We start from the raw sequence: 190,550 nt of genomic DNA on the forward strand, positions 1-190,550 counted from the left end.
AATATTAAGAAATTTATTCTTATTAACGTTCATAAAGAACTATGTTTTCCATGGCAAAGATAATGGTAGAGGAAAAAACTTATCCCGACATCATAAGAGAGATATGACACCGGGATAAGTAGAATATATATTCAAATAGAATCAAAATATACGAAACAAGATGCATATTTTTGCACTCTTTTGCATGATTAATTTTCTTGTTGCATCTATTTTCGTTATTCACCTATCAGGAGAATAGATAGATTCCGAACAAAATAATAGTATATCTAAAGTTTATACAGCTTTATGTAATCTTCCTTTTCAGAGATTATTTCGATTCATCAATCGTACAGATACTTACGCGATTCCAGTCCGGTTCTGAGAACATATCACCAATCCCCTGACCTTCGGCCGTAATTCGTGCAGCATCAATCTTATACTTTTTCACCAGAATAGTCTTAATAGCTTCGGCACGTGCTTTTGCCAGTTTCTCATTGAATGCCAGATTTCCTTCAGGAGAAGCATATCCTTTGATAACGACAGTTGTATTCACATGCTTATTCATATAAGAAGCTACTCGTTCTACATTGGGTAACTGCGATGCATCAACGACTGATTTTCCCTGTCGGAAAGTAATGATAGATTCAGGAATCCGACTGGTCTTTACAACCGTTTCAACAGGAACAACCTTATTACGACATTCATTTAGCTCACTTTGTAACTCGTTGACTTGCTGGTTGGCATTAATTAACTGGTTATCCTTGTTGTTTACCTGTGAACGAAGATCATTAATAGCAGAATTCAGATCGGCTATCTCAGCAGGATCATAAGGTTTGACTTTCGTAAAATGATGTGTCCCGTTACTTGTCATAAAATGGTAAGTGATTCCGGCCGTCAGTTCAAAAGCAGCGTTATTTACGTTAAAGCGGCTCTTTGCTGTATTAAAATCGCCTTCCATATCATATACAATAGCTGGTCTTACTCCTAATGTCCATGCCTTAGCCTCTCCTAAATTGAAGTTTAAATTCATGCCGAAACGAGTAGACCAGGAATTCTGATCTCCAGGACCGTTCATATAATAATGTAGCCAGCCCATACCAGCCAAAGCTTCAATTTCAAATAAACGGGGACTTCCCTGGTATCCCCCAAACAGATTCATCAAATTGACTTTACCTAACAAGCTGACATCAGAAGCATCAAATGCTGTCTTACTTTGAGTGGTGTTCACATATCCCATACCCTGAATACCCAAACCAAAAACAGGGGTAAGTTGCTTAGTTATTCCAAATCCGAAAGCTGGACGAGCATCTTTGAAGAATGAACTGTGAGTCAGAGGTGTCACAGCACCAGCATTAATTCCTATAGACCAGTTATCACCAAATTTAGTTCCCTGAAGAGCAGTCTCGCCTGTCTGAGCATTTGCTGTAAATGCTCCCAGTGCAAAAGCAGATACAATAATAAATTTTTTCATAATTAAAATACGTTAAGTTGGTTATAAAATAAACATATCGTACATTTCATGTTGAAAGTTTATTTATGAAGGTTAATCCTATATACTTACAACATATATATCTAATACATTTTCAAGCAGATACATTGTTTCAGTTTAAGAAATCAAACCTTCTTTTTAATTCAATATTTAAAACAATATTCGATATCGTTTTCATATTAAAAAACACAATATATTTAATTTTGGTTCGGGAGATTAAAACGAAATTAACATCTATTTTATTTTTAAGGAGGTGCAGAAGCACCCTTATATACTGTAGGAATACTTATATCTACTTGTATTTAATCATTGTTTTGATAAATCAACTATCTATCAAACACTGGTTAAAGTTATAGTTCATTAATGAATTATCTGTTAAAATAAAGCACATTATTAACATTTAATATTAACAATTACTTTTATTATGCAAGAATGTACACTTTTGATACACAAACTTGTACACTTTCACATAGCAAAAGTGTACAGTTAACACAATGAAAAGTGTACGCTCTTAAACCCAATGAAACAGCGCCTCTATTCTAACTAATAATCAGCTATTTATACTAACCACAACATTCAAATATCATTTTATATCTTATTTATACAAAAATCCATACTTACTTTTTTAACAACTAAGTTACTTCTCTAATTATTTTGAGCAATAATCTTATAACGATACATTGAAACAAAATTTTAGAAAAAATAAAAAGGCTCCCATCACGGGGAACCTTTTTATTAAAGATATGTTCTATTCAAATCAATAGCAATCTCAGTACAGCGGCAATCCATATCGCCCATCTACCACTTTTTCCAATTCAGTACTTAACTGTTGTACGCGTTTGGGCTGCTCTTTTGCCAGATTATTCTTTTCACCGACATCCTTTTTCAAATCATACAATTGTGGTTCCATACTGTTACCCAATTCGATATTCACAGTCTTATTATAAGCAGGGCCCTTACCGGGACGGACATATTTCCAACGCCCGTCTGTAATAGAAAGGTTGTTTTGTGCATTCTGCAATACCAGATAGTCACGTCCTTTCTTCTCTTTTCCCATCCAGGCAGCTTTCATTGGACGACTGTCCGGTGCTGCACCTTCGGGAAGAGCCTGATTCAACATCTGGGCAAAGGTAGCAAACCAGTCAATCTGGCAAAGTAATGCATCGGATACTCCCGGCTTAATCTGTCCCGGCCATCTCCAAATGCAAGGAACACGTGTTCCGGCTTCATAAATACTGTATTTACCACCCCGATATTCACCTCCGGGTTTATGATCGCCCAACAGTTCTACGGCCTGATCTTTATAACCGTCGTCAACCACAGGCCCATTATCACTGGAAATAATGACCAATGTGTTCTTATCCAATCCCAACTCTTCAAGAGTATTCAGGATCTCACCCACACTCCAGTCAAATTCCAATAGACAATCGCCACGAGGCCCCATGCCACTCTTACCTACGAATTGTGCTCCGGGAACACGAGGAACATGAGCATCTTGTGTGGCAAAATAAAGGAAGAAGGGACCATCTTTGTGCTTTTCAATAAAAGATACAGCTTTTCCGGTCAGTGTTTCGGCTATTTTATCATCTTTCCAAAGTGCCGACTTTCCACCTTTCATAAACCCGATACGGGAGATTCCGTTGACAATACTCATATCATGCCCGTGCGAAGGGTGCATAACCAACAACTCCGGATTATTCTTACCGGTAGGTTCACCCGGGAAGTTCTTTTTGTAACTCACCTGGATAGGATCGGCAGGATCAAGATTGATCACCTGGTCATTTTCTACAAATACACAAGGCACACGATCACCGGTGGCAGCCATAATAAACGAATAATCAAAACCAATATCATTAGTACCCGGTTTCAAGGGTTTGTTCCAATCCTGTTCGCCTCCCTTATCTCCCAGCCCAAGATGCCATTTACCTACCACTCCGGTTGCATAGCCACTTTGCTTAAACATATCCGGCATAGTATAACGTTCCGGCCGGATGATTGAAGCAGCGTCACCATCGGCAATACCTGTTCCGGCTTTACGCCAGGCATATTCGCCCGTAAGCATAGCATAACGGGAAGGGGTACTCGTAGCCGCCGCGCTATGTGCATTGGTGAAACGCACACCTTGGGCAGCAGCACGATCTACATTAGGAGTGTGGATCGTTTTTGCACCATTACAACTGAAATCACCGAAACCAATATCATCGGCATAAATAAAAACTACATTGGGACGCTGAGGTTCGTTATTTTGCGCAACAATCTGTTGAGCCAGACAAGGGGTTAAAACAAGAGGAAGTACAAAATATCTTTTTTCCATAATTAATTAATATTAGATTCCGAAACAAATATCGTCATTTACAAAGAGATTTACATCCTATATCAGTCAATACTTTTTCCGTACAATGAAAAAAAAGACGTTTATGGACATATTGATAGACAAATTTGGAAACAGAGAAAGGTTGTTTTTGATAATCTTGGAAATGGATAAACAAATACTTATCTTTGGACGTTAGATAGTTAATCACTAAAACTATATAAGTTATGAAATTTTTTATCGACACAGCCAATCTGGAGCAGATACGCGAGGCATATGCACTCGGAGTGCTCGACGGAGTTACTACCAATCCTTCGCTCATGGCAAAGGAGGGAATCAAAGGTACCGAAAATCAACGTAAACATTATGTTGAAATATGCAATATTGTAGGCGGTGATGTAAGTGCGGAAGTGATAGCCACCGATTACGAAGGAATGATTCGCGAAGGTGAAGAACTTGCAGCACTCAATCCCCATATTGTAGTAAAAGTGCCTTGTATTGCCGAAGGTATTAAGGCTATTAAATATTTTACAGAAAAGGGTATCCGTACCAACTGTACACTGGTCTTCTCCACCGGGCAGGCACTATTGGCAGCCAAAGCAGGAGCTACCTACGTATCTCCCTTTGTTGGTCGGCTGGATGATATTTGTGAAGATGGCGTAGGCTTAGTTGCCGAAATCGTACGAATGTACAGATTTTATAATTATAAAACTCAGGTACTGGCTGCCTCCATACGCAGTACAAAAAATATTATGGACTGTGTAGAGGCCGGTGCAGATGTAGCCACTTGTCCGCTAAGCGCCATCAAGGGGTTGCTCAACCATCCATTGACAGATTCCGGACTCAAAAAGTTTCTGGAGGACTATAAAAAGGTAAACGGATAAAAATCCGGGCCAAACAATTTCCTGAGTCTGCCGTTATACTTAATAAAAACAAGATATAACTATGGACTTAGGAAATTGGATGAATAAGATTCTCATCGGATGGGGAGTAGACCCAAAGATAGCTAACACTTTCGATGAGGCTATTATCGCTGTTTTAATGATTTGTATTGCTGTGGGGCTTGATTATCTCTGCCAAAGTATTTTTGTTGGCGGGATGAAGAAGTACACCAAGCACTCTCCCCATGTATGGAATACATTATTGATGAAACGACGTGTATTTCATAACCTCATACATACCATTCCAGGCATATTGATATATGCACTGCTTCCGATGGCTTTCGTCAGAGGAAAAGAGTTACTGCTCATTTCGCAAAAGATATGTGCTATTTACATTATCATGTCTTTATTGCTCGCTCTGAACGGAGTTCTGCTAATGATATTGGATGTATATACAGAGAAAGCGACAGCGAAAAATCGTCCGATGAAAGGCTTCATCCAGGTATTACAGGTTCTTCTCTTCTTCGTTGGTGGTATTATCATGATTGCTATCCTCGTTAATAAATCTCCTGCCAGCCTGTTTGCCGGATTAGGTGCTTCGGCAGCCATTCTGATGTTGGTATTTAAAGATACAATTCTTGGTTTTGTAGCAGGTATTCAGCTTTCTGCCAACGATATGGTACGTTTGGGCGACTGGATCACTCTCCCTTCAGGAAATGCCAATGGAGTGGTGCAGGAAATCACATTGAATACCGTAAAAATTCAGAATTTCGATAATACCATCTCTACAGTTCCTCCATACAGTTTGGTGAGTAACCCGTTCCAAAACTGGCGTGGAATGGTAGAATCGGGTGGACGGCGTGTTATGAAGAATATCACACTCGACCTCACCACTTTGAAGTTCTGTACCCCGGAAATGCTGGATAACTTTCGGAAAGAGATTCCTTTATTGGCCGACTACCAACCGGAAGAAGGGGTAATACCTACAAACTCACAAGTTTACCGCGTCTACATAGAACGTTATCTATGCAGCCTGCCTGTAGTCAATCAGGACCTGGACCTGATTATCAGCCAGAAAGAAGCAACCGAATATGGTGTACCCATCCAGGTATACTTCTTTTCCCGCAACAAGATATGGAAAGAATATGAACGAATCCAGTCTGATATCTTCGACCATCTGCTCGCAATGGTTCCGAAGTTTGAACTCAAAGTATATCAATATTCAGATTAAGAGGTCCGCTTATGGCTCTCTTTATACTGAGTAGGTGTCTCTCCTGTGTATTGCTTGAACGCTGTACTAAAATAACGTGAGGTAGAGAATCCTGTACGCTCTGCTATCTCTGTAAAGTTGAGGTCAGTAGTAGTAATAAGCTGTATTGCCCTTTCCAGTCTGAACTTATTGATATAATCATTGGCTCCCATATCCGTCAAGGCTTTCAGCTTATTATACAATGTAGCGCGACTCATATACATCTCTTTACAGAGAAATGCAATATCCAGTACTGAACTATCCAGATTTTCTGCAATAACTTTATTCAGCTTCAGAAGGAAAGTTTCATCTGCCTGGCTGAAAGTACTTTCCTCCGGTGCCGGCAATAACCCTGCATTGAGATAACGTACTTTAGTTTGCTCTCTGTTGCGCAAACGACTGCGAATCAGTTCCAATAACATTTCTTCCTCAAACGGTTTGGTCAGATAACCATCTGCACCAATCTTGTATCCGTGCAACTGACTTTGTTCGTCATCACGTGCAGTGAGCAAAATAACCGGTATATGGCTGATGTCAATATTCTCTTTTATCTGTTTACAGAGTTCATATCCGTTCATACGTGGCATCATCACATCACTGACTACAATGTCGGGCTGGTACCTCCGAACGATTTCCAAAGCCTCTACACCATCTGCAGCAGTATATACTTGCTTGAAGTGTACTTTCATGGTATCTTTCAGGAAATCAATCAAATCCTGATTATCATCTACTACAAGCAATGAATAATCCTTCGTCTGAAAAGTATTTGTTTCTGTATTTTTTTCTTCGTTATCATCCGTTATCAATTCGTTCAGATAGGCTTTGGGCTGACAAATAATCTCCTCTGATACTACCTGAAGCGGAAGTTCAAAGAAAAAAGTGGCACCAGCTGTATCATTGTCTTTGGCACCAATACTACCTCCATGCAGCTCTGCCAATATTTTGGAATAAGACAAACCAATACCCGTACCATTCCTTTCACCACTTCCCTGGTAGAATCGGGTGAAGAGTTTATGTATATCTACCTGTTTCAATCCACAACCCTGATCGGCTACGGAAACGCGAACCGACTGCTCATCCGGCAGCAGCTGCGTTTGAATCAAAATTTCACCACCCTCCGGACTATGTTTTAAGGCATTAATCAATAAATTGGTAAGAATGATCTCACATTTCTCCCTGTCAAAACTAACCACTGTAATCTGTTCATCCAACTGATAGCGTATATGTACGTTCCGTGCTTCTCCTTCACTTATAAAATCGGCAGAAACCTCTAACACCCAGTCATTCAACTGCTGTGGGTAGACCTGCAACTTACTGACTCCAACCTCCATTTTTCGTAAATCCAACACCATATTAAGCAAGTCTCTCATACGCTGTGACTGCCTGTAAATTCCTTTAAGCGGAACATAATTGGAGTCTGTAGGTGCCAAAGATTTCAAAATACGATTGAGTGGTGCATGTATCAATGTCAATGGCGTACGAAGTTCATGACTAATATTAATAAGAAAACGTACTTTTTCTTCATACATTTGCTTTTCATGCTCTTTCATCGCCCACTTTAACTTGTTTTCTTTACGGCGCATAGTGACCAGAAAAACCTGAATAATGACACCGGATACAAGTAATATACAACATAGGATAAACCACCACGTCTGATACCACGGTGGTAATATGGTCAAACTCAAAACTTGTTGTAAAGGAGTCCAGTTTCCGTCTTTTGTACTGCATGAAGCCATAATCCGATAATCTCCGGGAGGTAACGAACGAATGACTAACTCCGAACTATAGGAATCAATGTACTGGTTATTCAATCCGACAATCTGGTAACGATATATTTTCTGACGGAAAATATCTTTCTCACAAGACATTACACGAACCGCAATAGACTTACTGCTCCAGGATACGGAAATACCGGTGGGATTTGCACTTAACGCATCATTTACCGACTCTCCGTTAATCAGTACATCCGTCAACTGCATTTGTGGATACTCTGAACTTTCTACCGGCAAATTCTTGTCTATCCTCAACAGTCCTCTGATGCCACCCATATAAATATCTCCCCGGGTAGAAATCAGTCTGGGTTTAGACAAATATTCGTTTATAAAAACTCCGTCCGATTCGCCAAACAGAATAAACCTCTTTTCATTGACAAGCCATGCAAACAACATATTGTCCGCACCTATCCATATTTTACCTCTCTGATCACACATTATGGAGGTGATCTCACCAAAAAGCGAGGTAGGTAAATGATTGTACTGACGGGTTTCCGGATTATAACTGCTCAGCCCCTGGTTGCTGCCAATCCAGAAGACACCACGTTCGTCCCGTGATACGGCATTGATAAGCGTATCTTTGCCACAGGTATACACCGTATGTAGCTTATTAGTAGAGTGATTTAATACGTAAATTCGTCTCAGATCACAAAAATAACTTACCTCTGCTTCATGGGCTACCGGAAGAATTGTCCCGACCAAATCACTTCCTTCCTCTTCGATAGCTGCTTCAACCTTTCCGGAAGCGATATCATACCGGTAAATATGAGAGCCAAGCAATAGCACAGAACCCGAAGATACCTGACAAACATTTACTGTCTTCCCACTATACCGGAGCAGATTGTTTATTTCTTCGTTGTCAATGACCAACGGTTTGAGAGTTCCCGTCGATTTGTTAAAGACAAACAATCCTTTGGAGAAAAGAGAAAGTAACAATTCATTAGGCGTATAGCCGGTAACAGAGGCAACCTTAGCCTTCCAGGTAGTAGGATAATGCCGGAATTTCTCTGATTCAGGATTTAATCTGTTCAGACCACCTCCATCCGTACCAATCCATATATCATCGGATACAGAATCCTGGTATAGACTAAGAACAGCATTATCACTTAACCCGTCATCATTCCCTGGTACTACATCCGTATAGGTTTTCATCGATATTTCACGAATATTGATCAGACCACCCCGGATACTACCTGCCCACATATTATTATTGACATCATTGTGCAGATATAAAATAGAATTTACAGGCAGGGAATAGCTATTACCGGGAATATGCTCAAGAATAGACATTTCTTTTGATTCGGGATCTAATATATTAATTCCTCCCCCATCGGTCCCTATCCAGAGATGATCATCTCTTTCGGTCATACACAGAACAACATCGTTATTGAGTTGAGAATTCTGAGTTGTATAAGAGGCCAGTAAAGTACCGTCTTTTGAGAAACACCGGATTCCATTATTATAGGGAGCCACCCAAATACGCTGCCGGGAGTCTATCATTATTTCCATAATCTCCTTGCCACAATCAAAAGGAGGAGAAGTTACTTGTCCGGAACGGAGATTAAGCAGTAAAACACCTTGCCAGCGACTGGCACAAAGCAGTGTTTCTGCATCCCACATGCCAATAAACGAAATGGAGAATTGAGTATCGGAAGTAAAATCCTGAAGAAGAGTGAAGGAATCATCTTTATAGCTATAAAAGTAGATTTTATTTCGTGCACCAAACAAGATCCCCTGATTTATTCTACATGAAGCATTAACTATTATATTCTGATTGTTCCGGTTTTTAATAACATCAAAATCATCGCTTTTGCGTCGGTAACGGGCTATCCCTTTATCTGTCATAATCCAAATGTTATGCAGACTGTCCTCCATAATCTGATGAACATGATTATGAGGTAATGAATTGGGATTGTCAGACTGATGTATATAACGTTTTAACTCATGCCCGTCGAAACGGCCCAAACCAGCTTTTGTCCCGATCCATACAAATCCTTTCTTTTCGGCATAAATACACCGCACCGTAGAGGGTAAACCCTCATTTAAGGATATCTGTTTGAAATAATAATGACTGGCTTTCAAACCATTAGAATAAAGAAACAAGCCTATTATCAAACAAAAGAGACGAAAGTTATTAGATATTTTCATAAGTAAGATTCGTATGTGATCAGGGCAAAAATAAACGTTTCTTTCTCTTTTACCAAAAAAAGAGTATTAAAAGAGTGGCCAATTCGGATCATCCGTATGAGCTTCCAGCATGATAGCTTTCAATTCTTCTGCCTTTTCCGGATATTTATTCAGTAGATTATACTTCTCAGAAGGGTCTGCCGCCAGATTATAAAGTTCATAATATGGCTTTTCACCACGGATATTCATGTGCACTAATTTCCACACTCCCTTGCGTACCGCCTGACGCCCATTCAGTTCCTGAAACCCGAAATACAGGTATTCATGTTCTTTCTGTCCTTTTCTATTTTCAAGCAAAGGAAGCATGCTCACACCATCCATCTCTTTGACAGCAGCTTTTGGATTCAAAAGCTCTTCAAAAGTAGGCATAAGATCCCAGAAAGAACACATAAAATTTGTTTCCGTACCCGCCTGGATATGTCCCGGCCAGGAAATGATCATAGGAACACGAATTCCTCCCTCATACAAATCGCGCTTATAACCACGCCAGATACCATTACTATTAAAGAAATCCGGATCGGCTCCCCCTTCTCTATGAGGCCCGTTATCACTGGCGAAGATAATAATCGTATTATCGTATATTCCTTTATCCTTCAGCTTTTGTACCAATTGGCCAACGTATACATCGAGCCGATAGACCATTGCAGCAAATGTAGCACGGGGATTGAGTTGAGTACAATACCCTCCTTTACGAAATGCCGGGCTTCCGGGTTCAAAGCCTTTGTATGGAACCTCCGGAAATTTACCACGAAATTTATTTATAATACTATCTTCGGGTACAATCAGTTCGGCATGTGGAATGATAGTAGGATAAAACAAGAAGAAAGGTTCTTCCTGCTTCCTGTTATCTAAAAAAGAAAGTGCTTTAGAATGAATCAAATCCTGAGAATAGGTTCCTTTGCCATATTCCACTTCCAACACATTATCTTTGAGTTCAATACGTTGATCGTTTTCCCATAAATGATCGGGATAATAACTATGAGCCAGTAACTGACAGTTATAACCATAAAAATGATCGACGCCTTGTTTATTAGGATCACCTGTGGAACCAACGAATCCTAATCCCCACTTACCAAACGTACCGGTTTCATAACCTGCATCTTTGAACAAATGAAAAATAGTACGGGAGTCTGCCGGTAAAGGAAACTGCCCTTCGGGATTTAATTCCTTATTTCCCCGGATAGCTGTATGACCGCTATGAGTACCTGTCAACAGGCATGATCGTGAAGGAGCACTGACCGTTGTACCGGAATAACATTGCGTGAAACGCATTCCATTCTGAGCTAACAGATCGATATTGGGAGTATCAAATTTTTCTTGCCCGTAACAGCTCAGATCACCGTAACCCAGGTCATCAGCCAGAATAAAAACAACATTAGGACGTTGGGGAGTTTTTGATTTCTTTTTCTGTGCAAAGCCCGGTTGAATTCCGGAAAAACCGATAAGTAATACACTTCCGTATAAAATTTTGTTTCTCATTATGTACTAATATTTAAGATTTTCGTCACAAAGATAAGGTTTTCTATGAAAAGGCTTTTCCATTTTTGTCTTTTGATATGTTCGAATTTGTCTAAAGTCGTCCTATCCGGATTTTATTATCCGTTTTTCAAAGAAAGCCTGATACTAAGAAAATAAATCACACGTTATTATTACAATTGAATAATCATCTTTGCTAAATTATTAATCATATTTATATGAAAAAGCTCTATTTATCTATTCTGGCTGCCCTATTCATTGTAGGTGCCCGCGCAGAGAAGCCTGATAACACTCCCTCTCTTTCCATCTGGTTTGATACTCCCAACAACCTTGACGGACGCGCTATCTGGCAAAGAGCCGATGGTAAAGGTGAAAACCCGGATAAAGCCTGGGAAACAAGTTCACTACCTTTGGGAAACGGTAGTCTTGGAGCCAATATTATGGGTTCTATTGCTGCCGAACGTATTACATTAAACGAAAAGACCCTATGGAAGGGCGGACCAAATACTTCCGGCGGAGCAGACTATTATTGGAATGTAAATAAACAGTCGGCACCAATATTAAAAGAGATACGCCAGGCATTCACAGATGGTGACCAAAAACAGGCAGAGACATTGACCCGCAAAAATTTTAATGGTCTGGCAGCTTATGAAGAAAAGGACGAGACTCCTTTCCGCTTCGGTTCGTTCACTACCATGGGAGAGGTATATGTGGAAACCGGATTAAGTGAAATCGGCATGAGTGATTACAAACGTATTTTGTCATTGGATTCAGCCATGGCAACAGTCTGTTTCCTTAAAGACGGAATTAAATATCAAAGGAACTATTTCATCTCTTATCCGGACAGTGTGATGGTGATGAGATTTACTGCGGATAAACCGGGAATGCAAAATCTCACATTCAGCTACAGTCCCAATACTGAGGCACAAGGAAAGATAGAAGCAGATGGAACAAACGGTCTTTGCTACGCCGGAAAGCTAAATAACAATCAAATGAAGTTTGCACTTCGGTTCCGCGCCATAAACAAAGGAGGAACAGTAAGAGTTGAAAACGGAAAACTCGTGATAAAAGATGCAAACGAAGTTGTCTTTCTACTCACAGCCGATACGGATTATAAAATGAACTTTAACCCGGACTTCAACACTCCGGAAACGTATGTGGGAAATAACCCGGCAGAAACTACCCGAAACATGATGAAGCAAGCGGAAGCAAAGACTTACGAAGCACTTTACCTTCGCCATCAAAATGACTATACCGCACTCTTCAACCGTGTGAAATTGAGTCTGAACCCTCAAATGCCCATTGCAGACCTACCTACTGATCAACGGCTGAAGCATTATCGCCAGGGAACCCCGGACTACTATTTAGAACAACTTTATTATCAATACGGACGTTATCTGCTGATAGCCAGTTCACGTCCCGGAAATATGCCGGCAAACCTGCAAGGTATATGGCACAATAACCTGGATGGCCCATGGAGGGTAGATTATCATAACAACATTAACATCCAGATGAACTACTGGCCTGCCTGTTCTACCAATCTGGACGAATGTATGTTACCTCTAATCGACTTTATACGTGGATTAGTGAAACCCGGAGAAAAAACAGCAAAGGCGTATTTTAATGCACGTGGATGGACGGCTTCTATTTCTGCAAACATCTTTGGATTCACCGCTCCCCTATCCAGTGAACAGATGGAGTGGAACTTCAACCCAATGGCCGGCCCCTGGCTGGCTACACACATCTGGGAATATTATGATTATACGCGCGACAAAAAATTTCTTTCAGAAATAGGATATCCACTGATAAAAAGTAGTGCACAGTTCACTGCTGACTACTTGTGGCATAAACCGGATGGAACATATACAGCAGCCCCTTCTACTTCTCCGGAACATGGTCCGGTGGATCAAGGAGCTACCTTCGTACATGCAGTCGTACGGGAAATCCTTTCAGATGCTATTTCAGCAAGTAAGATATTAGGAGTAGACGCAAAAGAGCGCAAACAATGGGAAAATATATTAAAGAACCTGGTTCCTTATCAGATTGGCCGATACGGACAACTGATGGAATGGTCAGCAGATATTGATGATCCCGACGACAAACACCGCCACGTTAACCACTTATTCGGGTTACACCCGGGACATACTCTATCTCCCATTACGACTCCGGAATTGGCTCAGGCTGCCAAAGTAGTATTGCAACACCGTGGTGATGGTGCTACCGGTTGGAGTATGGGGTGGAAGTTAAATCAATGGGCAAGGTTACAAGATGGAAATCACGCCTATATGTTATTCGGAAATTTATTAAAGAACGGAACTTTAGATAATCTGTGGGATACTCATGCTCCCTTCCAGATTGATGGAAACTTCGGAGGGACAGCAGGCATTACAGAGATGTTGGTACAAAGCCATATGGGATTTATTCAATTGTTGCCGGCACTTCCTGATGCCTGGAAAGAAGGTTCAATCAATGGCATTTGTGCCAAAGGTAATTTTGAGGTCTCTATCGCCTGGGAAAATAACCAACTAAAAGAAGCAACTGTCACATCAAAAGCCGGAACACCTTGTACTATTAAATATGGTGACCAAACTCTCTCATTCAAAACTCAGAAAGGACAGAGTTACAAGATTGTAGGAGAAGGGGGGAAAATTAGGAGGGAGTGATGAGTGAAGTGATGAGTGATTAGTGATGAGTGATTAGTGATGAGTGATTAGTGGCTACGCTATTATGCCGCATGGCACTAATCACTCATCACTAATCACTCATCACTATTTATCACGCTATCGTCACCGCCGGATCAAGATAAACATCCTGAATGGCATTCAATAATTCGACACCTTTATTCATAGGCTTTTGGAAAGCTTTACGTCCACTAATCAGCCCCATACCTCCGGCGCGTTTATTAACAACAGCTGTAACTACGGCATCTCTTAAATCGGAAGAACCATGAGATTCTCCACCGGAATTTATTAATCCAACGCGTCCCATATAGCCATTGGCTACCTGATAGCGGCAAAGATCAATAGGATGTTCCGAAGCTAACTGTGTATACATACGCTCGTCTGTTTTACCAAAACCGATAGCAGTAAAGCCACCATTGTTTACAGGAAGTTTCTGTTTTACAATATCAGCTTTGATAGTCACACCAAGGCGGTCAGCCTGTCCGGTAAGGTCAGCAGCAGCATGATAATCCACACCATCTTTCTTGAAATCGCTATTACGCAAATAACACCACAAGATAGTTGCCATACCTAATTCATGGGCGTAATCAAACGCTTCGGCTATCTCCACCAATTGACGCCGGCTCTGTTCTGAACCGAAATAAATAGTAGCACCTACGGCTACAGCTCCCATTTCCCAGGCTTCCTTCACAGTGCCAAACAGTACCTGATCATACGTAGTAGGATAGCTTAATAATTCGTTATGATTCAGCTTCACCACAAAAGGAATCTTATGTGCATACTTACGTGCCACAGCACCCAATATACCAAAGGTAGAAGCTACGGCGTTACATCCTCCTTCAATAGCCAGTTTCACAATGTTCTCCGGATCGAAATAAATCGGATTCGGAGCAAAGGAAGCACCCGCAGTATGTTCAATATCCTGATCAACAGGAAGAATAGAAACATAACCGGTATTGGCCAGGCGACCATGTCCGAGAATCGTTTGCAAACTACGTAAAGTCTGTATATTACGGTCTGAATCTATCCAAATACGATCAATCGTTTCGGAAGAAGGAATGTGAATCATCGATTTATCTATAGTCTTGCAAGTATGGTCAAGGTAATATGCGGCCTTGTCACCCAATAAATCTGTTATTTTACTCATAATGTTGTTTTTTAAAATTAATAAAACCAGTAGTTAAAAGTTAGCACCCCAACTACTTTTTCTTGCCCTGATTAGCCACTGCTTCCATCAGTTTTTTTATCTCTTCAGGATCACCCAGAAAATAATCATTCACCAGATTGAGATCATCGTCGAACTCGAAAACATAAGGTACTGCTGTCGGAAGATTTAAATTCACAATATCTTCATCAGAGATATGTTTCAGATGTTTGATAATCCCTCGTAAACTGTTTCCATGGGCTACAACAAGTAACTGATCAGCGGTTTTCAGATTTGGAAAAATGATACACTTCCAGTAAGGCATAATACGCTCAATGGTTTCTTTAAGAGACTCCGTACGGGGTAATTCGGTATCAGGAACTTCTTTATAGCGATTTTCGAAACGAGGATTACGCGAATCATCTTCTGCCAATGCATGAGGAGCTACATCATAACTACGACGCCAAACCAACACTTGTTCATCGCCATATTTAGCAGCCGTTTCAGCTTTATTCAATCCTTGCAATGCACCGTAATGTTTCTCATTCAAACGCCAGGTTTTCTCTACCGGAATCCAATCCTGATCTAACTTATCCAATGCACAATTTAATGTCTTCACTGCCCGCTTAAGATAAGAGGTGTAGGCTTTATCAAAATTAAAACCATTTTCTTTCAGTAACTCACCTGCTCTGTTGGCTTCGGCAATGCCTTTTTCCGTAAGGTCTACATCTGTCCATCCGGTGAAACGATTCTCTTTATTCCACGCACTTTCTCCGTGGCGAAGCAAAACTATTTTTTTCATCTATCATTACTCCTTTCTGTTTTAGTATACAACACTTTTAGCAAGAGCAAAGTTCACTATAACAGATAAAGTTGTCAATACCCAAAAATACCGATTTATTATTTCCTTTCTCAATTCAAATGCGTACTTTTACAGCGTTAAAAAACACCGAATAAAAAGATACCACTTTGAAGACGAACAAACAGTCAGACAGCGAATTTTTCTTTAAGCTGATGAACAAAGCAAATATGGGATGGTGGGAAGCCGATTTAAAAACTGAAAGTTATATCTGCTCCGAATTCATTTCCAACATATTAGGACTCGATAGTGACGGAATCATCAGTTTTGAAGACTTCAATAAACGTATTTTGAAAGAAGACCAAAATCATACCAGTCCACTTTCTTCCATTGAAATACAGCAAACGATTGAAGAAGTATACCTTCTTGACACTCCCAAAGGCAGTGTGTGGATACGTAGTAAAAAATGTTTCGAGGAGACTGATGAAGAAGGAAATACAAAAATATATGGTATCGCCGAGGCACAAGACGGGCCTAATATGACTACTGCCTATCAGGCGCTGAAGAACAGTGAACGCATTCTGCATAATATTTACAAAAACCTTCCGGTAGGTATCGAACTATATAACAAAGAAGGCTACCTGATAGACCTCAATAAAAAAGAGTTGGATTTATTTCATATTCCCGGAAAACAAGAAGTTTTAGGAATCAATATTTTCGATAACCCCATATTTCCGGAAGAGATAAAAGAAAAGGTAAGAAATCACGAGGACGCAGATGTCACATTCCGTTATGAGTTCTCCAAATTGAATGGATATTATAAATCCCAGCAGAGCCAAGGCACGATAGATTTAATGACAAAGGTTACTACTCTGTATGATAATAACAGGAATCCCATAAACTACCTGTTAATCAACGTAGATAAAACCGAAGATACACTGGCATATAATAAAATCCAGGAGTTTAAAAGTTTCTTTGATCTTGTTGGCGATTATGCTAAAGTGGGGTATGCACATTTTGACGGATTAAGCCGGGATGGATACGCACTGAAAAGCTGGTTTAGGAATGTAGGAGAAAAAGAGGGTACCCCACTAACAGAAATTATCGGCATTCATTCTCATTTTCATCCTGAAGACCGTGCCGTAATGATCAACTTCCTTGATGAAGTAGTGAAAGGTACTGCTTCGAAATTATGCCGGGACGTTCGTATTCGCCGGGAAGACGGCCATTACACATGGACACGCGTGAATGTGCTTGTCAGGAACTATCGTCCACAGGATAATATCATAGAGATGCTATGTATTAACTTTGATATTACCGAACTCAAAGAAACTGAAATGAAACTTACTAAGGCCAAAGAAAAAGCAGAAGAGTCTGACCATCTGAAATCAGCCTTTTTAGCCAATATGAGCCACGAAATACGTACGCCTCTAAATGCAATTATAGGTTTCTCAAGCTTGTTACAAGCAACTACCGACTCAGAAGAAAAGAAGCAATATGTAGATATCATAGAAGAAAACAACCGGTTACTGTTACAGTTAATTTCAGACATTCTCGACCTGTCCAAAATAGAATCCGGTACTGTTGAAATGTGTCTGGGAAAAATGGAAGTACGGCAACTCTGTGTCGACCTGATAAGTACATTGCGAATCAGGGCTGAAAAAAATGTAGAGTTACGTATTGCTCCAAACTTACCCAAACTACATATTATAAGCGACAGAAACAGAATACATCAGGTATTAATGAATTTCGTGACCAATGCTATGAAATTCACCTCGGAGGGAAGCATTACTTTGGGATATGAAATTTGTGAGAAAGAAGTAAAATTCTATGTAAAAGATACAGGCATCGGCATTGAACCGGAAAAACAAAAAGAAGTATTCGAACGCTTCGTCAAGCTCAATTCTTTTATTCCGGGTACCGGCTTAGGACTTTCCATCTGTCAAAGCATTGTCACACAATTAGGCGGTAAAATTGGTCTTGAATCAGAACCGGGTAAAGGTTCTTGTTTTTGGTTCACTCACCCGCTAAACTAAATAACGCTTTGACATATTTTAGTGGATAGAAGTCGCAAATATTCATTACACCTGAAAGAAGTAAACATTGCTCTTCTATCCACTAAAATTCCATTCATAACTTGAAGAATCCAAAAGAGAACCCTATTCTTATCTATTTCTTTTCAAGAAAATACGATCTGAAATTACATCCGGTAACTCAGACTCATAATGTGTCACCATGATCATCGTTTTGTCCCGTCGACGGCAAAAAGCTTCAATCACCTTCTTCACTCGCCGGCGATTAAATGTATCGAGTCCATGAAGTGGCTCATCCAGAATCAGTAACTCAGGATCCTTAACAAATGCACGTGCCAATAATGCCAGGCGTTGTTCACCACTCGATAACTGCAGGAAAGGTTTATCTTTTAACCGGACAATGCCGAAAATATCCATCCACCATTCACATATCGCTATCTGCTCCTGTTGCGGACGTTTATAAAGTCCGATACTATCATGCAATCCGCTTGCCACAATCTCAATAGTAGGCAGATTTTTCAAATAAGCCCGGTGCATTTCAGGACTCACATAACCAATGTGCTTTTTTATCTCCCAAATACTTTCTCCCGTACCGCGTTTACGCCCAAACAAGCTGATATCACAAGCATACGACTGTGGATTGTCGGCACAAACAAGACTGAGCAAAGTAGACTTTCCTGCACCATTCTCTCCACTGAGCGCCCATTTTTCACCCCGACGTACAACCCAGTCAAGCTCTTTAAGAATAATACGGTCTCCATAACGAATACTGACTTTATTTAATCTTACGACCTCTTCCGAATCATAATTCGTACTTTCGTAAGGCAAATCAATAATACGTTGCTGTAGTTCTGTGAACGATTCTTCGATCGCATGTTCGCGATATCTCTCCAAATAGTCTTCACGAGGTATTTTATCATACACAGTCAAATGATCTACAGGAATAACGTGAGTTATAAACGAAGGTACATCGTCCAACATTGATAGTATGAGAACGATCTGTACAGACGACAACTTCGTAAGACGTTCGAGCAGACTGAAAAGCAGTTCACGCGTAGGTGCATCCAATCCTATAAAAGGATTATCCATAACAAGTACCCGTGGAGAAGTAAGCAACGCTTTTGTCAGCTGAAACTTTCTTAATTCCCCACTCGAAAGCAGAATTATCTTCTTATCCAGCATTGGTTCAATGCGAAACAGTTCAAACAATTCCTGTTTCAGAGCCTCATCTTTTATCTCTCCCAACATTTCACGAACCTCGGGTGCATCCTCCTGATCGTGCGCATTCCAACGCTGCTGATAGTAATAATTGGCATCCGCTGCCCCATAAGTATCACGAAAAGCAATATATTTTACATTGTCATATACCGTATTGGTAACAGACGGAGAGAAGTCGTACACTAAACTTCCTTCCTTTAGCGGATACTTTCCCAAAAGCGTATCCACCAACAAGCTCTTTCCACCTCCATTAGGTCCCACCACAGCAATATGTTCTCCTGCTGACAGTGCCACCGTTACCGGTTGTGCCAAACGAATAAGCGGGTTGCGTGTTACGCCCCCCGCTATACTAATAGTATTCTGTATCATCTGTCTTATTTATACATTATCAATGCCGACTGTGCAGGAACAGTAACTTCTGGTCCGTACAACATTCCCATACCACGGCTATCAATTGCTCCATCACGGCAAACTACTGTATATTTACCTTCCGGTACCGTCAACTTCGCCGGAGTATTACGTGAATTATAGGCCACAACAATCTCTTCCCATTTATCTCCGTTAGCATGATCTTTCAAACGGAATGCCACCAGGTTACTACCTTCTACAGGAATAAATTCCAGATGCTTACGTACCAGATCAGCATCTCCCATACGAAAAGCAGGATGTGATTTGCGTAAGTCTATCAACCGTTTGTAGTACGTAAACACATCGTTATTTGTTGTTTTGCGTTTCCAATCGATAGCATTAATAGAATCCGGACTCTCATAACTATTGTGTACTCCCTTTTTATCACGCATGACCTCTTCGCCTGCCTGAATAAAAGGCACACCTTGTGAAGTAAATACTACTGTCTGAGCCAGTTTGTCCAAACGTGCCAATAAATCCGGAGTAATTTCCGGGACGCTTGATTTCAAACGATCTACCAGACACATATCATCGTGACAAGATACATAGCTAATCATTTGGGTAGGCTGTAATGCCCACGGTGCCTTACTATAATTCACCGAATCATAATTAATTTGCGGATGTTGGATAGCTCCCACGATACCAAATTTCAGACTTTCTTCTCCTCCGGGTAGCCCAGCGAGGAATGCACCTTTATGATTATCATTGAAAGGGCCTCTCAACCCATCGCGTAATTCATCTGAGAATGCAGCAATGCCTGGCATCTCATGCACATTTGCCTTCATAGCCAACGAATCGGCCGGATATTCAGGAGCCTCAGCCGCCCATCCTTCTCCATATATATAAATAGAAGGATCTACTTTATCCACCGCTTTACGAATCTCGTTCATTGTCTCTATATCGTGAATTCCCATCAGGTCAAAACGAAAGCCATCGATATGATATTCATTAATCCAGTACAATACCGATTCAATCATATATTTACGCATCATGGCACGGTCACTTGCAGTCTCATTCCCGCAACCGGAACCATTGGCCAATGTTCCGTCTTCCTTATGACGATAAAAATAGCCGGGGGCAGTACGTTCAAAGTTACTGTCGGCCGTGTTGAATGTATGATTGTAGACCACATCAAGTACTACACGGATACCTGCTTTGTGCAGAGCCTGCACCATCTGTTTGAATTCCTTAATACGTACAGCTGGATTGTATGGATCAGTAGAGTATGAACCATCCGGTACATTATAATTCTGAGGATCATATCCCCAGTTATATTTATTCTCGTTCAGCTTTGTTTCATCCACGGAAGCATAATCATAAGATGGCAATAGATGTACATGGGTCACTCCCAACTCTATCAAATGATCTATTCCCGTCAACAATTTATCAGGATTCATTGTACCATGCTCTGTCAATGCAAGGAATTTTCCTTTATTCTTAATCCCCGAAGCAGAATCTACCGAAAAGTCCCGGTGATGCATCTCATAAAGAATAATATCCGCCGGCGACTTCAATCCCGGACGGGTATCTGTATCCCATCCTTTAGGGTCGGTATCCCTCATATTGATAATTGCAGCACGTTTACCATTCACACCTACCGCTTTGGCATTAATTCCGGGGGTATCGCCCAACCACTTATCATTCACTTTCACATTGAAAGTATAAAATTTCCCCAGTAAGTCCTTATCCACTGTAACCGTCCAGGTACCTTCTTCACCCGATACTAATGGCACTGTTTCATAAGCATGCCCACCTTCTCCGGCCTCAAACAACATCAACCGTACTTCATCTGCGGTTGGAGCCCAAAGAGAAAACTTTGTAGCAGCAGGTGTATATTCCATCTCCGTCAGATTTCCCGAACGTACGGGGTACAGTTCATAAGAAGTATATTCCTTTTTTGCAGGAGTACAACTCATTGCCACAACTGTTGTCACTCCAATTATTGCCAGATAATTAAACTTCATAGTATCCTTAATATATTTAAAATTCAAATTTCCTGTTTTTAAAACATTCACCTCACCTTATCCGGATTCTTAGCTATAAAATCTTTCCATCCGTGGTAACCTTTCTCTATCGTAGGGCGTCCCATCTGAAGGAAATGACAATAAGCTGCTGCCAATCCGTCTGTAGCATCCATAAAGACAGGCATTTCCTCCTTTGCCAAATGGAGCATTCGTTGCAACATATCCGCCACCTGCTCTTTAGACGCTTGACCATTACCTGTAATTGCCATTTTTATTTTCAGCGGAGCATACTCCGTAATCGGAATATCTCTGCTCAATGCTGCTGCCATTGCCACTCCCTGCGCACGTCCAAGCTTCAGCATCGACTGTACATTTTTCCCAAAGAAGGGTGCCTCAATGGCCAGTTCATCCGGCAAATAACTCTCAATAATACTTAATACACGTTCGTGTATATGTCTAAGTTTCAAATAGTGATCACCAAATTTTCGCAAGTCGATAACTCCCATAGCAACCATTTCAGGCTTTGTGCCCGTTACTCGCAAAATCCCATATCCCATAATGGTAGTACCAGGATCAATGCCCAGAATTATCTTTTCTTTGACCGGCTGTATCACTGTATTACCTCCATCAGTGTAGGAAATCCAATAGCTTTATCTTTAAATGTTTTTGATAATTCTTCATTCAGTTTCACCCCTTGCTCCAAATGCCAGCGATGCAACACTCCACTACTCTCCACTTCCCACTGTAAAGAATAAGATGTACCCTCATCCCGATGGCTTAGTATCCGACAAAGACGTGGTGACTTCAACGCTCCATGTTTCTCTATTTCAGGGATATAACATTCTTTGATCCATATCAAAAAATTATCGTGAATCTCATCATCCACTTGAAAGGTTGTATTATAGATAAGCATATTTTCTTTTTTGATTATTATTTACCGCAAACATAGCAATTATTTCAGAATAATGCATTATATTTGCGCCACGAAAACGGAACAAAGCCTGCAATCGTTGACGTAACTTAATTGGGGGGTTAGCTCATCTGGCTAATTTTTAGACCCATATAAAACTCTATAAATCAAAAACATACGATTAAATCTTATTTTTTCATAGCAATTTTATATCAATTCTTGTATAAGGCTGTCCGGGTCGTCAGTTTCTTCGGGAATTAAATCAGGAGTCCCCTCTTCCTCCGGTTCCGGTATCATTTCTTCCGGTATTTGTAATTCCGGATTTAACACCCAATCTGGAATTTCCAATTTGTTCTTCTCGATAAAATCGTTCATTTCCGATTCAGTATCGAATTCTGCGTACTCGGAATTCGCGGAAGGATATACCTTACCGCTATTCTCTTTAATGATCGCTTGTACTGTCCCATCGTTATAGATAAGAACATAGGGTTTTGTTAATACTATCATAGTTTTATTCTTTTTAATTAGTTTGTACCGTAAATCCTTTCTGTTGTAACGATGTGATCGCAGCTTGTGACGCTTCGGTAGGTGCATCACATGCACCGGTTAGAGCTATCGTTCTCGTTCCCGTTCTCTCCCCTGCAATAGCCGCTAATTTTATAAGTATACTGTCAACTGTTGTAGAGTCAATAGGGGATGTTATTTCAGGAGCTAACTTGAAATTATAAAATTTATCCGACAGGGGAAAATCACCATTAAATGTAACATTAAAATGCCCATATAACTCTAAAAATACCATTGTTTTATTGGGTATATTACTAATATCTCCCGTTATTTGATTGTTAGCATCTGTCGATTTTATATTAAATGCTATAATTCCTATTGGTAAATCAGCTAAACGTCCTTTTAAACTACACTCTCCTGCAAGAACAGCAGATGTTAGTTGCTTAGGAAGGTCTAATATGTCACCCGATATAGTCGATTTTCCAGAAATATTAATAACATTTAAAAGAGGTGGTAGATCGGTTACATTTCCAGATATAATAAAACTTGGACCAGATAATAATAAAGTCGTTAACATACGAGGTGCATCTATTATATTTCCCGTAAACGCACTCGTTAAATTGTACATTTGAACTACTTCCAAACTACGAGGTAAATCGGAAACATTGCCAGTAATATTAGAACCTGAACCAGTATTAAGATACAGAAAGGTTAATTTTCTTGGTAAATCGGAAACATTACCACCAATATTTATTAGTGGACTTGTCATCTGTAAATATGTTAAAAGTCTCGGAAGGTCTTTAAAATCACCGGATATATTTGGTCTTGAATTAGTACCATCACCGATACTAATATTAGTCATATTTCTATTAAAATCCTTTACTTCACCGTAGATACCGGGATTACTATTTGCGATTAAGTATGTCAATGAATTTCCAAAATCCTTTATACTTTGATATACATTATAATTAGAAAGGTTAGAACCGACAACTATACTATATACTCCTTTTGCCTCTACAATGGCATAAGATTCTATTGCCCAAAAATATAAATAAGTACTCACTCCCTTTTTTATACCTATTGATGTTTCTCCTTTATCTGTAGGGCCAGAAGAAACATGCCCTCCTGTTATTGTTACTTCTGTATCAAATAAAGACGTTAAATAGATAGTTATATATCCCCCGTCAGCAATTTTTTTCAGCTGAATCATCGTAGTAGGAATATTTGCATATAATGTATCCGATAGGCTATCATTGTCTATCATCTTACCGTTTACAGAATACCTATTGCATTTTAGTACAGCTTCCTTAAAATACGAATTTACCCACCCAACGAGCACACCAGACATTTGATTTAAGTATCTTACTAATTTATACTGTTTTTCACTTACGTCATAGATTAAATATTTAAGTTTATCGTCTGTCATTGGATCAATGATCTCCTGTCCAGTATCGGTAGCCGAATCTCCAACTCTCGTATTTCCGTACGACAATAGTAGTCTTCTTGGTAAAGAGATAGTTACCGATGTATCTGTTTCACTGAAATTAACGGAAACAAATGAACTGCCGGTATATATATGCATCATACCATTCTGAGTTGCTAAAATAGCAGCCTGATCCGCGCCTAATACCTTATTTACGTCGGAAGTAATTAAATCATGGGCGATATTGGATTTTGGAATATAGTTTCTGAAAGATCGAGAAACGCCATTTACAAAATAGTTGTTACATCTTAAAATTGCTTCTTTAAAATACTGATTAATCCACCCTACCAACACTGAATTAGTCATTTGATTCACAGAACCAACTAATTTATATTGGTTTTCGGTTAAATCATAGACCAAATATCTTAATTTGCCTGCTGTCATTGGATCAGTTATTACCTGACCGTTAGTCGTTGCTGTGTCTGCGATTCTTTTATTTCCGTAGGATAAATAGAGTCCTGACGGTAAAGATATAGTGACGGATATATCAGTATCGCTAAAATCCACGTTAACGCTTTTGTTAGTGGATATTACCTCCATCATACCGTTTTGAGTAGCTAACTGAATAGCCTGATCCGCTCCTAATACCTTATTTGCGTCAGTAGTCGCTAAATTGTGGACTATATCAGTTTTAGGAATGTAGCTACTGAAAGATTGAGAGACGCCATCAACTGTGTAATTATCACACTTTAATATTGCTGTCTTAGTAAATTGACTAATCCAACCCACTAACACCGAATTATTCATTTGATTTACGGAGTCTACCAATTTATAGAGATTCTCGCCCAAATCATAGACTAAAAATTTCCACCTAAGATCAGTCATTGGATCAGTTATTACCTGACCGTTAGTCGTTGCTGTGTCTGCGATTCTTTTATTTCCGTAGGATAAATAGAGTCCTGACGGTAAAGATATGGTAACGGATTGATCTGAACTGCTAAAATTCACGTTAACAATCTTATCCCGACTTAAGGTTTGCATCATACCGTTCTGAGTAGATAGAATCCTACCCATATTCGCGGACAAAGGTTTATCCACAGAAGTAGATATTAATCCGTCTATGATGTCAGACGCAAGAAGATAATTAGTCGGATTCATAGATTTACCGTTAACTGTGTAATCGCTGCACTTAAGGAATGCGGTCTTAACTTCGTTACTGATCCATCCAAGTAATACGGTTCCGTTCATCTGATTCTGCGCCGTGACAACCTCCACTTTCCCTTTGCTAATATTGAATACGAGGTACAGATTTTTAGTAGCTGCGGGAACTTCTATCATACTTATACCCATATCGCAGATAACAGAGGTATTACCGTATGATATGACTGTTTGCTCAGGGAATGCAATAGAGGTGTTTCCATTGTCTTTGAAAACTATATCCACCTTAGTACCTGCAAACGTCCAGATAAAGCCGTTCTGAGTAAACGCATTACCCATGTCCCTTTGTAGATTTTCTACCTCTTCATTTATATTGGATAGCTCTTTTTCTGTAACAACCGCTACCCAATTATCTGTTACATTCCAGTCCTCGCCATCGATAGTGGCCCCGATATATTTATATGAGCGCCAACCTTCTTCTGATAAGAATGTACACGTCATTCCCTCTTTTCTTATGTCTTGCGGTATTTTAGCTACCGCCGTATTCAAAGTATATACATTAGTACCGTTCTCGCCCTCCGTCGGGTGCAGATATGACACGATATAGTCCGTTAAAGAGTTCACATCATTTTGATAGATAATTTGCGCAGACTCCTGTCCGGTCATTCCTTCAGTAATTTTTTTTAGTGCATCCATATTATTTTTATTTTTTATAATTCCATAAGCCAGTATTGTACCAGAATCCCAATTCGTTCCACGTCCCGTCCTCCAATATCCACGGTCTTCCGTCAATATTTGCTATATATACGGTCGCGGTTTGCATGGTAACCTCATTTTGGAAAGTAATATATTCCCCACCTAATTTTATACCGGTAGCCGTTATTAGAAAATCGCCAGCGTTTCCCTCTATCTGATCCAGTGTTACAAACTGTGGAACGCCACTTATCAGTTTCCAGGGGTTCGAACTTTCCAATATAAAAGATAAATTATCAACGGGCTTTTCTATAATCATTCGCGTAGGTACGATACGTATATAATTTCCCGTTTTAAAAGAAGTCTCAAAAAGAGGATAGCAAGACAAAGCGCTAAAGGTTACTAAGGCCCCGAATCCGTCGGAGGTTTGGCAGGCGTATGTAACACCCGCACCAGCCTCTTTACCAAATACGAAATAACGTCCGCTCGTACCGCGGAATTGAACGATATACCTCCTTTTCGTAGACAAATGGAGATCGGATAATAAATCGGCGGATATATCCGGGATAAATGTCTCGACAGTATGAGTATAGATACTATTTTTTAAAGTTGAATTATATTTTGTATTTTCAGAAGACGCCACCTTTACAAAATCCCCCGCCCTTAGAATATCGGATACAAGGCAATTGGAGTAAAGTCCGTCCCCTTCAAATCTGAAACCTCTAAAGTCTTCGAAGTCCAGTACACGAACATCGGTAATTCCGTCCGGGCTGTAGCTGCACGGCGGTTTCATATTATGTATTCTACATTTCATATCATAAAGACAAAAAAGGGCGATATCATCTACCGCCCTTTTTTAATTGTCACAAGTTACTTACTCCGTAATAGTCTCCTTATAAATCGGGGTAATGACGCTTCGATCTTTTACAAAGGGAGCGATCTCGGTAGATGCGCCCTGTAATATCGTAGTCCATCCGGTAGCGTCCGCTTCGGCTGCGCCGCTTGCGTAATCAAATCCACCTGCCGGGGCGCTTAGACCACCAGTACGCCCGAGTACTTTAATGGACCCGTTAACGGTAACGACAACAGCGATAAACCGTCCTAAACTCAACGCGTCTCCCTCATTAATAATATCTACATCATCCTGTTCGATTACGGTATTAAGTGTGTGTTGACGGTATTTCCCTCCATTCCCACCGACTAACAAGGCGTCAGCGTAAGAGGTTGTATTGTCCGCCCCCTTTATAGGAAAGAAACTTTCACCTTCCGGCAAAAAAATCCCTTCTATATCTCCGTCGGTACCGAATTTATAGGCGATCGCACCGTCTACCGCCGCATCCCCGTTTGCCGGGGGATAGTAATTGGCTAAGAAAGTTTCCCGTACGCCGGATAATACGTACTCGCATTTCTTTCCGCCCAACCCTTTTGTCAATTTACAGTTTCCCATCTTTATACTTTTTATTTCTATTTTTTACGGATTTCCAAATGCCCCAGGCGTACCAAGCGCCCCGTTCATTCCAACGCCCGGTTTCAAGTACCCAGGGCCTTAAGGGAAAACGGTGTCTATATCCTCCGTACGTTGGTTAAGGGTTACTACCGCGCCCCGATCACTGTCCGGGAGATTTACACGTACTTGCCCTACGCGTGGATTAATTCCACTTGAATTGTCGGTAGCAGTCACAGTTACGGTAGTTACGTTAACGCCGTTGGCTTCTGATGTTTCACCAGCTTTTACGGTAAAGCCATCTACTGCAGTATTAACTTCGGGAGTCACACCTTTTTTAGTTACTACCGTGAATGTCTTTGCTTCTCCCGCCGCTGAGAACACAAGCGAGTTAGGAGTTATCGCCAAGTCGTTATTACCGGGCCCCGCCTCCTGTGCGGTCTTAACCTTGTCAGACCAGATAACAGCCTCGTCCTCAAACGGTATCACAAAGCCTAAACGCATACGCCCCTTAATCCACACCTTACTATCGTTAGGTTTCGGGAATTGACCCATTTCGATCTCGTCCAGATCGCTAAGAAGGTCCGTTAACAGGAAGGCGTTAGTACCATCGATACAGATAAGGGTATTCTTCCCGATACCTTTGACCGGTACAAACTCTACTCCCAAATAGTATATACGCGGATTGCGTTTGTCGGTATCGTCCACCGTCCAGGCTTCCGCCAACACTTGATTATTTTTGTCAGCGAGCGCAGCACGTAAGATACGTCGGGTGCTATACGATCCGAAAATATAGAGGGTACCAGCGTCTTCACTTTGTAACACGTCTTCCGATACGGCGTTATACACGTCTTCAAAAGTTTGCAACACATTCGCTTTTGTGATAACAGCGCCGACCAGTTTAGCCGCCTGAGTAGAATCCAAAAGCGTTTTCTCCATACCGTTAAACTGGTTCGGGTCTACACTTTCATCCCCTCCGATTATCATTTCCTCGATTTCGTTGCTAAGACCGATCGCGATAAGTTGTAAAGTAGCCTCTTCCAGTTCAGGAGGTAGACTTTCGTTTTTCGCACCCGGAGACAGCATGTAAAGAGTACGTTTGTTCTCCAGTTCGTCAATACACTGTTCGAGATTGATTTTATAGGTCTTTACTTTAGCCTTCTTGTCAGACAGTTTAATAATTTGATTAGGGGTCCACGCACAATCTTTTCCGTCGATCTGCAAAATTTTATTATCGAGATCGATCATACTCAGAAGCTCGTCCCCTTTAATGCCGGTCAGCACGCGAATATATCCGCCCTGTACCAGGCGGCCACCGAACATTGCACGGGTAAACCATTCGGGATTCTCCTGTGCGTTGTAACTAAGGCCGTTAATATTATACATGTTTGCCATTTAAATACACGTTTTTTCGGTTATTATTTCTTTTTCCTTCTCTCATTCCGGCTACGGATAACGGCGGCCATCTTCTCGGTGTACGTCATCTCTTCGGGCTTTTTACCACCACCATCTACGGGGGCCTCCGCAGGCGTTGTACTCGGCTGTTTTTCCAATTCTGCGATTTGCGCCTTAAGGCGTGCGATTTGCGCTTCTTTCCCCCCGGCTTTTGATAGGTATTGTTTTGCTCGAGCTTTAGCCATCTTCGTTTTTTTAGCCAGTTCGGCCGCAGCGGCTTCGGGTTCTACTCCGTCGGCTTCCGGTTGTGTAACTACCATCATACCGCTATCATCGATGACGAGAAAATTACCGTCCGATAATGCATGTTCCCCCGCTGGCATTTGCTCACCATCGAGTGTCGCGAAACCATCAGCGTCTACCCACACTTCGCCCCCGTCCGCCAGGTCGAAAATAAGGTAAGGATCGCCCGCGTCTACCTCATCTTTGGCGGCTTCGTCTACTAAATCTTCGGCGGCAGCTTCGGTTTCACCTTCCATTAGTACGCCAAACATAGCCGCGAGCGCGGCAGCTAACTTACCCTTCGGCTTTTTCTTTGCCGCGGCCTGCTCTTTTGCAAGCTGGGCGGCCGTTTTTGTTACTGTTTTCATTTTTACACTATTAAAATTAAATATTCCCTCTAATGAGAAGCCTTTAACGTTACCAGATAAGACCTCTGTACGCCAATATGCAGAGTCTTCGATCTTATAAGAAGCTACGAGCGTACCCGGCGGGAGTTCACCCAATCCCAATGCCGCCGCTTTGTCTTTTTTTGAGTCGGAAACAAGCCATATCTCCGTTAGATAATTGCCCTTTAGCGGTTTTTCATGCTGGTGAGTAGTAGTACTTAAAGCTAAACCGGTTTTCATCATTTTTTGGGCTATCTTTTCGATATCCTGCGCAGTGAATTTTATATAATACTCCCCTAACGCATCATCGTATCGGTATATTAACTGATCGGGTATGAGGACAACGCCCGTTAAAATCTGCTTTTGCCGGTCTAAAGCGAGTTTTACGGGGCGTTGCTTGTGAAGAGCTACAAAATTGCACTCATTGGCGGGTATGTCGACAAACGATATGGCGAATATCCCTGTGTTGTCCGTACCCATTATTTTACACTCGTATACTGGTATCTTAGGTTTCATGCAATAAAGACAATTTGCGATAAATTCGTCTTAAAACCCTGCTAAATCACGAACGGTTACTACCTCGTCCGTCGCGTCAATTATATCAGTTACAGACACAACCGGTTTTATCTCCATATTTTCGATCGCGTCTATTATCCGGTATTCTTGCGACAGGGGCGCATCAGAAACCACCGACGGAACTGTATTACCCGGTAACACTCCTATGAGATCGGAGAACAACAAGGGGCGAGGATTGTCATTTATGAAATTTACCAATGACTTATTGGCGCGATAACTTTTATCGTTTATCATAAACTCGCCCCCCTGGGCCTCATAGGTAGGAACACCGCTTATCAATATAGGAACACCGCCGTTTGCATGGCTGGGCCCGTTGATCTCACCCCCTTTTTCCAGCTTAGATAGTTGTTCCGACATAATACCTACCTGTGCAGCCCCCATAGTACCGACAAGACTGGCGAGGGCTATATTCCATATCCCCCACGGTTTATTACCCAATGCGCCTATAACGGCCGAAGCGGTATCCGCGATCCCCCGCGCTATGTTGGAAATAAGATCGTTACGTCGCATTTTCTTCTCCTTCTCGGCAATTTCCGCTTCTCGTTTTTCTTTCTCCTTTGCTAACTTTTCTTCTTCCCTCGCCGCCTTTTCCCGTGCAAGTACCTCGTCGTTAAGTTGTTCACTCAATGCCGCGGCCGTACTCCCGGTGGCGTTTCTTAGGCGTTCTTCTAATTCTTCCACTTTTTGCGCGGCTTTTTCCCGTTGTTCTTGCGCTTGCTCGTATTTTTCATTTATGATATCCAGTTGTTCATTAAGTCCGTCTAACTGTAGTTGCAAATTAGCGTTTAGAGTGTCAGTAACTGCGCTAACTGCCTGAGAAACCTCCTCTGCATACTTCCCTATCTTTTCTAACAGTTCTTTGTAATAATCGGCTTGTACTTCCGTAGCCTGCTTAGTGTTGTCCGATTGGGATTTGAGCGCAGTCTTGATACGGTCAGATATGTTTTCCATTGCACGGGCATAACTCTGAACCTCCCTCTCATATTCGACAGACCCTTTTTGTAGGCCGGTCAATGCGATTTTATGTGCTTCAGTTAAAGACGCCTGGTAAGCGGTGAGATGTTTTATGTACTCATCTAACGACGAATTTATCTCTCTTAGATTGTTCTTAGTGGCGTCCACGTCGATAAGTCCTGTATCGTCCTTATCTCGTACAATCTTTTGTTTTTTCTCTATCTGTGCGTACATATCGTCTATAGCAGACAATTCGAGATCGGCACGTACCGCGAGTTCATCGGAAGTCAGCTTTAACAGTTCATTCGCGCGTGCGTCCTGCGCATTGAGAATAAGCTCATTTATTGCTTTCTGTTGTTCTTCCGTTAAATCCTTTTCCTTTTCCAAACGCTTTTTCAGGTCCTCAACTTCACGATCGTATTGCAAGTTAATTTCGGTTCGACGACGTTCTGTTTCATCCTGTATCAAAGCTATCCGGCTGTCCTCTACCTGCCTTTCTAATTCTAACGTCTTTGCCGTTTGTTCGTCTTGCAAATCCTGTAATTCCTTATTCTTCTGCTTTTCCAAACTAACGATCTGGTCGTTAATCGCTTCGCGAGCTTTTTTAGTAAGGTCTGTCTCTGTGCTGAGACGTTTACGCAAGTCTTCTATTTGACGGTCGTATGTAACCTCTATTTTCTTAACGCTATTTTGCATTAAATCCAGCCGAGCGTCTTCGGCCGCTCTTAGTTCGTCGAGTTCTGTTTTTACCGCTTCTTTGGCCTTATCCGCCCTTTCTTTTCTGTTCTTTACTTCTAATACAGTAGCCTGATCGTTTAAGGCTCGTTCCCTTTCATACGCCTCGTTCATTAATTTTTCAGCTTCCGATATTTGCTCTTTAGTGGCGTTACCATTTTTTATTATGTCATCATACAACCTTTCTGCCTGCTCTCTTCTTTCTCGGGCCGATCTTCGTCTTATTAATATAATCTCTTCCTCGCTTTTTCCCTCTGCTTCCGCTATGGCCGCGGCCAATTCCATATCACGGTCTAATTGATTAAGTAGTCTAACAGTAGTTGACAATTCGCCATTTAGTTTATTCTGTTCTTTTCTCGCCTTAGTGTTTCCAGAAACGAAAGCGTATAATCCCGTGGTAACCGCGGCCAATCCTAATGCAAGTATTACGTACGGATTAGCGGAAGCAACCAAATTAAAGGCTTTCTGCGCTACCGTCGCAGCGATTGTACCTTTTGTACTTGCAACCTCGGCGGCCGTTTTTGCCTTTAACTGAACGGCCCGTATAGAATCCGTAACAGCCGCAAGTTTATTTTGCACGATACTCTCCCGTATAAGATTCGTGTTAACCTGTTCGGCGATGGAAAGAAGAGCGAGTATCTTATTAAGCCTTTCAGCCTGTTCCGCGCTTTCTTCATTTTCTTTGCCGAATAGCCCCATTAACGTATTAGATAATAAAAGGGTTTGAGCCAACCCCATAGTGGACTTTGTAATGCCATCTACGCCATCAGACAGTTTTCCCAACCCGTTTAACGCCTTTTCATAGTTTCCTACACTGTCGCGAAAGTTTCCCGTACTTTCTCTCAGGGATTTATATTCTGCGTCTAACTCCTGTATACGCTGTAGTAATTCCCCACCTACGGTCACATCGTCCCTTTGCGCTTTACTCAGGCTCTCATATTCGCTACGCAGATCGGTTAGCTGCATCCCCATCCGCTTTATACTATCTTCCGCCAGTTGGTCGGCCTGTATTTTCCGTGATTGTTCCCGAGTAGCTTCTCTCAACTCCTGGTTAGCCCTTATCTGCGCATCGGTCGCCCCATCTCGTACGGCCTGTATTTTACGCTCGGTATCTGCTAACTTCTTGGCCGCCTTCTCCTCTTCCGTCAGGGCTTTCGCACGCCCTTTACTGACTGCCAGGGCGGTCCCCGCACTTCCCGACACGCCCTTTACAGTCGTATCCAGATTCTTTAACAGGTCATTTAACGTGGTTACATCCTTAATATTTTTTTCTACCCCATTAATGATTAGAGTATATTCTTTCTTTCCAGCCATATCTAAATTTTTTTTATCAATTTGACCTTTGTTTTATTACGTCCCGTCGGATCATATCCAGATAGCTCCGCTACATAATATATGTCGTGATTAAATAGTGCCTTTTTATAATTTTTCAGCATTTCGTAGTGAACAGGACTTAAGTAACATTCTATCTCAGTATAGTGAGAATCCGCGTTTACAAGGGTGGCAAAATATAAATCCAGAATAGTAAATTTCTTGTTCTCATAACTTAATATTAACCCTTTAGTATTAGTTACTTTAGCAAGAAATACGCTTTTTCCGTTTATATCTGCACTAAATACACCACCATAAAACCAGAATCTTTGTGCCAAATCGGTATATTTTTCTTCCATTGCGTCTTTATACGCCCTGTCTTCCGTCCAAACCTCGTGTTTAGATATCACGGGTAAATCGAGAAAGGCCTTATCTTTTTTAATTCTCTTAAACCAGTTATATGAAAACGGGCTCTTTTGTTCTGTAGGGTTTCCCTCGATCGCGCCAGTAGTAATAGAGCCGGAAACGCCCGTATTTCCATTAACGTAATACCCCTCTTCGTCTTCGTTTACTGTAAACGATAGGATAAATTGAGATGGTAGATTCAATGCCGAATTACTTCTCTTTGCCACCGCCCCTATTCCATCCAAATCTACATACTGGTTCCAAATCTTAGGGACACCCTTCTCCAAAAAGAAAGTATTATCTCCGGCGTCCACTATGCGGAGATTAAATGTCGTACACAGATTATCTATGAAGTCCGATACCTTCTCATTTTGCGGCATGAACTTAAACAAGTCAATGCGATCACTTTCAAAAGTCGGGGCGTCCTCCCAATTTAATATCGGTAACGTCCCGTTTTCCAGATTAGAGGCCGGTATCCACCCTCTATCGGAACGATACGGGATCAGCTCTATCCTATAATTGTATCGGTGAGATGATACCGCAGGAACTGACTCACTTCCGATTATCGTATCATGGCATTCAACTACAGATATAAGAGACAGCCTTTCTCCCTTATCCAGCCAGGCGATAACCTCCACAGTTCCCGACGCGTCAGTATCAGATAAAGATGGGGAAAAATTTCCTGGCCCATTGACAACCTCTATCTTAAACTTATCCGAGCTTTCTGTTATTCCGTTTTCCACCAGGTAATACCCCTCGTTAGGGAAAAGGGAGAACGCCCGTTTATCAGCTTCCAGTATTCCATCCTCTGACCAACTTAAAAAAGGACTTTTCAAAAGTACCGCGCTTTGTATACCACTATAAGTAGGATTACGATATACGCTATCTTGTTCCCCGCTTCCGGTAGTCACGCCGAAAACTAACTGTTGGTCCTGCATCTCATCAACAATTAGAGACGTTCCGTTAACAGGGTAGTACCTTTTCGGTGAATTAGGTTCTTGTGGAAGATTGTTCCGATATAAGGTGCTATCTAAGGCCAAGTCAGACAAATCGTTAAGGCTATTAATCCCCCGCATCAATCGCACTTCAAAGACACGCCTTTGAAGTGACCCGGTAGTTACATGGCATACGCCCGTATCTGTGTCTACTTGTCCCCGCATTTGCCCTCCCGTATGAAGTTGTAAGTCATACGACAATCGCACTTTATAGTACCCGGACACGGGGACAGTTATCGCCCCATCGTCAACGACACCAACGTTATCTATTACCTGAGTTATCTCGTTATTCGTTCCCCCCGTTATCATCGCAGAGACCGACTCTTTGTTATCAGTGTACAATAGATTCTTTTCAAAATTGCGATACTCTCCGCCTGTCGTATCGACACTAAACCATTTTCCGGCTACAATAATTGAGCTGTTACGGTAATTCCACGGTAATTCATAAGTCGGATCATTCTTATAGCTTACATATATATTGTTTAAATACTTGTCCGTTTGATAATCCCCGGTCAATAACATCCCCTTTATTTCAAAGACCTTTTTTAAAAGGAGTGAAATATTTAACGAGGGAGGCACATCATCCCAGGACAATGATACCCGACTGTCCCATTCGTCGCGCTCTCCGTATCCGTCACGATCGACTTTCGGAAGTAAACCGTATAATACATAAGGGAATATAGCGGGCTGTGCCCCTTCTAACGCTTTAGTATTCGCTGCAGTTACCGACTCGCTGAAAAGCCCGAAATCTATATAATAGCCCGTCATATCCTCCCATTTTTCAGAGGGGAACATATCTTTTGAAGTTTTAGAATTAGGTGTATATAAGTTTCCTTTGTACCCGGTAGACCCTATTTCTGAAAGTCTGAAATACCCTTTGAAAATACGTGCCCCATTAACCGATAACTCAGCGTTATACCGCCTATTAAATTTATTAACGACCTCCTCTACTCCAATGAAACCGAGTATCGAATTATTATTGAAAGTGGGGGGTAAAGTAATACTATAACTGTATTGGGCGTCTTTCAAAGTGAGCTGCTGCGGATTTATAAACTGACGATTTATACGGATATTAAAAGTACCCGGCAAATCACAGAGTTTTCCATTTATATATAATTCTATTACTATCATTCGGTCAAATGGTATTTAATAGTTGGTCTTTGCATATTAAAATTATCGGCGGTTTTCGATAGTGTGAATTCTTCCACAATGATATAGTTACCGTCATTGTCAACGACGACCGTAGACGCGGCCATCTCTTTAAGCCACTCCGCCACCTCATCACTAACCGGTACCCCCTCTACTGTAAAGGTATTCGCTAAGTTAGCGCTATATACAGTTTCTAAGCTGTCTCCTTTTTTCATGTATGGTGTTAAAGTCTTATCGTAGGTCTCTACCTCATTTCGAGCCTCATCCTGAACGGGCGCATCAAAATTCACGTTATCCCATCCCCCTAAACGATTGATGAAAGAAAATTGGGCGAGCCTGTGTAAGCACTCCGGTATAATCTCGTATTCCAAAAAATCGGAAATTAAAAAGTCTCCTTTTGCAAGTGCTACCTTTACAATCCCCGCATTAGGATACAGGTCCAAAGCAGCGTCTATGTCTAACCGACATGTCCGAACCAACGTATTATCTATACTTTCCTGACCGTATACGGTACCGAGGTATAAATGGCCGGTACTGTATACCTGATATGCAATGCGGAACCGTATACCAATGAATTTAGAGTAGCACACAAAGTTTAAAAACTCCCTTTGCCCTCTAACATATTTCGTCAATGGCTTATTAGTTAACAGCTTAACGACGTCCCCGTTGTACACATATGGAGTAAGGTCTAATTCCTCAAAGACTGGACCGTAACCGTTAAGCACATACAAGACACTCGAGCAGTAGAAATAAAAAGAATTGTTTCCCTTTACTTTTGCCAGGAAACGGTATTTGTGATGGGTTCGCGTACCAAACCAACCGGGGGACTCCGGAAAGGTAGAACGTTCGGCGTATTGAGAAAAGAGGGAATTTAGTTCAAACCATAAAGGGGTACCCGAATAGGTTTTACTCAAACTTGTTATGTACTCCCCCATCGACGTTGCATTGGTCGGAGGCGTTTCCACCCCGAATAAATCGGGGGGACTGTCGTATATATCTAACTCGATCTCAGCTGTAGCATTATCTCCACTGATACTATCATTACTGTATGAATCCGGGATTATACGGTCGATAGTATAGCCCGTACTGTTTCCGGATATTGTCATATTATACTCTTTTCCGGCGTCCTTACTCCGTATGGTTATGCGGCTCCCATTAGTAACACTGTCAACAGAAGACACGAAAGGAATAACTATTTCAAAATTCGTTCTAAGCCAATCATCGGACATCATAGCCTGCCTTAGATTCTCTGCCGTATCAGAAGTATCGTCCGAAACAAAAAAGACGTATCCACCCGCTTCTTCCGCGGTAGTAGTACCTTTAAAAACACGTGTATTACCGTAAGAGTCAGATATTTGTAATACGGATACCGAAGGCAGGTCCATCGAAGGAATGACCTTTACCCCTATCTCTATCCACAAATAACGTTTTGTGACTGGCTTACTTTCAAATATCACAAAATTAGGCGAGCCGGTAAGTGATATTTTTTTTGGTTCGGTTATTACCGCTATATCTTTAGAAACGTATCCCATATATTTAATTATCATTAAAGAAGTTATCTAAATCATCCACTATTGAGTTAAACAGTTTGTCTGCCCAGTCTCCCATAAACAAACCGTCTAACTCCTTGTCGATCGTAGCGAAGATAGGGCGCCCCTTATGTCCGTCCCGCCATATTGCGTACGATATCCGGTACAAGGTATCAACGTCGGTCGGTATGCCGTTTTTAGCCGCCCAGTCTTTAAGAACGCTTATAGGAGGCTTCTTTTTGTACTTCGGGGGCCGCGTCCATTCCAGATATATAACGTAGTGATTAAACAGCGCCTTTATTACAGGATCGTTACCGGCTACCGCATTTACCGTTGTTTCCAGATCGCCTTTCAACGCGCTATCACGTAATGTATTTCTACCTACTTTATCGTTAGTACTTATCGTATCATCTTCTAAGATAGCCGCTGCCAGGGCTAACAAATCGTCGGCTATCTTATTAATCGCCAGCTGTACCCCCTCCCTGCTCATACCTTTATTTTAAAATTGGGAAGCCCCGTCTTATCGTTAAATATGGCGCACCCGTCTGGGTTATCCACTTCAAAACAGGGTAACGCCTCTCTCTCTGGAAAAACTTTGTCCGGGTCGAAATCATCAGCACATCTGTCAACCGGATTCGCCTGCACGATCGTGTAAGTGAAGCGAAAACCGGCAGCGTTATTATCATAGTAATCCCGCAGAGATAAAAAGCTAAAATCGTCTATACTGTACCCGGTTTGTCCTCGGGTCTGCTTGATCTTTTCCGCGATTGACAGCCCCACGTTGAACGCCCCTGTTTGTACGTCTACTACCTCCTTATCCGTATTCGGAATACCGAGTATATCCACATTGACGGTATAACGGAGGGTCTGATTTACCGACTGACCGTATACGGGATCGTCAAGCCACATTAACGGGTGTGCCTCGTTTGCCGCGCCTTTCTCGTAGTTCTTTCCATACATAAACCCTTTAATCTGTTTATGCTGCCGGGCTAACTCATAAAAGAAATTAACTATCTGCATTCTTAGAATTTTTTGAAATGAACCTGTCTAATTTTCTTTGCGCTTCTTCCGCTCTTTCCTTATCCCCTTTGTATAAAAGGAAGTTGAACGCCGTCGTAAGTGGTAGCGAAGTGATATCGTCAAAGCGTAATATTTGATCGCAGGCCAGATCAGCGATAATTTTATACCACCCCCACGAACGCGCGAAAGAAGTATATTCCGCGGCAACCGGTCTACTAACTCTACCAGGTTTGTATAGGACTGAGTACGTCGATGTAACACGTTGCTGTAGTGTAAAAAAAAAGCCAGCACGCCTAAAACCTTACTTACAGGGAGCGCGGCAAACATAGCCGCCCGCTTTTCGTTATTCTCGTAGTTATACTCTTCTCCTACAGGGCGGCATACTATAGCCAGTATGTTAGAGATCACGTTCTCCCCTTTCTTTTGTACCTCTTCCGCATCTATCCACGCACCTAAACTTAATTTATCCTCTACAGGCACGACATAAGTAACTCCGTCTATTTCTAATGTAGGATCGGGCGCTGCAGGATTATCCGTAAAAAGAAAACCCATACAGTCCACTATCGTATTAAATATTTCCGCGGGCCAGCTTAATAATAATTCAGCGTCAACCATACAGATACGTGCAACCCATGCAACACGTTCCCGCGTCGTTTCTGGGATATCTGTACTGAATGTCTCGTACAATCCCAACGTGATATCATCCCAATTTTCAGGGACAGATACCGTAACCCCATTATATTTTATCGTAACCATACACTAAAGACAAAAAGCCCCCGAATTGTCTTTAGGAAAAAAGACTATCGATGGAAAAAGAAACATTAAAATGTACGGTAATAAATCTCAGCGCGGCAGACGAGAGCCCAGCGTATCCTACACTATCGCTTAACAAGTCTAACCGGTGGGTAGCATTCGGAAGTAAAAACCTATTCCCGCAAGAAGTAATAAATTACAATAGTAAAAGCCCTGTAAACGCTTCGATAATAGAAAGTACGGTAACATACATTTGCGGCAAGGGGGTAAGGGATACGGAAGCTAATGCGGACAAATACGTAGGCGTTCCTAACCCGGGTGAAACCTGGGACGACGTGATAGAAAAAGTAGCAAAGGATTATAAGACATTCGGAGGTTTTTACCTGCAAATAATAGTAAACAAAAAAAGTACAACCGTATCACTGTTCCATCAGGATTTTAGCCAGGTACGTATTGGAGAGATAACCGAAACAGGAAAACCCGTAACATTCCGAATATCGAAAGACTGGACGAAGACAAGCGGAAAAAACAAGCCGTTAGAACTTCCGGTATGGCCCGGAAGCATAGATAAAGCCAAAAGAGGGATCGCCTATATCTTCTACCACTGGGATTACACCCCGGGGCTTAACTTCTACTGCATACCCGGATATTACCCGGCTATAGAATACATTAAGGCTGACGGTACGCTGGGCCAATTCTATAATAACAGCATAGATAACGGGTTTACGCCATCCGTAGTCATCAGCATGCCGAGTAATCCGTCAGAGGAGAAAAAAGCAGAGTTTCAAAAGCAGATGGAAGAAGCGTTCGCAGGTGCAAAAGGCGCCTCCTCCATCGTCATTATGTGGGGCGAAAACGATGAGATCAAACCCGTAATAACCCCATTTAATGCAAGCGCGAACGCGGATATATACAATAACGTGGAGGGTATCGTATTTCAAAAGATCATAAGCGCACATCGGTTAAGTAGCCCTACATTAGCAGGCGTATCCGGTTCCGGGAATCTCAGCGGAAACGCCGCCGAAATCATTGACGCGTATGTACTCTATAACTACACCGTAATTGAAAAGATGCGGCGTAAAATATTGGATAAGCTAAACATTTTCACGTCAATAAACGGTACTGCTCCGTTGTTTATTGACGATCTGGATGTACTTCCGAAAATACAGGAGACAGAATCTACCCTCGAAAAAGCTGAAATCGTGGAAGAAGAAAAAGTAGCCACCCTTTCTAAAAAAGATAATGCCTTAATAAGGCTATTGAAACGCTTGTTGTTCCGAAACGCCGCTTAATAAAAAAGATATGGAAATAGTACTAATAAATGAGGAACTGTTCAGAGAGAACGGTCCGATAAAAGAGGATACGATTATAACAAAATTCGTACCATATATCAACATCGCACAAAAGATGTACATAGAGCGTATTTTAGGGAAGCCTCTCACCGATGAACTGAAAGACCAAATAAAAGCCGCGAGTCAAAAAGACGCAACAGGTGAAGAGATCACCCCGGAAAACCAGGCATTAATACTTAAGATCGCTCCCGCATTGTCGTTCTATGCCGTATATCAGGGCATTCCGTTTCATTGGGCCAGTATCGTAAACAAGGGTATTACTTTGCGTAATTCAGAAAACAGCGACGCGGTAACGATAAATGATATTGCACAGCTTCGAAGATGGATCAAAGACGACGCGGAAGAATTAGGGCGGGATTTGATAGGATACCTCTGTAGCTGTAAGGAGTCTTACCCGCTATGGAAACCTGGAAAGGGTTGCGACTGTGGCCCATTATGGAACGGCGGAGAAGGGTCAGTAGTCAGTCCTTTCGACGCTGGTATATTCATCCCTAAACGTCGTAGATAATATGGATTGGTCGGCTATTGCAACGATAATAGGGGCGTTAGGCGGATTGGAATTTGTAAAATGGTTGGTAAACGGCAGGGCCTACGCACGGAAGGAAAACGCAAGCGCGAGAGACGCCGAACTGGCAGTACACGAAAAACAGATAGACCGCTACGAACAAAGGTTAGCACAACGCGACGCTAAAGTAGACGCGATATATAAGGAGTTACGCGAAGTACAAGCAAGAGAGTTGGAGCATATAAAAGAGATTAATCGGCTAAAATTTGAAGTAGATTTACGTGAGTTACAAAAGTGTGAGGTACGAGGATGCGACAAAAGAGAGCCACCCAGTTCATACTAAAAAAAAGCCTCCCGTATAATACGGGAGGCCGCCGAACAAAAAATCTAAAGGTTGTAATCAAAGCGACATTTGCCCGACTTATACCGCTATTTCTTCATACTCCAAACGACGCGCAAAACGTTTTAACCCTTTTTCTATTTTATCCGCTGTTTCTTTCCGCGGACTTTTATACCCGTTTGCATACTGCCAAAGTTGTTTTTGATTTACCCCCGTTAAACTTTCCATAGCGGGAAGCGTTATAAACTGGCTGTAATACTTAACCAAGCCTGTCACATCAAAAATTAATTCTATTTCAGGGTTATTCTTTAACATGTCAGGGGCGTTCTCATTATATTCTAAATATAAAGCTATCGCCTTTTTTACGTCATCCTTTACCTCGTCTAACGTACCCCCGACTCCGTAAATACCTTCCACATCTTTGGCCCACGCCCCGTAATGGTCTTTGCCGCCCGAAACAATAACTTTTAAAGTATCCATTTTAGTAAAATATTAGTTAGTAAAAATAAACAAGCGATACCGACGCGAAGAAAAAAAAAACGAAATGAAAGGTAGGGGCTTAAAGCCCCATTTCCTTTGCAATTTTCAACCTAAGCGGCTCCGGTATCTCCTTTGAGCCGTGATTAGGAACGGGGTAACGTATTCCGTCTTTCTCGTAAATAACGTGGCTACCCGTTTGCCTGACTGATAACCAGCCTTTCTGCTTTATCAGTCTGTGAAACTCGTTGTACTTCATGTCAAATATCGCTTTGTTTACCCTACAAAAATAGTATATAAATATATACCATCCAAACAAAACGGTATATATTCATATACTATTTATACTTTTTAACTATCTACCTTTAAAACGGACCCCGGCCCACAATACGCCACCGCCCAGGGTGGCTATACCTAAATACTGTAAGATACGTTCGTACCACCTTAACGGCATACGCACAGGCCTATCTACAGGTACTTCCACTTCTACAGGATAGGGAGCAGGTACTTTTACTTCTACCTCGTGATCTATGTACTGGATACGTACGGGTATACCGTTCTCTTTATTTTCTATTGTATGCTCGAGTATCCCACTATTGCCATGCCATACGGCCGTAGACCTCGCGTACTTTGTTTCTACTGTACTTGTAGTATCCTGCGTATTCTCTCGCACATACTCTTTTTCTGTTTTAACGATAACAACAGTATCCCGTACCGTCTCTTTTATGGTTACTTTCGTCTCTACAGGAATATATTCTCGGGAACACCCGCACAGAGATAATAGAATAAGGAATGTCAAAATAACTCTTTTCATAGTCTTTCCCCTTTATATGTTTTATTGTACAAAACTTGGCGACGGTTAGGACGCACGACGGTATATGAGAGGTGCACGAACGACGGATATACTATCGCCTGGTCGAAGTCCAACCCGGACGCCAACAAAGTACGTATCACCTCAATGGGAACGATATATCGTGTCACCCCGTTTACCTTTCGATAAAACTTATTGTCTGCGGCCTCGCCCCTACAATGCTGTGAGGTATCTACCCCTCCCACTGCGCGGTTAAGTTTCTTACTCCTGTATCCGCTCGTTATTAGGTCAGACCATCCGGTATGATCGCACAACGGTTGTAACAAGTTTAACACTAATGCCCGTACAGCAGGCTTTACATTTTCCGGTATCTCATTATTTATGCCGCGTGCCGAAGCTGTGGCACTCGCTGAAAACTCAGCATACTTAAAGTTCTTACTTATCATAGTTTTTATTATTTACGCCTTGTCGTTCCGACTGTCACGTCAAAGCCGGTTGAAATGTTGCTGAGCCGGTTTAGGAACACATACCGTTCAGCGTCTTTCGCATGATTGAATTTATCTATTGGTTTTCCGGTATAGTTTCCGTCCGGATCTTTCGTGTAACAATATTTCCGGTTCTCGTCTATGCTATTAACGGACCTTTTCGTATAATGCTTTTTATAACGGTTCATCACTTTAATACCCAGTTCTATATCCTTATTATCGGACGGTACCGCGTTAATACCCGCATTTTTCAGCTCCTTAATACTCTTTGGTTCGGCCTTATCGCAAATCGTTTCAACGCGGGAAAACCCCGCAGAAGTAATCACTCGCGCTATATCAGGGTTATCCAGATTAGTAGCGTACGCCAATTCGTCTACCCATACCTCACCGCCTTCGCCCAGAACTACCAACATTATTGCCGTAGGCGCGGACCATCCGAAGTCTACTCCGATCCAATATTTTTTCCACGTTTCACGAGGAGGCAGCCCTTCTACGATATCCCAGTTTCTTATGATCGCCCCCTCGTATATACCCGTCTCACCGAGTACCATAACACGGTAATAGTTCTCGTCTATACTTCCCTGGTATTCGATCTCAGAAACCTGTGCCTCCGTCAGCATGTCATTGTCTTTGTAAGTACTGTGTATAAGTACCGTATCTGGGCGATTCAAAACCTTTGTATCTACCCAAAAGTCATGCAGGGGGTTATAGTCGAGGAAAACCCATTCGCGGGTACGGGATGTTAATTCGCGGTACACGTCATACTGGATGTGTATACACTCGTTTATGAACAGTATATCGCGTGCCGGGCCCGTTACCTTATTCGGCATATCCACGCTAAAAAATTCGATAACGCTTTTATTTACGCAGTATATAAAGTCCGTCGCGTTCCATTTATTATCATCCCACAGCCCGTCATCTTCTAAAAAAGTCCTAAAGTCACGTATACACCCTCTTTTTAGATGCGGCATGGTCTCCGACACAATGGATATTACACGTCTTCTTGGCGACTTCACCGCGATAAGGTATAGCAACTGTAGTATAGACCACGTTTTAGACGAACGCGTCCCGCCTTTGTTCACGATATTACGTATCCCGGGGCGTTTGAATTCACGAAGATTCCGACTGAACACGTTCGTAGTTTCCATTACATTAGCACACCTATGAAGACGCCTACGCACATACCTATAATGAAGACAAGCCCCACTGCGGCATACAGTTTGCCATATACTTCTTCGTCCATCATAACAATTCATTTAGTTCGTCGATATCCTCTTCCGTCTCTTTGTCCCTCACGTTCACGCGAATAGAGGGCATTCCGTTAGAAGTAATATCCTGTCGATCGACAAGGCCGTTAATACGCGCCACCAGATTGGCGGAAAATACCCCTACAGCCGCACCCTCGATCTGCTGCGTGCGTATAGCCTGCTCGATCATCTCTATCGCTTCGAGCAAATCCACTTCGTCGGAAGTGGCTCTCCCCTGCTCTATCTTTTCCTTTAGATTATTCTTTGCAGACCGAAAGTAACTACCGGATACACCGAGATAATAGGTCAGCCCTTCCACCGTATAGGGCCTGCCTAACGGTATATCCGCTTCGTTATAATCTCCTTTGTATTTCACCAGTTCCACTTTCTCCCACGGATGGCGATCGCACCAGTCAAAATACATGTAAGCCTCCTCGAGCAACACGGCCGCGTCGCTGAATATCTTATCGCGGCCGTGCTTGGTGCGTAACTTCCAGAAATTATTACCCGTTAATCGCGAAGACATAATTACAACAGCTCATCGTCTGGGTTAGTCACTTCGCCGCCTTCCTTTATCGTCGCTTTACCACCGGGCTGCACGGCGATAACTCCCTCATCAGTGGTATATGTTCCCGCCTTTACCGCCGTTCCGTCCGCATGCGTTACTGTTCCCTTTTTAGGATTCTCAGGGCTGGGGATAAAATTGAATTGTTCCCCTTCGGGGGTAGACATAAGTAACGCCACCGGAGGTTCCGGATCGGCTTTTGCTGACGACTCATTATTATCGTCGTTTTGCCCGTTTTCCGGCTCTTCACGCGATTCTGTACCCTCGTCCTTACTCTTATCTGTTTCGGGGGTTGGATCGTCCTTTTTTGCTTTTTTCTTCAAAAATGCTTCGTATCCGTCAAGCCACTTACGCAACTCCCGTACGCGGTTACGCAAACAGCTACTGCAAGACTGCGGTATATCCTTTTTGTTGAGAGCGGTGTTATAAGCGGAATACACGGCGGAAACGCTATAACGGTGTTTGTCCGCTTCGGAAATTACGTTACGGACCTGTTTTACTAAGGCGGGGGTAACATTACTGTAGTTTGTCCCGCAGGCTTTTACTTCATTCATAGATTCTAAATTTTAACTTTATATACAAAAAACATATCAATCCCATCAACATGCCTACACCTATAAGGCCGAAACGAATTACGGTACATATATCCGGGTTATCGGACCCCGGGAAATACGGCGTAATAAGAAGCGCCAATGCAACACCTAACAAAACGTTAAGCCAGAACGTCAGGCACGGCCGGCAACTAAAAGGCTTAAACTTTAACGGAAGTGGAAAAACCTCCGTAAACAACCAACCTAACACAAAGGCCAGCAACGAGTTAACCACGATCAGCGCGGCAACTCCGATCAAAAAAATAATCGTATTCATACTATAAAGACAAAATAGATCAAATTCATATCATAGATAGCAAAAAGTCCTTTCGTTCCTCGAAACGTTTTACAACCTCTTTTTTCACATTTCCGATAGACTGCCACACCGTAACAAAGGGAATCCCGAGCATTTCGGACAGCCTTTTGTACGATATGTCGGGCGACAGTCCTACGTACATCTCGAAAAGTGAAACACTCATTTCGTCAAAATTCCCGCGTACGTACTCCATCACTTCTACGTTTATCCGCTCTACCGCTTCTTCATATTCCCGGCTATCAAATTCCGCTGCGGGTGTGTCCGTCTCATTCGTAACGGGAACAAAGCGGGCGCGAGCGTTTCTTTTCTCACGGTTAATAAGTGCGGCACGATACGAGAATAGGAAATACTTCGTATAATTAACCACCTTCGCGCCTTTCAACGCGATCGCATCGTATATACTTAACATCGTATCGCTGAACAAATCATCATCCACTTCATACCCTCCGCCGTACACGTATCTTTTCAACATGGATACGTTATCCACGTACCATGACATAAACTCAGCAGCGCGTTTCTCGTCGCTTTTCGCGGGGGTCTCGCCTCCGTGTAACTTGATATACTTCTTTCCTGTGTTCATTGGTATTTCTTTTTTAAGTCCTTAATCTCATTCATTAAAAAGGTCTGGTTTGTATCCTTTGATGCCAGGCGACGACGTACACGCGTATCCCGCGTCCCCTTTACTATCAGACGATGCACGTAGATTTTTTTCAACTGTCCGCGCCGCAACAGCCGCGCAACGGTCTGTTGATAATGTTCTAAATTCCAGGTCATAGAAAACCACACCATGCGCCGGCCCCCGAATTGCAAGTTAAGTCCGTGCCCGGCCCCGGCAGGGTGTATAAGCAAAAGACGTATACGCCCGGCATTCCAGTCACGAAAATCCTCTACCGTTCCCTTTCCTTTACGCAACTCACGTGCGAACGGGAATGCCGCGCATATACGCTCTACTTCATGTCGAAACTGGTACACGACTATAAAACTTTCATCCGGGTATTTTTCAAGCAAACCGCGTAACGCGTCTATCTTAACCGTATTCACCTCATGCCATACACGAGGTAACTTCTTTTCGTTATCGTCGTATTTCTGTTCCTCATATATCGCCCCGCTACTTATCTGTAGTAACTTATTCGTTAGATCAGCAGCGGTTTTTACCGTCACATCGTTACCGTCGATAAAGTCCAATACGTACGCCTCTTCCAACGTGTCGTATACCTCGCGGTCAAAGGGAGACATTTCTAATTCGATATCATCCGTATGTAGCTCAGGGAGTACGAGATAATCGCGTGTCTGCATTGTTAGTACGATATCCTGTAACTTATGTGCTATGACTTTAGGCGCACCGGGACGAGGGATATACTCATAAACCACCATACCGTTACCGCGTGTAGTGAAGTACTTGTCTACGAATTTGCCGAACGTATCCCCCAGGCGTTCGCCGTCGTCGATCAGCAGCATCGGCGCCCACAGGTCAACGTAACCGTTAGGACTGGGCGTACCAGTCATCCCCACGCGATAGTCTACTTTGCTGTTATCCAGGGCACGCCGTAATTTTTTAAACCGTTCACTGTCTCTACTTTTAAATAAACTAAGTTCGTCAATTATCACACAGTCAAAAGGAATTTTCCCTAACCAGGGGCCGTAGGGTTTTCCAGTCTTCGCACTTATCCGCTTGTAGATGTACTTGTCTATCAGCCACGCGAGATTGTCTACGCCGATTATATATATTTCCGCTTCTGCGGATAATGCTTTTTCCCGTTGTTTCCTGTCGCCCTGTATGACACTGTATTTCATTCCCTCCAAATGTCCCCACGTTTCGATCTCGTCCGGCCAGGTTATACGGACCACCTTGTCGGGTGCGACTACCAGCGCTTTAACAATAGCAGCCTCTTCATAGATCATGTCGTACAGATAAGAAAGGGCAATCACCGTCTTACTGAGACTCATACCGAGAAACAACGCCGCACGTGGATTGAAGATCAGGTGCTCGTAGGCTTCCACCTGGTGAGGATCGGTTCTGTAGTACTCTCCCTTACGCTTATTGTATAATATTTCTGGTATCATAGTGTTAACATGAATTCGTCTATACTTTCCTTACGGTCCAGGACTTCTACGCGAAAGCCCATCCCCTTTAATTTCCCGTGTATTCTTACCTGTAGAGCCGTAGGTTTCTTACCTTTGTCTTTCGTTTCTACGAAAATTATACGCGCCCCGGGTAACAGGACTATGCGGTCGGGAAAACCCGCAAAGAATAGAGGAGGGAACTTTACGCAAAGTCCGCCCATCCTTTCTACCCTGTTCACTAAATATCGTTCTATCTTTTTTTCCATTGTGTAACCGTTAAACAATTGATTTATAACGACTTTAAAAGCATCGGTAACACAAGGTAACGCGGTAACACAAAATTCTATTATAGGTCAAGACCCTATATAAATTGATAAAATTGTTAATTTCATCTATTTTAATACCGTTTTAAAGGTTTTCTCCTGTTTTTAGTGTTACCGCGTTACTATGCAAATTAAACAATTAATATTCAACATTTTACAGGTAACACATGCCACCGATTTTAGCGTTACTTTTACGTTACTATGCGTTACTCTTTCCTCCATACTCTAACCTTTACTCCGTTCCTACTAATAACTTTACTGCCCCACCCCGCAACGCGCATAATTTTAGATATGCGGCTTTGATCTACCTTAGATATAGGCTTGTCTCCTTGTATCGCTAACTCCCAAATTTCTTTTGTAGTAACCTCGGTTTTATCCTCTATGAAGCGTAATACGTCTTCTTCCCATGCATCCGATTCCAGATGATTGCTTTGCATTTCTTTTGCCACCTTTTCTAATTCCCTGTCTAAGTAAAGCGTTTCCCCCTGTGATACCCGTTCTTTGGCTTCTGCCCATATCTGGGCAACAGTCTCGGGCGTAAGATAACTCCATACTTCCGCAGCTGCCTCCTTTCCTTTTGTACACTGTACCGGCCAATAGCGACGATTTCCTGTTTCATCATGTAGGAAGTCGCTTTTGTTATGTGTACCTATAAATATGCTTTGCCGGGGGTGCACTACATCCAGCTCTTTATATGCCCTGCGGTATATATCTTCCGTTCGGCTTATGAACCCTTTCGAGAACTCCGCTTCCGTTTTGTTGAACCCTCTCATTTCCGCGATTTCAAGAATCCAACGCCCCCGCATTATCTCTAAGTTGTCCCGTTTGTCATCCGTTATACGTACGTTGTCGGTAAACCATTTTCCGCCCATCTTAGAAAGGAATGTGCTTTTCCCCGCGCCCTGCTCTCCGATTAACACCAATACATAATCAAACTTCGCTCCTGGCTGATATATCCGTTTTACTGCGGCACAAAAGGGCTTACGTGTTACGGCACGTACATACGGCGTATCTTCTGCACCGAACAGACGAATTAAAAGCTCGTCCAGTCTTTCTACTCCGTCCCATTCTGGCAAATCGTCCAAATACTCTTTTATAGGGTGGTAACTGTGTTCCTGTGACGTAATGTATATTGCGGGCTTAACCGTATCCTTTCCTTTTACGCCGTAGCATTTTTCCATATATCGGCGTATCTGATTTAAGTCGTTATCGTCAAGTTGCCTGGGGTATCTTATTACATCCCTGTCCCACATAAATGGTTTTACGACTTCATCTTTCATCGAATGACTGTTGAGCCTTAATCTCCCTTTTAGATTTTCATCGTTACCGAGTATTATGCAGGCGTTATCTATCGTGCTTTCAACTACATCCGTCTTTCCTATCATGGTAAGACGTTCTACCCAATCGTCCGCCGTGGCCGTTTTACGCGCTTCCCCCTCTATCTCGTCATAGTCATCTGCTGTCGCCATCTCGCGGCGTTGGCGTACGATCTCTTTTTTGACGGGGCCCAGTTTCCCTGCGAATTCAGTCATAGCCTTGTAACTGGGTAACTTCGTAACCTCTGTGCCGCTCTTCGCCTTTTCGTCCAGATCGGCAAACTTATGCAGCCGTACAAGGTCGAACGCGTTACAGAGTATCCCACTCGTGGCGTCGGTGGCGTGATGAGAGAATGCGAACTTATTGTCGTAAACTACTAACCCGCCAGATGTAGATGCCCCGATAAGACTATACCGATTGTTTCCCATTTCCGTACATGGTTCGTACACGTCGTCGAGAAATTCGGCTATCGCCTCTTCGATCGTGTACGCCCGGCAGAAGGCGCCAACTATGCCGCCCTTATCTTCCGGGTCCTCCATCATCTTACCGGACGTCTCATGGTGTACTCTCTCTTTTACCCGGGAAGAAACCGGCCATGTTGTCGGGTCTTTCCAGTTAGGTAGCTCGGCCAGTACTTCGTCCGGGTCCATTATCTTATCGTCGTTGTACTGGAATATGAATTCGCCGTCTTTCGATGTTGACGGGTAATACATAAGGCGCGTAGGTTGGTATGTTGTGTCGTCGAAATAGTCAATACCGAGCCATGACGCGATAATACGCGAAATAGCTTCGTACTCTTCCGGGGATACTTTGCGGCTGAGCGGGATTACAATCCTAAAGCGAGGATCTTCCGGCCGGTGTTTGTGCGTTGTGTACATACAACCCGCATACCCTAACATCCCGAAGTCGATCCACATGTCTATAGGACCAAAATCGACATCCAGGCTAACCGTTTGAAGGTATTCCACGTACCCTTTTTTACGCCTCCCTTCCCGGAGGTATCCACCCACAAAGCCGCCTACGTCCTTAATTTCACATTGGCGATCTTTCGTGTAGCTGAAATATTGTTTAAGGGTTTCGGGCGTCCGTTCAGTCTGTGACAGGGTGTTAACTATATCCTGCCAAGTCACGCGTTTGTTCTGCCACTTCGCTGCACGCCTGGTACTGGCGGTGGCTATATCTAACGTTATATTATATTTTAGACTTATCATATCGACGTATAATAAGGAGACATAAAATGCACACAATTAAAGTAAAAACTAAGGGAACCCACAGCGGAGCGGATATCCACCACCACGAACAGGTGATAACGCCCGTAAGTTTCAGTATCGGGAGAACCCCGAAAAGAAATACAGTTATGATAGTGCTGTAAAATTTCAATTTGTAACTCTTATTCTTCATAAAATTGTTTCATTTAAGTAATAGTCGGTCCATTGTTCTGCCATTGCTTCTGCGATGCCTGGCCAAAAATGAGCGCGTTCTTTAGGGTTACGGGTTGCTACATCCGTGAAATACCTCTTTTTTTTACGCGAAGTATTATCTATCGAAAGTGGTTTAGGCTTAGGCAAAATGTTTGTAGGTTGTAATAGTGGTAGGTTTTTCAACCATAACCACGTAGTTTTTATATGCGGGTCACCAAAGTAATATGGTTGTATTTGCTGACTATATTTAGCTATTACGGGACTGGCGCAACTTTTGGGGTTTTCGAGTGCTATATAGGGTATGGGAGCCTCCCAAAGTGTCGCAAAAAAATTGAGTGCCCGTAGCCTGTCGAAAGTCCTACCCGGTTTATTCCATACTGCAGTACCCGCATAAGAGATAAAATTACATGGAGGGTGCCCTATCATTAAGTCCCATCCTTCTGATAACACAGGTATTACATCTCCCTGTATATGCTTACCTTCTTTTTTAGTTAATTCGGATTCAGTAGGTAGTATATCGCAACTCCACGCGTCCCACCCTAACCTGCTAAAAGCATCTCTAACCGTACCACTATACTCACACGCTATTAAAACCTTCATCATAGCTAACCTCTATTTTTAATCAATCTTTTTTATAATACTTACTTATATATCCATCTCCCTTAAGTGGTAAGCCTTTAGCCCAGTTGGGACCAACGGCCATAATATCATACATAACTGTAAGCGCGTCTTCCGCCTCATTGTCGGGAACTTCGCTCACGATCTCGTCGTGTATGTGCATAAGAATAGGTAAACCCGCATCGTAATATATCCGATACATCGTATCACAAAGACAATCCCGGGCGATGGCCTGGGTTATATTTTCCACTAAAGAGCCGCCGTACGTATCTGTTTTCACCCATACTTTCTTAGTCTGGTCCACGCCCCAGTACGACAGCCGCCCTTTCTCGGCGGAAGCGCCATAATAAGATAGCCGGCGTCCGCTGGGTAACTCTATAAACATGTATCCGCGATCGTATGAAAACTTAAGGCTACAATATTTTTTCTTTAGTACATAACTCGTCTTATTCTTTATCACATGTTTAGCCGCGTTCTCTACCTCACGCCACAGCCTTACTATCCCCGGATTGGCTGAGCGCCAAGCCTTAACAATCGCAGGCAATTCGGATTCATCCAATCCCTCGCGTAAAGCTCCCATCGCAATGAGTGCGCCCACACCTCCCTGATATCCTAATGCGAGAGTTGCTACTTTCCCTTTAGCTCTCAAATCGCTACCGTGAGATATCATATCCAGTGGTACGTTAAACATGTTCGCCGCGGTAGCCTCGTAAATCTTACCGTGTGTGCGAAAAACATCTAATACCCACTCTTCACCGGCTTCCCACGCCAGTACGCGCGCTTCGATCGCGGAAAAATCTGATACTACAAGGCTGTGGCCTTCTGACGCCACCAGAGCCGTACGGGTTAATCGGCTAATAACGTCCGGCACGTCTTCATAGAGAAGATCGGCAAAGCCGTATCTCACCGCTTCACGTGCTACGTCTAAATCTTTTTTGAGAGTCTTTTTTAAATTCTGAGGTTGTACTCCACGTCCGGAGAAACGTCCTGTACGATTGGCTCCATAAAACTGTATCTGCCCGCGGATACGCCCGTCTCTCTGCCTGTAGGCTAACATGGTATCGTATTTGCTTATTGATGTCTTTGACGCGAATTGTCGTAACCGTAACACCTTCTTCACTTGATCCGGGAGAAATTCGTCGTCGAGCGCGTCAGATAGATACTCTTTACCTAAGCTGTGTACCTCGTGCCCCAGTTCTTTGAATAGCCATTTCTTTAGCTGAGTAAGGCTGTTCGGGTTATCCACACCTGTTATACTTACTATCTCGTCGTGTACCTTCTTTGTAAAATATTCGTTAGCCTCAATAGCGGCATTTATAAATTCGCTGTCTACGGTTATGCCAGTCTCATTTATTATCTGGTCCAAAACCCAGTACTGGCGTTCTCGTTCAGGAAGACCGGGAAACCGGGATATGTATTTATAAATTTCTTTTTCCGTGCGTACGTCCTGTGCATTGTATTCTTTAAACTCGGCCCATTTTTCGGGATCGTGTTCAGGCAGGTTCTGAGTACGGCCGCCGTTCTTTTTAGTCGGTTTACACGGTTTACAGAAGTATGTTATTAAGGCTTTACCGCGAGCGTCTTTCTGCTGGCTAAGTCCTAATACCTTACTCACCTCTCCCAAGCTAAGAGGGAGGCCCAGATACGCCGCTGCGATCATGGTACAATACCATTGCTTTAGAATTAGACTAATGCCGTAGTAAGTTTTGATACAGACATATTCAAAATTCGCGTTGTGGGCGATCTTTAGTACATTAGAATCGATAAATGCTAACCAGACATCGGCGGGTATACTCTCTCCCGGATAAGTGTCATTCGTCATGTCCAGCGCGGTTGTCGGACCGTCGTCCCAACTATAGGCGAAAAGTATAATACTAAACGTAGGGTCCTCGGCGTAACGATATACCCCTACGTCCCCTACGTCTAACTTACAACGTGTCTCTATGTCTATATGTAAATGCCTCATAATGTTATGTAATTAATTTCAGATACTCGTTTTACGCTCTTTATTAATCTTCTGTGCTCTCCGTTCATAATCCCACCCATTGAGTCGGTATACTTCCTTTAACGCGTCCTCTTTCGTTTGTCGGTCGTCTACCTTTGTCGAACTTCCGTCCCCGTCATCACGGTAGATATTATAATGCCCGAAACGTGGAGCACAATAGTATTTAGGTTTACTCATTTCTAATTTTCATTTCTTTCTTTATTGGTTATTTTGATATTTATATTTATATTCGCATCAGCACAGTGACTGAATGGAAAGGTTTTTATTTGAGGGTTCGAATCCCTTCTGTGTTAGGCGATATTGCCGAATTAACTTAATATTTAAAGTTATGGTAGACCTTGTAATGATATTGAATGTCGTTGCGTGTGTCTTCACCATAATATCAAATTATGAGAATGTCGAGAAGACATTAAAGAAGGCATACGCTGCATTGAAGGGGGAGGAAACTCCTCCTTCTCTTATTTTATTAAGTCTATTTTACCCATATCTTTTGTTATGAATTAAGTTTTTCAATAAATCCGTTCAATAGCTCGCAGTGACCGCCAACCCACCGAACAACCACCTTTTTTTAGCTCTTTTTCTCTTTTCTCTGTAAACTCTGTAATTGGAGTTTGGCCTTTTCCGGGTCAAACGCATAGTTTTCGCATTCACGGCAATTCGTCATAACGAGAAGTAGCGGGAATAATAACCCGTGCTTACAGCCCCTTCCGTATTCGTCCAATGCAGATTGACAAGTATCGCATCTGTAGATGTCTTGTACACAAGTTACGCCCATATATTTGTCTCCTTTCCTATCTTAATATACATCCATAATAGCAGTTTCAGAAACAGAGCCGATCTTATAATCAGCCATTGTCCCCTTCATTCCTTCGTCGAGCTTTTTCACCGCGTCACGAAGATCGGACGCCTGTACCAATACCTGCGTGGACGTTCTTTTTTCCGCGCCGCTTTTCTCGTCCAAAGTGATAAAGATAAGTTTACACTTAAACCAACGATCGGCCGCCTCTTCTTCACAAAAAAATAGTTCGCTATAATTAGCCCGTTTTATATCGGAAATAGTAAATTCACCGGAGATAAACGGGAGCATTTCTTCTACTATATTGTTTTCAGCTTCCGTAAAAGTAAGGGCCTTAACGATATAAGGTTCGGTCACCTTTTTCGTCGTTCCGTTGTCCTGTACCTTCTCATATTTTATTTTACATTCAAACAGTGTACTCATATTTATAGGGTATTAAAGAGGGCGACAAACCGCCGCCCGTTATTTTACAACATGTCGTCGTCTTCGTCGTAATCGTCCGGATCGGCTTCGAAACCTCCCAGGCGCTCGCCTTCTTCCATCTTCATAAGACTGTTGAGGTAAAAGCCAAAGCCCTTAGACTTATTATTGAAAGGATAACATACGATGACCCCACGACAATAACATCCGCTGTATACTTCGTCCAGGTCTATTATCTCCTGTTTGTCGGTATCAAATACTTTCGGTTGACTCTTTGAGGCCGCCTTTAAAAAGTAACAGTCTTCGTACTCCACTGCTTCTGGATGGTCTTCCAACCATTCATCGCCATCTCGTAAAGGGTTCCATAGCTTTGGGCTGCTCAACGGTAAACCTTTGAATAGGCTTTCCTTATTAGCTACATAAGCGGCTTTAATGGCGGCCTTTATCTTATCCACGTCCGTACTATCCTTTTTTATTAAAAAGGTAACGTCGTACTTCTTGTCACCGTCTTCTTCAAAACTTGACGGTTCTTTTACATGTACATAACTTACGCGATGTGTACCTAATACCACTTTAAGCGGATTCTTTTTTTCTTTATCCTTTGCCATATCGTTTAATATTTAATCTTTGTACGGTAATCTTATTTCTACCGGATGCGTAGGCGGCCGTACAGTAACCTTTACATCCGTTATCACTACGCTACGCTTACGTACCCATTTTACGGTACCGGCGTACTGCCCGAACGTACCAGGCTCTAAATACCTTACCTGGTAGCTTTTTTCACTCTCACCAATTATTTCTACCTTAATGGAATGAGACGTATATCCGCCCTGATAATTGCTTAGTCTGTAATGGTACGTTGCTGTTTTCATAATAAATCGTTTAATTCTTTTTCCTCGTCTGTCTCAAAGTTGCGGTTAAAACGAATATCCGATATTAAACGTATTTTGTACGGTCTATCGGAGTCTCCTGTAGGTAAGTAGTTACCGCTCTCGTCAAGTTCATAGCAAGCGGCGATACGCCCGCCAGGATACACCTCAATACATTCGTACTTTTGTCCGTCCAGTTCGAAAGTCTGTAGCGGCTCTAAATCATTAAGTTTCATTTTTTCCCATCTTTTTCCTTTTGTGCACGTTTCCGCGCGGTTATTAACCGGCCTAATTGTATCCCCACATGTACCAGGTCTTGCGAGGTTTGCAGGGCCATATCCAACATATATCCGAATTCCTCCCCGGATATATCCGACTGAACGTATGCCCGTCCCCCGTCCGGAGCTTTAGGCTGGCGGTCCACTACCCCAAGAAAGTATTTAACCCCCTCGGCTTTCAGGGCTTCGCCCGCATCATCTAATATTTTATTAATCCGTTCTTGCTTCGTCATAATAATTCGTCATATTCATCGTCGTACTCGTCAGCAGCCGAAGCGCCTACCGCCGGGCGATCATCGTCTACGGGTGCTATTTGTACCTTTCCCGGGATAGTCATTACTTCATCTGCAAAAATCTCTTTGAACCGTTTAGGGCCCATCAGTTTCTCGATCGCGGTAAGGGATTTTAAGGAGCTGTCGAAAATTTGATCTTCGTAGCCCTCCCCTATCAGAATATCTACTACATCGTCTTCGTTTTTAAAGGCTCTCCTCCCGCGCCCGGCTACCAGTTTAAACCCTTTCAATGAATTACCGCTTTCCAGGCGTTTAACCGTATCCTCTTCTACTTTCTTAACCCATGATGCGATAAGGGGACCGTAGGTTAGTACAGTTACGATATCCGCGTCTGTCATGGCCCGCTTGTCTTTTATTTTCTTCACATCAGAGAAACGATCGTAGCATGCCTTACACAAGGTAATCGCCTTACAAAACTGGCAATGCTGGCCCGGAACAAACTCCCCCATACCCGCTATGGCTAACCGGCCTTTCGGCTTTGCCTCTGTTTCGGCCCATCTCAGCAGGTCCTCTACCGATATGTACCAGGGCTTTGGGTTATACTCCGATTTGGAACTCGCCCGGGGCTGATATATTAATAGATTCGCGCCCTTTAAAGAATACCCTTTAGCGTGGTAATCATAAACTCCTAATGCGTAACACATCATCTGTTTGTTTGCCGTAGGAGATACACTAACGCCAGCACCGTACTTAAAATCAACCACCCATATATCATTACCTTTTATAAAGGAGGCATCGCACGTTCCGAATTGCAACGGTATATACTTAGACATGTCGTATTCATGTTCGATATAGACGTGTACTCCGCGTGCCAATCCGGCCACGAAAGACGCATACCCTTCGCAATATTCCTGCATTTCAGAACTATAGAGAGGATTATCCTTTATCGCTTTCAAAGTATCATCGTCCACCCGTCCCCCTGTCTTTTCCAGGAGAAGAACCGCCGCTAATTCGTGAGCAAGTGTACCCTCAGCAGCATATAAGTTTTCTTCTTCGGGTATCTGTTCCTCGAATCGAGCAGATGGCGTACAGGCTAACCACCTGTACGCAGCTGACGGACTTAATATAGCATGCCTATCCGCCATTAGTCTAACTCTTCTTCGGGGAATATATCGGTAAGTGCCTCTCCTTTTCCATACCTCGTAAGGGCCTCGTAAAAGTCGTCGTAGCTTTCCGGAGAAAGAGGATTTGTTTTAGAAACACTCGCAGCGTCGAATTGCCCTAATATCCATTTAACATCGGCCCCCTTACGGTTTTTCGTTAGCTTCGTCACTTCCGCTTTAATCTTTTCCAGTTTGGCGTCGTCGTCAAGTTCGGAAAATTCAGGTTCAGCAGATTTTGCCGATGCAGCGGGTTTCTCCGTTTTTGCAGACATAGCCGGTTTCTCTGTTTTTGCGGGTGCAGCTGTTTTTTCGGGTACAGCCGGCTTTTCAGGTTTTACCGATTCTGTGGGTTTTACTGGTACAGTAGGCTTCAGCTCTTTTTCAGGCATTGACTCTACAGGAATTACGGATTTCATTAAACCGAATAAAAGGGCTTTGATTGATTCACCCGCTTCAAATGTTACTGTTACATTAAACATGATTTTAAAAATTTAAATGGTTAATTACTTGCGCTTTTGCGCGTTATTAATGATTCTCATTACGTTCATCAGATTAGCTACTACGAACAGGTAGTATACAATGAAGCCTATTTTCGGCAGTGCGGACGCATCCACAAAAAGCGGCAGTATACTGACTGACAAATACGCTCCTATCCATTTGTTCTTTCTCATAATATATCCTCCCAGTTCTCGGTTTCTTTCGGTGCATACTTCTGTCTCATAGCTTCGCAGGGATCGAGCGTCAGGCTTTCCAGATTCTCCCGGTAGTACTCTTTTATCCACCGGTACAGATCATCCGCGGTTTTCAAAGGGCTGTAAGTATTACAAGGCATGATACGCATTATATCTACGACCAAGCGAAGACACCGCTCACGTAAGGCCTTTTCAGCGTCCAACCGGTAATATTTCCTTCTCATATCAACCTCGCTAATTCCCGTTCAGCCTTTTTCGTCGCGGCTATATCCATACGACTGTAATAGATGGGCGAGTTTTTTGCGGGCCCGCGACGTATGGGAACGATGTTACCTTTTTTGATATGGTATCTCAACCATTGCTCACTACCTGCGATCTTTACCGCTTCCTCGTACTTTACCTCGTCCATCGCAGGATATAACTGACGTGTGATCGCCAATGCCGACAGCTCGGCGGCTTCTGTTATCTGCTGTTTAAGGGTAAATAAATCCATCATATTTTATGCTATACGAGTTACTGTTATTACATCGGTTTTCGCAGATACAGAGAACTTTTTTCCAGTATCGCCGGCAACCGTATACGCAGTGTTACGTACGCTACTGGCCTTCCTTTCCTTTTTTGGAATTGTAAATACTTCGTTAATCTCTAAAGAATCTATACTTCCCCTTACATTAATCCGTTCTTTTTCCATATTTATTTATATATTTGTATCGATATATATTTATATATGCAAATATACACCCAATATTTGGTATAATACACAATATTGTGGTTAATTAATATTAATAAGACCTATTATTATGGATAAAGCAGATGTAAAAAGGATAAGGCAAATATTAGGCCTTACCCAAAAGGAATTAGCCGATAAAATCGGTGTATCAGTGAACACCATACAGAATTATGAAAAAGGAGGAGTTATCCCTGTTTCCAGACAACAAATGCTCATTGCTTTAGAAGAGATGGCAATATCAAAAATTAAAGTTGAAAAGATTGAAATGGATGAGAAGGGTACCGTAATCGCTACCGACAAAAAGGGAGAAAAACACACAGGAAAAGTAATACCTTCCACTTTTAATGAAAAAGAAGAATTAAATATAAATGATTTTTTGTCTGCCTTACATAGAAAAGACGCTCAAATGGATAAATTAATAGCCTTGTTAGAAAGCCAACAGCGTACTATAGAAAATCTAACAAATCAAAAAGATACTGCGGTCACTGCATAAATTGTGCATGTAAAAGTAATAAAATTATTAGAATGACGCCGAAATAAAAAAAATTTATCTCATAAAAAGTCAAATTAAAACGATGAAAAATACATTATTTTATTTAGTTGCGGCCTTTTTATGTACCGCCTGTTCAACCAATGAAGATAAGATAAAAAACACCGTAGAAAACTATCTCAAAGAAAATTTAGACGACTTCGGTAGATACGAATCCGTGTCATGGGAGGAACCCCAGGAAATCGACAGTATAGTAAAATACGACTGGCGATATAATGCACAAATAAATAATCTCAATATGTGTTCTAAAAGAATTACGGATTTAGAGTCGAACCTAAAGGTCTATCAAGATAAAAGAGACACCCTCTCAAATAACTATAAAGAACTTATCTCACAAAAAGAAGACGGTATCAACAGGTATGGAGAAGCTCAAAAATCACTTTCCGATTTTTGTAAAAACTATCCGTATGTTAAGGGTTGGTCTATCAAACACTCCTATCGAGCGCCTAACAAATCTGGAGTTTTAGAATTGCAAAAGGAAACATTCTATATAACAGACGATTTTTCTAAGATAGTGAACAAATAATATGGCGAACGGGAGTTATATGAACGAAACAGAGATAATCGATAAAATGTTAGCGTTTGACGCAGAGAAAAACCCAACCGGCAAAGGCTTCATATCCCCGTCCATGCTGTTTGATTCGATCGGTGTACCCGAAAATATAAGATCGGGCTTATTACGTGGCGTATTAGAATTAAATTTATTCGAATATAACTCCCCAAAGACAGGCATACGAGCCACCCATGTTGGAAGAAGAATATACGAGACCGGCGGGTATAAGAAAACTAAGAGAAATGAAAAAATGGCTGATTGGTTCGATAAAATTATTAAGATTATTAGTATAAAATAGCTTCATAATCATTCGCATTACAATCTCCCGTCCGTATATATTCGATTAGCCTGTCCGCCATCCCTATTGTAGAATCATCCAACGGTCTTTTATAATCGGGTAATTTTTCCGATTTTAAGAACTGACACGATGGCCTGTGATGTTGATTAGATAAGAGCAAAGTTATTATCTTTTCTCTCAACTCTTGTTCCGGTTTACTATCTATTTTCTTCTGCGTTTCCATATCTTTTTTACTTAAAGACAAAAAACATTCGGAACGTCTTAACCGATATACAACAATTCCAATTCGGACCAGTCGAACAGGTCCAGTACCTTTTTATTTGCGTCCCAGATGACCGTCCAATCCTTATCTATGTAGATATCGGTAATTCGCATCTCCTTATCTACATGGTTAAGGGCTTCGTGTACAGTGGCCTTGTCAATTCCTACGGCCGCCGATCTGGCGATAGTGGCCCAACTATGGCGGGCAGCGTAAAAGGTAAGCCCTTCGACCCCTATTTCCTTTCCGATCTCTTTTAATCCTTCATTTATGATTTTATTAAACGTCTTACAGCTGGAATAGTGAGACGCGAAGTTAAAGTATTTGTCTGTCCCTCGATATTTATTAATTAATTCCGTAGCGCAGTATTCTACTCTTACCCGCATTTCCGCTTTATCATCGCGACGGGTAGCAGTCTTTTTGCGATTATAGATAAGTACACCGTCTTTCGGTGGAAGCGCGTAGTACATATCCGCACTATTTATTCCTATGAACATGAACGATAACAGAAAACAGTCTTTCGCGAGATTATATGCGGACCATTTTCCGGGCAATTCCGGCCTGTATGGCAAGTCTATTATACTTTGTATCATTTCAACAGAAATGGCCCTTTTGCGAGTCCTCGGCTGCGCTTTGATTTTGAAATGCACGAACGGAGAATACGGTATGTTGATTATCCCCCTGTCTTCATCGTTAAACTCTTCTTTAGCCTGGTTATATAACGCGCGAATACAGGAAAGGTATAAAGATACAGCTCGCGCGCCCTTCTTCTCCTCCTCTTTACCTGTAACCTTTTTACGGTTATTTCCTCGCCGGGACGGTTCGGATTCTATAAATTTTTCAAATCCACGTAAAAAAGAGGCGTTGATCTCCGATATATCTAATTCATCACGCGCAATAAACCGGCGCAATAAATTTAAGGCGGACTCATAAATCATGGCTGTACCCTTTGACAGCCCCTGAATTTTAGTTTCAGCGTATTTTATAAAATCTAACCGAAAAGTACTTCCACCCTGTAAGACGAATTTCAATCTTTCGATCAAAACAGCGATCGGCATTGAAAGAATTTCACTACCCATATTGTTACAGGCGTCTCTACACTTTTTTATCAGTTCGTTACTGATATCGATTATCCGCTGATTCTTTATTTTCAGGCCACGAGTAAGGTCATCAGAAGTCGCAAAAAGATTCGTAGATATACGCCGAACCTCTTTGTTATGTGTAACGCGGATACGTACATTATACGTTCCATCCTTACGTTTATTTTGTATCTCAGATTTAAAAGTCGGCATTCTATGTCAATTATACGTCAATTTTGCAGGGCAAATATAGTTAAAAGTAACCGAAAGTAACCCGAAAATTTTGATATAAAAAAATGGCCGATCTTATAAAGACCGGCCAAAATGCCTAAAATCAGCTACTTTTTAGGCAAAATACTTGCATATTCGGAATAATATCCTCATTTTTGCAACGCTTTTCGAAAAAGGGGGGTTAGCTCATCTGGCTAGAGCGCAACACTGGCAGTGTTGAGGTGATCGGTTCGAGTCCGATACTCTCCACCTCTTCTAAAGGTTATACAGCATAGTTTTTGTATCTTTCTATATTAATCACAAATATAAGTTATCATTATTACTAAGTCCTAAAGAACAATTTGGTATTAGAAGCACTATCAGATACTTTCATCAAGAGTTTTAAAGAAAGAAATATCATCATAAAAAATATTTCATTCATCTATAGATTGATTATAACTCTAAATTTTATAGTTTTGGAGCCTACAATTCAAACCACTTTTTTCATTTATAACAGAGAATAAGTAACTACCTCCACCCAAAAATTTCTATATAACAAGGCCCGTAAACTACTGAAAAAAAAGAGGGTGTCTAAAAATGAAGTGCACCTCTTAAAGATACTAATTTGAAAGCTAATCACAACTCTGCTCTTCAGATTGCATCTCATTCTACAGTTGCCAAAGATCTTAAATCAAAAATAAATCATAACTATACCTATAGTTCATTTAATACCATCAAGCATAAATTAACATTACAGAATATCAACGCACTACATTATCCATCATAACACTCATTTGTTAAAACAGTAATTACACAATCACAGAACAAATAAGCCATTGGAACGTTCCAATTTAAATTAGTAGATTAGGATTACAATACTTAATTATATAAAGTCATGAAAATAATAATAGCAATTATCATAGCAATAACTATATTCGCACTGATAAAATCAGCAATAAAAGCCAATAAGGTAAAGAAAGAAATAGATATTGTTTCTCCACCAGACAATGATGCGGAAAACAATAAAGAACAAATGAACAAAAAAGGATAAAAAATCAATTGAAAATCACCACTGATCGTTCTGATAAAGGTTTTCACTCGGTCTGAAAAAGAAACTCCTTCTATTCAAACCGACGAAAACATACGCATAAACAAAATACCTGTTCATCATCACAAGATACTCATATAACAGTATTTACAGTATAAATCTAATTATTTTTCTGCCCACTCAAGGATCACAGGACTCTTCACATTTACCCCAAACAAATGTGCCTTTGCCAGTATATTACGTGCCAACTGCGCTTTATACTCTTCAGGAGCATACCGGAAATAAGCTTCTGCCGCTCTTACATGGGCAGCATCATGAATAGGAAATTCCCGTAATTCAGGTATTCCAAACTCTGAAGTATCCAACTCTTTTCGTTCACTCGTTGTCAGCTTATCAGATGACATTTTATGCATTTCACTCATAATGATTCATTTTTATTGTTACATATTACACAGCGTAACAGAAAACAGATCTATAAAGATTGGCGAATAAAGCAATATTAAGAAACAAGTGAGTTGTCGAAGAAGAAAAGAAGCATTCTCTCAGAAGAAGAACAAAGAATTAAATAAATCAAAAGGCTAACAAAAAAAAAGGCTATCTATCCCAGACAGCCAATCTTTGTTAACCTTAAATCTAATACTATGAAAAACACAGTACAAAGATACGGACTTTCAGGACACTTGCAAATATTCTGCATATATTTGTAAGAATTATAACATCGTTTAATAGATATCAGAAATTTATTAACACTTCAATAAGATATTCATAAAAACAATAGCCTGTTTGGAAGCTGAATAAGATAAAAACCACTATCTTTGCAACGTTTTATACTGTAAAATAACAATAAACCAAAGATATGATAGCTAAGATTAACCAACTTCTCGAAGAAGTTGAAGCACTGAAAGCCACCAATGCAGAAGAACTTGAAGCACTCCGTATCAAGTATCTCAGTAAGAAAGGAGCCATCAATGACCTAATGGCTGACTTTCGTAATGTAGCGGCTGAGCAGAAGAAAGAAGTCGGCATGAGACTGAATGAACTAAAAACAAAAGCATTAGATAAAATCAATGCACTGAAAGAACAGTTTGAAAGTCAGGATAATGGCGCATGCGAACTGGACTTGACCCGTTCAGCTTATCCCGTAGAGTTGGGAACACGTCACCCACTCTCTATCGTAAAGAACGAAATTATTGATATTTTCGCCCGTTTGGGATTTAGCATTGCCGAAGGTCCGGAAATAGAGGACGACTGGCATGTATTTTCAGCACTGAACTTTGCTGAAGATCATCCGGCACGTGACATGCAAGATACTTTCTTCATCGAATCACACCCGGATATTTTGCTACGCACACATACTTCTTCTGTACAAACACGGGTTATGGAAGTGTCGCAACCTCCTATCCGTATCATTTGCCCGGGACGTGTATACCGTAACGAAGCTATCAGCTACCGTGCGCATTGTTTCTTTCATCAGGTAGAGGCACTGTATGTGGATAAAAATGTATCGTTCACAGACTTAAAACAAGTATTATTGCTCTTCGCCAAAGAAATGTTTGGTGCAGATACAAAAATCCGTCTGCGTCCGTCATACTTCCCGTTCACTGAGCCAAGTGCAGAAATGGATATCAGTTGCAATATCTGTGGCGGTAAAGGATGTCCGTTCTGTAAACACACCGGCTGGGTAGAAATTCTGGGTTGTGGTATGGTAGATCCGAATGTGCTCGAATCTAATGGAATAGATAGTAAAGTATATAGCGGATATGCTCTTGGTATGGGTGTCGAACGTATCACAAACTTAAAATACCAGGTAAAAGACTTACGTATGTTCTCAGAAAATGATACACGATTCCTGAAAGAATTCGAAGCAGCCTATTAAATTTACAATTGGACAATTTACAATTTACGATTAAAAAGACTTTGATTTATCAGTAAATCAGGTAGACATCGAAATTTGTAAATTGTCCAATTTGTTATAAAAGACACAGTCTTAGAAGCAGCAACTTCAATCGTAAATTGTAAATCGTCAAATCGTAAATATAAAGATTGTAATGAAAGACAGGCTCGTTACTCCCGGATATTGCCTTATACTAATGGCAAACTTCCTTTTGTATTTTGCCTTCTATCTGATACTTCCCATCCTTCCTTTTTATCTGACTGAGATTTTCCATACCGGAAATGCGGCAATAGGAGTTATTCTGTCGTGTTACACCATTGCATCACTCTGTATCCGTCCGTTCTCCGGTTATTTACTGGATACATTATCCCGAAAACCTCTTTACCTGATTGCTTATTTCATTTTTATTTCCATATTTGCCGGATACATGCTGGCAGGGGTATTGACCTTATTCGTCATGCTACGCATAGCGCATGGATTAGCATTCGGTATGGTCACAGTGGCCGGAAACACGATCGTAATTGACATTACTCCCTCATCACGCCGGGGTGAAGCGGTAGGATACTATGGATTAATGAATAATACGGCAATGAGTTTCGGTCCCATGACAGGACTGTTCATGCACGATGCCTATTCATTTGAAACAATCTTTCTCTGTTCCTTTATTGCAGGAATATTAGGATTTATCGCTGCCTGCCTTGTGAAAACTCCTCCTAAACAATCCGTAAAACGAGAACCATTATCATTAGACCGCTTTGTATTAATAAAAGGAATACCTGCCGGTATAGCCCTATTACTGCTCTCTATTCCTTACGGAATGACAAGTACCTACATAGCAATGTATGCCAAAGAGATAGGTATTACACTGAGTTCAGGGTTATTTTTCACCTTTATGGCAGTAGGTATGGCCGTTTCACGTATGTTCTCAGGCCGACAAGTAGACAAAGGACGCATCACACAGGTTATCACCTTAGGACTATATCTGGTATCAATCTGCTTCTTCTTTCTTGCAGGTTGTGACAAGCTGATGAAAATAAGCCCCGAACTCACCGAAGTGCTCTTCTTTATAATCGCATTGTTATTAGGAGTAGGCTTTGGCACAATGTTTCCGGCATTCAATACTCTATTTGTCAACCTGGCACCCAACAGCCAACGCGGTACAGCTACCTCTACCTACCTCACCTCCTGGGATGTAGGTATCGGTATCGGACTTACAGCCGGAGGTTATATTGCCCAGCTGACTTCTTTTGATATGGCATATCTCTTTGGTGCCTGCCTGACAGTAGTTTCTATTTTTTATTTCAAACTGAAAGTGGCTCCTCACTATCATAAAAACAAATTACGATGAGAAAAAAAGAACGTTATGAGAAAGTAATCGCCTGGTTTCAGGAAAATGTACCCGTGGCAGAAACGGAACTGCATTACAACAATCCGTTCGAACTGCTGATCTCCGTCATCTTGTCTGCGCAATGCACAGACAAGCGCGTGAATATGATTACTCCACCACTCTTTCACGACTTCCCTACCCCGGAAGCATTGGCTGCCAGCACGCCAGAAGTTATATTTGAATATATCCGCAGTGTTTCTTATCCCAATAATAAAGCCAAACACCTGGTAGGTATGGCAAAAATGCTGGTGAAAGACTTTAATAGTGAAGTCCCCGGCACACTGGAAGAACTGGTGAAACTACCCGGCGTAGGACGAAAAACCGCCAATGTCATCCAGTCTGTTGTATTCAACAAGGCAGCAATGGCAGTAGATACCCATGTTTTCCGTGTAAGCCACCGCATCGGATTAGTAGGTGCGAACCATACTACTCCTTTTAGTGTTGAAAAGGAGTTAATGAAAAATATCCCTGAGAAACTGGTACCAATTGCCCATCATTGGTTAATCCTTCACGGGAGATACGTCTGCCAGGCACGTACCCCCAAATGTGACACCTGTGGTTTGCAAATGATGTGTAAATATTTTCAAGAAGCCAAAATTAAGTAGCAAGTAGTCAGAATTAAAGCCAAATGCCTACTAAATTCTAACTACCGACTGGTATATTCTAAAAAATTAATAGTAACTTTGCGGGCACTGAAAAAAGAAAAACTAACACTTTTAAATAATAGAGTATTATGACAATAGACAAATTCAACTTTGCTGGTAAAAAGGCATTCGTTCGCGTTGACTTCAACGTACCCTTGGACGAAAACTTCAACATTACAGACGACACACGTATTCGTGCAGCTCTTCCTACTCTGAAGAAGATTTTAGCAGATGGTGGCAGTGTAATCATCGGTTCTCACTTGGGACGTCCGAAAGGCGTTGCTGATAAGTTCTCTCTGAAACACATTGTTAAGCATGTATCAGACTTGTTAGGTGTAGAAGTTCAATTTGCAAACGACTGCATGGGCGAAGAAGCTGCTGTCAAAGCTGCTGCTCTGCAACCGGGCGAAGTGTTATTGCTCGAAAACCTCCGATTCTATGCTGAAGAAGAAGGCAAACCAAGAGGACTTGCTGACGATGCAACAGATGAAGAAAAAGCTGCAGCCAAGAAAGCTGTAAAAGAAAGCCAGAAAGAATTTACAAAGAAATTGGCTTCTTATGCTGACTGTTATGTAAACGATGCATTCGGTACTGCTCACCGTGCACACGCTTCTACAGCTCTGATTGCTAAATACTTCGACAAGGATAACAAAATGTTTGGTTACCTGATGGAGAAAGAAGTAAAGGCAGTAGATAAAATATTAAATGACATCCAACGTCCGTTCACTGCTATCATGGGTGGCTCTAAAGTTTCTTCAAAGATCGAAATCATTGAGAACCTGCTGAACAAGGTTGATAACCTGATTATCACCGGCGGTATGACTTATACATTCACCAAAGCTCAGGGTGGCCAAATCGGTCTGTCTATCGTAGAAGATGACAAACTTGATCTTGCTTTGGATCTGATGAAGAAAGCAAAAGAAAAAGGAGTTAATCTGGTATTGGCTGTAGATGCTAAGATCGCTGACTCTTTCTCTAATGATGCTAACACTAAATTCTGTGCCGTAAACGAAATTCCTGACGGATGGGAAGGTCTTGACATCGGTCCGAAGTCAGAAGAAATCTTCGCTGAAGTTATCAAGAATTCTAAAACAATTCTTTGGAATGGCCCAACAGGTGTATTTGAATTCGAAAACTTCACTCACGGTTCTCGCACAGTAGGCGAAGCTATCGTTGAAGCTACCAAGAAAGGTGCTTTCTCACTCGTAGGTGGCGGCGACTCTGTAGCTTGTGTTAACAAGTTCGGATTGGCCGATGGTGTTTCTTATGTTTCTACAGGTGGTGGTGCACTGCTTGAAGCAATCGAAGGAAAAGTACTTCCGGGTATTGCTGCTATCGAAGAATAATAAAAAACATCTTCATTATAATATAAAAGGCAGCTCTTTTTTCATACAAAAAAGAGTTGCCTTTTTCCTTTCCGATAATGAAAAAGCTGCTGTTACTCAGTATATCTGCCCTCTTTATCCTTGCATGTCATAGCGGACCCAAAGAGGCAACTACCACACAAGTCAAGCTTCAATCCGTCACTTTAGGATTGATGCCTACCATGGATGGTTTTCCGTTTATCGTTGCCCATCGACAGGGCATTTATGATTCACTGGGACTGGAAGTAAATTTAGTGCGTTTTAATTCAGCTAATGACCGGGATGCTGCTCTTCAGGCAGGTCGCATTGACGGAATGATAACCGACTACCCCAGTGCTGTATTGCTGCAATTACATCATCCGGGATTAGCCGTTATAATGGAAAACAACGGATATTTCTGTTTTATATCAAGCAAGAAAAGCGGAATTAACCAACCGGAACAATTAAAAAAGAAAAGTATAGCCATCTCCCGCGGGACTGTGATAGAATATGCTACCGACCTGTTTTGTACAAAATCCGGCATCAAAGCAGAAGAAATAAACAAGCCTGAAATAGCACAAATCCCATTGCGCCTCAATATGCTGGAATATGGACAAATAGAAGCTTCCTTCCTGCCCGACCCTTTTGCAACCATAGCTATGAACGATGGAAACAGATCCTTGATCAGTACCCGCGAACTGAATATCCATCTTACCGGAACGGCTTTTACAGAAGCTGCACTAAAAGAGAAGAAAGCGGAGATAACATCACTCATCCAGGGATATAACCTTGGGGTAAAGTACATACAAACACATTCATCCCAAGAAGTGTCAACTCTATTAGCCGAAGAATTCAGAATATCAGAAAACCTGGCCAGGCTTATCTTGTTACCATCTTATACCCCTGCCAGCCGGCCCAACATTCAGGAGATCAACAATACTCTTAAATGGTTGAAAGAAAAAAACAGGATACCAGCTCATTATCAGGGAGAAAATCTGATAGACACCACCTTCACCGTTCCATATAAAATACCCTCTTACCCCCCAAACACCAGCCAATAAATATTATAAATGCCAAATTTCGTTTATAATAAATAAGAAAATAACTTCTTTTTGGCATTATTTTTGTTCTACTAACTATGATAACAGTACAAATACCTTGAAATTATGAACGAAAGAGCTATCAACGAGCAACATATATACATTTGTAATTTAATCGAACAAAAACGATTAAAAGAAGCTTTAATGCAACTGGAGTCTTTCCTGTGGCAATGTTCGGATTGGGAGCTCCGCCACCAGCTGGAGCAGCTACAAACCTCCTATAATTTCATGCTACAGTATATGAAACAGGGCATAGCCGATCCGGAACGAGAAAAATTATATACAAAACTTCGTGCTAATGCATTAGAAATAGCCGATAAGGGACGTCTATTGATGCTTGATGATGTATCAACGCATTTCTATCACATAGTACGCAGCAAGCGTACACAAGAGTTAGCGCCTTATACTACAAGCGTTCTGATGCATGTATTGGAATCTTTTAACGACGATTTGGCAGTCAGCGGATTGTTGTCAGACAATAATTTGGATGAAGTTCTGAAAAGACACGAGGAAACACAGAAATTCCTATTTCTGCAAACCTGGTCAAATAGTAGCTGGACTGTAGAAAATGAAGCCGAAGCACAAGCTATGCTGAAGTCGGAACTACTTCCGGTCAATGACCTGTGTCTGTTTACCAGTGCTGTAATGTTGAGTCTGATGGAGTGCTTTGATCTGCGAAAGTTGATGTGGTTGTTAGATGCATACCAATGCAATAATATACACGTCAGCCAACGGGCATTGATCGGAATCATTTTTGCTTTACACATCTATAATGCCCGGCTCGATCTATACCCCGAATTCAGCAAGCGTCTGGACCTGGTCAATGAAGAATTCCCATTAGACGAAGACCTCGCACGTATATACCGTCAACTCCTCTTGTGTCAGGAAACGGAAAAAATAGATAAGAAGATGCGTGAAGAGATCATTCCGGAAATGCTGAAAAATGTCTCTTCCATGCGTAATATGAAATTTGGATTCGAAGAATCTGATGAAGAAAAAGACGATCGAAATCCGGATTGGGGCAATGTGTTCGAAAACTCACCATTAGGCGATAAGTTGCGCGAAATGAACGAACTGCAAATAGAGGGGGCCGATGTATATATGAGTACATTTTCACAATTGAAAAATTTCCCTTTCTTCAAGGAGTTACACAACTGGCTTTATCCTTTCGACAGACAACAGTCAAATGTTATCAAAATGATGAGAAAGGAAACCAGTAAAGAAAACAGGATGATAGACATACTCCTGCAATCGGGATTCTTCTGCAGCAGTGATAAGTATTCGCTCTTCTTCACTATGGAGCAATTTCCACAGTCACAGCGCAATCTGATCTTCAGCCAACTCACCGAACAACAGGCGGAAGAGTTCGCCGAACAGTCTAAAGCTGAAACCCTAAAGAGGTTTTCCGAACGTCCGGGTACGATCAGTAGCCAATATCTGCATGACTTGTATCGCTTCTTCAAATTAAACATACGCAGAAGTGAGTTTAGAGATATATTCAAAGAAAAGATAGAGTTACACAAAATATCAGCATTGAAAAATATCCTGTACCAGGAGGGCACACTAACCTCCATAGCAGATTTTCACTTTAAAAAAGAACATTGGGCAGAGACTGTTGAACTATATAAGGAAATAGAGCAGATGAACGGCCCTCTGAGCACACAGTCGGAGTTTTATCAGAAGTTAGGTTATGCTCTGCAAAAGCAGAAAAAATTGGAGGAAGCCATTGCTGCCTACCTGAAGGCAGATACCATAAAACCGGATAATATATGGATAAACCGTCATCTGGCCAGTTGTTACCGCCTGCTGCGCAACTTCAAAAAAGCACTGGAATATTACCGGAAAGCCGAAGAAGCTTTGCCGGAGAATCATAGTATCGTGTTTTATATAGGTAGCTGCCTGGCCGAATTGCAACAATTTGAAGAAGCACTGAATTACTTCTTCAAACTTGACTTCATGGAAAACGATTGCATCAAGGCATGGAGAGGTATCGGCTGGTGTTCATTCATCAGTGGTAAACTGGAGCAAGCGATCAATTATTATAATAAGGTGATAGAAAAAGCCCCACTTGCAGTAGATTATCTGAATGCCGGACACGTAGCATGGGTGTCCGGAAATATAGAGAAGGCCGCAGAGTTTTATGCCCGTTCCAAAGAGATGAGCGGAGATCAGGAAATATTTCTGGATATGTTCAACAAAGATAAAGTCTACCTCATCAAGCAAGGAATAAAAAAAGAGGATATCCCGTTAATGCTGGATTTACTATAATTCATCGAGGGGGGCAATAGTAAAATCAACTATTATTAAAACGCAGATTAACACTGAATTACGTAAAGAATAAATTATATTTGTGATAATTAGCGTTAATCTGCGTTTCTAAAGTTGCATATTGATAATTTCCTTCCGGCTTTTGACATACCTATAATGACTCAAACGTTAACTTATGACCTTTATTCACAAAAAAGGATATAATATAGCAAATAAACAGCCTTACATAGTGTGATATCCCAAAAGAATGTCGTTCTTTGCAGTACGAAACAATAAGAGGTTTATAATAATTTGCTTTCATATATGTATCTCCTCAGTTATCCACATTGAGTATTTCCATTCTGATTACTTTTTCTCAAAACTTTTTTATTGCATTATTAATTTTTTTATATTTACGTTTATGAACATGTATGTTGGAAACCTTAGCTACAATGTTAAGGAATCAGATTTGAGACAAGTAATGGAAGAGTATGGAACAGTAGAATCTGTAAAACTCATCACCGACCGCGACACAAGAAGATCAAAAGGTTTTGCCTTTATCGAAATGCCGGAAGCATCGGAAGCAAAAAATGCAATCACAGAATTGAACGGAGCAGAATATGCAGGCCGTCCGATGGTAGTGAAAGAAGCATTGCCCAGAAATTAAGATTAAACTCTGAGATAAGAAAGAAAAGGATATCGCTTGGCGATATCCTTTTTTGTTTATTGGAATTATTCCTTAAAGCAGGCACACACTATTACAGCTGTTTGAGCTCCTGATATAACCGCTGTATAGGCAATCCCATTACATTAAAATAACTTCCTGAGATAGATTCCACACCGATAAAACCAATCCACTCCTGCACACCATAAGCCCCGGCTTTATCCATCGGGGTATATTTATCAACGTAATAAATGATTTCCTCTTCGGTCAATGTGGCAAATGTTACATCCGTAACAGCAGTAAAACTTTTCTGCCAATCACTGGTAGTAAGGCAAACCCCAGTAATAACCTGATGAGAAGTTCCGGAGAGCTTGCGCAGCATATCTATAGCCCCTTCCCTACCCTTAGGTTTCCCAAGCACCTCCCCATTCAACCACACAATGGTATCTGCTGTAATAAGTAACTCATCCGGCTGAATAAGAGATTTATAAGCATCGGCTTTCTCACGGGAGATATAAGCAGGAATTTCTGTCCCCTGCAAAGTATCGGGATAAGATTCGTCTACATCCGGAAGAGTTTTTACCACATAATCCACTCCCAGGCCAGACATCAGCTCTTTTCTACGAGGAGAATTAGAGGCTAACACAATATTGTATTTCTTTAAATTATCAAACATGATGAAGAAGTTTTTAAGTTGGTAAGTTTTTAAGTTGATGAGTTGGTAAGAAGAAGTTTTTAAGTTGGTGAGTTTTTAAGTTAATGAGTTGGTAAGAAGAAGTTTTTTAAGTTAGTGAGTTTTTAAGTTGGTAGTTAGAATCTATGCAGAGTATTGATGTTGTGCCAAACATATTCTAACTACCAACTCCAAACTCACAAACTTAAAAACTTAAAAACTTACTCACCACCCAAAAGCATCATCTGACATCCATTTTCCGTGTACCTTCAGTACCTGTTCTATCACATCACGACCACAACCGTAACCACCTGCAGCGTGAGAGATGTATTTTGCCACCTTCTTTACTTCAGGAGCAGCATCTTTCGGGCAACATGGAAGACCACATTCCTGCATCACTTCAATATCGGGCACATCATCTCCCATGTACATTATTTCCTCATCCGTAAAACCATATTTATCACGAAACTCACGATAATCATGTATCTTCACAGCCGAACCCATATACAGATCAGTCACTCCCAAAGCTGAGAAACGAATACGCACAGCCTCCGTACGCCCGCCAGTAATAATGGCAATGCGCAACCCTTTTTTTACAGCCAACTGGATAGCATAGCCATCTTTAATGTTCACAGTACGCATCGGCTCACCCGACGGATGTAATGGAATCATATCTGCACTCAACACCCCATCTACATCAAAGGCAATGGCTTTTATCTTTTTGAGGTCGTAATTGATTGTACTCATAATGATATTTACGATTAAACGGTTTACGATTTACGATTGAAAATACTGCGGCTGATAAGCTCATAAAGTTGCTGCATTCCGGGATCATCAGAGAGCATGGCGAGATGATTGTTGATTACATTTTCATCATAGCGTATAGCAGGCCCGGTTTGGGCAGCTTTAGGGCTCAACTCATGTACTTTACGGGCTGTCTCGTCAATCAAAGGAAGCATTACATCGAACGGGAGATTATACTTCTCCAGCAATTCAGCTGCCAGCGCATACATATGGTTCGTAAAGTTACAAGTGAACACAGCAGCAAGATGCAAACTCTTGCGTTGTTCGGAAGTAGCTTCGTAAACACGCTCGGACAAAGTGACAGCGATAGCTTTGAGCAGTTCCGTATCCTCCGGTGTGGACGCTTCAATAAAGAAAGGAATCTCACGAAAGTCTACTTCACGTTGTTTACTGAATGTCTGCATAGGATAAAAAACACCGTAATGCTCTGCATGCCCCTCCCAGATACTCATTGGGATACTACCAGCCGTATGTACCATCAAAGCTTCTTTTCGTTTCCCGGACACAATTGCAGGAAGCAATTCCGCAACAGCCGAATCTTTCAGCGAAACGATATACAGCCGGGCAAATGAATTTATATCTTCCGGATGAATAGTAAATTCCGCTTCCACTTCTTCTGCCAACCGGCGGGCCGAATCTTCCGTACGACTATACACCTGCACGATACGAAATCCTTTACGATACAATGCCTTAGCCAGGTTTGTCGCCAGATTTCCGGCACCAATAAATACAATTGGCGTATCTTCTATACTTCTTTTCATCGCGTTGATATCAAATACAATATTCCTCCGATTATCAGCAATGCCAAAGGCAGCAGATAGGCGGACATACTTCCTAACAAAGCTACAATCAGACCGATATTCATCACAAGCCAAAGCCCTATCAGCACCAGACCAACAGATTTATCATGTTTGAGAAATAAGAAAATAACAGCTGTATACAGCAGGAAATTATCTTTATTCATCACCCACGGCAATCCAATGGCAGAAAAGTGTATCAGCTTGTCAATCAGGTAAAGCACGCCTATCACAATCAGAGTGACAGCAGTTGCCTTGTATGTATCTCTATTGTTGTTGGCTTTAGCAGCACTCACTGTTATTTTCCTCCGAATTTATTAATATGAATTTTCTCCCACTGCAGGTGGCTTTCGTCAAAAGGTTTACGTTCCATGCCTTTGTGTCCGATGGCGATAACAGACAGAACCTGAAGTTGCAAAGGTATATCAAGTACGCTACGCACATATTCGTCCGACGGCATGCCGGTAGCAGCATAGCGTTCACGGATTTGTACCCAGCAACTACCTAATCCCAGATCTTCAGCCTGCAATTGAAGCATAATAGAAGCAATAGAAGCATCTTCAATCCATACATCACTTGCCAATGGATCAGCAGTAACAACGATGGCAAGTGCAGCATCGGCAATAAAAGCAGAAGCCTGTTCCTTACAGTGCGAAAGCTTCTCCAATGTCTCTTTATCATCTACGGCAATAAACTGCCAACCATTACTACGTTTAGAGGTAGGCGCCATCAGTGCGGCTTTTAACAAGGTCACTACCTGCTCTTGTGAGAGTTCTTCGTCGGTAAACTTCCGCATACTGCGGCGGTTCTTTATTAATTCACTGAAATTTTCCATGCTATTTTTACTTTCTTTATACTTGGAAAGACAAGTGCAAAGATAATGCAAACTGAGAACAGAATAAAGTGAACTTGTTCATTTTTTATGCCAAGGTGCAGCTTATCTTCGCTTTTCGACAAAGATAAGGATAAAAACCGAAAAACTAAATAGTTCAGCAGGCTTGCTATAAACTGGAAAGTCATATAACAAGACTGTACACTTTGGTATGACAAGAATGTACAGCTTTGTAGTGCAAGGTTGTACACTTTTGCATGGTAAGGACGTACAATCTAATAAACACTGATTATCAACCACTTACAAGCATCTTTATGAGATATTTTCCCGGCATCACTATCTTTGCCCACGAGGTCTGTGCCAACACCTTTCACACCGGAGTACCGATCTCCTCCGTAGTTCGACATTCGTAGAATGGCCTTTATGTCTCCGGTATCCGTTACCTTAATTCGATCCAATGTCAATAGCAATCCGTCATAATTGTGCGTCTTTTTGTTGAGCGCATATTCCGGAGGTGGAGGCAAAACAGAATCTTCCCCCCTCTTCTTCTTTTCTTCTACTTTACTTTCTTTTACTTTACTTTGTCTGAAAATGTCTGCATTTTCCAGACTCAACTCCATCTGAACAGGAAAAATGTTCGCATTTTCTGAGTTCATACTCTCTTTCTGTTTACATTTTATCTCTTCCCCCTTACATTTCACCTCTTCTAACAAATAGGGTAATTTTGATAAATCCCTCTTTCCCAAGCTATTATTAAAATTGAAATAAAATCCGTATCTTTGCACTGATAAACAAATTATCATTATGAAAAATCGAATAACCCGAGACGATTACATCAAAGCGAATCGTAAAGCCAGCCGTGAGGCTGAAATTGAGAAGTACGGTCATCCTATTTGCTACAAACGGGTGCACCAGTCAAAAAAAGTATATAACCGCAAAAAGATGAAGGCAGGCGATAAGGCTCTGCCTTTTTTTATACAATTTGCGTAAGCTTTCCGGTGAGTGAGTCAATGATAAAACCATGCACACGAACATCAGAAGGAATCAGCGGATGACGAATAATAGAATCAACAGTTTCGCATACAGATTTCTCCGTATCATCAAAGCCACCCAACCAGGAATGAAAGTCAACACCACAAAAGTGAATCATATCGATCAGATCTTCACGAATCCCCCGGGCTTTCATTCGCTCAAGGATCTCCTCGCTATCCATGTGATGAGCTCCGCAATCAGAATGAGCAATAACCATAATCTCCTCTACACCAAGTTCATAGATAGCGACCAACAAACTACGGATAACACTACCGAAAGGATGGGAAATAACGGCCCCGGCATTCTTTATTATTTTTGCATCACCATTTCTCAGACCAAGAGCGGCAGGAAGTAATTCTGTCAAACGGGTATCCATACAAGAAAGAATAGCAAGCTTCTTATCAGGGTATTTATTAGTTATATATTTTTCGTAACCCTTATTCTCTACAAACTGCTTGTTAAAAGCAATAATTTCTTCTACCATAATTTCAATCAATTTCTAAATGTTATGACAAATGTAGTAAACATCTGCATTATGTTACAACAAAACAATCGTCTTTCTTGTTGAAAAGATAAATAAAAAGATGTAAATTTGCCACAAGATGCCCTTAAAGCTTACTACATATTATCGCGGGAGTGAAATTCCCGAGCTACCGGGAAAAAATACATTTCACTCCAAGGAGTTGTTTCTGATATATGAAGCAACACCAGGATATGCGCCGGTGTTTATCGTTGCAACTGACAACGGAAAACCGATAGCCAGACTGCTTGCGGGGATACGTACAAACAAAAGACTTTTTCCTCCTTCTATCGTTCGTCGTTGTGAGGTGTATGGCACGGGAGAATATCTGTTAGAAGATACCACCGACAAAGAAGCCATATTCGGAGAAATGCTGGAACATCTTACTACGGAAGTACTACGGGATTCTTTTATGATAGAATTTCGTAATCTGGATAATGCACTATTCGGATACAAACATTTCAGGGCAAACGGATACTTCCCCATCAACTGGCTTCGGGTACGTAATTCATTGCATAGCCAGAAGACAGCAGAGGAGCGGTTCAGTCCTTCACGAATCCGGCAAATAAAGAAAGGATTCAGAAACGGCGCCAAAGTGGAAGAAGCGCACTCGGTAGAAGAAATACAGGAGTTCTCACACATGCTGTATAAAATATACTCATCACATATACGTAAACATTTTCCTCACATCGAATTCTTTCGTCACATGGAGGAAAGATTGATGCATAGCGATCAGGGAAAAATTTTCATTGTTCGATATAAAGAGAAAATCATTGGCGGGGCTGCATGCATCTATTCGGGAGACAGTGCTTACTTGTGGTTCTCGGGAGGTATGCGAAAAACATATGCATTGCAATATCCTGGTATTTTGGCAGTATGGATGGCACTAAAAGATGCATACGAACGCGGATACCGGCATTTGGAATTCATGGATGTAGGGCTTCCTTTCAAAAAACACGGATATCGTGAATTCGTTCTTCGTTTCGGCGGAAAACAAAGCAGCACACGCCGTTGGTTCCGTTTCAGATGGACATGGCTGAATAATTTATTTACCAAGATATACGTTTAGAGCGATTTTTCCGTTATTATCTCATTAGGCAACGATAGCGGATATGAATAAGCGTCTCTCAAATCTATTTCTATTTTTACTATTCACTTTCCCCGTCCTGGCTCAACAGGTCAAGATAGGAGGTGTCATTACTGATGAAAACGGAGAACCCGTAGAACTGGCTACCGTACGTATAGAGGGAACAGCTATTGGTACTGTCAGTAATCTAAAAGGAAAATATTCACTTAAATTTACGTCAAGAGATACAGTAACGGTGATATATTCAATGATAGGATATAACACCCGGAAACGCGTATTGGTAAATCCACAGGGAAATATCAGTATCAATATGACCCTGCCTGCTTTAGGATATGAACTGGGAGAGGTAACCATTACAGAAAGCCGCCGGCAAACCAACACAGTACAACAGATAGACATGAAAGCCAATAAACTGATGCCGGATGCGTCAGGAGGAAATATCGAGTCGATCATTGCAACACAAGCCGGAGTAAGCTCAAACAATGAGCTGAGTTCTCAGTATAATGTACGTGGAGGAAGTTTTGACGAAAATATGGTTTATGTGAACGGAATAGAAGTTTACCGTCCGTTGCTGGTGCGTTCCGGCCAACAGGAAGGATTAAGCTTCATCAATCCGGATATGGTGGAGAGCGTAGGTTTCTCATCGGGTGGATACGAAGCACGATACGGAGACAAAATGTCATCTGTACTGGATATCACCTATAAAAAACCAGAGCATTTTGAAGCAACAGGAGCATTCAGCTTATTAGGAGTTTCTACTTATGCAGGTTTTGGCAATAAGAAGTTTTCATGGACCAACAGTATCCGTTATAAAAGTAACCGCTACTTACTGGGAACACTGGATACAAAAGGAGAATATGACCCACAGTTTATAGATTATCAAACATTTATAAGCTGGAGACCAAGTAAAAGATGGGAAGTAGGATTCATCGGGAATATATCTGAAAACAAGTATATCTTTCAACCCGAGGACCGTACCACACGATTCGGGACATTAGAATCTGCACGCGAATTCAAAGTATACTTTGACGGACAGGAACGAGATCTTTTCCGTACTTTCTTTGGTGCAGCCAATGCTACTTATAACTTTGACGAAAGTAACAGCCTGACCTTTCAGGCTTCTGCTTTCCAAACCAAAGAACAGGAAACTTATGACATCAGCGGACAGTACTGGCTCAATGAGCTTGACTCTTCCGGAGAAGATTCTGATACTGAAACAGGCGAAACAATAGGGGTAGGTACGTATATGGAACATGCCCGCAACTATCTTAATGCCAAAGTACAAAGTTACTCCTTTACAGGACGCCATCGTATCAAACGCCACGCCGTCCAATGGGGATTGGAGTTAAAGACCGAACGTATCAAAGATAAACTACGTGAGTGGGAAATGCGTGACTCTGCCGGATATTCATTGCCACAGGTGCCGGACGGCCCAGAGTTGATTTACAGCCTCTCCTCCAAAAATGATATCAATAGTAGCCGTCTCTCTCTTTATGCACAAGATAGCTATAAGTTTCAGACCGGAGCAGGGCTATTCACTCTTACAGCAGGAATCCGTGGCAGCTACTGGAGCTGGAACAAAGAATTTATCGTAAGCCCAAGAGCCTCACTTGCACTCATCCCCAAACTTAACGAAAAGTTTACAATCCGGGTAGCAGCAGGTGTATATTATCAGGCTCCTTTCTATAAAGAATTCCGCGATACGACTATGGTGAACGGAATGGCAACCGTAACACTCAACAAGAATATCAAATCACAACGTTCCATACATTTTGTTGCCGGAAGCGATTACAGTTTCCGGGCTGTAGGACGCCCATTCAAATTCACGGCAGAGGTGTACTACAAAGCGTTAAGCAATCTTATTCCTTATAACGTTGATAACGTCCGCGTCAGTTACTACGGACGCAATATGGCAAGCGGTTACGCAACAGGACTCGATATGAAACTGTTTGGAGAGTTCGTACCCGGAACTGATTCGTGGCTCACATTTTCGGTAATGAAAACCGAAGAAAAGATAAACGGCAAGTGGCTCCCCCGCCCTACCGACCAGCGATATAATCTTTCGCTCTACTTCACTGATTACTTTCCGGGAAGTACGAAATGGAAGATGAATCTCAAAGGTACTCTTGCCGGTGGACTTCCTTTCGGACCTCCCCACAGCGGACGTGAAGAAGCCGTATTCCGTACGCCTTCCTATCGCCGTGTAGACATTGGTATGTCTCGTGTTTTGATAGACAATACAGACAAGCACAAAACCGGATTCGGACGCAATATTCGTAGCATGTGGTTAGGGCTGGATGTTTTCAATTTGCTCAATATCAGCAACGTTAACTCCTATTATTGGGTAACTGATGTGCACAATAACCAGTTTGCAGTACCCAATTACCTTACATCTCGTCAAATCAACGTCAGACTGCTGATTGACTTTTGAAATTAAATGCTGAAATATTTCTTTATTAACGAAGAATTGATTTTCTTTGTGCTGGTTTAAAAGGAACCAAAAAACTAATTTAAAGCCAATATAAAGAACACAGTTATGAAGATTTCACACATTGAACACTTGGGCATTGCTGTAAAAAGCATTGAAGAAGCCCTACCGTACTACGAGAATGTATTAGGTCTGAAATGTTACAATATCGAAACAGTAGAAGACCAGAAAGTGAGAACAGCTTTCCTTAAAGTAGGCGAAACAAAAATCGAACTGTTAGAACCAACCTGTCCCGAAAGTACCATTGCTAAGTTTATTGAAAATAAAGGTGCAGGCGTTCATCATGTGGCATTTGCTGTTGAAGACGGCGTAGCCAATGCATTGGCAGAAGCTGAAAGTAAAGAAATTCGTCTCATCGATAAAGCTCCCCGTAAAGGTGCCGAAGGACTTAACATCGCTTTCCTTCACCCGAAATCAACGCTGGGCGTATTGACTGAACTTTGTGAACACTAAAATCATTGACGATTAGACAATTTACGATTGAAGTTTCTTTTACTAAATTACTAACAGTTATTTCAATTGTAAATCGTAAATTGTCTAATCGTAAATTCTATAAATCCTTTAAAACAAGAAAGACTCATGAGTAACCAGCTTGAAAAAGTAAAAGAGCTTATTGAACTTCGTGCTCAGGCTCGTTTAGGTGGTGGCGAAAAGGCTATTGAAAAACAACACGCAAAAGGCAAATACACTGCCCGCGAGCGTATTGCACAGCTGCTGGATGAAGGCAGTTTCGAAGAATTGGATATGTTCGTACAACACAGATGTACTAACTTTGGCCAGGAAAAAAAGCACTTCTTAGGTGACGGTGTTGTAACTGGGTATGGAACAATCGAAGGAAGATTAGTATATGTTTTCGCACAGGATTTCACTGTATTCGGTGGTTCACTGTCGGAAACCATGGCACAGAAAATATGTAAAGTGATGGATATGGCCATGAAAATGGGTGCTCCTGTTATCGGTATCAACGACTCGGGTGGCGCACGTATTCAGGAAGGTATCAATGCACTTTCCGGTTATGCTGAGATATTCCAGCGTAACATCATGGCATCAGGAGTGATCCCACAGATCTCTGGTATCTTTGGTCCTTGCGCAGGTGGTGCTGTTTACTCTCCTGCCCTGACCGACTTTACACTGATGACTGAAGGAACTTCTTATATGTTCCTCACTGGTCCGAAAGTGGTAAAGACTGTGACAGGCGAAGACGTATCGCAGGAAGACCTCGGTGGCGCAAGTGTTCATGCAACCAAATCAGGTGTAACTCACTTTACTGCCGAAACCGGTGAAGAAGGTCTGTCAATAATCCGCCACCTTCTTAGTTTTATCCCGCAGAACAATCTTGAAGAAGCTCCGCTAATGGAGTGTACAGATCCTATCGACCGTATGGATGATCTTCTGAATGAGATTATTCCGGACAGCCCGAATAAGCCATACGATATGTATGAGGTGATTGGTGCTATCATCGATAATGGCGAATTCCTCGAAGTACAAAAAGATTATGCCAAAAATATTATCATCGGATTTGCCCGTATGAACGGACAATCTGTAGGTGTGGTTGCCAACCAGCCCAAATATCTGGCAGGTGTACTTGACAGCAATGCATCTCGTAAGGGTGCCCGCTTCGTTCGTTTCTGCGATGCATTCAATATTCCTTTGGTAACCCTGGTAGACGTTCCGGGATTCCTTCCGGGAACAGGACAAGAATACAATGGTGTTATTCTGCATGGTGCGAAGTTGCTTTACGCTTACGGTGAAGCTACTGTGCCTAAAGTAACTGTAACACTGCGTAAATCATATGGTGGTTCACACATCGTAATGAGTTGCAAACAACTCCGTGGTGACATGAACTATGCATGGCCAACAGCTGAAATTGCTGTAATGGGTGGTGCAGGTGCTGTGGAAGTATTGTATGCAAAAGAAGCCAAAGAACAGGAAAACCCGGCTCAATTCCTGGCAGATAAAGAAGCAGAATACACTAAGCTATTTGCTAATCCGTATAATGCGGCTAAATATGGTTACATTGACGATGTTATCGAACCGAGAAACACTCGTTTCCGCATCATCCGTGCATTGCAACAGTTGCAGACTAAGAAACTAACAAACCCTGCCAAAAAGCACGGTAATATTCCATTGTAACAAATAAAACCTGATTGTTATGAATAAAAAAAGAATTGGAATATTTATCGCGTTAGTAGCAGTAGTTTGCTTAGGACTGAATGCACAAAGAGCTACAAGTCTTAAAATCAATGAAGTTCTGGTAACCAACGAACAGAATTATCAAGATGACTATGGCTTGCATAATGCATGGATAGAAATATTCAACACCTCTTTTGCTACGGTCAATATCGAAGGCTGCTATCTGACGAACGATAAAGATAATCCGACAAAATATCCTATTCCTAAAGGAGATATACTGACGCAGATTAAACCTCGCCAACATACTCTGTTTTGGGCAGACGGAATGCCAAATCGTGGAACATTCCATGTGAACTTTACGCTTGACCCCAATAAGGAAAATTACATTGCTTTGTATGATTCGAACGGCAAAACATTGATTGACGAAGTCACTATTCCTGCCGGAATACTTGCCGACCAGTCATATGCCCGCCAAGAGGACGGAAGTGCAAATTGGGTGATTAAAGGAGGAGGAGAACACAGTTATGTAACTCCGAGTACTAATAATATGACTCAAGACAAGAATGAAAAAATAGAAAACTTCAAAAAACACGATGAGGATGGTTTTGGTATGGCTATCATTGCAATGTCGGTTGTGTTTATTGGTTTGATATTATTGTATGTTTCATTCAAAATAGTAGGTAATATTGCAGTTAAATTAGGTAAGAAAAATGCAATGAAAGCAATTGGTATCACTGATAAGGCAGAAGCCAAAGAAAAGAACTTAGGTAGTCATTCCGGAGAAGAAGCTGCCGCCATCGCTATGGCTCTGCACGAATTCATGAATGATGCACACGATGTTGAAGACATGATTCTGACTATCAATAAAGTAAAACGTACCTATTCACCTTGGAGTTCTAAGATCTACACTTTACGTCAGACTCCTAAAAGATAATTATTAACCCTAATAAATTGAAGCAATGAAACAATATAAATATAAAATCAACGGAAACCTCTACAACGTTACAGTAAACGATCCGGAGGAAAATATCGTGAACGTTGAGGTAAACGGAACTCCTTACAAAGTGGAGTTGGACAAACCGGTAAAACCTGCTGTCGCTCCGAAACCTGTAACCCGTCCCGCTGCTGCTCCAAAAACAGATAGTGGTGCACCTGTAGTGCAACGTCCTGCAAACACTGGTTCCGGAAAGAAAGACGGTGTGAAATCTCCGCTACCAGGTGTTATCCTTGATATTAAAATAAAAGAAGGCGACACTGTGAAAAAAGGCCAGACCGTAATCATCCTTGAAGCTATGAAGATGGAAAACAATATCAACGCTCACAAGGATGGAAAGGTTGTAGAAATCAAAGTTAAACAAGGAGATTCCGTACTGGAAGGTACAGACCTCGTAATCATTGAATAATTATGGGAGATTTCTTATCATTTTTGGGGAATAACCTTATTGACTTTTGGGGATTTACGGGTTTTGCAAATGCAACGCCGGAACATCTTGTCATGCTGTTGGTTGGACTCTTTTTTATCTATCTCGCAATAGCAAAAGAGTTTGAACCGATGCTTCTTATCCCTATTGGCTTTGGTATCCTCATCGGTAATATTCCCTTCAACATGGAAGCCGGACTAAAAATAGGCATCTATGAAGAAGGTTCCGTACTGAATATACTCTATCAGGGAGTAACCTCTGGTTGGTATCCGCCACTCATTTTCCTGGGTATCGGAGCCATGACGGACTTCTCGGCACTGATCTCCAATCCGAAACTGATGCTGATCGGAGCTGCTGCACAATTTGGTATTTTCGGTGCTTACATCATTGCACTTCTTATGGGATTTGAGCCGAATCAGGCCGGTGCTATCGGTATTATCGGTGGTGCGGATGGTCCTACGGCTATCTTCCTTTCATCTAAATTAGCTCCGAACCTGATGGGTGCCATTGCCGTGTCGGCTTATTCATACATGGCATTGGTTCCGGTGATACAACCGCCTATCATGCGTCTGTTGACTACTAAGAAAGAACGTGTGATCCGTATGAAACCGCCAAGAACCGTATCTCATACAGAAAAGGTTATCTTCCCGATTGTAGGTCTGTTGCTTACAACATTCCTTGTTCCTTCAGGTCTACCTTTGTTAGGTATGTTGTTCTTCGGTAATTTATTGAAAGAAAGTGGTGTAACCCGTCGTTTGGCAAATACGGCCAGTGGTCCGTTGATTGATACAATCACTATCTTATTAGGATTGACGGTAGGTGCTTCTACACAGGCTTCCGAATTCTTAACCTGGAGTTCTGTACAGATCTTTATTCTGGGTGCTATCTCATTTATTATTGCTACAACAGCTGGTGTTCTATTTGTGAAATTCTTCAACCTCTTCTTGAAGAAAGATAATAAGATCAATCCGCTGATTGGTAATGCAGGTGTATCCGCAGTTCCTGACTCTGCACGTATTTCACAGGTTGTAGGTCTGGAATATGATCCGACCAACTACCTGTTGATGCATGCTATGGGCCCGAACGTGGCAGGTGTTATCGGTTCAGCAGTTGCTGCCGGTATCTTGTTAGGATTCCTTATGTAAGCCATCATTTAATTATCAAAATAGTAAAGGCGTTCTCTATATGCAGGGAACGCCTTTATTGTATGCAGGCAACACCTTCCCCCCTCACTGGCACAACAATGAAAACGTTTGCATAAATATATAAGAGACAGCAGGAAAAGAAAATAACTCATTTCAGGAATTTGTCCTATATTAGCATCGGTAAAATCCATAACACACTAATATCATGAAGAAATTGTTATTTATCTTAGGTTCTTTTCTACTGTCTCTTAATACTTATGCAGCTATGAATGTGAACAAAATCGATCCACCTTTCTGGTATGCCGGCATGAAGAATCCGGAACTCCAGCTTATGGTTTACGGTGAAGGTATTGGTGATGCCTCCGTATCCGTCAACTACCCCGGAGTATCACTCAGCAGCACCGTAAAGCTGGAAAGTAATAACTATCTGCTCGTCTACCTGCACCTGGATAAAGAGGTGAAACCCGGTAAACTGCCCCTTACTTTTACTATCGGAAAAAAGAAACTGGTAAAAGAATACGAACTGAAGGCACGCAGTAAAAAGGGATGCGAACACAAAGGTTTCGATGCATCCGACGCTCTCTACCTGCTGATGCCGGACCGTTTTGCAAATGGAAATCCGGACAATGATAACATTCCGGGTATGTCACCCTATAAAGTAGATCGTAATGATCCTAACGCCCGTCATGGTGGTGATCTGACGGGTATCGAGCAACACTTGGATTATTTTGAAGATTTAGGTGTAACCGCTCTTTGGTTTACTCCGGTACTGGAAAACAATATGGAAGGTGGTTCCTATCATGGCTATGCTACTACTGATTATTACAAAGTTGACCCACGTTTCGGGACAAATGAGGAGTATCGCCAACTCATTGCCAAATCTCACGAACGAGGCATAAAGATTGTGATGGATATGATTTTCAACCATTGCGGTGTAGAACATCCTTGGATAAAAGACATGCCTTCAAAGGATTTCTTCAATAATCCCGATCATGAGAAAAACTTCGTGCAGACCTCTTTCAAACTGACTCCGCACGTTGACCCATACGCCTCTAAATATGACTTCGATCAGATGAACGATGGTTGGTTTGTGACAGTAATGCCCGACCTGAACCAGAAAAACCCACATGTTTATAAGTATCTGGTACAAAACAGTTTCTGGTGGATTGAATATGCCAATATTGATGGTATCCGTATGGATACATATCCGTATGCAGATTACGATGCCATGAGTAACTGGATGAAGGAACTGAACGAGGAATACCCCAACTACAACACAGTAGGCGAAACATGGGTGACAGAACCGGCTTATACAGCCTGGTGGCAGAAAGACTCAAAGCTGTCAGCTCCTCAAAACAGTAATCTGAAAACAGTTATGGATTTCAGTTTCTTTGATAAGATCAATACAGCAAAGAATGAACAAACAGAGACTTGGTTTAAAGGGCTGGACCGTGTATATAACAGTTTTGTATACGACTTCCTCTACCCTAACCCGACTTCCGTACTGGCATTCATCGAAAACCATGATACAGATCGTTTTTTAGGTGAAGGTAGTAATCTGGCCATGCTGAAACAAGCCTCTACCCTATTATTGACTACGCGCCGTATCCCACAACTGTATTATGGAACAGAAATCATGATGAACGGAGTAAAGAGTAAAAGCGATGGTTATGTACGTAAAGACTTTCCCGGCGGATGGGCAGGTGATAAAGAGAATGCACTGACAGCCGAAGGACGTACTAAATTGCAGAACGAATGTTACAACTTCTATAAAACATTACTGAACTGGCGTAAAGGCAACGATGTGATTGGTAAAGGCAGTATGACACAATTCATGGTACAAAACGGTGTATACGCTTATGCCCGCCAATATGAAGGTAAAACCGTATTTGTAATGCTAAACGGTACAGATAAAGAAACAACTCTGCCACTGACTTTCTACAAAGAAATTCTAAAAGATAAGGTACAGGGAAAAGACATCCTGACCGGAAAGATAATCAATCTAAACGGTGAACTGAAAATGGCGCCGAGAGAGTCTCTGGTAATAGAGCTATAAAGCAACTAACCGGCAAAGCCTGAAACTTTCACGGAAACTATTCAAGAAAGAGAAGGAATATAATCCGGGAAAAGTTTGATATATCTCTTTTTTATCGTATCTTTACAAACATAATGACAAAGTAGTTTCAGTTAAACTGCAATAGACCGGAGAGGTGATGGCTTCTCCGGTCTTTTTTTGCATATCCGCTCAGCAATCTCCTACAAAGGGTACATATCACCCATATACTATCGGGAAACATGAACATTCCACAAAACGATAAAGGTGGCCGTAGTCAAAACAGGAGATGATATGGTATAAAAATGACAGGGACTGCTCCCTTACGCTAAGAGAGCAGCCCCTGTTTTCTCAATTCTCCGTTAGAATCGGCTAACAGTAGTAACATTGCAGAAGGTATTGGATAATAACATCCGCCGATTCTTTTCTTTTTTCTTCCGGAAAGAGGTATACTCACCATGCAAAGAGTGATTTCCCGGAAGATCTCCCTGTATATTCGTGTGTGATGCGCTCTACAATGAGCCAGAAACAACACAGCTATCATCCGGCTAACAGACAACAAACTGTCTGCATCGGATAGCATGTTCCGATTAAAATAGAATAAGTTTGTCACTCAACTACTTATTATACCCACAAATATAAACAAAATCTGAATCAAAGATACATTATAACAAGAAAAAACACAAAAAAAGCTGTACCATTTGCAGGCACAGCTTTCTACATATCAAAGTGGAAAATTATTTAGCCAATTTATTGTCTGAGCCAAGTACATTAAGGATTTTGTGCTTGTACAGTTTTTCCATATTATCACGAGCCGGGCCCAAGTATTTACGTGGGTCGAACTCAGCCGGTTTTTCAGCAAATACCTGACGGACAGCAGCAGTCATAGCCAGACGACTATCAGAGTCGATATTAATTTTGCAAACTGCTGACTTAGCAGCTTTACGCAATTCTTCTTCAGGAATACCGATAGCAGCTTTCAGTGCACCACCATATTTGTTGATAGTTTCAACTTCTTCTTCAGGAACTGAAGATGAACCGTGAAGCACGATTGGGAAGCCCGGAAGTTTCTCCATTACAGCATCCAATACTTCAAATGCCAAAGGAGGAGGAACCATACGGCCAGTCTTCGGATCAATGTGGCACTGTTCCGGAGTAAACTTATAAGCACCGTGAGAAGTACCAATAGAAATAGCCAATGAATCACAACCTGTACGGGTAGCGAAATCAATTACTTCTTCAGGGTCAGTATAAGTGTGGTGGTCTGAAGAAACTTCATCTTCAACACCTGCCAATACACCAAGCTCACCTTCTACAGTTACATCAAACTGATGAGCATAGTCTACTACCTTCTTAGTCAGAGCAACGTTTTCTTCGTAAGGAAGATGAGAACCGTCGATCATTACTGAAGAGAAACCTGAATCGATACAGCTCTTGCAAGTTTCAAAAGTATCTCCGTGGTCAAGATGCAAAACGATTTCAGGATGAGCGCAACCCAATTCCTTTGCATATTCTACAGCACCCTGAGCCATATAACGCAATAAAGTAGCGTTAGCATACTGACGAGCACCTTTAGATACCTGAAGAATAACCGGAGATTTTGTTTCTACAGCAGCCTTGATAATGGCCTGCATCTGTTCCATATTGTTGAAGTTAAAAGCAGGAATAGCATATCCGCCTTTAATAGCCTTAGCAAACATCTCTCTTGTGTTTACCAGTCCTAAATCTTTGTAATTTACCATTTTGTTTAAAAGTTTATTGTTAGTGAATAAAAATTCTATGCAAAAGTACACATTATAGTTTTAATACAAAACCAAAGCGTAAGAAATATCCTCGATAATGAGTACAAATCAATCCTATTTCAGAGTCTTAAATATCATTTAATAGTCGATTGTAATCTCTACGTAGCAAAGGGAGAGCTTATTTCTTCAAATAAATAATAGTCGGCAAATGATCACTATAACCATTCAGCCAAAGTTTTCCGCCATGTGTACGCAAAGGCGAACCTTTGTACTTTCCATCCTGCTGAAAAAGATATTCACGGATAAAGACCTCATTGTGATCGTATTTCAATCCTTTTTTGGCATTGAGCAACGTAGGCGAAATAACAATCTGATCAAACAAGTTCCACTTGCCACGATAAAGCAACGTGCCTACTCCTTTATCTTCCAGTGTTTCCCACCAGGGATTGAACATATCATGTTTCTTCACCTCTTTCTTATATTTCTTTGCACCCAGGGTAGCCATACTCTGATCCATCGGATCATCATTCATATCTCCCATAACAATCAGTTTCAATTTCTTATTATCTTGTTGCAAAGAATCGATCAATGCACGTACCTGTCGGGCAGCATGTACACGCACAGGTTCGGCAGCTCCACGCGAAGGCCAGTGGTTTACAATAAAACAAACGTTATCTCCCGCCATCTTACCATTTACAATCAGAAAACCCCGTGTTTTGTGTATCGTATCTCCTTCAAAAGGGGTAGAGAGTACCAATTTACTTGATGAAACCGTAAATTGTTTCGGATCATAAAGCAGTGCACAATCAATCCCCCGCTTATCCGGTCCTTCATAATGTACAATCTCATAGCCGGAAGAAGCCAATGCAGGTTGCTTCACCAGGTCATCAAGCACCCTCCTGTTTTCTGCTTCAGCCACACCGATAGCAGCAGGACCGCCAGGCACTTTATCCCGGGATATCTCACTCAACACTTTCGCCAGATTCGTTAACTTTGCCATATACTTTTCCGTATCCCACTGTTTGGGTCCGTCCGGCAGATACTCAAAGTCGTTCTTACCGGCATCATGAATAGTATCAAACAAGTTTTCAAGATTATAAAACGCAACACTATAGAGGCCTTTGTCGGATTCTTGTGCCTGTCCACCAATAGTAATCAGCAACAAGAAGTTTAATACAACAATCAATTTTTTCATATTACAAATAATTTAATAAGTAGTATTTCAAATTTAGTTCATACTATGACAGCGTTTTATTGAAACGCACATGATCGCAGATTTTCGCAGATTAAATGGCTGCGCTATACTTGAACGATGATATGCTTTGCGTGAATCTGTGAGTTTCTGCGTTTCAATAATAATATCGTATAATTTAGAACGATTACTTAATCGTACTAAATAATAATATGCCAATTACTATGCAACATCATAGCGAAGCCAATTGGCACAATGGCACATTATCCTCTACAAAAGTCTTAAAAAAAAGCGAGAATCATTGTTTTTTTCCCAATCTTTTTTCTATTTCACAGAAAAGCATTATCTTTGCGCACTGAAAATGACCATTACACTATTCTTACCAAATAGTAAACGATATAATAATTAAAAAAACAAATACTGAAATGAAAAAAGGTATTCATCCAGAATCATACCGTCCGGTAGTATTCAAAGATATGTCAAATGGTGATATGTTTTTGTCTCAATCAACAGTAAACACTAAAGAAACCATCGAGTTCGAAGGTGAAACTTATCCGTTGCTGAAAATTGAAATCTCAAGTACTTCTCACCCGTTCTACACTGGTAAATCTACATTGGTAGATACAGCAGGTCGCGTTGATAAGTTCATGAGCCGTTACGGTGACCGTAAGAAAAAATAATCCGTTAGTCGGTTGACCATAAAAAAGAGGAAGTTTCAAATGAAACTTCCTCTTTTTTTATAGATATTCATTGATCAACCGGGTAAAAAATATATCTTTGTATACAAAAACATATCCTAAACAACAACAAGCAATATATTCTCCTATGAAGACCTATATACAAAGTACAGGCTTAATACTCTTTTTATTCTCATGCCTTACGCTCAAGGCCGGTAACTCTCTTTTATTTCATCCCGATTCTGTACCAGCTTCCATACAAGCACTCGAAGAATATTATCAAAAGCCCCAGGAATATATCAAACACTGGAATATACTAAAGGCAAGGGCAGATTCAATAAATAGTGTAAGGGATGAGTTCTTTTTGTACAAAGACAGAAATTATTTTCACTATATAGGTGGAGAGATAGACAGTCTACGTAAATACACAGCCATAGTAAAAGATCTATGTCTGAAATACAAAGACATACATGGATTTTATTACAACTGGCTCCTACTTAGCGAAGGCTATAATAATGTAGGAAATGGAAAGGCTGGTACTTTTGAAAACGAACAAATGTACAACTATGCCAGAGAAAACAAGAGTGAAACAGGTATGGCATACAATCAGTTTGCCATTGCTTCCGGTTATCTTGCAGCCAGAGACAATCAAAAAGCAGAACCATACCTCATCCAGGCCATGCAGAAATTCTATCAGATGAAACGATGGGATATCTATGCCGTATTGGCCTCTAATGAGATAATTCTTCTGTCGGCAGCAAATCGCGAAACAGAATCTCAAAAAGTATTCCAACAATTAGACTCACTTGCCAATTTAGCTTTGGCAGGCAAATTACATGGATTCCCACCCAGAAATATTGCCATGACCAAATATCTGGTATTCGGTAAATGCGTCAGTAGCGGCGACATAAAAACATTCAAAAAATATCTGTCCGAGCTGGAAGAAGTATATAGAAAATATCCTTCTATCCCCCGGTTCTATCTATTTGACAGCAAACAGACCTACGCATATCTGATGAAAGATTATATTATGCAGGCTGCTTATATAGATTCGTGTGCCAACTACTACAAATTGCGAAACAGTAAAGAGAATATGAGGCGTATGTATCTGAACGGGGCAAATGCACTTGCCATGGCAAACAAATACGATGAAGCCTACCACAAACTGATTTCAGTGATTGAGTTGGGAGATACCCTTTCATGGGAAAAGACCCAGAAACAGCTGAATTATCTATCGACCAAATATGATGTCAATAAGCTAAAACTGGAGAAGCAGGAACTCAGTCTGAAAGCACGTAATATGCAATTATTACTAACCATTGGTATTGGTATAATCTTACTCTTTATTCTGTTTTTCCGCATGACTGTTTATAGACGACAATTAAAATTGAATGCCAAGATACACCAACAGGATTTACAATTGATTGCAGCAAACGAAAAAATACAAAAGGCAAATGAGATGAAAAATGTATTCATACAAAATATGAATCATGAAATCCGCACTCCATTAAACACGATAGTAGGTTTCGCTGATTGTCTGGCAACTCCTAACACCTTTTCTTCTGATGAAATAAAAGAAATCAGTAACACAATAAAAACCAACAGCGACCATCTTTTAAGACTTATCAGCGATATGTTATCCATCGCAAGTCTTGACAGCGACAGTGAAGAACCAATGAAGAGTTCTTTCTCTGTCAATGAATGTTGCAACCATGTCATCGATGAAGTTAAAGAGTTTGCAAATACCAATGTTCATCTGCATGCCACTCTCAAAGAAGAAGACTTTACAATGATCTCCGACAAGAAAATGATTCATCAGATACTGTTCAACTTATTGCACAATGCTGTAAAGTTCACCTCTGAAGGCGAAATTGAACTAAGTTATGAGATCACTCCTGATAAAAAAGAAATCCATTTCCTGGTACGTGATACCGGAATAGGTATTCCTAAAGAAGAACAAAAGAAAGTCTTTGAACGATTCTACAAAGTAAATTCATTTACACAAGGTTCCGGATTAGGATTATCTCTTTGTCAGATTCTGGTTCAAAGGCTTCAGGGTAGCCTCTATCTTGACAATGAGTATAAAAAAGGAAGTCTGTTTGTATTTATACATCCGCTTTTATAAGAGGTAAACATTTTTGTAACCCAATGATAAAACTTTCTGGTATAACGCATTGCTATACCAAAACTCCTTCGTACTTTTGCAGCCGTTTTTATTATATATCTTTATATGATAACATTTGATTCCCACAAATGGGTATCACGCAGCAAAAGCGTCCTCCATTTTATTACTGATCGATGTAAAGCCTTTTGGGGCTGGTACACAAACCTTTACCACGAAGCTCGTTGGTATAAAAAAGCAATCCTCTCTTGTACAACTTTTCTTGTTCTGTTCCTGCTTTATTTGGGTATGGTAGACATCAATTTTTTATGGATGTTTGGTAAATCTCCCAGCCTGTCAAGCATACACAATCCGAGTCAGCCGATAGCTTCAGAAATCTATAGTGCGGACAGTGTGCTTATCGGTAAGTTCTTTCGTGAGAACCGTAGTCCGGTGAAGTACGAAGAGATATCTCCAAAACTTATCAAGACGCTGATATGTACAGAAGACGAACGGTTTTATAATCACTTCGGAATAGATATCCAGGGAGTTTTCTCGGCCATTAAAGATATGGCACGAGGGCAGGCACGAGGCGCAAGTACCATTACCCAACAACTGGTAAAGAATATGTTTAAGGTGCGCTCTCAATATTCTACAGGGCTATTAGGAAAAATCCCGGGAGTGAAATTGCTGATAATGAAATCTAAAGAGTGGATTACTGCTGTCAAGATAGAATGCTTTTATACAAAAGAAGAGATCCTGACCATGTATCTCAATACGGTAGACTTCGGCAGTAATGCTTATGGCATCAAAACAGCCAGCAGTACATATTTCCATACCAACCCTCAAGATATAACTTATGAACAGGCAGCTACACTTGTGGGGTTACTGAAAGCAACGACCACTTACAACCCACGTCTCAATCCCAAAAACAGTCTGAAACGTCGTAATGTAGTACTGGAAAATCTATTGACTCACCAGATTATAAGCCAACAAGAGTTTGATTCACTCAAACAGATTCCTATCAAGCTGAATTATAACGTTGAAAGTAATTATGACGGACAAGCTCTGTACTTTCGCGAAGCCATTGCCGAAGAATTGGAAGAATGGTGCAAAGAGAATAAGATAGATCTCTATGCCGACGGATTGAAAATATACACAACCGTAAATGCCCGAATGCAAAAATATGCCGAAGCAGCTGTGAACAGACAAATGCGAGTGATACAACGCAATTTTGACAACCATTGGGGTAACCAGAATCCATGGCGCGACCGCAACCATCAGGAAATTCCACATTTTATAGAGGACCTTGCCACCCACACCATTGCCTACAAACAACTGGCAGAAAAGTATCCCGATCAGCCGGACTCTATTCACTACTATCTGAACCTGCCACATCGCCTAAAGGTGTTTGATTATGAAACCGGAACACGAGATACGACTATCAGTACTATGGATTCCATACGCTATATGGAACGTTTTATGCACTGTAGCTTTGTAGCCATAGAACCACAAACCGGATATGTAAAAGCATGGGTGGGTGATATAAACTTCAACTCCTGGAAATATGATAAAGTTCTATCCAAACGCCAACCGGGATCTACCTTTAAACTTTTCGTTTATGCCGCCGGATTAAACAAAGGCCTTTCTCCTTGCGACGAGCGAATTGATGAAAATGTAGTATGGGATGTTATCGAAAAAGGTAAACCTACCCAGTGGATTCCCCACAATGCGAACGGAATGGCTACCGGAGATACCATGTCAATAAAATGTGCGTTTGCCCGTTCTGTAAACACGATTGCGGTACAGGTGGCCAAAGAAACAGGTATTCATGAAGTGGCTCGGACAGCCAGACTCATGGGCATAAACACACCGCTTGAAGAGACACCGGCACTCAGCCTGGGAGCCTCTGACGTATCATTGCTTGAGCTTGTTAATGCCTATACAACAGCTATTAATGAAGGAAGAGCACATGACCCGATACTCATCACCCGTATTGAAAATGCAGATGGCAAGGAACTTTTCAAGTACCAGTCTCAGCAGGAAATACAGGCTATTCCCTACGAAACCGCTTTCTTGCTTACAGACATGCTCAAAGGAGGACTGACTGAGCCGGGTGGTACATCCAAAGCATTATGGGCGTATGATCTTTTCCGCTATGACACAGAATTCGGAGGTAAAACAGGAACCTCCTCCAATCATTCTGATGCCTGGTTTGTTGGTGTTACTCCCAACCTGGTGGGAGGCTCGTGGGTAGGAAGCGAACATCGTAGTATCCACTTTCGTACCGGAGAGTTGGGACAAGGAAGTCGTACTGCGCTACCCGTTTTTGCTTACTTCATGGAGGGTGTATTAAAAGATAAACATCTCACAAAGTATAGAGGAAAATTCCCTAAACCTAAAGAGGTAATCCATAAATCATACGGTTGTCAAGGGATTTATCATCCCAAAGATACAGATTCGATAACGGTATACCTGCCCGATAGTCTGGCAGGAAGTGAAGAGGATATGCTTACAAGTTTTTAAGAAAACACAGATTAACGCTAATTATCGCAGATTTAATCTTTGCGTAAGTTAGCGTTAATCTGTGTTTCTAAAACTGCCTTTTAACAGCTTTATCAGGCTTTTGATACATTCCTGTAAGTAATTCGTGCTCGTTTACTTCATTATCTTACAAGAACCAACTTTACCATCTTTTGTCTGAATACGGGCTACATAATATCCTGAGGGTAACACAGAGAGTCCCATAGAAGTAACATTTTCCTGCTTCTGTACCATCATGCCATTAACAGAATAGATTTCTACAAAATCAGCCTCTCCATTGATTACCAATTCGTCCAGACTATTATTATAATAACCTAGAATCTGATCCGAATTGGCTACATTCTCCTCAATACCGGTAAGTATCGGTTTGAAACTGGTATAAAGACGGAATTCATGAGCCGGAACTGAAATGCTCTGTGCTACAGTTGACGACGCGATATTCAGTGTAGAATTCTCATCCATAAAGTCGTACCATACACCTGTTTTAGGAAATACAACCGAATAGTCACCAGCAACAGCCGTAAAGTTACCAGCAATAACAATGGCTTTATCCTCTGTAGTAATTGTTATGAAACGTCCCTTATTCCAATTCGTATTACCACTTACTTTCCAGCTGAAAGTAACATCAGGAGTAAAGAGTTCCGGATACGAAGTTCGCAGATCCATTAACTTGCTATACGTATCATACAATCCTTTACGCATTGTATTCTCAAAATAGTCCCAGCGAATCGGTTTAGGATCAGTACGATATGCACCACCATCATCAACCACTGTTCCATCCGAATTACTGTTTATAGAATAGTCATATCCTAATTCTCCAAATTGCCATATCATCTTAGGTCCTGGTACTGTAAAGAAGAAGGCAGCATTGGTAGCAAGTTGTTTCACACGATTTTCCAGATTATTATCATTCACCGGATTGGCACTGGTACCTCCTCCCTTGATACTTTCAGTACCCCATTTCCAGGCTTTAAAAGAAGTACGTTCCTCATCGTGACTTTCCATATAGCCCATCAGGCTATTCACAGGCATATTGGATGTTCCTCCATACAACCCGGAAAAATTAGATTTATCGGGCCATCCCATAGCCGACTCACAATAAGCGTAGTTCATATTTCTCCAAAGCATAATGCCAGCCTCTCCCAACTCTTTTTCTTCTGTAGTTCCATCCGTCAGATGCTCTATAATGACATAAGCATCCGAATTGCGTTTCCAGATTTCTGAAGAAATCCGTTTCAGGTTCGCAATACGTTCCGTATCGTACTTATTGGCCCACGTATCCTGAGGAGTATTGGAAAATCCTTTGGTAAAGTCATAGCGAAAACCATCTACCTTATATTCTTTCATCCAGAAACCGGCCACACTATCCACCAACGCACGGGTATAGGTGCTTTGATGATTAAAATCATACCCCCACTGCAAATCCTTATTGGGAATATTGGATTCCTTATTATACCAGGGATTATCCGCCGAAGGAGTTCCATCAGCATCACGATAGAGTAAATAAAATGGAGATTGTCCGAAACTATGGTTCAAAACAAGGTCTATAATCACTGCCATCCCCTGTTGGTGACATTCGTCAACAAAAGCACGCAACTCGTTCTTTGCTCCATAATACTTATCTACCGCAAAATAGAATGAAGGATTGTATCCCCAACTACTATTACCTTCAAACTCATTCACAGGCATTAATTCAATGGCATTAATCCCCAACTGTTTTAAATAGGACAATTTATCTTTTGCTGCACTGAAAGAGTGCTCTGTAGTAAAATCACGGATATGCATCTCGTATACCATCAACTGGTTTCTATCAGGTTTCCTAAATTCAGTCACCTGCCATTGATAAGGGGTCTGCCCGGTCTGAAGCACAGAAACGATACCTTCTGCTTTGCCTGTGGGATACGGTTTCAAGTCGGGATACACAGCCGGAGAGATATATGGATCATTCCAGGGATCAAGTACTTTATCTGCGTACGGATCGGCTATATAAATCGTACCATCCACTACATACTGAAAAGCATATTCCTTTCCTTTTTCCAGATCGCTCAATGTAATCCAGAAAAACTCTCCATCCTGTTTCAGTTGATATTCCGGCAACAGTTTCCAATCATTAAAATCACCTACCACATATACGGTTCTCTTTCCTGGTGCCTGCAATACCAAAGTGGCCTGCGTATCATTTAGATAATTTATACCTGGACGTGCTCCCTGGGGGAGAATCCCCTGCTCTGTTTCTCCCAAAACAGTTACCATTTGAGTGGCAATAGCTGTTTTACCTCCCGTCGTAGCTTCCACACGTAGTTCAAAAGTTCCGGTCTGCGAAAAAGTGTGTAATGATATTATTTCCTGAACATTGGTTCTGGAAACAATCTGCTCATTTGCTACAAACAATTTCATATCTGCCAATACAGAAGCTTTTGCTCTTATAGGAAGCAGATCACCCAAATTCAAAGTGGTAGCAACATCCGGTTGTTCAAAACGAACAGTAACTCCTTCTCTGTGCACATCAATAAAAATATCCCCTCCATCAGCAGTTTTTCCTGTTTTAGAGCCATCTTCACTTCGAAAAACAAACGCCATCTTAAAAATTGTCTCTCCAGCATGTACTCCATAATATTCGCGAATACTGGGAGTTAGCTTGAATTCCCATTTATTATTTCCCAATGAACGCATTTTATACTTTTCAGAATTATCTCCCCATTTGGAAGGAGCATATTTCCAATCGGATTCATTCTTACTATTGTTCGTAATAACACCTGTATGCGCATATACATTTCCAGTATATCCTATCAATCCACCCGATCCCAACGAAGCGTCAAAAACAACAGTTACTTCTTTTCCTTCCAGTGGAAAATCCGGAGTAGTTGTCACAAGTTGGGCGCTGGCAGTAAAAATTCCCCCGAAAACGATCAATAACAAAAAGTAAATCTTCTGCATAAACATAAATGTTTTAACTATAAAGGTCATCCGGTGTGGATGACCTTTATAGTTATTTTAATATTCCATTAATTAACGCTACCTGTACCAGTCTTAAAATCAAGTCTTACAGTCTGACCAGCAGCAACTTCTGTCAATTTCATTGCATCTTCCCCACCCCTTCCACGGTAAAATATCTCACCATCTTTCAAGGTAAATTCAGACTGCCACCACTGACAATCAAGAAGTTTTACGCACATACGCAACACGCCATTATTAGGACAAGCCGGAGAAGTAAAAATATTTTCTTGAAGAGTAAACGCATTAGTTTCCTTTATATCCCATGCACCTACACAATCACCAATCAGAAAAGGTTTCACTTTTTCCAGAACAATCTTCTTCAAAACCGATTGTTTATCTTCAGAAAGGGTACAAACAATAGCGACCTGATAGAAACCTGCTTCTGCAATATTCATATTAGATCCACCAGTAGCATGTTCACCATAGTCACAAGGTTCATCGTTTGTTGCACCAAATTCTCCGCCATCCCAGTCTCTGTTTGAGTTAAATTTCAAGCCTGCACCTGCTTCAAAATAGAAGATTCCGAAAAATACTCCATCAAGATCCTGAAGCGAAGTCAGTTCGGGAGCAACGCTCCAATTCCAATCCGCAGAGAACGGACTACCGTTAATATACATATGTTCCGGTAAAGTAGCTGTTGAAGTATCTTCTTTGGTCAACTTAGCGGTTCCTGTTACATCCTGTGTATTCAAATTAATAACCAATGTTACATCATATTCGCCATTCTTGGCTATTTTAAAGTTTTTACCGCCGCCAACACATTGAACCGCTTCTGTTCCCAATTCAATATCGCCATCATTTTCTCCTACACTACCAAAATTGGTATGAACCCTGGCTTTTACATCGCCATAAGGAAGAGAAGCTCCCCAATCGCCCGAGAAGCGATATTTCAACTGCTTATTACTAAGCGTACCGGACCATTTTGAAGTAACAACCAATCCGGCAGGATCAAAAGACATTTCCATTACTGTTTCACCATTCCATGCATTAGGAGTAGCATCGCCAATAATACCTATTTTTGCAGGAATAACAGTCAACTGGCGCTCTGTATTATTCATAACAACATAATACAAACCATCTTCGGCAACAGTAAATCCTGCACCACCTTCTTTCAAGTTAACCGTCTCAAACGGATCGGTAGAAGTAACATCTCCTTTTCCATACGCAATCCCCGAATCGGTAATAGTAAATTCACCACTTGCTTTTAGCCAGGTAAGGATACCTATCATATCAGCTTTTTCATCGAATCCGTCTCCTTTATCCAAAGGAATCTCTTTTAAAAGAGAAGCTTCTCCAACTTGCGGATAAACAGTAGCAGTACCTGTAATATTGATGGTTTGAGGTGGTTCCGGTTCATAAGGAATAATTCTCCAGTTCTCATTATCCTTGCAACTGGTATTAACCATCATAAGCAACAGTCCGGCTACCATATATTGAATTATCTTTTTCATAACATTTTTTATTATAATAGTTAGTTATTCTTATACTTATTTGCCGTATCCTGGATTCTGACTTAGATTCTTATTAACAGAAAGAGTTTTCTCATGAATCGGGAATACCGTTTTATATGCCTGTGACTTCGGCCTGTCAGTAATCGCTTTTGTAAACTCGCCAAATCGAATCAAATCCTGACGTCGAACACCTTCCCAAGCTAATTCGAGTAAACGTTCTTTCAGAATATTTTCCAGACTAATAACAACCTGAGGAGCACCCACACGATCACGTACCTGATTTAATTCGGACTGTCCGCCTTTTCCATCCCGGAATAGAGCTTCAGCTTTCATTAACAATACATCCGAATAGCGGAACAACACATAGTCATTATGCTGTAATTTGCCATCATTCGTAGCAGCCGGATCAGCTTCATATTTAAACATACGCGCACCCGCAACTTTCATATCCGCATCACTCTTATCAAATTTCAATTTCACCGACAATGGCTTATATTCAAGCACTTTACCATCCGCTTCCACATATTGTCCGTTTACCATCACCTTGCCGGTATAGTAAGTACGATCCAAACGTGGATCCGGAGTATCTGTTCCATAGCCAAAGGCTTTCATTGCTTCCAAAGTTGCTGATGAACCGTTCCATCCGCCATTACCGAAACCCAAAGCAGCTCCTACAGCATAATGACGAGAACGAGTAAGGTACATCATATTTGCTTTATATAGAGTCGGATCCATCGGAATTACAAAAATATTCTCTATAGAACCTTCGTTTTTTGCTGCAAAATTTGCAGAAAAACCATTCAGACCTTGAGTCAGAGCATATCCCGATGCAGTAATTCTATTACAATACTTCACAGTAGCTTCCCAGCAATTGACTTCTTCACCATCTACGGTAAATTTTATATTCTTTCCATCCGGCTTCACAGCATCCGTCCAGTCATCATCGGTGTATATCTCTGCATTTAAAGCCAGTTTAGCTAAAATATAATTCGCTACAGACTGAGTCATTCGTCCATAATATTCGCCTTCTGCTGCACTTTTTGCATCAGAGAGATCAGGAAGTGACTCTTCCAATTCCTTTCTGACAAAAGCAAATACTTCAGAACGTTTGGATTGTCTTACATCTTTGATTTCAATAGTAGAAGATTCTACGATAGGCACACGTGCAAACATATCCAGCAAATAATAGTAGTACATAGCGCGTAACGCACGAACTTCCGATTTATAAGTTCCAAACAACTCATTGTCCGGATATTCTTTCTGCAACATAACTAACTTATCGATTGACTGATTACAAGATACGATCACTTTATACAAATAATCCCATGTCCCAATCACCAAATCATTACTGGTACCCCAGTTATGCTGAAACAAATCACGCCATAACCCACCATCATCCCAGTCACCATCACGAGTAGGCAGAACAGCCTCATCGGCTGTAAATGTATTCAGGTCATACAACCCACGGTCAGTACCGGCGAGACCACCGCCACCATAGTCGGCACCAATCATGGTATACAAATTCGCTACAGTATTCAGATAAATCAAATCGGGATTTTTGTACACTTCCGATTCCGGCATCTGGTCTTTTGGATCCTCCTCCAAGAATGAAGAGCAACCGACAAGGCTCAAAGAAGCCGCTAAAATAAAACTATATAATATTCTTTTTTTCATGATATATTTCTTTTTAGAAGTTAACACTAAGTCCTAATGAATAAGTACGGGTTAAAGGATAGAAGCGTTTATCATCCAATCCAAGATCGCTACCTACCGTAGAGCTGTTAATCATAGGAGAAAGTCCTGAATAATTCGTAATAGTAGCCAAATTATTTACAGAGAAAGTAAGACGTAAAGCGTTGACGTTCTTTAAATTCTTTGTATTCAGATTCCATCCAAGTGTAACATAGTCAAAATGAACATAATCACCTCTTTCCAACCAATAATCAGTAACCGTCTGATCATGAATATTCTTTTCGGGAGCACCGGTCATTACATTATAAGTAGGGAATTGGCTCATATTCATGTAAGTCAAAGAAGTACCATTATAAATCTTATGTCCAAAAGCACCAGTGAACTGAGTCTGGATATCAAACTGTTTGTAGCGGAAGCTAATGTTACCACCTAAATAAAACTTAGGCATTGCCTGACCAGCGATATAACGGTCTTTTCCGTCTTCAAGTTCAATTTTCTTATTTCCATCTAAGTTTACAACGTGATATGTATATACGCCATTGCCTTCTTTATCAACCAAACCATCACTCTTAGGCAAATAGAAAACACCAACAGGTTGACCTACCATCTGATAAACAACTTTGTTATTACCACCAATAAAGCCTGCACCATTCATACTTGCGAGCGACATATATTTTTCAGCACTCAAAGGCTGCCCATTATAAGTTCCATCCAAAGAAAGTAATTCATTCCTCTGCCATGAGAAGTTTGCAGAAACAGTTAATTCCATATCTTTCTTTTTCAAAGGTATTGCCGTAACCGAAAATTCAACACCTTCATTCATCATAGAACCCAAGTTGGCAAGCATAGAACCGTATGCAAACGGAGGTACAGGAACAGAATAATTATAAAGCAAATCTGTAGTTTTTGAGTAATAATAATCAAATGTAGCAGACAATCTGTTATCAAAGAAAGAAGCGTCAATACCTGCATCAAACATCTTCTTCACCTCCCAACGTAAATCAGGATTGTCATTACGATTAATACCATAAGTAACCACCGGTTTCCCATTAACGGTAGTAGTACCCGTAGGACTCATGAGCATTAAAGAATTGTAGGCAGAAATAGCATCCTGATTACCGGTCAATCCGTAACCAACTCTCACCTTCAAATTAGATACAGCACTTACATCTTTCAGGAAATCTTCTTCTTTCAGTACCCAAGCCAAAGAAGCAGAAGGGAAGAAGCCCCATTTATTATTTGCTCCAAGTTTTGAAGAACCGTCACCACGCATATTAATTGTAGCAATATACTTGTCAGCATAAGAGTAGTTGAAACGTCCCATGAACGACACCAGTTTATTACCGTTGGCATAAGATGTTGCATCTCCGTGTTTGATATCAGCTCCTGCCATCAGATTATTGAAACCAAAGAAATTAGTAGCAAAATAACGTGCATTCGAACCAAATCCGCTATATTGATAATCCTGTATTTCAGCCAAGCCCAATACATCCATATAGTGCTTTCCAAAAGATTTTTTATAATTAGCAGTGAAGTTACCTAAAAGAATATTGGATTTATTGTCATTTTTAGAAGCCAATCCTTTTGTACCAATTCCTTCTTTAATATTATTGGGAACATACTTGGAATTCTCTTTTACATTATAAGTATACGAACCAAATACACTCAATTTCAAACCGTCAACAACAGTCCACGTCAAACGTGCATTTGCATTAACATACGAATTAGATTCCTGATCGTCAATTGTCAAACGTCCCAGTGGGTTCTGGGTTTCATTTGCATTCGGATCTTCCGGCCATGTACCATCGGCATTCGCCACACTGGGAAGTGTAGGATTAAAAGAAGCGGCAGAATAGAATGTCTTTTGATAATCATTAAGATAGCGCATATCCTTTCTTGCCGCAAACATTCCAAAATCAATCTTCAGTTTATTATTGAACATCATTTGAGAAGCATCCAACTTCGCAGTATAATTACGCATATAATTGTTTTTGATGATACCTTTCTGGTCGATAACACCAATAGAGGCTCTGTAGTTTGAGCTTTCGGTACCTCCACCAAATGAAACGCGATGATTCTGAGTATAACCCATACGCTGCATTTCTTCAATGAAGTTAGTATTAGCTCCCCCATCTAAAGCATTCGCATAACCTCTGTCTGTAACCACTTTACGAAATTCATTTCCGTCAAGCATTTTCAGATTCTTGTAAACAGTCTCAACACCGAAACTACCATCATAGCTTAATGTTTTTGTACCATTTTTACCTTTAATTGTTGTAACTACAATAACACCGCTTGCACCACGGGATCCATACTGAGCAGTTTCCGAAGCATCTTTCAAAACAGTAAAACTTTCAATATCAGCGGGAGAAATAGCATTTAGCATGTTTAAATCACCAAACACACCATCAATAATTACTAACGGATCATTACCGCCGGAAAGAGAAGTTGTACCTCTGACACGAATAGAGGCTCCCGCTGTAGGGTCGCCACCGGTCTTCTGGATATTTACACCAGCAATCTTTCCTTTAATGGCTTGTAGTGGACTTACCACCACACCCGCATTCATTTCATCACGCCCCACCTTCTGTACTGCCCCTGAAATAGTTCTCTGACTACCGGTTGCATAACCGATAACTACAACATCGTCAAGTAACTGAGAATCTTCACGCAACACTACATTTACGCTAGAAGCTGCTTTTACCTCGGCTGGAAGATATCCCACAAAAGAAACGACGAGTGTTGCACCTTGAGGTGACTGTAGTTGAAAATTACCATCCAAATCAGTAATTGAACCATTAGTAGTACCTTTGACTACGACATTTGCACCAATGACAGGTTCACCTGTAACATCTTTCACATTTCCTTTTACAGAAATTTGTTGTGCATAAGCGCCTAATGACAAGAATAGCCCCAACAATAAGGGCAGAATCATTTGATAGATTCTAAGATTAACTTGCTTCATGCATTTAATAAGTTAAAGTTAACAATATAAATTAATATGATTTCTCTCTATCGAAACAGGAACGTAACTCAAATTCCTATCTTACGACGAAACAAAAATAGACTTATTGTCAATCAAACGAATGAAAAAAGATGAAAAACACTGTGTGCAACTACGCAATCGTTTGCATTACAAAAACAGAAAGAGATATATAGTTAAGGTATACGCACAAAGGTACTTTTTTAATAAGATATCTTTGTACTTTGTTTATTTATAAGTATTCAATTTAAGGTAAACAAAGATATACTATTATGATACACAGGTGCTCTTTACCCACATAAGGCACAAGGAGTATTTATCCCTTCATCATAGTCAGCAACATTTTAAACTTTTCTACAGCAGTTAAAGCATGTGGAGCATTAGCCGGAAACACAATGCTTTCTCCTGTTTTTAAGGTAAATGTTTTTCCATCTAACACAATATCTACCACACCTTCCAGCACCTGGACAATAGCATCGAACGGGGCACGGTGTTCACTGAGTCCTTCTCCTTTATCAAAAGAAAACAATGTTACATTTCCAGCCGGACTTTTTATTAGCTGCTTACTAATAACTCCTCCTTCAGAATATTCTACCAATGAAGCCAGATTGAGCACAACTCCTTTTTTAAATGACTGTTCCATATTCAATTTTATTTTTATTAATGTCAAATATAAAACGATTATGAAAACAGGATTGTTCTTAAAAAACATTAGTAAATCTACATTATTAAAACACGTATTTTATAAGGTCAAACTATGCATTTTAACACACTGTTAATATGCATTTTAAGTAACAGTTAAATACGTATTTATACAATTAAGAAAGTCGGGGGCACCTAAAACAACAAAAGCACATACCCTATTTCAGATAAAGTTTATATCTTCAATCCGGCAGAGTATGCAAACGTTTGCACTTAATTCTGATACAGAAACGGAAGATTCTTTAAAATTCTTCCTTCCAATTCTCTTATTTTTGCATATAAAGACAAAGATAAGTACCTTTGGCTGAAACTAATAGAAATCTATGAGCAAACCGCAAATTACCATCAAAGACATAGCCCGTGAATTGGGGGTATCCCCTTCCACTGTCTCAAGGGCACTGAAGGATAATCCGGACATCAGCCAGGAAACCCGAAACGCTGTACATACATACGCACGCGAACATAATTATAAACCAAATGCACTGGCCCTAAACCTCCGAACGAGCCGTTCCAATACTATTGGTGTGATTATCCCGCAACTGGTACATCATTTCTTTTCATGTGTATTGAGTGGCATTGAGGAAACGGCATCTCAGGCCGGATACAACATTCTTGTAGCACAAAGCAACGAGAAATATGAGCAAGAGGTTAAGATTGTTCACTCTTTTCAGGCAGCCCGGGTTTGTGGTGTTATTGCGTCACTCGCCAAAGATACTTCTCAATATGATCATTATCAGGAATTACTCGACAATAATATTCCAATCGTCTTTTATGACCGTATCTGTACGGGTATTAATACCGAACGGGTGGTAGTGGATGATTACGCAGGTTCATTTTCTGCTGTGGAGTATATGATACAAACAGGCTGCAAACGCATCTTTTTTTATAGTGCTGCACCCCACCTCGAAATTTCAAAAAACCGGAGAAACGGTTATCTGGATGCCATGAAAAAGTATAAAATACCTGTGGACGAGAGCATGATAAAACTTTGTGATACCCGCGAACAAGCCATTGCCATTACCCCCGATATACTGGAAAGAGAAGACCGCCCGGATGGATTTTTCGCCATTAATGACGAAACTGCTTCGGGCATTCTATACTCCTGCAAACTGGTGGGACTGAAAGTACCGGATGAAGTATCCATCTGTGGATTTACCGACGGAGCAATTGCGCAAAGTACCGATCCTAAACTAACAACGGTAGAACAGCACGGTGAGGAAGTAGGAAAAAGTGCCATACATATCCTGATCGATAAAATAGAAGAGAACCCCAATACCAAAAGTGCAAACAAAATTGTAAGAACCAACCTGGTAGTAAGAGGAACAACGAAATAAGGTGCTTCCCGCACGGGGAGGTACGCCAGGCGATGATTACAGTGAGAAATCTGTGAAAACCTGTGGCGAGCTGTATTTAAAACTGAATGGAAAAAGAATGAAACTAAATAATTAACCAATTAAAAAAACGAGTGCCACCCAATTGGTATATTACTACATTGGCATATTGGCACATTATTAATTACCATGAAAGTAAAACCTGATCTGAGTTTTTGGAAGCTGTGGAATATCAGCTTTGGCTTTTTCGGCGTACAAATAGCCTATGCACTGCAAAGTGCTAACATCAGCCGTATCTTTGCCACATTGGGTGCCGATCCGCATAGTTTGAGTTATTTCTGGATATTACCGCCATTGGCAGGAATTATTGTACAGCCCATCATTGGTTCGGCCAGTGACAAAACATGGACACGATTCGGACGACGTATTCCCTATCTGTTTGTTGGTTCACTGGTTGCTGTATTGGTTATGTGCCTATTGCCCAATGCCGGAAGTTTCGGCATGGTAGTCAGTACAGCTATGATATTCGGACTTGTGTCACTCATGTTTCTCGACACATCTATCAACATGGCTATGCAGCCTTTCAAGATGCTTGTGGGTGACATGGTGAACGAAAAACAAAAAGGGCTTGCCTACTCCATCCAGAGTTTCCTCTGCAATGCCGGAAGTCTGGTAGGTTACCTGTTCCCGTTTATTTTCACTTGGATAGGTATCAGTAACATTGCCGATAAAGGAACCGTCCCCGATTCTGTAATCTATTCTTTCTATATTGGAGCAGCCATTCTCATTCTTTGTGTGATTTACACTACTTTGAAGGTAAAAGAAATGCCGCCCAAAGAGTTTGAAGAGTTCCATGGCATCACCGCTGCCGAAAAGAAAGAAAAGACAAATTTCTTCTATCTGCTGAAACATGCACCTAAAGTATTCTGGACAGTCGGCCTGGTACAGTTTTTCTGCTGGGCAGCATTTATGTATATGTGGACTTATACCAACGGAGCCATCGCAGAAACCGTATGGAATACAACAGACGTACAGGCTTCAGGATATCAGGAAGCAGGCAACTGGGTAGGTGTACTCTTTGCCGTACAAGCCATTGGTTCTGTTATATGGGCAATTATCCTTCCTATGTTCAAAGCGCGGAAACTGGCTTACTCAATGAGCCTTGTGTTAGGTGGGATCGGCTTTATCTCTATTTTGTTCTTCGATAACCAGTATCTGTTATTCATCTCCTATCTATTGATAGGTTGCGCATGGGCAGCTATGCTGGCAATGCCTTTTACCATCCTGACCAACTCAATATCGGGCAAGAACATGGGTGCATACTTAGGATTATTCAACGGGACAATCTGTATCCCCCAGATTGTTGCTGCCATCATTGGCGGCGGATTACTTCATCTGGTAGGTGGTCAACAGGTCAACATGCTTATATTGGCAGGTGTTCTATTAATTATAGGAGCTGTTTGTGTACATTTCATAACAGAGACATTTTCAACGAAAAGCTGAAAACATCTCTGTTGTAGTTGAGAGTTGAAAGTTAAAAGTTGCTATACAGCGTGGCAGTGCAGCTAACTTTCAACTCCCAACTTTCAACTTTCAACTTTTTTCACTATCTTTCTGCGCAATTAAACACATGATAAAGAAGATAGCTATGAAAAAATTCCTCAAGACAGACGAGTGGAACATTATAGAAGAAGGTTTTCATGCAGATAACCTTCGGGCATCAGAAAGTATATTCAGCTTGGGCAACGGACGGTTAGGGCAACGAGGCAATTTTGAAGAAACTTATAGCAGCGACAGTCTGCAAGGCTCCTATGTGGCAGGTATCAGTTTTCTGGACCGTACACGCGTTGGTTGGTGGAAAAACGGATATCCCCACTTCTTTTCACGTATACCGAATGCTCCCAACTGGAGTGGTATCCATCTGCGCCTCATTGATGAAGAAGTAGATCTGGCCCAATGGGATGTGGATAGCTTTGAACGACGGCTGGACATGAAAAAGGGCATATCTTATCGCGACTTTGAAGTCACTTCCCCCAAAGGGAATACACTGAAAATACATGTGGAACATATCAACAGCATGGCCCATCAGAACTTGTGTCTCATTAAATACAGCGTAACCTCTGTCAATTACGAAGGTAAAATCTCCGTTGTCCCTTACATTAACGGAGATGTGAAACACGAAAACTCCAACTTCAACGAAAAGATGTGGAATATACTGCGTGCCGAAACCACCAATGAATATGCTTATCTATGGACACAAACCAAACGAGAGGACTCACAAGTGTGTTGCGCTATGACTTATCAGGTTTTCAAAAACAGTAAAGAGCTAAGCATCAGTCCTATCAAAATAGAGAAAGAGAAACTCACCGGATTCAGTGCCGGTGCCGACGTCAAACCGGGTGAACGAATTACACTTATCAAATATACCACTATCCTCTCTTCACTCTACTATGACCGGCAGGAACTCGTAGAACATGCTGTGGCAGAGAGTAAAGAAGCCAAGGCACAGGGATGGGAAAAACTCCTGCAAGACCACCAAAATGTATGGCAGCATATCTGGGATGAGACAGATGTCACCATTGAAGGCGATCCGGAAGCACAGCAAGGCATCCGTTTCAATATTTTCCAGCTCAGTCAAAGCTACCGTGGAGACGATCCGCGTCTCAACATCGGTCCGAAAGGATTTACAGGCGAGAAATACGGAGGTAACACCCAATGGAACACAGAACTTTGCTGCGTACCGTTCTTCTTACTGTCCAGCCCCAAAGAGACTGCCAAGAATCTGCTGCTCTATCGCTATAATCAACTGTCGAAAGCTATTGACAATGCCCGGAAATTAGGTTTTAAAGACGGAGCAGCCCTCTACCCTATGGTGACATTCAATGGAGATGAGTGCCATAACGAATGGGAGATCACCTTTGAAGAGATACACCGCAATAATATCATCGTGCACGAAATAGTGCAATATGTAACGATGACAGGACATACTGATTTCATAGCCCGATATGGGTTAGAGATAATGATAGCCATCTCGCGCTTCTGGGCCCAGCGTGTCTCTTTCTCACAACCTAAACAGAAATATGTGATACTGGGAGTAACAGGGCCCAACGAATATGAAAATAATGTAGACAATAACTGGTATACCAATTACTCTTGTGTACAGACACTAAAAGCCACTATTAAAACCATAGAATTAGTAGCGCATCAATATCCTGACGAATATGCACGCATCCGTAGAGTTACCGGTTTCCAATATCCGGAAACGACTCTCTGGCAAAAAATTATAGATAACATGTACCTCCCCGAAGACCGGGAACTGGGAATATTTGTACAAAACGACGGGTATCTGGACAAGGAACTGAAAACAATAGACGATATTCCTGCGGAAGAAATGCCTATTAATCAACATTGGTCGTGGGACCGTATTCTGCGTTCGTGCTACATCAAACAAAGTGACGTACTATTGGGACTTTACCTTTATTATTCCAACTTCGATGATGAAACCGTACGACGTAATTTTCGGTTCTATGAACCACGAACGGTGCACGAGTCTTCACTCTCTCCTTATGTACATTCCATCCTCGCCTCCCGGATAGGCGATATAACGAAAGCATATAACCTTTTTCTCCACGCCACCCGGTTAGATCTGGACGATTATAACAATGAACTGGACCAGGGGTTACATATCACAAGTATGGCAGGTAGCTGGCTTGCCATCGTCCACGGATTCGCAGGAATGCAAATAAAAGACGATATGCTCTGCTTCAATCCTGTCATCCCTGAAAAATGGAACAGATACACCTTCAAAATCCACTTCCGCCAATGTACCTTACAGATAGGAATTGGAAAAAGCGAAATAAAAATCTCGATGATAGAAGGGGATGAACTGAACATCCTTATCCATAAAGTTGTTTATCATGTCACCAGAGGAGATGTGAAAGTGATTAGTGAGTAGTGGTTAACGATTAGTGATCAGTGATTAATAGCTGCGTTACATACCGCATGGTACTAATCACTCATCACTTACTCACTAATCACTACTCACGCTCCCCTGTTTAAACGACTTTAACCAACCAAGGGAGTATGAAAAAAAACTATGTAATCGCTTTGACTGCGGCCCTTCTTCTGGCTGCATGCGGACAGAAACAAGAAGGCAACGGCACTACAATCCGACCTGTAAAGACAGCAATAGTAGAATCACGATCGGAAATCAACAAGGATTTTTCGGGAATTGTAGAAGCAGTAGACTATGTAAAGCTTGCTTTCCGCGTGAGCGGACAGATTATCAACCTTCCGGTCATCGAAGGAGAGAAAGTAAAAAAAGGACAGCTGATAGCTGCCATTGATCCCAGAGACATCGCCCTGCAGTATGCTGCAGACAAATCTTCTTATGAAACAGCTGCTGCCCAGGTAGAACGCAACAAACGTTTGCTGGCACGGCAGGCTATCTCTGTACAAGAGTACGAAATCAGCCTGTCAAACTACCAACGAGCCAAATCGGCTTTCGAATTATCCTCCAACAATATGCGCGATACCAAGTTGACCGCTCCTTTCGATGGATCTATCGAAACACGACTGGTAGAAAACTACCAGCGCGTCAATGCCGGTGAGGGTATCGTACAATTGGTAAATACCAAAAAGCTACGTATCAAATTCACCATTCCGGATGCTTACCTCTATCTGTTGCGTTCCAGCGATCAGAAATTCCGCGTAGAATTCGATACATATAAAGGTCAGAAATTCAATGCTAAATTAGAGGAATATCTGGATATATCAACTGACGGAACAGGTATTCCGGTAACAATCACAATTGACGATCCGGCATTTGACCGTGCACTGTACGACGTAAAACCAGGATTCACATGTAGCATCCGCTTCTCTGCCAATGTAGGTCCGTTCCTGGAAGAAAGTATGACTGTAATCCCCTTGAGTGCCCTGTTTAGTGAAGGCAATGGAAAACAGATGTATGTATGGGTAGTAAACGACAACAAAGTAAACCGTCGCGAAGTAAGCGTCATGTCCCCTACCGGAGATGCACAGGCATTCATCACCAAAGGATTGAAAGCCGGAGAAAAGATAATCACCGCAGGAGTCAACCAACTCGTAGAAGGAGAGAAGATTAGAGTAGTGATTAACGAGTAGTGGTTAGTGATTAGTGCCATGCGGCATTATAGTGTTACTAACCATCCATCACTAAAACCACTAATCGTTAATCACTGTTCATTAATCGTTAATCACTACTCACTAATCACTAATTTACTAAACACTACTTTCATGAATTTAGCAAAATATTCATTAGACAACACCAAAGTCATCTATTTTTTCCTTGCTGTATTACTACTTGGAGGTATTTTCTCCTTTAGCAATTTGGGAAAGAAAGAAGATGCACCGTTTGTCATCAAATCGGCCGTCATCATGACGCGCTATCCGGGAGCTGAACCTGTAGAAGTGGAACGGCTCATCACAGAACCTATCTCACGCGAAATACAAAGTATGAGCGGAGTATATAAGATAAAGTCCGAATCTATGTATGGTCTTTCAAAGATCACCTTTGAACTACAACCCTCCCTGTCCGCCTCTTCCATCCCACAAAAATGGGACGAGTTGCGACGCAAAGTACTCAACATACAGCCTCAACTCCCCAGCGGATCATCCGTACCTACCGTATCGGATGACTTTGGAGACGTATTCGGCATTTACTACGGGCTGACCGCCGATGACGGGTTCAGCTATGAAGAGATGCGCGACTGGGCCGAACGGATCAAAACGCAGGTAGTCACTGCCGACGGAGTAATGAAAGTTGCTCTGTTCGGTGTACAAACGGAAGTTATCAATATCTTTATTTCCGTAAACAAACTGGTGGGAATGGGCATCGATCCCAAGCAACTTGCATCCTTACTACAATCACAGAACCAGATTATCAATACCGGCGAAATCAGTGCCGGTGAACAGCAACTACGGGTCGTGGCAAACGGGATGTATACCACCGTCGACGATATACGCAATCAGGTGATCACCACTAAAGCCGGACAAGTAAAACTGGGTGATATTGCCGTCATCGAAAGTGGATATATGGATCCGGCCTCTACCATTATGCGTGTCAATGGAAAACGTGCCATCGGTATCGGTGTATCTACCGACCCGCAACGTGATGTGGTACAAACAGGCGAAATGGTAGATGCCAAGCTTGCCGAACTCCTGCCACTCATACCTGTAGGAATGCAACTGGAGCCACTCTATCTGGAAAATGTGATCGCCAAAGAGGCCAACAACGGATTTATTATCAACCTGGTAGAATCTATCCTTATCGTTATCGTCATCATCATGCTGGTAATGGGACTTCGTGCCGGACTGCTTATCGGTTCATCACTGATCTTTTCTATCGGCGGCACAATGCTTATCATGTCTTTCCTGGGAGTAGGACTAAACCGTACTTCATTAGCAGGATTTATCATAGCCATGGGTATGCTGGTAGACAATGCCATTGTGGTAACCGACAATGCCCAGATAGCTATTGCGCGAGGCGTGGACCGGCGCAAAGCACTGATTAACGGAGCTACCGGACCACAATGGGGACTATTGGGCGCTACATTCATCGCCATCTGCTCTTTCTTACCTTTGTATCTGGCACCTTCCGCCGTTGCAGAGATCGTGAAACCGTTGTTTGTGGTTCTTGCCATATCACTCGGACTCAGTTGGGTATTGGCACTGACACAAACCACTACATTCGGTAATTTCATTCTGAAAGCAAAGCCTGCCAACGGAGCAAAAGATCCGTACGATAAGCCGTTCTATCACAAATTTGCTTCTATCCTGCATGTGCTGATACGAAAAAAAGCATTGACACTAAGTGCCGTTATTGCTCTTTTTGTAGCCTCCTTAGTGATAATGGGAATGATGCCTCAAAACTTCTTTCCTTCTCTCGATAAACCTTATTATCGGGCAGACGTCTTCTACCCCGACGGTTACAGTATCAATGAAGTAGCCAAAGAGATGGAAGCGGTTGAAGCACATCTGTTGGCACAACCGGAAGTGGATAAAGTATCCATCACTTTCGGAAGTACCCCGCTGCGTTACTACTTAGCATCTACTTCCGTAGGACCCAAACCTAACTTCTGCAATATACTGGTAGAACTTAAAGACAGCAAATACACCAAAGAGCAGGAAGAGAATTTCGATGCATACATGAAGGCAAACTATCCGAATGCCATCACCCGCACCAGCCTCTTCAAACTATCACCGGCTGTGGATGCCGCCATTGAAATTGGTTTTATCGGCAATAACGTCGATACGTTGGTGATGCTCACCAATAAAGCACTAGAAATAATGCACCGTAATCCCGATCTGATCAATATACGTAACTCCTGGGGAAATAAGATCCCGGTATGGAAACCGATATATAGCCAGGAACGTGCCCAACCACTCGGTGTATCCCGCCAGGGAATGGCACAAAGTATCCAGATCGGTACAAACGGCATGCCCTTAGGCGAATATCGCAAAGGCGATCAGGTACTTCCCATATTACTGAAAGGAAATACGGTGGATTCATTCAAAATCAATGATCTACGCACGTTGCCCGTGTTTGGTACAGGTACAGAAACCACCAGCCTCGAACAGGTAGTATCGGAGTTTGATTTCCAATATCGCTTCTCGAATGTAAAAGATTACAATCGCCAGATGGTGATGATGGCACAGTGCGATCCACGTCGCGGAATGAACGCCATTGCCGCTTTCAACCAAGTATGGTCTCAGGTGCAAAAGGAAATACAAGTGCCGGAGGGGTATACGATGAAGTATTTCGGCGAACAAGAGAGTCAGGTAGAATCCAACGAAGCACTGGCAGCAAACATGCCGTTGACATTCTTCCTGATGTTTACCGTATTACTGCTGCTGTTCAAAACCTATCGTAAACCAATTGTTATTCTGCTGATGTTGCCGCTCATCTTTATCGGTATCGTATTAGGCTTACTCGTATTGGGCAAATCGTTCGACTTCTTTGCTGTTCTCGGTCTGTTAGGGTTGATTGGTATGAATATCAAAAATGCAATTGTGTTAGTAGATCAGATAGACATTGAAGCAAAATCGGGTAAAACCCCTCTTGACGCTGTAGTCAGTGCTACAGTAAGCCGTATTGTTCCGGTGGCAATGGCTTCGGGAACCACAATATTAGGTATGCTCCCGCTGTTGTTTGACGCTATGTTTGGCGGTATGGCAGCAACCATTATGGGGGGATTACTGGTAGCATCGGCACTGACACTGTTTGTACTACCGGTAGCTTATTGCACGATACTGAAAATAAAAGGATAAGATTGGTGAAATAGGATTAACTTTGTATCCGCAAAGTTGCCGGACGCACATAGTGCATCATCATCATTAAAACGATTAAAATAATGACAATGAAAACTCAGATAATACTATTCGCATGGTTGTGTTCCGGATTAAACCTCCTGGCACAACCGGCACAACTCACCCGTGAAGCCTATCGTGACCGGGTGGAGAACTACAGTCAGGTACTAAAACAACAGAAGCTGAAAAGTATGGCAAGTACCGAAGGACGCAAAATCGCCTTCACCGGATTTCTGCCACAGATAGATATCACCGGAGAAGGTACATTGAATCTCAAAGAAATGGATGCCTGGAACGGCCCTGCCGGACAATATCGTAACCATACCTATCAGGGGGCGTTTGTTGTGGCTCAGCCTCTCTATACCGGTGGTTCCCTGCAAGCCCGGAACAAGGTAGCCCAGGCAGATGAGAAGTTAGACCGGCTCAGTACGGAGCTCACCCTCGATCAGATTCATTATCAAAGTGATGCAGTATACTGGAATGCTTCTGCCGCCCATGCCATGCTCCTGTCCGCCAAACAATATGAGGACATTGTGCAGCAACAATTCAACATTATTCAAGACCGTTTCGACGACGGAATGATAAGCCGTACAGATCTGCTGATGATTTCTACCCGCAAAAAAGAAGCGGAACTGCAATACATCAAAGCACGCCAAAACTATACGTTGGCTTTACAAAAACTAAATATACTGATGGGAGAAAGTCCCAATACTCCTGTAGACAGTCTGTATGAAATTGGAATACCTTGCGAAGCGGTTACACTCCTTAGCCTGGACGATGTACTGCAACGCCGTTCCGATTACGCCAGTACGGAAATCAACATAGAAAAAAGCGAAGCACAACGAAAGGCCGCCCTTAGCCAGTACAACCCGCAAGTGAACATGTTCCTATCCGGAGGATGGGCTACTGCATCTCCCAACATGGGCTATGACGTTGCTTTCACTCCGATCTTGGGATTAAACGTGAACATTCCTGTTTTCCGCTGGGGCGCACGCTTCAAAACCAACCGCCAGCAGAAAGCATACATTGGAATTCAGAAATTACAGCAAAGTTATGTGACAGATAATATCAGCGAAGAACTCTCAGCCGCTCTTACCAAACTAACGGAAACGGAACATCAAGTGACTACTGCACAAGAAACAATGGATTTGGCAGAAGAAAATCTCAGTCTGGCCACCTTCTCTTATAATGAAGGGAAAGCGAGTATGGTAGATGTTCTTTCGGCCCAGCTTTCATGGACGCAGGCACACTCAAATCTTATTAATGCACACCTTGCCGCTAAAATGGCAGTAGCCGAATACCAGAAGGTGATAAGCTATTAAGGTGCTTCCCGCACGGGAAGTACGCCGGGTGATGGCTAATTGTAACGCAGATAAAAAAATTCTGTGCAAGTTCGATTCATTTCTGTACGGTATTTCACCACAGAGGTCGCAGAGGGCACAGAGTTTAAATCTTTATTGAAACGCAGATGAACGCAAATTCTCGCAAAGGGAAATAACGATAAAATAAAGAACTACAGTTTTTTAATCTGCGTTCATCCGCGTTTCATCAGAGAAAATAATATCTCTGCGCCCTCCGTGTCCTCTGTGGTGAACTGATTCATTTCCGATCTGTTTTGAACTTAATGGTGTTTGTCATTGTCATCAGTCTCTTTCTCCGGTATTGACAAAGCCCTCTCTCGTAGAGTAACGTATAAAGCCTCGGTGTGTAACGTTGTTTTAGATGTACATGTAAAGCGGTACGACATGTGCATGTGGGACAGCACGACATGTGCATCTCATGCTGCTTTACATGTACATGTAAAACAATACTGCTCACCGGAGAAAGGAACGTTCCTTTCCAAGAAAGACAAAGTACAATACCGGGCAAGGATAACAATGCCGTCTATGGGCACTTCCGCCATCGAAAAGACAGGGCCATCATCTTCGTTACTGTACGAATATGAATCTATTTACGATTAGACGATTGACGATGTACGATTGAAGTTGCTTTTTTAAAAGCCTGTTTCAGCCCTATTAGAGACAGAGTAAGCCCAATCGTACATCGTCAATCGTCTAATCGTAAATAGATTCATTCCTGTACGGTTTTAAATATATCTCAAGTCCTGCCCTCAGAACAAACAAATATTTCCTCTTTTCTCTTTCATTATTACCCAATTAATTTCTAACTTTGCCCCCGCATCGGTTCATCTTCTCCATGCATTCGGAGAAGATGATTAAAAGGGAATCAGGTGAGAATCCTGAACAGTCCCGTTGCTGTATGTTTCATTCAAACGTAGTAAACACATACTTCATGCCACTGAAAGACTTCAAGTCGATTGGGAAGGCGTTTACTTACGGAAACGAGTCAGAAGACCTGCCATGCATATTTACTCAATAGCTTTCGAGGACAAGCTGTGAGGACGGAAACGTTGTAGCTCTTTGACAAAGAGTGGCTACAACTTCTCTATCATCATACATATTTGGACCTTTTTACAGCTATTTGATAATAACAATGAATAATAATTATCAAATTAGTTAACGCATGGGAAATAAGGCGAAGTGGATTACTGTCACTTTTCTGTTATTGACTACTTTAGTATATGCTCAACGCAACAAAGTAGATACATTGCATACTTATTGGATAGATGAGGTGACAGTCACCTCATCCAAAAAGTTGTCGAAAGAAATTATCCCCGTACAAATTATGGAAGGGGCACAGCTGGAAAAGCTAAGCGTCCATTCCGTAGCAGATGCCATACGTTACTTCTCCGGCATACAAATTAAAGACTTCGGGGGTATCGGCGGGTTGAAAACAGTCAACATACGCAGTATGGGAACCAACCACGTGGGAGTATTTTATGACGGTATCGAACTGGGCAATGCACAAAACGGACAAGTGGACCTCGGACGGTTCTCACTCGATAATATGGAAGCTATTTCCATCTACAACGGACAGCGCAGTGCTATCTTCCAATCAGCTAAAGATTTTGGTTCGTCGGGTTCTATTTACCTGCAAAGCCGTACTCCCAAGTTTGAAGATTCCAAACGTTATATTATACGAGGTAGCTTCAAAACCGGTTCTTTTGGTGTTGTCAATCCGTCGATGCTTTGGGAACAGAATATCAACGACCGCCTTTCCAGTTCATTCAGTACCGAATACATGTTTACCACCGGACATTATAAATACCGTTACAAAACTACGGGAGGATATGACACTACGGCCATACGCAGAAATGGAGATGTGAATTCTATCCGCATAGAAGGCGGGCTATATGGCAAAATAACCAATGGAGAGTGGAAAAGTAAAGCCTACTTTTATAAATCAGAACGAGGACTTCCCGGAGCAATGGTTCGTAACAAACTGTTTCACGAAGACCGCCAATGGGATACGAATCTATTTGTACAGTCGTCCGTCAGAAAACATTTTTCAGACAAGTATAGTCTGCTGATAAACGGAAAGTATGCCTATGACTATCTGCACTACCTTGCCGACCCGAATAAAGACGAAACCCTGATGTATGTTGAAAATCACTACCGGTAGCAGGAAGTTTACTTCTCGGGCGCCAACCTCTACTCATTCAATAAACACTGGAGTGTATCTATGGCATTGGATTATCAGTGGAACAAACTGAATGCCGATTTATACAAATTCCCCTATCCCACCCGCCATACCACGCTGGTATCGGTGGCAAGTGCGCTCGACTTTAAACAATTCAAGCTGCAAGCCAGTGTACTGGGAACATTCGTCGTAGATCATGTACGCATAGATACGATGTCTATGGAGAACAAAAAGCAGATTACCCCTACTTTGGTGGCTTCTTACAAACCGTTTCGTAAAGTGAACTTCCACCTGCGTGGTTTCTACAAGAATATTTTCCGTATGCCTACTCTAAACGATTTATACTATACATTTATCGGCAATATCAAGTTGAAGCCGGAATTTACCACCCAGTATAACTTGGGATTCACCTATGCACCTGTCATCAAAGGGAAATGGCTGAAAAACATTGAGATACAAACAGACGCCTATTACAACGAAGTAGAAAATAAAATTGTAGCAATGCCCACCTCCAACCAGTTCCGCTGGACGATGATGAACCTGGGGATGGTAGAAATACGGGGAGTAGACGTAGCCATACAAAGTAACTGGAAACTACCAAAGGAAATATCCATTGATGCCCGGCTCACTTATACCTACCAAAAGGCACAGGATTTCACCAATAATACAAGTGGTTACTACGGAGATCAGATACCCTACATCCCCTGGCATAGTGGTTCAATGATTGTAAATGCCAACTGGCGGGAGTGGGATCTCAACTACAGTTTCATATATACAGGAGAACGGTATGATCAGCCGGCCAATATTCCTGAGAATTATGCACCGGAATGGTATACAAACGACCTGTCAGTTTCCCGTACTTTCAAGATAAAGAATCTGAACTACCGACTGACCGCAGAGGTCAATAACCTCTTCAACCAGCAGTTTGAAGTAGTAAAGGGCTACCCCATGCCGGGAACCAATTATAAATTTATTCTTACTATTCATATCTAAATAAACCTAATGAAAAAGTTATCATTTCTTACCCTCTTACTCACCGGTTGCCTACTGATCTTTTCGTGCACAGGCGACGATGAAGTACTTATACATTCTACCGGAACACAAGTACAACCTCCTACTCATCCGGAGTTCATTACAGGCTTCTATCTACTGAATGAAGGAAATATGGGAAGTAATAAATGTACCCTGGACTTCTTTGACTATACCACCGGATATTATCATAAAAACATCTATGCCGAGACCAATCCGTCTGTTGTGATGGAGCTGGGAGATGTAGGCAATGATATTCAGATTTACGGTGATAAACTGTATGCCGTTATCAATTGCTCGCACTTCATTGAAGTAATGGATAAAAACAATACCCGCCATTTGGGCACTATTGATATCCCCAACTGCCGTTACATAACCTTTCACGAGGGATACGCCTATGTCAGCTCCTATGCCGGCCCCGTACAGATAGATCCCAATGCCCGCCTGGGATACGTAGCCAAAGTAGACACAGCCACTCTGCAAATAGTAGACCAATGCCTGGTAGGATATCAGCCGGAAGAGATGGTGGTTACAAGCAACAAACTCTATGTAGCCAATTCCGGTGGATACCGTTTTCCTAATTATGACCGCACCGTTTCGGTCATCGACCTGACCACTTTCACCGAGCTTTACAAAATAGATGTTGCCATCAACCTGCACCGGCTCAAAGCAGACCGTTATGGCTACCTCTATGTAAGTTCACGGGGTGACTATTACACCATCCCGTCCGACCTCTATGTAATAGACAGCCGTACAGATAAAGTAGTAGACAAACTGGGTATTGCAGCATCCGAATTATGCATTGATGATGATAATCTCTATCTCTACAGTACCGAATACAGCTATGTCAGCCAACAAGAATGGGAGATTACCTATGCTCTGATTGATACCCGTACCCGAAAAGTTGTTACCCGGAACTTTATCACAGACGGAACAGAAAAATCAATAAAGAAACCTTATGGTATAGCCGTTAATCCGGAGACGAAAGAGTTTTTTGTAACAGATGCCAAAGACTATGTATCCCCGGGTACACTCTATTGCTTCACCCCGGAAGGAAAGAAGAAATGGTCAGTGACCACAGGTGATATTCCTGCACACTTTGTATTTGTGCATAAATAATAAGCACAGCATCATCTATGATATGAAAGTTCAACAATTACTAAACATCTATTTATATGATCCACTTCAAGTTACATTCTTATCTGGTGGCAAGCCTCTTTTCCGGTTGCTGTCTATGGTTTGCTGCGTGCTCAGAAACCTCCGATCCTCCTGTCGAAATAACCGATCCTATCGAAGTACCCTCCGATGATGGCAAGATCGTTATTGAAATTCCTGCCGGAGGATTTCAGATCCCCCGCTGCAAAGTACTCTCCATCGCTCCTGTTCTGACAGGAGAAGAAACCTACGAAATGCAATGGAGCATAGGAGATTCCGTTATCTCTTCTCAAAAAGAGCTGGAATTTATAGCACTCAATCCGGGACAGTATTCTATCACATTACAAGCTACAAACAGCGAACAAAAAAAGAGTACACTGGACTTTACTGTCACCGTAAAGCAAGAAGAGAAAAACTACTCTCCCTATATCACTTCCATACCGGAATATAAGCCGGCACCGGGACAATTCGTCAACGAACTTCCCAAATACGAAGAAGGAGATACTCAAAGGGCTATCAACCAAAAAGTACTCGAAGCCATCGGATACAACACCCGTGGAATGATTACTTTGGGCGGTTATGGCGGTTATGTAATCTGTGGCTTTGATCACACCATTGTAAACGTACCGGGCCAGTATGATCTCAAAATTCTTGGTAATGCTTTTCATGCTAATGCTAACCCTAACCCGGAAGCACCGGAAGAAGGCGGAAGCTGTGAGCCGGGTATTGTCATGGTGGCATACGACCGTAATAAAAACGGCATTGCCGATGACGATGAATGGTATGAACTGGCAGGAAGTGAATATACCAAAGAAACCACTCTCAAAAATTATCAGATTACCTATTATCGTCCGGACGAATATCACGAACCGGTAGAAGCACCCGAAGACGAACAATCCTGGAATACAGATGCGGAATATATCGCATGGCAAGATAACCGGAATGCGCAGGGCTTTATGCCTAAAAACATATACCATCGGCAGGATTATTATCCGAAATGGCTGGAAGAAGATGAACTCTCTTTCAAAGGTACACTGCTGCCCAATAATGCAAAAGACGAAAGCGGTGAAGGTAAGTACTGGGTGCTTTACGCTTATCCATGGGGATATGCCGATAACGGACTTAATGTAGATGAAACCTCCAACTTCAACATCGAATGGGCTGTAGATGCCGAAGGCAATCCGGTACATCTGCCAGGTATTGATTTTGTGAAGATTTATACCGGAGTCAACCAATACTGTGGCTGGCTGGGAGAAACATCTACCGAAGTAATGGGAATTAATGACTTACATCTATTAAATAACTAATCATTCAAAACAATTATGAGAAAACTATTATCGCTATTAGGATTAATGTGCTTTGTCTGCATTGGGTTGCAGGCACAACAAACTATGTTCGTGCAAGGAGTACCCCGGCAAGTTTCGACTCTCCCGAAAGCACTGAAAAGTACCGGTATCTCAATCGATGCTTCAAAAATCAAGTATTATGTAGGCGAAGGAAGCAAAACCTCCGTACTCGTGATACGATGGAACGACGGTAGAGGTGCCGAAAACCTTGTTTGGGGATACAAATGGGAAGATGCCGCAAAAGCTACCGGTGACGCTATGCTAAGAGCTATAGCCAAAGCCGACCCACGTTTCTATATGCTGGTTTACGGTGATACACAATACGGATCTGCCATAGGTGGATTTGGATTCGACCTGAATGGCAATAGAAACATTGGCTTGAAAAAAGGCGATGAAGAAAAAAAAGCAGATGAAGAGGGATTAATACACACCTCAGCATATGACTTTGACGACTATACCGCCATAGATGCTACTGACCACTGGGCCTCAGGATGGTATAGCGGATATTGGAGCTACTATACAGCCGGTAATCTTACAGAAGAGCCGGATTATAGCAGTGTAGGAGCCTCCAGCCGTATATTGACCGACGGCTCTCTCGACTTATGGTCATTTTCTTCTTTCTCCGGTTCGGGTGAAGCAGCCGAAATAAACTATTACTTCTATGTTCCCACTCCGGAAACAGGTATCTATCTTCCGGATGAGATTACGTTTCCTATTTCAGACGGTGGTGTACTGCCTACTATTCTGGGCTGTAATGGTGAAACAGCCGGTACCATGCTATGGACCATCCAGGATAAAGAGTCTCAAAAAGATAATACCATTATCAAAACGATACGCAGTACTAAAGATGCTTTCAATGGTGCAGTCACTTTTGCCGGCAATAAAACCGGAGATGCCTATGTTTACTTTAAAACAAAGATAGGAAACAGTGTAAACTATTTTCAATCTAACACCTGCAAGATTACAGTAACAGCACCCGAAAAGCCTATCACAAAAATTGCATTCCAACAGGCAGAAATGGAGTCAGGAATCAAGCAAACGGTGGAAAACCCATTGACTCTTACTCCTTCCAATGCGACTTACACCGCTCTCACTTACACCAGCAGCAATAAAGAAGTGGCATCCGTCAGCACAGCCGGAAAAATCACGACTACTGCTACCGAAGGAGAAGCAATCATCACTGCCAGCAGTGTATACGATGAAAACGTAACAGCTTCATTTAAGCTGACCGTGAAATGCCAGAAAGCAGTAGAGAAGATTGAACTTGGTGGTGAAAACAAAGTAATTGAAATAGAATTCAAAGACATCTATTGCCCGGTTCCTGTTATCACCCCTGCCGATGCTGACTATACCGACGTTACTTACCAGATTGCAGATCCTGACATCGCCAGCTTCTATCAGGCTAATATCATTGCGAAAAAGGTAGGAGAAACTACCATGACTGTAACCGCCAAAGACGGAAAAGGAGCAAGCACTACCGTAAAACTAATTGTGAAAGAACGTGACCACTCTCCTTATGCCGGATATCAGGATGGTACATTTATCCTGAATGAAGCCTGGTTCGGACACGAAAACGGTGATATGAATTTCCTTACCGAAGACAAAGAACTGATGTATCGTGTATACGACCGCGAGAATCCGGGAGAGGCCTTTGGTGCCACTTCTTGCTACGGCATGATTTATGCTGATAAGTTTTTTGTTATCTCTAAACAACCGAAAGACGGAGGAGACAGTACCCCCGGTGGTGGCCGATTGGTAATGATGAATGCCAAGACATTAAAGAAAATCGCCGGATTCGATGTTATCGGAGGCGGTGATGGACGTGCCATAGTAGGCGTAAACCCTGATAAAGTCTATATCAGTACTACTGCCGGTGTAGTTGTATTTGATGTTAAAAACCTCAAAGTAGGTGATATCATTGAAGGAACACAAGGCGCAAGCTTATACAACGGACAGACCGGAGATATGGTAAAAGCCGGCAAATATGTATTTGCCATCCAGCAAAGTAAAGGTACAAACATTATTGATACAGAAACCGACAAACTGGTAAAATGTATTGAAAACAGTAAGATACAAGGCATTACACAAGGTGCCGACGGTAGTGTATGGCTGGGATCAACCAATACATTGGAACGTCTGAATCCGGAAACTCTGACTATAGAAGAAACCCTGCAATTACCGACAGGCGCAGAAATCAGCTGCTCCTGGGGAGCATGGAGATCTACTCCATTCTGTGCAAGCCGCACGAAAAATATACTTTATTGGTCAGGAGGCAGTAGCGTTATGTATGGTGGAGCCGGATATTATCGTTACGAGATAGGTACGGATATCAGTACCATCAAGCCATTCTTCAGTGTAGCCGAACTACCGGGAGCAACAGAAGGAAAACTTCAGACCTCTTATGGAACACCCCGCTATGACGACCGTACGGATGAATTAATCGTAATGACGACACAAAAAGGTTCCGGAACGGATTACGAACACAACTGGATTCATATTGTGAACGGTACAACCGGAGAGTTGAAAAAGACTATCAAACTGAAACAATACTATTGGTTCCAGGCCATGCCTATCTTCCCGGACAAATATGCACCGGAGGTAAATGGTGTAGAAAGTACATTATCATTTACCACAAGTAGCGCACCTACTGTTATTGATCTGACGGACAAAGTGACCGATAAGGACAACCTAACGTACAATATCAGTAAAACATTAAAAAGTGTGAGCAATGAAAGTATTGCTACTGCAACATTAGAAGGTAATACACTGACTGTAACTCCAAAAGCTATCGGTGAGACAACCATTACACTCGCAATTGAGTCCAATGGCGTAGTTGTAGAAAAGAATATTCATGTAGTAGTATCCGGTGGTACCGGCATTAACGATGTGGAAACCAGAAAAACAATTTACTGCAAAGACAACATGCTCAGCATTTACGGATACGAAGGATACAGATTTATCATGTACAACAGTAACGGACAGGCAATCGGTAGTTACGAAGTAAACAGCGATCGCTATAACGCTCCGACAGATGTTGCCCGTGGAATCTATCTGCTGAACGGACATACAGGCAAACAAACTGTCTCCGCAAAAATCATTGTTGAATAAAAGTTCCGGAATAAAGTAGAAAGGAGGTTTCGCTTCCTTTTTACCCAATAGAATAAAGAGAAGCTGCTTCATTTGTTAGCAGCTTCTCTTTTTGTTATCCTGTTGAATCCATTTTTTCTGAGGTCTCAGGTATCGGATGAAAAAGGTATATAATTACAGTCTGTGATAGATTTCATTGAACGGTACTCTCCCCCGTTCTCCCCAGATTCCTTTATTTCCATTTCGTATTCCACAAGGAATTACCATGTTTATTCCGGCACCATGAGGTAGTTTCAGTACCTTCTTGATTCGTTTGCTATCAAAGCCTTCCAAAGGACAAGTATCATATCCTTCATTTGCCATCGCAATCATAAATGTTTGCGCAGCAAGTGCACAGGATTTATGAACGACCACACGCATATCACTTTCAGAAACTTCCCGCATCATCGGGCGGAATAAGCTGATACTCTTAGCCAATATTACTCTCAAAAAACCCAAGATACCGAAAAACCGGGCGTAAATGAAAGGCATAAGTTTTCCATAATATAATTCCCGGTCTCTAATACGTTTCTCCTGACGTTCTTTCGGACTATTTCGTATGATATTTCCTTTTTCAAATTCTAGAACGGACTTTGCACGCTTCTTATACAGATCCTGACGTGTAACGAAAACAACTATTTCTGAAGCCGTAACAGTAGCAGACTGCCCAAGACAGGCTTTTGAAATCTCCGCCAACAATTCGGGGTTTGTAATTTGATAGAACTCCCACAATTGCATATTCGAGCTATTGGGAGCCAAAGTTGCTAATTCCAGACAGTGTTTTACCGTCTCCGGTTTTATTGGTTTTTCTTTATCAAACACTCGTACGGAACGACGGAAGTTCAGAACCTCTTCTAAATTCATTTTATGCTCTATTTATTAAATTAGTTTCACTCAATTGTTACATAACAACTCTTACTATTATGATAGTATCAGATACATAATATCCCGTTCTCATGTTGATAAGTAATCATGCAGAAACAGGTACAAATAATGTGCCAATTAGCCGCGCTATACAAAGGAGCATCGGTACAACACATCCAATTGGCACATCACTCCATTGTTTATCAAATATCCAACTACTGACTCATATTAATAACATAAATACAAGTCAACTGTATTTCATCCGACCAGATTATTAACATAAATTCTATTACATTGAAGCAGGCATAAAAGAGTAAAACTCTCTGCTAATTGCAAGAATGCCTCCCTAAAGTTGAGACAAAACTTTAGGAAGGCATTCTTAAACTTACTCACAAACCTCACACAGAGGTAAAGAATATCAGGCAAGGAATGAAATCAATACGCCTGCAGCTACAGCCGAACCGATAACTCCGGAAATATTACTTGCCATGCAATACTGCAACACATGATTCTTTGAATCGTACTTCAAAGCTATTTCATTTGCTACACGACTTGCCATAGGCACAGCACTCAATCCCGTGGCACCGATCAACGGATTAATCTTTTTCTTAGAGAAGAGATTGAACAGTTTCACGAGGAAGATACCTCCGGTAATACTCAGGGCAAAAGCAAGGAACCCACCGACTACAATACCGATAGTAGTCCAGTTCAGGAAAGCCTCAGCAGTCATGGTAGCACCTACGGAAAGCCCCAGGAAAATGGTTGCAGCATTCATAATGCTGTTGGAAGCGGCATCAAACAGACGGAAGGTGTTGCTACCTATTTCCTTCACGAGATTACCAAACATCAACATACCAATCAACGGCACAGCACTCGGCACAAAGAGAGCAACAACAGTAGTCACCGCAATCGGGAAGATGATTTTCAATACGCGCAGATTTTTGATTTCCGTCTTTGAAGGATATTTCTTCTCCTGTTCTTTCATATTGATACTCAGCTCTTTTTTAGTACAGAGCAAACGGACTACCATCGGAATAATCACCGGAACCAGTGCCATATAAGAGTAAGCGGCAATAGCAATCGGTCCCAGCAAATGAGGAGCCAGTTTAATAGTGGTAAAGATAGCCGTAGGACCATCAGCTCCTCCAATGATACCCAATGAAGCTGCTTCCTGAGGAGTAAAACCGATCAGAATAGCTACAAGCAACACAGTAAAGATACCCAACTGGGCAGCCGCTCCGAATATAGAAAGATGCAGATTACGCAACATCGGTCCGAAGTCAGTCAACGCACCCACTCCCATAAATATAATAGGTGGCAGGAATCCCGTCTTTATCAACATATAATAGATGAAGTTCATGAGTCCTAACTCATGGGCAATATCATGCAAAGGCATTTCCCAAATGCTCTTCATCACACCATTCACCATCACCATACCGTTCTCATCGGCCTGAATAACCCCCATATCACCTCCCGGGAAGTTGGCAAGCAGTACACCGAAAGCGATAGGTACCAATAACAACGGTTCGTATTGTTTCTTAATACCTAAATAGAGCAGAACGAAAGCGATGGCATACATTATCAGAAACTGCGGTTCGGCAATGATATTGCTGAAAGCAGTCATATCGTATAAGTTTTCAAATATCTCGTTCATTATCCTATCTTCATTAATATGTCATCTTCAGAAACTGTATCTCCCGGATTACTGCAAATAGCCGTCACTGTACCACCAAACTCGGCACGAATGGCATTATACGTCTTCATAGCTTCCACATAGCAGAGTACATCTCCTTCTTTTACGGTATCCCCAACTTTCAATGCTGTCTCCTGTGCATTCTTTACAAGGAAAAATTTGCCTTCCAACGGAGAAAGTACCTCTTTACCCTCACCTACCGGGGCAGCAGCAGGAGCAGCAGGAAGTTCAGTATCACCATAAGCCACAGTAACGCGATAAGCCTGTCCGTCTACCTGCACAGTAAGTGTCTTGGGTTTCGCATCTTCCTGTGGCAACTTATCTCGTTCCGCACGACGTTTAGCCACATCCGCAAGAAAATCTTCTTTCGCTTTACCACTCTTATAAGCCTCGTACTGTGCAGGGTGCATAGCGTATTCAAAGAGTTCTTCGTCATCTTCACCTATTTCCCATTTATTCTCTTTCATCAACTTGCGATACTTATCAAGGTCATCCGGATAATTATCCTGCGGATCGCCTTCAAAGAACTTACGGCCCTCACGCTCGGCTTTCTCTATAATCTCGGGAGCCAATTTACCCGGCAAACGTCCAGCCTTGCCAAGTATCATATCCCAAATGTCATCAGCAATCATACCCCAGCGCTCTTTACCTTTCTCCATAGCTATCACATTCATCATAGCTAAATTCTTAACATACTGGCTGAACGGGGTCACTAAAGGAGGATAACCGACACGCGGCCATACATAAGCTACTTCGTTGAAAAGCTTAATCAACAACTGGTCCTGCGTCATGAAAGGCAGATTGTGTTTAGCTTTATATTTATTGATAGATTCCAGATTCGTTTCGAGATCGGCCATAAGGCTTCCCATCATACCACCCGGAAGCCCCGGAGCGATAAGCAGAGAGTTCATCAGACGATTCTTCGGACTGATGTAAAGTCCAAGAAAATCATCCATAAATTCCTGAATCATGCCACGTACTTTCATGTACGCCTCCATATTTATTTCAGGTACCTTGAAACCGGCATCCTTCAGCATAGCCTGTACACTGAGCAAATCGGCATGCCCGGTACCCCAGGAAAGTGGTTCCATACCCACATCAATATAATCGCAGCCTGCCTCGCAAACTTCAAGAATGCTTGCCATATTAAAACCGGGTCCTGCATGACTATGATACTGCACAGGAATATCAGGATGTGCAGCTTTTATATTGGCCACAATCTTTCCTAAAGAGACAGGACGCCCGATACCTGCCATATCTTTGATACAGATCTCATCTGCTCCCAGCTTTATCAGCTCCAGAGCCATATTAGTATAATACTCTACCGTATGGATAGGCGAGTGAGTAATACAAAGTGAACATTGTGAAATCATCCCGGCATCATGGGCATAGGTGATTGAAGGAGCAATATTACGGACATCATTTAGTCCGCAGAAAGTACGGGTAATATCTGTTCCCTGTGCTTTTTTTACTTTATAGAAGAGTTTGCGCACATCGGCAGGAACGGGGCTCATACGAAGTCCGTTTAGAGCACGGTCGAGCATATGGGTTTGAATACCGGCTTCATGGAAAGGCTTCGTCCATTCACGGACAGCACGGTTGGGATTTTCACCAAACAACAGATTCACTTGTTCAAAACCACCACCATTGGTTTCAACACGGGCAAAACATCCCATTTCAATAATAGCAGGAGCTACTTTAACAAGCTGGTCTACACGAGGTACATATTTTCCGGCACTCTGCCACATATCTCTGAAAACCAGACTAAACTTGATTTCTCTTTTCATATTCTTTTAGTTGTGTCTTGATAATTTGCGAATTTATAATTTCTCTACTTTTGTCACTTTACCCTTACCCTGAGTCACGACATTAACAGCCGCAGTAATTGCAGCCAAGATATTCCCAGGAACAGGTACAGGACTTTGCGAAGAAACCTGTTTGGCAGGTACAGCCTCCTCGGGAGCATACTTATTGACAAGTGAAATCAGTAACTTACCAAGATAAATGACGATAAGTAAAATAACGAACACAGTAGCCATACCAACTACCATCAGCAGGAACGCTGTCTCTAAGTTTTCCATATAATAAATTATTAGTTATTTGATCGGTTTCAAAAAAAATCGCTCGAAATTACCAATAAAAGAAGAAAAAATAAAGGCTGGAAAGAATAAAAAAAGCTAAATCGGAAGATAGAATAGTAATTTAATACGATTATAACTCACAATAAGACTAATTACACGGAGCATTTTAACGCACAATTAAAATAATACTTTTAGAAGTCAAACAAGACATTCTAATTCATAAAAACAAAAGAGACATAGAACTTGTACTTACTCAAGTCCTATGTCCCTTTTATCATTTTAATATATCCTAATTCTTACGGGATAATTGCCTTTACTACTTGTTTCCGATCTTTATGTTCCAGTATAAGTACATACAAGCCCGGAGAAAAATCTACGGTAGAAACAGACATATCTTCCCCAAATGTTTCGTAATGTCGGACAATCTGACCTTGTGCATTTGCAACTGTGACGAAAGCATTTATCGGCAATCCTTTCAGAATCCAAATACCATCATCTAATTCTACCCTAAAGTTATCACTTTCTGCCTCTTCAATACCCGTAGGAGCAACAATCTTATATTGAAGAGACTCAACATATTCACCCGTTATAAGATTATGATAAGACTCCCCATCTGCATAAAAGATGTTTAAAGAATAAGTTCCTAAATCTGCATTTTCATTACACCGGTAAGTATATTCCACCGCCTTTGCAATCCCAGCTTTCAGTTCTAATTGATGTAGCCCTCCATTATCTATACTCAATCCGGAAGCCTGTAAATACAATGGACCGTTATAATCGTGACTACTTAGAACAGACAGCTTAATAGTTCCGGTAGCCCCCCGTGCAATCCCCTTCTCATTGCCAATTACAGCCGAAGCATCCAACCCAATCAGCAAATCCTTAGCCGGCAGTAAAGTAAAGTCTACCGAATTATAGACTTCCGGTTCTACTTTAGTCATTACCCCACCATAATCATATTTCAGATAAGCGGTATATTCACCCGTCGGCATAGAAAAAGCCTGTTTAATGCCTCCTGTTATCGCGGTATATATAAAATAAGTTTCAAGCAAGATATCATCCCGTTCAAATAGCTTATATTCCTTTCCTTCAGGATCGTCTTTTTTCACGGCATAAACAGCTAAAAGACCATTATAAGATTGCGATGCACGAATTTCATCACACCATAAACGAAACCAAGTTTCAGCTTCCTGCACATATTCTCCAGCCTCATTATAATTTTCCAAGGGTTTTCCTAAGAATACAACAGGAAACTCCGGCCTCGCCTTTACTGTTATATATTGAGGAGAATCTTCAGGTACAGGTATATACTTATCATTATCAAAGTTCAAAATACGAAAACGATAACGACCACCCTCCGATAAATTCCCTTCCGACAAAGTTAACTTAATAGCGGTATTCACACCTCCATAAATCCTACCGGATAAAAAGCCTTTCTGGTAGTCACCCAAATTCACGCCTTCCACATCTTCCGTTTCAGGTATCAGAGCATACGAATAGTTATTTAGTATTGCCATTTGTTCTCCCGTATTTTTCAACTGAAGCGTCACTGTATTTTCCGTACCGGCATATAATGTCCCGAATGGCTGAACCGATACCATTTCTACATTCGCTAAAGATAAGTTGACCATTTCCGTATACACTTCAGTTTCCGTAATGGTAATTTTCAATTTCGCCTGTTTATTACCCGTATAGAGAGGCGTATAAGTACCCGTACCGGTATCATTCATAAAAGTGACATAATATACACCCGGAGCATAAGTATCATGATTTTCAATAAAAAATGCCACATTACGATTTATATAGTAACCGTTCTTAAGTAAAACATTTCCATTATCCATATCATGAACCACCGTACCGTCTTCTTTTTGCGTGACTACCCGATGAGTAACATTCACAGTATATCCGGTATAGTTATGAACTCTATATTCCAAGTATATATTAGCCGGAATCGTTTGCACCTGCTTTGTTTTCAACTCGAAATAGCAAGCTGTTACCGTTTTATCCGGTTCCATTCCTCCTTCTTCCGAAGTTTTTGGACGAAAATTCCCGATAATACCTTGATCTGCAAAATAACTTCCGCCTCCACCACCTATACCGACGCCTTCAGGCGACATGATATTCATGTCAAAATAACCGTCACAATAACCACCCCATCCCCAATTTATACTAAGCAGGTTGTTCTCATCAATACCGTCACAAACAAACGCATGTCCGGTTTCTAAATCATTCCCGTCATAAAGAACTGGTAAGCCCGCTTCCAGATTACTACGTAACAACTGAATCCAATCTTCCGTATTAAAGCAACCTCGGAAATAATAACGTACAGCAGGAGAATAACCAAAATATTCATATAAAGCAGATGCTACACGCGAGGTTTGGGCGCCACTTCCTCCATTTGCAGAAGTATTATAATCCATGTTAATTGCATATCCACAATCACGCATCAATGTAGCCACAGCCAATCCTTGTTCATCAGTATAGTCGGGCACATATTTATCAGTAGCTTCAACATAATGGGAAATGTACTCATTCAGCATATTGTCCCAATCCAAAGTATGATCCGAAAAATCAACCGTCTGCCCATTAGCCAGAAGCGGATCCGAAGTACCTGTTCCCCTTAACGGATAACGATGATAATTCATGATTTGGGCCATAGCTGTGGCCACACAACCAGTTACTGTACGGAATTCATCCTTATCTTGACCGGGAGAGTTATAATCGGGGCAAAGCAGATTATAAGGCCTGCCCTGATCCCATTTCGTCTTCATCATAGGTTCAACAACCTTCGCCGTACCTGTTCTGTAAGTCGCTTTTTGAGGAGCAACTTTCCCTTCCTGCACATCAGCCAGATAACGTGAATAAGCATTCAAATACGCTTTCAGGGCATCCGGCATATCCATTTTAAAATCATTCTCTCTGGAATACCCCACCACCGGAGGCAATTCATCATCACCGCTTACAATAACAAATCCGACATTTTTCTCCAGACCGAATACATAATAAGAGGGAGCTGCTACAGAACGGGTAGCCACAGGGGCATACAATAAAACAACATCCGACTGACCAACTCCCCTTGTAAAGGTAGATTGGCTAAAAAAAGATTCAGCGACCTGTTGAGCTCCTTTTTGAGTTATCGGCTTACCGAACAACGAACAAAAAGACAACAAAAAAATTCCTAATAAAGAAAAAGTAATTTTTTTCATACGCCATTATAATTTGAAAGATCAACAATAATTACAAATATAATAGAATTATTAAACATCTCCAAGAAACATTAAGAAAATAGACCAAGAATAGAACGATTTCAAATAAAACACAACTGAAGGTGTCCGGAAATTTCCGGATACCCTCAGTTGTACCAATGCACTTCAACGGAATCGATAAGTGTATATATACAGAATTATATAACTTTAGAACTCGCTTGTAAAGTGGAACTTTATCTTCTTAAAGTCCATCTGTGCCATTTGCAATACATAGTTGGAGTCTGCCAGGAATACGTCCCTACCCTCACGGTCTTTTGCCATGAACTGATATTTACGTTTCTTGAATGCTTCCAGCTCTTCGGCATCTTCACTTTCAATCCAACAAGCTTTGTATAGGCTTATCGGTTCCCAACGACAAGAAGCATTATATTCATTCAGTAAACGATACTGGATCACCTCAAACTGAAGTTGACCTACCGTACCAATAATCTTCCGCCCATTAAACTGATTGACGAACAACTGTGCCACACCCTCGTCCATCAACTGATCAACTCCCTTGGCCAGTTGTTTCTGCTTCATAGGATCGGCATTCTCAATATACTTAAACATTTCGGGCGAGAAACTCGGCAAACCACGGAAGTGCAATTGCTCACCTTCTGTCAGCGTATCACCAATTTTAAAAGTACCATTGTCCGGCAAACCAATAATGTCACCTGCATACGCCTCATCAATTGTAGTCTTGCGCTGGGCCATAAACTGTGTAGGCGACGAAAAACGCATCGTTTTACCATGACGCACATGCAGATAAGGAGCATTACGGGTAAACTTACCCGAACAGATCTTACAGAAAGCAATACACGAACGATGGTTCGGGTCAATATTAGCGGTAATCTTAAAGACAAATCCGGTAAATTTCGGTTCATCCGGTTCCACCTCACGCTCTTCTGCCTGTACAGGACGTGGACTGGGAGCTATCTCTACAAAACAGTTGAGTAGTTCCTGCACACCAAAGTTATTTAATGCCGAACCAAAGAATACAGGTGCACAATCTCCTGCCAGATAAGTCTCATTATCAAATTCAGGATAAACACCTTCAATCAGTTCCAGATCACCACGCAGTTTGTTTGCCAGTGTAGCACCAATCTGATTGTCCAGTTCTTCACTATTAAGATCTACTGCAATCTTCTCTGTCACCACCTGCTTGGAAGGCTGATAGAGATCTAACTTATTCTCATATATATTATATACACCTTTAAAACGGGCTCCCTGTTCGATAGGCCATGACAACGGGCGAACCTGAATCATCAGTTCTTCTTCCAGTTCGTCCAGCAGGTCAAACGGATCCTTACCCTCACGGTCCATCTTATTGACGAAGATGATAACAGGTGTCTTACGCATACGACACACCTCCATCAGCTTGCGGGTTTGTGTTTCCACACCTTTCGCACCGTCTACTACAATGATAACGCTATCTACAGCGGTCAACGTACGATACGTATCTTCGGCAAAATCCTGGTGACCCGGAGTATCGAGAATGTTAATTTTATAATCGCGGTAATCGAACTCCATCACAGAGGTAGTTACTGAAATACCACGCTGTTTTTCAATCTCCATCCAGTCCGATGTAGCCGTTTTCTTTATTTTATTACTCTTTACGGCACCTGCCACCTGTATCTGTCCACCAAAAAGCAATAACTTTTCAGTCAATGAGGTCTTACCGGCATCCGGATGTGCAATAATGGCGAATGTACGCCTTCTCTGTATTTCTGAATTATCTGCCATACAATAAATTAATCATTCAATAGTGCCATGCAACGCGCAAGGCTCTCTTCCCAATGGGGAATTTCAATATCAAAAGTGGTTTTAATCTTCGTTTTGTCAAGCACCGAATAGTGTGGGCGAGCCGCTTTCGTGGGATAGTCTGCCGTATGCAACGGACGCACCTTGCAAGTAGTGATACCTGCCAGACGATGAATTGTTTTTGTAAAATCATACCAGGAGCACACTCCTTCGTCACTAAAGTGATAAACACCACGCACTATACCTTTATTAATAACGGCATAGATGGCGCGTGCCAGATCATTGGCATAGGTAGGTGTTCCCACCTGATCAAAAATCACACCCAATGTTTCGCGCTCACGCCCCAGGCGTATCATTGTCTTCACAAAGTTATTACCATAAATAGAGTAGAGCCATGCCGTACGGATAATGACAGCTTTTTCACAACCATCCATCACCGCCTGTTCACCTGCCAGTTTGGTAGAGCCATATACAGAGGCCGGACAAGTCGGTTCTTCTTCTGTATAAGGAATATGGGCCGTTCCGTCAAAAACGTAATCTGTAGACACCTGTATGATAGCCGCACCCCGGCGTTGGGCAGCACGGGCAAGATATCCCGGTGCGATATGGTTCAATTTATCACATAACTCATGATTGTCTTCCGCATTGTCCACCGCAGTATAAGCAGCACAATTCACAATCAATTCGATTTCATTCTCTGCAACAAAAGCCTCAATCGCTTCTTTATTACAGATATCGAGTTCCTGTACATCCGTAAAGAAATAAGTGTGTTGTGTATTTTCCGCAGAAAGTACCTTCATTTCGTTTCCTAACTGTCCGTTGGCTCCGGTTATCAATATATTCATAATCAATAATTTTTCAATGCGCTAATATGCCAATGTACCAATTACCATACGACGCGTTATTACAGCACAGCCAATTAACACATCGGCATATTATTTAATTGGCACATTATTTTATTCTAATTCCAGTTCTCCTTTTTTATCCTTATCATAGTAGTTTGCCAACATCGAAAGAAAGCTACTGATAGACTCTATTGCCTTTGTAGTACCTTCGCTCAGCTCTTTCTTTTGCAAACGCAATAACATGACTCCATACAAGGCCTCAAAACAAGTTTCCAGTTCGGGCTCTTCCTTCTTACCGCTTTTACTGCGCAGTTCTACTATAAAAGGTAGCGCTTTGAAGTAAGCAGCATTATAAAACGGAAATTTCGGGGAAGCAAGCAGTACGTTATGCAAATCCGTCAGGTTAATGATGATATTCTTATTAATTTGCAAATGGCCTTTCTCGAGGACATTTTCCTCACGCATCATAGTGATGAGATTGCCATACCATTCACACAATGCCGGCCGGTCTTCTTCCGGATAACGGGCAATGATGTTTTGTTCTACCCGGTCAAGGTCACAACCATTGGCACGAATCAGATCTTCTACTTGCCACATATATATAAGGTATTCGGCAATATTCTTTTCTTTCAGTTGCTGTGCTATTTTCATCTCTTCAATATCTCTTTCTTAAGTTCAATAAATTGATTCTCCCAGCAGGGTATAGATTAATCCCACTACGGATACCAGCATAACAATGCTGCCTATGATACGGTTCAGAATCCAGATACCGCGTAGATTGAACTTTTTACGCACTTTATTGACAAAAAAAGTAATTCCGAACCACCAAGCCAATGCACCTACGGCTATAGCCAGATATCCGGTAATTGTCTCAAACAGCAACACCCCGGGCTGCAAAAAAGCAAAACGGGCAAAAAGACCAATAAACAGAAAGATGATGAGCGGATTGGAAAGAGTGACAGCAAAAGCCGTGACGAAATTATGAAAATAAGAACCTTTGTTAGTAGACGCCGGACGAATGGATTTGACCGGATTGCTACGAAATGTATAAATTCCAAAAAGAAGCAACATAATGCTTCCCAATAATTGCAGATAGAAAATATTTTTATCAATATAGTCGAAGATAAAACTCATTCCGTACCCCGTCAGCAAGGCATAAGCAATATCGCTCAAAGAGGCTCCCAATCCGGTCACGAATCCATACCAACGCCCTTTATTCAAAGTGCGTTGAATGCAAAGGACTCCAACCGGCCCCAACGGAGCAGAGACAATAACGCCGATAGCAAAGCCCTTTATCAGTATATCGAGAATTGTTTCTATCTGATTCATGTCGCAAATATCGCACTTTTTTATGAGACGGACATAGGTTATTAACGTTTTTTCGATTGAGTTTATGCGAGAAAAGTTGTTACGGGCTACAGATTTACAGCCAAACCACCCAAAGAAGCAAAAATGTCACGAACCGTACAGAGCATAATTCGATAACACAAAACCCGCTACAGTCGCATTTAAACCGGGCGGTTCCATCCTGAAGTGATCAGAATCCAAAAACACCTTTTTACAGCATTTACAACATCGCTGTGAAAGCCCCATGAACAAAACTTTTCACCGTAAGTATACAAAAACGCTTAAGTATAAATAGATCAGCTACTACTAAGAGGAGAAAGAAGAAGAAAGAAAAAATACGGGTTACCTTTCATCCAATTACCGGTTGTATGAAAAAACAGCTCATAACTTCAGGATACCAATGAATTTGTTTATCTTTGCACCGTAAAGAAAACGAGACTTATCTTCGTATCCAGAAGAAGCTTCAATCGTTAAATCGTAAATCGTTAAATCGTAAATATAAAACATGATTCTTTTTTTCAGAACCCCTTCCAAGAGTGTGATTGCCGTAGAGAGCAACCAACCGCTCACCCCGGACGATAGTAAGAAACTCTGCTGGCTATTTGGAGAAGCCAAAGCGGAAAGTGAAGAAAACCTGAAAGGTTGTTTCGTTGGGCCACGCCGCGAAATGATCACTCCCTGGAGTACAAATGCTGTAGAAATTACCCAAAACATGGGTATTGAAGGCATCAATCGCATCGAAGAGTATTTCCCCGTGAAAGATGAAAATGCGGATCGTGACCCTATGTTACAACGCATGTACAAAGGATTGGATCAGGATGTGTTTACTACCAACCGACAGCCGGAACCAATCATCCACATTGAGGACCTGGAAGTATACAACGAGAAAGAAGGTCTTGCCCTTTCCAAAGAAGAAATGGACTACCTGCAAAAGGTAGAAAATGATCTGGGACGTAAACTCACCGACTCAGAAGTTTTCGGTTTCGCACAGATCAACTCGGAGCATTGCCGTCATAAAATCTTCGGCGGAACGTTCATCATCGACGGTGTAGAGCAGGAATCATCGCTCTTCCAGATGATAAAGAAAACTACACAGGAAAATCCCAACAAGATTATCTCAGCTTACAAAGACAACGTAGCATTCGCAGAAGGTCCGGTAGTAGAACAGTTTGCTCCGGCAGACCATTCCCAACCCGACTTCTTCCAGATAAAAGACATTAAAAGTGTGATCTCACTGAAAGCAGAAACACACAATTTCCCTACTACTGTAGAACCCTTCAATGGTGCATCTACCGGTACGGGTGGTGAAATACGCGACCGTATGGGTGGCGGTAAAGGTTCATTGCCGATTGCCGGAACAGCTGTTTACATGACTTCTTATCCCCGTACAGACGAAGAACGTAGCTGGGAAGATATCCTACCTGTACGCCAATGGTTGTACCAGACTCCGGAACAGATTCTGATCAAAGCCTCTAATGGCGCAAGTGACTTTGGTAATAAGTTCGGCCAACCGTTGATCTGCGGTTCGGTATTGACTTTCGAACATAAAGAGAACAACGAGGTATATGGCTACGACAAGGTTATCATGCTTGCCGGTGGTGTAGGTTATGGCACACAGCGTGACTGCCTGAAAGGAAAGCCCGAAGCCGGCAACAAAGTAGTTGTCATCGGTGGTGACAACTACCGTATCGGACTCGGTGGCGGTTCCGTATCATCCGTTGATACAGGTCGTTATAGCAGCGGTATCGAGCTAAATGCCGTACAACGTGCCAATGCTGAAATGCAGAAACGTGCCAACAATGTGGTACGTGCCCTTTGTGAAGAAGATGAAAATCCGGTAGTTTCTATCCATGACCACGGTTCAGCCGGCCATGTCAACTGCCTTTCGGAACTTGTTGAAGAATGTGGCGGACTGATAGACATGAGTAAATTACCGATTGGTGACAAAACCCTGTCAGCCAAAGAAATCATAGCCAATGAATCACAAGAGCGTATGGGACTTCTCATCAAAGAAGAAGCCATAGAACATGTGCGCAAGATTGCCGAACGTGAACGTGCTCCGATGTATGTGGTAGGTGAAACAACCGGTGACCATCGCTTTGCTTTCCAACAGGCCGACGGCGTACGCCCGTTTGACTTGGCTGTAGAGCAGATGTTCGGTTCATCTCCCAAAACATACATGATAGACAGGACCGTAGAACGCCACTACGAAATGCCACAATATGAACTCTCCAAACTACACGAATACCTCACAAACGTATTGCAACTGGAAGCTGTGGCCTGCAAAGACTGGTTGACGAACAAGGTAGACCGTTCTGTAACGGGCAAAGTAGCCCGCCAGCAATGCCAGGGAGAAATTCAGTTGCCATTGAGCGACTGTGGTGTCGTAGCACTGGACTACCGTGGCGAAAAAGGCATCGCTACCTCTATCGGACATGCACCTCAGGCTGCACTCGCCGATCCTGCGGCCGGTTCTATCCTATCCGTCAGCGAAGCATTAACCAATCTGGTATGGGCACCCATGGCGGAAGGCATGGACAGCATCTCTCTGTCAGCCAATTGGATGTGGCCGTGTCGTTCTCAGGAAGGTGAAGACGCCCGTTTGTATACAGCCGTAAAAGCATTGAGTGATTTTTGCTGTGCGCTGCAAATCAACGTTCCTACCGGAAAAGACTCTCTGTCTATGACACAAAAATACCCCAATGGCGAGAAAGTAATTTCTCCGGGAACAGTGATTGTTTCTGCCGGCGGTGAAGTGTCTGACGTAAAGAAGGTGGTTTCTCCGGTACTGGTAAACAATGAAAAAACAACACTTTATCATATCGACTTCAGTTTTGACACACTGAAACTGGGCGGATCGGCTTTTGCACAGTCGCTTGGCAAAGTAGGTGACGAAGTGCCTTGTGTACAAGATGCCGAATACTTCCGCGATGCATTTATGGCTGTACAGGAACTTGTAAACAAAGGATTACTCCTTGCCGGACACGACATCTCTGCCGGTGGTCTTATCACTACCTTGCTTGAAATGTGTTTTGCCAACGTAGAAGGTGGTCTTGAAATTAACCTCGACAAGATAAAAGAGACCGATATAGTGAAAATTCTTTTCGCGGAAAATCCGGGTATCGTTATCCAAATTGCCGATAAGCACAAGGATGAAGTGAAAAAGATTCTCGAAGATGCAGGTGTAGGCTATATCAAATTAGGAAAACCAACTGACGAACGCCATATCCTGGTATCTAAAGGAGATGCCACTTACCAATTCGGTATCGACTATATGCGCGACGTATGGTATGCTTCTTCTTATCTGTTGGATCGCAAACAATCTATGAACGGTTGCGCCAAGAAACGTTTTGAAAATTACAAGATGCAACCGCTGGAGTTCGCATTCATGCCGGAATTTAAAGGAAAGTTGTCACAATACGGCATCACTCCGGACCGTCGCACACCAAGCGGTATCCGTGCTGCCATCATCCGTGAGAAAGGTACAAACGGTGAACGTGAAATGGCTTACTCACTCTATCTGGCAGGCTTCGACGTGAAAGATGTAACAATGACCGACCTTATCAGCGGACGCGAGACACTGGAAGATGTAAACATGATTGTTTACTGTGGCGGCTTCTCAAACTCGGATGTATTAGGCTCTGCCAAAGGCTGGGCAGGAGGCTTTCTGTTTAATCCGAAAGCCAAAGAGGCACTCGATAAATTCTATGCTCGCAAAGACACCCTGTCATTAGGTATCTGTAACGGTTGTCAGCTGATGATGGAATTGGGACTTATCAATCCGGAGCACAAAAAGCAAGGCAAGATGCTTCACAACGAATCTCATAAGTTTGAATCTACTTTCATTGGACTGACCATCCCTACTAATCGCAGTGTCATGTTTGGCTCATTAAGTGGTAGCAAACTGGGTATCTGGGTAGCCCACGGAGAAGGAAAATTCTCACTTCCTTACGAAGAGGATAAATACAACGTAGTAGCCAAATATTCTTATGATGAATATCCGGGTAACCCGAACGGTTCAGATTACTCAATAGCCGGATTGGCAAGCGAAGACGGACGTCATCTGGCAATGATGCCACATCTGGAACGTGCTGTCTTTCCTTGGCAAAACGCATACTACCCGGCAGACCGCGTAAACAGCGATCAGGTAACACCATGGATCGAAGCATTTGTCAACGCACGCAAGTGGGTGGAAAAGAACATGAAATAAACTTTTATATTACATTTACATGTCAGAGGCTGTCACTATACAAAGTGACAGCCTTTTTGTTTTCGTAATAACGAAAAAAGACAGCCCCATTTCTTTCTAATATCAGAACAGAAACATCTGCATATTCACATTATGCAACGTTTGAATACATTAGACAAGCAGACATCGCAAAGCGAATCGCTATCTTATGGAAATATTTTGTTATATCAAAAATACTTCTTAATTTTGTGTTTGAATCCCCCTCCCGAAAGCTTAGTTCTGTAACTCTAAATGTCTTACTAACATGAAAAAATGGCTTTTTCTCATATTACTGTTTCCGTTTACTTGCATAGCACAGACCTATAAATACATCGGAGTAGAAGATGGTCTGAGTAACAGACGAGTGTACGCTATCCAGAAAGACCGAAAAGGATATATGTGGTTTCTTACACACGATGGGATAGACCGTTACGATGGTAAAGAGTTTAAACATTACAAATTACAAGATGGAAAAGAAGAAGCAGGTTCTTTACTCAATCTGAACTGGTTATATCTTGATACGGATGGAATCCTTTGGGAAATAGGTAAAAAAGGACGTATCTTTCGTTACAACGCAATACACGACACCTTCATATTGGAATATAAACTTCCTATTGTAGAGAACAAAGACCTCCCTGCACCAGTCAGTCATAGTTTTATTGACGATAACCATAATATATGGCTATGCTGTGATAAGACAATCTATTTGTATAACACAAAATCACAAGAAGTATCTCAACTGAAAAACACCATAGAAGAGACCATCACAGATATTGCTCAAATAGACAAAACACACTTCTTTATCGCTACTGAAGAAGGGATACACTATGCTGAATTAAAAGGAGAAACAATTACTCATATTCACTGTGATAAACTGGACAACATCGCCATTCAAATGAACAAGTTGTATTTCGCCCCCAAGGTGCGAAAACTATACATAGGAACTTTTCAACGTGGTATTTTTGTATATGATATGAATACCAAACAAACCAGTCAGCCCAAAGAAAGCCTCAGCGACATCAGTATAAACTCCATTAAACCCCTGAATAACAAAGAGCTTCTCATTGCCACGGACGGTGCCGGAGTATTCAAAATGAACATGGATTCATATCACACCACTCCATACGTCGTTGCCGACTACAACAAAAATAATGCTATGAATGGCAATAGTATCAATGATATCTATGTAGATGACGAAGAGCGTATCTGGCTGGCAAATTATCCCATAGGTATAACCGTACGCAATAACCGTTACTCAAGCTATAACTGGATAAAACATTCTATCGGAAACAAACAGTCGTTGGTCAATGACCAAGTAAATAGTATCATTGAAGATTCTGACGGCGACCTGTGGTTTGCTACTAATAACGGTATCAGTCTTTATTATTCTAAAACCGGACAATGGCATTCTTTTCTGAGTTCTTTTGATTCAGATCCTCAAAACAAAAACCATATATTCATTACTCTGTGCGAGGTGATTCCCGGGACAATCTGGGCCGGAGGATACAGCTCAGGAATCCACGAAATAAACAAAAGAAACTTGTCTGTAGAATACTTTTCTCCTTCTTCATTTGCCAATCTGAATATACGTTCGGATAAGTATATACGTACCATAATAAAAGACTCACAAGGAAGTATATGGTCGGGAGGATACTATAACCTCAAAAAGATTGATTTAAAAACAAAATCAATACAACCTTATCACGGTTTAAACTCCATTACGGCTATTTTAGAAAAAGACAGTATACAGATGTGGATAGGGACAGCTACAGGGCTATTTCTGCTGGATAAGAGATCAGGAAGTTTTGAACGCATCAAATTGCCAGTTGAATCAACTTATATTTATTCATTATTTCAAGCGCCCAACGGGAGTTTGTACATTGGAACCAGCGGGTCGGGATTACTGATATATGATCCTAAAACAAAGTCATTCACCCATTATTATACAGACAATTGCGCTCTCATATCAAATAATATATATACCATACTTTCTGATAATGAACAAGAAATCTTTATCAGTACAGAAAATGGATTAGTCAGCTTCAATCCACAAATGAAAACATTCCATAACTGGACAAAAGAGCAGGGCTTAATGACTATTCATTTCAATGCAGAATCAGGTATATTACGTAGTAACGACAAATTCATATTCGGAAGTTCGGACGGAGCTGTAGAATTTCATAAAAAAATGAAAATACCAAGAATATATTCATCAAAGATGGTCTTCAGCGATTTTAGTCTCTTTTACCAGACTCTGTATCCGGGAGACGAAAACTCCCCGTTAGAGAAAGATATAGATGAGACTCATACACTAAGATTAAAATATGATCAAAACATATTCTCTATCAAGGTATCGTCTATCAACTACGACTATCCGTCTAACATTCTCTATTCTCACAAAATGGAAGGCTTCTATGATGAATGGAGCCGTCCCGGAAAAGAAAATATCATTCGTTTTACCAACCTTAGTCCGGGAGAGTATACGTTGCGTGTACGAGCTGTTTCCAATGAAGATAAACGGATTGTATTGGAAGAACGTGAAATGAAAGTCATCATAGCACAACCTATCTGGCTTTCATTGTGGGCACTATTATTTTATACAATTCTCATAGGACTAATCAGTGCTATTGTAATTCGTGTCATCATTCTTAGAAAACAAAGAAAAGTGTCGGACGAAAAGATTCACTTCTTTATCAATACAGCACATGATATCCGTACCCCGCTCACTCTGATCAAAGCACCTTTGGAGGAGCTACGTGAGAAAGAACAACTCAGTAAAGACGGTATAGCAAATACAAATACGGCATTGCGTAACGTTAATGCTTTGTTACGACTGACCACCAATCTAATTAACTTTGAACGGGCTGACGTCTATTCTTCGGAACTATATATATCAGAATACGAGCTTAATACTTATATGGAGGAAACATTCAATGCATTCCGTCCATACGCTACAGTGAAGCATATCAACTTCACGTATGAAAGTAATTTCCGCTATCTGAATGTATGGTTTGATAAGGAAAAGATGGATTCAATACTGAAAAACATCATATCCAATGCCTTAAAATACACACCCGAGAGTGGTAGTGTACATATATTCGTCTGTGAAAATGAGGATACGTGGAGTGTAGAAGTAAAGGATACAGGTATAGGTATTCCGGCGAATGAACAGAAGAAGCTATTTAAGATTCATTTCCGGGGAAGCAATGCCATCAATTCTAAGGTGACAGGTAGTGGTATCGGATTAATGCTTGTGTGGAAACTCGTACACCTGCATAAAGGGAAAATACATCTGAATAGTATCGAGCACCAGGGTTCAATAATTAAAGTATCATTCCCTAAAGATAACAAGCAATTCAAAAAAGCACATCTGACGGTAAAAAGCAGGGAGAAGAAAGAAGATGAACAGTCTATCTATAGTAACAGCTCACCGGAAATCTACGAAAATGCCAAAAGCAAACCTAATGAAAATCATCAGCGCTTACTGATTGTTGAAGACAATGATGAGTTACGTAATTACCTGGGACATACTCTCTCAGAAGCATACACCATACAGATGTGTAGCAATGGTAAAGAAGCTCTTACTATTGTAAAAGAGTATAAACCGGAATTAATCATCTCAGACATTATGATGCCCGAGATGCGTGGAGACGAATTGTGCACAGCAATTAAAAATGATATCGAGACTTCACATATCCCTATCATTCTACTCACTGCACTGAACGATGAAAAGAACATCCTTGAGGGATTAAAGATCGGTGCTGATGAGTATGTAGTGAAACCCTTTAATATAGGTATACTAAAAGCAACAATCACAAACTTACTGACTAACCGTGCTTTGTTGCGTAATAAATATGCCAACCTCGAACTGAGTGACAATGAGGAAGAGGAAGAATGCATCAATTGCTCAAAAGATATAGACTGGAAATTCATTGCTACCGTGAAGAAAAGCGTGGAAGACAACATGGATAACCAAGCCTTCAACGTGGATGTGCTTTGCACATTATTGAACATGAGCCGTACAAGCTTTTACAATAAAATTAAAGCACTAACAGATCAGGCTCCGGCAGATTATATCCGCCTGATTCGATTGAAACGAGCTGCCCACCTATTAAAGACAGAGAAATATACAATTACTGAGGTAGCTGAAATGACTGGTTTTAATGATGCTAAATACTTCCGCGAAGTGTTCAAAAGGCACTTCAAAGTAAGTCCCAGCAGATATATGAAGGGAGAAGATAATAAAAATACCAAAGAAGAAGAGGAAGAATATTAATGCAGCAGAATGGAAAAGTATAAACATTCTGCCCACAATATTATACTTAAATAAAATGAATATTTATTTTGAAACATTCGGCATCTTTTTCAAAATAGGTGCTTTTACTATTGGTGGCGGTTACGCAATGGTTCCGCTTATAGAAAATGAAATCGTAACTAAACGAAAATGGATCACCCAGGATGATTTTATTAATCTGTTGGCTATCTCTCAATCAGCACCCGGTATCCTGGCTGTGAATATTTCTATATTTATAGGTTACAAACTAAAAGGAATTCCGGGAAGTATCATCACTGCACTGGGTACTATTCTACCCTCGTTTATCATCATTCTGGCTATTGCCCTGTTTTTCCACAACTTTCAGGACAATGTGATCGTAGAACGGATCTTCAAAGGAATCCGCCCCGCAGTAGTTGCTCTGATTGCTGCGCCTACATTCAGCATGGCAAAGTCAGCACGTATCAGCCGCTACAACATCTGGATTCCTGTGGTCTCCGCATTACTGATTTGGCTACTGGGCTTCTCTCCTATCTGGATTATCATCATAGCAGGAGTAGGCGGATTCTTGTGGGGGAAGCTTAAAAAGAGTGATTAGCGGATTAGTGATTAGTGATTAGTGCCGTGCGGCATTACAGCGCAGCCCACTTATCACTAATTACTAATCGCTTATCACTAATTACTAATCACTTATCACTAATCGTTTATCACTCATTTCATGATTTACTTACAACTTTTCTATACTTTCTTTAAAATTGGGCTTTTTGGCTTTGGAGGTGGATATGCAATGCTATCCATGATACAAGGAGAAGTAGTTACCCGTTACAATTGGGTTAGTTCACAAGAGTTTACCGACATTGTAGCTATCAGCCAAATGACTCCGGGACCTATTGGAATCAATGCAGCAACCTATGTAGGATTCACTTCAACAGGAAGTATATGGGGATCGGTTATAGCAACTTTTGCAGTAGTGTTGCCTTCATTCATTTTAATGCTGACCATCAGTAAATTCTTTCTAAAGTATCAGAAACATCCTGCTGTTGAATCGGTATTCAGTGGACTACGCCCAGCCGTAGTAGGATTACTGGCATCAGCAGCACTCGTACTGATGAATACGGAAAATTTCGGATCACCCACAAAAGACACTTATACATTTGTAATCAGTGTTATTATCTTTCTGATAGCTTTTATAGGGACAAAAAAATATAAGGCGAACCCCATATTAATGATTATAGCTTGCGGAATAGCAGGGTTGATACTTTATTGAATTGACAGTGGACAATTGACAATTGACAGTTACTATGCAGCGTGATACGCAGTCCACTGTCAATTGTCCACTGTCAATTCTTATAGTTTAACTTTCTTATCTACCGATTTGGATTCATTATGCAAACGGTCAAGAGCCGTCACAACATAACGATATTTGGTTTTCCCATTCTCATAGGGCAATTTATAAAAGTTATTGCGGGTAATAGCTACGATGTGTGAAGGGTCATCAATGTTCACCTTTTCCTTATTATCAAAACGATAAACCACATATTGCACAGCTTTATCCATCTCATCTTTAGCTTTAGGAGCCGTCCAGAAGAGCATATAGCCATCGGCCGTCCATACTTTCTTCACTTTACGAACTTTACCAGGCGCTTCATTATCCATAAAGTCAAAAACAGGAACCAGAGCCGGATATTTATGATATTCTTGTACTAATGCATCCCGATACTTACCCGCATTCTCCACCACAGCACTGGCAGGCCATTGACAACTTCCACCAATTGTTTGATAAGCACGCTGTAAAGCCATCTTGCGGGGAAGCTGATTGACAGAAGGATTATTCGGATCGGCATGCTGAACTGTATTCATCACAGACTGACCAATAAATAACGGGCGATTTTCCGTATTCTTAGCCCACCACTTCACCAATGTTTCATAATCGGCACGCGGATGTCCGATCTCCCAATATATTTGTGGAATATTGTAATCTATCCAACCCTGACGCGCCCAAAGAAGAACATCAGCATACAAATCATCATAATTCTGCAGACCATTTGTCTTACTACCCAACGGATCAGTCTTTTCATTCCGGTAAATACCAAAAGGACTGATACCAAACTTCACCCATGGTTTTAGCTCCCGAATAGTTTCATGAATCTTTTTTATCAGAACATTGACATTACTACGACGCCAGTCGGCTTTATTAGTAAATCCGCCACCATAACGGGCAAAACTGGCATCATCAGGAAAATCTTTCCCCGCAATAGGATAGGGATAGAAATAATCATCCATATGAATGGCATCTACGTCGTAACGGGATACAATATCGGTAATAACCATGCAGATATGCTTACGGCTTTCAGGCAAGGCAGGATCGAAGTATAATTGGTTTCCATAAGTAACAAACCATTCCGGATGAATATTGTACACATGATTAGTAGCCAGATCACTATTCAGATTTGTTTTTGTACGGTACGGATTAATCCAGGCATGAAACTCCATACCTCGTTTATGACATTCATCAATCATAAATTGCATAGGATCCCAATAAGGAGAGGGAGCTTGTCCCTGCACCCCCGTCAGAAAACGGCTCCAGGGTTCCAGTTGTGAAGCATACAATGCATCTGCCTCAGGACGCACCTGAAAGATTATAGCATTAATACCAGCTTTCTGCAAAGAGTTCAACTGCTCTATAAGCGTTTGTTTCAGCTTTTCGGCAGGCATACCCTTGAATTGCCCATTAACGGTTTGTATCCATGCAGCACGAAATTCACGTTTCGGATAAGCAGTATCCGGGGTCTGTGCTCCTACTCCCAAAGACAAGAGAAGGACAAACAAAATAGCAAAGGTTCTCAGATTCATATGTTTATTCTCAATCTATTATATAGGGCGCAAAGATAATGCAAACCGAGAGCAGAATAAAAGGAACTCGTTCATTTTTTTATGCCAAGGTGCAGCTTATCTTCGCTTTTCGAGCAAAGATAATACAATCTGCATTATCTGCAACTATCCGACCGGCCATTCCACAACAAAACGTGCCCCATCCGTATAGGTAGTATCCAGGAAGATTTGCCCATCTACAATATCCATTATCTGCCGCGCAACAGCAAGTCCCAGACCTGTGCCTGGAGAGAAAGTATCAATCTTGACAAAACGTTTAAAAATAGAGTTTTTATATTCCACATCAATACCCGGTCCGGAGTCCTCCACAACAAAACACACCATTCGTCTCTGTTTATCTTCATCATACCGAAGACGAATCACTCCGGATTCAGTAAACTTGGCCGCATTGCTTAGAAGAGCAAGGAGTACACGCTTTACCCAAGGATAAACAGCCCGCATGGTCACAGGTACAGACAAGGGTTCATACTGTAACTCAACCCCTTTTCTCAAAGAAGGAAGTACTTCGGAAATACACTCCTTACAGCAGGTATCCACATCCATAATCTGTTTGGGTGCATCTTCCGTTTGAGAGTCCATATCAGCGATATCGATCACATTGCTCACCAAATCAAGCAGATAAGTGTTACTCATTTCTATTTGTTCGGCATATTCCTTCTCTTCTTCTTCACTGATCCCTCCGGCAGCAATCAAAGAAGAGAATCCAACAATAGAGTTCAATGGAGTACGAATTTCATGAGTGATGTGCTGAATAAAAGAGCTCTTTATACGGCTTGCCTTAATTACAGCTTTATTGGCTGCATCGAGTTTCTTGTTCATAGCCAACGTACGAACATAATAATAAGTAAGGATAAGTAACAGAACGAGAATACAACATCCTCCCGTAAGTACTGCAATAAGCCTGTTCTTACTAACCTCAGCACTCAATTCAAGCTTTTCCATCTTCAACTTATCCACATCAAACTGAATTGTATATTTACTCAGTTTATCGTCCAACTCCGCCGAACGTACAGAATCATTCACTTGAGAGTAAGAAGCATATACCTTACAAGCCTCTTTAAAACGCCCCACATTCTCCAGGCATTGCGCCTTATAAAATAAATTAGAAGGATAACAAGCACCAATAGACTTGTGATAATCCTCCAGAGAATCCAGATAAGTCAGTACCTGATTTATATTATTAGCCGTACGGCTACACATAATCTTATATCCAAACCAGGCATCTTTAGCCATACTATCCGGATGTTTCAAATAAAGACTGTCAGCCTCACGAATATACTTCGCAGCTGCCCCCGTTCCCTTCTCGGCAAGAGTGGCAATCACCCGAAACTGTAAGAAACGCATATATAATGATTCGCGCAGTTTCTGTCCGGCAGCTTTCATCTCAGCCGCCAGCTTTTCGATACGATCAAAGTATTGAAGAACATTGGAGTATTCCTGCCGGGAAAGGTAAGTTTGCATTATATTCAGACAGACCACATAAGCGTCTTCATAATACTTGGCATCTTCGAATATTTTAAGAGCATTGTTATAATATTCAATACAGAGTTTCATGTTATTACTAAATATCCTGTGATTATAACCAATACACATTTCACTACAGGCCTGTCCATAACGACTGCGTTTTTTCTCTGCATCTTTATTCAACAATTCAGTTTCGGCAATAGCCTCTTCCTGCCTGCCACTCTCTGTCAATCGCTGAATATACTGACGCCATATCTGATAACGGGCATTATTCTTGTTGCGTCCGGCATGCCAGTTCATTAGTTCATATCCCACAACTTTCAGACTATCAACTTCTCCCAACTGATAATAATGGTCAAACAAGTCACCATAGGCATTCTCTATCTGAGTACTATCATCCAGTTCACGTGCCAATTTCATACACCTGTCATTAAGTACCAGAAAACCCTCTTTAGCAATCATCTGCCGGGCACTATCGGCCAAAATCTGCAAATTCTTTGTTTTGTTTGTACTCCGTAACGGGAGACTGCATAGCAAAAGAAGAATAACTAAACAAGAAATAATCCGGATGCCTTTCATGCGTTAACTCCTTATATTATCAAGATTCAATAAATCGTAACTAAATTACGACTTTAATTAACAGCGTGTTATAATATGTTTCAAAATATAACATATCTTAACCAGTTGAACAAGCAGGCTCCTGCTACGTCCTGACGATAAAATCATTAACTTTGCCAGCCATCTATAGAAAGGACCATTAATATGTCAGAAAATAACTATATATCAATCAAAGGAGCCAGGGTTAACAACCTAAAGAATATTGATGTAAACATCCCCCGCAACAAACTTGTCGTTATAACCGGATTATCAGGTTCGGGCAAATCATCACTCGCTTTTGACACACTCTATGCCGAAGGGCAAAGGCGTTATGTTGAAAGCCTGAGTAGCTATGCCCGCCAGTTTCTGGGCCGAATGAGTAAACCGGAATGCGACTTCATCAAAGGTATCCCCCCTGCGATTGCTATCGAACAAAAAGTAAACAGCCGTAACCCCCGTTCTACCGTAGGAACTTCTACCGAAATTTATGAATACCTGCGTCTGTTGTATGCGCGTGTAGGACGAACATACAGTCCGATAAGTGGTCAGGAAGTAAAAAAGCACTCGCCGGAAGATATCGTGAATTGCATGCTTTCTTATCCGGAAGGTACACGTTATACTGTTCTCACGCAAATACTTCTGCGCGAAGGCCGGACAATAGAACAACAGCTGGAGATAGACCTCAAACAGGGCTTCAATCGTATTGAGGTAAACGGAGAAATGGTACGTATTGACGAATATAAACCAGCCCAAAATGACACTGTATATCTACTGGTAGACCGTATGTCTGCAGCAAGTACCAAAGATGCCATCAGCCGTTTGACAGACTCAGCAGAAACAGCAATGTACGAAGGAGACGGTATGTGTATGCTTCGCTTTTATCTGCCGAATGGAACAACGAAGCTACATACATTCAGCACTAAGTTCGAAGCTGACGGTATCACATTTGAAGAACCGAACGACCAGATGTTTTCATTCAACTCTCCAATTGGAGCCTGCCCTGTGTGCGAAGGATTCGGTAAAGTGATTGGAATTGACGAACATCTGGTAGTGCCCAATCGTTCACTCTCGGTTTACGACGGAGCAGTAGTATGCTGGCGAGGTGAGAAAATGGGTGAATGGAAAGACATGGTAATACGTGGTGCAGAGAAAGCCGGATTACCTATATTTACTCCTTATTTTGAATTGACGGACGAACAACGCCGCATGCTATGGGAAGGTACAAAGTATTTTGAAGGCATCAATGCATTTTTCAGAATGCTTGAAGAAAATCAATACAAGATACAATACCGTGTAATGCTGGCACGCTATAGAGGAAAGACGCTTTGCCCTACCTGCCACGGTACACGATTGAAACCGGAAGCGGGATATGTGCGGTTAGCAGGACGCAGCATATCAGAACTGGTTGATCTCCCTATCACAGAATTACAACAGTTTTTTGATACACTGCAACTGGATAAACATGACACAGAAGTAGCCCGCCGTATCCTGTTGGAAATCAATAGCCGTATCCGCTTCCTTATTGATGTGGGGTTAGGATACCTGACCCTAAACCGGTTAAGCAACTCGCTTTCGGGTGGTGAGAGTCAACGTATCAATCTGGCAACTTCTCTGGGAAGTAGTCTGGTAGGCAGCCTTTATATTCTCGACGAGCCAAGTATAGGTTTGCACAGTCGCGATACAGATCGTTTGATCCGAGTCCTGCGCGAATTGCAGGCATTGGGTAATACAGTCATAGTAGTGGAGCATGACGAAGAAATCATCCGTGCTGCCGATTACATCATAGACATCGGTCCGAATGCCGGACGTCTGGGAGGAGAAGTTGTCTATGAAGGTGATATGAAAGACTTGAAAAAAGGAAGTAACAGCCACACGGTACGCTACTTGTTGGGAGAAGAAGAAATACCTGTACCCGCACACCGACGTCCATGGAACAACTATATAGAAATAAAAGGAGCACGTGAGAACAACCTGAAAGGGGTGGATGTACGTTTCCCATTAAATGTAATGACAGTAGTGACCGGAGTTTCCGGTTCGGGAAAGAGTACACTGGTACGTGACATATTTTACCGGGCACTGAAACGTGAACTGGATGAGTGTAGTGATCGTCCGGGAGAATTCGTTTCTATCGGAGGAGATATCCAGAACTTACGTAATATCGAATTCGTTGACCAAAACCCGATTGGTAAATCTTCCCGTTCCAATCCGGTTACGTACATTAAGGCATACGACGAAATCCGTAAACTGTGGGCAGAGCAACCATTAGCAAGACAAATGGGATATACCGCCGGATTCTTTAGTTTCAATAGTGAAGGCGGGCGTTGCGAAGAGTGTAAAGGGGACGGAACAATCACAGTAGAGATGCAGTTCATGGCAGACCTTGTACTGGAATGTGAATCTTGTCATGGAAAACGCTTCAAAGCAGATACACTGGAAGTAAAGTTCCATGATAAAAATATATATGATGTACTGGAGATGACCGTAAATCAGGCTGTAGAATTCTTCACTGAGCATGGACAAAAGAAGATAGTGAAAAAACTAATGCCACTACAGGATGTAGGTTTGGGATATATCAAATTAGGACAGTCCTCCTCTACCCTGTCGGGGGGTGAAAACCAGCGTGTGAAACTGGCATACTACCTGAGCCAGGAGAAAGCTGACCCGACGCTCTTCATCTTTGATGAACCTACCACAGGTTTACACTTCCACGATATCCGAAAATTACTGGAAGCATTCGATGCACTGATCCGCCGTGGACATACAATTATCATTATTGAGCATAATATGGATATGATAAAATGTGCCGACCACATAATAGATCTCGGACCGGAAGGCGGGGATAAAGGTGGATATATCGTAGCTACAGGAACACCGGAAGAGGTAGCAGCCTGCAAAACAAGCTATACGGGAGAGTTTTTACAAGCAAAGCTTGCTTAAAGAGAATGGAGAAGGGACAAACGCACTGCATCCCCCTGTACCGGGTGGAAAAGAGAGCGTAACAGAAGTATTTTATTTATTGGGAAAGTTATTTGCAAAAAAATAAATAAGAACCGGTAAGAAGTTTACTATTATATACAAATGAGGGTACCCTTTGCGGACACCCTCATTTACATTAATCCTCCATTTCTTCATTGATAATACGACATGTATTCCTTTTAAATACATTCGATTTACGGCAGCATTGTAAAATGTCTCCCGAATCATGAGTTTGGCTTCTTTCATTGTCTCATAAGCACGCTGTATCCTGTAATTAATCAATGCCTTCCGACTTTCTTCATCTAAAATATCTTTCATAATACAATTCCTTCATTAGTAACATTAATATAAAAGGGAGTTTTAAACGGGCGGTTCTCCCAAAGTTTCTTCAGCATAACTATCGGACTGATAGAAACTCCAGTCTTCAGCTCAAGTTCGTAGAGGGGCAATGTGATTGCTTCTTCCTCTTCCAACGTCATTTTTTCACCGTCGAGCAGTATGAGCAGGTCGATGTCGCTGTCAACACGTGCTTCATTTCTTGCTTGCGAACCGTACAATATGGTTTTTGCAGTAGGTGCAACACGTCGAATAATATCTTTTATTTGTTCAATAACTTCTGCTCGTCTCATAACGTCCTCATCTATTGATTACTTGCAAATATACTTTATTTCTTTTAATTCCCAATATATCAAAGAATGCTTTTATAAATATTTCGCGCCATTGCCTTTCCCAATATTCTATCAACTACCTAATATTAAAATCCAACAGTTTTATTCTTCCATTTTTATTCGTCTATTTCTGTGTTTTTATCTTTCTTTGTAAGAAAAATAAAACTATAAATTCACGAACCGAAAACAGAGATGAAAGAGAACTTCGATCACAGTGCCGTACCCTATGACTTCGTCCATTGCCTCAACCAACAATGTCCGCACGCCGTAGAGTGCCTACGCTACCAAGTGGCGCTTCACCTATCTACAGAATGCAATATTATTAGCATTGTAAATCCAGTATATGCCACTTCGGCAGGTAAAGACAATTGTAAGTTTTTCAAAGCAGACAAACTCATGCAGTATACATCAGGTATTACACACCTACTGGATAGCATTCCTTATAGTGACGCAATCGTCATCAAGCAGCAGATGCTCGAATACTTCGGACGAAACTCTTATTACCGCTTCCTGAGAAAAGAACGCCTCATAAGTCCTTCCGAACAGAAATACATCCGGCAATTATTCCGTAAAAGGGGAATAGAAGATGAACCCGTATATGATGAATACCTGGAACGCTATGAGTGGTAGACGAACATAGTAAGACACATACCAATTGGGAACAAGAGTTTCAGAGCGTTTCAATACATTGAGAAAACTTTCTCAACCTGTATAAAACAACTGTTTCAACCTATATGATGCAAGTGTTTCATCTTGTTGAGAAAAGACTCTCAATAGGATGAAACACTTTTCTCATAGTAATAAAACTATCTTCTCAAAGGATTGAAACGGGGCGATAGAAAACAATGGGATAGGAAAGGTCCTCGGTGAAACAGACAAGAAATGTAAAACTGAATATTCAAACGACCCAACCACTGAAATCAGAAGCTGAGATTGACAACTATCTCCAAGATCTGAAAAAGTTGTTAATGAAGTTCATTGATAATAATTATGAGGTGATGGTTAATAAATAAACGAAGTTAAATTTGCACTATCTACAGTGCAAAACAGAATAAAAATTGCACTATTTAGAGTGCTAATGAATAGAAATCATAATTATTATGGAAACAAATCAGATAAAAAAAATAAGACAGAGACATTCTGAAAATAAAACAAATAAGGCAGCTAATTCATTACGAGTTAGTTGCCTTTTTATATCCCTTCTCCATTTACTCAGAAGTAGAATCCGAAACCTATCTTAATACCGAACTTGGATAAATCGCTGTCATTAAAGCGCCATTTGTAGTATACAGCCGGTTCAATGGTTACTGTTTTTGAAAGGAAGTATGCATATCCTGCTTCAATTCCCAGTCCCCATTCCGTCCCGCTATGCCCGCCTTTCATACGATAACGATTCAGATCAATACCTGCTCCTAAATAAACACCTGTTTTATTAAAGTAAAAACGACCACCTGTTCCTATCGTATAAACATCTATCGGTTTACTCCAATCGGCACTGGCTTCTACCATTAAAGCAATACCTTCTGCAAGGAAAGTACCGGCTTTGGCACCAATACCAAACTGTGCCTTCTCACTGTTACTATATGAGAAATTTAATCCGGTCAGTGACGGGTTAATAATCCACTTTCCTTGTTCAAACTGCGCCCGAGCACCTAATGAGGCTACCAACAGGCAAATAACCAATGCAAGTTTCTTCATACATTCATTTCTTTAAGTTATTATAATGTTCTTCTTCACGGCGCCGTTGCTGCATCTTCTCTTTTTTTCTCAACACCAGCCAGAGGGCAAAGACGATGACATATGAAACGGCAAGAGTAACATACTTCTCTGTATCGCTTACTTCCGTATTGCGCGGCAACAAATAGGCAGCCGTCACAGAAACATAAATAAGCAGGGCAAGAGTAACCCCGGTTGATTTCTTTATTTTCTTCATTAGGTCTAAATTAATCATTCAATCTTTTTGAGCCGAACGCCTTTTCCATACAAAAAACCAGATGGTAGCCACTAATGTGCATACTCCCCCAATACTGTAGGATAGCGGATGCGCAAACGCAAGTCCTTCCGGAGCGATACAGATATAAGTAGAACAAACGGCTGTCATAAACAAAGCAGGTATCAGTGTTATCCAGTACGGCTTCTTCGAACGAACCAGATAGACCGTAATAGTCCACAGGGTAAACACGGCAAGCGTCTGATTGGCCCAAGCAAAATACCGCCATATCATATTGAAACCGTCCGCATCACGCAGGCTGTAAAGCAACAGCCCGATAGCCACCACAAACATTGGAATGCAGATGTATAAACGACGGCTCATACTTTTTTGTTCCATTCCCAGAAAATCAGCTACGATAAGGCGAGCTGAACGGAAAGCAGTATCCCCCGAAGTTATAGGTGCAGCAATCACACCCAAAATAGCCAATACACCACCCACAACACCTAACCAGCCTTTCGTTATTGAATCTACAATCACCGAAGCATTGTTCTCTTCCATTCCGTTTTCGTGGAAAAAGTAAGTAGCAGCTGCCGCCCAAATCAAAGCCACAATACCTTCAGTAATCATAGCACCGTAAAAGACAGGGCGACCATGACGTTCGGAAGTCATACAACGTGCCATCAAAGGGCTTTGCGTAGCATGAAAACCAGATATAGCCCCGCAAGCAATACTGACAAACATGATAGGAAAGATCGGTAGTACGGCAGCATCGGGATTGGTATTCTGCAATCCATCCCACAATTCCGGCAAAGCAGGATGATGTACATAAAGCATCACCACAATACCTACTGCCATAAACAACAGTGCAACAGCAAAGATAGGATAGATCTTGCCAATAATCTTATCGACCGGCAACAGAGTAGCAAGGATGTAGTAAGCAAAAACCACTATAATCCAGAAAGTAGCGTCCAGTGATTCCGGCGTAAGTTTGGCAAGTAATCCGGCAGGACCAGCGACAAACACAGAACCTACCAAAATCATCAGAATTACGGTAAAACCACGCATCACCTGTTTTGTCGTCAATCCCAGGTAACGGCCAACGATTTCGGGCAGACTCTCTCCCCCATTCCTTAACGAAAGCATTCCGGCAAAATAGTCATGTACAGCACCGGCAAAAATACTACCGAACACAATCCATAAATAAGAAGAAATACCAAACTTTGCTCCCATTATCGCACCGAAGATGGGCCCTAACCCGGCGATATTGAGAAACTGAATCATAAAAATCTTCCAGGTGGGTAATGGAATATAATCCACTCCATCTGCTTTGGTTAGAGCGGGAGTTTTCCGGTCATCGGGTCCGAAAACGCGTTCCATAAAGCGTCCATAAGTGAAGTACCCGATAATAAGTGCCAATAAGCACAGTGTAAATGTAATCATGGCGTGTTATTCGTTTAACTGTGGCAAATGTAACATAATCCCACGAAACGTACAAGAATACCGACGCTTTTGCTAACTTTGCTGCCATTTATAACAATATTCAAACTGCAATGCGCTGTTATCTCTCTATTTTACTCTTTCTGTTATTGCTTGCCCCTGCAAAGGCACAGCCCAAATATGAAGTTCGTGCAGCCTGGGTGACGGCTGTATATGGACTGGACTGGCCACGCACCAAAGCAACCACCCCTACTGCTATCCGACGCCAGCAAGAAGAACTGACTGATATACTCGATAAACTGAAAGCTGCCAATTTCAACACCATTCTCTTCCAGACACGCACGCGAGGAGATGTACTTTACCACTCTTCCATCGAGCCTTATAACTCTATTCTGACCGGAAAAGTGGATGGCGATCCGGGATACGACCCACTTGCTTTTGCCGTACGCGAATGCCACAAACGTGGTATGGAATGTCATGCTTGGATGGTGGCTATTCCTTTGGGGAACAAAAAGCACGTGGCCAGCCTGGGAAATAAATCCGTTACTAAACAAAGAAAGGAGCTCTGCATCCCCTATAAGAATGAATATTTTCTCAATCCGGGGCACCCGTCTACCAAAGAATACCTAATGAAACTGGTACGCGAAGTCGTAACCCGCTATGATATAGACGGTGTACACTTTGATTATTTGCGCTATCCGGAGAATGCCCCACGCTTTCCGGACAACTACGATTTTCGCCGCTATGGAAAAGGCAGAACGCTGGACCAATGGCGCCGTGATAATATCACAGATATTGTGCGCTATATATATAAAGGTGTAAAAGAGATTAAACCGTGGGTTAAGGTAAGTACCTGTCCGGTAGGAAAGTACAAAGACACATCACGCTACTCTTCCAGGGGCTGGAATGCCTTCCATGCTGTCTATCAGGACCCACAAGGCTGGTTGGGCGAAGGTATACAAGACCAGATTTACCCAATGATGTATTTCCGCCAAAATAATTTCTATCCCTTTGCTCTCGACTGGCAGGAACAATCTAACGGACGGCAGATCATACCGGGATTAGGTATTTACTTTCTGCACCCGAGCGAAGGAAACTGGGTACGGGAGGACGTAGACCGGCAAATAAACTTCATTCGTGCACATAAGCTGGCAGGAGAAGGACATTATCGTGCCAAATTCTTAATGGACAACACGCAAGGAGTCTACGACGAACTGGCAGAAAACTTTTATGCCTATCCGGCACTGCAACCGGCCATGCCCTGGCTGGACAATGTCCCCCCCACTGCCCCGGAGGAACTGCGCATTACAGAAACAGCAGACGGATACACCCTGTTGACCTGGAAAGCTGCCAAAGACAATGACCCTGTGAATGCCCCCCGCTATGTCATTTATGCTTCGGAAACATATCCTGTAGATACTACAAAACCAGAAAATATCATCGCCCAAAGTGTGAGGGGTACAGAATATGTATATACTTCCCTCCTGCCATGGGACAGAAAAAAATGCTTTGCAGTAACAGCTATAGACAGATATGGAAATGAAGGGAAAGCCGTACAAGGAAGATAATCAAGGCGTCATCTCACACATTATCCAGGCCCGGTACACACTTTTATTAGTAACCGGAGTCAGTCCTATGTAACCATCAACCACTTTTCCGTCTTTTATCTGTAAAGGGAAAGCAGCCTTCATCTCTTCGTGTATCTGCAAAGCTTCACCGGAGACCGGATGATAAGTAATGGAAAAGCGTCCGGTGGTCCCGGAAGCAATATACTTTTTATGAATGAGGTGAGCTACCACCCCCATATTCATTCGCAAATTGACCTCTACACAAGGATGAATTCTATATTCTACCTCCGTTGAAGGAAACCGGCAGATCATCATATCTACCCCAAGATACCCCGAATAACCAAGACCGAAACAAGCTGATAACTCTTCTTCCAACCGATACCTTAACTTGCGGAAAGCTTCCTTACAGACATAAACAGAAAGCCTGTGTTCAATCTCTTCATCCGATAGCAGTAAATTGCCTTCGTATGCTCCACTTCCATTAGTGGAGAATACAGAATAACCGGCAAAGACCACCTTTCCTCTCCCGTCCGAACAGAATTCCATAGCAAAGTCTGCCACCTTATTGTATATAGGTTCTGCCACTACTCCACCCTGTAAAGCTGCCACACGTTTACACCAGCCGGCGATAAAAGGAGTAAATACACCTTTACACCAGTTCAACCCCTTTCCACTACCTGAAAGCGGAGCTTTCAGCAAACAAGACGAATGTCGTTCTACAAACTGCTGCCACTCCTCCAGAGCAGTCAAGTAAAAAGATTCTCCGCAGAAAAGCTCATCCAACTGTAAATGAGATAATAACTCCACCGCACGACTTCTGTGTGAAAGGACACGCAATTTTTCCAACTGAGATAATGATAGTAATTCCGACTCCGGTACTCCCAAAAGCTGCAACCTTTTTCTCAAAGCCGGGTTCCACCCCCAAGGCATCGGTTTCAAGTTCTCTTCCAAAGCTACTTCCGGCTCCGTCATCAATTCTACAGGTAACGACAAATGCTGCTGCATCTCGCGAAGAAAGTCAAGATTATAAGCCGAAGGCGCCAGTACCGCACTTTCGGGAGAAGCATACCATACCGGCAATAATGCCAGATCTGCCGCCATCTGCCGGGCAGAGGCAGGAGGCATATAATTCACATTCCCACTTGCCAATGCCAAATCATGGTCCGGATTAAAAATATAAAGAGAACGTTTTATCATTTTGCTTTCATTATTCACATATTAATTACACATATCCATCTTTTCCTACTCCTGACTAACAAGCATTCCCTGTCTAAAGAACAAACCAGCGAATAAGGCAGTTCACATTTCGCAAATATACACAAGAAATAGCACTTTCCAGTAGTAAAACCAGTACTTCCTCCAAATTCCAATGCACTTTTGGTCAAGCTGAATCGCAATATCAACCGAAGAGAATCGCAATATCATACTGAGAAAAGCCTCTTTTCATCCGAAGAAAACTTTATTATCTTCCTATAAAAACCTTTTTGCCTCCTAACCGCCCTTTTTTTCACCTGCATCCATTTATTAGCAAAATTTCCATCGATCTACCCGGCAGACAAAAAGAAAGAAGAAACAATATTTATTCTCACAAACAGCCCAAAATAAGCAAACTTTTACTATATTTGCAACCCAACACACAAAGGGAGTAGCAAAAGTACAAATCTCTAATTGAAATAACTGAGTTTTTTCGTTTCAATCGTCCCGGTGATCACCAAAAGCCCCTCCCTTAACAACAGGAATATCACTTTGACAAAACGGCAAAATCCAGTTCCGATCACCATCACCTGGTGAACTTCTCCCCGCATGGGAAGCGCACCTCCTTGTAGATGAAGTACAAACTTACTTAAATAAAAGTACAATTTTGCTATCTCTACTTTGCAATTACCAGAAAAAGAACTATATTTGCCACCCGTAAAACCTAAGAAAAGAAATGGAATCATTCTACCGCACACATGCTTACCTTGTTGAGCACACCAATGCTCCTGTCCGTCGTGACTTGATGGACGAAATAGACTGGAGCGACCGCTTGATTGGTATCAAAGGGACCCGTGGCGTAGGAAAAACCACTTTCCTCCTCCAATACGCTAAAGAGAAATTCGGAACAGACCGTTCATGTCTTTTTATCAACATGAACAACTTCTATTTCTCCGGCCATAGCCTTGTCGATTTCGTCAATGAGTTTCAACGCCGGGGCGGAAAGGTATTACTGATAGACCAGGTGTTTAAACATCCGGACTGGAGTAAAGAACTGCGAATGTGTTACGATCGTTTCCCCAATGTGAAGATTGTTTTCACAGGTTCATCGGTGATGCGACTGAAAGAAGAGAACCTCGAACTTCGCGACATTGTGAAAAGTTATAACCTGCGAGGATTCTCCTTCCGCGAATACCTGAATCTTCAGACCGGAATGAAGTTCCGTGCCTACTCGCTTGAAGAACTGCTCAGTAACCACGAACAGATAGCTAAAGGAATACTTTCAAAAGTTCGTCCGCTGGACTTTTTTCAGGATTATCTGCACCATGGTTTCTATCCGTTCTTCCTTGAAAAGCGTAATTTCTCGGAAAACCTACTCAAAACCATGAATATGATGGTGGAGGTAGATATTCTTCTTATCAAACAAATTGAACTGAAATATCTCTCAAAGATAAAAAAATTACTATATTTGTTGGCTGTAGACGGTCCCAAGGCCCCCAACGTGAGCCAATTGGCTACCGATATACAGACATCACGTGCTACGGTAATGAACTACATCAAGTATCTGGCAGATGCCCGTCTTATTAATCTGGTATATCCAAAGGGAGAAGAATTCCCCAAGAAACCGTCAAAGATTATGATGCATAATTCCAATCTGATGTATTCCATTTATCCGGTGAAAGTAGAAGAACAAGACGTGCTCGACACTTTCTTTGTAAATTCATTATGGAAAGACCATAAGGTATATAAGGGAGACAAGAATGCCTCGTTCCTGGTGGATGAAGTGATGCCGTTCAGGATATGTTGCGAAGGGGTGAAGATAAAGAATAATCCCGGTGTGACGTATGCTTTGCAAAAAGCAGAAATAGGCAGAAATAACCAGATACCTCTCTGGATGTTCGGATTCTTATATTGAAATGATTTATTTACTTAAATATTAATTTTTAGTTATGACTAAACAGAAGAAATTCATCACTTGTGATGGTAACCAGGCTGCTGCACATATCTCGTATATGTTTTCTGAAGTAGCTGCCATCTACCCCATCACTCCCTCTTCTACAATGGCTGAATATGTAGACGAATGGGCTGCCGCAGGACGTAAGAACATCTTCGGCGAAACAGTATTGGTACAGGAAATGCAATCTGAAGGCGGTGCTGCCGGTGCAGTTCACGGTTCTCTTCAGGCAGGTGCGTTGACTACTACATACACTGCTTCTCAAGGTCTTTTGTTGATGATCCCTAACATGTACAAGATTGCCGGAGAATTCCTGCCTTGCGTATTCCACGTATCGGCTCGTACACTGGCTTCTCACGCTTTGTGTATCTTCGGTGACCACCAGGACGTTATGTCTGCCCGTCAGACTGGCTTTGCTATGTTGGCCGAAGGTTCTGTACAGGAAGTTATGGACTTGGCTGGTGTAGCTCACCTGGCTACTATCAAGGCTCGCGTTCCTTTTATGAACTTCTTCGATGGTTTCCGTACTTCACACGAAATCCAGAAGATCGAAATGTTGGAAAATGAGGATCTCGCTCCGCTGGTTGACCAAGAAGCTTTGGCTGAATTCCGTGCCCGCGCACTGAACCCGATGACTCCGGTTGCTCGTGGTATGGCTGAAAACCCGGATCACTTCTTCCAACATCGTGAATCATGCAACAACTACTATGAAGCAGTTCCTGCTATCGTAGAAGAGTACATGAACGAAATTTCTAAGATCACAGGTCGCAAATACGGTTTGTTCGATTACTACGGAGCAGAAGATGCAGAACGCGTAATCATCGCAATGGGTTCTGTAACAGAAGCTGCCCGCGAAGCTATCGACTATCTGGTAGCTAACGGCGAGAAAGTAGGTATGGTTGCAGTTCACCTGTACCGTCCGTTCTCTGCAAAACACTTCCTGGCTGCTGTACCTAAGACTGCGAAGTCTATCGCAGTTCTTGACCGTACAAAAGAACCGGGTGCTAACGGCGAGCCTCTGTATCTGGATGTAAAAGACTGCTTCTACGGAACAGAAAATGCTCCGGTTATCGTAGGCGGCCGCTACGGTTTGGGTTCTAAGGACACTACTCCTGCCCAGATCATCTCTGTATTCGAAAATCTGGCTATGCCAATGCCGAAGAACCACTTTACTATCGGTATCGTAGACGACGTAACATTTACTTCACTTCCTCAGAAAGAAGAAATTGCTTTGGGTGGCGAAGGCATGTTCGAAGCTAAATTCTACGGACTGGGTGCTGACGGTACAGTAGGTGCTAATAAAAACTCTGTTAAGATTATCGGTGACAACACTGATAAACACTGCCAGGCCTACTTCTCTTACGACTCTAAGAAGTCAGGAGGTTTCACTTGCTCTCACCTGCGTTTCGGTGATACTCCAATCCGTTCTACTTACCTGGTAAACACTCCGAACTTTGTGGCTTGCCACGTTCAGGCTTACCTGCATATGTATGATGTGACACGCGGTTTGCGCAAAAACGGTTCTTTCTTGCTGAATACAATCTGGGAAGGTGAAGAACTGGCTAAGAACCTGCCTAACAGAGTGAAGAAATACTTTGCACAGAATAACATCTCTGTATATTATATCAACGCTACTCAGATTGCACAGGAAATTGGCTTGGGCAACCGTACCAATACAATCCTTCAGTCTGCATTCTTCCGTATCACAAACGTTATCCCTGTAGAACAGGCGGTAGAACAGATGAAGAAATTCATCGTGAAGTCTTATGGTAAGAAGGGTGAAGATATCGTTAACAAGAACTATGCAGCCGTTGACCGTGGTGGTGAATACAAACAACTGACAGTTGATCCTTCATGGGCCAACCTGGCAGATGATGCTAAAGCTACTAACAACGATCCTGCATTCATCAATGAAGTAGTTCGTCCTATCAACGCACAAGACGGTGACTTGCTGCCGGTATCTGCATTCAAGGGTATTGAAGACGGAACCTGGTATCAGGGAACTTCTAAATACGAAAAACGTGGTGTAGCTGCATTTGTACCGGAGTGGAACGCAGAAAACTGTATCCAGTGTAACAAGTGTGCTTACGTTTGTCCTCACGCTTCTATCCGTCCGTTCGTACTTGATGCTGAAGAGCAGAAGGGTGCAAACTTCGAAATGCTGAAAACTGTAGGTAAAGCATTCGAAGGTACAACTTTCCGTATTCAGGTAGACGTTCTCGACTGTCTGGGTTGTGGTAACTGTGCTGACATCTGTCCGGGTAATCCGAAGAAGGGTGGCAAGGCATTGACCATGAAACACCTCGAAAGCCAATTGGCTCAGGCTGATAACTGGACTTATTGTATTGACAACGTGAAGAGCAAACAACACCTGGTTGACATCAAAGCTAACGTTAAGAACTCTCAGTTCGCAACTCCGCTGTTTGAGTTCTCCGGCGCTTGCTCAGGTTGTGGTGAAACTCCGTACGTAAAACTGATCACTCAGTTGTTCGGTGACCGTGAAATGGTTGCTAACGCTACCGGATGTTCTTCTATCTACTCAGGTTCAGTACCTTCAACTCCTTATACTACAAACGAAAAGGGTCATGGTCCGGCATGGGCTAACTCTCTGTTCGAGGACTTCTGTGAATTTGGTCTGGGTATGGAACTTGCTAACGAAAAGATGCGTGACCGTATCGTGAAACTATTCAATCAAATTCTTGCAGGTGAAAATGCTCCGGCTGAAGCAAAAGAAGTATTGAAAGCATGGATCGAAAACATGTACGATGCAGACAAGACTAAGGAACTTGCTCCACAAATCGAAGCAATCATCGAACAAGGTATTGCTGCTGGTTGCCCGGTTTGCAAAGAACTGAAAGGTCTGACTCATTTCCTCGTTAAACGTAGCCAGTGGATCATCGGTGGTGACGGTGCTTCTTATGATATCGGTTACGGCGGTCTTGACCACGTTATCGCTTCCGGTAAAGACGTTAACATCCTGGTACTCGATACTGAAGTTTACTCAAATACAGGTGGACAGTCTTCTAAGGCTACTCCAGTAGGTGCTATCGCTAAGTTTGCTGCTTCCGGTAAACGTGTTCGCAAAAAAGACCTTGGTCTGATGGCTACTACTTACGGTTATGTTTATGTTGCACAGATCGCTATGGGTGCTGACCAAGCTCAGACTCTGAAAGCTATCCGCGAAGCTGAAGCATATCCAGGACCTTCACTCATCATCGCTTACGCTCCATGTATCAACCACGGTTTGAAAGCTGGTATGGGTAAGAGCCAGGAAGAAGAAGAAAAAGCAGTTAAGTGCGGTTACTGGCACCTGTGGCGTTACAACCCGGCTTTGGAAGCTGAAGGTAAGAATCCGTTCTCACTGGATAGCAAAGAACCGAACTGGGATGAGTTCAAGGGCTTCTTGAAAGGTGAAGTTCGTTATGCATCTGTAATGAAGCAATATCCTGCAGAAGCAGAAGAACTGTTCCAGGCAGCTGAAGACAATGCTAAATGGCGTTACAACAACTACAAGCGTCTGGCTAACCAGGCTTGGGGTGTTGCCGAATAAGTAATTCAACTTATCAGATAAAAGAAAGGCGGGAATCCGAAAGGGCTCCCGCCTTTTTGTCTGTTTACTGTTCTTTTGGAATCCAACTATCCACCAATTCCCGGTGTTCATCTATCCATTTACGGGCAGCCTCCTTTTCTGTTTTCTCTGTTTCTTCCATAGCCAGCATCAAAGAACTGATCTGCTCATCTGTCAGACGAATATTCCTGAAAAGTTGAGTAGCAAACGGATCTTTCTCCGGAAAACCTTTCCAGGTAATAATATGAATCTTCTCCGCACTACCATAAATATTCTTGGAATCTTGCAATATCTTTAATTTGAAACGATCAAACATCCAATGCGGTGTCCAACCAGTGACCACTATCCATTCATTTCTGTCAATTGCTTTCTTCAATGAAGCAGTCATAGCAGGACCACTTGAGGTCATCAGCTTATAATCCAGATTATAGTCTTCAATAACGTCTTCCGTAGCCTGCATAATACCTGCCCCTGCATCGATACCAACAATCTTCGAACCAAAACGTTGCTTCTGAGAATTCAATTCATCAATAGAATTAATCGTTACATACTCCGGTACAACCAGTCCGATACGGGCTTCATCATATATATCACCTATTATTTCCAGTTTATCACCATATTGCTCTATGTAATCACTCATTGTTACCGGTAGCCAAACATCCATAAAAACATCTGCTTTCTTTCTGGCAAGTGAAGTAAATATAGGAGCAAGATCGGCATTTAGTAATTTCACATCATATCCCTGCTCCTGAAGAATGGCTTTTGCCAGATGCGTCATTGCAATACCTTCCGCCCAATTGGCGTAAGCAATACTTATCTTTTTATCAGAATCTCCTCCTCCGCATGAGCTGAAAAAGAATATAGCAAGTAAGATTGCTACTATAATTTTTATCTTAGTATTCATATCTCTATTATTTCTTTTTGTTTTGCGCTATCCCCTGAGTAATACGGTCCAGAACGATCGCAAGTATAACTACGGCTATACCTCCTTCAAATCCCAAGCCTATTTCCATCTGAGTAATCCCTTTCAAGACAATCTCTCCCAGTCCACCGGCAGAAATCATCGCAGCAATAACAACCATTGAAAGAGACATCATAATAGTCTGGTTTACTCCGGTCAATATGGTAGGTAGCGCTAATGGTAATTGCACTTTATAAAGTAATTGCCAGGGAGTAGCCCCAAACGAGCGTGTAGCTTCCACTACATTTTTAGGAACCTGACGTATCCCCAATCCTGTGAGACGAACCACCGGAGGCATCGCAAAAATGATAGTTGCAAAGGCGCCCGGCACTGTCCCTAACCCAAAGAATAATACTGCCGGAATCAGATAAACAAAAGCCGGCATCGTCTGCATAAAATCGAGAACAGGCCGCATTATCTTATTACATCGATCACTATTGGCGGTCCAAATACCCAACGGTACTCCCAACAACAGAGCAAGACAGGTGGAAGAAAGTACCAATGCAAGTGTCTGCATTGTTTCTTCCCAGAATCCCATACCGTAAATCAACAATAATCCCAACAATGTAAATACAGCCACTCCTTTACCTGCCTTAAACCAGGCAAGTACAGCAAGCGCCACAATAGTAATATAAAACGGTATCCCGAATAATACATGCTGAAAACTGTCAATGAATCCTCCAATGCCCATGCTTAGTGCATCAAAGAAAGAAGCAAAATGTTCTGTAAGCCAGTTTATGGCCATCTCTATATATTTTCCGATATTTATCATAAGTCTATTGCATTTTGAATGATTTCATTAATTTCTTTTTTATCTTTTCCGGTCACCTCAATGATAAGAGATGACAGTGGAACCACCCCCTCGAACTCCCTGTCCTCATTTACCACCCAAATAGGTGAATTGGTTTTTGTCATTAACGGCAGGATATCTTCAAGAACCGTATCTCCCAATACAGAATGTACTTCATGACGTACCACAGAATCAATCGACCTCACCTGTTCCTTTCTCAGCCTCAATAAATCGTTCAATCGGACCTCTCCTACCAATACGTTACCCGTATCCACTACCGGAAGCACCGTCAGGTTACGTTCGCGCATCTTTCTGATCAATACCTCCGGACCCTCTTTTTTCAAACGCGCTACCAATGGTTTATCAATCATCACCGAAGCCGCTGTAATAATCTTACTACGGTCTACATTTTCCACGAAACGTTCTACATAAGCATTGGCAGGTTCTGTCAGTATCTCTTCCGAAGTGCCGATCTGTACTATTTCTCCATCTTTCATAATAGCAATACGGTCTCCAAGTTTAATAGCTTCACTCAGGTCATGGGTAATAAATACAATTGTCTTCTTCATTTTAGCTTGTAAAGCCAATAGTTCATCCTGCATCTGTACGCGAATCAAAGGATCAAGGGCAGAGAAAGCTTCATCCATCAGTAGTACTTCCGGGTTATTAGCCAATGCACGTGCCAGTCCTACACGTTGCTGCATACCACCGGATAATTCACCAACCATTTGATTTTCATATCCTTTTAGTCCTACCAGTTGCATACTCTCCATCGCTTTTCGTTCTCTTTCTTCTTTTTTTACCCCCTGCAGTTCAAGTCCGAAAGCAATATTATGCAGTACTGTACGATGGGGCAACAAACCAAAATTCTGGAAAACCATAGCCAGTTCCTTTCGTCGTATCTGCAACAATTCTTTATCAGATACCTTAGCAATATCCGTTCCATTGATTACCACTTCGCCCGAAGTTGGTTTTATCAGTCGGTTGATACAACGCAGCAGAGTAGATTTACCACTCCCTGACAATCCCATAATAACAAATATTTCTCCTTCGTCAATCGAGAGGTTTGCATCTTTCACAGCAACCGTACATCCGGTTGCTTTCAATATTTCGCTTTTGCTTCTCCCCTCTTTCAATAAGCGAAGTGCCTTCTGCTTGTCATTTCCAAAAATAAGGTATAAATCTTTGATGTTTATTTTGTTCATATATAATAATATTTAGATAATTAATAATAGCCATAGAAATCCTTCTTTATATCTCATAAAGTTCCGATTAAACAACAGGCTTTCGCCTCCCGATATAGAGATTAATAAATACACATTTTGAGCAGCAAAATATACTGGTGAGAGTTCTGTATGAATGATAGTTTAAACGAAATATCACGTAATGTGTGTTGAACTCACGCTACAAACAGAACAATGCCTCTTTGGCTTTTGTTCAGACACATTTACTTATCAAAGAAGAAAAGTTATACAAAAGAATAATATTTTTTTGTAACATAACCATCAAATAAGCACCAATAGCCCCTGAATATATCCAAACAGGCATCATTCTCCAAAATAGCGTTTTATACTTTACATATAAATGCCTAACTTCGTGTCACATTTTAATTATAAAAACAAACATTATTATGAAAAAACTATTACTTGGAATGTTTACTGTACTTGCTCTGAATGTGCAAGGACAGAGTTTAACCGATACACCGGTAGTGATGAAAGAAAGAAGTGAAATCGCACATTTCTTTGTCAGCAAACCATTTCTGTATACCATCACAGAAAGTAACAAAGATTACATTGTTGACATCTATAATGATGAATTACAGAAATCCAGAAAATTCACTGTAAAGAATGCGGTTTTTAATCGTGAAGATAACATGGCTTATGGCATTGTCGATTTAGACATGGATAATTTAACCGGATATGATGCCTATAGTGGTTCTTTATTGAGCCAGTATCTATTCAATGACGATGACAAAATAGAATATGTATTTTGTACTTTCAAAAAGCAGACGACAGGTGAGCGATATGAATACATACTTCAAAAAGCAGAAGTTATCAATGAAGACGGAGAAATATTAGGCACTCTCCCTGTAGAAGCTGTCGAGTTCTATGCAGGATATGATATGTTAGAGATATCGGTTGAATTAACCCAAATTGGCGACAACTATTACATAGTGAATGACGAAGAACTCAATGGGCCTGTTGATCCCGGAGAACCAGCTTACAATACCTCCTATTGGAAACTCAACAAAAGCAAAGGAGGATCGGGTGTAAGTTTCACCAAAACCGCCAGCTTTAAAAGTTATCCTAATCCGGTACGCCAAAACGAAACATTTACTATCGAAGTAGGAGAAGAAAATGTAGCTTCCGGCAATTTCATTGAATTATGTGATCAGAGCGGCCGCATGGTTTATCGCCAAGCTATCACAAACAGTGAAGTTAAAGTACCGACACGCCGTATGAAAGGGATGTATATCTATAATATAATATCTGGAGGTAAGGCTATCAATACAGGTAAAGTGATAGTACAATAAATATAGACCTATCATCCTACTTTGAGAAGAAGAAATACATAGGAAAAAAATTGTAACTAAAAGAAAAATCTACCTATTTTAATAATGAGACTTCTTTTAGTTACAATTTTCCTCTTTCCACTATATTACATTCACTTCTTTAGTTTAGAATATTAGAGTTGTGAAAAACATCAAGAGTATCTTAATCTTATTCGTTGTAGAGAATCCCCTCTATCAAAATAGCATTTATCCAATGCTCACGCCCTTTTATTTAGAAGTACGCCAGACTGAGAATAAAAAAAACGGACAACGGTGGAGTGATGGCACCGCACAGCATGGAGAAATATCGGGAGGCTTTGCACCTGTATGCTACGACAACCGAGAGTGTGAAATCACTGGCAAGACGATTCGGGTTCAACGACTGTTCATTTGGACAGTTCATCAGAAGACAGTTCCCCGAACTGCACGAACAGCACCAGAAGCTGGTACGACAGATGAAAAAGACTGATTAAAGTTATATATCACAAGAAACCCAACGATTACCCAAATGTTACGTAGCTAATATTTACATCTACCAACGAACACCAACTAAAAGATAACAAGACCTCACATTTTTTCTTTTCGCTGCACAAGAATCACTTTTTTATCGTACATTTACTATACTCAAAAGGTCATTTACGGTAGCATACAAATAAAATCCGTTGCCGTTGCTATATTGTTACTTACGGTTGTATCTATAAGCATAAATAACTCATTTACAGCATACTATAATTTTACATTGGTTAGTAATCCACTATAACTACACGCTCTGCTTCCGTAGTTGTGGGCTCTCCTGAGAGGATTAGGGCATTGCCCTAATGACCCACTCAGGGTGTTACCTTAAGAACCCGGCAAGGACTTTCAGCCTTATGCAACCCGAGCAAAGAGTGACCCTCTCTTTGCAAACTCCGCTTAGGAAACTGTCCTAAGAACTTTATCAATACGTTTCACTCAAAATTAAGAACAGGAAAATGGCACAGACATCAGACCATATCAAGCCTTGCAACATAGGCAGTAGCAAGGCACACAACAGACGCACCCAAGAATATCTCAAACGCATCAACAAGGATCGGCTCTATATCAGAAGCGACCTTACACCGCAAAACTCGTCATGGGAGTCCTCGCTGATGGAGGGAAAGGACTTGACCGCTTATTATAATGAAATCGCCCGGATGGTAAAAGAGAAAACGGGACGTGCCATGCAGACAAAGGAGCGGACAGTCATCAACAAAAAGACCGGCAAGACAAAAATCGTCAATGGCAGTTCTCCGCTTCGTGAGAGCGTGGTGGTGTGCAAACAAGACACGACCATAGACCAGCTTAAGAAATATTGCGACCGCTGCCATGTGCGATGGGGAATCACAGCCCTGCAAATCTTCATCCATCAGGATGAAGGTCATTACAGCATACCGGGCGACAACTCCACACGGAAACCGAACTGCCATGCCCATATCGTATGGGACTGGATGAACCATGAAACAGGCAAATCCTGCAAGCTCGGTAAAGTGGACATGAGCCTGATGCAGGACATGGTAGCGGAATGCCTTGAAATGGAGTGTGGCACTAGAAAAGAGAAAACAGGCAAGGAACATCTGGAACGCACGGACTTTATCATCGCCAAGCAGAAGCAGGAAATGGAAGAAGCCGCCAACAAAAAGAAACACCTTGAACACGAGAACCAAATCCGTGAAAAAATCGGTGCGGAACTGGATGAAGAAATTGCCCGTAAGCAGAACAAGGTAAACCGGGAGAATGGCAATACCATTCTTTCCAACGCGGCAAAATTACTCGGCAAGGGTAAATATGCTGATATGGAAAAAAAACACTGCCTTGAAAGAACGTTTGGTAGGTATGACATACAAGATGAAAGCGATGGAACAGGAACATCGCTCACAGTTGGAACAAACATCCGAAAGGCAGGCAAACCTTGAATCCATCATCAAAAGACAGCAATCTGAAATTACCCATCTGCATAAGATGATTGAAGAGAAGAACAAACAGATTGCAAAACTTGACAGGCTGGCTTATCCGCAGCGTTATCGCCTTTCTTCGAGAGCAGAACTTATCCGAATCTTCGTGCTGAACTATCGCAATCCATCCCTGCATATCTGGACGAAAGTTGGGGATGCCCTTTTTGATGACACGAAATATGACATTCCATACGATACCGCTCAAAGGCATTTTCGTGAAGAACTGACGGACGAGGAATTTGTCAATGCCGTTTTTGAACCACAGGAACAAGTTAACGAAGCACAAGTCCAACTACTCGGTGCGGCTTTCATGCTGGCAAGTGGCGGTCCAGCACAGGCTCATGTCGGTACAGGTGGCGGTGGCTCACAATCAGATATGCCGTGGGGTGAGAAGAAAAAGAGTAGTGGAATAAAACGATAAAATTAAACGTTTGTACTCATTTTTGATATATAATCCAACTTGCACAATTCAAACAGCCTTCATGACAAATCAAGTCTTTTGCATTTATCATTTCAGCGTATCCTTGATAGATTGGCATAAGCGACGTTATTTGCTCAAAGGCTTGTTTGTCTTCCGGATAACCGAATGAAGGAATGAGTAACACTTTGTCTGTTTGAAGCCAATTGATGTATGCCCAATTATGTTTATGTTGACGTTGGGTGTTATACTCCAGCTTGAAAACCTCATTGAAGTGTTGTCGCAGAATCTCAATAACTTTAGAGGTGAAATTTTTGTCAAATCGGTCGTAATTGGTTATCAAAACGCGGTCATTGCCTATATACCTGACTAAGCCATCTGAATGACCATAAAGTTCAGACTCATCCCAAGGGAGAATAACCAATTCGGCCATAAAATGTTCTTCTATGGCTTTGGCCAGTTCTTTCCATGATATCCTGTTTTCTTTGAATACCTTTTCTATCATAATGATTTTATTATCGCAGCGAATCACATTACCGCCATCTACTATTAAAGGCTTTGTAGGTTGTTTTACTTCAAACCCTAAATCATTGCAAACTTGGTTTCCATCTGTCCGTGTTGCAAGCAGTTCTTTCGTTTCATGCAAATAATCAGGATCATAATCAAAGCCACAAAATGTATCTGCTGCAATTTGAATAGGCATATAGTCCCTGCACCAAACATCGTTCGTATTGACGAGTAATCGATATTCAACACTGTGTTTTTCGAGTGCAGAGACCAGCGATGCATATGTCTTGGGAGAAACTCTTTGCAGCAAAGAAGAGAAATAAACCCTATTACACTGGAAGTCTGTTATCATAATTGTGGCTTTGGATTGTAATTTTTTGTTGTACTTTCCAGTATAACGTGATATTTTCCTGTTTTATCTTTAGTCTCGACTATTCTCTTGGTAGGCTTATCCCAATTTACGTCATCAAAAACAAATCGCTGGTACAAGCTGTCTTTTATGCCTATGCGTTTTGTGACATTACCAATTTTTCTGTCTTTATTGAATGTGTCAGGAATAGCAATTATATCAGGCATCCCAGAACAATGATTGAATATCTCGTACATTGATAGCTTCGGACCACCGACGACTCCAATCTGTTCCCATTGCTTCTGTTCGTCCTGTTTGTATATTTCTATACCGCGAATAAGAATGCCTCCAAATCGCATCAATTCATTGTCATCTTGAATTGTTTCAAAAGCAATATCTACACCGCTGGCATGAAAGAACCATTCCTCGCATTTGCAATCACGGCAGTATGTGCTTATGTCTATGTCCTGTTCATTAGCATCATATAGATAGAACTCTATTTCGGCAAAACGATAAATAACATCACAGTTATCTCTCGAATCATGCTTAAGAATGCAATAGTGGTTCATTAGTTCTGTTGCAATCTCATTGAAATGTTCCCTTTGTATATCTTTAAGAAAACTCAAATTCATGGTGTCTATCAATTAAAGGTTAATGTATGATTACAATAGCAAACACAAGGTTCGCCTTCTCTGCTCGTCCGACATTCAAACGCCAATAATGTCTAACGCAATCATAGATATCTGCTCGTTCTTTACTCTTATATGTCTTTGATTTTCATACATAACACCCCAGCCTTATACTGATGTTCTTTATCGGTATGCTTTCCTGACACATAGAAATCATTAACATCGCACACCAATTCCCCCTTTCTGTTACAGTGTACCATTGCAACTTTGTCTGCAAGGTGATAAATACCGATGGCATTGTTGCGAATACATGCCAGCAAGTCCTTGTCTTCTTTAACAAGAGCACACAAAGATGATTCTTTGAACTGTTCTGCCAGCGTTTCATTTATACCACGCAGATATGGCTTTTTGCTTTCTTTCGCTATTTCCATAGTATTCTATTTTCTCTAACTTTATCATTCAAATCTTTGAGACTGTTTATCAACTCTTCAAATGATACAGACTCACCATAAATCATGTGCAACCGCATATTCTCATAGTCGGATTTCCACTGTTCAATAACAGAAGCAGGTGGAACTATATTGAGCGTTGAAGGATAAAGTGTGTCATAATCAAAACCACGCAAACCTATGAATGTGCGACGATGTTCTACCACCTGACGGTAAAGCACTGTATCATTGATAGCACACTCGGCTATTGGAGTTTTCAACATCTGTCCGATGTCATACATGTGCCGTGACATACGCTCTATTCTGATTAAATCCCTTGGTTTGGCAAATTCCTCATGAAGCAGGAATACCTTTTCAAGAAAAGTGCGTTCGGGAAGCACTGCACGTACCATGAACTTTGGTTCTGTAAAAGGAGCTTTCGGATATACTTGGTCTATCATTGAATCAAGAGCAATCCCACTTACAGGCTCGCTCATTGACCTTCCGCTGACTTCCACTTTTACTTTTGGCAGGATATATTGATTGCCGTCCATACCATCTATGGAAACGGATAACACAGAATCATAGTTGATATTTATGACTTCCGGGTCGGTCGTGGTGACAGGGGTAATGTCCACATTCACCTTGAACTTTTCTTTTGACATGCCGTTTTGGTACAACAGCTCTACCAAATCGTGTTGCATGGTTTCACGAACAAAGAAACAAGCTGCGCGACGCAACTTGTCACTGATTTGCGTTTTAGATAATGTCCCGCTGAAACCAAGATATTCCCGGTCAATGGCAATGTCTATATCTTCTGAAAAGCGGTCAATCAAATGCCAGCACTTACTCAGCGATGTACCGCCTTTGAAAGACAGATGATCGGCATACGGCAAACTGAACATTGCGCGGAGGACTGCCGTCACCCACCAATCCTTTTCTATGACCTCACGTTGTCTTATATTCAACTCCGTGGAAACACGGTCAAGTATATCCACACGGTCTTCCGTTGACAAATCAATGAATTTCATCGCTGCAATATCGTTTTTATCCATGTCGGAGCAAGCACTATATCGTGATTGAAATCCTGTTCCGAAACATGTTCTGTTATCATTTTTTTTATTATTTCCTTCTGGTCTTTTGTTATGTTTTTCTCGCCAATCTCACGCATGGCGAGAACTGCCAGTTGCATCAGTTGGGATTGATAAGCGAAATTCCCCAAGTCGTTACTATGCCGGAATGTGATACTCTTTCCCTCTCCAAACCTCATCTGCCGGGCAGAACCATCTGTTATGTAAATGATATTAGCCGGAACCTGTGTGGATAATCCTAATTTGTTAAGCGCATAAGCTCCTGTCGGAATGACACGCGCATTGTCCCGTTGCGCTATTTTTAAGGCAATGGCATCTAAGGATGGTTCTCGTAGCGTATCATCCCACTTGTCATATGTAGGTATATAGTAAATGCCTTTTGCAAAGCGACACAAATTCCCATTGCGACACAAACGGCTTAATCCCGACCGTACAGCATCGGGAGTACCACACGTTGTGAAGTCATCAGGGATAAATATTGTCCCCTCCTTTGCATGTTCCACAATATCGTACATCGCCTTGTAAGAACTGTTTGCACCCATAATTACAATTTTGCCACAAAATTAATATTTTTTTGTGTTATCCCATAATTCCACATGGAATTTATTTACTCTATCTTCTGATAATATGGATTTTCATGCTTTATTCATCTACCATAGCGTTTTTATGGAAATAAATCAAAGTGTTATTATCCACAAAAGATCGCTGATGGTCTGAAAAAGATTTCCGATTCAGCCTTTTCCGATTGCAGTAGTTTGACTTCTATTGTTATTCCTAATAGTGTGTCAAGTATAGGAAAGGCTCTTTTATCAGGTTGTATAACTTTACATAAGTTATCGTTACCATTTATTGGATCTTCTTTAGATAAACCATTGGACTCAAGTAGATCATTAGGATACCTTTTTATGTCAAAAACTTTCAAATATCCGGCACAAGAAGATAAAATAGAAGGTTATATTGCTATATTATATGGTTCTACAGGTCAATTCTCAAATAAGCATGCTTATTATATTCCAATTTCATTGAAAGAAATAAATGTCACAAATCAAATGCAGCTTTCTGACGGTAGTGATGATCACAGAATATTTCCAGGTGTTTTTGGAGGTTGTACAAATCTTGAAACGATAAACCTACCATTAACAACCACAATTGGAAAATATGCATTCCGCACCTGCTCCAACCTAAAATCACTTTCTTTACCTATAGCAAAGAGTATCAATTATACGCAGGAATTAACATTCCCAAGTTCTCTTGCTTCTTTAAATATTGGTAATCTTGAAAATTTAAACCGGGAGATGCTTTCTAATTTAAGTAAACTGGAAGAACTCACTATCCCTTTTGTTGGTACAGGAGTAAAAGAAACCGCTACAGGGGTACAAGGATTATTTGGCGATCTTTTTAGTACCGACTCTAATTCCGGAATGAAAGCTGTTACTCAATATTATCAGGATAATAAAGCTAAAACGTATTATTTACCTGCCAATTTAAGGAAAGTAACAGTTACAGAGGAATGTGAAGAGCTTCAATATGGCGCTTTTTATGGTTGTTCTACCATTAAAGAAATCACACTTCCTTATACCTTATACATGGTTGGTGAAAAAGCACTTTATGGTTGTGCTGGTTTAACTGATATCTATTGCAAGGGAGCTGCTCCCGCTGCTGCCTACGACAATAGTTTTACCGGAATCAGAGTCACCACTTGCAAACTACACATCCCCTATAACACTACAGACCTCTATAAGGCAAGTGATGGCTGGAAGAAATTTTTCTATATGCAGGAAGAAGCCCCCCTGACTGTCAATGTGACTAAAAATATATTGAATGCAGGTATTATTTTAGGAATCACTGAATACCAGCAAGGAGCCATGGTAAACTTGTCAGCACGAGCGAACTCAGGCTATCGTTTCAAATGTTGGATGGATAACGGAGAAATAGTTAGCGAAGAAGATAATTACTCCTTTACTATCAATGAAAACAAAAATTTATTAGCCGTATTTATACCTGTACAAAATGAAAATTCACTGATCATCAACACAGAAAGTAATGCAGTTAATTTTACATGGAAAACAATAGATGATACGAATGAATACATATTAAAAATATATTCGGACATAGATATGAAGAAAGAAATCGCTTCTTATCAATTTGATGCAAAAGGCGAATTAGTCACTCGTACAGCCTCCAAGCTTTCTTTCCGTGTGACGGATTTAAAACCGGAAGTTACCTATTATTATAGCTTAATTGCAAATGATAAATCTAATAAAACCCTATCCGAACAAATAGGGACATTTTCTACAACGCCTACAGGTATTGAAGACATATCAACTTCCACCAATATTTGCATAAGAGTAGAAGGCTCTTCTCTTTGGATAGAAAATGCACAAGAAAAAATGATCTCCGTATATAACTTACAGGGCGTATGCCAAACAGTTATTCATAAAGCAAAAGATATGGAAATGATACAGATAGATCATTCGGGTATTTATTTGATAAAAGTGGATAAGCTTTTGCAGAAAGTCATTATTAAATAATCTATTTAAGAAGGGAGAGACATTTTAAAAGGGTTTCTTCCTTTTCTTTTTTGAATCATAGAACTATCTTTGCTGATTAAAACCAAGAAAGGAGAATGAGCAATGTACGAATGGGCTAAAGAAATGAATTGTGCTGTCACAGTATGTGACACCAAAGGAGTTATCCTTTTTATGAATGATAAAGCATGTAAAACATTTGCCAAACACGGCGATCTGATCGGTAAGAATCTTTTCGATTGCCACAATCTACAATCACAGGAGAAGATACGTGAGATGCTGGCAACAGGTGGCAGTAATGCCTACACGATAGAAAAAAATGGCATCAAGAAAATGATCTATCAAACACCCTGGTTTAACGAAGGAGTAGTAAGTGGTCTGGTGGAAATATCAATGGAACTTCCGGAAGAGATGCCGCATCACATACGAAAATAAAATCATCACGAGAAGATTATTTTCACTTACATAGCCATACAGGAATGAATAAATTTACGATTAGACGATTGACGATCTACAATTGGGATTACTCTATCTCTAATAGCGTTGAAACAGGCTTTTAAAAGAGCAACTTCAATCGTACATCGTCAATCGTCCAATCGTAAATTTATTCATATTCGTACAATCATGAACTAACTTCTTGATACCTGTAACCCTTTGTCAGATAAAGTCATTTCTACAAATCGTGCACAAGGGTTAGGCGCATATTCTGTGAGTATCCGACGAATCTGAACAGCCGCCTGTGGATCTTTGGCAACCATATACAGATATCCGCCACCACCAGCTCCCGGCAACTTATGCCCTAAAGTATAATCTTCAATCAAACGGATTATCTTTTCCACTTCCGGTGGATTTGTACCGGCATCAAGTGCTTTATTCTGTATCCAACTCTTTCCTACCAACTTACCGTAATTTATGAAGTTACCACGTAAAATAGCCTCATTCATATCCAAAGCATGTATTTTCATCTCTGACAACAAAGCAAGATGATTCCCGGAATTAAGAAACATAGAACGGACAATCTCTCCTAAAATACCTTTTGCCGTACGGGTTATACCAGTATAATAAAGCAAATGACAATCCCGATATTCAGGATTCGTAAATAACTGATCGGGTAACCAACGCACTAACGGAGTCTGGTCAAATCCGGATTCCGTTTGCAACAACTTAACTCCGGAGAAAACGCCACCATATTGATCCTGCCAGCCTCCTCCCGTGGTAAGCAACTGCTCCAATACCAATGTACAACGACAAATCTCATTCTTATCCCATGCCAAACCACAGAAATCATTGATTGCTCCCAACACAGTAGAAGCAAGAATAGAACTTGTTCCCAGTCCGGAACCTGCCGGTATAGCTGCAAGCAATGTAACTTCAATACCGGCACCAAAAGCTTCTAACTGTTCCCTCAAAGAATCATATTGCACCTCCGAGAACTGAGGAACAAAGCCAGCTAGCGCCAATGCGGCTTTAGGTATAGAGAAAGGAGAACCTATTTTTCGGTAATCCTGCAACTCTTCATACGTATTCACCACTTCCATCGCTCCCATATCTATGGAACGAAGTACAACATGAGGTTCTTTACAAGTTTTGACGTATACTTGCAAAGGAGGTTGCCCGTTCAGTTCGATAGCCAGATTCACCACATTTCCCCCCGAATAAAGCGAATAAGGAGGAGTGTCTGTCCAGCCACCGGCCACATCGATACGTACAGGACTACGTCCCCATACAATCTGATCGGAATAAACATTCAGCTTCGGATTACATTTCTGCTTGCAAACCTGCCCTAGTAAGCCATTTCGCAAAAGATTGAATGCCTCTTTCTCTTCTTCCTTGCTGCCCGGATCATTTTTCAATTCCATCACGCGCGCCCGCAACATCCGGTTATGCATTTGCAATAACTGTGCAGTATCACCCGGCAGTGCCTGGGGCACTTCAAGTCCGAGATTTACAAATTCATGGGCAGCATCTTCCAAATCGAGCTGATAGAAAACACTCTTCTCATAATTGTCTGACAAACCCTTCCAGTTTTCTCGACGAAAAGCCATACGTTGAGCATAAAGCCGTTGCAGATTGGCACGGGCAGAAATTTCATCAGCAGAGAACTTCATACAGTTCAACCACAACACACGTCCTTCTGCCAGATTAGGTTCCGTTGTCATCCAACGCAACAATAAACCAAGTTCATCAACCGACTCCGTCATTGGAAAGATGGAAGCTGCCTGTAAATCATCCGTACCCTCCTGAATGTCATTCCAGTTAATGCCACGCTGTTCCATCCATTCAACAAAAGGAATACCAGTAAACAGAGTACCGGGTGAATCCAATGCGCCCTTAAACACGTCATCCAGTCCATATGGGCGTACCACAAATCCGGCTTCTCCCATAGGAACTACGTCCAAACAAATACCATCGGGTACCGTTATCTCCCAATCATTCTCCGGTACCCCGGTAATAATCTGACGAGATCCCAGTTTCCAACCTTTCCCCACATAACTGTTCTCAATCCATAAGTTGGCATTTTCGGAAGAGAAAGAGATACTGGTAGAAGCATTTTGTACAAAGATGGCGGGATTGGGTTTTACCTTACGATGCATGATTAATCGCTGATCACGCACTTTATCCTGTACAGCCGATGTAGAAGAGATTAACTCACGGCTCGTGCCATAGTGGTAAAACTCTCCCCCGGGTAAAGGCAGTATAGCGACGGAAAGACTATTCAGTTCGACATCTTCTATTTTGGGATGACTCCCCAGTGCAAGCCCATAATCTGAATAAAGATCATAATAGGTAATCTCTCCGGAATTAGTATCAAGAGAACGTTTCATCAGCAATTCCACAGCACGGTCGCTAAGCAACCATATCCCAATATCCATTAAAAACAGATGTGTTTTTGCCAGTCCTTCCAATTCTGCAAGAGAGGGCTTTTGCAGCATAAAGTCGAGAATATCCGGTGTCTTACGATCAGAGACAAACACTCCATGATGCGTAGCTAATGACGGATTGACCCAAAGCCCATAACATACCACATCGGCCTGAGGAATCTCCTGCAAGGGCTTCTCCGAACGGATATATACATCTCCGCTGGCTATCAATGTATGCATATTCTCCGGAGCCATGTTCATAATTCTCTCATAAAGCGGCAATTGCAAAGAGAGTAGATTCTGCCCTAACTTCTGTCCACGCTCCCAACTGAAAACAGGGATCGGCGTAAGAATTTTCCCGGAAGGGGCATATCCCGGAAGTCTCCGGCTCTGCCCTCCGGCATGTAGTAAAATTCGTTTTTCAGCTCCCAACCAGTTTGAAAAAGACTCTTTAGAAGCATAATTCTCATGACATGCCTGTAACAACCAAGTTGTTCCACCACCCGAACCTAACTTTGCTCCAACAGGATCGGAAGTACAAAACCATTCTGAGGCATCTACTTCTTCCAGTTCATGAAAGCAGTGCACCAGATTCGGAGGAAGAGATAATAATTTCTTCATGATATATCTGATATTTTATTTGTATGTATTAACGTATTTCATCGTATTTCCATTGACACCGGGCCATATCTACATTACCACTCTTTTTGAAGCAGACGCCTTCGTGCTGTAATAAGGTCCGTTGTTCTTCCCACCCCGGAACAAGCCTGCCCTGCGCATTGACTACCCGGTGACAAGGAAGATTCAGGTCAAGAGGTACCTGCTTCAAACTACGTCCCACCATGCGTGAACATTGTGGTTTTCCCAGCAAAGCGGCTATCTCTCCATAAGAGATTACTTTCCCGGCAGGAATATCCCGTACCACTGCATACACCTCCCGGCAGAAGGCATCGGACATGGTTTCTTTACCAACCTTATAATCTTTCATTCCGTTTCTTTATCCTTTACGTTTCAAAAACTCCGTCGGACTTTCTCCAAACTGTTCCTTATAACACTTTGTAAAATAAGAAGGAGAAGTAAAGCCTACTTCATAAGCAATCTCCGCCACCGTCAGTTCCGAAGAAGCCAACAGAGAAGCCGCCCGCTTCAGACGCGCCATACGTAGCAATTCATTAGGCGCATAATTGGTCAGCGATTTTATTTTGCGATAGAGCTGCACACGGCTCAGTCCCATATCTTTTCCTAAATCTTCTACATTCAATCCGGAGTCACTCATCTTCTCTTCAATAATCTTCTTGAATTTCTCGACAAAGTCTTTATCGAGATCGCAGATATCCTCCTTCGCCAATGTCTGCCGATCACCAAAGAATTGCTTTAACCGTTGGTGTGAATCTATCAGATTACGGATACGTGCCAACAGAAGCTGCGAACTAAAAGGTTTGGAAATGTATGAATCTGCCCCACCATCATAGCCCTGTATGCGTTGTTCGTCCAGAGAACAGGCAGTCAGCAATATCACAGGAATATGACACGTCTGCAGTTCACTCTTCAACCGGCGGCAGCACTCAATACCATCCATACCCGGCATCATAACATCCGAGATAATCAGATCAGGCACATACTTCATTGCTTTCCGGATACCTTCGGAGCCATTAGCGGCCTCAATCACAGAATATTCTGCATTGAGCAACCCATGGACATACGAACGTATATCCGCATTATCATCAATTATCAGTACAGACATCCTTGAAGAGTCATAGCCCAACTCCTGTTCCTCTTCATCTTCTGAAAACTCAACAGGCAAATCCTGCTCAGATACTTCCAAAGATAATGTATCTGCAACAGACGTACAGTTACATACCGGTAGTTCTACCGTAAACATCGTCCCCTGCCGTTCGTCACTTTCTACCTGTATCGTACCACCATGCATCTCTACAAAAGCTTTGACCAATGCAAGCCCGATACCCGACCCCGCATGATGCATATCTATCTTATAGAAACGGTCGAAAATGCTACAGATATGTTCTGCCGAGATAAGACTGCCGGTATTGGCTACTGTAAAACGGAAGAAGTTCTGCCCTTCTTTTTCCTGTGCGGAAAGACGAACCGTAACCTTTCCATTCTCCGGCGTAAACTTAAACGCATTGGAAAGAAGATTAAAGTAAATCCGCTCTAATTTCTCTACATCAGCAAGTGTATGATAATCTGTATCAGGCATACTATCAAAAGAGAAGCGAATATGTTTCTTACGTGCCGCTGCAAGGAAAGATTCGTTCCAGTTTTCAAAACACTGCAACATATCTATCGAGACAGGAGTATACTCCATTTTGCCATTCTCGTACTTACGGAAGTCCAGAATCTGATTGACCAGACGCAACAAAATATTCACATTGCGCTGAACAAGCAGCAACAACCGATGCTGATCACCGGAAAGATCTTTGTCTGCAAGTAATTGCTCTACCGGGTCGGCAACCAATGTCAACGGAGTGCGGAAATCATGAGAGATATTTGTGAAAAACACCAGTTTGGCATGAGTAGCTTCTTCCAGCTGATGCGAAAGCTGTATCAACTGATCACGTTGTTCGGAAAGAGTATCCCGCTGCTCTTCAAGCTGCTTCTTTTGTTTGGATAACTCAATATTCAGCCTATTTTTGACACGAAGCGCTTTATAAGCCACCAGCAACAATCCGGCTACCAGCAGTAATACAAGCAAACTACCATAAAGCACCACTTGCTGATTGGCATAACGAGAGAGGTAGCCACTGATACGTCCGTTCAGCGTTTCAATCTTCTTATCCAACTCAGCGATATGGGCAGTCTGGAGCTTCATTACCGGAGCGTTAATCGGATCTACAATGGCAGTCTCCATCGTGGTTTCACGTGCAAAAGGCTTCTTTTCGAGAATGTTCATTGCCATTTCCAGTACCTTATCTCCATTGGTAGGATAAATAAAAGTTGCATCCAACACACTGTCCAACACCAACTCTACTCCATTCCCTTTGCCCGGCAAGGCATCAATACCCACAAAAATAATATCTTTGGCCCGCCCCAGCTTTTCAGCCGCTTCAAAAGCTCCCGGTGCGATGCGGTCATTATGAGAGTATACGGCATCGATCTTCGGATAAATCCGCAATAAAGAATCCATAATGATCCGTCCCGGCTCACGTTCCCATGCAGCATCGGCCCTGGCCAGCAGATGAATATCCGGATAACGGCTAATGGCACTCATAAATCCCTGGTGCCTCTCCATAGCCGGAGTTGAACCGCTCAGGCCGGTAAGCTCTACTATGTTTCCTTTACCACCCAGTTTGGCAGCAAGATACTTTCCTACTTCGCGTCCTATCTCATAGTTATCTGCTCCCATAAAAGCAGTATATTTGTCAGAAAGAATCTTTCTGTCCACCACAATTACGGGAATACCTTTATCAAAGGCCTCTTCTACTATTGGTGTAATCGGTGCTGCCTCATTGGGGGTAACAATCAGCAGATCTACCTTCTTATCAATAAAATACTGAATATCTTCCTGTTGCCTCCGGTTATCGTCATGCGCCGAACGTATCTCTACAGACACCCCTTCATAAAACATGGCTTCGCGCAATATTTCATCATTCATCTTATGCCGCCAGCTGTCATCACTACACTGAGACATACCGATTACATAGCGCGGAGTATCCCTCTTGCAGGAGGTCAAGGCAAGTATAAAAAGTACGACTGAAACAATATATCTCATAATTTATTCTGTTCTTCTCTCTGTGACTTGTATATTACGTATCTCGTTATTTGCATTCACTACCGGAAAATACATCAACTCCACTTTCGCCGGATTAAGTGAATAGGTCCCTGTATAACGCGGGAGCAACGAAATGCGGAAAAGATGTTTTCCTACTGGTAACTTCTCACAAAAGATAACGGTTTTTTCTTTAAAATATTCGCGATGTACCTCCGAAATATTACTATTTATTTTAGAATTATAGCTACAGGATGCAGGAATCGGTACTTCCAGCATCACATATTCTGCTCCAGCTTGCTTTACATTGAGAGTAACCACCAGTGTAGCAGGTTCTCCTGCTTTCAACCGGTCACCCCCCTCAAAAACAGACTGTACTTCAAATGCATCACTGCCATTAGCTTCTGTCACCCGCTTTACGATAGATGAACTAAGTATTAGAGGTATCCCCTCTTTACGGGTCAGCACCAGAGACTCACCGGCAGCTAAACGGGTGGTATAAGGAAACTCTGTTATTTGCCGATTTTCCTTTCCTGTGAGTTCTACAATTGCCGGAACACCTTGTTGAGATTGCCCATCCAGCAAATCATCCAACACAGTTGCCACCGCCAAAGAAGCCTGGTAAGTATTCCAACCCATATTTCGCGTACGAAGAATATGCCATTGCATTGCTTCTTTTAAGTGACTCAAAGAAGGTTCACTCTTGATTATCCGATAAGCGATCAGCGTATTTTCCAATCCGGTGTAATCACAGTAGGATAATCTTCGGTCGTCCGTACAATATACTCCACCCAGCGCATCTTCTTTCAGGTACCTGCGAATACTGTCGGCCACACTAACCCGCGATTGTAACATCTCCCAAAGCAACAGTTTTTCTTTGAGATAGGATTGAGGTAAATATGATTTATCAGCTTCTTTTAAGGTCTTTTCTTTTGCCTCACATTGCTCTACCAATGGATTCAGCAAACGGAATATTGCCGCACAATCCTGTTCTATCCCCCAATACCACAAAGCATGAAACAGGTATACATCCTCTAATCGTTTCCCTCTGAAAGGCTGTGCCAATTCATAACGTACTCTCAATTTATCCAAATTAATCCGAACCTCATAACCGTCTTCCATAGCCATCTTCAAGGCTCTCAGAATATGTCCCGACATCCATGAAGAAGATTCTGTCGTACGTCCCCACCATCCCCAAAGCTGTTCGTCATTCTGATTATTGACCAGACGGCGAATAATCTTTATTATCTCCTTCTCACCCGTAAACCTTTCACCGTTATAATAAGCTATCTTTTTCTGTCCCAACAGTCCTATCAGTTTAGAAGCCAATTGTTCATTACACCAATAGCGATATCTCCCTAAATAATTAACAGCGTCCTGATAACTATCTAACTGACTTCCGCTAAGTTCCACCCTGACTTCCTCCCCCGGTCCGGCTTTCACCTTCACCGTTTCATCCTTTTGCAAAACACAAAGAGATCCTTTTGACAACTCAGTCCCCTGTGCAACTACAGGAATCATATGCTCTTCTCCATCTCTGTAACCATCGTCACGAGTAAAAATATAACCGACCTTCATACTATCCGACGTGGTAACCTGCACAGGCAATCCTATGCTATAAGTTCCTTTTAATCTTACCTCCTGTCTCATCAACGTGTCAGCCTCAACACAAAAAACGGTACTCCCTTTTACCTCTTCCTCTTTTGTATAATTACGTATTGTCCCGGTGAAATTAGTTGTATCGCCCACAGTCAGGAAACGCGGTGTTTTCAATTCCGCCATCAGCGGTTTGTAGGATTGTATCGACTGACGGTAAGTACCGGAATTCAGTTTACGATTCATAGCATAAACCACTGCATCCCATTTTGTTATATTATCAGGAAAAGTCACATTAAACTGCGCTTTGCCTTCTTTATCCGTATACAACTTCGGCTCCCAAAAGCCTACATCAGAGAAATTACGACGAAGCCCGTTCAGTTGCATCAATTCATCATACAGCTTATGTTCAGCCTCTTCAGAAGTTTTCGCCTCTTCATCCGGAAGTTCTTCTTCGGGAGGGATAGCATCAGCACCACTTCTCGTAGTTGTAGTTAAAAGACCACTCACAGAACCAGCGAGAGCAGACCGGACTCTGGTTCCATACCCCGTTACTACTACTTCATCAAGCGCCAAATTATCCTCCTTCATCATAATGATCAACTCCGTATTAGGCCTTACTTCCACTTCCTTCGTTTGCATTCCGATAAAACTGAATTCCAGCGTACTATTACCTCCACGTTCGCACATCAACTCAAAATATCCGTCAATGTCTGTAACAGCACCATTTCCGGTTCCCTTCTCTACAACCGAAACACCAGTCAACGGCTCGTCATCTCCTTCAATATATACATAACCAGACACTTTATCTCTGCCTGCCCAACGCGTTTTCGTCAGCCTTAATTCACGATAAGTCGGTTTCAAAGAGAACGTACCAAGGTGTCTTTGCAATGCCAGCCACTGTGAAGAGAGAGAATCCCGCTCGTGCCATACCGACATTTCCATATTGATATCTACATGATGACAAGGACGCAATTCAATACGATCCCGTTTCAGATATTTCCCGTTATTATAAAGAACAATAATATTATATACACCTATAGGGATCTCAATATTCCTGTCCCCATTTTTAACAATCATATCCGGATAAGAAACTTTCCGGGTAATCCGATCTTCAAATAATAAACCAGCCACTCCGGTAGAGTCTTTTTCTACGGGTAACCGAAGATTTAGCGCTTTATCCGATTGAGCAATACAGATGTTTTGCGGATGCCAGGCATTTCTCTGCCTGCATTTCTCTACAAACTGCCGAAATACTTCTGGTGTGAAATAAAAATCATTCAGGTTGGTTATTACATCAGTAGATGAAAAACTAAGATATTTAGGACAAAGCTCTTCTGAATATTTATAAACCACATTGCCTTCAAACTCATAAGCAAAACCACCCTCGTGCCGATACTCTACCCCATTGGCATACTTCCAATATCCCGGCTCTACCGGACCAACCAATACACTTTTCATACGCGGAAGTGCGTAATTGAGATAAACCGGACACATCTTGCCAAATTCTCCCTCCAGACAAGTATATTCTACTCCATCCGGTACGGGAAGACGACAGAGATAAAACTGGTACCGTTCTTCCTCTTTACGGGAAAAAACAGTTCGCCCCTGCCTGTCCCGGATTGTTTTCAGCCAGACTGTTTTTGCTTCCTCCGGAACCTGCTCCATATCCAGGCTCAGGATGGTCTTCTTTCCTTTCTCAAATGAGATAGAATCCAACACGATAGCCCTGTCACACAAGCGTAAAGTCACTTTTTGTTTGGATGATTCGGACGGTATCCGGAAAGAGTATCCTTGCGGTTGTTTAGTCCACGAAAAGTAACAAGGCTTATCATTCAATTCTATCACATAAATAGTTACGGACTTCCCTCCCATCATCACGTAAGGTGCAAACTGAGTACTGCCATCGGGTGTATCCATCACATGTCTGAACAATTGCCCCGAAGGGTATATGAACCGATAATAAGGCAAGCGATCAAGATGCGCCAATCTATTCCAATGTTCAAAATCCAATGAGGCAGAATGCAAATAGTTTTTCTGCTTCATCGAGTAACTCGCCCGTTGCTCACGTGCCTGTGGTTCGGCTCCATAATAAGGCAAATCGGGTATATCATATCCCAACTGAGAGTTTACAGAAAAAGCGGTAAGATCTACATTCGGAACAGGCTCGCCGTATCTATCGCGTACGTGCAATGTAGCATCTACTCTCTGTCCCGGATAAATTCGCTTCGGCAGATTCGTTTCCACAGACAGGCTGTTGGGGTAAACACGATACACACGTTTCAGTGACCTCTCTTCATTTCCCATGAAATAGAACACTTCAATGTAATAAACCGCTCGAGTATCAATGTCACCAATATGCAAGTCCAGCTCCTTTCCCGCCCCCTTTTGCAAAAGCTGATTACCTTGATAGACATACCACGACACATCCAAATTCAAAGGATTCGTCAGGCAAGCTTTCAATGAGTCGCTATCTATCTCCCCTTTCAAATCCAACTGACTATTCATATCTGCTACTGCAATACGTGATTCGTAGTTAAAAGCCGGTACTCTTAAAAGATAACCCGTAACAGCCTGGCTAAATTTCTGCTCATAAGGTAGATGAATCTTCCGAATCTTTTTATCATTCCCACATATTAACTCAGCTTCTACACTTCTCTCCACCCCCTTGTCCAGAAATGCAAAACGTAAAGAATCCCCCCGGGTATGATACTGCAATTCGTAGTGTGAATGATAAAAAGTGGCACGGCATCGTTGTTCTCTCCGCTCATTGTCCGGCGTCAGTAAAAGTACATTCACCTCGTATGCGCAATCTGACGGACCAAATATATCGGCAGGAATCTCAAGATGCGTTTTCCCTGCTGCATCCAGACTGATACGGCGAAACATCAAGGTATCCGGCAGTGACAGTACACTTATGTAAGAATGCAGTATTGTGCGAAGCCGAACGGTGATCTCCACCTCCATTTCTTGCATAGGCAATCCATTGGCATCTGTCGCAACAACCTCCAGCTTATTTACCTGCGAAGCGTACTGTACATCCGAATGAAGCTTAGCTTCCAATTTACTTCCTGTCAATTCATAGTCTTCATAACGAAAATTGGTAGTAGCCGCTACCCGTCCCCGTTTATCACGTAACTGGATAGAGTATAGACGGTCGAGTTCCAGCTTCAATGAATCGTCCAACTGGAATTCTCCGGCAAAACCTCCCGGATGATAGGGAGGCAAAGTTAATATTTTTTTTAACTGATATCCCTTTGTCCGCATCCACAAAGAAAGCTCCTGCTTCAATGGGCGTCTGTTACCGGACAAGGCATATGATTTAAAACGAACCGTTTCACCCGGTTTGTATTTATTTTTATCTGTTATCATGTAGCTATAAAAGCTGGGACGACTCTCCTCCCGATCCCAATAATCTGAATACCAGGAAGGAACGAGATGTTTTTTCAGGTCGAAGACAGCCCGAAACTTATCCAGCTCAACAGTAAGAATATGATCTTCTTCTTCCGACCAGTCTTCATAACTATATGTTTGGCTGGAGTTATCATACGAGAGACGTTTATAATCCAGTCGTACTTTAGCATCATTACGGATATCACCTTCGGCATCTACCACCTGCAAAGTAAGTGCGCCATATTCTTTGAAAAGAAATACCTGGAAAGGAATAACAGGATGATAGCTGTAATTAATTTTATTTCTCTCAATATTGGCAAAAATAAAATGTCCCTCAGCCGGTTGTTCTTCCCATTTCTCCGAGAAAGAAGTAAAAGGAGTAGCAAGCACTCTATCCCAGTCCTTAGGGCGGAAACGTCCTTTAAGAAGTTTCAATGCTTCCTTATCGCTGAGCTTGAAAACAAAAGTTTCATCCGGAGCATCTTTCCAGACCAGAGGTTGTGCAAGAGTAGACAGGGAGACGAGTAGTAATCCCAATACACAGAAGTTTTTTATCATACTTCGGGAGACATTCATAGCATTCCTTTTCGTCATTTATGAAGGCATTACAGTGTTCAAAGATACAAAGTTTCTTTTAAATTATTGATAAGGAAAAGGCAAAGAACAAGAAAGTAAGTTCTAATAAGTGATTGTTCTATGATCGAAATACACAGTACATACCTACTTTCAATTTGACAAAGTGACATTCCTGATCCTCTGGAATCCTCTAATTCAGGGAAGGTTTCTCACAAGTGATAAAAATCTTCGGCATTTCCAGTTTTGACAATTCTCATTGTACAGTTTTCAAAAAATTACATAACAAAAACATCTTATTCTTTTGACATTCGTTACACAATTCAACTTTATAAATCTCCTTGATTATACTTTTGACAATTAAGATTTGGGTAAATTTAGTCGTCAGTTAGCGTCCGAAAACGTCTTTTAAGGCGGTTTTATTTTTTCTCGTAGAGTCTCGAGTCGTTTCTCTACGAGGTTCGGGTTGTTCCTCGTATACTCTATTAAAACCAAATGTTTCCGCAGAATATTGCTTTAATAAATGTTAACTACGAAAGATATGT

The 190,550-nt window shown here is 41.7% G+C and carries 149 protein-coding genes, 1 tRNA gene, 1 pseudogene and 1 riboswitch; of the genes and pseudogenes, 57 read left to right on the forward strand and 94 right to left on the reverse strand.

From position 1 onward, the window contains the following. Nucleotides 1-307: 307 nt before the first annotated feature. Together ACESQI_RS09115 and ACESQI_RS09120 are read right to left on the reverse strand one after the other, a co-directional pair. Nucleotides 308-1,450 (reverse strand): OmpA family protein, encoded by a 1,143-nt coding sequence (locus ACESQI_RS09115; RefSeq protein ID WP_373125854.1) that lies wholly within the window; start codon nucleotides 1,448-1,450, stop codon nucleotides 308-310. A 787-nt stretch (nucleotides 1,451-2,237) separates the two neighbouring features. Beyond that, nucleotides 2,238-3,782 carry an arylsulfatase gene (locus tag ACESQI_RS09120; RefSeq protein WP_007486417.1) on the reverse strand — a complete coding sequence of 515 codons (1,545 nt, stop codon included), beginning with the start codon at nucleotides 3,780-3,782 and terminating at the stop codon, nucleotides 2,238-2,240. A gap of 224 nt (nucleotides 3,783-4,006) precedes the next feature. Between ACESQI_RS09120 and fsa the strand changes: the two genes are divergently transcribed. Both fsa and ACESQI_RS09130 read left to right on the forward strand, forming a co-directional pair. Continuing rightward, on the forward strand, nucleotides 4,007-4,663 hold the full coding sequence (gene fsa / locus ACESQI_RS09125; protein ID WP_002561134.1) for a fructose-6-phosphate aldolase: 657 nt from the start codon (nucleotides 4,007-4,009) through the stop codon (nucleotides 4,661-4,663). A 61-nt stretch (nucleotides 4,664-4,724) separates the two neighbouring features. Next, complete coding sequence (locus ACESQI_RS09130) at nucleotides 4,725-5,891, forward strand: mechanosensitive ion channel family protein (protein WP_002561133.1); 1,167 nt, start codon at nucleotides 4,725-4,727, stop codon at nucleotides 5,889-5,891. Here ACESQI_RS09130 and ACESQI_RS09135 read toward each other — a convergent pair. Then, entirely contained in the window at nucleotides 5,888-9,829 is a 3,942-nt protein-coding gene (locus ACESQI_RS09135) for a response regulator (RefSeq protein WP_373125856.1), read from the reverse strand. The two genes, ACESQI_RS09130 and ACESQI_RS09135, sit on opposite strands and share 4 nt — an antisense overlap. A 66-nt stretch (nucleotides 9,830-9,895) precedes the next feature. Continuing rightward, the gene (locus tag ACESQI_RS09140; protein ID WP_373125858.1) at nucleotides 9,896-11,347 is read right to left on the reverse strand and encodes an arylsulfatase; all 1,452 of its coding nucleotides are present in this window, start codon (nucleotides 11,345-11,347) and stop codon (nucleotides 9,896-9,898) included. Nucleotides 11,348-11,562: 215 nt separating this feature from the next. Between ACESQI_RS09140 and ACESQI_RS09145 the strand changes: the two genes are divergently transcribed. Continuing rightward, on the forward strand, nucleotides 11,563-14,007 hold the full coding sequence (locus ACESQI_RS09145; protein WP_373125860.1) for a glycoside hydrolase N-terminal domain-containing protein: 2,445 nt from the start codon (nucleotides 11,563-11,565) through the stop codon (nucleotides 14,005-14,007). A 112-nt stretch (nucleotides 14,008-14,119) separates the two neighbouring features. Here the strand turns inward: ACESQI_RS09145 and ACESQI_RS09150 are convergent, their stop codons facing one another. Next, entirely contained in the window at nucleotides 14,120-15,172 is a 1,053-nt protein-coding gene (locus ACESQI_RS09150) for a class I fructose-bisphosphate aldolase (RefSeq protein WP_007486405.1), read from the reverse strand. Between the two features lie 52 nt (nucleotides 15,173-15,224). Next, nucleotides 15,225-15,971 carry a 2,3-diphosphoglycerate-dependent phosphoglycerate mutase gene (gene gpmA, locus ACESQI_RS09155; protein WP_303071069.1) on the reverse strand — a complete coding sequence of 249 codons (747 nt, stop codon included), beginning with the start codon at nucleotides 15,969-15,971 and terminating at the stop codon, nucleotides 15,225-15,227. A 212-nt stretch (nucleotides 15,972-16,183) separates the two neighbouring features. Between gpmA and ACESQI_RS09160 the strand changes: the two genes are divergently transcribed. Beyond that, nucleotides 16,184-18,004, forward strand: a complete 1,821-nt coding sequence (locus tag ACESQI_RS09160) for a PAS domain-containing sensor histidine kinase (protein WP_373125953.1) — start codon at nucleotides 16,184-16,186, stop codon at nucleotides 18,002-18,004. A gap of 129 nt (nucleotides 18,005-18,133) precedes the next feature. Here the strand turns inward: ACESQI_RS09160 and ACESQI_RS09165 are convergent, their stop codons facing one another. The 16 genes from ACESQI_RS09165 to ACESQI_RS09240 all read right to left on the reverse strand — a co-directional run bounded on the left by ACESQI_RS09165 (nucleotide 18,134) and on the right by ACESQI_RS09240 (nucleotide 39,216). After that, entirely contained in the window at nucleotides 18,134-19,588 is a 1,455-nt protein-coding gene (locus ACESQI_RS09165) for an ATP-binding cassette domain-containing protein (RefSeq protein WP_373125862.1), read from the reverse strand. 5 nt (nucleotides 19,589-19,593) lie between these two features. After that, nucleotides 19,594-21,591, reverse strand: coding sequence for a type I pullulanase (gene pulA, locus ACESQI_RS09170; protein WP_373125864.1), 1,998 nt, complete (start codon nucleotides 21,589-21,591; stop codon nucleotides 19,594-19,596). 47 nt (nucleotides 21,592-21,638) lie between these two features. Next, nucleotides 21,639-22,205: a crossover junction endodeoxyribonuclease RuvC gene (gene ruvC / locus ACESQI_RS09175; protein WP_002561125.1), complete on the reverse strand. Its 567-nt coding sequence runs from the start codon at nucleotides 22,203-22,205 to the stop codon at nucleotides 21,639-21,641. Further along, complete coding sequence (locus tag ACESQI_RS09180) at nucleotides 22,202-22,504, reverse strand: DUF4286 family protein (protein ID WP_195661358.1); 303 nt, start codon at nucleotides 22,502-22,504, stop codon at nucleotides 22,202-22,204. The genes ruvC and ACESQI_RS09180 overlap by 4 nt, the downstream gene beginning before the upstream one ends. 204 nt (nucleotides 22,505-22,708) lie before the next feature. Then, complete coding sequence (locus ACESQI_RS09185; RefSeq protein WP_373125866.1) at nucleotides 22,709-23,008, reverse strand: hypothetical protein; 300 nt, start codon at nucleotides 23,006-23,008, stop codon at nucleotides 22,709-22,711. A gap of 13 nt (nucleotides 23,009-23,021) precedes the next feature. After that, entirely contained in the window at nucleotides 23,022-26,282 is a 3,261-nt protein-coding gene (locus tag ACESQI_RS09190; protein WP_373125868.1) for a hypothetical protein, read from the reverse strand. A 7-nt stretch (nucleotides 26,283-26,289) separates the two neighbouring features. Then, nucleotides 26,290-27,072, reverse strand: a complete 783-nt coding sequence (locus ACESQI_RS09195) for a hypothetical protein (protein ID WP_373125870.1) — start codon at nucleotides 27,070-27,072, stop codon at nucleotides 26,290-26,292. Nucleotides 27,073-27,153: 81 nt separating this feature from the next. Continuing rightward, complete coding sequence (locus ACESQI_RS09200) at nucleotides 27,154-27,726, reverse strand: hypothetical protein (RefSeq protein WP_289291345.1); 573 nt, start codon at nucleotides 27,724-27,726, stop codon at nucleotides 27,154-27,156. 99 nt (nucleotides 27,727-27,825) lie between these two features. Beyond that, complete coding sequence (locus tag ACESQI_RS09205; protein WP_370866184.1) at nucleotides 27,826-29,118, reverse strand: hypothetical protein; 1,293 nt, start codon at nucleotides 29,116-29,118, stop codon at nucleotides 27,826-27,828. A gap of 23 nt (nucleotides 29,119-29,141) precedes the next feature. Beyond that, entirely contained in the window at nucleotides 29,142-30,302 is a 1,161-nt protein-coding gene (locus tag ACESQI_RS09210) for an XkdF-like putative serine protease domain-containing protein (RefSeq protein ID WP_373125872.1), read from the reverse strand. A gap of 30 nt (nucleotides 30,303-30,332) precedes the next feature. Next, entirely contained in the window at nucleotides 30,333-33,254 is a 2,922-nt protein-coding gene (locus tag ACESQI_RS09215; RefSeq protein ID WP_373125874.1) for a hypothetical protein, read from the reverse strand. Nucleotides 33,255-33,367: 113 nt separating this feature from the next. After that, nucleotides 33,368-35,893: a hypothetical protein gene (locus ACESQI_RS09220; protein WP_373125876.1), complete on the reverse strand. Its 2,526-nt coding sequence runs from the start codon at nucleotides 35,891-35,893 to the stop codon at nucleotides 33,368-33,370. Continuing rightward, entirely contained in the window at nucleotides 35,890-37,458 is a 1,569-nt protein-coding gene (locus tag ACESQI_RS09225) for a hypothetical protein (protein WP_373125877.1), read from the reverse strand. The genes ACESQI_RS09220 and ACESQI_RS09225 overlap by 4 nt, the downstream gene beginning before the upstream one ends. Continuing rightward, nucleotides 37,448-37,930, reverse strand: coding sequence for a hypothetical protein (locus ACESQI_RS09230; RefSeq protein WP_373125879.1), 483 nt, complete (start codon nucleotides 37,928-37,930; stop codon nucleotides 37,448-37,450). The genes ACESQI_RS09225 and ACESQI_RS09230 overlap by 11 nt, the downstream gene beginning before the upstream one ends. Further along, entirely contained in the window at nucleotides 37,927-38,460 is a 534-nt protein-coding gene (locus tag ACESQI_RS09235; RefSeq protein ID WP_007486379.1) for a hypothetical protein, read from the reverse strand. The genes ACESQI_RS09230 and ACESQI_RS09235 overlap by 4 nt, the downstream gene beginning before the upstream one ends. Nucleotides 38,461-38,487: 27 nt before the next feature. Next, nucleotides 38,488-39,216 (reverse strand): hypothetical protein, encoded by a 729-nt coding sequence (locus ACESQI_RS09240; protein ID WP_289291358.1) that lies wholly within the window; start codon nucleotides 39,214-39,216, stop codon nucleotides 38,488-38,490. Nucleotides 39,217-39,266: 50 nt separating this feature from the next. Between ACESQI_RS09240 and ACESQI_RS09245 the strand changes: the two genes are divergently transcribed. From ACESQI_RS09245 to ACESQI_RS09255, 3 genes are read left to right on the forward strand one after another with little or no spacing between them, the layout of a single operon-like run. Then, complete coding sequence (locus tag ACESQI_RS09245; RefSeq protein WP_373125881.1) at nucleotides 39,267-40,505, forward strand: phage portal protein; 1,239 nt, start codon at nucleotides 39,267-39,269, stop codon at nucleotides 40,503-40,505. 10 nt (nucleotides 40,506-40,515) lie between these two features. Beyond that, complete coding sequence (locus ACESQI_RS09250; protein WP_373125883.1) at nucleotides 40,516-41,073, forward strand: hypothetical protein; 558 nt, start codon at nucleotides 40,516-40,518, stop codon at nucleotides 41,071-41,073. 1 nt (nucleotide 41,074) lies between these two features. Further along, complete coding sequence (locus ACESQI_RS09255; RefSeq protein WP_289291360.1) at nucleotides 41,075-41,413, forward strand: hypothetical protein; 339 nt, start codon at nucleotides 41,075-41,077, stop codon at nucleotides 41,411-41,413. Nucleotides 41,414-41,491: 78 nt separating this feature from the next. On the opposite strand, the gene ACESQI_RS09260 is transcribed toward ACESQI_RS09255, so the two are convergent. The 25 genes from ACESQI_RS09260 to ACESQI_RS09380 form a co-directional block, all read right to left on the reverse strand. Beyond that, nucleotides 41,492-41,890: a hypothetical protein gene (locus ACESQI_RS09260; RefSeq protein WP_320906312.1), complete on the reverse strand. Its 399-nt coding sequence runs from the start codon at nucleotides 41,888-41,890 to the stop codon at nucleotides 41,492-41,494. Nucleotides 41,891-41,969: 79 nt separating this feature from the next. After that, nucleotides 41,970-42,146 (reverse strand): type II toxin-antitoxin system HicA family toxin, encoded by a 177-nt coding sequence (locus ACESQI_RS09265; RefSeq protein ID WP_044166607.1) that lies wholly within the window; start codon nucleotides 42,144-42,146, stop codon nucleotides 41,970-41,972. Nucleotides 42,147-42,242: 96 nt separating this feature from the next. Next, on the reverse strand, nucleotides 42,243-42,701 hold the full coding sequence (locus ACESQI_RS09270) for a hypothetical protein (protein WP_373125885.1): 459 nt from the start codon (nucleotides 42,699-42,701) through the stop codon (nucleotides 42,243-42,245). Then, nucleotides 42,698-43,144 (reverse strand): D-Ala-D-Ala carboxypeptidase family metallohydrolase, encoded by a 447-nt coding sequence (locus ACESQI_RS09275; RefSeq protein ID WP_320906314.1) that lies wholly within the window; start codon nucleotides 43,142-43,144, stop codon nucleotides 42,698-42,700. Before ACESQI_RS09275 ends, ACESQI_RS09270 begins: the two co-directional genes overlap by 4 nt. 8 nt (nucleotides 43,145-43,152) lie before the next feature. Then, nucleotides 43,153-44,331 (reverse strand): PBSX family phage terminase large subunit, encoded by a 1,179-nt coding sequence (locus tag ACESQI_RS09280; RefSeq protein ID WP_007486364.1) that lies wholly within the window; start codon nucleotides 44,329-44,331, stop codon nucleotides 43,153-43,155. 94 nt (nucleotides 44,332-44,425) lie between these two features. Next, a complete protein-coding gene (locus ACESQI_RS09285) occupies nucleotides 44,426-44,956 on the reverse strand; it encodes a terminase small subunit (RefSeq protein ID WP_320906315.1) in 531 nt (176 codons plus the stop codon). A 2-nt stretch (nucleotides 44,957-44,958) separates the two neighbouring features. Next, complete coding sequence (locus tag ACESQI_RS09290; protein ID WP_373125888.1) at nucleotides 44,959-45,549, reverse strand: hypothetical protein; 591 nt, start codon at nucleotides 45,547-45,549, stop codon at nucleotides 44,959-44,961. 338 nt (nucleotides 45,550-45,887) lie between these two features. After that, nucleotides 45,888-46,481, reverse strand: a complete 594-nt coding sequence (locus ACESQI_RS09295) for a hypothetical protein (RefSeq protein WP_373125889.1) — start codon at nucleotides 46,479-46,481, stop codon at nucleotides 45,888-45,890. After that, nucleotides 46,478-47,965 carry an SNF2-related protein gene (locus ACESQI_RS09300; RefSeq protein WP_373125891.1) on the reverse strand — a complete coding sequence of 496 codons (1,488 nt, stop codon included), beginning with the start codon at nucleotides 47,963-47,965 and terminating at the stop codon, nucleotides 46,478-46,480. Before ACESQI_RS09300 ends, ACESQI_RS09295 begins: the two co-directional genes overlap by 4 nt. Next, nucleotides 47,962-48,231: a VRR-NUC domain-containing protein gene (locus ACESQI_RS09305; protein WP_289291372.1), complete on the reverse strand. Its 270-nt coding sequence runs from the start codon at nucleotides 48,229-48,231 to the stop codon at nucleotides 47,962-47,964. Before ACESQI_RS09305 ends, ACESQI_RS09300 begins: the two co-directional genes overlap by 4 nt. 263 nt (nucleotides 48,232-48,494) lie before the next feature. After that, entirely contained in the window at nucleotides 48,495-50,816 is a 2,322-nt protein-coding gene (locus ACESQI_RS09310; protein WP_373125893.1) for a VapE domain-containing protein, read from the reverse strand. Between the two features lie 186 nt (nucleotides 50,817-51,002). Further along, nucleotides 51,003-51,629, reverse strand: coding sequence for a hypothetical protein (locus ACESQI_RS09315; RefSeq protein WP_373125894.1), 627 nt, complete (start codon nucleotides 51,627-51,629; stop codon nucleotides 51,003-51,005). A 19-nt stretch (nucleotides 51,630-51,648) separates the two neighbouring features. Then, on the reverse strand, nucleotides 51,649-53,610 hold the full coding sequence (locus ACESQI_RS09320) for a DNA polymerase (protein WP_373125895.1): 1,962 nt from the start codon (nucleotides 53,608-53,610) through the stop codon (nucleotides 51,649-51,651). 18 nt (nucleotides 53,611-53,628) lie between these two features. Continuing rightward, complete coding sequence (locus tag ACESQI_RS09325; RefSeq protein WP_007486293.1) at nucleotides 53,629-53,826, reverse strand: hypothetical protein; 198 nt, start codon at nucleotides 53,824-53,826, stop codon at nucleotides 53,629-53,631. 619 nt (nucleotides 53,827-54,445) lie between these two features. Continuing rightward, nucleotides 54,446-54,874 carry a DUF4494 domain-containing protein gene (locus ACESQI_RS09330; RefSeq protein WP_044166601.1) on the reverse strand — a complete coding sequence of 143 codons (429 nt, stop codon included), beginning with the start codon at nucleotides 54,872-54,874 and terminating at the stop codon, nucleotides 54,446-54,448. A 38-nt stretch (nucleotides 54,875-54,912) separates the two neighbouring features. Next, nucleotides 54,913-55,473, reverse strand: coding sequence for a DUF2815 family protein (locus ACESQI_RS09335; RefSeq protein ID WP_007486287.1), 561 nt, complete (start codon nucleotides 55,471-55,473; stop codon nucleotides 54,913-54,915). Between the two features lie 12 nt (nucleotides 55,474-55,485). Beyond that, on the reverse strand, nucleotides 55,486-55,737 hold the full coding sequence (locus tag ACESQI_RS09340) for a hypothetical protein (protein WP_373125897.1): 252 nt from the start codon (nucleotides 55,735-55,737) through the stop codon (nucleotides 55,486-55,488). Next, nucleotides 55,734-55,970 (reverse strand): hypothetical protein, encoded by a 237-nt coding sequence (locus ACESQI_RS09345; protein WP_007486283.1) that lies wholly within the window; start codon nucleotides 55,968-55,970, stop codon nucleotides 55,734-55,736. Before ACESQI_RS09345 ends, ACESQI_RS09340 begins: the two co-directional genes overlap by 4 nt. Continuing rightward, the gene (locus tag ACESQI_RS09350; protein WP_373125899.1) at nucleotides 55,967-56,245 is read right to left on the reverse strand and encodes a hypothetical protein; all 279 of its coding nucleotides are present in this window, start codon (nucleotides 56,243-56,245) and stop codon (nucleotides 55,967-55,969) included. Before ACESQI_RS09350 ends, ACESQI_RS09345 begins: the two co-directional genes overlap by 4 nt. Continuing rightward, entirely contained in the window at nucleotides 56,242-57,390 is a 1,149-nt protein-coding gene (locus tag ACESQI_RS09355; RefSeq protein ID WP_373125901.1) for a DUF2800 domain-containing protein, read from the reverse strand. The genes ACESQI_RS09350 and ACESQI_RS09355 overlap by 4 nt, the downstream gene beginning before the upstream one ends. Continuing rightward, a complete protein-coding gene (locus ACESQI_RS09360; protein ID WP_373125903.1) occupies nucleotides 57,390-57,887 on the reverse strand; it encodes a hypothetical protein in 498 nt (165 codons plus the stop codon). Before ACESQI_RS09360 ends, ACESQI_RS09355 begins: the two co-directional genes overlap by 1 nt. Before the next feature lie 24 nt (nucleotides 57,888-57,911). After that, nucleotides 57,912-58,079, reverse strand: coding sequence for a hypothetical protein (locus ACESQI_RS09365; protein WP_289291394.1), 168 nt, complete (start codon nucleotides 58,077-58,079; stop codon nucleotides 57,912-57,914). After that, the gene (locus ACESQI_RS09370; RefSeq protein ID WP_373125905.1) at nucleotides 58,076-58,324 is read right to left on the reverse strand and encodes a hypothetical protein; all 249 of its coding nucleotides are present in this window, start codon (nucleotides 58,322-58,324) and stop codon (nucleotides 58,076-58,078) included. Before ACESQI_RS09370 ends, ACESQI_RS09365 begins: the two co-directional genes overlap by 4 nt. Beyond that, nucleotides 58,321-58,596 carry a hypothetical protein gene (locus ACESQI_RS09375; protein WP_373125907.1) on the reverse strand — a complete coding sequence of 92 codons (276 nt, stop codon included), beginning with the start codon at nucleotides 58,594-58,596 and terminating at the stop codon, nucleotides 58,321-58,323. Before ACESQI_RS09375 ends, ACESQI_RS09370 begins: the two co-directional genes overlap by 4 nt. A 3-nt stretch (nucleotides 58,597-58,599) precedes the next feature. After that, complete coding sequence (locus tag ACESQI_RS09380; RefSeq protein ID WP_373125909.1) at nucleotides 58,600-58,791, reverse strand: hypothetical protein; 192 nt, start codon at nucleotides 58,789-58,791, stop codon at nucleotides 58,600-58,602. Between the two features lie 109 nt (nucleotides 58,792-58,900). On the opposite strand from ACESQI_RS09380, the gene ACESQI_RS09385 reads away from it, so the two are divergent. The 3 genes from ACESQI_RS09385 (at nucleotide 58,901) to ACESQI_RS09395 (ending at nucleotide 60,231) form a co-directional block, all read left to right on the forward strand. Further along, nucleotides 58,901-59,323 carry a helix-turn-helix domain-containing protein gene (locus tag ACESQI_RS09385; RefSeq protein WP_373125911.1) on the forward strand — a complete coding sequence of 141 codons (423 nt, stop codon included), beginning with the start codon at nucleotides 58,901-58,903 and terminating at the stop codon, nucleotides 59,321-59,323. An 82-nt stretch (nucleotides 59,324-59,405) separates the two neighbouring features. Further along, nucleotides 59,406-59,906 (forward strand): hypothetical protein, encoded by a 501-nt coding sequence (locus tag ACESQI_RS09390; protein ID WP_373125913.1) that lies wholly within the window; start codon nucleotides 59,406-59,408, stop codon nucleotides 59,904-59,906. A 19-nt stretch (nucleotides 59,907-59,925) separates the two neighbouring features. After that, nucleotides 59,926-60,231, forward strand: coding sequence for a hypothetical protein (locus tag ACESQI_RS09395; RefSeq protein ID WP_373125915.1), 306 nt, complete (start codon nucleotides 59,926-59,928; stop codon nucleotides 60,229-60,231). Here the strand turns inward: ACESQI_RS09395 and ACESQI_RS09400 are convergent. After that, complete coding sequence (locus ACESQI_RS09400; protein WP_007486271.1) at nucleotides 60,218-60,454, reverse strand: hypothetical protein; 237 nt, start codon at nucleotides 60,452-60,454, stop codon at nucleotides 60,218-60,220. The two genes, ACESQI_RS09395 and ACESQI_RS09400, sit on opposite strands and share 14 nt — an antisense overlap. Before the next feature lie 38 nt (nucleotides 60,455-60,492). Continuing rightward, nucleotides 60,493-61,782: a phage integrase SAM-like domain-containing protein gene (locus ACESQI_RS09405; RefSeq protein ID WP_237977294.1), complete on the reverse strand. Its 1,290-nt coding sequence runs from the start codon at nucleotides 61,780-61,782 to the stop codon at nucleotides 60,493-60,495. A gap of 193 nt (nucleotides 61,783-61,975) precedes the next feature. Between ACESQI_RS09405 and ACESQI_RS09410 the strand changes: the two genes are divergently transcribed. Together ACESQI_RS09410 and ACESQI_RS09415 are read left to right on the forward strand one after the other, a co-directional pair. After that, nucleotides 61,976-62,049, forward strand: a tRNA-Ala gene (locus ACESQI_RS09410). 625 nt (nucleotides 62,050-62,674) lie between these two features. Beyond that, nucleotides 62,675-62,830, forward strand: a complete 156-nt coding sequence (locus tag ACESQI_RS09415; RefSeq protein ID WP_195660621.1) for a hypothetical protein — start codon at nucleotides 62,675-62,677, stop codon at nucleotides 62,828-62,830. A 161-nt stretch (nucleotides 62,831-62,991) separates the two neighbouring features. On the opposite strand, the gene ACESQI_RS09420 is transcribed toward ACESQI_RS09415, so the two are convergent. Then, complete coding sequence (locus tag ACESQI_RS09420; protein ID WP_002561122.1) at nucleotides 62,992-63,249, reverse strand: hypothetical protein; 258 nt, start codon at nucleotides 63,247-63,249, stop codon at nucleotides 62,992-62,994. Nucleotides 63,250-63,683: 434 nt separating this feature from the next. Here ACESQI_RS09420 and ACESQI_RS09425 point away from each other — a divergent pair, with 434 nt between their 5' ends. From ACESQI_RS09425 to ACESQI_RS09455, 7 genes are all read left to right on the forward strand, one after another. After that, nucleotides 63,684-64,703: a phenylalanine--tRNA ligase subunit alpha gene (locus ACESQI_RS09425; protein WP_002561121.1), complete on the forward strand. Its 1,020-nt coding sequence runs from the start codon at nucleotides 63,684-63,686 to the stop codon at nucleotides 64,701-64,703. 172 nt (nucleotides 64,704-64,875) lie between these two features. Further along, nucleotides 64,876-66,069 carry an MFS transporter gene (locus ACESQI_RS09430; protein ID WP_002561120.1) on the forward strand — a complete coding sequence of 398 codons (1,194 nt, stop codon included), beginning with the start codon at nucleotides 64,876-64,878 and terminating at the stop codon, nucleotides 66,067-66,069. Further along, nucleotides 66,066-66,713: an endonuclease III gene (nth, locus tag ACESQI_RS09435; protein ID WP_002561119.1), complete on the forward strand. Its 648-nt coding sequence runs from the start codon at nucleotides 66,066-66,068 to the stop codon at nucleotides 66,711-66,713. The genes ACESQI_RS09430 and nth overlap by 4 nt, the downstream gene beginning before the upstream one ends. Nucleotides 66,714-66,838: 125 nt before the next feature. Beyond that, a complete protein-coding gene (gene pgk / locus ACESQI_RS09440) occupies nucleotides 66,839-68,098 on the forward strand; it encodes a phosphoglycerate kinase (RefSeq protein WP_279209210.1) in 1,260 nt (419 codons plus the stop codon). Between the two features lie 77 nt (nucleotides 68,099-68,175). Then, nucleotides 68,176-69,156 carry an ABC transporter substrate-binding protein gene (locus ACESQI_RS09445; RefSeq protein WP_373125919.1) on the forward strand — a complete coding sequence of 327 codons (981 nt, stop codon included), beginning with the start codon at nucleotides 68,176-68,178 and terminating at the stop codon, nucleotides 69,154-69,156. 105 nt (nucleotides 69,157-69,261) lie between these two features. Continuing rightward, nucleotides 69,262-71,463: a tetratricopeptide repeat protein gene (locus tag ACESQI_RS09450; RefSeq protein ID WP_007486261.1), complete on the forward strand. Its 2,202-nt coding sequence runs from the start codon at nucleotides 69,262-69,264 to the stop codon at nucleotides 71,461-71,463. A gap of 400 nt (nucleotides 71,464-71,863) precedes the next feature. Continuing rightward, the gene (locus ACESQI_RS09455) at nucleotides 71,864-72,109 is read left to right on the forward strand and encodes an RNA-binding protein (protein ID WP_002561115.1); all 246 of its coding nucleotides are present in this window, start codon (nucleotides 71,864-71,866) and stop codon (nucleotides 72,107-72,109) included. A 91-nt stretch (nucleotides 72,110-72,200) separates the two neighbouring features. On the opposite strand, the gene ACESQI_RS09460 is transcribed toward ACESQI_RS09455, so the two are convergent. The 6 genes from ACESQI_RS09460 to ACESQI_RS09485 all read right to left on the reverse strand — a co-directional run bounded on the left by ACESQI_RS09460 (nucleotide 72,201) and on the right by ACESQI_RS09485 (nucleotide 75,868). Then, on the reverse strand, nucleotides 72,201-72,782 hold the full coding sequence (locus ACESQI_RS09460) for a Maf-like protein (protein ID WP_195660618.1): 582 nt from the start codon (nucleotides 72,780-72,782) through the stop codon (nucleotides 72,201-72,203). A 222-nt stretch (nucleotides 72,783-73,004) separates the two neighbouring features. Beyond that, nucleotides 73,005-73,526, reverse strand: coding sequence for an HAD family hydrolase (locus ACESQI_RS09465; RefSeq protein WP_002561113.1), 522 nt, complete (start codon nucleotides 73,524-73,526; stop codon nucleotides 73,005-73,007). Between the two features lie 23 nt (nucleotides 73,527-73,549). Then, the gene (locus tag ACESQI_RS09470; RefSeq protein WP_007486259.1) at nucleotides 73,550-74,344 is read right to left on the reverse strand and encodes a Rossmann-like and DUF2520 domain-containing protein; all 795 of its coding nucleotides are present in this window, start codon (nucleotides 74,342-74,344) and stop codon (nucleotides 73,550-73,552) included. Next, entirely contained in the window at nucleotides 74,341-74,676 is a 336-nt protein-coding gene (locus ACESQI_RS09475; RefSeq protein ID WP_002561111.1) for a hypothetical protein, read from the reverse strand. The genes ACESQI_RS09470 and ACESQI_RS09475 overlap by 4 nt, the downstream gene beginning before the upstream one ends. 2 nt (nucleotides 74,677-74,678) lie before the next feature. Next, nucleotides 74,679-75,215, reverse strand: a complete 537-nt coding sequence (locus tag ACESQI_RS09480; protein WP_195449543.1) for a nitroreductase family protein — start codon at nucleotides 75,213-75,215, stop codon at nucleotides 74,679-74,681. A gap of 272 nt (nucleotides 75,216-75,487) precedes the next feature. Then, nucleotides 75,488-75,868, reverse strand: coding sequence for a hypothetical protein (locus ACESQI_RS09485; protein WP_368107355.1), 381 nt, complete (start codon nucleotides 75,866-75,868; stop codon nucleotides 75,488-75,490). Nucleotides 75,869-76,016: 148 nt separating this feature from the next. Between ACESQI_RS09485 and ACESQI_RS09490 the strand changes: the two genes are divergently transcribed. Continuing rightward, nucleotides 76,017-76,202 carry a hypothetical protein gene (locus ACESQI_RS09490; RefSeq protein WP_025867030.1) on the forward strand — a complete coding sequence of 62 codons (186 nt, stop codon included), beginning with the start codon at nucleotides 76,017-76,019 and terminating at the stop codon, nucleotides 76,200-76,202. Here the strand turns inward: ACESQI_RS09490 and ACESQI_RS09495 are convergent. Then, complete coding sequence (locus tag ACESQI_RS09495) at nucleotides 76,186-76,728, reverse strand: carbonic anhydrase (RefSeq protein WP_002561107.1); 543 nt, start codon at nucleotides 76,726-76,728, stop codon at nucleotides 76,186-76,188. The genes ACESQI_RS09490 and ACESQI_RS09495 overlap by 17 nt on opposite strands. Nucleotides 76,729-76,846: 118 nt before the next feature. Between ACESQI_RS09495 and ACESQI_RS09500 the strand changes: the two genes are divergently transcribed. From ACESQI_RS09500 to ACESQI_RS09535, 8 genes are all read left to right on the forward strand, one after another. Beyond that, nucleotides 76,847-77,833: a GNAT family N-acetyltransferase gene (locus tag ACESQI_RS09500; protein WP_002561106.1), complete on the forward strand. Its 987-nt coding sequence runs from the start codon at nucleotides 76,847-76,849 to the stop codon at nucleotides 77,831-77,833. A gap of 43 nt (nucleotides 77,834-77,876) precedes the next feature. Next, nucleotides 77,877-80,282 (forward strand): carboxypeptidase-like regulatory domain-containing protein, encoded by a 2,406-nt coding sequence (locus ACESQI_RS09505; protein ID WP_373125922.1) that lies wholly within the window; start codon nucleotides 77,877-77,879, stop codon nucleotides 80,280-80,282. Between the two features lie 105 nt (nucleotides 80,283-80,387). Beyond that, nucleotides 80,388-80,792: a methylmalonyl-CoA epimerase gene (gene mce / locus ACESQI_RS09510; protein WP_002561104.1), complete on the forward strand. Its 405-nt coding sequence runs from the start codon at nucleotides 80,388-80,390 to the stop codon at nucleotides 80,790-80,792. Nucleotides 80,793-80,918: 126 nt separating this feature from the next. Then, nucleotides 80,919-82,472, forward strand: coding sequence for an acyl-CoA carboxylase subunit beta (locus ACESQI_RS09515; protein ID WP_002561103.1), 1,554 nt, complete (start codon nucleotides 80,919-80,921; stop codon nucleotides 82,470-82,472). Nucleotides 82,473-82,491: 19 nt separating this feature from the next. Continuing rightward, the gene (locus ACESQI_RS09520; RefSeq protein WP_002561102.1) at nucleotides 82,492-83,406 is read left to right on the forward strand and encodes an OadG family transporter subunit; all 915 of its coding nucleotides are present in this window, start codon (nucleotides 82,492-82,494) and stop codon (nucleotides 83,404-83,406) included. Between the two features lie 25 nt (nucleotides 83,407-83,431). After that, on the forward strand, nucleotides 83,432-83,875 hold the full coding sequence (locus ACESQI_RS09525) for a biotin/lipoyl-containing protein (protein ID WP_002561101.1): 444 nt from the start codon (nucleotides 83,432-83,434) through the stop codon (nucleotides 83,873-83,875). A 2-nt stretch (nucleotides 83,876-83,877) separates the two neighbouring features. Then, nucleotides 83,878-85,038 carry a sodium ion-translocating decarboxylase subunit beta gene (locus ACESQI_RS09530; protein WP_002561100.1) on the forward strand — a complete coding sequence of 387 codons (1,161 nt, stop codon included), beginning with the start codon at nucleotides 83,878-83,880 and terminating at the stop codon, nucleotides 85,036-85,038. Nucleotides 85,039-85,243: 205 nt separating this feature from the next. Beyond that, nucleotides 85,244-87,094 carry a glycoside hydrolase family 13 protein gene (locus tag ACESQI_RS09535; protein WP_122200755.1) on the forward strand — a complete coding sequence of 617 codons (1,851 nt, stop codon included), beginning with the start codon at nucleotides 85,244-85,246 and terminating at the stop codon, nucleotides 87,092-87,094. Between the two features lie 325 nt (nucleotides 87,095-87,419). Here ACESQI_RS09535 and ACESQI_RS09540 read toward each other — a convergent pair whose 3' ends face one another. The 3 genes from ACESQI_RS09540 to ACESQI_RS09550 all read right to left on the reverse strand — a co-directional run bounded on the left by ACESQI_RS09540 (nucleotide 87,420) and on the right by ACESQI_RS09550 (nucleotide 90,028). Then, nucleotides 87,420-87,704: a hypothetical protein gene (locus ACESQI_RS09540; RefSeq protein WP_147351242.1), complete on the reverse strand. Its 285-nt coding sequence runs from the start codon at nucleotides 87,702-87,704 to the stop codon at nucleotides 87,420-87,422. A gap of 124 nt (nucleotides 87,705-87,828) precedes the next feature. Beyond that, complete coding sequence (locus ACESQI_RS09545) at nucleotides 87,829-88,833, reverse strand: class II fructose-bisphosphate aldolase (RefSeq protein WP_002561098.1); 1,005 nt, start codon at nucleotides 88,831-88,833, stop codon at nucleotides 87,829-87,831. Nucleotides 88,834-89,011: 178 nt separating this feature from the next. Beyond that, nucleotides 89,012-90,028 carry an endonuclease gene (locus tag ACESQI_RS09550; protein WP_007486251.1) on the reverse strand — a complete coding sequence of 339 codons (1,017 nt, stop codon included), beginning with the start codon at nucleotides 90,026-90,028 and terminating at the stop codon, nucleotides 89,012-89,014. 422 nt (nucleotides 90,029-90,450) lie between these two features. On the opposite strand from ACESQI_RS09550, the gene ACESQI_RS09555 reads away from it, so the two are divergent. The 3 genes from ACESQI_RS09555 to ACESQI_RS09565 all read left to right on the forward strand — a co-directional run bounded on the left by ACESQI_RS09555 (nucleotide 90,451) and on the right by ACESQI_RS09565 (nucleotide 95,329). Next, nucleotides 90,451-90,705: a type B 50S ribosomal protein L31 gene (locus ACESQI_RS09555; RefSeq protein WP_002561096.1), complete on the forward strand. Its 255-nt coding sequence runs from the start codon at nucleotides 90,451-90,453 to the stop codon at nucleotides 90,703-90,705. A 145-nt stretch (nucleotides 90,706-90,850) separates the two neighbouring features. Further along, nucleotides 90,851-92,827, forward strand: coding sequence for a sensor histidine kinase KdpD (locus ACESQI_RS09560; protein WP_044166657.1), 1,977 nt, complete (start codon nucleotides 90,851-90,853; stop codon nucleotides 92,825-92,827). A 105-nt stretch (nucleotides 92,828-92,932) separates the two neighbouring features. Beyond that, the gene (locus ACESQI_RS09565; protein ID WP_195660613.1) at nucleotides 92,933-95,329 is read left to right on the forward strand and encodes a transglycosylase domain-containing protein; all 2,397 of its coding nucleotides are present in this window, start codon (nucleotides 92,933-92,935) and stop codon (nucleotides 95,327-95,329) included. A gap of 132 nt (nucleotides 95,330-95,461) precedes the next feature. Here the strand turns inward: ACESQI_RS09565 and ACESQI_RS09570 are convergent, their stop codons facing one another. The 5 genes from ACESQI_RS09570 to ACESQI_RS09590 all read right to left on the reverse strand — a co-directional run bounded on the left by ACESQI_RS09570 (nucleotide 95,462) and on the right by ACESQI_RS09590 (nucleotide 105,113). After that, on the reverse strand, nucleotides 95,462-98,284 hold the full coding sequence (locus ACESQI_RS09570) for an alpha-amylase family glycosyl hydrolase (protein WP_320908254.1): 2,823 nt from the start codon (nucleotides 98,282-98,284) through the stop codon (nucleotides 95,462-95,464). Between the two features lie 68 nt (nucleotides 98,285-98,352). Continuing rightward, a complete protein-coding gene (locus tag ACESQI_RS09575; RefSeq protein ID WP_195660611.1) occupies nucleotides 98,353-99,795 on the reverse strand; it encodes a SusF/SusE family outer membrane protein in 1,443 nt (480 codons plus the stop codon). A gap of 36 nt (nucleotides 99,796-99,831) precedes the next feature. Then, entirely contained in the window at nucleotides 99,832-101,469 is a 1,638-nt protein-coding gene (locus ACESQI_RS09580; RefSeq protein ID WP_195660610.1) for a RagB/SusD family nutrient uptake outer membrane protein, read from the reverse strand. Nucleotides 101,470-101,482: 13 nt separating this feature from the next. Then, entirely contained in the window at nucleotides 101,483-104,452 is a 2,970-nt protein-coding gene (locus ACESQI_RS09585) for a TonB-dependent receptor (protein WP_007486245.1), read from the reverse strand. A 334-nt stretch (nucleotides 104,453-104,786) separates the two neighbouring features. Then, a complete protein-coding gene (locus tag ACESQI_RS09590; RefSeq protein WP_007486244.1) occupies nucleotides 104,787-105,113 on the reverse strand; it encodes a cupin domain-containing protein in 327 nt (108 codons plus the stop codon). 382 nt (nucleotides 105,114-105,495) lie between these two features. Between ACESQI_RS09590 and ACESQI_RS09595 the strand changes: the two genes are divergently transcribed. The 10 genes and pseudogenes from ACESQI_RS09595 (at nucleotide 105,496) to ACESQI_RS09640 (ending at nucleotide 125,027) form a co-directional block, all read left to right on the forward strand. Continuing rightward, nucleotides 105,496-106,506 carry a LacI family DNA-binding transcriptional regulator gene (locus tag ACESQI_RS09595; RefSeq protein WP_007486243.1) on the forward strand — a complete coding sequence of 337 codons (1,011 nt, stop codon included), beginning with the start codon at nucleotides 105,496-105,498 and terminating at the stop codon, nucleotides 106,504-106,506. 186 nt (nucleotides 106,507-106,692) lie between these two features. After that, entirely contained in the window at nucleotides 106,693-108,006 is a 1,314-nt protein-coding gene (locus ACESQI_RS09600) for an SLC45 family MFS transporter (RefSeq protein WP_373125927.1), read from the forward strand. Nucleotides 108,007-108,151: 145 nt separating this feature from the next. Further along, a complete protein-coding gene (locus tag ACESQI_RS09605; RefSeq protein ID WP_278508585.1) occupies nucleotides 108,152-110,458 on the forward strand; it encodes a family 65 glycosyl hydrolase domain-containing protein in 2,307 nt (768 codons plus the stop codon). 128 nt (nucleotides 110,459-110,586) lie between these two features. Then, nucleotides 110,587-111,645, forward strand: a complete 1,059-nt coding sequence (locus tag ACESQI_RS09610; RefSeq protein ID WP_195660608.1) for an efflux RND transporter periplasmic adaptor subunit — start codon at nucleotides 110,587-110,589, stop codon at nucleotides 111,643-111,645. A gap of 132 nt (nucleotides 111,646-111,777) precedes the next feature. Continuing rightward, nucleotides 111,778-114,810: an efflux RND transporter permease subunit gene (locus ACESQI_RS09615; protein WP_373125930.1), complete on the forward strand. Its 3,033-nt coding sequence runs from the start codon at nucleotides 111,778-111,780 to the stop codon at nucleotides 114,808-114,810. An 89-nt stretch (nucleotides 114,811-114,899) separates the two neighbouring features. After that, nucleotides 114,900-116,171: a TolC family protein gene (locus tag ACESQI_RS09620; RefSeq protein ID WP_025867024.1), complete on the forward strand. Its 1,272-nt coding sequence runs from the start codon at nucleotides 114,900-114,902 to the stop codon at nucleotides 116,169-116,171. 842 nt (nucleotides 116,172-117,013) lie between these two features. Continuing rightward, a riboswitch (cobalamin riboswitch) is annotated at nucleotides 117,014-117,227 on the forward strand. A 145-nt stretch (nucleotides 117,228-117,372) separates the two neighbouring features. Beyond that, nucleotides 117,373-119,382: pseudogene (locus tag ACESQI_RS09625) on the forward strand (TonB-dependent receptor). A 9-nt stretch (nucleotides 119,383-119,391) separates the two neighbouring features. After that, on the forward strand, nucleotides 119,392-120,537 hold the full coding sequence (locus tag ACESQI_RS09630) for a YncE family protein (protein WP_373125931.1): 1,146 nt from the start codon (nucleotides 119,392-119,394) through the stop codon (nucleotides 120,535-120,537). 56 nt (nucleotides 120,538-120,593) lie between these two features. Then, nucleotides 120,594-121,880, forward strand: coding sequence for a PKD-like domain-containing protein (locus ACESQI_RS09635; RefSeq protein ID WP_320908251.1), 1,287 nt, complete (start codon nucleotides 120,594-120,596; stop codon nucleotides 121,878-121,880). A gap of 15 nt (nucleotides 121,881-121,895) precedes the next feature. Beyond that, nucleotides 121,896-125,027 carry a DUF5074 domain-containing protein gene (locus ACESQI_RS09640; protein WP_373125933.1) on the forward strand — a complete coding sequence of 1,044 codons (3,132 nt, stop codon included), beginning with the start codon at nucleotides 121,896-121,898 and terminating at the stop codon, nucleotides 125,025-125,027. 153 nt (nucleotides 125,028-125,180) lie between these two features. Here the strand turns inward: ACESQI_RS09640 and ACESQI_RS09645 are convergent, their stop codons facing one another. The 9 genes from ACESQI_RS09645 to ACESQI_RS09685 form a co-directional block, all read right to left on the reverse strand. Continuing rightward, nucleotides 125,181-125,909 (reverse strand): nitroreductase family protein, encoded by a 729-nt coding sequence (locus ACESQI_RS09645; protein WP_007486230.1) that lies wholly within the window; start codon nucleotides 125,907-125,909, stop codon nucleotides 125,181-125,183. A gap of 418 nt (nucleotides 125,910-126,327) precedes the next feature. Then, on the reverse strand, nucleotides 126,328-127,563 hold the full coding sequence (locus ACESQI_RS09650; protein ID WP_007486228.1) for a sodium ion-translocating decarboxylase subunit beta: 1,236 nt from the start codon (nucleotides 127,561-127,563) through the stop codon (nucleotides 126,328-126,330). Continuing rightward, the gene (locus tag ACESQI_RS09655) at nucleotides 127,563-129,389 is read right to left on the reverse strand and encodes a biotin/lipoyl-containing protein (protein ID WP_251234785.1); all 1,827 of its coding nucleotides are present in this window, start codon (nucleotides 129,387-129,389) and stop codon (nucleotides 127,563-127,565) included. Before ACESQI_RS09655 ends, ACESQI_RS09650 begins: the two co-directional genes overlap by 1 nt. Nucleotides 129,390-129,422: 33 nt before the next feature. Continuing rightward, nucleotides 129,423-129,683 carry an OadG family protein gene (locus ACESQI_RS09660; RefSeq protein ID WP_373125935.1) on the reverse strand — a complete coding sequence of 87 codons (261 nt, stop codon included), beginning with the start codon at nucleotides 129,681-129,683 and terminating at the stop codon, nucleotides 129,423-129,425. Between the two features lie 296 nt (nucleotides 129,684-129,979). Beyond that, complete coding sequence (locus ACESQI_RS09665; protein WP_373125937.1) at nucleotides 129,980-132,889, reverse strand: C10 family peptidase; 2,910 nt, start codon at nucleotides 132,887-132,889, stop codon at nucleotides 129,980-129,982. Between the two features lie 207 nt (nucleotides 132,890-133,096). Then, nucleotides 133,097-134,671 carry a peptide chain release factor 3 gene (locus ACESQI_RS09670; RefSeq protein WP_195660602.1) on the reverse strand — a complete coding sequence of 525 codons (1,575 nt, stop codon included), beginning with the start codon at nucleotides 134,669-134,671 and terminating at the stop codon, nucleotides 133,097-133,099. Between the two features lie 8 nt (nucleotides 134,672-134,679). Further along, complete coding sequence (rfbD, locus tag ACESQI_RS09675) at nucleotides 134,680-135,534, reverse strand: dTDP-4-dehydrorhamnose reductase (protein WP_278511785.1); 855 nt, start codon at nucleotides 135,532-135,534, stop codon at nucleotides 134,680-134,682. A 111-nt stretch (nucleotides 135,535-135,645) separates the two neighbouring features. Then, the gene (locus ACESQI_RS09680; protein WP_278511783.1) at nucleotides 135,646-136,185 is read right to left on the reverse strand and encodes a DUF4924 family protein; all 540 of its coding nucleotides are present in this window, start codon (nucleotides 136,183-136,185) and stop codon (nucleotides 135,646-135,648) included. 24 nt (nucleotides 136,186-136,209) lie between these two features. Continuing rightward, nucleotides 136,210-136,863 (reverse strand): LysE family translocator, encoded by a 654-nt coding sequence (locus ACESQI_RS09685; protein WP_002561069.1) that lies wholly within the window; start codon nucleotides 136,861-136,863, stop codon nucleotides 136,210-136,212. Nucleotides 136,864-137,386: 523 nt separating this feature from the next. On the opposite strand from ACESQI_RS09685, the gene purL reads away from it, so the two are divergent. From purL to ACESQI_RS09705, 4 genes are all read left to right on the forward strand, one after another. Further along, complete coding sequence (gene purL / locus ACESQI_RS09690; protein ID WP_234130131.1) at nucleotides 137,387-141,091, forward strand: phosphoribosylformylglycinamidine synthase; 3,705 nt, start codon at nucleotides 137,387-137,389, stop codon at nucleotides 141,089-141,091. Nucleotides 141,092-141,374: 283 nt separating this feature from the next. Beyond that, complete coding sequence (locus tag ACESQI_RS09695; RefSeq protein WP_195660600.1) at nucleotides 141,375-145,385, forward strand: two-component regulator propeller domain-containing protein; 4,011 nt, start codon at nucleotides 141,375-141,377, stop codon at nucleotides 145,383-145,385. Nucleotides 145,386-145,440: 55 nt separating this feature from the next. Then, on the forward strand, nucleotides 145,441-145,980 hold the full coding sequence (locus ACESQI_RS09700) for a chromate transporter (protein WP_002561066.1): 540 nt from the start codon (nucleotides 145,441-145,443) through the stop codon (nucleotides 145,978-145,980). Nucleotides 145,981-146,100: 120 nt separating this feature from the next. After that, entirely contained in the window at nucleotides 146,101-146,649 is a 549-nt protein-coding gene (locus tag ACESQI_RS09705; RefSeq protein WP_195660599.1) for a chromate transporter, read from the forward strand. An 80-nt stretch (nucleotides 146,650-146,729) separates the two neighbouring features. Here ACESQI_RS09705 and ACESQI_RS09710 read toward each other — a convergent pair whose 3' ends face one another. Beyond that, nucleotides 146,730-148,235: a glycoside hydrolase family 10 protein gene (locus tag ACESQI_RS09710; protein ID WP_195660598.1), complete on the reverse strand. Its 1,506-nt coding sequence runs from the start codon at nucleotides 148,233-148,235 to the stop codon at nucleotides 146,730-146,732. Nucleotides 148,236-148,379: 144 nt separating this feature from the next. Next, nucleotides 148,380-150,317: a sensor histidine kinase KdpD gene (locus ACESQI_RS09715; protein WP_195660597.1), complete on the reverse strand. Its 1,938-nt coding sequence runs from the start codon at nucleotides 150,315-150,317 to the stop codon at nucleotides 148,380-148,382. Between the two features lie 183 nt (nucleotides 150,318-150,500). Here ACESQI_RS09715 and uvrA point away from each other — a divergent pair, with 183 nt between their 5' ends. Continuing rightward, nucleotides 150,501-153,272, forward strand: coding sequence for an excinuclease ABC subunit UvrA (gene uvrA / locus ACESQI_RS09720; protein WP_195660596.1), 2,772 nt, complete (start codon nucleotides 150,501-150,503; stop codon nucleotides 153,270-153,272). A gap of 72 nt (nucleotides 153,273-153,344) precedes the next feature. Here the strand turns inward: uvrA and ACESQI_RS09725 are convergent, their stop codons facing one another. Continuing rightward, nucleotides 153,345-153,629: a hypothetical protein gene (locus tag ACESQI_RS09725; RefSeq protein ID WP_025867011.1), complete on the reverse strand. Its 285-nt coding sequence runs from the start codon at nucleotides 153,627-153,629 to the stop codon at nucleotides 153,345-153,347. Continuing rightward, nucleotides 153,626-153,940 carry a nucleotidyltransferase domain-containing protein gene (locus ACESQI_RS09730; protein ID WP_002561059.1) on the reverse strand — a complete coding sequence of 105 codons (315 nt, stop codon included), beginning with the start codon at nucleotides 153,938-153,940 and terminating at the stop codon, nucleotides 153,626-153,628. Before ACESQI_RS09730 ends, ACESQI_RS09725 begins: the two co-directional genes overlap by 4 nt. A 231-nt stretch (nucleotides 153,941-154,171) precedes the next feature. On the opposite strand from ACESQI_RS09730, the gene ACESQI_RS09735 reads away from it, so the two are divergent. Both ACESQI_RS09735 and ACESQI_RS09740 read left to right on the forward strand, forming a co-directional pair. Beyond that, nucleotides 154,172-154,609 carry a DUF6078 family protein gene (locus ACESQI_RS09735; protein WP_025867010.1) on the forward strand — a complete coding sequence of 146 codons (438 nt, stop codon included), beginning with the start codon at nucleotides 154,172-154,174 and terminating at the stop codon, nucleotides 154,607-154,609. 236 nt (nucleotides 154,610-154,845) lie between these two features. Next, a complete protein-coding gene (locus ACESQI_RS09740) occupies nucleotides 154,846-154,992 on the forward strand; it encodes a hypothetical protein (RefSeq protein ID WP_155896573.1) in 147 nt (48 codons plus the stop codon). A gap of 199 nt (nucleotides 154,993-155,191) precedes the next feature. On the opposite strand, the gene ACESQI_RS09745 is transcribed toward ACESQI_RS09740, so the two are convergent. From ACESQI_RS09745 to ACESQI_RS09755, 3 genes are read right to left on the reverse strand one after another with little or no spacing between them, the layout of a single operon-like run. Then, nucleotides 155,192-155,677, reverse strand: coding sequence for an outer membrane beta-barrel protein (locus ACESQI_RS09745; protein WP_002561057.1), 486 nt, complete (start codon nucleotides 155,675-155,677; stop codon nucleotides 155,192-155,194). 4 nt (nucleotides 155,678-155,681) lie between these two features. Then, the gene (locus ACESQI_RS09750) at nucleotides 155,682-155,912 is read right to left on the reverse strand and encodes a hypothetical protein (RefSeq protein ID WP_002561056.1); all 231 of its coding nucleotides are present in this window, start codon (nucleotides 155,910-155,912) and stop codon (nucleotides 155,682-155,684) included. An 18-nt stretch (nucleotides 155,913-155,930) separates the two neighbouring features. Beyond that, nucleotides 155,931-157,352: a carbon starvation protein A gene (locus ACESQI_RS09755; RefSeq protein ID WP_007486208.1), complete on the reverse strand. Its 1,422-nt coding sequence runs from the start codon at nucleotides 157,350-157,352 to the stop codon at nucleotides 155,931-155,933. A gap of 110 nt (nucleotides 157,353-157,462) precedes the next feature. On the opposite strand from ACESQI_RS09755, the gene ACESQI_RS09760 reads away from it, so the two are divergent. Continuing rightward, entirely contained in the window at nucleotides 157,463-158,917 is a 1,455-nt protein-coding gene (locus ACESQI_RS09760; protein ID WP_373125944.1) for a glycoside hydrolase family 10 protein, read from the forward strand. On the opposite strand, the gene ACESQI_RS09765 is transcribed toward ACESQI_RS09760, so the two are convergent. Beyond that, nucleotides 158,918-160,114 carry a hypothetical protein gene (locus ACESQI_RS09765; protein WP_195660595.1) on the reverse strand — a complete coding sequence of 399 codons (1,197 nt, stop codon included), beginning with the start codon at nucleotides 160,112-160,114 and terminating at the stop codon, nucleotides 158,918-158,920. Nucleotides 160,115-160,847: 733 nt separating this feature from the next. Between ACESQI_RS09765 and ACESQI_RS09770 the strand changes: the two genes are divergently transcribed. Together ACESQI_RS09770 and nifJ are read left to right on the forward strand one after the other, a co-directional pair. Beyond that, nucleotides 160,848-162,026, forward strand: coding sequence for an ATP-binding protein (locus ACESQI_RS09770; RefSeq protein ID WP_002561052.1), 1,179 nt, complete (start codon nucleotides 160,848-160,850; stop codon nucleotides 162,024-162,026). A gap of 34 nt (nucleotides 162,027-162,060) precedes the next feature. Further along, nucleotides 162,061-165,615 (forward strand): pyruvate:ferredoxin (flavodoxin) oxidoreductase, encoded by a 3,555-nt coding sequence (nifJ, locus tag ACESQI_RS09775; RefSeq protein ID WP_002561051.1) that lies wholly within the window; start codon nucleotides 162,061-162,063, stop codon nucleotides 165,613-165,615. A 64-nt stretch (nucleotides 165,616-165,679) separates the two neighbouring features. Here the strand turns inward: nifJ and ACESQI_RS09780 are convergent, their stop codons facing one another. Genes ACESQI_RS09780 through ACESQI_RS09790 form a run of 3 tightly spaced genes read right to left on the reverse strand, consistent with a single transcriptional unit; the run spans nucleotide 165,680 to nucleotide 168,589 of the window. Next, a complete protein-coding gene (locus ACESQI_RS09780) occupies nucleotides 165,680-166,537 on the reverse strand; it encodes a glycine betaine ABC transporter substrate-binding protein (protein WP_002561050.1) in 858 nt (285 codons plus the stop codon). A 7-nt stretch (nucleotides 166,538-166,544) separates the two neighbouring features. Further along, nucleotides 166,545-167,366: an ABC transporter permease gene (locus ACESQI_RS09785; RefSeq protein WP_373125947.1), complete on the reverse strand. Its 822-nt coding sequence runs from the start codon at nucleotides 167,364-167,366 to the stop codon at nucleotides 166,545-166,547. Beyond that, nucleotides 167,363-168,589 carry a glycine betaine/L-proline ABC transporter ATP-binding protein gene (locus ACESQI_RS09790; RefSeq protein WP_002561048.1) on the reverse strand — a complete coding sequence of 409 codons (1,227 nt, stop codon included), beginning with the start codon at nucleotides 168,587-168,589 and terminating at the stop codon, nucleotides 167,363-167,365. Before ACESQI_RS09790 ends, ACESQI_RS09785 begins: the two co-directional genes overlap by 4 nt. A 425-nt stretch (nucleotides 168,590-169,014) precedes the next feature. On the opposite strand from ACESQI_RS09790, the gene ACESQI_RS09795 reads away from it, so the two are divergent. From ACESQI_RS09795 to ACESQI_RS09810, 4 genes are all read left to right on the forward strand, one after another. After that, nucleotides 169,015-169,917 (forward strand): T9SS type A sorting domain-containing protein, encoded by a 903-nt coding sequence (locus ACESQI_RS09795; protein ID WP_195660592.1) that lies wholly within the window; start codon nucleotides 169,015-169,017, stop codon nucleotides 169,915-169,917. A 299-nt stretch (nucleotides 169,918-170,216) separates the two neighbouring features. Next, on the forward strand, nucleotides 170,217-170,408 hold the full coding sequence (locus tag ACESQI_RS09800) for a hypothetical protein (protein ID WP_231373122.1): 192 nt from the start codon (nucleotides 170,217-170,219) through the stop codon (nucleotides 170,406-170,408). Between the two features lie 498 nt (nucleotides 170,409-170,906). Further along, entirely contained in the window at nucleotides 170,907-171,866 is a 960-nt protein-coding gene (locus ACESQI_RS09805) for a hypothetical protein (protein ID WP_002561044.1), read from the forward strand. Further along, nucleotides 171,787-172,326 (forward strand): hypothetical protein, encoded by a 540-nt coding sequence (locus tag ACESQI_RS09810; RefSeq protein ID WP_229127640.1) that lies wholly within the window; start codon nucleotides 171,787-171,789, stop codon nucleotides 172,324-172,326. The genes ACESQI_RS09805 and ACESQI_RS09810 overlap by 80 nt, the downstream gene beginning before the upstream one ends. Before the next feature lie 16 nt (nucleotides 172,327-172,342). On the opposite strand, the gene ACESQI_RS09815 is transcribed toward ACESQI_RS09810, so the two are convergent. The 5 genes from ACESQI_RS09815 to ACESQI_RS09835 form a co-directional block, all read right to left on the reverse strand. After that, complete coding sequence (locus ACESQI_RS09815) at nucleotides 172,343-173,182, reverse strand: agmatine deiminase family protein (RefSeq protein ID WP_195660590.1); 840 nt, start codon at nucleotides 173,180-173,182, stop codon at nucleotides 172,343-172,345. Further along, entirely contained in the window at nucleotides 173,179-173,811 is a 633-nt protein-coding gene (locus ACESQI_RS09820; RefSeq protein WP_007486196.1) for a hypothetical protein, read from the reverse strand. Before ACESQI_RS09820 ends, ACESQI_RS09815 begins: the two co-directional genes overlap by 4 nt. A 128-nt stretch (nucleotides 173,812-173,939) precedes the next feature. Further along, nucleotides 173,940-174,239, reverse strand: coding sequence for a hypothetical protein (locus ACESQI_RS09825; RefSeq protein WP_195660589.1), 300 nt, complete (start codon nucleotides 174,237-174,239; stop codon nucleotides 173,940-173,942). Next, nucleotides 174,230-175,267 (reverse strand): nucleotidyl transferase AbiEii/AbiGii toxin family protein, encoded by a 1,038-nt coding sequence (locus ACESQI_RS09830; RefSeq protein WP_195660640.1) that lies wholly within the window; start codon nucleotides 175,265-175,267, stop codon nucleotides 174,230-174,232. The genes ACESQI_RS09825 and ACESQI_RS09830 overlap by 10 nt, the downstream gene beginning before the upstream one ends. Continuing rightward, on the reverse strand, nucleotides 175,264-175,869 hold the full coding sequence (locus ACESQI_RS09835) for a DUF6088 family protein (protein WP_007486192.1): 606 nt from the start codon (nucleotides 175,867-175,869) through the stop codon (nucleotides 175,264-175,266). Before ACESQI_RS09835 ends, ACESQI_RS09830 begins: the two co-directional genes overlap by 4 nt. A gap of 171 nt (nucleotides 175,870-176,040) precedes the next feature. Here ACESQI_RS09835 and ACESQI_RS09840 point away from each other — a divergent pair, with 171 nt between their 5' ends. Both ACESQI_RS09840 and ACESQI_RS09845 read left to right on the forward strand, forming a co-directional pair. After that, nucleotides 176,041-177,858, forward strand: a complete 1,818-nt coding sequence (locus tag ACESQI_RS09840; RefSeq protein WP_373125956.1) for a leucine-rich repeat protein — start codon at nucleotides 176,041-176,043, stop codon at nucleotides 177,856-177,858. Nucleotides 177,859-177,960: 102 nt separating this feature from the next. Continuing rightward, nucleotides 177,961-178,290: a PAS domain-containing protein gene (locus tag ACESQI_RS09845; protein ID WP_002561033.1), complete on the forward strand. Its 330-nt coding sequence runs from the start codon at nucleotides 177,961-177,963 to the stop codon at nucleotides 178,288-178,290. A 194-nt stretch (nucleotides 178,291-178,484) separates the two neighbouring features. Here ACESQI_RS09845 and ACESQI_RS09850 read toward each other — a convergent pair whose 3' ends face one another. The 4 genes from ACESQI_RS09850 to ACESQI_RS09865 are packed head-to-tail and all read right to left on the reverse strand — an operon-like array spanning nucleotide 178,485 to nucleotide 190,026. Beyond that, nucleotides 178,485-181,337, reverse strand: a complete 2,853-nt coding sequence (locus ACESQI_RS09850; RefSeq protein ID WP_373125951.1) for a bifunctional fucokinase/fucose-1-phosphate guanylyltransferase — start codon at nucleotides 181,335-181,337, stop codon at nucleotides 178,485-178,487. A 28-nt stretch (nucleotides 181,338-181,365) separates the two neighbouring features. Next, nucleotides 181,366-181,704 carry an MGMT family protein gene (locus ACESQI_RS09855; protein ID WP_002561031.1) on the reverse strand — a complete coding sequence of 113 codons (339 nt, stop codon included), beginning with the start codon at nucleotides 181,702-181,704 and terminating at the stop codon, nucleotides 181,366-181,368. Nucleotides 181,705-181,713: 9 nt separating this feature from the next. Beyond that, nucleotides 181,714-184,446, reverse strand: a complete 2,733-nt coding sequence (locus tag ACESQI_RS09860; protein ID WP_278511746.1) for a substrate-binding domain-containing protein — start codon at nucleotides 184,444-184,446, stop codon at nucleotides 181,714-181,716. A gap of 3 nt (nucleotides 184,447-184,449) precedes the next feature. Next, the gene (locus ACESQI_RS09865; protein ID WP_195660585.1) at nucleotides 184,450-190,026 is read right to left on the reverse strand and encodes a carboxypeptidase-like regulatory domain-containing protein; all 5,577 of its coding nucleotides are present in this window, start codon (nucleotides 190,024-190,026) and stop codon (nucleotides 184,450-184,452) included. Between the last annotated feature and the right edge of the window lie 524 nt (nucleotides 190,027-190,550).

Origin of the sequence: Bacteroides sp. HPS0048 (assembly GCF_964240755.1) — a bacterium.
In the GTDB taxonomy this organism is placed as follows: Bacteria; Bacteroidota; Bacteroidia; order Bacteroidales; family Bacteroidaceae; genus Bacteroides; species Bacteroides nordii.

What these genes read in the sequence shown, in the direction of transcription:
- ACESQI_RS09580 (WP_195660610.1), bottom strand. Translation starts at nt 101,469, where the DNA reads ATGAAAAAAAGAATATTATATAGTTTTATTTTAGCGGCTTCTTTGAGC.
- ACESQI_RS09595 (WP_007486243.1), top strand. Translation starts at nt 105,496, where the DNA reads ATGAGCAAACCGCAAATTACCATCAAAGACATAGCCCGTGAATTGGGG.
- ACESQI_RS09520 (WP_002561102.1), top strand. Translation starts at nt 82,492, where the DNA reads ATGAATAAAAAAAGAATTGGAATATTTATCGCGTTAGTAGCAGTAGTT.
- ACESQI_RS09780 (WP_002561050.1), bottom strand. Translation starts at nt 166,537, where the DNA reads ATGAATACTAAGATAAAAATTATAGTAGCAATCTTACTTGCTATATTC.
- ACESQI_RS09290 (WP_373125888.1), bottom strand. Translation starts at nt 45,549, where the DNA reads ATGAATGAAGTAAAAGCCTGCGGGACAAACTACAGTAATGTTACCCCC.
- ACESQI_RS09225 (WP_373125877.1), bottom strand. Translation starts at nt 37,458, where the DNA reads ATGATAATTAAATATATGGGATACGTTTCTAAAGATATAGCGGTAATA.
- ACESQI_RS09390 (WP_373125913.1), top strand. Translation starts at nt 59,406, where the DNA reads ATGAAAAATACATTATTTTATTTAGTTGCGGCCTTTTTATGTACCGCC.
- ACESQI_RS09785 (WP_373125947.1), bottom strand. Translation starts at nt 167,366, where the DNA reads ATGATAAATATCGGAAAATATATAGAGATGGCCATAAACTGGCTTACA.
- ACESQI_RS09385 (WP_373125911.1), top strand. Translation starts at nt 58,901, where the DNA reads ATGGATAAAGCAGATGTAAAAAGGATAAGGCAAATATTAGGCCTTACC.
- ACESQI_RS09490 (WP_025867030.1), top strand. Translation starts at nt 76,017, where the DNA reads ATGAAAAATCGAATAACCCGAGACGATTACATCAAAGCGAATCGTAAA.
- ACESQI_RS09550 (WP_007486251.1), bottom strand. Translation starts at nt 90,028, where the DNA reads ATGAAAAAATTGATTGTTGTATTAAACTTCTTGTTGCTGATTACTATT.
- ACESQI_RS09340 (WP_373125897.1), bottom strand. Translation starts at nt 55,737, where the DNA reads ATGAAAACAGCAACGTACCATTACAGACTAAGCAATTATCAGGGCGGA.
- ACESQI_RS09150 (WP_007486405.1), bottom strand. Translation starts at nt 15,172, where the DNA reads ATGAGTAAAATAACAGATTTATTGGGTGACAAGGCCGCATATTACCTT.
- ACESQI_RS09865 (WP_195660585.1), bottom strand. Translation starts at nt 190,026, where the DNA reads ATGACGAAAAGGAATGCTATGAATGTCTCCCGAAGTATGATAAAAAAC.
- ACESQI_RS09620 (WP_025867024.1), top strand. Translation starts at nt 114,900, where the DNA reads ATGAAAACTCAGATAATACTATTCGCATGGTTGTGTTCCGGATTAAAC.
- ACESQI_RS09165 (WP_373125862.1), bottom strand. Translation starts at nt 19,588, where the DNA reads ATGATACAGAATACTATTAGTATAGCGGGGGGCGTAACACGCAACCCG.
- ACESQI_RS09495 (WP_002561107.1), bottom strand. Translation starts at nt 76,728, where the DNA reads ATGGTAGAAGAAATTATTGCTTTTAACAAGCAGTTTGTAGAGAATAAG.
- ACESQI_RS09315 (WP_373125894.1), bottom strand. Translation starts at nt 51,629, where the DNA reads ATGATGAAGGTTTTAATAGCGTGTGAGTATAGTGGTACGGTTAGAGAT.
- ACESQI_RS09120 (WP_007486417.1), bottom strand. Translation starts at nt 3,782, where the DNA reads ATGGAAAAAAGATATTTTGTACTTCCTCTTGTTTTAACCCCTTGTCTG.
- ACESQI_RS09470 (WP_007486259.1), bottom strand. Translation starts at nt 74,344, where the DNA reads ATGAAAAGAAGTATAGAAGATACGCCAATTGTATTTATTGGTGCCGGA.
- ACESQI_RS09395 (WP_373125915.1), top strand. Translation starts at nt 59,926, where the DNA reads ATGAACGAAACAGAGATAATCGATAAAATGTTAGCGTTTGACGCAGAG.
- ACESQI_RS09660 (WP_373125935.1), bottom strand. Translation starts at nt 129,683, where the DNA reads ATGGAAAACTTAGAGACAGCGTTCCTGCTGATGGTAGTTGGTATGGCT.
- ACESQI_RS09630 (WP_373125931.1), top strand. Translation starts at nt 119,392, where the DNA reads ATGAAAAAGTTATCATTTCTTACCCTCTTACTCACCGGTTGCCTACTG.
- ACESQI_RS09455 (WP_002561115.1), top strand. Translation starts at nt 71,864, where the DNA reads ATGAACATGTATGTTGGAAACCTTAGCTACAATGTTAAGGAATCAGAT.
- nth (WP_002561119.1), top strand. Translation starts at nt 66,066, where the DNA reads ATGAGAAAAAAAGAACGTTATGAGAAAGTAATCGCCTGGTTTCAGGAA.
- ACESQI_RS09790 (WP_002561048.1), bottom strand. Translation starts at nt 168,589, where the DNA reads ATGAACAAAATAAACATCAAAGATTTATACCTTATTTTTGGAAATGAC.
- ACESQI_RS09665 (WP_373125937.1), bottom strand. Translation starts at nt 132,889, where the DNA reads ATGAAAAAAATTACTTTTTCTTTATTAGGAATTTTTTTGTTGTCTTTT.
- ACESQI_RS09360 (WP_373125903.1), bottom strand. Translation starts at nt 57,887, where the DNA reads ATGTTTAATGTAACAGTAACATTTGAAGCGGGTGAATCAATCAAAGCC.
- ACESQI_RS09735 (WP_025867010.1), top strand. Translation starts at nt 154,172, where the DNA reads ATGAAAGAGAACTTCGATCACAGTGCCGTACCCTATGACTTCGTCCAT.
- ACESQI_RS09635 (WP_320908251.1), top strand. Translation starts at nt 120,594, where the DNA reads ATGATCCACTTCAAGTTACATTCTTATCTGGTGGCAAGCCTCTTTTCC.
- ACESQI_RS09325 (WP_007486293.1), bottom strand. Translation starts at nt 53,826, where the DNA reads ATGAGTAAACCTAAATACTATTGTGCTCCACGTTTCGGGCATTATAAT.
- ACESQI_RS09235 (WP_007486379.1), bottom strand. Translation starts at nt 38,460, where the DNA reads ATGCAGATAGTTAATTTCTTTTATGAGTTAGCCCGGCAGCATAAACAG.
- ACESQI_RS09565 (WP_195660613.1), top strand. Translation starts at nt 92,933, where the DNA reads ATGATAACATTTGATTCCCACAAATGGGTATCACGCAGCAAAAGCGTC.
- ACESQI_RS09460 (WP_195660618.1), bottom strand. Translation starts at nt 72,782, where the DNA reads ATGTTTGATAATTTAAAGAAATACAATATTGTGTTAGCCTCTAATTCT.
- ACESQI_RS09585 (WP_007486245.1), bottom strand. Translation starts at nt 104,452, where the DNA reads ATGAAGCAAGTTAATCTTAGAATCTATCAAATGATTCTGCCCTTATTG.
- ACESQI_RS09345 (WP_007486283.1), bottom strand. Translation starts at nt 55,970, where the DNA reads ATGAAACTTAATGATTTAGAGCCGCTACAGACTTTCGAACTGGACGGA.
- ACESQI_RS09820 (WP_007486196.1), bottom strand. Translation starts at nt 173,811, where the DNA reads ATGAATTTGAGTTTTCTTAAAGATATACAAAGGGAACATTTCAATGAG.
- ACESQI_RS09220 (WP_373125876.1), bottom strand. Translation starts at nt 35,893, where the DNA reads ATGATAGTAATAGAATTATATATAAATGGAAAACTCTGTGATTTGCCG.
- ACESQI_RS09765 (WP_195660595.1), bottom strand. Translation starts at nt 160,114, where the DNA reads ATGATAAAACGTTCTCTTTATATTTTTAATCCGGACCATGATTTGGCA.
- ACESQI_RS09485 (WP_368107355.1), bottom strand. Translation starts at nt 75,868, where the DNA reads ATGAACTCAGAAAATGCGAACATTTTTCCTGTTCAGATGGAGTTGAGT.
- ACESQI_RS09300 (WP_373125891.1), bottom strand. Translation starts at nt 47,965, where the DNA reads ATGATACCAGAAATATTATACAATAAGCGTAAGGGAGAGTACTACAGA.
- ACESQI_RS09640 (WP_373125933.1), top strand. Translation starts at nt 121,896, where the DNA reads ATGAGAAAACTATTATCGCTATTAGGATTAATGTGCTTTGTCTGCATT.
- ACESQI_RS09305 (WP_289291372.1), bottom strand. Translation starts at nt 48,231, where the DNA reads ATGGAAAAAAAGATAGAACGATATTTAGTGAACAGGGTAGAAAGGATG.
- ACESQI_RS09430 (WP_002561120.1), top strand. Translation starts at nt 64,876, where the DNA reads ATGAAAGACAGGCTCGTTACTCCCGGATATTGCCTTATACTAATGGCA.
- ACESQI_RS09230 (WP_373125879.1), bottom strand. Translation starts at nt 37,930, where the DNA reads ATGAGCAGGGAGGGGGTACAGCTGGCGATTAATAAGATAGCCGACGAT.
- ACESQI_RS09610 (WP_195660608.1), top strand. Translation starts at nt 110,587, where the DNA reads ATGAAAAAAAACTATGTAATCGCTTTGACTGCGGCCCTTCTTCTGGCT.
- ACESQI_RS09825 (WP_195660589.1), bottom strand. Translation starts at nt 174,239, where the DNA reads ATGGAAATAGCGAAAGAAAGCAAAAAGCCATATCTGCGTGGTATAAAT.
- ACESQI_RS09310 (WP_373125893.1), bottom strand. Translation starts at nt 50,816, where the DNA reads ATGATAAGTCTAAAATATAATATAACGTTAGATATAGCCACCGCCAGT.
- ACESQI_RS09830 (WP_195660640.1), bottom strand. Translation starts at nt 175,267, where the DNA reads ATGAAATTCATTGATTTGTCAACGGAAGACCGTGTGGATATACTTGAC.
- ACESQI_RS09760 (WP_373125944.1), top strand. Translation starts at nt 157,463, where the DNA reads ATGCGCTGTTATCTCTCTATTTTACTCTTTCTGTTATTGCTTGCCCCT.
- ACESQI_RS09420 (WP_002561122.1), bottom strand. Translation starts at nt 63,249, where the DNA reads ATGAGTGAAATGCATAAAATGTCATCTGATAAGCTGACAACGAGTGAA.
- ACESQI_RS09450 (WP_007486261.1), top strand. Translation starts at nt 69,262, where the DNA reads ATGAACGAAAGAGCTATCAACGAGCAACATATATACATTTGTAATTTA.
- ACESQI_RS09210 (WP_373125872.1), bottom strand. Translation starts at nt 30,302, where the DNA reads ATGAAACCTAAGATACCAGTATACGAGTGTAAAATAATGGGTACGGAC.
- ACESQI_RS09710 (WP_195660598.1), bottom strand. Translation starts at nt 148,235, where the DNA reads ATGAATCTGAGAACCTTTGCTATTTTGTTTGTCCTTCTCTTGTCTTTG.
- ACESQI_RS09695 (WP_195660600.1), top strand. Translation starts at nt 141,375, where the DNA reads ATGAAAAAATGGCTTTTTCTCATATTACTGTTTCCGTTTACTTGCATA.
- ACESQI_RS09615 (WP_373125930.1), top strand. Translation starts at nt 111,778, where the DNA reads ATGAATTTAGCAAAATATTCATTAGACAACACCAAAGTCATCTATTTT.
- ACESQI_RS09405 (WP_237977294.1), bottom strand. Translation starts at nt 61,782, where the DNA reads ATGCCGACTTTTAAATCTGAGATACAAAATAAACGTAAGGATGGAACG.
- ACESQI_RS09265 (WP_044166607.1), bottom strand. Translation starts at nt 42,146, where the DNA reads ATGAAGTACAACGAGTTTCACAGACTGATAAAGCAGAAAGGCTGGTTA.
- ACESQI_RS09200 (WP_289291345.1), bottom strand. Translation starts at nt 27,726, where the DNA reads ATGGGAAACTGTAAATTGACAAAAGGGTTGGGCGGAAAGAAATGCGAG.
- ACESQI_RS09280 (WP_007486364.1), bottom strand. Translation starts at nt 44,331, where the DNA reads ATGGAAACTACGAACGTGTTCAGTCGGAATCTTCGTGAATTCAAACGC.
- nifJ (WP_002561051.1), top strand. Translation starts at nt 162,061, where the DNA reads ATGACTAAACAGAAGAAATTCATCACTTGTGATGGTAACCAGGCTGCT.
- ACESQI_RS09725 (WP_025867011.1), bottom strand. Translation starts at nt 153,629, where the DNA reads ATGAAAGATATTTTAGATGAAGAAAGTCGGAAGGCATTGATTAATTAC.
- ACESQI_RS09240 (WP_289291358.1), bottom strand. Translation starts at nt 39,216, where the DNA reads ATGGTTACGATAAAATATAATGGGGTTACGGTATCTGTCCCTGAAAAT.
- ACESQI_RS09645 (WP_007486230.1), bottom strand. Translation starts at nt 125,909, where the DNA reads ATGAATTTAGAAGAGGTTCTGAACTTCCGTCGTTCCGTACGAGTGTTT.
- ACESQI_RS09650 (WP_007486228.1), bottom strand. Translation starts at nt 127,563, where the DNA reads ATGAACGAGATATTTGAAAACTTATACGATATGACTGCTTTCAGCAAT.
- ACESQI_RS09350 (WP_373125899.1), bottom strand. Translation starts at nt 56,245, where the DNA reads ATGACGAAGCAAGAACGGATTAATAAAATATTAGATGATGCGGGCGAA.
- pulA (WP_373125864.1), bottom strand. Translation starts at nt 21,591, where the DNA reads ATGAAGTTTAATTATCTGGCAATAATTGGAGTGACAACAGTTGTGGCA.
- ACESQI_RS09670 (WP_195660602.1), bottom strand. Translation starts at nt 134,671, where the DNA reads ATGGCAGATAATTCAGAAATACAGAGAAGGCGTACATTCGCCATTATT.
- ACESQI_RS09160 (WP_373125953.1), top strand. Translation starts at nt 16,184, where the DNA reads ATGAACAAAGCAAATATGGGATGGTGGGAAGCCGATTTAAAAACTGAA.
- ACESQI_RS09465 (WP_002561113.1), bottom strand. Translation starts at nt 73,526, where the DNA reads ATGAGTACAATCAATTACGACCTCAAAAAGATAAAAGCCATTGCCTTT.
- ACESQI_RS09860 (WP_278511746.1), bottom strand. Translation starts at nt 184,446, where the DNA reads ATGAGATATATTGTTTCAGTCGTACTTTTTATACTTGCCTTGACCTCC.
- ACESQI_RS09180 (WP_195661358.1), bottom strand. Translation starts at nt 22,504, where the DNA reads ATGCTTATCTATAATACAACCTTTCAAGTGGATGATGAGATTCACGAT.
- ACESQI_RS09705 (WP_195660599.1), top strand. Translation starts at nt 146,101, where the DNA reads ATGATTTACTTACAACTTTTCTATACTTTCTTTAAAATTGGGCTTTTT.
- ACESQI_RS09575 (WP_195660611.1), bottom strand. Translation starts at nt 99,795, where the DNA reads ATGAAAAAGATAATTCAATATATGGTAGCCGGACTGTTGCTTATGATG.
- ACESQI_RS09500 (WP_002561106.1), top strand. Translation starts at nt 76,847, where the DNA reads ATGCCCTTAAAGCTTACTACATATTATCGCGGGAGTGAAATTCCCGAG.
- ACESQI_RS09130 (WP_002561133.1), top strand. Translation starts at nt 4,725, where the DNA reads ATGGACTTAGGAAATTGGATGAATAAGATTCTCATCGGATGGGGAGTA.
- ACESQI_RS09480 (WP_195449543.1), bottom strand. Translation starts at nt 75,215, where the DNA reads ATGGAAAATTTCAGTGAATTAATAAAGAACCGCCGCAGTATGCGGAAG.
- ACESQI_RS09365 (WP_289291394.1), bottom strand. Translation starts at nt 58,079, where the DNA reads ATGAGAAAGAACAAATGGATAGGAGCGTATTTGTCAGTCAGTATACTG.
- ACESQI_RS09145 (WP_373125860.1), top strand. Translation starts at nt 11,563, where the DNA reads ATGAAAAAGCTCTATTTATCTATTCTGGCTGCCCTATTCATTGTAGGT.
- ACESQI_RS09555 (WP_002561096.1), top strand. Translation starts at nt 90,451, where the DNA reads ATGAAAAAAGGTATTCATCCAGAATCATACCGTCCGGTAGTATTCAAA.
- ACESQI_RS09795 (WP_195660592.1), top strand. Translation starts at nt 169,015, where the DNA reads ATGAAAAAACTATTACTTGGAATGTTTACTGTACTTGCTCTGAATGTG.
- ACESQI_RS09770 (WP_002561052.1), top strand. Translation starts at nt 160,848, where the DNA reads ATGGAATCATTCTACCGCACACATGCTTACCTTGTTGAGCACACCAAT.
- ACESQI_RS09600 (WP_373125927.1), top strand. Translation starts at nt 106,693, where the DNA reads ATGAAAGTAAAACCTGATCTGAGTTTTTGGAAGCTGTGGAATATCAGC.
- ACESQI_RS09805 (WP_002561044.1), top strand. Translation starts at nt 170,907, where the DNA reads ATGGCACAGACATCAGACCATATCAAGCCTTGCAACATAGGCAGTAGC.
- ACESQI_RS09335 (WP_007486287.1), bottom strand. Translation starts at nt 55,473, where the DNA reads ATGGCAAAGGATAAAGAAAAAAAGAATCCGCTTAAAGTGGTATTAGGT.
- ACESQI_RS09560 (WP_044166657.1), top strand. Translation starts at nt 90,851, where the DNA reads ATGAAGACCTATATACAAAGTACAGGCTTAATACTCTTTTTATTCTCA.
- ACESQI_RS09380 (WP_373125909.1), bottom strand. Translation starts at nt 58,791, where the DNA reads ATGGAAAAAGAACGGATTAATGTAAGGGGAAGTATAGATTCTTTAGAG.
- purL (WP_234130131.1), top strand. Translation starts at nt 137,387, where the DNA reads ATGATTCTTTTTTTCAGAACCCCTTCCAAGAGTGTGATTGCCGTAGAG.
- ACESQI_RS09745 (WP_002561057.1), bottom strand. Translation starts at nt 155,677, where the DNA reads ATGAAGAAACTTGCATTGGTTATTTGCCTGTTGGTAGCCTCATTAGGT.
- ACESQI_RS09250 (WP_373125883.1), top strand. Translation starts at nt 40,516, where the DNA reads ATGGAAATAGTACTAATAAATGAGGAACTGTTCAGAGAGAACGGTCCG.
- ACESQI_RS09355 (WP_373125901.1), bottom strand. Translation starts at nt 57,390, where the DNA reads ATGGCGGATAGGCATGCTATATTAAGTCCGTCAGCTGCGTACAGGTGG.
- ACESQI_RS09195 (WP_373125870.1), bottom strand. Translation starts at nt 27,072, where the DNA reads ATGAAACCGCCGTGCAGCTACAGCCCGGACGGAATTACCGATGTTCGT.
- ACESQI_RS09750 (WP_002561056.1), bottom strand. Translation starts at nt 155,912, where the DNA reads ATGAAGAAAATAAAGAAATCAACCGGGGTTACTCTTGCCCTGCTTATT.
- ACESQI_RS09270 (WP_373125885.1), bottom strand. Translation starts at nt 42,701, where the DNA reads ATGAAAAGAGTTATTTTGACATTCCTTATTCTATTATCTCTGTGCGGG.
- ACESQI_RS09680 (WP_278511783.1), bottom strand. Translation starts at nt 136,185, where the DNA reads ATGAAAATAGCACAGCAACTGAAAGAAAAGAATATTGCCGAATACCTT.
- ACESQI_RS09190 (WP_373125868.1), bottom strand. Translation starts at nt 26,282, where the DNA reads ATGGATGCACTAAAAAAAATTACTGAAGGAATGACCGGACAGGAGTCT.
- ACESQI_RS09535 (WP_122200755.1), top strand. Translation starts at nt 85,244, where the DNA reads ATGAAGAAATTGTTATTTATCTTAGGTTCTTTTCTACTGTCTCTTAAT.
- ACESQI_RS09685 (WP_002561069.1), bottom strand. Translation starts at nt 136,863, where the DNA reads ATGAATCAGATAGAAACAATTCTCGATATACTGATAAAGGGCTTTGCT.
- ACESQI_RS09545 (WP_002561098.1), bottom strand. Translation starts at nt 88,833, where the DNA reads ATGGTAAATTACAAAGATTTAGGACTGGTAAACACAAGAGAGATGTTT.
- ACESQI_RS09530 (WP_002561100.1), top strand. Translation starts at nt 83,878, where the DNA reads ATGGGAGATTTCTTATCATTTTTGGGGAATAACCTTATTGACTTTTGG.
- ACESQI_RS09255 (WP_289291360.1), top strand. Translation starts at nt 41,075, where the DNA reads ATGGATTGGTCGGCTATTGCAACGATAATAGGGGCGTTAGGCGGATTG.
- ACESQI_RS09525 (WP_002561101.1), top strand. Translation starts at nt 83,432, where the DNA reads ATGAAACAATATAAATATAAAATCAACGGAAACCTCTACAACGTTACA.
- ACESQI_RS09445 (WP_373125919.1), top strand. Translation starts at nt 68,176, where the DNA reads ATGAAAAAGCTGCTGTTACTCAGTATATCTGCCCTCTTTATCCTTGCA.
- ACESQI_RS09515 (WP_002561103.1), top strand. Translation starts at nt 80,919, where the DNA reads ATGAGTAACCAGCTTGAAAAAGTAAAAGAGCTTATTGAACTTCGTGCT.
- ACESQI_RS09590 (WP_007486244.1), bottom strand. Translation starts at nt 105,113, where the DNA reads ATGGAACAGTCATTTAAAAAAGGAGTTGTGCTCAATCTGGCTTCATTG.
- ACESQI_RS09755 (WP_007486208.1), bottom strand. Translation starts at nt 157,352, where the DNA reads ATGATTACATTTACACTGTGCTTATTGGCACTTATTATCGGGTACTTC.
- ACESQI_RS09715 (WP_195660597.1), bottom strand. Translation starts at nt 150,317, where the DNA reads ATGAAAGGCATCCGGATTATTTCTTGTTTAGTTATTCTTCTTTTGCTA.
- ACESQI_RS09505 (WP_373125922.1), top strand. Translation starts at nt 77,877, where the DNA reads ATGAATAAGCGTCTCTCAAATCTATTTCTATTTTTACTATTCACTTTC.
- ACESQI_RS09275 (WP_320906314.1), bottom strand. Translation starts at nt 43,144, where the DNA reads ATGATAAGTAAGAACTTTAAGTATGCTGAGTTTTCAGCGAGTGCCACA.
- ACESQI_RS09855 (WP_002561031.1), bottom strand. Translation starts at nt 181,704, where the DNA reads ATGAAAGATTATAAGGTTGGTAAAGAAACCATGTCCGATGCCTTCTGC.
- ACESQI_RS09850 (WP_373125951.1), bottom strand. Translation starts at nt 181,337, where the DNA reads ATGAAGAAATTATTATCTCTTCCTCCGAATCTGGTGCACTGCTTTCAT.
- ACESQI_RS09400 (WP_007486271.1), bottom strand. Translation starts at nt 60,454, where the DNA reads ATGGAAACGCAGAAGAAAATAGATAGTAAACCGGAACAAGAGTTGAGA.
- ACESQI_RS09425 (WP_002561121.1), top strand. Translation starts at nt 63,684, where the DNA reads ATGATAGCTAAGATTAACCAACTTCTCGAAGAAGTTGAAGCACTGAAA.
- mce (WP_002561104.1), top strand. Translation starts at nt 80,388, where the DNA reads ATGAAGATTTCACACATTGAACACTTGGGCATTGCTGTAAAAAGCATT.
- ACESQI_RS09370 (WP_373125905.1), bottom strand. Translation starts at nt 58,324, where the DNA reads ATGAGAAGGAAATATTACCGGTTGGACGCTGAAAAGGCCTTACGTGAG.
- ACESQI_RS09185 (WP_373125866.1), bottom strand. Translation starts at nt 23,008, where the DNA reads ATGATAGTATTAACAAAACCCTATGTTCTTATCTATAACGATGGGACA.
- ACESQI_RS09655 (WP_251234785.1), bottom strand. Translation starts at nt 129,389, where the DNA reads ATGAAAAGAGAAATCAAGTTTAGTCTGGTTTTCAGAGATATGTGGCAG.
- ACESQI_RS09140 (WP_373125858.1), bottom strand. Translation starts at nt 11,347, where the DNA reads ATGAGAAACAAAATTTTATACGGAAGTGTATTACTTATCGGTTTTTCC.
- ACESQI_RS09810 (WP_229127640.1), top strand. Translation starts at nt 171,787, where the DNA reads ATGACATACAAGATGAAAGCGATGGAACAGGAACATCGCTCACAGTTG.
- ACESQI_RS09245 (WP_373125881.1), top strand. Translation starts at nt 39,267, where the DNA reads ATGGAAAAAGAAACATTAAAATGTACGGTAATAAATCTCAGCGCGGCA.
- ACESQI_RS09260 (WP_320906312.1), bottom strand. Translation starts at nt 41,890, where the DNA reads ATGGATACTTTAAAAGTTATTGTTTCGGGCGGCAAAGACCATTACGGG.
- ACESQI_RS09605 (WP_278508585.1), top strand. Translation starts at nt 108,152, where the DNA reads ATGAAAAAATTCCTCAAGACAGACGAGTGGAACATTATAGAAGAAGGT.
- ACESQI_RS09730 (WP_002561059.1), bottom strand. Translation starts at nt 153,940, where the DNA reads ATGAGACGAGCAGAAGTTATTGAACAAATAAAAGATATTATTCGACGT.
- ACESQI_RS09700 (WP_002561066.1), top strand. Translation starts at nt 145,441, where the DNA reads ATGAATATTTATTTTGAAACATTCGGCATCTTTTTCAAAATAGGTGCT.
- ACESQI_RS09135 (WP_373125856.1), bottom strand. Translation starts at nt 9,829, where the DNA reads ATGAAAATATCTAATAACTTTCGTCTCTTTTGTTTGATAATAGGCTTG.
- ACESQI_RS09205 (WP_370866184.1), bottom strand. Translation starts at nt 29,118, where the DNA reads ATGGCAAACATGTATAATATTAACGGCCTTAGTTACAACGCACAGGAG.
- fsa (WP_002561134.1), top strand. Translation starts at nt 4,007, where the DNA reads ATGAAATTTTTTATCGACACAGCCAATCTGGAGCAGATACGCGAGGCA.
- ACESQI_RS09375 (WP_373125907.1), bottom strand. Translation starts at nt 58,596, where the DNA reads ATGATGGATTTATTTACCCTTAAACAGCAGATAACAGAAGCCGCCGAG.
- ACESQI_RS09320 (WP_373125895.1), bottom strand. Translation starts at nt 53,610, where the DNA reads ATGAGGCATTTACATATAGACATAGAGACACGTTGTAAGTTAGACGTA.
- ACESQI_RS09285 (WP_320906315.1), bottom strand. Translation starts at nt 44,956, where the DNA reads ATGTCTTCGCGATTAACGGGTAATAATTTCTGGAAGTTACGCACCAAG.
- gpmA (WP_303071069.1), bottom strand. Translation starts at nt 15,971, where the DNA reads ATGAAAAAAATAGTTTTGCTTCGCCACGGAGAAAGTGCGTGGAATAAA.
- ACESQI_RS09115 (WP_373125854.1), bottom strand. Translation starts at nt 1,450, where the DNA reads ATGAAAAAATTTATTATTGTATCTGCTTTTGCACTGGGAGCATTTACA.
- rfbD (WP_278511785.1), bottom strand. Translation starts at nt 135,534, where the DNA reads ATGAATATATTGATAACCGGAGCCAACGGACAGTTAGGAAACGAAATG.
- ACESQI_RS09570 (WP_320908254.1), bottom strand. Translation starts at nt 98,284, where the DNA reads ATGCAGAAGATTTACTTTTTGTTATTGATCGTTTTCGGGGGAATTTTT.
- ACESQI_RS09845 (WP_002561033.1), top strand. Translation starts at nt 177,961, where the DNA reads ATGTACGAATGGGCTAAAGAAATGAATTGTGCTGTCACAGTATGTGAC.
- ACESQI_RS09800 (WP_231373122.1), top strand. Translation starts at nt 170,217, where the DNA reads ATGGCACCGCACAGCATGGAGAAATATCGGGAGGCTTTGCACCTGTAT.
- ACESQI_RS09415 (WP_195660621.1), top strand. Translation starts at nt 62,675, where the DNA reads ATGAAAATAATAATAGCAATTATCATAGCAATAACTATATTCGCACTG.
- ACESQI_RS09295 (WP_373125889.1), bottom strand. Translation starts at nt 46,481, where the DNA reads ATGAACACAGGAAAGAAGTATATCAAGTTACACGGAGGCGAGACCCCC.
- ACESQI_RS09815 (WP_195660590.1), bottom strand. Translation starts at nt 173,182, where the DNA reads ATGATAACAGACTTCCAGTGTAATAGGGTTTATTTCTCTTCTTTGCTG.
- uvrA (WP_195660596.1), top strand. Translation starts at nt 150,501, where the DNA reads ATGTCAGAAAATAACTATATATCAATCAAAGGAGCCAGGGTTAACAAC.
- ACESQI_RS09835 (WP_007486192.1), bottom strand. Translation starts at nt 175,869, where the DNA reads ATGGGTGCAAACAGTTCTTACAAGGCGATGTACGATATTGTGGAACAT.